At 61.9% G+C, this 230,686-nt stretch carries 201 protein-coding genes and 2 pseudogenes (2 of these 203 cut by a window edge); 99 read left to right on the plus strand and 104 right to left on the minus strand.

Going from position 1 to position 230,686, the window contains the following annotated elements; translation table 11 throughout:
- The 13 genes in view from LDZ23_RS28020 to LDZ23_RS28080 are tightly spaced (at most 33 nt apart) and all read left to right on the plus strand, a layout consistent with a single transcriptional unit that may run on beyond the window.
- Positions 1-253, plus strand: partial view of a recombinase-like helix-turn-helix domain-containing protein gene (locus LDZ23_RS28020; protein WP_008345993.1) — the 3' portion only. It extends 56 nt beyond the left edge of the window; the window shows 253 of its 309 coding nt (coding positions 57-309); its start codon lies beyond the left edge, outside the window; it ends in the stop codon at positions 251-253.
- A 17-nt stretch (positions 254-270) separates the two neighbouring features.
- Positions 271-1,329: an aromatic ring-hydroxylating dioxygenase subunit alpha gene (locus tag LDZ23_RS28025; protein WP_008345995.1), complete on the plus strand. Its 1,059-nt coding sequence runs from the start codon at positions 271-273 to the stop codon at positions 1,327-1,329.
- Positions 1,322-2,074, plus strand: a complete 753-nt coding sequence (locus LDZ23_RS28030) for an SDR family oxidoreductase (RefSeq protein WP_008345996.1) — start codon at positions 1,322-1,324, stop codon at positions 2,072-2,074. Before LDZ23_RS28025 ends, LDZ23_RS28030 begins: the two co-directional genes overlap by 8 nt.
- A 33-nt stretch (positions 2,075-2,107) precedes the next feature.
- Positions 2,108-2,635: a cupin domain-containing protein gene (locus LDZ23_RS28035; RefSeq protein ID WP_244808270.1), complete on the plus strand. Its 528-nt coding sequence runs from the start codon at positions 2,108-2,110 to the stop codon at positions 2,633-2,635.
- Positions 2,636-2,642: 7 nt separating this feature from the next.
- Complete coding sequence (locus LDZ23_RS28040) at positions 2,643-3,503, plus strand: alpha/beta fold hydrolase (protein WP_008346001.1); 861 nt, start codon at positions 2,643-2,645, stop codon at positions 3,501-3,503.
- Positions 3,500-4,360, plus strand: coding sequence for an IclR family transcriptional regulator (locus LDZ23_RS28045; RefSeq protein WP_008346003.1), 861 nt, complete (start codon positions 3,500-3,502; stop codon positions 4,358-4,360). Before LDZ23_RS28040 ends, LDZ23_RS28045 begins: the two co-directional genes overlap by 4 nt.
- Positions 4,357-5,172 carry an SDR family oxidoreductase gene (locus LDZ23_RS28050; protein WP_244808271.1) on the plus strand — a complete coding sequence of 272 codons (816 nt, stop codon included), beginning with the start codon at positions 4,357-4,359 and terminating at the stop codon, positions 5,170-5,172. The genes LDZ23_RS28045 and LDZ23_RS28050 overlap by 4 nt, the downstream gene beginning before the upstream one ends.
- Positions 5,165-6,832: a thiamine pyrophosphate-binding protein gene (locus LDZ23_RS28055; RefSeq protein WP_008346007.1), complete on the plus strand. Its 1,668-nt coding sequence runs from the start codon at positions 5,165-5,167 to the stop codon at positions 6,830-6,832. Before LDZ23_RS28050 ends, LDZ23_RS28055 begins: the two co-directional genes overlap by 8 nt.
- Positions 6,825-7,649: an aspartate dehydrogenase gene (locus LDZ23_RS28060; RefSeq protein WP_008346008.1), complete on the plus strand. Its 825-nt coding sequence runs from the start codon at positions 6,825-6,827 to the stop codon at positions 7,647-7,649. Before LDZ23_RS28055 ends, LDZ23_RS28060 begins: the two co-directional genes overlap by 8 nt.
- A gap of 14 nt (positions 7,650-7,663) precedes the next feature.
- Positions 7,664-9,154 carry an aldehyde dehydrogenase gene (locus tag LDZ23_RS28065; protein WP_008346009.1) on the plus strand — a complete coding sequence of 497 codons (1,491 nt, stop codon included), beginning with the start codon at positions 7,664-7,666 and terminating at the stop codon, positions 9,152-9,154.
- Positions 9,155-9,164: 10 nt separating this feature from the next.
- Complete coding sequence (locus LDZ23_RS28070; protein ID WP_008346011.1) at positions 9,165-10,130, plus strand: VOC family protein; 966 nt, start codon at positions 9,165-9,167, stop codon at positions 10,128-10,130.
- Positions 10,123-11,340 carry an NAD(P)/FAD-dependent oxidoreductase gene (locus LDZ23_RS28075; protein ID WP_008346012.1) on the plus strand — a complete coding sequence of 406 codons (1,218 nt, stop codon included), beginning with the start codon at positions 10,123-10,125 and terminating at the stop codon, positions 11,338-11,340. Before LDZ23_RS28070 ends, LDZ23_RS28075 begins: the two co-directional genes overlap by 8 nt.
- Before the next feature lie 28 nt (positions 11,341-11,368).
- The gene (locus tag LDZ23_RS28080; protein ID WP_008346015.1) at positions 11,369-12,787 is read left to right on the plus strand and encodes an MFS transporter; all 1,419 of its coding nucleotides are present in this window, start codon (positions 11,369-11,371) and stop codon (positions 12,785-12,787) included.
- Positions 12,788-13,240: 453 nt separating this feature from the next.
- On the opposite strand, the pseudogene LDZ23_RS28085 reads toward LDZ23_RS28080, so the two are convergent.
- From LDZ23_RS28085 to LDZ23_RS28115, 7 genes and pseudogenes are all read right to left on the minus strand, one after another.
- Positions 13,241-13,669: pseudogene (locus tag LDZ23_RS28085) on the minus strand (DUF3304 domain-containing protein); the annotation flags it as partial.
- Positions 13,662-14,510, minus strand: a complete 849-nt coding sequence (locus LDZ23_RS28090) for a DUF3304 domain-containing protein (protein ID WP_008346018.1) — start codon at positions 14,508-14,510, stop codon at positions 13,662-13,664. The gene LDZ23_RS28090 and the pseudogene LDZ23_RS28085, both read right to left, overlap by 8 nt.
- A complete protein-coding gene (locus tag LDZ23_RS28095) occupies positions 14,503-15,510 on the minus strand; it encodes a DUF4123 domain-containing protein (RefSeq protein ID WP_144403781.1) in 1,008 nt (335 codons plus the stop codon). Before LDZ23_RS28095 ends, LDZ23_RS28090 begins: the two co-directional genes overlap by 8 nt.
- Positions 15,507-15,971, minus strand: a complete 465-nt coding sequence (locus LDZ23_RS28100; protein ID WP_081851801.1) for a DUF2345 domain-containing protein — start codon at positions 15,969-15,971, stop codon at positions 15,507-15,509. Before LDZ23_RS28100 ends, LDZ23_RS28095 begins: the two co-directional genes overlap by 4 nt.
- Positions 15,972-16,090: 119 nt before the next feature.
- The gene (tssC, locus tag LDZ23_RS28105; RefSeq protein ID WP_034470077.1) at positions 16,091-17,644 is read right to left on the minus strand and encodes a type VI secretion system contractile sheath large subunit; all 1,554 of its coding nucleotides are present in this window, start codon (positions 17,642-17,644) and stop codon (positions 16,091-16,093) included.
- Positions 17,645-17,699: 55 nt separating this feature from the next.
- A complete protein-coding gene (gene tssB / locus LDZ23_RS28110; RefSeq protein ID WP_034470080.1) occupies positions 17,700-18,212 on the minus strand; it encodes a type VI secretion system contractile sheath small subunit in 513 nt (170 codons plus the stop codon).
- Between the two features lie 195 nt (positions 18,213-18,407).
- Positions 18,408-18,551: a hypothetical protein gene (locus LDZ23_RS28115; RefSeq protein ID WP_160172869.1), complete on the minus strand. Its 144-nt coding sequence runs from the start codon at positions 18,549-18,551 to the stop codon at positions 18,408-18,410.
- Positions 18,552-18,702: 151 nt separating this feature from the next.
- On the opposite strand from LDZ23_RS28115, the gene tssK reads away from it, so the two are divergent.
- The 6 genes from tssK to tssE all read left to right on the plus strand — a co-directional run bounded on the left by tssK (position 18,703) and on the right by tssE (position 26,274).
- Complete coding sequence (gene tssK / locus LDZ23_RS28120) at positions 18,703-20,055, plus strand: type VI secretion system baseplate subunit TssK (protein WP_244808272.1); 1,353 nt, start codon at positions 18,703-18,705, stop codon at positions 20,053-20,055.
- A complete protein-coding gene (icmH, locus tag LDZ23_RS28125; protein ID WP_244808273.1) occupies positions 20,052-20,780 on the plus strand; it encodes a type IVB secretion system protein IcmH/DotU in 729 nt (242 codons plus the stop codon). Before tssK ends, icmH begins: the two co-directional genes overlap by 4 nt.
- A gap of 5 nt (positions 20,781-20,785) precedes the next feature.
- Positions 20,786-22,468, plus strand: coding sequence for an OmpA family protein (locus LDZ23_RS28130; protein ID WP_033536885.1), 1,683 nt, complete (start codon positions 20,786-20,788; stop codon positions 22,466-22,468).
- Positions 22,469-22,566: 98 nt separating this feature from the next.
- Positions 22,567-23,052, plus strand: a complete 486-nt coding sequence (locus LDZ23_RS28135) for an Hcp family type VI secretion system effector (RefSeq protein ID WP_008346030.1) — start codon at positions 22,567-22,569, stop codon at positions 23,050-23,052.
- Between the two features lie 124 nt (positions 23,053-23,176).
- Positions 23,177-25,837, plus strand: coding sequence for a type VI secretion system ATPase TssH (gene tssH / locus LDZ23_RS28140; protein ID WP_034470083.1), 2,661 nt, complete (start codon positions 23,177-23,179; stop codon positions 25,835-25,837).
- A gap of 11 nt (positions 25,838-25,848) precedes the next feature.
- Entirely contained in the window at positions 25,849-26,274 is a 426-nt protein-coding gene (tssE, locus tag LDZ23_RS28145) for a type VI secretion system baseplate subunit TssE (protein ID WP_033536886.1), read from the plus strand.
- 29 nt (positions 26,275-26,303) lie between these two features.
- Here tssE and LDZ23_RS28150 read toward each other — a convergent pair whose 3' ends face one another.
- The 4 genes from LDZ23_RS28150 to sauS all read right to left on the minus strand — a co-directional run bounded on the left by LDZ23_RS28150 (position 26,304) and on the right by sauS (position 32,452).
- The gene (locus tag LDZ23_RS28150; RefSeq protein WP_008346033.1) at positions 26,304-27,905 is read right to left on the minus strand and encodes a tetratricopeptide repeat protein; all 1,602 of its coding nucleotides are present in this window, start codon (positions 27,903-27,905) and stop codon (positions 26,304-26,306) included.
- Between the two features lie 82 nt (positions 27,906-27,987).
- Entirely contained in the window at positions 27,988-29,328 is a 1,341-nt protein-coding gene (locus LDZ23_RS28155) for an MFS transporter (protein ID WP_008346035.1), read from the minus strand.
- Positions 29,329-29,378: 50 nt separating this feature from the next.
- A complete protein-coding gene (locus LDZ23_RS28160) occupies positions 29,379-30,992 on the minus strand; it encodes an AMP-binding protein (protein WP_244808274.1) in 1,614 nt (537 codons plus the stop codon).
- The gene (gene sauS, locus LDZ23_RS28165; RefSeq protein WP_008346038.1) at positions 30,989-32,452 is read right to left on the minus strand and encodes an acylating sulfoacetaldehyde dehydrogenase; all 1,464 of its coding nucleotides are present in this window, start codon (positions 32,450-32,452) and stop codon (positions 30,989-30,991) included. The genes LDZ23_RS28160 and sauS overlap by 4 nt, the downstream gene beginning before the upstream one ends.
- Before the next feature lie 189 nt (positions 32,453-32,641).
- Between sauS and LDZ23_RS28170 the strand changes: the two genes are divergently transcribed.
- Entirely contained in the window at positions 32,642-33,421 is a 780-nt protein-coding gene (locus tag LDZ23_RS28170; protein ID WP_008346040.1) for an IclR family transcriptional regulator, read from the plus strand.
- Between the two features lie 42 nt (positions 33,422-33,463).
- On the opposite strand, the gene LDZ23_RS28175 is transcribed toward LDZ23_RS28170, so the two are convergent.
- The 5 genes from LDZ23_RS28175 to LDZ23_RS28195 form a co-directional block, all read right to left on the minus strand.
- On the minus strand, positions 33,464-34,903 hold the full coding sequence (locus LDZ23_RS28175; RefSeq protein ID WP_008346042.1) for an amino acid permease: 1,440 nt from the start codon (positions 34,901-34,903) through the stop codon (positions 33,464-33,466).
- Between the two features lie 84 nt (positions 34,904-34,987).
- Positions 34,988-35,377 carry a nuclear transport factor 2 family protein gene (locus LDZ23_RS28180; protein ID WP_008346044.1) on the minus strand — a complete coding sequence of 130 codons (390 nt, stop codon included), beginning with the start codon at positions 35,375-35,377 and terminating at the stop codon, positions 34,988-34,990.
- A 43-nt stretch (positions 35,378-35,420) separates the two neighbouring features.
- Positions 35,421-36,854: an NAD(P)/FAD-dependent oxidoreductase gene (locus tag LDZ23_RS28185; RefSeq protein WP_008346045.1), complete on the minus strand. Its 1,434-nt coding sequence runs from the start codon at positions 36,852-36,854 to the stop codon at positions 35,421-35,423.
- A 522-nt stretch (positions 36,855-37,376) separates the two neighbouring features.
- Entirely contained in the window at positions 37,377-39,107 is a 1,731-nt protein-coding gene (locus LDZ23_RS28190) for a cobaltochelatase CobT-related protein (RefSeq protein WP_008346049.1), read from the minus strand.
- On the minus strand, positions 39,104-40,090 hold the full coding sequence (locus LDZ23_RS28195; RefSeq protein ID WP_244808275.1) for an AAA family ATPase: 987 nt from the start codon (positions 40,088-40,090) through the stop codon (positions 39,104-39,106). The genes LDZ23_RS28190 and LDZ23_RS28195 overlap by 4 nt, the downstream gene beginning before the upstream one ends.
- A gap of 152 nt (positions 40,091-40,242) precedes the next feature.
- On the opposite strand from LDZ23_RS28195, the gene LDZ23_RS28200 reads away from it, so the two are divergent.
- The 7 genes from LDZ23_RS28200 to LDZ23_RS28230 all read left to right on the plus strand — a co-directional run bounded on the left by LDZ23_RS28200 (position 40,243) and on the right by LDZ23_RS28230 (position 49,199).
- Positions 40,243-40,995, plus strand: a complete 753-nt coding sequence (locus LDZ23_RS28200) for an IclR family transcriptional regulator (RefSeq protein WP_008346053.1) — start codon at positions 40,243-40,245, stop codon at positions 40,993-40,995.
- Positions 40,996-41,117: 122 nt separating this feature from the next.
- Entirely contained in the window at positions 41,118-41,966 is an 849-nt protein-coding gene (locus tag LDZ23_RS28205) for an IclR family transcriptional regulator (protein ID WP_008346055.1), read from the plus strand.
- A 305-nt stretch (positions 41,967-42,271) separates the two neighbouring features.
- The gene (gene xsc / locus LDZ23_RS28210; protein ID WP_051078970.1) at positions 42,272-44,038 is read left to right on the plus strand and encodes a sulfoacetaldehyde acetyltransferase; all 1,767 of its coding nucleotides are present in this window, start codon (positions 42,272-42,274) and stop codon (positions 44,036-44,038) included.
- A 65-nt stretch (positions 44,039-44,103) separates the two neighbouring features.
- Entirely contained in the window at positions 44,104-45,117 is a 1,014-nt protein-coding gene (gene pta / locus LDZ23_RS28215) for a phosphate acetyltransferase (RefSeq protein ID WP_008346057.1), read from the plus strand.
- 9 nt (positions 45,118-45,126) lie between these two features.
- Complete coding sequence (locus tag LDZ23_RS28220) at positions 45,127-45,951, plus strand: IclR family transcriptional regulator (protein WP_008346059.1); 825 nt, start codon at positions 45,127-45,129, stop codon at positions 45,949-45,951.
- A 218-nt stretch (positions 45,952-46,169) separates the two neighbouring features.
- On the plus strand, positions 46,170-47,843 hold the full coding sequence (locus tag LDZ23_RS28225; RefSeq protein WP_034470087.1) for a GMC family oxidoreductase: 1,674 nt from the start codon (positions 46,170-46,172) through the stop codon (positions 47,841-47,843).
- 42 nt (positions 47,844-47,885) lie between these two features.
- Positions 47,886-49,199: an MFS transporter gene (locus tag LDZ23_RS28230; protein ID WP_372492603.1), complete on the plus strand. Its 1,314-nt coding sequence runs from the start codon at positions 47,886-47,888 to the stop codon at positions 49,197-49,199.
- A gap of 8 nt (positions 49,200-49,207) precedes the next feature.
- Here LDZ23_RS28230 and LDZ23_RS28235 read toward each other — a convergent pair whose 3' ends face one another.
- From LDZ23_RS28235 to LDZ23_RS28250, 4 genes are all read right to left on the minus strand, one after another.
- A complete protein-coding gene (locus LDZ23_RS28235) occupies positions 49,208-49,441 on the minus strand; it encodes a hypothetical protein (protein ID WP_144403782.1) in 234 nt (77 codons plus the stop codon).
- Between the two features lie 162 nt (positions 49,442-49,603).
- On the minus strand, positions 49,604-50,230 hold the full coding sequence (locus LDZ23_RS28240; RefSeq protein ID WP_008346066.1) for a dual specificity protein phosphatase family protein: 627 nt from the start codon (positions 50,228-50,230) through the stop codon (positions 49,604-49,606).
- Positions 50,223-50,726, minus strand: a complete 504-nt coding sequence (locus tag LDZ23_RS28245) for a hypothetical protein (RefSeq protein ID WP_244808276.1) — start codon at positions 50,724-50,726, stop codon at positions 50,223-50,225. The genes LDZ23_RS28240 and LDZ23_RS28245 overlap by 8 nt, the downstream gene beginning before the upstream one ends.
- A complete protein-coding gene (locus tag LDZ23_RS28250; protein ID WP_008346069.1) occupies positions 50,723-51,871 on the minus strand; it encodes an MGDG synthase family glycosyltransferase in 1,149 nt (382 codons plus the stop codon). The genes LDZ23_RS28245 and LDZ23_RS28250 overlap by 4 nt, the downstream gene beginning before the upstream one ends.
- A gap of 298 nt (positions 51,872-52,169) precedes the next feature.
- Between LDZ23_RS28250 and pdxR the strand changes: the two genes are divergently transcribed.
- The gene (gene pdxR, locus LDZ23_RS28255) at positions 52,170-53,687 is read left to right on the plus strand and encodes a MocR-like pyridoxine biosynthesis transcription factor PdxR (protein ID WP_008346070.1); all 1,518 of its coding nucleotides are present in this window, start codon (positions 52,170-52,172) and stop codon (positions 53,685-53,687) included.
- 10 nt (positions 53,688-53,697) lie between these two features.
- Here pdxR and LDZ23_RS28260 read toward each other — a convergent pair whose 3' ends face one another.
- The 8 genes from LDZ23_RS28260 to LDZ23_RS28295 all read right to left on the minus strand — a co-directional run bounded on the left by LDZ23_RS28260 (position 53,698) and on the right by LDZ23_RS28295 (position 61,400).
- On the minus strand, positions 53,698-54,231 hold the full coding sequence (locus tag LDZ23_RS28260; RefSeq protein WP_008346072.1) for a cytochrome b: 534 nt from the start codon (positions 54,229-54,231) through the stop codon (positions 53,698-53,700).
- A complete protein-coding gene (locus LDZ23_RS28265; RefSeq protein ID WP_008346074.1) occupies positions 54,228-55,289 on the minus strand; it encodes a catalase family peroxidase in 1,062 nt (353 codons plus the stop codon). The genes LDZ23_RS28260 and LDZ23_RS28265 overlap by 4 nt, the downstream gene beginning before the upstream one ends.
- A 165-nt stretch (positions 55,290-55,454) precedes the next feature.
- A complete protein-coding gene (locus tag LDZ23_RS28270; protein WP_008346076.1) occupies positions 55,455-56,492 on the minus strand; it encodes a hypothetical protein in 1,038 nt (345 codons plus the stop codon).
- 2 nt (positions 56,493-56,494) lie between these two features.
- A complete protein-coding gene (locus LDZ23_RS28275) occupies positions 56,495-58,051 on the minus strand; it encodes an MBOAT family O-acyltransferase (protein ID WP_008346078.1) in 1,557 nt (518 codons plus the stop codon).
- 195 nt (positions 58,052-58,246) lie between these two features.
- Positions 58,247-58,576 (minus strand): ribbon-helix-helix domain-containing protein, encoded by a 330-nt coding sequence (locus tag LDZ23_RS28280; protein ID WP_033536923.1) that lies wholly within the window; start codon positions 58,574-58,576, stop codon positions 58,247-58,249.
- Between the two features lie 90 nt (positions 58,577-58,666).
- Positions 58,667-60,250: a GMC family oxidoreductase gene (locus tag LDZ23_RS28285; RefSeq protein WP_008346081.1), complete on the minus strand. Its 1,584-nt coding sequence runs from the start codon at positions 60,248-60,250 to the stop codon at positions 58,667-58,669.
- Positions 60,251-60,286: 36 nt separating this feature from the next.
- Positions 60,287-60,928, minus strand: a complete 642-nt coding sequence (locus LDZ23_RS28290) for a twin-arginine translocation signal domain-containing protein (RefSeq protein ID WP_008346083.1) — start codon at positions 60,926-60,928, stop codon at positions 60,287-60,289.
- A gap of 73 nt (positions 60,929-61,001) precedes the next feature.
- A complete protein-coding gene (locus LDZ23_RS28295) occupies positions 61,002-61,400 on the minus strand; it encodes a VOC family protein (RefSeq protein ID WP_008346085.1) in 399 nt (132 codons plus the stop codon).
- A 303-nt stretch (positions 61,401-61,703) separates the two neighbouring features.
- Here LDZ23_RS28295 and LDZ23_RS28300 point away from each other — a divergent pair, with 303 nt between their 5' ends.
- Genes LDZ23_RS28300 through LDZ23_RS28310 form a run of 3 tightly spaced genes read left to right on the plus strand, consistent with a single transcriptional unit; the run spans position 61,704 to position 66,651 of the window.
- The gene (locus tag LDZ23_RS28300; RefSeq protein ID WP_008346087.1) at positions 61,704-62,990 is read left to right on the plus strand and encodes an MFS transporter; all 1,287 of its coding nucleotides are present in this window, start codon (positions 61,704-61,706) and stop codon (positions 62,988-62,990) included.
- 24 nt (positions 62,991-63,014) lie between these two features.
- Positions 63,015-65,429 carry a glycoside hydrolase family 31 protein gene (locus LDZ23_RS28305; RefSeq protein ID WP_008346089.1) on the plus strand — a complete coding sequence of 805 codons (2,415 nt, stop codon included), beginning with the start codon at positions 63,015-63,017 and terminating at the stop codon, positions 65,427-65,429.
- Positions 65,430-65,460: 31 nt separating this feature from the next.
- Entirely contained in the window at positions 65,461-66,651 is a 1,191-nt protein-coding gene (locus LDZ23_RS28310; RefSeq protein ID WP_008346091.1) for a porin, read from the plus strand.
- Positions 66,652-66,662: 11 nt separating this feature from the next.
- Here LDZ23_RS28310 and LDZ23_RS28315 read toward each other — a convergent pair whose 3' ends face one another.
- Together LDZ23_RS28315 and glpK are read right to left on the minus strand one after the other, a co-directional pair.
- Positions 66,663-68,225, minus strand: coding sequence for a glycerol-3-phosphate dehydrogenase/oxidase (locus LDZ23_RS28315; RefSeq protein ID WP_008346093.1), 1,563 nt, complete (start codon positions 68,223-68,225; stop codon positions 66,663-66,665).
- A gap of 1 nt (position 68,226) precedes the next feature.
- The gene (glpK, locus tag LDZ23_RS28320) at positions 68,227-69,750 is read right to left on the minus strand and encodes a glycerol kinase GlpK (RefSeq protein WP_008346094.1); all 1,524 of its coding nucleotides are present in this window, start codon (positions 69,748-69,750) and stop codon (positions 68,227-68,229) included.
- Positions 69,751-69,974: 224 nt separating this feature from the next.
- Between glpK and LDZ23_RS28325 the strand changes: the two genes are divergently transcribed.
- Positions 69,975-70,742 (plus strand): DeoR/GlpR family DNA-binding transcription regulator, encoded by a 768-nt coding sequence (locus LDZ23_RS28325; RefSeq protein WP_008346095.1) that lies wholly within the window; start codon positions 69,975-69,977, stop codon positions 70,740-70,742.
- Between the two features lie 99 nt (positions 70,743-70,841).
- Entirely contained in the window at positions 70,842-71,765 is a 924-nt protein-coding gene (locus LDZ23_RS28330) for a DMT family transporter (protein ID WP_008346096.1), read from the plus strand.
- Between the two features lie 3 nt (positions 71,766-71,768).
- Here the strand turns inward: LDZ23_RS28330 and LDZ23_RS28335 are convergent, their stop codons facing one another.
- Positions 71,769-73,511: an IlvD/Edd family dehydratase gene (locus tag LDZ23_RS28335; RefSeq protein ID WP_008346097.1), complete on the minus strand. Its 1,743-nt coding sequence runs from the start codon at positions 73,509-73,511 to the stop codon at positions 71,769-71,771.
- 325 nt (positions 73,512-73,836) lie between these two features.
- Here LDZ23_RS28335 and LDZ23_RS28340 point away from each other — a divergent pair, with 325 nt between their 5' ends.
- Genes LDZ23_RS28340 through LDZ23_RS28355 form a run of 4 tightly spaced genes read left to right on the plus strand, consistent with a single transcriptional unit; the run spans position 73,837 to position 77,507 of the window.
- Positions 73,837-74,943, plus strand: a complete 1,107-nt coding sequence (locus LDZ23_RS28340) for a sugar ABC transporter substrate-binding protein (protein WP_008346098.1) — start codon at positions 73,837-73,839, stop codon at positions 74,941-74,943.
- Positions 74,943-75,953 carry an ABC transporter permease gene (locus tag LDZ23_RS28345; RefSeq protein ID WP_008346099.1) on the plus strand — a complete coding sequence of 337 codons (1,011 nt, stop codon included), beginning with the start codon at positions 74,943-74,945 and terminating at the stop codon, positions 75,951-75,953. Before LDZ23_RS28340 ends, LDZ23_RS28345 begins: the two co-directional genes overlap by 1 nt.
- Positions 75,953-76,744, plus strand: coding sequence for an ATP-binding cassette domain-containing protein (locus LDZ23_RS28350; protein WP_008346100.1), 792 nt, complete (start codon positions 75,953-75,955; stop codon positions 76,742-76,744). The genes LDZ23_RS28345 and LDZ23_RS28350 overlap by 1 nt, the downstream gene beginning before the upstream one ends.
- 19 nt (positions 76,745-76,763) lie before the next feature.
- The gene (locus LDZ23_RS28355; protein ID WP_008346102.1) at positions 76,764-77,507 is read left to right on the plus strand and encodes a FadR/GntR family transcriptional regulator; all 744 of its coding nucleotides are present in this window, start codon (positions 76,764-76,766) and stop codon (positions 77,505-77,507) included.
- 254 nt (positions 77,508-77,761) lie between these two features.
- Here the strand turns inward: LDZ23_RS28355 and LDZ23_RS34945 are convergent, their stop codons facing one another.
- Positions 77,762-78,175 (minus strand): hypothetical protein, encoded by a 414-nt coding sequence (locus LDZ23_RS34945; RefSeq protein WP_008346103.1) that lies wholly within the window; start codon positions 78,173-78,175, stop codon positions 77,762-77,764.
- Positions 78,176-78,215: 40 nt separating this feature from the next.
- On the opposite strand from LDZ23_RS34945, the gene LDZ23_RS28360 reads away from it, so the two are divergent.
- Complete coding sequence (locus tag LDZ23_RS28360) at positions 78,216-79,124, plus strand: hypothetical protein (protein WP_008346106.1); 909 nt, start codon at positions 78,216-78,218, stop codon at positions 79,122-79,124.
- Here LDZ23_RS28360 and LDZ23_RS28365 read toward each other — a convergent pair.
- The 10 genes from LDZ23_RS28365 to LDZ23_RS28410 form a co-directional block, all read right to left on the minus strand.
- The gene (locus LDZ23_RS28365; protein WP_008346109.1) at positions 79,117-79,437 is read right to left on the minus strand and encodes a Rieske (2Fe-2S) protein; all 321 of its coding nucleotides are present in this window, start codon (positions 79,435-79,437) and stop codon (positions 79,117-79,119) included. The two genes, LDZ23_RS28360 and LDZ23_RS28365, sit on opposite strands and share 8 nt — an antisense overlap.
- Complete coding sequence (locus tag LDZ23_RS28370; protein ID WP_008346110.1) at positions 79,434-80,252, minus strand: intradiol ring-cleavage dioxygenase; 819 nt, start codon at positions 80,250-80,252, stop codon at positions 79,434-79,436. The genes LDZ23_RS28365 and LDZ23_RS28370 overlap by 4 nt, the downstream gene beginning before the upstream one ends.
- Positions 80,249-81,304: a maleylacetate reductase gene (locus LDZ23_RS28375; RefSeq protein WP_244808277.1), complete on the minus strand. Its 1,056-nt coding sequence runs from the start codon at positions 81,302-81,304 to the stop codon at positions 80,249-80,251. Before LDZ23_RS28375 ends, LDZ23_RS28370 begins: the two co-directional genes overlap by 4 nt.
- Before the next feature lie 14 nt (positions 81,305-81,318).
- Positions 81,319-82,782 carry an aldehyde dehydrogenase family protein gene (locus LDZ23_RS28380; protein ID WP_034470095.1) on the minus strand — a complete coding sequence of 488 codons (1,464 nt, stop codon included), beginning with the start codon at positions 82,780-82,782 and terminating at the stop codon, positions 81,319-81,321.
- A 90-nt stretch (positions 82,783-82,872) separates the two neighbouring features.
- The gene (locus LDZ23_RS28385) at positions 82,873-83,868 is read right to left on the minus strand and encodes a hypothetical protein (RefSeq protein ID WP_033536888.1); all 996 of its coding nucleotides are present in this window, start codon (positions 83,866-83,868) and stop codon (positions 82,873-82,875) included.
- Positions 83,869-83,906: 38 nt separating this feature from the next.
- A complete protein-coding gene (locus tag LDZ23_RS28390) occupies positions 83,907-84,398 on the minus strand; it encodes a cupin domain-containing protein (RefSeq protein WP_033536925.1) in 492 nt (163 codons plus the stop codon).
- 137 nt (positions 84,399-84,535) lie between these two features.
- Entirely contained in the window at positions 84,536-84,982 is a 447-nt protein-coding gene (locus LDZ23_RS28395) for a nuclear transport factor 2 family protein (protein ID WP_244808278.1), read from the minus strand.
- A gap of 23 nt (positions 84,983-85,005) precedes the next feature.
- Positions 85,006-85,374 (minus strand): c-type cytochrome, encoded by a 369-nt coding sequence (locus LDZ23_RS28400; protein WP_244808279.1) that lies wholly within the window; start codon positions 85,372-85,374, stop codon positions 85,006-85,008.
- Positions 85,375-85,379: 5 nt separating this feature from the next.
- Positions 85,380-87,104, minus strand: a complete 1,725-nt coding sequence (locus LDZ23_RS28405) for an FAD-dependent oxidoreductase (RefSeq protein WP_008346126.1) — start codon at positions 87,102-87,104, stop codon at positions 85,380-85,382.
- A gap of 25 nt (positions 87,105-87,129) precedes the next feature.
- Positions 87,130-88,002, minus strand: a complete 873-nt coding sequence (locus tag LDZ23_RS28410; RefSeq protein WP_033536889.1) for a transporter — start codon at positions 88,000-88,002, stop codon at positions 87,130-87,132.
- A 287-nt stretch (positions 88,003-88,289) separates the two neighbouring features.
- On the opposite strand from LDZ23_RS28410, the gene LDZ23_RS28415 reads away from it, so the two are divergent.
- Positions 88,290-89,135, plus strand: a complete 846-nt coding sequence (locus tag LDZ23_RS28415; protein ID WP_008346129.1) for a helix-turn-helix domain-containing protein — start codon at positions 88,290-88,292, stop codon at positions 89,133-89,135.
- Between the two features lie 13 nt (positions 89,136-89,148).
- Complete coding sequence (locus tag LDZ23_RS28420) at positions 89,149-90,114, plus strand: LysR family transcriptional regulator (RefSeq protein WP_008346131.1); 966 nt, start codon at positions 89,149-89,151, stop codon at positions 90,112-90,114.
- A 6-nt stretch (positions 90,115-90,120) separates the two neighbouring features.
- On the opposite strand, the gene LDZ23_RS28425 is transcribed toward LDZ23_RS28420, so the two are convergent.
- From LDZ23_RS28425 to LDZ23_RS28445, 5 genes are all read right to left on the minus strand, one after another.
- Positions 90,121-91,041 carry an AEC family transporter gene (locus LDZ23_RS28425; protein ID WP_008346134.1) on the minus strand — a complete coding sequence of 307 codons (921 nt, stop codon included), beginning with the start codon at positions 91,039-91,041 and terminating at the stop codon, positions 90,121-90,123.
- Positions 91,042-91,160: 119 nt separating this feature from the next.
- Positions 91,161-92,207, minus strand: a complete 1,047-nt coding sequence (locus tag LDZ23_RS28430; protein ID WP_235366304.1) for a catalase — start codon at positions 92,205-92,207, stop codon at positions 91,161-91,163.
- 2 nt (positions 92,208-92,209) lie between these two features.
- Positions 92,210-92,530, minus strand: a complete 321-nt coding sequence (locus LDZ23_RS28435; protein WP_244808280.1) for a c-type cytochrome — start codon at positions 92,528-92,530, stop codon at positions 92,210-92,212.
- A gap of 98 nt (positions 92,531-92,628) precedes the next feature.
- On the minus strand, positions 92,629-92,994 hold the full coding sequence (locus LDZ23_RS28440) for a hypothetical protein (protein WP_008346140.1): 366 nt from the start codon (positions 92,992-92,994) through the stop codon (positions 92,629-92,631).
- A 321-nt stretch (positions 92,995-93,315) separates the two neighbouring features.
- The gene (locus LDZ23_RS28445) at positions 93,316-93,585 is read right to left on the minus strand and encodes a hypothetical protein (RefSeq protein ID WP_235366305.1); all 270 of its coding nucleotides are present in this window, start codon (positions 93,583-93,585) and stop codon (positions 93,316-93,318) included.
- Between the two features lie 375 nt (positions 93,586-93,960).
- Between LDZ23_RS28445 and LDZ23_RS28450 the strand changes: the two genes are divergently transcribed.
- Complete coding sequence (locus tag LDZ23_RS28450) at positions 93,961-94,428, plus strand: zinc-finger-containing protein (protein WP_008346143.1); 468 nt, start codon at positions 93,961-93,963, stop codon at positions 94,426-94,428.
- Between the two features lie 31 nt (positions 94,429-94,459).
- Positions 94,460-94,933 (plus strand): hypothetical protein, encoded by a 474-nt coding sequence (locus LDZ23_RS28455; RefSeq protein ID WP_008346145.1) that lies wholly within the window; start codon positions 94,460-94,462, stop codon positions 94,931-94,933.
- A 15-nt stretch (positions 94,934-94,948) separates the two neighbouring features.
- Here the strand turns inward: LDZ23_RS28455 and LDZ23_RS28460 are convergent, their stop codons facing one another.
- The 3 genes from LDZ23_RS28460 to LDZ23_RS28470 form a co-directional block, all read right to left on the minus strand.
- Positions 94,949-97,087 (minus strand): TonB-dependent receptor, encoded by a 2,139-nt coding sequence (locus LDZ23_RS28460; protein WP_404989942.1) that lies wholly within the window; start codon positions 97,085-97,087, stop codon positions 94,949-94,951.
- Positions 97,088-98,533: 1,446 nt separating this feature from the next.
- Positions 98,534-99,511 (minus strand): ParB/RepB/Spo0J family partition protein, encoded by a 978-nt coding sequence (locus tag LDZ23_RS28465; RefSeq protein WP_034470099.1) that lies wholly within the window; start codon positions 99,509-99,511, stop codon positions 98,534-98,536.
- Positions 99,508-100,719, minus strand: coding sequence for a ParA family protein (locus LDZ23_RS28470; protein WP_033536892.1), 1,212 nt, complete (start codon positions 100,717-100,719; stop codon positions 99,508-99,510). Before LDZ23_RS28470 ends, LDZ23_RS28465 begins: the two co-directional genes overlap by 4 nt.
- Before the next feature lie 642 nt (positions 100,720-101,361).
- On the opposite strand from LDZ23_RS28470, the gene LDZ23_RS28475 reads away from it, so the two are divergent.
- Entirely contained in the window at positions 101,362-102,768 is a 1,407-nt protein-coding gene (locus LDZ23_RS28475) for a replication initiation protein (protein WP_008346150.1), read from the plus strand.
- Between the two features lie 24 nt (positions 102,769-102,792).
- On the opposite strand, the gene LDZ23_RS28480 is transcribed toward LDZ23_RS28475, so the two are convergent.
- Positions 102,793-103,959 (minus strand): YbfB/YjiJ family MFS transporter, encoded by a 1,167-nt coding sequence (locus LDZ23_RS28480; protein WP_008346152.1) that lies wholly within the window; start codon positions 103,957-103,959, stop codon positions 102,793-102,795.
- 494 nt (positions 103,960-104,453) lie between these two features.
- Here LDZ23_RS28480 and LDZ23_RS28485 point away from each other — a divergent pair, with 494 nt between their 5' ends.
- From LDZ23_RS28485 to LDZ23_RS34895, 3 genes are all read left to right on the plus strand, one after another.
- Positions 104,454-106,565: a phosphocholine-specific phospholipase C gene (locus LDZ23_RS28485; protein ID WP_008346153.1), complete on the plus strand. Its 2,112-nt coding sequence runs from the start codon at positions 104,454-104,456 to the stop codon at positions 106,563-106,565.
- 331 nt (positions 106,566-106,896) lie between these two features.
- Positions 106,897-107,343 (plus strand): NUDIX domain-containing protein, encoded by a 447-nt coding sequence (locus LDZ23_RS28490; protein ID WP_051078963.1) that lies wholly within the window; start codon positions 106,897-106,899, stop codon positions 107,341-107,343.
- A 208-nt stretch (positions 107,344-107,551) separates the two neighbouring features.
- Positions 107,552-107,680: a hypothetical protein gene (locus LDZ23_RS34895; protein ID WP_268811670.1), complete on the plus strand. Its 129-nt coding sequence runs from the start codon at positions 107,552-107,554 to the stop codon at positions 107,678-107,680.
- Between the two features lie 11 nt (positions 107,681-107,691).
- On the opposite strand, the gene LDZ23_RS28495 is transcribed toward LDZ23_RS34895, so the two are convergent.
- Positions 107,692-108,021, minus strand: coding sequence for a hypothetical protein (locus tag LDZ23_RS28495; protein WP_152563167.1), 330 nt, complete (start codon positions 108,019-108,021; stop codon positions 107,692-107,694).
- Positions 108,022-108,679: 658 nt separating this feature from the next.
- Between LDZ23_RS28495 and LDZ23_RS28500 the strand changes: the two genes are divergently transcribed.
- The 4 genes from LDZ23_RS28500 (at position 108,680) to LDZ23_RS28515 (ending at position 114,902) form a co-directional block, all read left to right on the plus strand.
- On the plus strand, positions 108,680-110,014 hold the full coding sequence (locus tag LDZ23_RS28500; protein ID WP_008346157.1) for a glucosamine inositolphosphorylceramide transferase family protein: 1,335 nt from the start codon (positions 108,680-108,682) through the stop codon (positions 110,012-110,014).
- 215 nt (positions 110,015-110,229) lie between these two features.
- Positions 110,230-111,363 carry a glycosyltransferase family 4 protein gene (locus LDZ23_RS28505; protein ID WP_008346158.1) on the plus strand — a complete coding sequence of 378 codons (1,134 nt, stop codon included), beginning with the start codon at positions 110,230-110,232 and terminating at the stop codon, positions 111,361-111,363.
- A gap of 46 nt (positions 111,364-111,409) precedes the next feature.
- Positions 111,410-113,431, plus strand: a complete 2,022-nt coding sequence (gene asnB, locus LDZ23_RS28510) for an asparagine synthase (glutamine-hydrolyzing) (protein ID WP_008346159.1) — start codon at positions 111,410-111,412, stop codon at positions 113,429-113,431.
- A gap of 107 nt (positions 113,432-113,538) precedes the next feature.
- A protein-coding gene (locus LDZ23_RS28515; RefSeq protein ID WP_404989943.1) for an IS3 family transposase occupies positions 113,539-114,902 on the plus strand; the annotation gives its coding sequence in 2 pieces (ribosomal slippage) (positions 113,539-114,010 and positions 114,010-114,902; 1,365 coding nt in all).
- 195 nt (positions 114,903-115,097) lie between these two features.
- Here the strand turns inward: LDZ23_RS28515 and LDZ23_RS28520 are convergent.
- A complete protein-coding gene (locus LDZ23_RS28520; protein WP_033536894.1) occupies positions 115,098-116,231 on the minus strand; it encodes an MraY family glycosyltransferase in 1,134 nt (377 codons plus the stop codon).
- Positions 116,232-117,012: 781 nt separating this feature from the next.
- On the opposite strand from LDZ23_RS28520, the gene LDZ23_RS28525 reads away from it, so the two are divergent.
- The 10 genes from LDZ23_RS28525 to LDZ23_RS28570 all read left to right on the plus strand — a co-directional run bounded on the left by LDZ23_RS28525 (position 117,013) and on the right by LDZ23_RS28570 (position 130,607).
- Complete coding sequence (locus tag LDZ23_RS28525; protein ID WP_033536895.1) at positions 117,013-119,253, plus strand: succinoglycan biosynthesis protein ExoP; 2,241 nt, start codon at positions 117,013-117,015, stop codon at positions 119,251-119,253.
- Between the two features lie 94 nt (positions 119,254-119,347).
- Complete coding sequence (tviB, locus tag LDZ23_RS28530) at positions 119,348-120,625, plus strand: Vi polysaccharide biosynthesis UDP-N-acetylglucosamine C-6 dehydrogenase TviB (protein ID WP_008346170.1); 1,278 nt, start codon at positions 119,348-119,350, stop codon at positions 120,623-120,625.
- 116 nt (positions 120,626-120,741) lie between these two features.
- On the plus strand, positions 120,742-121,953 hold the full coding sequence (locus LDZ23_RS28535) for a glycosyltransferase family 4 protein (RefSeq protein ID WP_008346171.1): 1,212 nt from the start codon (positions 120,742-120,744) through the stop codon (positions 121,951-121,953).
- Entirely contained in the window at positions 121,946-123,016 is a 1,071-nt protein-coding gene (locus tag LDZ23_RS28540; RefSeq protein ID WP_008346173.1) for an SDR family oxidoreductase, read from the plus strand. Before LDZ23_RS28535 ends, LDZ23_RS28540 begins: the two co-directional genes overlap by 8 nt.
- Positions 123,013-124,179 (plus strand): glycosyltransferase family 4 protein, encoded by a 1,167-nt coding sequence (locus tag LDZ23_RS28545; protein WP_008346175.1) that lies wholly within the window; start codon positions 123,013-123,015, stop codon positions 124,177-124,179. The genes LDZ23_RS28540 and LDZ23_RS28545 overlap by 4 nt, the downstream gene beginning before the upstream one ends.
- A gap of 13 nt (positions 124,180-124,192) precedes the next feature.
- Positions 124,193-125,356 carry a glycosyltransferase family 4 protein gene (locus LDZ23_RS28550; RefSeq protein WP_008346177.1) on the plus strand — a complete coding sequence of 388 codons (1,164 nt, stop codon included), beginning with the start codon at positions 124,193-124,195 and terminating at the stop codon, positions 125,354-125,356.
- Positions 125,356-126,375, plus strand: a complete 1,020-nt coding sequence (locus tag LDZ23_RS28555; protein WP_008346179.1) for a hypothetical protein — start codon at positions 125,356-125,358, stop codon at positions 126,373-126,375. The genes LDZ23_RS28550 and LDZ23_RS28555 overlap by 1 nt, the downstream gene beginning before the upstream one ends.
- A 47-nt stretch (positions 126,376-126,422) precedes the next feature.
- Positions 126,423-127,529, plus strand: coding sequence for an EpsG family protein (locus LDZ23_RS28560; RefSeq protein ID WP_235366307.1), 1,107 nt, complete (start codon positions 126,423-126,425; stop codon positions 127,527-127,529).
- A gap of 5 nt (positions 127,530-127,534) precedes the next feature.
- The gene (locus LDZ23_RS28565; protein ID WP_008346183.1) at positions 127,535-128,545 is read left to right on the plus strand and encodes a polysaccharide deacetylase family protein; all 1,011 of its coding nucleotides are present in this window, start codon (positions 127,535-127,537) and stop codon (positions 128,543-128,545) included.
- A 124-nt stretch (positions 128,546-128,669) separates the two neighbouring features.
- Entirely contained in the window at positions 128,670-130,607 is a 1,938-nt protein-coding gene (locus LDZ23_RS28570) for an acyltransferase family protein (RefSeq protein ID WP_033536929.1), read from the plus strand.
- 10 nt (positions 130,608-130,617) lie between these two features.
- On the opposite strand, the gene murJ is transcribed toward LDZ23_RS28570, so the two are convergent.
- The 3 genes from murJ to LDZ23_RS28585 all read right to left on the minus strand — a co-directional run bounded on the left by murJ (position 130,618) and on the right by LDZ23_RS28585 (position 134,238).
- A complete protein-coding gene (murJ, locus tag LDZ23_RS28575; protein WP_008346187.1) occupies positions 130,618-132,003 on the minus strand; it encodes a murein biosynthesis integral membrane protein MurJ in 1,386 nt (461 codons plus the stop codon).
- 171 nt (positions 132,004-132,174) lie between these two features.
- Positions 132,175-132,738 (minus strand): serine O-acetyltransferase, encoded by a 564-nt coding sequence (locus tag LDZ23_RS28580; RefSeq protein ID WP_008346189.1) that lies wholly within the window; start codon positions 132,736-132,738, stop codon positions 132,175-132,177.
- 1,158 nt (positions 132,739-133,896) lie between these two features.
- Complete coding sequence (locus LDZ23_RS28585) at positions 133,897-134,238, minus strand: hypothetical protein (RefSeq protein WP_241814146.1); 342 nt, start codon at positions 134,236-134,238, stop codon at positions 133,897-133,899.
- Here LDZ23_RS28585 and LDZ23_RS28590 point away from each other — a divergent pair.
- Entirely contained in the window at positions 134,216-135,091 is an 876-nt protein-coding gene (locus LDZ23_RS28590; RefSeq protein WP_239295288.1) for a hypothetical protein, read from the plus strand. The genes LDZ23_RS28585 and LDZ23_RS28590 overlap by 23 nt on opposite strands.
- A gap of 69 nt (positions 135,092-135,160) precedes the next feature.
- On the opposite strand, the gene LDZ23_RS28595 is transcribed toward LDZ23_RS28590, so the two are convergent.
- The 3 genes from LDZ23_RS28595 to LDZ23_RS28605 all read right to left on the minus strand — a co-directional run bounded on the left by LDZ23_RS28595 (position 135,161) and on the right by LDZ23_RS28605 (position 139,594).
- Positions 135,161-136,336, minus strand: coding sequence for a GDSL-type esterase/lipase family protein (locus LDZ23_RS28595; protein WP_008346193.1), 1,176 nt, complete (start codon positions 136,334-136,336; stop codon positions 135,161-135,163).
- Positions 136,337-136,634: 298 nt separating this feature from the next.
- Positions 136,635-138,983: a transglycosylase domain-containing protein gene (locus LDZ23_RS28600; protein WP_008346195.1), complete on the minus strand. Its 2,349-nt coding sequence runs from the start codon at positions 138,981-138,983 to the stop codon at positions 136,635-136,637.
- A gap of 83 nt (positions 138,984-139,066) precedes the next feature.
- A complete protein-coding gene (locus LDZ23_RS28605; protein WP_008346196.1) occupies positions 139,067-139,594 on the minus strand; it encodes an Lrp/AsnC family transcriptional regulator in 528 nt (175 codons plus the stop codon).
- Positions 139,595-139,746: 152 nt separating this feature from the next.
- Here LDZ23_RS28605 and LDZ23_RS28610 point away from each other — a divergent pair, with 152 nt between their 5' ends.
- Positions 139,747-140,763: a 1-aminocyclopropane-1-carboxylate deaminase gene (locus tag LDZ23_RS28610; protein ID WP_008346198.1), complete on the plus strand. Its 1,017-nt coding sequence runs from the start codon at positions 139,747-139,749 to the stop codon at positions 140,761-140,763.
- Here LDZ23_RS28610 and LDZ23_RS28615 read toward each other — a convergent pair.
- The 3 genes from LDZ23_RS28615 to ppnP form a co-directional block, all read right to left on the minus strand.
- On the minus strand, positions 140,760-141,629 hold the full coding sequence (locus LDZ23_RS28615; RefSeq protein ID WP_033536896.1) for a nucleotidyl transferase AbiEii/AbiGii toxin family protein: 870 nt from the start codon (positions 141,627-141,629) through the stop codon (positions 140,760-140,762). The two genes, LDZ23_RS28610 and LDZ23_RS28615, sit on opposite strands and share 4 nt — an antisense overlap.
- Complete coding sequence (locus tag LDZ23_RS28620; protein WP_008346202.1) at positions 141,607-142,623, minus strand: type IV toxin-antitoxin system AbiEi family antitoxin; 1,017 nt, start codon at positions 142,621-142,623, stop codon at positions 141,607-141,609. The genes LDZ23_RS28615 and LDZ23_RS28620 overlap by 23 nt, the downstream gene beginning before the upstream one ends.
- Positions 142,624-142,769: 146 nt before the next feature.
- Positions 142,770-143,090 carry a pyrimidine/purine nucleoside phosphorylase gene (gene ppnP / locus LDZ23_RS28625; protein WP_008346204.1) on the minus strand — a complete coding sequence of 107 codons (321 nt, stop codon included), beginning with the start codon at positions 143,088-143,090 and terminating at the stop codon, positions 142,770-142,772.
- Between the two features lie 356 nt (positions 143,091-143,446).
- On the opposite strand from ppnP, the gene LDZ23_RS28630 reads away from it, so the two are divergent.
- Complete coding sequence (locus tag LDZ23_RS28630; protein WP_008346207.1) at positions 143,447-143,884, plus strand: YqaA family protein; 438 nt, start codon at positions 143,447-143,449, stop codon at positions 143,882-143,884.
- A gap of 127 nt (positions 143,885-144,011) precedes the next feature.
- On the opposite strand, the gene LDZ23_RS28635 is transcribed toward LDZ23_RS28630, so the two are convergent.
- On the minus strand, positions 144,012-144,866 hold the full coding sequence (locus LDZ23_RS28635) for a class II aldolase/adducin family protein (RefSeq protein WP_008346210.1): 855 nt from the start codon (positions 144,864-144,866) through the stop codon (positions 144,012-144,014).
- Positions 144,867-145,640: 774 nt separating this feature from the next.
- On the opposite strand from LDZ23_RS28635, the gene LDZ23_RS28640 reads away from it, so the two are divergent.
- On the plus strand, positions 145,641-146,372 hold the full coding sequence (locus LDZ23_RS28640; protein ID WP_008346211.1) for a Crp/Fnr family transcriptional regulator: 732 nt from the start codon (positions 145,641-145,643) through the stop codon (positions 146,370-146,372).
- A 728-nt stretch (positions 146,373-147,100) separates the two neighbouring features.
- Here the strand turns inward: LDZ23_RS28640 and LDZ23_RS28645 are convergent.
- The 6 genes from LDZ23_RS28645 to LDZ23_RS28670 all read right to left on the minus strand — a co-directional run bounded on the left by LDZ23_RS28645 (position 147,101) and on the right by LDZ23_RS28670 (position 153,674).
- Complete coding sequence (locus LDZ23_RS28645) at positions 147,101-147,919, minus strand: ABC transporter permease (protein WP_008346213.1); 819 nt, start codon at positions 147,917-147,919, stop codon at positions 147,101-147,103.
- Positions 147,920-147,933: 14 nt separating this feature from the next.
- Positions 147,934-149,187 carry an ABC transporter permease gene (locus LDZ23_RS28650; protein WP_008346215.1) on the minus strand — a complete coding sequence of 418 codons (1,254 nt, stop codon included), beginning with the start codon at positions 149,185-149,187 and terminating at the stop codon, positions 147,934-147,936.
- A gap of 26 nt (positions 149,188-149,213) precedes the next feature.
- On the minus strand, positions 149,214-150,260 hold the full coding sequence (locus LDZ23_RS28655) for an ABC transporter substrate-binding protein (protein ID WP_008346216.1): 1,047 nt from the start codon (positions 150,258-150,260) through the stop codon (positions 149,214-149,216).
- Position 150,261: 1 nt separating this feature from the next.
- Positions 150,262-151,443, minus strand: a complete 1,182-nt coding sequence (locus tag LDZ23_RS28660) for an ABC transporter ATP-binding protein (RefSeq protein ID WP_008346218.1) — start codon at positions 151,441-151,443, stop codon at positions 150,262-150,264.
- Positions 151,444-151,462: 19 nt separating this feature from the next.
- Positions 151,463-152,593, minus strand: a complete 1,131-nt coding sequence (locus LDZ23_RS28665) for an aromatic ring-hydroxylating oxygenase subunit alpha (protein ID WP_008346220.1) — start codon at positions 152,591-152,593, stop codon at positions 151,463-151,465.
- Positions 152,594-152,747: 154 nt separating this feature from the next.
- Positions 152,748-153,674: a LysR family transcriptional regulator gene (locus LDZ23_RS28670; protein WP_008346221.1), complete on the minus strand. Its 927-nt coding sequence runs from the start codon at positions 153,672-153,674 to the stop codon at positions 152,748-152,750.
- Between the two features lie 175 nt (positions 153,675-153,849).
- On the opposite strand from LDZ23_RS28670, the gene LDZ23_RS28675 reads away from it, so the two are divergent.
- The 7 genes from LDZ23_RS28675 to LDZ23_RS28705 all read left to right on the plus strand — a co-directional run bounded on the left by LDZ23_RS28675 (position 153,850) and on the right by LDZ23_RS28705 (position 161,772).
- Complete coding sequence (locus tag LDZ23_RS28675) at positions 153,850-155,190, plus strand: flavin-containing monooxygenase (RefSeq protein WP_008346223.1); 1,341 nt, start codon at positions 153,850-153,852, stop codon at positions 155,188-155,190.
- Positions 155,191-155,221: 31 nt separating this feature from the next.
- On the plus strand, positions 155,222-155,665 hold the full coding sequence (locus tag LDZ23_RS28680; protein WP_008346225.1) for a RidA family protein: 444 nt from the start codon (positions 155,222-155,224) through the stop codon (positions 155,663-155,665).
- Positions 155,662-156,339, plus strand: coding sequence for a DUF1028 domain-containing protein (locus tag LDZ23_RS28685; RefSeq protein WP_008346226.1), 678 nt, complete (start codon positions 155,662-155,664; stop codon positions 156,337-156,339). Before LDZ23_RS28680 ends, LDZ23_RS28685 begins: the two co-directional genes overlap by 4 nt.
- Positions 156,332-157,495 (plus strand): acetylornithine deacetylase, encoded by a 1,164-nt coding sequence (gene argE / locus LDZ23_RS28690; RefSeq protein WP_008346228.1) that lies wholly within the window; start codon positions 156,332-156,334, stop codon positions 157,493-157,495. Before LDZ23_RS28685 ends, argE begins: the two co-directional genes overlap by 8 nt.
- Positions 157,496-157,572: 77 nt before the next feature.
- Positions 157,573-158,994 (plus strand): purine-cytosine permease family protein, encoded by a 1,422-nt coding sequence (locus LDZ23_RS28695; protein ID WP_008346231.1) that lies wholly within the window; start codon positions 157,573-157,575, stop codon positions 158,992-158,994.
- Between the two features lie 241 nt (positions 158,995-159,235).
- Positions 159,236-160,567 (plus strand): epoxide hydrolase family protein, encoded by a 1,332-nt coding sequence (locus LDZ23_RS28700; RefSeq protein WP_008346232.1) that lies wholly within the window; start codon positions 159,236-159,238, stop codon positions 160,565-160,567.
- Between the two features lie 185 nt (positions 160,568-160,752).
- On the plus strand, positions 160,753-161,772 hold the full coding sequence (locus LDZ23_RS28705; RefSeq protein WP_008346234.1) for an alcohol dehydrogenase: 1,020 nt from the start codon (positions 160,753-160,755) through the stop codon (positions 161,770-161,772).
- Between the two features lie 39 nt (positions 161,773-161,811).
- Here the strand turns inward: LDZ23_RS28705 and LDZ23_RS28710 are convergent, their stop codons facing one another.
- The 8 genes from LDZ23_RS28710 to LDZ23_RS28745 all read right to left on the minus strand — a co-directional run bounded on the left by LDZ23_RS28710 (position 161,812) and on the right by LDZ23_RS28745 (position 169,241).
- The gene (locus tag LDZ23_RS28710) at positions 161,812-162,414 is read right to left on the minus strand and encodes a dimethylsulfoniopropionate lyase (RefSeq protein WP_008346237.1); all 603 of its coding nucleotides are present in this window, start codon (positions 162,412-162,414) and stop codon (positions 161,812-161,814) included.
- 13 nt (positions 162,415-162,427) lie between these two features.
- On the minus strand, positions 162,428-163,621 hold the full coding sequence (locus tag LDZ23_RS28715; RefSeq protein WP_008346239.1) for a M24 family metallopeptidase: 1,194 nt from the start codon (positions 163,619-163,621) through the stop codon (positions 162,428-162,430).
- Positions 163,622-163,633: 12 nt separating this feature from the next.
- A complete protein-coding gene (locus tag LDZ23_RS28720) occupies positions 163,634-164,764 on the minus strand; it encodes an FAD-binding oxidoreductase (RefSeq protein ID WP_008346241.1) in 1,131 nt (376 codons plus the stop codon).
- Positions 164,765-164,865: 101 nt separating this feature from the next.
- Positions 164,866-165,414 (minus strand): GNAT family N-acetyltransferase, encoded by a 549-nt coding sequence (locus LDZ23_RS28725; protein WP_008346242.1) that lies wholly within the window; start codon positions 165,412-165,414, stop codon positions 164,866-164,868.
- A 28-nt stretch (positions 165,415-165,442) separates the two neighbouring features.
- Positions 165,443-166,045, minus strand: coding sequence for a helix-turn-helix domain-containing protein (locus tag LDZ23_RS28730; protein WP_008346244.1), 603 nt, complete (start codon positions 166,043-166,045; stop codon positions 165,443-165,445).
- Between the two features lie 104 nt (positions 166,046-166,149).
- The gene (gene glyA, locus LDZ23_RS28735; RefSeq protein WP_008346246.1) at positions 166,150-167,397 is read right to left on the minus strand and encodes a serine hydroxymethyltransferase; all 1,248 of its coding nucleotides are present in this window, start codon (positions 167,395-167,397) and stop codon (positions 166,150-166,152) included.
- Between the two features lie 144 nt (positions 167,398-167,541).
- Positions 167,542-168,240 carry a GNAT family N-acetyltransferase gene (locus tag LDZ23_RS28740; protein WP_008346248.1) on the minus strand — a complete coding sequence of 233 codons (699 nt, stop codon included), beginning with the start codon at positions 168,238-168,240 and terminating at the stop codon, positions 167,542-167,544.
- A 113-nt stretch (positions 168,241-168,353) separates the two neighbouring features.
- A complete protein-coding gene (locus tag LDZ23_RS28745; RefSeq protein WP_008346249.1) occupies positions 168,354-169,241 on the minus strand; it encodes an SDR family oxidoreductase in 888 nt (295 codons plus the stop codon).
- A 102-nt stretch (positions 169,242-169,343) separates the two neighbouring features.
- On the opposite strand from LDZ23_RS28745, the gene LDZ23_RS28750 reads away from it, so the two are divergent.
- On the plus strand, positions 169,344-170,165 hold the full coding sequence (locus LDZ23_RS28750; RefSeq protein WP_008346252.1) for a helix-turn-helix transcriptional regulator: 822 nt from the start codon (positions 169,344-169,346) through the stop codon (positions 170,163-170,165).
- Positions 170,166-170,169: 4 nt separating this feature from the next.
- Here the strand turns inward: LDZ23_RS28750 and LDZ23_RS28755 are convergent, their stop codons facing one another.
- Positions 170,170-170,871 (minus strand): SDR family NAD(P)-dependent oxidoreductase, encoded by a 702-nt coding sequence (locus tag LDZ23_RS28755; protein WP_008346254.1) that lies wholly within the window; start codon positions 170,869-170,871, stop codon positions 170,170-170,172.
- 1,041 nt (positions 170,872-171,912) lie between these two features.
- On the opposite strand from LDZ23_RS28755, the gene LDZ23_RS28760 reads away from it, so the two are divergent.
- On the plus strand, positions 171,913-173,685 hold the full coding sequence (locus LDZ23_RS28760) for a ShlB/FhaC/HecB family hemolysin secretion/activation protein (protein WP_244808281.1): 1,773 nt from the start codon (positions 171,913-171,915) through the stop codon (positions 173,683-173,685).
- Between the two features lie 67 nt (positions 173,686-173,752).
- Entirely contained in the window at positions 173,753-174,745 is a 993-nt protein-coding gene (locus LDZ23_RS28765) for a hypothetical protein (RefSeq protein ID WP_008346259.1), read from the plus strand.
- 61 nt (positions 174,746-174,806) lie between these two features.
- Here the strand turns inward: LDZ23_RS28765 and LDZ23_RS28770 are convergent, their stop codons facing one another.
- The 7 genes from LDZ23_RS28770 to LDZ23_RS28800 form a co-directional block, all read right to left on the minus strand.
- Entirely contained in the window at positions 174,807-175,064 is a 258-nt protein-coding gene (locus tag LDZ23_RS28770; RefSeq protein WP_008346261.1) for a hypothetical protein, read from the minus strand.
- A gap of 38 nt (positions 175,065-175,102) precedes the next feature.
- Positions 175,103-175,360 carry a hypothetical protein gene (locus tag LDZ23_RS28775; RefSeq protein ID WP_008346263.1) on the minus strand — a complete coding sequence of 86 codons (258 nt, stop codon included), beginning with the start codon at positions 175,358-175,360 and terminating at the stop codon, positions 175,103-175,105.
- A gap of 43 nt (positions 175,361-175,403) precedes the next feature.
- Positions 175,404-175,661, minus strand: a complete 258-nt coding sequence (locus LDZ23_RS28780) for a hypothetical protein (RefSeq protein ID WP_008346270.1) — start codon at positions 175,659-175,661, stop codon at positions 175,404-175,406.
- 447 nt (positions 175,662-176,108) lie between these two features.
- The gene (locus tag LDZ23_RS28785; RefSeq protein ID WP_008346266.1) at positions 176,109-176,366 is read right to left on the minus strand and encodes a hypothetical protein; all 258 of its coding nucleotides are present in this window, start codon (positions 176,364-176,366) and stop codon (positions 176,109-176,111) included.
- A 448-nt stretch (positions 176,367-176,814) separates the two neighbouring features.
- Positions 176,815-177,072, minus strand: a complete 258-nt coding sequence (locus tag LDZ23_RS28790) for a hypothetical protein (protein ID WP_008346268.1) — start codon at positions 177,070-177,072, stop codon at positions 176,815-176,817.
- Between the two features lie 43 nt (positions 177,073-177,115).
- Positions 177,116-177,373: a hypothetical protein gene (locus LDZ23_RS28795; protein WP_008346270.1), complete on the minus strand. Its 258-nt coding sequence runs from the start codon at positions 177,371-177,373 to the stop codon at positions 177,116-177,118.
- 313 nt (positions 177,374-177,686) lie between these two features.
- Positions 177,687-179,510, minus strand: coding sequence for an alpha/beta fold hydrolase (locus tag LDZ23_RS28800; RefSeq protein ID WP_008346272.1), 1,824 nt, complete (start codon positions 179,508-179,510; stop codon positions 177,687-177,689).
- Between the two features lie 469 nt (positions 179,511-179,979).
- Between LDZ23_RS28800 and LDZ23_RS28805 the strand changes: the two genes are divergently transcribed.
- The 4 genes from LDZ23_RS28805 (at position 179,980) to LDZ23_RS28820 (ending at position 184,213) form a co-directional block, all read left to right on the plus strand.
- Positions 179,980-181,053 (plus strand): M4 family metallopeptidase, encoded by a 1,074-nt coding sequence (locus LDZ23_RS28805; protein ID WP_033536051.1) that lies wholly within the window; start codon positions 179,980-179,982, stop codon positions 181,051-181,053.
- A gap of 97 nt (positions 181,054-181,150) precedes the next feature.
- Positions 181,151-181,453, plus strand: a complete 303-nt coding sequence (locus LDZ23_RS28810; protein ID WP_033536023.1) for a protealysin inhibitor emfourin — start codon at positions 181,151-181,153, stop codon at positions 181,451-181,453.
- Positions 181,454-182,007: 554 nt separating this feature from the next.
- Complete coding sequence (locus tag LDZ23_RS28815; RefSeq protein WP_033536022.1) at positions 182,008-182,448, plus strand: cupin domain-containing protein; 441 nt, start codon at positions 182,008-182,010, stop codon at positions 182,446-182,448.
- A gap of 673 nt (positions 182,449-183,121) precedes the next feature.
- Entirely contained in the window at positions 183,122-184,213 is a 1,092-nt protein-coding gene (locus LDZ23_RS28820) for a GlxA family transcriptional regulator (protein ID WP_235366191.1), read from the plus strand.
- A gap of 11 nt (positions 184,214-184,224) precedes the next feature.
- Here LDZ23_RS28820 and LDZ23_RS28825 read toward each other — a convergent pair whose 3' ends face one another.
- The 3 genes from LDZ23_RS28825 to LDZ23_RS28835 are packed head-to-tail and all read right to left on the minus strand — an operon-like array spanning position 184,225 to position 187,642.
- Positions 184,225-185,481, minus strand: coding sequence for a glycosyltransferase WbuB (locus LDZ23_RS28825; RefSeq protein ID WP_008346280.1), 1,257 nt, complete (start codon positions 185,479-185,481; stop codon positions 184,225-184,227).
- 55 nt (positions 185,482-185,536) lie between these two features.
- Positions 185,537-186,163: a DapH/DapD/GlmU-related protein gene (locus LDZ23_RS28830; protein WP_008346282.1), complete on the minus strand. Its 627-nt coding sequence runs from the start codon at positions 186,161-186,163 to the stop codon at positions 185,537-185,539.
- A 60-nt stretch (positions 186,164-186,223) separates the two neighbouring features.
- Complete coding sequence (locus tag LDZ23_RS28835) at positions 186,224-187,642, minus strand: glycosyltransferase family 4 protein (protein ID WP_235366190.1); 1,419 nt, start codon at positions 187,640-187,642, stop codon at positions 186,224-186,226.
- A gap of 316 nt (positions 187,643-187,958) precedes the next feature.
- Here LDZ23_RS28835 and LDZ23_RS28840 point away from each other — a divergent pair, with 316 nt between their 5' ends.
- From LDZ23_RS28840 to gmd, 3 genes are all read left to right on the plus strand, one after another.
- Positions 187,959-189,116: a glycosyltransferase gene (locus LDZ23_RS28840; RefSeq protein ID WP_244808282.1), complete on the plus strand. Its 1,158-nt coding sequence runs from the start codon at positions 187,959-187,961 to the stop codon at positions 189,114-189,116.
- Positions 189,117-189,319: 203 nt separating this feature from the next.
- Complete coding sequence (locus LDZ23_RS28845) at positions 189,320-189,799, plus strand: cupin domain-containing protein (protein ID WP_008346288.1); 480 nt, start codon at positions 189,320-189,322, stop codon at positions 189,797-189,799.
- A 79-nt stretch (positions 189,800-189,878) separates the two neighbouring features.
- A complete protein-coding gene (gmd, locus tag LDZ23_RS28850) occupies positions 189,879-190,997 on the plus strand; it encodes a GDP-mannose 4,6-dehydratase (protein WP_008346291.1) in 1,119 nt (372 codons plus the stop codon).
- A gap of 70 nt (positions 190,998-191,067) precedes the next feature.
- Here the strand turns inward: gmd and LDZ23_RS28855 are convergent, their stop codons facing one another.
- Positions 191,068-192,087 carry a phytanoyl-CoA dioxygenase family protein gene (locus LDZ23_RS28855; RefSeq protein WP_008346293.1) on the minus strand — a complete coding sequence of 340 codons (1,020 nt, stop codon included), beginning with the start codon at positions 192,085-192,087 and terminating at the stop codon, positions 191,068-191,070.
- Positions 192,088-192,466: 379 nt separating this feature from the next.
- Between LDZ23_RS28855 and LDZ23_RS28860 the strand changes: the two genes are divergently transcribed.
- The 4 genes from LDZ23_RS28860 to LDZ23_RS28875 all read left to right on the plus strand — a co-directional run bounded on the left by LDZ23_RS28860 (position 192,467) and on the right by LDZ23_RS28875 (position 199,427).
- Positions 192,467-193,906 (plus strand): lipopolysaccharide biosynthesis protein, encoded by a 1,440-nt coding sequence (locus LDZ23_RS28860; RefSeq protein ID WP_235366189.1) that lies wholly within the window; start codon positions 192,467-192,469, stop codon positions 193,904-193,906.
- A gap of 187 nt (positions 193,907-194,093) precedes the next feature.
- Positions 194,094-196,400 carry a GNVR domain-containing protein gene (locus tag LDZ23_RS28865; protein WP_008346296.1) on the plus strand — a complete coding sequence of 769 codons (2,307 nt, stop codon included), beginning with the start codon at positions 194,094-194,096 and terminating at the stop codon, positions 196,398-196,400.
- On the plus strand, positions 196,397-197,986 hold the full coding sequence (locus LDZ23_RS28870) for an endo-1,3-alpha-glucanase family glycosylhydrolase (protein WP_051996383.1): 1,590 nt from the start codon (positions 196,397-196,399) through the stop codon (positions 197,984-197,986). Before LDZ23_RS28865 ends, LDZ23_RS28870 begins: the two co-directional genes overlap by 4 nt.
- Before the next feature lie 28 nt (positions 197,987-198,014).
- Positions 198,015-199,427, plus strand: a complete 1,413-nt coding sequence (locus tag LDZ23_RS28875; RefSeq protein WP_008346299.1) for a hypothetical protein — start codon at positions 198,015-198,017, stop codon at positions 199,425-199,427.
- A gap of 31 nt (positions 199,428-199,458) precedes the next feature.
- Here the strand turns inward: LDZ23_RS28875 and LDZ23_RS28880 are convergent, their stop codons facing one another.
- Complete coding sequence (locus LDZ23_RS28880) at positions 199,459-200,424, minus strand: O-fucosyltransferase family protein (protein WP_008346301.1); 966 nt, start codon at positions 200,422-200,424, stop codon at positions 199,459-199,461.
- Positions 200,425-200,463: 39 nt separating this feature from the next.
- Positions 200,464-201,414, minus strand: coding sequence for a GDP-L-fucose synthase family protein (locus tag LDZ23_RS28885; protein WP_033536020.1), 951 nt, complete (start codon positions 201,412-201,414; stop codon positions 200,464-200,466).
- A 362-nt stretch (positions 201,415-201,776) separates the two neighbouring features.
- Between LDZ23_RS28885 and LDZ23_RS28890 the strand changes: the two genes are divergently transcribed.
- From LDZ23_RS28890 to LDZ23_RS28900, 3 genes are all read left to right on the plus strand, one after another.
- On the plus strand, positions 201,777-202,895 hold the full coding sequence (locus tag LDZ23_RS28890) for a DegT/DnrJ/EryC1/StrS family aminotransferase (RefSeq protein ID WP_008346305.1): 1,119 nt from the start codon (positions 201,777-201,779) through the stop codon (positions 202,893-202,895).
- 105 nt (positions 202,896-203,000) lie between these two features.
- On the plus strand, positions 203,001-204,503 hold the full coding sequence (locus LDZ23_RS28895; RefSeq protein WP_144403637.1) for a mannose-1-phosphate guanylyltransferase/mannose-6-phosphate isomerase: 1,503 nt from the start codon (positions 203,001-203,003) through the stop codon (positions 204,501-204,503).
- Between the two features lie 35 nt (positions 204,504-204,538).
- Complete coding sequence (locus LDZ23_RS28900) at positions 204,539-205,915, plus strand: undecaprenyl-phosphate glucose phosphotransferase (protein ID WP_008346309.1); 1,377 nt, start codon at positions 204,539-204,541, stop codon at positions 205,913-205,915.
- 37 nt (positions 205,916-205,952) lie between these two features.
- Here the strand turns inward: LDZ23_RS28900 and LDZ23_RS28905 are convergent, their stop codons facing one another.
- Positions 205,953-206,720: a class I SAM-dependent DNA methyltransferase gene (locus tag LDZ23_RS28905; RefSeq protein ID WP_008346312.1), complete on the minus strand. Its 768-nt coding sequence runs from the start codon at positions 206,718-206,720 to the stop codon at positions 205,953-205,955.
- Between the two features lie 1,134 nt (positions 206,721-207,854).
- On the opposite strand from LDZ23_RS28905, the gene LDZ23_RS28910 reads away from it, so the two are divergent.
- Positions 207,855-208,298 carry a helix-turn-helix domain-containing protein gene (locus LDZ23_RS28910; RefSeq protein WP_235366188.1) on the plus strand — a complete coding sequence of 148 codons (444 nt, stop codon included), beginning with the start codon at positions 207,855-207,857 and terminating at the stop codon, positions 208,296-208,298.
- Between the two features lie 109 nt (positions 208,299-208,407).
- Here the strand turns inward: LDZ23_RS28910 and LDZ23_RS28915 are convergent, their stop codons facing one another.
- The 7 genes and pseudogenes from LDZ23_RS28915 to LDZ23_RS28945 all read right to left on the minus strand — a co-directional run bounded on the left by LDZ23_RS28915 (position 208,408) and on the right by LDZ23_RS28945 (position 216,116).
- Positions 208,408-209,787, minus strand: coding sequence for an isoxanthopterin deaminase (locus LDZ23_RS28915; protein WP_483299596.1), 1,380 nt, complete (start codon positions 209,785-209,787; stop codon positions 208,408-208,410).
- A gap of 30 nt (positions 209,788-209,817) precedes the next feature.
- Positions 209,818-211,155: a nucleobase:cation symporter-2 family protein gene (locus LDZ23_RS28920; RefSeq protein ID WP_008346315.1), complete on the minus strand. Its 1,338-nt coding sequence runs from the start codon at positions 211,153-211,155 to the stop codon at positions 209,818-209,820.
- A gap of 40 nt (positions 211,156-211,195) precedes the next feature.
- Positions 211,196-212,224 (minus strand): CobW family GTP-binding protein, encoded by a 1,029-nt coding sequence (locus LDZ23_RS28925; protein ID WP_008346316.1) that lies wholly within the window; start codon positions 212,222-212,224, stop codon positions 211,196-211,198.
- A 17-nt stretch (positions 212,225-212,241) separates the two neighbouring features.
- Positions 212,242-212,817 (minus strand): UbiX family flavin prenyltransferase, encoded by a 576-nt coding sequence (locus tag LDZ23_RS28930; protein WP_008346317.1) that lies wholly within the window; start codon positions 212,815-212,817, stop codon positions 212,242-212,244.
- A pseudogene (locus LDZ23_RS28935) lies at positions 212,814-214,197 on the minus strand (UbiD family decarboxylase). Before LDZ23_RS28935 ends, LDZ23_RS28930 begins: the two are co-directional and overlap by 4 nt.
- 54 nt (positions 214,198-214,251) lie before the next feature.
- Positions 214,252-215,184, minus strand: a complete 933-nt coding sequence (locus LDZ23_RS28940) for an amidohydrolase family protein (RefSeq protein ID WP_008346319.1) — start codon at positions 215,182-215,184, stop codon at positions 214,252-214,254.
- Positions 215,184-216,116, minus strand: a complete 933-nt coding sequence (locus LDZ23_RS28945; protein WP_008346320.1) for an amidohydrolase family protein — start codon at positions 216,114-216,116, stop codon at positions 215,184-215,186. Before LDZ23_RS28945 ends, LDZ23_RS28940 begins: the two co-directional genes overlap by 1 nt.
- A 241-nt stretch (positions 216,117-216,357) precedes the next feature.
- On the opposite strand from LDZ23_RS28945, the gene LDZ23_RS28950 reads away from it, so the two are divergent.
- Positions 216,358-217,251 (plus strand): LysR substrate-binding domain-containing protein, encoded by an 894-nt coding sequence (locus LDZ23_RS28950; protein ID WP_034470127.1) that lies wholly within the window; start codon positions 216,358-216,360, stop codon positions 217,249-217,251.
- Here LDZ23_RS28950 and LDZ23_RS28955 read toward each other — a convergent pair.
- Positions 217,229-218,134: a LysR substrate-binding domain-containing protein gene (locus LDZ23_RS28955; protein WP_034470129.1), complete on the minus strand. Its 906-nt coding sequence runs from the start codon at positions 218,132-218,134 to the stop codon at positions 217,229-217,231. The genes LDZ23_RS28950 and LDZ23_RS28955 overlap by 23 nt on opposite strands.
- Before the next feature lie 106 nt (positions 218,135-218,240).
- Between LDZ23_RS28955 and LDZ23_RS28960 the strand changes: the two genes are divergently transcribed.
- Both LDZ23_RS28960 and LDZ23_RS28965 read left to right on the plus strand, forming a co-directional pair.
- Positions 218,241-218,696 carry a (2Fe-2S)-binding protein gene (locus LDZ23_RS28960; RefSeq protein WP_008346323.1) on the plus strand — a complete coding sequence of 152 codons (456 nt, stop codon included), beginning with the start codon at positions 218,241-218,243 and terminating at the stop codon, positions 218,694-218,696.
- Positions 218,697-220,904 carry a xanthine dehydrogenase family protein molybdopterin-binding subunit gene (locus LDZ23_RS28965; RefSeq protein ID WP_008346324.1) on the plus strand — a complete coding sequence of 736 codons (2,208 nt, stop codon included), beginning with the start codon at positions 218,697-218,699 and terminating at the stop codon, positions 220,902-220,904.
- Positions 220,905-220,916: 12 nt separating this feature from the next.
- Here LDZ23_RS28965 and LDZ23_RS28970 read toward each other — a convergent pair whose 3' ends face one another.
- Positions 220,917-222,833, minus strand: a complete 1,917-nt coding sequence (locus LDZ23_RS28970) for an AAA family ATPase (RefSeq protein ID WP_033536019.1) — start codon at positions 222,831-222,833, stop codon at positions 220,917-220,919.
- A 514-nt stretch (positions 222,834-223,347) separates the two neighbouring features.
- Between LDZ23_RS28970 and LDZ23_RS28975 the strand changes: the two genes are divergently transcribed.
- Entirely contained in the window at positions 223,348-223,509 is a 162-nt protein-coding gene (locus LDZ23_RS28975; protein ID WP_008346326.1) for a DUF1328 family protein, read from the plus strand.
- Positions 223,510-223,640: 131 nt separating this feature from the next.
- Positions 223,641-224,606 (plus strand): GlxA family transcriptional regulator, encoded by a 966-nt coding sequence (locus LDZ23_RS28980; protein WP_244808283.1) that lies wholly within the window; start codon positions 223,641-223,643, stop codon positions 224,604-224,606.
- A 6-nt stretch (positions 224,607-224,612) separates the two neighbouring features.
- On the opposite strand, the gene LDZ23_RS28985 is transcribed toward LDZ23_RS28980, so the two are convergent.
- Entirely contained in the window at positions 224,613-225,914 is a 1,302-nt protein-coding gene (locus LDZ23_RS28985; protein ID WP_008346328.1) for an aspartate aminotransferase family protein, read from the minus strand.
- Positions 225,915-225,990: 76 nt separating this feature from the next.
- On the opposite strand from LDZ23_RS28985, the gene LDZ23_RS28990 reads away from it, so the two are divergent.
- The 5 genes from LDZ23_RS28990 to LDZ23_RS29010 all read left to right on the plus strand — a co-directional run bounded on the left by LDZ23_RS28990 (position 225,991) and on the right by LDZ23_RS29010 (position 229,662).
- Positions 225,991-226,875 (plus strand): LysR family transcriptional regulator, encoded by an 885-nt coding sequence (locus LDZ23_RS28990; RefSeq protein ID WP_008346329.1) that lies wholly within the window; start codon positions 225,991-225,993, stop codon positions 226,873-226,875.
- A 211-nt stretch (positions 226,876-227,086) separates the two neighbouring features.
- Complete coding sequence (locus LDZ23_RS28995) at positions 227,087-227,596, plus strand: helix-turn-helix domain-containing protein (RefSeq protein WP_008346330.1); 510 nt, start codon at positions 227,087-227,089, stop codon at positions 227,594-227,596.
- Positions 227,593-228,006, plus strand: coding sequence for a VOC family protein (locus LDZ23_RS29000; RefSeq protein WP_008346331.1), 414 nt, complete (start codon positions 227,593-227,595; stop codon positions 228,004-228,006). Before LDZ23_RS28995 ends, LDZ23_RS29000 begins: the two co-directional genes overlap by 4 nt.
- Positions 228,007-228,056: 50 nt before the next feature.
- Positions 228,057-228,515: an SLATT domain-containing protein gene (locus LDZ23_RS29005; RefSeq protein ID WP_033536018.1), complete on the plus strand. Its 459-nt coding sequence runs from the start codon at positions 228,057-228,059 to the stop codon at positions 228,513-228,515.
- Positions 228,516-229,020: 505 nt separating this feature from the next.
- Positions 229,021-229,662: a hypothetical protein gene (locus LDZ23_RS29010; protein WP_244808284.1), complete on the plus strand. Its 642-nt coding sequence runs from the start codon at positions 229,021-229,023 to the stop codon at positions 229,660-229,662.
- 65 nt (positions 229,663-229,727) lie between these two features.
- Here the strand turns inward: LDZ23_RS29010 and LDZ23_RS29015 are convergent, their stop codons facing one another.
- Both LDZ23_RS29015 and LDZ23_RS29020 read right to left on the minus strand, forming a co-directional pair.
- Complete coding sequence (locus LDZ23_RS29015; RefSeq protein WP_008346335.1) at positions 229,728-229,946, minus strand: hypothetical protein; 219 nt, start codon at positions 229,944-229,946, stop codon at positions 229,728-229,730.
- A 260-nt stretch (positions 229,947-230,206) separates the two neighbouring features.
- Positions 230,207-230,686, minus strand: the end of a protein-coding gene (locus LDZ23_RS29020) for a bifunctional diguanylate cyclase/phosphodiesterase (protein ID WP_008346336.1). Its footprint extends 1,449 nt past the window's final position; only the last 480 of its 1,929 coding nucleotides appear in the window; the start codon falls outside the window, past its right edge; it ends in the stop codon at positions 230,207-230,209.

A 230,686-nucleotide genomic window follows, 5' to 3' on the forward strand; every position in this document is an offset into this window, starting at 1 on the left:
GAACAACGTCGCCGGCAAGGGCGTGATCGAAAAGCCGGGCGAGACTGAAAGCTTCATCTGGCAGACGCGCAAGGCCGAGCCGACGCAATACGAAAACGACTTCGGCGATGCGCTCGAACGCGTCTTCGAAGCGGGCGCGCTGGAACTGGAACAGGTGGTCGCGGGCTTGAACAAGGACGGTTTCCGCACGCCGGAAGGCACCGCATGGACCGCCGACCGCCTCGCCGCCGAACTGCGCACGCTCGCCGAATAAAGAAGGAGCTTCTTCCCATGACGTCCCCTCAGCAAACAACCGCCGCCGATCCCGTTCAGGCCTATCTCGATCGCGGCTTGCGCAATTACTGGTATCCCGTGGCGCCGAGCTGGCAAGTGGCGAATGCGCCCATCGGCTTGACGCGACTCGGCGATCAGATCGTGCTCTGGCGCGACAACGAAGGCAAAGTGCATGCGCTCGAAGATCGCTGTCCGCATCGCGGTGCGCGTCTGTCGCTCGGCTGGAATCTCGGCGGCAGCGTCGCGTGCTGGTATCACGGCATCGAAGTCGATGGCAGCGGCACTGTGCAGAAAGTGCCCGCCGTGTCCGCGTGCCCGCTCGAAGGCCAGAAGTGCGTGAAGTCGTACCCCGTCGAAGAACGCGCGGGCGCGATCTTCCTCTGGTTCGGCGACGACGCCAACAAGGAACCCGCGCCGCTCGTGCTGCCCGAAGAACTCGTCGCCGAGGAATACGCGAGCTTCCTGTGCATGTCGCACTGGAAGTGCAATTACCAGTACGCGATCGACAACGTGATGGACCCGATGCACGGCGCGTATCTCCACGCGACATCGCATTCGATGGCCGAGGGCGACAAGCAGGCCGACATGCGCGTGCGCAAGACCGAAACTGGCTTGATGTTCGAGAAGGTCAATCAGCGCGACGTGAACTTCGACTGGGTGGAGCTCGGCGAAACCGGCTGCCTGTGGATGCGCCTCGCGATTCCGTACAAGAAGAAGTTCGGGCCCGGCGGCAACTTCGGGATCATCGGTTTTGCTACGCCCGTCGACAACGACAACTGCCAGGTCTACTTCTGGCGCACGCGCAAGGTCTCCGGATGGCAGCGCGATGCGTGGCGCTTCCTGTATCGCAATCGTCTCGAAGGACTGCACTGGGCCGTGCTCGAACAAGACCGCTATGTGCTCGAAAGCCTGGCGCCGAACGCACGCGATCACGAATTCCTCTATCAGCACGATGTCGGCATGACGCGCGTGCGTCGCATGTTGAAGCAGCGCGCGCAGCAACATCTCGCCGCGCTCGAAGCATTGCCGAAGAACACGGAGCACGCTCATGCGTGATGCGTCGAAAGCGCTCGACGGCCGTCGCGTGATCGTGACCGGCGGCGCTCGCGGACTCGGCGCGGCCTTCGTGCGCGCGCTCGTCGGGCAAGGCGCGCACGTCGCGTTCGGCGATGTGCTTAGCGAAGAAGGCGAAGCACTTGCGCGCGAACTGCGTGACGTGCACTTCTTCCCGCTCGATCTGAACGAACCGCGAAGCATCGCCGAATTCGTCGAACAAGGCACGAATGCGTTGGGCGGTCTCGATGCGCTCATCAACAACGCCGCGATCACCAACTCGGGCGGCAAGTCCGCCAGCGAGCTCACACCGCAAACATGGGATGCGGTGATGAACGTGAACGTGCGCGGCACTTGGCTGATGAGCGTCGCGTGCCTGCCGCATCTGAAGGATTCGGGACGCGGCGCGATCGTGAACATCGCATCCGATACGGCGCTGTGGGGCGCGCCGAAGCTGCTCGCATACGTCGCGAGCAAGGGCGCGGTGATCGCGATGACGCGCTCGCTCGCCCGCGAGTTCGGCGCGGACAACGTGACCGTCAACGCGATCGCGCCCGGCCTCACCGAAGTGGAAGCCACCGCATATGTGCCCGCCGAGCGTCACGAGTATTACCTCAAAGGCCGCGCATTGACGCGCGCGCAAGTCCCCGACGACGTGAACGGCCCCGTGCTGTTCCTGCTCTCGGATGCGGCGCGCTTCGTAACGGGCCAGTTGCTGCCGGTGAACGGCGGCTTCGTGATGAATTGATTCGCTCTATTTGATTGGAACCTGGAGAAAGCAATGGCCGATGCAGACATCGAACGCAAGTCGTGGGATCAGCCCGCCGAAGCGAGCTTCGCACAATGGATGGACACGCGCGTCGCGCGCCTCGAAACGCGCCGTTGCGACTGGGACGCGCTCAAGTTCCAGGCCGACTACGACCCGAAGTATCGTCGCGCGCAGATGCGTTATGTCGGCACGGGCGGCACGGGTGTATCGAAGGACATGAACACGATTCCCGCAGGCAGCTTCACGTTTTCGACGATGGTCATTCCCGCCGGCAACATCGGGCCGAGTCATATTCATATCGACGTCGAAGAGATTTTCTTCGTGCTGCGCGGAAAGATGAAAGTCGTCTGCGAGAAGGACGGACAAACGTGGGAAGCCGTGCTCGGCGAGCGCGATCTCATTTCCGTGCCGCCGGGCGTGTATCGCACGGAGATCAACATCGGCGAGGAAGACGCGCTGATGTGCGTGATGCTCGGCGCGCCGAAACCCATCACGCCGACGTATCCGCCGGATTCGCCGCTGGCGAAGTTGAAGCGCTGAGGCTCGCATGAACATCCAGACGCTCGCGTGCTTTCCCGACACGCATATCGAAACCGCGCACGGCATCACGGGTTATCGCGAGGCAGGTGCGATGCATCGGCGCGCGCTGCCCGTCGTGCTGCTGCATGGGATCGGGTCGGGCGCGGCGTCGTGGGTCCGGCAGCTCGACGCGCTCGGTGCGAAGCGGCGTGTCATCGCATGGGACGCGCCGGGGTATGGCGAATCTAGTTGCATACGTAACGATTCGCCGCTTGCGCTCGATTACGGGCAAGCGTTGCGCGCGTGGCTCGATGCGCTCGATATCGATCGATGCGTGATCGTCGGCCATTCGCTCGGCGCGATCATCGCGGGATCATTCGCCGTGCATACGCCACAGCGCGTCGCGGGCCTGCTGCTGATATCGCCGGCTGCGGGTTATGGCGCTGCATCGAAGGAAGTGCGCGAATCGAAACGCGATGCACGTTTGAAGATGCTGAACGAACTCGGCCCGCAAGGACTCGCACGCGAGCGCAGCGCCAACATGCTTTCGCACTACGCCGACGATGAAGCGCGCGAATGGGTCCGCTGGAACATGGCGCGCATCGTCCCCGCAGGCTATGCGCAAGCGACGCATCTGCTTGCCAACGCCGATCTCGCAGCGGATATCGCGCGCTTTCACGGACGCATCGCGGTCGCCGTCGGCGCGGACGATGCGATCACGCCGCCCGACGCATGCGAGCGCATCGCGCAGGCCGCGCGGGTCAATCTGCAAGTGATGCCGCGTGCGGGCCATGCAGGCTACGTCGAATCACCCGCTGCATACACCGCATTGATCGATGCGTTTTGCGAAAGCATCGAATCCCACACGAAAGACGGAGTACCGCAATGACATCCCTCGCCACGGAAGAAGCCGACAAGGGCGAACCGACTTACATCGTGCCGGGACTCGAACGCGGATTGAAGATCCTCACCGAGTTCTCGCCGCGCGAACCGGTGCTTGGCGCGCCCGAATTGTCGCGACGCCTCGGCATTCCGCGCACGACGGTTTTCCGCCTGTTGCAGACGCTCGAATCGCTCGGCTTTCTGGAGCGCGCGGACAAGGACCGCAACTATCGGCTGGGCGTCGCCGTGCTGCGTCTCGGCTTCGAATATCTGAGCTCGCTTGAACTCACCGATCTCGGCCTGCCGATCATCGAAGCATTGCGCGACGCGACCGGTCTCACGAGCCACATCCTCATTCGCGATGGCCGCGATGTCGTGTTCGTCGCGAAAGCGCAGAGTCACGCGCCTATCTTCAGTTCGGTGAAGGTGAACGTCGGCACGCGCCTTCCCGCCCATGCGACGACGCACGGCCACGTTCTGATGGGCGATCTTTCGCTCGATGAACTGCGCGCGCTCTATCCGGAAGCGCATCTCGAACGCTTCACGACGTCCACGCCCGAAACGGTCGAAGAGCTCTTCGAGCGCGTGAAGGAAGACGCCGAACGCGGCTACGCGACAAGCCAGTCGTCGTTCGAGCGCGGCATATCGGTCGTCACCGCGCCCGTTCGCAACGACACGGGACGCATCGTCGCCGTCATCACGACGACGATTCCGCGTCCCGAAATCGACGCAGCGTTGCTCGACAGCGGTCTCGTCGACAAGGTTCGCGAAGCCGCCGATGCGCTCTCGATGCGTCTCAACTATCGCCCGGGCGCGCGTGCGTCCGCGTCGAACCGCTACATGAAATCTCTGGGGTTGCAATGATTCGAATCGATCTCTCGGACCAGGTCGCTGTCGTCACCGGCGGTTCGTCGGGCATCGGTCTCGCGACGGCGAAGTTGTTCTTGCAAGCGGGCGCATCGGTGGCCATTTGCGGGCGCGACAGCGAACGTCTGCAAGGCGCGCAGGCAACGCTCGCCGATGAATTCCCGCAAGCGCAACTGTTCGCCGCGCGTTGCGACGTGCTCGACGCGGAGCAAGTGAACGCATTCGCATCGCAGGTAATGCAACGCTTCCGCCGCGTCGACATGCTCGTGAATAACGCGGGTCAGGGCCGCGTCTCCACATTCGCCGATACCACCGACGACGCCTGGCGCGACGAACTGGAACTGAAGTACTTCAGCATCATTCGTCCGACGCGCGCCTTCTTGCCGATGCTGAAAGATGCGCCTTCGCCCGCGATCGTCTGCGTGAACTCGCTGCTCGCGCTGCAACCAGAGCCGCATATGGTCGCGACTTCATCGGCGCGCGCGGGCGTGTTGAGTCTCGTGAAATCGCTTGCGACGGAACTCGCGCCGCAACGCATCCGCGTGAATTCGATTCTGATCGGCATCGTCGAATCGGGGCAATGGAAGCGTCGCTATCAGAACTACTCGAACGAAAACGCCGATAACCCCACGCGCCAAAGCTGGGAAGAATGGACCGGCGAGCTCGCGCGCAAGAAAAACATTCCGCTCGCCCGCTTCGGCTTGCCCGAAGAAGCGGCGCAGGCGCTCTTCTATCTCGCAACAACGCTGTCGTCGTACACGACCGGCAGCCATATCGATGTTTCCGGAGGCTTTGCTCGTCATGTCTGAAAAAACCACGGTCGGCGAACTGATCGCCGCGTTCCTCGAACAATGCGGCGTCCGCACGGCGTTCGGCGTGATCTCGATTCACAACATGCCGATCCTCGATGCGATCGGGCGTCGCGGCAACATCCGCTATGTCGGCGCGCGCGGCGAAGCGGGCGCCCTGAACATGGCCGACGGCCTCGCGCGCGTATCCGGCGAACTCGGCGTCGCGTTCACGTCGACGGGCACGGCTGCCGGCAACGCAGCGGGCGCGATGGTCGAAGCGCTGACCGCGGGCACGGCGTTGCTGCATATCACCGGGCAGATCGAAACCGAGTATCTCGATCAGGATCTCGCGTATATCCACGAAGCGCCCGATCAGTTGTCGATGCTGCAATCCATCTCCAAGGCGGCGTTTCGCGTACGCACCGTGGACACCGCGTTGCCGACGATTCGCGAAGCCGTGCGCGTCGCGCTCACTGCGCCTGCGGGCCCGGTGAGCGTCGAGATTCCCATCGACATTCAGGCCGCTGAAATCGAATGGCCCGCCGATCTCGCCGCGCCGCACGTCGGCATGCTCACGCACGACAGTCTGCGCGTGAAGCAGCTCGCCGATGCGCTCACGAACGCGAAGCGTCCGTTGCTATGGCTCGGCGGCGGCACGCGTCATGCGCGCGGCGCGGTCGAGCGCCTCGTGAAGCTCGGCTTCGGCGTGGTGACGAGCGTGCAAGGTCGCGGCGTGCTGCCGGAAGATCATCCGGCGACGCTCGGCGCATTCAACGTGCATCCGTCCGTCGAAGCGTTCTACAAGACCTGCGATGCGCTCGTCGTCGTCGGCTCGCGTCTGCGCGGCAACGAAACGCTGAAGTACAAGCTCGCGCTGCCGCAGCCGCTTTATCGCATCGACGCCGATGCGCTCGCCGATAACCGCGGCTATCGCAACGAACTCTTCGTGCATGGCGATGCATCGCGCGTGCTCGATGAACTCGCGACGCTGCTCGAAGGCCGCATCCGCATCGATGCCGCGTTCGCGAGCGATCTCGCGGCAGCGCGCGAAACGGCCGTCGCGGAAGTGTCGAAGGGACTTGGACCGTACAAGCGTCTCGTCGATTCGCTGCAACGCGCGGTGGGCCGCGATTACAACTGGGTCCGCGACGTGACGATCTCCAACAGCACGTGGGGCAACCGCCTGCTGAAGATTTTCAATCCGCGCGCGGGCGTGCATGCGCTCGGCGGCGGCATCGGGCAAGGCATGCAGATGGCGATCGGCGCCGCGCTTTCGGGCGCGGCGAAGAAGACTGTCGCGCTCGTCGGCGATGGCGGTCTGATGGTCAATGTCGGCGAGCTCGCAACCGCCGTGCAGGAAAAGGCCAACGTCATGATCGTGCTGATGAACGATCAATGCTACGGCGTGATCCGCAACATTCAGGACGCGAACTACGGCGGACGCCGCATGTTCGTCGATCTGCATCAGCCGGATTTCGCGCAGTTCTGCGCGAGTCTCGGCCTTGCGCATCGCCGCATCACGTCGCTCGATCAGGCCGATGACATCGTGCGCGAAGGGCTCGCGATCGATGGCCCGGTGCTGGTCGAAGTGGACATGCTGTCGGTCGGCTCGTTCGCGACCGCGTTCGCCGGGCCGCCCGTCAAGAAGGAAGAGCCGAAGGAGCCGGAATATGCGTGATCCCCTCCATGCACGGCAAGCGATCGACATCGCGATGATCGGCTTCGGCGCGATCGGTTCGGCGGTGTATCGCGCGCTCGACAACGATCCGCTCGTTCGCATCTCGCATGTGATCGTGCCGGAACGCGATCGCGACAACGTGCGCGCGGTGCTCGGCGATAACGTCGATGTCGTGTCCCACGTCGATGCGCTCGCCAGTCATCCGGAATTCGCGCTCGAATGCGCGGGACATGCGGCGCTCGTCGATCATGTCGTGCCGTTGCTGAAGTCGGGCACGGATTGCGCGGTCGCATCGATCGGCGCGCTGTCGGAAGCCGGCTTGCTCGATGCCCTCGCCAATGCCGCCAATGAAGGCGCGGCCACGATCACGCTGCTCTCGGGTGCGATCGGCGGCGTCGATGCGCTCGCCGCCGCGAAGGAAGGCGGCCTGGACGACGTGCAGTACACCGGCCGCAAGCCGCCGCTCGGCTGGCTCGGCACGCCTGCTGAAACGCTCTGCGATCTGAAGTCGCTGACTGAAGAGAAGGTCATCTTCGAAGGCACTGCACGCGATGCGGCGCGTCTCTATCCGAAGAACGCGAACGTCGCGGCGACCATTGCGTTGGCGGGACTCGGGCTCGATGGCACACGCGTGCGTCTCATCGCCGATCCGGCTGTCGAGCGCAACGTGCATCGCATCGTCGCACGCGGCGCGTTCGGCGAGATGTCGCTGGAAATGTGCGGCAAGCCGTTGCCGTCGAATCCGAAGACATCGGCGTTGACTGCATTCAGCGCGATCCGTGCGTTGCGCAATCGCGCCGCGCGTTGCGTCATCTAAGGAGCTTCAGAAAGATGAATCATCCCGACACTTCGCTCGTAGCGTCCGGCGATATCTATATCGGCGGCGAGTGGCGCAAAGGGCGCGGCAATCAGTACGCGAGCATCTATCCCGCCGATCAATCCGTCAACGCGGAGATCAGCACCGCCGATGCCGACGACGCGCGCGAAGCCGTCGAGATCGCGGATCGCGCTTACAGGCAGGCCGATTGGGCCGGACTGAAGCCGCATCAGCGTGCTGCGGTTCTGCATCGCATCGCGAATCTGATCGAAGCGCGTCATGAAGCGCTCGCGCAATTGCAGCGCCGCGACAACGGCAAGCCGATCAGCGAAACGCGCGCCCTGGTCACGAGCGCGGCCAACACGTTCCGCTACTTCGCAGCGTGCCTCGAAACGCTCGAAGAAGAACTCACGCCTTCACGCGGCGATTATCTGACGATGAGCGTGCACGAACCGCTCGGCGTCATCGCGGCAATCACGCCGTGGAATTCGCCGATCGCATCCGATGCGCAAAAGCTCGCGCCTGCGCTCGCGGCCGGCAACGCGGTCGTGCTGAAGCCCGCTGAAGTGACGCCGCTGGCATCGCTTGCGCTCGCGCGCATCTGCGAGGAAGCGGGCGTGCCGAAAGGCGTCGTGAGCGTGTTGCCCGGCAAGGGCTCGGTCATCGGCGATGCGCTCGTGCGTCATCCGCTCGTCAAGAAGGTCGCGTTCACGGGCGGCACCGAAGTCGGTCGCGGTATTGCGCGTCTTGCCGCGGAAAAGCTGATGCCGGTATCGCTCGAACTGGGCGGCAAGTCGCCGACCATCGTCTATGCCGATGCCGATCTCGATCACGCAGTGAACGGCGTGCTGTACGGCATCTTCAGTTCATCGGGCGAATCGTGCATCGCGGGATCGCGGCTCTTCGTCGAACGCAAGGTGTACGGCGAGTTCATGTCGCGTCTCGTCGATCGCGCACGCGGGCTGCGCGTCGGCGATCCCACGCGCGAAATCACGCAGATGGGTCCGCTCATCACATCGCAGCATCGCGAGAGCATCGAACGCTATGTCGCGCTCGGTCTCGAAGAAGGCGGCACGCTGTTATGCGGCGGCGAACGTCCGACGGGCGATGGCCGCGAGAAAGGCTTCTTCTATCTGCCGACGATCATCGAAGGTCTCGCGAACGATGCGCGCATGTGTCAGGAAGAAATCTTCGGCCCGGTGCTTGCCGCCCTGCCCTTCGACGACGAAGCCGCGTTGTTGCAGCAAGCGAACGACAGCGTGTTCGGTCTCGCCGCCGGCATCTGGACGCGCGACTACAAGCGTGCATGGAACCTCGCGCGCGCGTTGAGCGCGGGCACGGTCTGGATCAACACGTACAAGCAGTTTTCGATTTCGACGCCTTTCGGCGGATGGAAAGACAGCGGCATGGGACGCGAGAAAGGCCGTCTCGGCCTGCGCGAATACATGCAGCAAAAGAGCCTGTACTGGGGCTTGAACGATGCCCCGCTGCCGTGGGCGAACTGAAGGAGTTGCCATGACGATCCTTGGCATTGAACGCATCACCTACGGCGTGACCGATCTCGACACCTGCCGGCGCTTTTTCGCGGACTGGGGATTGAAGGAAGTCGCGCACGATGAAGCGCGCGCGCGTTTCGAAACGCTCAACGGCTGCGAAGTGCTGCTTGCATTGGCCGACGATCCCGCGCTGCCGCCCGCATTCGAAGGCGGTCCGACGTTGCGCGAAGTGACGTGGTCCGTCGCGACGCGCGCCGAACTCGACGCGTTGCGCGGACGCTTCGCGGGCCAGCCCGGTCACATCGAAACCGACGATGCGGTCGGTTGCATCGATCCGAACGGCATGGCGATTCGTGTGGAAGTGACGAAGAAGCGCGACATCGACGTGAAGGGCTCACTGTCGAACGTGTGGGGCAACGCGCAGCGCATCGATACGCCGAGCCCCGTCTATGAGCGCGCGGAACCCGTCGAAGTGGGACACGTCGTGTTCTTCACGAACTGCGTCGCGGAGCAGGAAAAGTTCTATCACGAGCTGCTCGGCTTCGAGACATCGGATCGCTATCCGGGACGCGGCGCGTTCATGCGTTGCGCGCCGCATGGCGGTCATCACGATTTGTTTCTCTTGCAACTACCCGATGGAAAACGCGGCCTGAATCACGTCGCGTTCACGGTGCGCGACATCCACGAAGTCTTCGGCGGCGGCCTGCATATCAGCCGCTGCGGATGGACCACGCAACTCGGACCGGGACGTCATCCGGTTTCGTCGGCGTACTTCTGGTACTTCAAGAATCCGGCGGGCGGTCTCATCGAGTATTACGCGGATGAAGACGTGCTCACGCCCGAATGGCAGCCGCGCGAGTTCGAGCCGGGTCCGACCGTGTTTGCGGAATGGGCCGTCGATGGAGGTCTCGACGGCAACACGCGCCGCCAGAAAGAGGCGAAGGCGCCCGAAGGCAAGTTCATGACGGAGCGGAAAAATGGCTGATCTTCAGACAGTCGTCGTGATCGGCGGCGGACAGGCGGCGGGCTGGATCGTGAAGACGTTGCGCAAGGAGGGCTTCGATGGCCGCGTCGTGATGATCGCCGACGAGATTCATCTTCCTTATGAGCGCCCGCCGTTGTCGAAGGCCGTGCTCGCGGGCGAAGCGGATATCGAAACCGTGCGTCTCGTCGATCACGATGCATTCGCCGCGTTGAACGTCGAAGCGTGGCAGCCGGAACGCGCGACGTCGATCGATCGCGACGCGCGCATCGTGCGTACCGCGAGCGGACGCGAAGTGCAGTACGACCGGCTTGTCATCGCAACGGGCGGTGCGGCGCGCCGTCTGCCGGCATCGCTCGTGAAGACTTCGCATCTTGCCTATCTGCGCACGCTCGACGATGCGGTGCATATCGGCAAGCGTCTGCGCGAGAGTCATGCGAAGCGCCTGCTCGTGATCGGCGGCGGATGGATCGGCCTTGAAGTCGCGGCGACCGCGAAGAAGCTCGGCGTCGATGTGACCGTGATCGAAGGTGCGCCGCGTCTGTGCGGACGTTCGGTGCCCGCGAGCGTGTCGGACTTTCTGCTGAAGTTGCATCGCGATAACGGTGTCGATGTACGTTTGAATGCATCGGTCGTATCGCTCGAAGACTGCGAACGCGGCGTGCGCGCTTCGATGGCCGATGGCACGTTCATCGACGCCGGCTTTGCCGTCGCGGGCATCGGTCTCGCGCCGCACACGGCGCTCGCGGAAAGCGCGGGCATCGAAGTGAACGACGGCATCGTCGTCGATGAATTCGGCGCGACCCACGATGCACATGTGTTCGCTTGCGGCGATGTCGCCAATCATCCGAATGCGTGGCTGAAGCGCCGCGTGCGTCTCGAATCGTGGGCGAACGCGCAGAACCAGGCGATCGCGACGGCCCGCGCCGTGCTCGGCGTTCGCACGCCGTATGCGGAGATTCCGTGGTTCTGGTCGGATCAGTACGACGTGAACCTGCAGATTCTCGGCGACATTCCGCCGGGCGCGACGCCTGTCGTGCGCGGCGATCTGGACGCGCGTCGTGCATCGCTCTTCTTCTTCGAAGGCGATGTATTGCGCGGCGTCATCGCGATCAACGCGACGCGCGATCTGAAGGTCGCGAAGAAATGGATGAGCCAGGGACGCGCGGTCGATATCGCGTCGCTTGCGGATACGGCGAAGGCACTCGCATAACACATTGACGGGAGCAGGCATGAGGAGCATGAGCAACACGGCCGTTGAGCACGGCGGCACGGCCACGACAGTCGCGGACGCGAGCGCGGCCGCTCACGCGGTCACGAAGGGATCGATCATCGCGCGCATCGAACGGCTGCCCGCCAATGCGATGCAGGTGCGCGCGCGGATTCTGATCGGCGCGGCGACGTTCTTCGATGGCTTCGATGTCATCGTCATCGCGGCGACCTTGCCGCTGCTCATCCAGCGTTGGGGGCTTACGCCGGGACAGGTCGGCTTTCTGATCGCGTCGGGATCGATCGGACAATTGATCGGCGCATTCCTGTTTCCTTCGCTTGCGGAACGCTTCGGGCGCGTGCGTTCGATCGCGTGGAGCTCGGGGATCATCGGACTGACGAGCATTGCATGCGGCTTCGCGCCTTCGTTCGCCGTGTTCGTCGCCTTGCGCATCGTGCAGGGGCTCGGACTCGGCGGCGAGTTGCCGGTGGCGGCGACGTACATCAACGAGATCACCCGCGCGCATGGACGCGGGCGCTTCGTGCTGCTGTATGAGATCGTGTTTCCGATCGGCCTGCTTGCATCGAATGCGCTCGGCGCGTGGATCGTGCCGCGATTCGGATGGGAAGCGATGTATTTCATCGGCGGCATTCCGCTCGTGCTGTTCTTCATGTTGCGCGCGCTGGTGCCGGAATCGCCGCGCTGGCTCGGTGAACGCGGCCGCATGAAGGAAGCGGGCGATGCGCTTTCCGCATTCGAAGCGACCGTCAAGCGGCCGTTGCCGCCGCTCGGCAATCTCGCCGAATTCGAAGCGATGGCGAATCGGCATCCGAAGCGGCGCCGTCTCGATCTGATCGGGCCGGCGTATCTGAAGCGCACGATCGCCGTCGCGCTGCTGTGGATGACGTGCGGCGTGCTGCAGTACGGTCTCTCGACGTGGTTGCCGACGATCTACAAGACGGTTTATCACGCGCCGCTGCAGCTTGCGCTGAATCTTGCGGTGGCGGCGTCGGTGCTGGGCGTGATCGGCTCGCTGACGTGCGCGCTGATCGTCGACAAGGTCGGGCGCAAGCCGGTCATCAACTGGTCGTTCGTGTTGTGCGCGCTGTCGCTGGTATGCGCGGGCGTGTTCGTCGCGCAGTCTGTGTATGTGGTTGCGACGTTCTGCGCGCTCGCGCTCGGCTTCATGGCTTGCGGGTTTATCACCGCTTATGTTTATACGCCGGAGTTATATCCGACGAGTATCCGCGCTTTCGGTTGTGGTCTCGGTGGCGCATGGCTCAAGATCGCGGCGATCTTCGCGCCGGCGCTCGTCGGCAAGACGCTGATGGGCGGGAACATGGACATCGCGTTCTATGCGCTCGCGGTCGTGCCGGTCGTCGCGGCGGCGGCGGTGCATTTCATGGGGATCGAGACGAAGGGGAAGGTGCTGGAGCAGTTGGAGGTTTGAGAGGATGGTTGCCCCGCTTTGCGCGGGGCTTTCTCTTTCCTGTTGAGCGGAGGCCAGAGGGGGCCTCGCTCGTTCGGAGGGTTTTCTGAGTTTTTTAGGTGGAACGTCCGGGGCGATCATGCTGCCGATTTAATCGCGGTTAGCGTCGCAAAGTATGCCTCGTCCGGCGTTTGATCCGCCAGGCTCGAGTGGGGGGCCGCTTTCGGTTGCACAGTTCGATGTATTCGCCGATGGGGCGCTTCGGACCACGCACTCGCGCGTTCCAGATCGGCGTGAACTAACGCGCCGCGTGCATCAGTTCGCCCCCGGTAACGGGACGCCAACCTTCTGCGCGGCAGCCAGCGCACCAGGTGGCAAGGGCGGCGGCGGCGGCCCGGTTGCCTTCTCGGCGAGCGTCTTCGTCACGAGGATGCGCGAGGGCAGTGTGAAGTGACGCAGCGCCAGCACGTCAAGCGGACCGGCGAATTCGACATGACGGTCTGGATAGAAGTGAACTTCCAAGATGCGGGTTCCGACTTTGTCAGGAATAGGCATTGATGGCATTGAGACCTTTGTTTCGGCGTGGAACATTCTCTCGTCTCCCTTGTGCCACTGATCGACATCGTAGTAGTCCCACTTCACCGTGAATTCCGTCCCTTTAAGCTTGTAGCAGCATGCTATGCCACCACCACCGGGCGGTTCATCGCCGCCGCCGCTCGCCTTATTCCCGTAGGCGTCGGTAATCGTGAAGCCATCCATGTTGTAGGGAAGATAGTTCCGCCCCATCGTGGAAATCCCGCTATACACTGGCTCTGACTTTCCACAGGCAACAAGCGTCGAAAGGGAAAAGATAACGATCGCGGCTCGCGACAGGGATTCGACTAACTTAAAGTCACTACGCATTCTGTTTAGCCTCTGTACGCGGCGGCGGCAACAGACCATCCTCGATGACCGGCACGGCGACTGCTTCAAACTTATCTCGTTTCAAATCGTCAAGCAGATCCTTAGGCAGATTCTGCATGGCTTTGGCAAATTGCCCGGGCTGGTCCTTGCTTTCTTGCAGGATGCGCTGAACCTCTGACTGTGCATCGAACCTGTTGTTGACCAGCAATGCAAAATATGCGAACTGCTCGAGATCTTTCTGATCGGTGAGCCTGTATTTCAACCAAGCGGCAGCGACAACACGTGCAATGCGCCGGTGCGACTCCGCCCAGTTGTCAGCGAACTTCGCATCCAGATCTTTCTCGTAGTGTTGTGACATCCAACGCGATACCTCGACCACCGGAACGCGGGATGGATCGAGCAATCCGCCTGGAAACTGCAACTCGACATGGCGATCGGGAAAGAAGTGGACTTCGAATATGCGCATGCCGACCTTGTCGGGCGTTGCGGTCGCAGGCATCGATACTTTCGCTTCGGCGTGTTTTATGTGTGAATTCTCCGGAGACCACTGATCGACATCGTAGTAGTCCCACTTCACCGTGAACTCAGTCCCTTTGAGCTTGTAGCAGCATGCTATGCCACCACCACCACCGGGCGGATCATCGCCGCCACCGCTTGCCTTATTCCCGTAAGCGTCGGTGATCGTGAAGCCATTCATGTTGTAGGGAAGATAATTCCGCCCCATGGTGGAAACTCCGCTGTATAGCGGCTCGGCCTTGCCGCAGGCAGCAAGTGTCAGAACTAAAAGCGTTGCCTCCAGCATCCGAAACACGGAACGGCTGCGTTTCTTTTTGTTAAGCATGACCTTTCCTCTGAATGGCATTCCATATGTCATCACCCACTCCCTCCAGTGCTTCGACTGACGACATCTCGCCTTTCGCGACAGCACGCAAACGCTCATTAACAAAGGGATGCTCGTCGAACGATGGCGAAACGAGTACGCCACAGGTCACGTAATCCAATGTCCCGGGTCCATCGTTTATGCGGTATTTTTCTGCCCGCTCGATTTGGCCACAAATCAACGTATAGAGGTCAATCACCGTCGGATGATCTAGCCGCACCCCGCATGTGGTTCGCAATTGGAGCGCGAGCTTGTCCGCATAGAAAAGGTTAAGTAGTTGACGATGTTGCTCGTTTGTGATGCAAAACTTATCAGTCTCGAATTCCCATGAGGGTTGAGGGTTTTCCCAGTGCACATCAACCAGCAAGCGATTGCGGTAGTCGATAGCGACACACGGCGCGATGAATTGCTGACATTCCACCTCAGTCCACACCTTTCTCAGGTGTTCGAGAATCCGGTTATCGTAAAAATGCAGGTAATACTCTTTTCGATCCGGAAGCGAGTAGGTGACATATCGCCGGTAGTGCGATGCCATTGCATCGAGGGCATTGTATGACCAAAGCCACGTCACCATAGGAATGGTTGCCTCGCGCCAAATTCGCCGAGCTAGACGATATTGCAAACTTCGCTCATCTTGAAGTTGCCATCGATCAAGGGCGATCAAATAGGGCGCGATATCCGTGTAGGACTCGATTTCCGTACCGTGCCACAGCGATACGTAGCTTAGACCGGGAACTCGTTCAAGCAGATTAACTAACCCCGCATTTCCGCGCCCATCGACCATCATGTACAAAAAAACCGGCTGCGCTTCGCCAGCATACCTATCGAACATCGCGCAGAGTCTCTCGACACAGCTTTGCCAATCGGCATCACGATTCGACACAGGCAACGCTGACGAGTCACCATGAGCCTCAGCAGGCCGTGGGAAGGCAGTCGCACCGATCTTAGGGGAGTTGGTCACGCCACCTCCGTCATCGCTTCAACACCGCGATGCGCGTCCAGCAGGCATTCTTTGCACGGCCCGATCGGCATGTTCGGCATCGGCAGTGACACACTGCCCGGTCCGGTCCAGTTGAAGCTGCCGCACTTCAGCAGAACACTGCCCGGAGCGCCCAACTCGATGTTGCCGCCTTCGATCTTGATATAAGCGCCGCCGCTCGTGAGCGTCATCGCCCCCTTTGAATGCGCCACGATCGAGCCGTCAATGCTATTGAATTGCATATCCTTCGACGACGACAATTCCATGCCACCGGTTCGCGCATGGACCACGATGTCCTGTTTGGCCGCCGTCAGCCGCATACCCTGAGTCTGCGCAAAAAGCGAAACAGCTTCGGCGGCGCCGGTCCATGCCGACGAGCAAGAGCGGTGTGAATCGCGTGATTGTTCTCGCGAGTTCCGCTTCCAGTTCTGCTCGTTCGTCACTCATGGCGCATTCCGGCGCTGTGATTCACGCGTATTCCAGTGCGTCCCCAGACAAAAATGCCGGGACCCCTTAAACGGGAATCCCGGCACACTCAGCACCTACTGGACGAAGCGAAGAATCAGCTCTTCGCTTTCGGCATCTGCGAAACCAGCGACAAGCCGATATCCATGCCTTCCACCTGGAAATGCGGCACGATAAAGAGCTTGATGCGGAAGAAGCCCGGGTTATCTTCGATATCCTCGACCGTCACCTTCGCCTCACGCAGCGGATGCGATGCCTGCAACTCATCGCCCGGATCCTTCATCTCGGTGACGAGACCCTTGATCCAGTTGTTGAGTTCAAGTTCGAGAAGACGCCGGTCCTTGGTCGTGCCGATGTTCTCGCGCTGAATCAGCTTCAGATAATGCGCGATGCGTGAAAGCAGAAAGATATACGGCAGACGCGCATTGATGCGGCTGTTCGCGGTCGCTTCCTTGGTCTCGTATAGCGCAGGCTTCTGCGTCGAATTCGCCGAGAAGAAGCACGCGAAATCGTGGTTCTTGTAGAACGACAACGGAATGAAACCGAGGTTCGCGAATTCGAATTCACGCGTCTCGGGAATCAGCACTTCGGTCGGGATCTTCGGCTGCACGCCCGTGCCGAGGTCATACAGATGCACCGGAAGATCCTCGACCTTGCCGCCTGCCTGCGGGCCGCGAATCTGCACGCACCAGCCGTTGTTCACGAAGCTGCGCGTCATGTTCGCCGCAAACGCGAACGATGCGTTCACCCACAAATAACGATCGTGGTCCGGACCCTTCACCTGCTCTTCGTAGTTGAAGGCGCGCACGGGCGTCGTATCCTTGCCGTACGGCAGACGGCCGAGCACGCGCGGCATCACGAGCCCGACGTAGCGCGCGTCGTCCGTGTCGCGGAAGCTCTTCCACTTGATGTATTCCGCGCGGTCGAAGTAGTTGCCGATATCCTGAATCGCAGCGACTTCCTCCATCGACTTCTTGCCGAAGAAGGCCGCGCCCACCGAGCCGATGAACGGCATGTGCGCGGCCGCCGCCACCTTCGAAATATTGCGCAGCAACGCCACATCCTGCGGCGAGTTGGCGAACTCGAAATCGCTGACCATCGCGCTGATCGGCTGGCCGCCCGGCGTGTCGTACTCTTCGATGTACGTCAGGCGATACAGGCCGCTCTGGATCAATTCCGGCGCGTCCTCGAAGTCCCGCACGAGCGCATCCTTCGATACGTCCAGCACTTCGATGCGCGCGTTCTTGCGAAAATCCGTGCGCGACACGAGCATCTTCAGACCGCGCCAGCGGCCTTCGAGCGCTTGAAATTCGGGGTTGTGCATGACCGAATCGAGTTGCCGGCTGATCTGGCGATCCAACTGACCGATGAAGAAATCGAGCAGCGACTTGTCGAGACGATCCACCGGCTTGCTCGTCTGCGCGACGAGATCGAGAAACGCGCCCATGCCGCGCGCGAGGCGCTCGTCGGCGGATGCTTCGGAAAGCATGTCGTTGTCCCGGAATGCCTCCAGCGGACGCGCCTGCGCCACCGGACTCAGATTGATCTTGTTGCAAAGCGATGCATAGACGCTGTCGCCATACGACTCTTGCGGAGCATCGAGCACGACGGTTTCGCCTGCGGCGCTCGCGCGGACTTCTTTCTTAGTCATTGATTGTCCTGTCTGGGATTCTTGTCGATTGAAGCGTATGGAAGGGTGCCGAGGTTCAGGCGTGGCCTTCCGGCTGCGTCGCCGCGGTGGCGATTTGCGAGAGTTCCCCGCGCAGCTTGTCCGACAGTTCCTTGTTCTTCAGGATCTTTTCGAACTCGCGGCGGAAAGTGCCGTTGTCCAGCAGATTCGACTTCAGATCGCGCAGCAGATTGCGCACGGCGAGCAGTGCCTGCAGTTCCGGAATCTGACGCGCCACCTGCTCCGGCTCGAAATCCTTCATCGAACGGAAAGAAAGGTTGATCGGCAGTTCGGAGCCGTCGTTGGAGAGCGTGTTCTCGGCGGCGAACTTCAGGTCGGGCGCGTAGTCGGCGAGAACGGCGTCGATATTGTTCTTGTCGATGTTGACTTTCTTGCGTTCGGAAAGCGGCGCCTGCTCGCGTCCCGCGCTGAAATCGCCCGCGACCAGCAGCTTGAGCGGCAATTCGACCTTCTTTTGCGCGCCGCCCGTGTGTAGATCGAGCGTGATCGAAACACGGCTTTTGGGAATCTCTCTCTGGAAGCTATCCATCAATAATCCTTAATAAATTGATCAAACCCATCTCGAAACCGAGAAACCACCTTGATTCTTCTTGCGCATATCGAGCGCCGATCAGACTCACGCGCCCAATGTGCCCTTCGGATTTTCGCGGGCATATTAGAACAGGTTTCGCCGCATTCCAAAAGAATCCAACGCTTGCCTAAATAATCGGCACGACACCCGTCCTCATCCGCCATTGCCGTTGATAAACAACGGCTTCGCAGTTTCCCGGATTGACTGCGCATGCTCGCGAAGCGCGCGCGACAGGGATCGAATGAACACTAATTGACAATCGTCACCCTCGCCATCTTCTTCTTGAAAATAGTCCAAGATCCATTTCCGTACATGCAAGTGGTTGTTATCGATCGACTTTCTCCTTGCCACTCTATAAATCCACTATTCATCCAGCAGGTATACGAATCACTTGGCCGACGATAGAATCCGCCCTTACATAAACCAATCAGTATCGCGAAATACATTCATGCGGATCGATAAACCGCTTTGGCACGAAGGCCTGATTCTCACGCAGCAGCATTTTCAACAACAGGAGCGATGGGCGGAATTTGCCCTTCGTCAATTCACGACTGCGGCCCTTGCGCAACCGTGGGGAACGCTCGACGTCGAGGTCGACGAAGACGCGCTCGCCGCTGGCCGTCTCAAGCTCTCGCGCCTCAAGCTGCGTTTTCCCGACGGTACGCCCATCGATACATCGATTGCGCAGCCATTACCCCCTGCGCGCGATCTCACGCAAGGCGTGAGCGCGGATCGGCAAACCGTGACCGTGCTGGCCGCGCTCGCGCTGCCAGACGCCAACGGCAACAACTGCCGCATGGATGAGGCGGCGCTCACGCGTCCGCGCCGCGCCTACCGCGAGTTCGTCAAGGTCGTCGACACAAACGGCACCGACGAAAGCGAGATCGCCGCGGAACGTCATGCGGTGCGTCTGCTGTTCGATTTCGAGCCGCACGCCGATGACACCGTTTGCGCCATCGCACGCCTCGTCCGTTCCACGAGCGGCCAGTTCCAGCTCGACCGGCGCTACGTGCCGCCTTGCCTGTCGCTGGGCGCGCATGAGCTTCACGTCGAGCGCATCGGCCGGATCGCCGACATCCTGCTGGCGAAGAGCCTCGCCCTCGGCGCGCGGCGCAGCGAGCGCATCGAACAGGTCGCGGAATACGGCGTCGCCGACGTGCAGTTGTTCTGGCTTCTGCATTGCATCCATGCCGCGTGGCCGCAACTCCGATTCCTCGCTTCGAATCCGAACTTGCCGCCCGAGCGCTTGTACACGGTCCTCGCCGAGCTCGCCAGCGCGTTGATGACGTTCTCCACGAGCTCGCAGCTCACGGACATTCCTGCGTACGATCACGTCCGCGCCGACGAAGTGTTTGCGGAAATCGAATCGATGATCCGGAACTTGCTGGATGCGATCATCCCGTCGCGTGTCGTGCCGATCGATCTCGCGCACGAGAACGCGACGACGTGGACCGGCCAGATTCTCGACACCCGTATCGCCGATGGCGCCGCCGACTGGTATCTGTCGGTCAATTCGACGCTGCCCGCGTTCGAACTCGTCGAACGCATTCCGCGGCTGTGCAAGATCGGCGCGCCGGACGAGGTCGATCACATCGTCAATTCGGCTCTGGCAGGTATCGCGTTGAAGGCCGTTCAGCGCGTGCCGGCGGCAATTCCCGTGCGCCTCGATAACCAGTACTTCGCGCTCGATGCCGCGAGTCCCGCGCACGCGCGCATGCTGGCCGCGCGTGCATGCCAGATCTATCTGCCGACATCCGTCCCGGATGTCTCGCTCGAACTCTACGCGGTGCTGCGCTCATGAACATGCTGTCCACGTCTTCCGCACACTCGAGCCTCGTCGAGCCGGCTCCGGGCGTCGCGCCGTCGGTCATGACCGGTATCCGCGATCTGCTGCGCGACACCGCGCTCTTCGTCGCGAATCTGTCGACAGGCGGCTCCTCTGCCGAGTTCGCATCGTTGCGTGCGCACTGCAAGTCGATGACCGACGAATTCAGCGCGGCGCTCCATCTCCGAGGCTATCCGGACGAAGTACGCGAGGACGCGGTGAAGGCCCAATGCGCCTTGCTCGACGAAACGGCGCTGCATCATCTCTCCGATGAAGAGAAGCCGCTGTGGTCCGCACAGCCTTTGCAGGTCGAGAGGTTCAAGCAGCACGACGGCGGCGAACGCGTCTTCGAGCGGCTGGAGTTCCGCATGCGCGAACACTCGCCGCAAGTCGATCTGCTCGAGTGTTACGCGGCGATTCTCGGACTGGGCTTTCGCGGCCGATATTCGGGCAATGGCGAGTATCAGCGTCTGGCACTCATCGATGAGTTGAGCGCGCTGATCGCGCGCCTTCGTCCCGAAAGCGAGCGCTCGCTCGTCATCGACCAGCCGGGCCGGCGCTTCGGCAACTGGCTTCGGCGCATCTCGCCGTGGGCCGTCGCCGGAATCGGCTGCGCCGTCGCGCTCGTTACGTGGTTCATCTGGCACGTCACCCTCGACATGCAGCTCGCCGCGCTGATTCCCAACGCAGTCAAGCCGTGAGCGCCATGCAGAGACTGGGTTATCCGGCGCGCACCATCGTCGTCTTCGCGGCGCTGCTCGCGCTCGCCGTGCAGTGGTTCGTGCAGCCGTTCGGCAAGGAATGGATCTGGCTTTCGACGGCAGGCATTGTGATCGTCGCGGCGGCCCTCGTCGGCTGGCGCACGCGACGCCTGTCACGCGCGCGCCGCAGCAGCATGCATATCCTGAACGCGCTGGGTGCGGCGACCGTCGATATTCCGCTGAACCTGCGCACGCGCATGCCGCTCGTGCTCGTCATGGGCGATGCGCTCGCCTCGCTTTTCGATCACGGCTCGGGCACGCCGCGTCTCGTGCTTATCGGCGATGGCGCGATCTGGCTGCGCGTGGATCGTCCGCAGGATCTGCCCGGCATCGCACTCGCGATGCGCCAGTGGCGCGACGGCCAGGCGCCCGACGGCGTCGTGCTGAGCATTGCGCCCGCGCTCCACGCCGACGCCGATGTGCTCTCGCAAAGCCTGCGCGTGGCGCGCCAGGCGCTCGCCGATGCCTCGCGCATCGTGAGCGTGCGCTTGCCGGGTTATGTCGCGGTGTATCAGCGCCTGACACGTATCGCGTGCAGCGACGCAAACGCGGGACGCCGATGGCACTGTGTGTCGTCGGGGACGCCGCTCGTCGACGCCCGGCGCTTCGAAGCGCTGATCCGCAATGCGGAAGACGATGCCTGCCGCCATGCGGGCGATCGTTACGCGTCCGCCCATGCGGCCGCACTGGCATCCATCGTCGGCTGGACGCAGCGCATGGTGTTCGGCACGCTGACCGATCCGCGCCAGCCGGCCACGCCCTGGGCGCTCTACGGCGCAGGCTGGATCGACTGCGGGCCCGCCAGCGACGCACATAAACCGTGGGAGCAGGACGTGCAGATGCAAACGCACATCGCGCCCGCGAGCGTCGAAGCAAGCCCGGCTCCGTGGCCGTTGCCGCAATCGCTGATCGAAGCAATGCCCCGCCGCATCGTGACGTCGCCGCGCGTGGCCGCCTTCGCACATGCCATCGGCATCGTGGCACTGGCGGCAGGCGCCGCGACCCTCGGCGCGGGCCGCAACAATGCGGCGCTGCTCGAGCGCCTGCAGGCGGACATGGACCGCTACGCAGCCGTCACGCCGGAGCACGACGCCGCGCGCCGCGACGCGTTGAAGGCGCTCGTCGCCGATCGCGATGAACTGGATCGCTACGCGCGCACGGGCGTGCCGCTCAGACTGTCCTTCGGGCTCTATCGCGGCGCGCAATTGCTGCCGACGTTGAATACCGCCATCGCCAGCTATCAGCCGCCTGCGCCGCCGCCCGCCGTGGTGACGCTCGACAGCATGTCGCTCTTCGACAGCGGCAAGGCGCAACTTAAACCGGGATCGACGCGCGTGCTCGTCGAAGCCGTCGAAATGATCAAGGCGCATCCGGGCAAGCGGATCCTCGTGGCGGGCCATACGGACAACGTGGGCAATGCCGCGAGCAATCTGAAGTTGTCGAACGCGCGCGCCGCGGCTCTGCGCGACTGGCTGATCGAAGCGTCCGGCATACCGGCTACGCAGTTTGCGGTTCAGGGCTACGGCGACACACGCCCCATCGTCGCGAACGACACGCCACAAGGGCGCGCGAAGAACCGTCGCGTGGAAATCACTCTCGTACCGGACACCGCGAACGTCGCGAACTGACATCGTTAATCGAATTCCCGGAGTTCTCTCTTCGGGATCTTGTCGCTCAGGAGTTGTTTTTCTGAGCATTGCTTGGCAGTACCAAAGAGGAGTAGTAAATGGCAATTCCCGCATACATGTGGCTGAAGGATGACGGCGGCGCCGACATCAAGGGTTCCGTCACCGTGCAAGGCCGCGAAGGCAGCGTCGAGATCGTCGAGTTCGGTCATGGCGTGCATATCCCGACCGATGGCAACACCGGCAAGCTCACCGGCACGCGCGTGCACGCGCCGATCACGCTGACCAAGGAAACCGATTCGTCCACGCCGTATCTGTACAAGGCGGTGACGAGCGGCCAGACGCTGAAGTCGGTCGAGATCAAGTGGTACAAGATCGACGACGCGGGCAAGGAGAAGGAATACTTCAACACCAAGCTCGACAACGTCAAGGTCGTCGCGGTCCGTCCGAAGATGCTCGACATCAAGAACCCGGCTTTCGAGAAGCACAACCATCTCGAAGAAGTCGAACTGCGCTACGAGCAGATCACCTGGTCGTTCAAGGACGGCAACATCATCCACAAGGACACGTGGAACGAGCGCGCGTAAGCGCGTGACCCAGCGGCTCATGACAACGTGAGCCGTCGAAGCCAGCCTGCTTGCGGGCTGGCTTTTCTTCTGCAATTCATCCCCACCGTACGCCCTCTTTCATTCACCTCGGCACCGACTTCATATGACAATGCGCGACTCCACTCATCTGCTTCGCCGGCTCAACCAGCACTGCGCCCGCACGCTCGAAGCGGCCGCGAGCCTGTGCCAGACGCGCCTTTCCGACGAAATCACCGTCGAGCATTGGCTGCTGAAGCTCATCGAGGCGGACGAAGGCGACATTCCCGCGATCCTGCGTCACTATGAAATCGATGTCGATGCGATCTGGAACGCACTGCTCGCCGCAATCGACCGCCTGCCGCGCAATCTGCGGGGCATGCCGTCGCTTTCCATCCAGCTCGCGAGCGTGCTTCAGGACGCGTGGCATCTCGCATCGCGCGAGGATATCGACGGTACGATCCGCTCGGCGCATCTGCTGCGCGCGCTCATCGGCGCACCGCATGTCATGCGGACGCAGGACGCGTGGCCGCTTTTTTCGCTTTCCGATGCGCAGATCGAACGGCTCGTGCCGCGTCTCGGACGCGCGTCGTGCGAGAACGCGCCCGCGCAGGAAGACGAAGGCGACGCAAGCGCACCAGTTGCAGATGCTCAAGCGCCCGTCAAGCAGGCGGCCCCGCGCTCGACCGAAGGCCAGGCGCTCGAGCGCTTCGCCATCGACCTGACGGAGAAGGCGCGTCGCGGCGAAATCGATCCGGTGTTCGGCCGCGATCGTGAGATCCAGCAGATGATCGACGTGCTCGTGCGGCGGCGCAAGAACAACCCGATCCTCGTGGGCGAGCCGGGCGTCGGCAAGACGGCGCTAGTCGAAGGGCTCGCGCTGCGCATCGCCGAAGGCTGTGTGCCGTCTCTCTTGCGCGACGTGCGCATTCTCACGCTCGACCTCGGGCTGCTGCAAGCCGGTGCGGGCGTGAAAGGCGAATTCGAGCAGCGCCTGAAAAACGTGATCGATGAAGTCAAGGCATCGGCGACGCCGATCGTGCTGTTCATCGACGAAGCCCACACGCTGATCGGCGCGGGCAACTCGGCCGGCGGCTCGGACGCTGCGAACTTGCTGAAGCCTGCACTCGCGCGCGGCGAGTTGCGCACCATCGCCGCGACGACGTGGTCCGAATACAAGGAATACTTCGAGCGGGATGCGGCGCTCGAGCGGCGCTTCCAGATGGTCAAGGTGGAAGAGCCGGACGACGATGCCGCCTGTCTCATGTTGCGTGGCCTCGCGACGCGCTACGCACGGCATCACAACGTGCATATCCGCGACGAAGCGCTCGTTGCGGCAGTCAGACTGTCGCGCCGCTACATCCCCGCGCGCCAGTTGCCGGACAAGGCCGTCGATCTCATCGATACCGCCGCGGCGCGCGTGCGTATGGGTCTCGACGCGCCGCCCGCCGAACTGCAGCGCGCGCGCGCGGTCGTGGCCGCGCTGGAACTCGAAGGCGCAAGCATCGATGCCGACGAACGGGCGGGCATCGACGATACAGCCGCGCATCGCGACGCGCTCCGCGCCTCACTGGCGCAAGCGAATCAGGAACTCGCGGACGTTCAGGCGCGCTACGACCGCGAACTGTCGCTGGTGCGCGCGCTGCTGGAACAACGCGGCGACGGCAAGACGAAGCCGGATGCAGACGCGTTCGCCGCAGCGAAGCACGCCCTCACGGATGCGCAAGGCAAGTCGCCGCTGATCTTCGCCGATGTCGATGCACAGGCCATCGCGCGCGTGGTCGCCGAATGGACGGGCGTGCCGGTCGGCAATCTCGTCGAAGACGAGCTGCTCAATCTGCTCACGCTCGAAGATCAACTGGCGAAGCGCGTGGTCGCGCAAGACGACGCGCTCGGCATGCTCGCGCAAAGCCTGCGCACCGCGAAGGCGGGGCTCAAGAGCGAACATGCGCCGCTCGGCGTGTTCCTGCTGACCGGACCCTCGGGCGTCGGCAAGACGGAGACGGCGCTTGCGCTCGCCGATGTGCTGTTCGGCGGCGAGGCCGCGCTCACCACGATCAACATGTCGGAGTATCAGGAAGCGCACACGGTGTCGCAGTTGAAGGGCTCGCCGCCGGGTTACGTCGGCTATGGCCGCGGCGGCGTTCTGACCGAAGCGGTGCGTCAGCGCCCATATAGCGTCGTGCTGTTGGATGAAGTCGAGAAGGCGCATCGCGACGTGCTCGACATGTTCTATCAGGTGTTCGATCGTGGCTCGATGCGTGACGGCGAAGGTCGGGAAATCGACTTCCGCAACTGCGTGATTCTGATGACGTCCAACCTCGGCTCCGAACAGATTCACGATGCGACCACGGACACGCCCGGCATCGCGCACGCCGCGTTGCTCGACGCCATCCATGATCCGCTCGTGAAGCACTTCCAGCCGGCGCTGCTCGCGCGTTTCCAGACGCTCGTGTTCCGCCCGCTCGACGTAAGCGCGCTCGGCGATATCGTGCGCCTCAAGATCGCGAAGATCGCCGATCGCCTGAAGCGTCAGCACGATGTGACGCTCGCCTGCGAGGAATCGCTGATCGCATCGCTGGCTCAAATGTGCCTGTCGCGCGATTCGGGCGCCCGCAATATCGACGCTTTCCTCGACCAGCGCATTCTGCCGACTGTCTCGCGCGAACTCCTGACGCGCATGGCGAGCGGCGCCGCACCCGCGGAGATTCGTCTCGCCTATTCAGAGGAAGGCAATCTGACGATCGAGTTCATCGATCGCGACTCGTCCGTGCCCGCAACCGCCTGAAGCGAGAAAAGATGCCAGGCCCGTCCCTATATGAAATGCTGCTCGGTCAGATCGACGGCGAACCGCTCAGCGATTTCGATGACCGCACGCTCGAAGTCCTGAGCGTGCAGCAGAACGTGCGACGCATCCTGAACACGCGCGCCGGTGCCCTCAAGCATTTGCCGGACTACGGGCTGCCCGATCTGACCAACATCTACAAGGCGCTGCCGGCTTCTTCACAGGCGCTGAAGGAGCAGATGGAAGTCGCGCTGCTGAAGTACGAGCCGCGCATCCGCGCGATCGACGTCGCGATGGTCGATACGTCCGAGCCGGGCCTGCAAGTGAGCTTCGAAATGACCTGTCATCTGAAGCGCGCGGGCCTCGTGCGCTTCGGAACGTACTTCGTGCCGCCCGGCGTTTTCCGGCTGGAGCGGCGCGTGCGCGAGGGCAGGATTTGACTCAGCTTGCGCGCGGGCTGATTCGCGCGCTACACCGAAGCCCCCCGCTCGCCGACCAACTCGCGAAGATCGTGCGCGATCCGGCCAATGACCGGCTCCCAGTCATGCAGCTTCTTCTGTCGATACAGACGCACGGTGGGATACCATTCGGTTCGCTCGCCCTGCAGTCCCCAGCGCCACTCGGGCGCGGACGGCAAGATTCCCCATGTCGGCTTGCCGAGCGCGCCAGCGAGATGCAACGGCGAAGAGTCCACCGATATCACGAGATCGAGATGATCGATGAAGCCGGCGGTATCTGCAAAGTCCGTCCACTGAGACGACACGTCGTGCGCGCGAATGCCCGACTGCCTCGTCAAACTGGCGTTCGCCTGGTTCTTCTGCAGCACGAACCATTCGATACCCTCGATCTCCGACAGCGGCTTCAATGCGCGCGCAGGCACGAAGCGGTCAATGCCGCTGAAGTTGTGCGGCCCGCTATACCAGCACAGTCCCACCTTCAGCTTGCCCGCATACGGCTGCATGAAGCTGTCCCAGCGAGCGCGGGCATCAGTTGGCGCCTCGATGTATCCGCGTCGACTGTCGGAGATGGCCGCTGCTGTCTCGTGCACGTATGCGGGCAGCAAGTAGTCGAAGACCCAGTAATCGTAATTCGCCAGTTCGTCCGGCCGCCAGCCAGATGCAACGGTTTGCGCGCCGTCGAGATCGCGAAACAGCCGGTGCAGTTCCGGCCGGCAAACGAAGTGAACCGACGCGCCCGCCGCTGTCAGCCGGCTCGCGTAACGCGCGAGCATCAGATTGTCGCCGACGCCCGCATGGTAGGCGACCAAGATACGCTTGCCTTGCAGCGATTGACCCCGCCACCATTTTGAAAGATACGGGGCAATATCCGGATCAAGCGCAAGAACATACTCATCGCTCGACACCCCTTCGAGCTTGCGCCATCCCTCGCGCTCGCGTCCGAGCAGAATGAGCACGTCCCCGAGCGGACCGAAGGCATCCACTCGGTGCGGTGCAATCTCTTCGGCTCGGCTAAATGCATTCAGCGCTTCGAGATAACGGCTCTGCATGTACAGCGCTTTCCCCAACATCAGCCAGATGTCGACGTCGTCGGGAGTCTGCGCGAGCAGCGCGCCCGCACGTTCGATGACCCCGGCATAATCGGAGAGGAATCGTCCGCGAAGATGCAGCGCGCTCTTCTCGTCGGCCCGGATAAGCGCCTGCTTCGCATGGAACCGCATCAGTTCCGGTCGACCAGCGAACAGGTAAATCTGCGCGAGGGCGGAATGTGCGTCGCAGTTGTCGGGATCGAATTCGAGCGCCTCGACAAAGCACTCGATCGCGCTTTCCCGATCCCCGCATTCGTTCAGATAGATGATGCCGCGCTGTACGCGGACGATCGCGTTGTCGGGGTTCCGCGCGATCCATCGCGTACACATTTCCAGCGCGAGAAGCGGCTCACCTAATCGGATGAGGCCATTGGTGGCCTCGATCGCGTAATGAGCCTCGTGAGGTTCGATATCGAACGTCCCGTGCCACAAGGCGATTGCCTGGTCGCGTTTGCCACGCTCGATTGCAGCCTGAGCAGCGCTGGCGAGCGCCGTCGCTCGCTCCCTGATGTCATGCTCCACCATTGCTCTTCCGTCGTTCAATAAGGATGCCAGAGCGTAACAGAGCCGAGCGTCTCAACCGTAACAATGCGACGCGCGAACGCCGCTACTCATGCCACTGCCCCGCCCCTCCCGCGAACGCCGGCACGCCCATCTCCTCGCGACTGCGCGCCGCACGCGCTTCGTCGGCTTCCACGGTCTTGCTCGTATCGATGAAAAGCGCCGCGACCGCACCGACCGCGAGCAATCCCGCTGAAATCGTGAACGGCACGTTATAGCTTCCTGTCTGCTGGATCAGATAACCGAACGCGACCGGCGACACCATTCCCGCGATGCCGAAGCCCGTGTTCATCATGCCGCCCGCCGTGCCCGCATACTTGCCCGCGATATCGAGCGGCAACGTCCACAGCACCGGATTCGTGATCTCGAGGAAGAAGAACGATGCCGTCAGGAACCACACCGCCATGATCGGGCTCGGCGCATTGACCATCGGCAGAAGGAAGGCGAGCGACCCGCCCATGCCCACCACGAGAATGCTGCAGCGCGCGAGCCGCAGTTTTCCCGTGATCCGGTAGATGCGGTCCGACAGCACGCCGCCGAGCGTATCGCCGATCACACCGGCAAGCAGCGGCAAAGCGGTGAACAGCGCGAGATGCTTCAGATCGAAGCCGCGCGATTCCTTCAGATACGAAGGCAGCCACGTCAGATACACCCACAGCAGCCAGCCATAGCAAAAGTCGACGAAGGTCACGAGCCACATGCGATGAATCAGCATGCGCCACGGCGTCGGCTGCTTTCTCGCGCGCGCGCATTCTCCCGCGCGATAGCCGATCTCAGCGGTTTCCTCGGGCGTCACGCGGCGGTTTTCATCGGGTGAATTGGTGAAGACGAAGAGATACAGCACCGTCCACGCAAGGCTCGCGATGCCCAGCAGAATGAATGCCTCGCGCCAGCCGCTCGCTGCGACCACGGCAAGCACGAGCGGCGGCGTCACCGCGCCGCCGAGCCGCGCGAAACTATGCGTGATGCCTTGTGCAAAGCCGCGTTCGCGCACCGGCATCCAGAACGTGAAGGCGCGCGTGGCGGTCGGAAACGCGCCGCCCTCGCCGATGCCCAACGCAAGGCGCAACAGCACGAGCATGCCGATGCTGCCCGCGAAGCCCGTCGCGAGCGTCGCCGCGCCCCATATCAACGAGAGCACGGTCAATACGAGCTTCGGGCCGAATCGATCGGCAAGCCATCCGCCGACGATCTGCATCACCGCATACGGATACGCGAACGCGGAGAATACGAGCCCGAGCTGCACGGACGTGAGGCCCATCTCCTGCCGGATCAACGGTCCTGCCACGGCGATGTTCACCCGATCGATGTACGAGATGAAGTACATCAGACACATCACGCCGAGAATGATATGGCGCGTCTTCACGCGCTGACGTTGCTTGTTCACAGTGTCTCCTTCCTTTGGTCCATCTGATGTGCAATATCGAGCCGTGTCAGCTAGACGAGCTTCAGGCGCTGCACCTTGCCCGAAGGTCCGCGCGGCAATGCATCGGTGAAGCGGAATTCACGCGGCGTCTTGTAACGGCCGAGTTCGCGCAGACAGTGCGCGCGCAAGTCGGCCACATCGAGCGATGCCGCGCCGCCGTTCGGCACGATGTACGCGACGATGTCCTGGCCATACGCCGCATCGGGCACGCCGACGGCCGCTGCTTCGAGCACGCCGGGATGACGCAGCAGCGCTTCGTCGATCTCGCGCGGCGCGATGTTCTCGCCGCCCTTGATGATCAGTTCCTTCGCGCGTCCATTGATGTAGAAGAAGCCCGCCTCGTCGCGGTAGCCGAGATCGCCGCTGCGCAGCCATCCGTCTTCCGTGAACGCGTTGCGCGTTTCTTCCGGACGCTTGTAGTAGCCGCTCATCAATTGCTCGCCGCGCAGCACGAGCTCGCCGGTTTCGTTGGGCGCGCACTCACGTCCATCGATGTCGACGATCTTCGCTTCGCCGCCGGAAGGCAAGCCGATACTGCCGATTCGCCTTAACGTTTCCTCATACGGATTACTGAATATCGGCGCGGCGGTCTCCGTCATGCCCATCGTTTCGATGACGCCGATGCGAAAGCGCTTCTCGAACGCCCGATGATGATCGGCCGGTAACGCTGCCGACGCGCTGCGGCAAAATTTCAGCGCCGACAGATCGCAGCCCTCAGCGCCCTCGCCGTTCAGCAGATAAGCGACGATGGTCGGCACCACGTTGATCCATGTGCATCCGAACTGCGATGCCTCGTTCCAGAACGTGCGCGCCGAGAAACGCGGCGTCATCACCGCCGATCCGCCGTGCCACAGTGGCGACAGCAGCGCGACGACGAGACCGTTGATGTGATAGAGCGGCAACGATACGAGCACGCGATCATCATCGGATAGCCGATGTTCCTCGCTGATGTTGCGCATGTTGGCAAGCAGGCTGCGATGACTCAGCAGCACGCCTTTAGGCGCGCCCGTCGTGCCCGACGTGTACATGAGCAGCGCCGTATCGCCGGGATTCATCGCGCCCGCATCGCTCGCGACGATATGCGCGCCGGGCGTTTCGTCGCGCACGAGTCCGATCGTGCGTGACGGAAGCGTCGGGATATCGGGTAAAGCGTTCGCATCGGGCGACGTACGCACCACAGCGACGTCACGGTCCATGCCTTCGCGACGCAACACGTCGATCGCTTCGACGATGGTGTCGTGCGTGTCATCGGCGACGAAGATCGCGCGCGTCTCCGAATGCTCGACGATATAGCGCACCTGCGAAGGCTGACACAAGAGATTCAGCGGATTCGCCACCAGGCCGCTATACATTGCCGCCAGCAGCAGCCGCGCGGTCTGAATGCCGTTGCCCATGAAGACGGACACGACATCGCCCGCACGCAGGCCCGCAGCATGAAAACGCTCTTCCAGCGCGAGACATGCTTCGCGCAACGCGCCGAAGGTCAGCATGTCGTCCCCGACCGCGGAGAGCAGGAAGGGTTTGTCCGGCGCGCGTCCGGCGCGAGCGTCGATCAATGCGCGCAACGTGGATGCAACGACCGGCGCACGATCGGAAGGAACGATTCGATCCGCTAACGCGTTCATCGCCCGATCCTCCTGAAGTAATCGCCGAGCAACGCGTCGACTTCCGGCACGCGCTCCGCAATCCGATACGCGATGCGCGTCACGTTCAGGTATTGCCGATAGCCGAGATTCGCCGAGAAGTTGTTGCCGCCCCAGGTGCCGCATCCCATCGACAGCGAGAACGGCAGGCCGTTGTCGAAGTTGCCGCCGGTCGCGAGGCAGTGCGCCTGATCGACGATCACGCGCGCCACCGGCAATTCTGTGCCGAGCCGGACGGCGAGGGCATCGTCCGCGCCGTGCACGCCGACCGAATGTCCCGCGCCCATGTATTCGTAGATGCCGCGCACGATGCCGATTGCGGCGTCGATGTCGCGCGCGCGATAGACCGTCAGCACGGGCGAGAGCTTTTCGCCGGAGAACGGATACTCGGCGCCGTAGCCGCTCTCCTCGACCATCAAGAACTTCGGCTCGCGCGCCGCGATATCGTCGAGGCCCGCTTCGCGCGCAATGGCCGTCGCCGAGCGCGCGGTGCAGCGCGCCGAGAGCTTGCCGTCGTGCCACATCGCCGCCTGCAACCGCGCCTTCTGCGCAGCGTCGAGCAGCACGCCGCCCTGCTTCGTCAACGCATCGAGCATGCGTGCATGGATCGCGTCTTCGATCACGACGCTGTTCTCCGATGAACAACTCGTCGCGTTGTCGAACGTCTTGGACACCGCGATCTTGCGCGCCGCATCATCGGGAATCGCGCTCGCCGCGACGATCGATGCGACGTTGCCCGCGCCCACGCCGAACGCGGGCGTGCCGCTCGTATAGGCCATGCGGACGTTCGCCTGCGAGCCCGTCGCGACGACGAGATCCGCGAGCTTCATCAACGCGGCGGTCGCGGCCTTGCCGATCGGATGCGGCAACATCTGCACGAGATCGCGATCGAGACCGGCCTTCGCGAACTCCGCATGAATGAACTCGATGAGCAACGCGCACGACGAATAGCCCTTCGGTGAGGGCGCGACGATGACCGCGTTGCCGCACTTGAGCGCGTTGATGATCTTGTTGGCGGGCGTCGCGGCCGGATTCGTCGATGGCGTGATCGCCGCCACGACGCCGACCGCGCGCGCAATTTCGACGATGCCGTGTTCCTCGTCGCGCACGATCACGCCCGTCGTCGCGACGCCGTGAAGATCGCGCAGCAGGCCGAGCGTCTTGCGATGGTTCTTGCGGAATTTGTCGTCGGCGTTGCCGAGGCCCGTATCGCGCACGGCCAGGTCCGCGAGTTGCCGGTTGCGCTGCGGCTCCATGATGGCCCACGCAGCGGCCGATGCAGCTAAGTCGAGCGTCTCCTGGCCCGCTTGTTCGAAGCGTCGTTGCGCGGCGCGCGCTCGCGTCACGAGCGCGGCAACGATGCGCTCCACATCGGGTTCTGGTTGATTCGGCGCATCGTCGTGAGGACGTGCGAGCGTCGCGCCGCTTGCCATGTGATTCATGCGATAAACCTCGGCTGTTGGAAGATTGAAGGTGCTCTCCAATCTAGTCAGCCGCGTCCGTCGCGCGGTCCCGTTTTCTGGACTAACGCGTGCAGCGATAGCGCGAGCATCGGAAATTCAGCTTTTCGGGACTTTTTAGAGTCCCGAAAACCGGTGTTTTCGACGCACAATGAAATAAAACCGAAAAGTATGCAGACGGAGACAAGCGTGACTTCGAATCAATCGAATGCCGCCGCCGTGCGCGCGTTTCGCGTGCTCGAAACGCTCGCCGAGGCGAATCGCCCGCTCTCCATGACCGAGCTCGTCGATGCATTGGGTCTGCCCAAACAGACCGTGCATCGCATCCTGGTGCAGTTGATGGACGCATGGCTCGTCACGCGCGGCGCAAGCGACAAGCTTTATGAATGCTCGGCGCGCGTGCGTACGCTCGCCATCAACGTGCTGATGCACGCGGGTCCCGCTGCGGCGCGTCATGCGCTATTGGAACAGCTCGTCATGCGCGTCGGCGAAACATGCAATCTGACGATGCTCGCGGGCAACGACGTCGTCTATGTGGATCGCGTCGAAACGGGATGGCCGCTGCGCATGCATCTGCAGCCAGGTTCGCATGTGCCGTTGCATTGCTCCGCAAGCGGCAAGCTGCTGCTGAGCTTTTTGCCGAAGGATCGGCGCGAACGCATGATCGAACGCTTGCCGTTGCGTTCGTATTCGGAGCGCACGATCACCGATCGCGACGCACTGCGCAAGGAGCTCGCATTGACACGCCGCCGCATGCTCGCCATCAACAATCAGGAGCATTTGCAGGGACTCGTTGCGATCGCGGTGCCGGTGATGCTCGATCGCAATCGCGCGTGTGCGGCGATTGCGATTCAGGCGCCGGTGGGGCGCGTGGCGCTCGATCAGTTGCTTGCGTTCGAACCCGATCTGCGCCGTGCTGCGGAAGAAACCGCGAAGACGTTCAAGGATTGAAGGCCGGTTTTCGATTCGGCAAACCGGCCTTTGCTTCAGTGCTTATCGTTCGCTGGTCTGGAGATGCCGCGTCGAATGATGTTCGTCTTCGACCTCGACTTCCTTGCGGCCGCGCTTGAACACGACATACGCGACGATCAGAATGCCGAGACTCGCGACGCCCAGCCACAGCGGCTTGCGTTGATCGGGAATGAAGGCCATCGCGACGAGAATCGCCATCATCCCGAAGATCGCGAGCCACGTGAGATAGGGAAATCCCCACATGCGTACGCGCAGGTCGCTTACTTCGAAGCTCGTCATACGGCCGCGCAAGCGCAGTTGCGAAAACGCGATCAGCAGATACACGAAGATCGCCACCGTGCCATACGAATTCACGAGGAACGCGAACACCGTATCCGGCGATACATACGACATCACCACCGACACATACCCGAACACCGTGCCGAGCAGAATGGCGCGCGTCGGCACGCCGCGCTTGTTGACCTTCGCGAGTCCGAGCGGCGCATCGCCGTGACGCGTCAACGCGAACAGCATGCGCGATGCCGCATAGAGGCCCGAGTTCAGCGCGGACAGCACGGCGGTGAGGACGATCGCGTTCATCACGTTGGCTGCGGCGGGCATGCCCATTACTTCGAGCGCGCTGACATAAGGCGTCGCCATCTGATGCGAATTCCACGGCACCAGCGCGACGACGAGCGCCACCGATCCGACATAGAACACGAGCACTCGCGTGATGACGGAATTAGTTGCCTTCGCAACTGCCTTCGCAGGCTCCTTCGCTTCGGCCGCCGCGATCGTGACGATTTCCGCGCCGAAGTAGAAGCCGGTCGCCGCGACCGCGCCCGTCATCACGGGCCCGATGCCCTTCGGCATGAAGCCGCCATGGCCGAGGAACGTCGCGGCGACATCGGTCGTGTGCATCGATGCGGGCCAGAAGCCGCAGACGTACAGGCCGCCGAGAAACAGGAACACGATGATCGCGCCGACCTTGATCGACGAAAACCAGAACTCGAATTCGCCATAACTGCCGACCGAAATGAGATTGGTCAGCGTGAGCACGACGAGCAACACGAGGCTGATCATCCATGCAGGCACATCCGGTATCCAGAACTGCACGAGCTTCGCGCCCGCGACTGCTTCGAGCGCGATCACGATGACCCAGAAGTACCAGTACATCCAGCCCGTCAGGAACCCGGCGAGACGGCCCGGCCCGCGCTGCGTCTTGAACGCGAGCCGCGCATATTCGTAGAACGAGCCGACGGCGGGCATCGCGCAGGCCATCTCGCCGAGCATACGCATGACGAGAACCACGAGGCCGCCCGTGATGAGAAACGAGAGAATCGCCGCGGGTCCGGCCTGCTGGATCACCACGCCGCTCCCGACGAATAGTCCGGCGCCTATGACGCCGCCCAATGCGATCATCGTCATGTGGCGCTGCTTGAGGCCACACTTGAGATCGCTCTGCTCCGTACTCGATTGCATGTCGTCTCCTGATTTGCTTGTACCGATTCGGCGCTCGCCCGCGGGTTCGTTGCCGGCGGGTCGAGACGTTCGTTCAATGACGCTTCAAAGCGCCGGACGATCCTTTCGATAGGCGTTCTTCACCGCGATCCTGCCATCGCTGAACGTGAAGACGTCCACCATGCGCGCCTCGATGCGCGAGCCGTCCGCCTTCGTGCCGCGAAACGTCGATTCCGATACGCCGCGATTGCCGCTCACGAAGTGCTCGCCGTCATTCCACGATGCATCGGGAAAGGTTTCCCACGCAAGCGTGAAGCCCTTGCGCACTTCGTCCCGGCCCTTGAACGTGCGGCCCAGCGCATCGGGTCCGGCCACGCCGTGAAAAACGCATTCGTCCGCCATGCAGTTCATCAGCGCGTCGATGTCGTGGCGGTTCCATGCATCGTTGAACGTCTGCAAGAGGCGAATGTAATCCTGATTCGTTTGTGTGCTCATGTGTCGATGTTTTCAGTGCGTTGCGAAAGAGACCAAAATGCGTTCAGCGCTTCTCGTCCTGCGTCAGATACTTGTGATACAGAAACCGTTGGCCGACGCGGCGGAACGGCGCGAAGCCTTTCCACTTCACCATGCCCATCACGTTCGGATATTCGAGCGCGGAGTCGTAGATCGGCAGATCGTCGCGGCTGTGCTGCCACTTTCCCGCGACGCGCTCGGCCATGCGCCGCCCCGCATGCGCGGAGAACGACACGCCGTTTCCGCCATAACCGACTGCATAAAAAATGCTCTGTTGCGGATCGGGTTGTGCGACGCGCGGCATCATGTCGTGACTCACATCGACCCAGCCCCACCACGAGTAATCGATGCGAATGCCTTTGAGCGATGGAAACTTGCGATGCAAGCCCTCGATGAGCACGTCCATATGGCGAGGGTTTGCCGCATCGGCGCCGGTGATCGCGCTGCGGCTGCCGATCTGCACGCGGTTATCCGGCAACAGCCGATAGTAGAAGCGCAGCGTGCGCGTATCGGTAATGACCTGGCGCGAGAGGAAATTGGTCGATGCGAGTTCTTCCTGCGTAAGCGGCCGCGTAACGAGCGAGTTCGAGAGTATCGGCATGATCTTCGCGGATAGCGCGCGATGCATGTCGTTGCGCGTATAGCCGCCGGTCGCGAACGCGATCGCCTTCGCGCGAATCACGCCGCGCGGCGTGCGGACATGATGCACGCCGCGAATCGTCTCGACGTTGAGGACCGGCGTGCCCGGATGCACCTTCACGCCGAGCGAGCGCGCCATACGCATATAGCCGAACGCGAGCTTCAACGGATGCACGCCGATGCCATCGGGCTCCAGCAGCGCGCCGCAATTCTCGCGATCGTCGACATACGATTGGGCGACTTCCTTCGCGCTCAGCATGCGCGCGTCGTAGCCGAATACGTCGCGCATCACTTTGCATTCGTTCGCGAGAAAGTCCATCTTGCGCGCGCGATGCGCGATGTACAGATGCCCGCCCGGCTGCGGATCGCATGTGAACTCGCCGATCAATTGCTTGAAGGTGTCGAAACCTTCGCGGATCTCGGCATCGAGCCTGAGCGCCGTCTGCTTGCCCCAGCGTTCGATCCATTGCGAGCGATAGAGGCGTCCGCTCGCGTTCTGCCCTTGCCCGCCGTTGCGGCTCGTGCAGCCCCATGCCGTGCGATTCGCATCGACGATGGTCGCGCGGATGCCATGTTCGCGCGCCAGAAAGAGCGCCGTCGAAAGGCCGGTGAATCCCGCGCCGACGATCAGCACGTCGACGTCGGCATCGCCGGGCAAGGGGCCGTCGTCTTCGGGCGGCTCGCCTGCGGTCGCGACCCAGTAGGTGGGCGCGTAATCCATCGGCTGACGGCCGATGGGCGAAACGAGCGGGTCGTAGAGCGGATCGTATGGGGCGCACGCGCCACGAAAGGCCGGCGCAACGTAGTCGAGAGTAGCCACCGATGACTCCTTGGAAAGTACCCTCATACTGCACCGAACTCGACGTACCGCTTAGAGCCACGCCGAAACCATCGTTAGTGCCAGGATGCCGCCGCCGCTGGCCCCTGCGATTGGTCGCGTCTGGCACTACGACGCGCGCTTTTTGTCTGGTCATACTGGGCCGAATCCCTTCTCTCTCGCACCGAATGTCTCGGGAGGCCAATGATCATGCGGAGTGACCCATGCCGAAGCGCTCTCAGGCATCGAAGGGCAAGCATTCATGCCTTCGAGTCATCTTCGCGCCGATCTGCGCAGCGTTGCCTTTCGCTCCGATGAGCGTTTCGATCGCCGCTTGCCCAAGGCCACGTGCGCGTCGATCGGCGATCGCCTCTTGCGCGCGAAGAGCATCGCGCGGCTCGTGATGGAACGTGTGCCGAGATTCACGTCGTCGGCAAGCGCTGGCAAGTCATGCCATGCCGCGATGTCGACGAAACCGCCATCGTCTTCATCGGCCTGTTCGAAAACGACGACATACATCGCGCGTTAAGTCGTGCGTCTGCGCCGCGCACCGAGCCATGCGGCGAGCTTCGCGAATAGCGTCATGTCCGGCGCAACGCTCAGATCCACTGCGAAGTGATGCCGATAGTACGTGCTCAAATCGAGGCCGACGCCAAGGCCGAGCACTTCCACAGCGCGCGATGCTTCGTGCTTCTCGACGACCTCTCTCAAGTGCTGATCGAGATAGTTCGGATCGTTGGCTTGCGCGGTCGCGCTGTCCATCGGGCTTCCATCGGAGATGACGACGAGGATGCGGCGCGCTTCGTCACGCGCGATGAGCCGCGAGCATGCCCAATCCACCGCTTCGCCGTCGATACCTTCGCGGAACAGATCGGCCTTGAATAGCGCCGCGATATCGCGTCGCCCGGCACGCCAGCCTGCATCCCCTTCCTTGAAAATCATGTTGCAGGCTTCGTTGAGCCGGCCCGGATACTTCGGCCGGCCCTTCGCGAGCCAGTCGAGCTTCGCGCGCCCGCCATTCCATGCGCCGGTCGTGAAGCCGAGCACTTCCGTCGTGACGCCCGCCATGCCAAGCGCTCGCACGAGCACGTCGATCATCACCGTGACCGGCTCGATGCTCGCCTTCATCGAGCCCGAGCAGTCGATGAGAAAGCCCACCGCACAGTCCGCGTGCGGACGTTCGCGCTCGCGTCTGAATACGCGCCGCTCATCCGGCGATGCCACCACTTGCGCGAGCCGCCGGCCGTCGATGCGCCCGTCTTCCTCGCCGAACGACCAGCCATCGCGACGCGGCACGGTGATGGACGCCTGCAACATGCGCGCGAGACGCGGCACGTTGATATGCCGCGCGGCAATCAGAGCGTCCAGCCGCTCGCGATATTCGCGCAACAACGCGGCCCGGATCAGCGTCGATGGGCGAACGGTCTTGTCGTAACGCGTGGTGAAGATGCGATACGCCTCGCCCGTCGCCTCGCGCGCGCTGCTGTCGCCACTCGCAGCGAGCGCCAGCCGTTCGAGTTCGCCATGTTCGTCGTCGGTATCGAACCAGGTGCCGAGCATGGTGCGCGCGGCATCTTCTTCTTCGTCGTCGGATGAATCGCTCTCGACGAACGTGTGCCGCACTTCCTGCACCATTTCGCCTATCGTTCGCGCGATTTCCAGCGCATGGACCGCATACGCGCGCTGGTCGTGACGATGGCGGCGCATGCCCGCAAGCGCATTGCCGAGCGATGGCGCGAGCGCCGCACGGGTCGCTTCGATGAGCCCTTCGGTTTCTTCGAGCACGGCGCGGCCCGAAAGACGCGACTGCGCCATTTGCGCGGCCGTGTAAATCAACAAGCCGATTTCGCTGTCGAGCAAGCCCGATTCGTAGCACGCGAGCGACCACGCATCGAAGCGATGCCGCACATTGCGCTTCACGCCTTCCATGCCGGAAGGCACGCGCGTTTCGCAGCGCAACTGTTCGAGCATGTCGAAGACCATGCGCGCGACGGGTTCACCGGGAGCGAGTTCGCGATGCAGCGCGGCATCCGAATGCGCGATGCGCAACGCGGACGCATCGGCCGCGCCGCGCGTCGAATCGGCGTCATCTTCCTCTCTGTGCTCGCCGCGCAAATGTGGCGCATGCAACGGCACCGGCCGCAGATGCCGATACAACTTGCCACCGCGGTAATGCAATGCGTCGTCGCCGGTCAGGGCTCGCACGGTGGCCGCGCACAGCGCATCGCGTCGCGCGCGTTCGCGCGAGTCGTTCATCGCGCCGACTCGTCGTGCCACTGCGATGGCGTATCGAGTTCCTCGCCGAACGCGCGCTGAAAATATTCCGCGACGATCGGCCGTTCCGCTTCATCGCATTTGTTCAGGAAAGTGAGACGCAGCGCGAGCTTCGTATCGCGGAAAACTTCGCGGTTTTCCGCCCAGCTAATGACGGTGCGCGGCGACATCAGCGTCGAAAGATCACCCGCCGCGAAGCCGCGCCGCGTGAGGCCCGCCATGCTCACCATCGAATCGACGAGCGCGCGGCCCGCGTCGTCATCGAGCTGCGGCACGCGCGCGAGCACGATGCGGGCCTCTTCCTCGCGCGACAGATAGTTGAGCGTCGCGACGACGTTCCAGCGATCGATCTGCGCGTGATTCAACATCTGCGTGCCGTGATACATGCCGTTCAGATTTCCGAGGCCGATCGTGTTGGTCGTCGCGAACAGCCGAAAAAAACGATGCGGCTGGATCACGCGGTTCTGGTCGAGCAGCGTAAAACTGCCGTCGCGTTCCAGAATTCGTTGAATCACCAACATCACGTCGGGACGGCCGGCGTCGTATTCGTCGAACACGAGCGCAACCGGCCGTTGCAGCGCCCAAGGCACGATGCCTTCCTGAAACTCGGTGATCTGCACGTCGTCGCGCACCACGATCGCGTCCTTGCCGACGAGATCGAGGCGGCTCACGTGGCCATCGAGATTGACGCGCATGCAAGGCCAGTTGAGCCGTGCCGCCACCTGTTCGATGTGAGTCGACTTGCCGGTGCCGTGCAGCCCCTGCACCATCACGCGCCGGTTGAATGCGAAGCCGGCGAGAATCGCCAGCGTGACCTCGGGATTGAAGCGGTACGCCTCGTCGATTTCCGGAACGTGCGGATCGCGCGTGCTGAACGCAGGAACGTCCAGATCGGTGTCGATTCCGAAAAGCGAGCGCACGGACACCTTCCGATCCGGCTCGTCCATCCATGTGTCGCGCATCATGAGGCTTCGTCTCCCGTAGCAGAGACTTCAGCATAGCAACTATTCTTTTTCGGAACAATTCATTTCGTTTATTTTTATCCAAACGGCGTATGAGGCGGCGATCGGCACCTCATTTAAAATAATGTCGACAAATTGATATGGAAATCATGCCGATGGACAAGCCCGACACGCCCACGCTGCGCGCCTTCGCGCTGCTGGAATATCTGGTCCAGGCGGGCAACCCCGTGTCGCTGACGGACATGGCCGACGACATGGGTATGCCGAAGCCTTCGCTGCATCGCATGCTCGCGTCGCTCGAAGCGGGCGGACTCGTGATTCGCGAGCCCGGCGACCGAAACGCGTATGTCGTCGGCCCGCGTCTCGCGCAACTCGGTCTCAACGTGATGACGCACGCGGGCGCACGGCGTTTGCGTCATGCGATCCTCACCCGGCTCGTCTCCGATCTCGGCGAGACCTGCAATCTGACGATGCTGCATGAAAACGAAGTGCTGTATCTGGATCGCGTGGAAGCGCCGTGGCCGCTCAGGCTCGACCTCAAGCCCGGCTCGCATGTACCCGTCTGGTGCAGCGCGAGCGGCAAGCTGCTACTCGCGCTGCAACCGCGCGAGGAACGCAATGCGCTCGTGCGCGCGATGAAACTCGAGCGCTACACCGCAAACACGATCACCGACACGGAAATGCTGGAAGCGGAATTGGACCGCATCGCGAAGAAGGGCGTGGCGATCGACAACGAGGAGTTCGTGCAGGGCATCGTGTGCGCGGCCGCGCCCATCGCCGACGCGCACGGCACATGTATCGCGGCGATCGCCGTTCACGCGCCTGTGTCGCGCACGCCGCTCTCGCGCGCGCTGGAAATGGTGCCGCGTCTGAAGGAAGCCGCGGTGGAGTTGGGCAAGACATTCTAAAGGCCCGTTCCGGATCAGCCGTATAAAAAAACGCAACCGGACGTTCTGAAAATCGTGGCGTCGCCGCCGCTTCCCGGCGTAAAGTAGTCGTAATCCGAAACCAACCGTTCCGTTTCCGATTCATGCGCGACGTCACACATCTCGATCCTTCCGAACACGCCGGCGATGAAGCACGGACGCTTCGCCCGCTTGCCGTGCTCGAACAACTGGCGGCCGCCGGCCACGCCTACACGCTGTCGCAACTGGCGGCGCGCGTACGCATTCCCAAGGCCACATTGCTCCGGCTGATCGATTCGCTCGAAGCGCAGGGCTATGTCACGCACATGCCCGACTCGCGCGGCACCGATCGCGGCATCGCGCTCGGGCCGCGCGCCGCCCAGCTTGCACTCGCCACGCTCGCCAACAATTCGTTCACGCGCGCATGCCGGTCGATCCTGCGCTCGCTCGTCGACGTGATCGGCGAAAGCTGCAATCTCACCGCGCTCGACGGCGATACCGTCCTTTACATCGAGCGCGTCGAAACGGCCGAGCCGCTGCGCTTGCACATGCAGGCCGGCATGCGCGTGCCGCTGCATTGCACGGCGAGCGGCAAGCTGTTTCTTTCGCAGATGCCGCTGGCCGAGCGCCGCCAGATTCTCGGACGCCTCACGCTCACCAAGAAGACGCATCGCACGCTGACTGACCGGTCGTTGCTCGAAGCCGAGCTCGACCGGCTCGCGGCGCGCGGGATCGGCATCGATAACGAGGAGTTCGTGCTCGGCATGGTCGCGGTCGCGGTGCCCATCACCGACGCCTCCACCGGGCGCGCGCTCGCGTGCCTCGCCGCGCATGCGCCGACCGCGCGCGCGAATCTGAACGATCTGCTGCAGGCGGTTCCGCAGTTGCGCGAAACCGCCGTGAAACTCGCAACGCTCATCGATACGTCCGACGGACTGACGCTCATGACGCGTCAACGCCCCGCCGCACGCTGACTCCGCTTTTCGCCGAACTTGCCGCCGAACTTCCCGCCGAAGCCCGCCGCACGGGCATCGGCGGCGATTCGCCCTTCTTTTGAACGACTTCATTCCGATTCTTTTAGAGACGAATCATTCCGTTTATTCGAAAAACAGGTTGACCGCGGAATCGGCCTGTCCTACGATGTCTTCACGATACGAATTCCGGAACCGAACGTTCCGTTTTATTTCACCCGGAGACATTCATGAGCGAGCACGACCAAGCACGTCCGTCCAAGACCACCCTCGCCGCCACCGGCGCGGCGCCCAGCGGTCCGCAGGCGATGACCCCGTCCGAAGCATTCGTCGAAACGCTCGCCGCCAATGGCGTGACCGAGATGTTCGGCATCATGGGTTCGGCATTCATGGACGCGATGGACATCTTCGCGCCCGCCGGCATCCGTCTCATTCCGGTCGTGCACGAGCAGGGCGCGGGTCATATGGCCGACGGCTATTCGCGCGTGTCCGGTCGTCACGGCGTCGTCATTGGTCAGAATGGTCCGGGCATCAGCAATGCGGTGACGGCCATCGCTGCGGCGTACTGGGCGCACAGCCCGGTCGTGATCGTCACGCCGGAAGCCGGCACGATGGGCATCGGCCTCGGCGGTTTCCAGGAAGCGAAGCAACTGCCGATGTTCCAGGAATTCACGAAGTATCAGGGCCACGTCACGCATCCGGCGCGGATGGCCGAATTCACCGCGCGCTGCTTCGATCGCGCGATGTCCGAAATGGGACCGACGCAGCTCAATATTCCGCGCGACTATTTTTACGGCCAGGTGAAGGTCGAGATTCCGAAGCCGCAGCGTCTCGATCGCGGCCCCGGTGGCGACCAGAGCCTGAACGAAGCGGCCGATCTGCTCGCGCAAGCGAAATTCCCCGTCATCATCTCGGGCGGCGGCGTGGTGATGTCCGATGCCATCGAAGAGTGCAAGGCGCTCGCGGAACGTCTGGGCGCGCCGGTCGTCAACAGCTATCTGCATAACGACTCGTTCCCGGCGAATCATCCGTTGTGGTGCGGCCCGCTCGGTTATCAAGGCTCGAAGGCGGCGATGAAGCTGCTCAGTCAGGCCGATGTCGTCATCGCGCTCGGTTCGCGCCTCGGACCGTTCGGCACGCTGCCGCAGCACGGTCTCGACTACTGGCCGAAGGAAGCGAAGGTCATCCAGATCGATGCGGATCACAAGATGCTCGGCCTCGTGAAGAAGATTTCCGTCGGCATTTGCGGCGATGCGAAGGCGACTGCCATCGCGCTCACGCAACGTCTCGCGGACCGCAAGCTCGATTGCGATGCGACGAAGGATGCCCGCGCGAAAACCATCGCTTCTGAAAAAGCCGCGTGGGAGAAGGAGCTCGACGAGTGGACGCACGAGCGCGATCCGTACAGCCTCGACATGATCGAAGAGCAGAAGGGCGAGAAGCCCTTCAGCGGCGGCCAATATCTGCATCCGCGTCAGGTGTTGCGCGAACTCGAAAAGGCGATGCCGGAAGACGTGATGGTCTCGACGGACATCGGCAACATCAACTCGGTCGCGAACAGCTATCTGCGCTTCAACAAACCGCGCAGCTTCTTCGCGGCGATGAGCTGGGGTAATTGCGGCTATGCGTTCCCGACGATCATCGGCGCGAAGGTCGCGGCGCCGCATCGTCCGGCCGTGTCGTATGCGGGCGATGGCGCGTGGGGCATGAGCCTGATGGAGACCATGACATGCGTGCGCCACAACATTCCGGTGACGGCCGTCGTCTTCCATAACCGTCAATGGGGCGCGGAGAAGAAGAATCAGGTGGACTTCTATAACCGCCGCTTCGTCGCGGGCGAGCTCGACAATCAAAGCTTCGCCGAGATCGCGAAGGCGATGGGCGCGGAAGGCATCGTCGTCGACAAGCTGGAGGATGTGGGCCCGGCGCTGAAGAAGGCCATCGATCTGCAGATGAATCATGGCAAGACGACGATCATCGAAATCATGTGCACGCGTGAGCTCGGCGATCCGTTCCGCCGCGATGCGCTCTCGAAGCCGGTACGCATGCTGGACAAGTACAAGGACTACGTCTAAGTCCTGCCTCACGCCGCTGCGCGCCCGCGCAGCGGCGTTTTCCGACCGACCATCGAGAGCCCGCCATGAAAGCCATGCATCGCATCATCGATCAGGCTCGCGACCTGCCGATGCGCGTCGTCCTCTCCGAAGCCGAAGACACGCGCGTCCTTCAGGCGGCGCAACGCGCGCACAGGGAAGGTATCGCGCGCATTGTGCTCGCGGGTGCGAAAGCGCGCGCGTATCAGGTCGCGGATGGCGCGGGCATCGATCTCGAAGGCATCGAGGTGATCGATCCTTCTCAATCATCGCTTGGCGAACGCTTTGCGGAAGAGCTTCTCGCGTTGCGCGAGAAAAAGGGCATGACGCCCGATCAGGCGCGCGCCGCCGTGCGCGATCCGCTGTGCTTCGCGAACCTCATGGTGCGTATGGGCGAGGCCGACGGATCGGTCTCCGGCGCGGTCAACACGACGGCGGATGTCGTGCGTAACGCGATTCAGATCATCGGCGTTCGCCCTTCATTCAAGCTCGTTTCCAGCTTCTTTCTGATGATGCTCTGCGAGCCCTTTCATACGATGAAAGGCGGCCTCGTCTTTTCCGATTGCGCGCTCGTCGTCGAGCCGAATGCGGAGCAACTCGCCGAAATCGCGATGGCCGCGGCCGACAGCGCACGCAGTCTGCTGATGGAAGACCCGCGCGTCGCGATGCTGTCGTTTTCGACGAGCGGCAGCGCGCATCATGCGGCCGTCGACAAGGTCATCGATGCGACGCGGCGCGTGAAGGAAGCGCGCCCCGGCCTCGCCATCGATGGCGACGTGCAGCTCGACGCCGCGATCGTCGCCGAAATCGCGATGCGCAAGGTGCATCACTCGCAGATCGAAGGACACGCCAACACGCTGATCTTCCCGAGTCTGGAAGCGGGCAACATCGGCTACAAGCTCGCGGAGCGCATCGGCGGTGCGAAGGCTATCGGCCCGTTGTTGCAAGGGCTGGCGAAGCCCGCCAACGATCTGTCGCGCGGCTGCAGCGCGGACGATATCTTTCACGTAATCGCCGTGACTTGCGTGCAGGCGCAGGCAGCGCGGCATCACCCGGCGTGAGCGCGCATCATGGACACGCGAGCCGATACGGAAGCCTTCGCTCACCCTGAATCGACGGATGGCGCGCCGCTCGCCGAAAGCGCCGCGCGCAACGAAACGCCTACGCTGCGCGCATTCAGCGTGCTCGAACATCTGGTCGCGGCGAAGGGCGCGCTGTCGCTCGCGGAGCTGGCGAACATCATCGAGCAACCGAAGGCATCGCTGCATCGCATGTTGCAATCGCTCGAAGCGGGCGGCTTCGTCGCGCGCGAGCCGGGCCAGAAGAACGCTTACGTGATCGGCCCGCGCCTCGAACGGCTCGGCGTCGACGTGATGATGCACAGCGGCGCGCGGCGCCAGCGTCATGCGATTCTGGAGCGTCTCGTCGCCGATCTCGGCGAAACGTGCAACCTGAGCACGCTGCACGACACGCAAGTGCTTTATCTCGACCGCTGCGAATCGCCGTGGGCGCTGCGACTGGAGCTCAAGCCCGGATCGCATGTTCCCGCGCATTGCAGCGCGAGCGGCAAGCTGCTTCTTTCGATGATGCCGCGCGACGAACGCAGCGCGCTCGTTCGCGCGATGCGGCTCGAACGCTTCACGCCCAACACGCTCGACGATCCGAACCTGCTCGAAGCGGAACTGGATCGCATCGCGAACAAGGGCATCGCCGTCGATAACGAAGAGTTCGTGTTGGGCATCGCCTGCGTCGCCGTGCCGGTTTTCGACTCGCGCGGCAAGTGCATCGCGGCCATCGCCGTGCATGGGCCGGTCTCGCGCATGGCGCTGTCCCGTGCGCTGACGTTCGTGCCGCGCCTGCAGGAAGCCGCCGCCGAGCTCACGGCCACTTTCTGACGCGCCGCAGCATCGTTACTTCGGATGGCGAATCAATAAATCGCGGCTCAGGGACTACCCCAATCCCCCTTCCGCTTCTGAATCGGAATTCGCACTTTCCGTTTCACTTTCGCGAGCTTCCGCGCTTTTCTCTTGGCTTCCTTGCCCGCTTCTTCCACATTGAACGAAACGCAAGCGAAACGATTCGTTCCAAAAGAAGACCTCAGGAGACAGGTGTCATGCAGCAGGAAGTCGATTACGTCATCGTCGGTGCGGGCTCGGCAGGTTGCGTGCTCGCCAACCGTCTGAGCGCCGATCCGTCCAACACCGTGCTGCTGCTCGAAGCGGGCGGGCCCGATGCGAGCCCGTGGATTCATATCCCCGTCGGCTACTTCAAGACCATGCACGATCCCGAGCTCGACTGGTGCTATCGCACGGAACCGGACGATGCCGTCGCAGGACGCAGCATCGACTGGCCGCGCGGCAAGGTGCTGGGCGGCTGCAGTTCGCTCAACGGGCTGCTCTATGTGCGCGGTCAGCGCGAGGACTACGATCGCTGGGCCGAACTCGGCAACGCGGGATGGAGTTACAAGGACGTGCTGCCCTACTTCAGGAAATCGGAAGATCAGGAGCACGGCGCGAGCGAATATCACGGCGCGGGCGGGCCGTTGAAAGTATCGGATTTGCGCTTGCGCCGTCCGATCGCCGATCACTTCATCGCGGCGGCGCAGGAAATCGGCATCCCGTTCAACGAGGATTACAACGGCGCGACGCAAGAAGGCGTCGGCTATTTTCAGCAGACGGCCTACAAGGGCTTTCGTTGGAGCACCGCGAAGGGCTTTCTCAAGCCGGTGCGCGACCGGCGCAATCTTATCGTCGAGACGCGGGCGCAAACGCGCAGGGTACTGTTCAACGGCAAGGAAGCGGTCGGCATCGAGTACATGCATGAAGGCGTCGTGAAGAAAGTTCGCGCGCGTGTCGAAGTGATTCTCGCGGCTGGCGCGATCGGCTCGCCGCAGATTCTGCAGAACTCGGGCGTCGGGCCTTCGAGCGTGTTGAACGGCGCAGGCGTGCAAGTGAGGCACGACCTGCCGGGCGTGGGCCGGAATCTGCAGGATCATCTGCAAGTGCGGCTTGTGTTCAAGACGCGCGAGCGGACGTTGAACGACGAGGTCAACAATCCGCTGAAGAAAGCGCTCATCGGCTTGCAATACGTTATCTCGCGCACCGGGCCGCTGACGCTCGCGGCGAGCCAGGTCGCGATCTTCACGCGTTCGTCGCCGGATGTCGCGCGTCCCGACATCCAGTTTCACATGCAACCACTTTCCGCCGACAAGCCCGGACAAGGCGCGCATCCGTTCTCGGCGTTCACGTCTTCGGTGTGTCAGTTGCGGCCGTACAGCCGCGGCAGCGTCGAGATTCGCTCGAACGATCCGCTGCAATATCCCGCGATTCATGCGAATTATCTTTCCGACGAACGCGATCATCCCGTCGTGATCGGCGGCATCAAGGTGGCGCGACGCATCGCGGCGGCGCCTTCGCTCGCGAAGCACATCGTGTCGGAGTTCATTCCTGGTTCGGAGTATCGAACCGATGCCGATCTGCTCGACGTCGCGCGCAAGTTCAGTCAGTCGATCTATCACCCGGCGGGCACCTGCAAGATGGGCAACGATGCATCCGCGGTCGTCGATGAGCGCCTGAAGGTGCGCGGCATCGGACGACTGCGTGTGGTCGATGCGTCGATCATGCCGGAGCTCGTATCGGGCAACACGAATGCGCCTGTCATCATGATCGCGGAGAAGGCGGCCGACATGATTCTCGAAGACCAGCGCTATCAGCACGTCACGCATGTGGAAGACGTAACCCAGGTCGTTGCGGAAAAGCCCATGGCCCATGCAGGCCAAAGAGACTGAGCACAAGTCTCGAACCCATCACGGAGACAAACCATGAACGCACTGCCCCGAACCGATGGCAAACAGATGAGAAAGGTCGTCGTCGCGAGTCTGATCGGCGCGACGATCGAGTGGTACGACTTCTTTCTATACGGCGTGGTCGCCGGCATCGTCTTCAACAAGCTCTATTTTCCAGGCAGCGATCCGCTCATCTCGACGATGCTCGCTTACGGCACCTTCGCCGTCGGCTTTCTCAGCCGGCCGCTGGGCGGCGTGATCTTCGGGCACTTCGGCGATCGCGTCGGCAGAAAGAGCATGCTCGTGATGACGCTGACGATCATGGGCGTCGCGACGGTGTTGATCGGCATGGTGCCGACGTATGCGCAGATCGGCATATGGGCGCCATCGCTGCTGCTGTTTCTGCGCGTGCTGCAAGGCATCGGTCTCGGCGGCGAATGGGGCGGCGCCGTGCTGATGGCGTTCGAATACGCACCCGAGAACAAGCGCGGCTTCTATGCGAGCATTCCGCAGATCGGCCTCGCGCTCGGCTTGTGTCTGTCGTCGGGCGTCGTCGCGGGGCTCTCGCTCATGCTGACCGACGCGCAGTTCCTCGCGTGGGGCTGGCGTATCGCGTTCTTCCTGTCGTTCGCGCTTGTGCTCATTGGCATGTATATCCGCCTGAACGTGATGGAAACGCCGGAGTTCGCGCGCATCCAGAAGACGGGCAGCGAAGCGCGCATGCCGATCGTCGATGTCATCACGAAGTATCCCGGCAATACGCTTGCGGGCATGGGCGCACGCTTCATCGATGGCGTGTTCTTCAACGTGTTCGGCGTGTTTTCGATTTCTTATCTCACCGGCACGCTGCATCTGCAACGCACGGACGCGCTGCTCGGCGTAATGGTCGCCGCGTTCGTGATGATCTTCACGATTCCGTTCTTCGGACGGCTGTCGGATCGCGTTGGGCGTGCGCGCATTTACTTCTGGGGATCGCTTGCGACCGGGCTTTCCGCGTTCCTCGGCTTCTGGCTCATGAAGAATAGCGGCGGCAATACGATGCTCGCGTGGCTCGCGGTCGTGATTCCGCTCGGCGTGGTTTATGCATCGATCTATGGTCCGGAAGCCGCGCTCTTCTCCGAACTCTTCGACGCGAAAGTGCGCTACTCGGGCATCTCGTTCGTGTATCAGTTCTCGGGGATCTTCGCGAGCGGCATCAGCCCGATCATCGCGACGTGGCTCTTGCAACGCAACGGCGGCGATCCGTGGATGATCGCGGGATACTGCCTCGCAGCGGGCATCGTCAGTGCGATGTCGGCGGCGTGGGTCGGGTTGCGGCAGAGAAGGGAGATGGCGTTTTCGGTGCGGGGCGCGAGTTGACTTGCAGCTCAGAAGAAGAGACTGATCAAAAACTTCACCGGCCTGAACGACACCGGCTCGGCGTGCTCGTCGAGCGAGAGCCGGGCGAAATAGACGGCGTATGCGGGCACTTCGCGCCAAATCGAATACGCGTCCATCGCCCTGACTTCACGCGGAAACGCACCCGGCAAGACCGTTGCGCCAAGGCTCTCGAACGCGAGCTGCGCTCGTGGAAGGTGGAAATAGCGAGCAAAGACCCGCACGATGACACTTCAAGGCGGTCTCGAGCCGCGCCGCGAGAATGGGCTTTGGCGTGCCGTCATCTTGGAGCGCATTTCGGAAGACCACGGCGACGTCGGCGCGTTCGAAAGGCACGGTGATACGTCGCAGGCAGATCAGCACCATGCGAATCATGGAGGCGCGCATCACGCGGGACTCCCCGCAACGCCAACCTGCCGCCTCAACCATTCGACATCGACGTGCTGCAGATAGCTTCTGATGTTTCCCCACACCGGATGAAATCCATAGCCGCCATGCAGCAACTCATCTTCGGCCTGTTGCCTGGTCCACCCTTGATACACCACGCGATACAGCGCCGATACCAGCCCCGTGCGATCCGCGCCATGCTGACAGTGAATGAGAATCGGACCATCGCGGTCGACATCGCGCAGCGCCTTGAGCGCGGCGATCATGTCCTCGTCCTTGATGTTCCATGTGTTGATACGGAGGCGCTGCAGCGCGATGCCGCTGCCTTCGAGAACATCCTCATCGGAATGAAACGAACGGAAGCTGACGATCTTGCGGATACCCAGTGCGCGCAGTTGCACGATATCGGCCGCCGATATCTGCGCGCTCCGATAAAGCGAAGGCGTGATGCGATGAAGATTGTCGACGCCTGCGTACACGATCGGTTCGGCCCAGTTCAGCGGGCGTTCGACCGTCATGGATGCAGACGTGGCCGGAGCGGGCGCTGCCGCCATCTTCGACTGCAGGACGTATGCCGCAGCGATGAAGCCCGCGCCGTAAAACAAAATGCGGAAGACTTCATTCATGCGACGACCGCCCCGTGCCAGGCTCACGCGATAGATGAAACAACACGAGCGCTGCAATGCTCATGGTCCAGTAATCGGTTGGTGCGAACCCGATCCAGTGCTTGTGCCAGGGCACATGAAGCGCATCGAAGCGATCGATGCCGAACGCGGGATTGAGAACGAACCAGAGAAAGTCTTCGATCAGCCAGAACGTCATGACGCATGCGACGATGCGCGCCTCGATGCGCCATGACCATCGACCGAAAAAGATCACGGGCAGATGAAAGAACAACGCGACGAATGGAAAGACCCACGCGTGATACCCCGTCATCGGTCTGCCGCCCCAGAAGATGTCGAGCAACCAGTGATGTTCGATGCGCCATGTCGGCAAGCTCGCGGCCCAACCTGCGTTGCCTTCGATCTGTATTTCGACGTTGGCGAACAAGAAGCCCAGCAGCGCGACCCAGCCGACGAGCGCGAGCGTGCGCCCGCCAGGCACGAGGGCACGTGCGTTCATGCCGCCACCTTTGTATCCGGATTGCCGAGCGCATCGCACACCGTATCCAGAACGAAACGTGCTGCATACGGACGCGAGAGCGGCGCGATTCGCTCGCGCATCGCATCGAGCCGGGCCGGATCGTCGAGCAGCGCGCGAACGCGATACTCCAGCGCCACTGCATCGACGGCTTTCAGCGCGACGCCGTGTTCGAGCAGGTAATCCGCATTGCGCTCTTCCTGCCCCGGGATCGGCGAGGTGACGATCATCGGCAGTTTCATTGCGAGGCACTCGGACGTGGTCAGCCCGCCAGGCTTCGTGATGACGAGATCGGAACACGCCATCAGGCGCTCGACGTTGGGCGTGAAGCCGGAAACGTGCAAACGTGCTGGATGGAACGCGCACAGTTTTCGCAACGCGGCGCGCATCGCTTCGTTGCGACCCGCCAAAGCGATCAACTGAAAATCGCCGTCCATGTTCAGCAGACGTTCGGCGAGTGCGTCGAGCGCGCCAAGACCTTCGCCGCCGGACATCATCAACAGAGTCATGCGCGCAGGGTCCAGGCCGCATTGCGCCGCGCACGCCGCGCGGTCGAGAGGCTCGCTGAAGGCGGGCATGACAGGTATCCCGCCGATGTGAACCGATGCCGATGAAACGCCGCGGTTCGTCATGCGCCAAGCGACTTCGTCGTTTGCGGCGAAATATCCCTGCATGCCCGGCACGACCCACATGCGATGAAGATCGAAGTCCGTGACTTGCACCCACACCGGCGTATGAATGTTGCCGAGACGACGTTCACGCGAAAGCAACTCGGCAGGCAGGAAATGCGTGCAAATGATCGCATCGGCGCGATGCCGCTCGATCTCCGTTATCAGCGCGCGGCAGTTGAGCCGCTCGACCGCGCGTCGAAGACGTTCGCCGAATGATCGTGGCGAAGCGCTGTCCGTCTTCTGATAGAGATAACTCCAGAGGGCCGGCTGGCGAGCGACCAGTTTGATGTAGAACTCCGCGTAAAGCGCCTTGAAACTTGCGGGAACGAAGTCCATGACATCGAGATGCACGGCTTCGACACTTGCGGGATGAGTCTTTGCATACGCGCACAGCGCCTCTGCTGCGCGAACGTGGCCGGCGCCCGCGCTCACGCTTAGAACAAGAACCTTGGGCATACTTATCGGAAAGCTCGATGGGGTGACTGTTCGATTCGGCTTGGAGATCACGCTAGCGCGCCGCCGATATCGTCAATAGAACCAACTTACGAAGTCGTCATCCGTGAAAAACGCAGGCGATTCTATTCAATCGTCGCGCCGCATCCGCTATCCGGGATCATTTTTTACTTCAGCGTCATCGCGCGAACGGATTCGCGGCTAACAGCTCGTCTGCCTTCGGGCTATTTTTCAACTGGCGCGACAGGCAAGCCCCACGTAATATCGACACATCCAATAAACGTTCCACAAGGAGACATGCATGCCCATCCGTCCTACCGCGATGCTTTGGGCGCAGCTCTTCGAGCGCTCGCGGGTCTCGGGGATGAGCCTGCAAAACCAGATCCGCCAGATGATCGTCAATGCGATCCTGAGCGGTCATATCGCGCCCGATTCCGCCTTGCCTTCGAGCCGCGAACTCGCCGATCAGCTCAACGTGTCGCGCAACACCGTCGTGCTCGCGTATCAGCAACTCGTCGAGGAAGGCTATCTCGTCTCGCGCGAGCGCAGCGGCCATTTCGTGAATCCTGCGACCGACGAGTTGCAACGCGGCTTCACCGCAGCGGGCGTCGCGGAAACATCGAGCATCGAGACGCAGCAAGGTCATCCCGACTGGAGCGCGCGCATCCGGCACGCGCCGTCGCATCAACGCAATATCGTCAAGCCGTCGAACTGGCAGAGTTACGAATATCCCTTTATTTACGGGCAATTCGACACCGAACTCTTCCCGACGAGCGACTGGCGCGAGAGCTGCATGCACGGCTTGTCGGTGATGGAGATCCGCAACTGGGCGCCCGATCTCATCGAACGCGACGACGAAACGCTCGTCGAACAAATACGCACGCGCGTGCTGCCGCGTCGCGGTGTCTTCGCGATGCCCGAAGAGATCGTCGTCACGAACGGCTGCCAGCAGGCGCTCTATCTCATCGGCGCGTTGTTGTGCGGCACGCAGACGAAAGTCGGCATGGAGAACCCCGGCTATCCCGATGCGCGCAACATCTTCCAGCATCACAACGCGCAAATCGTGCCGCTCGAAGTGGACGGAGACGGCGCCGTCATCGACGATGAAAGCGTGATCGCGGCTTGCGATTACGTGTATGTCACGCCGAGCCATCAATGTCCGACGACCGTCACGATGCCCATCGAGCGGCGACGCAAGTTGCTCGACCTGTCGGTGAAGCATGATTTCATCGTCGTGGAGGATGACTACGAGAGCGAGAACACGTTCTCGGGCACGCCGCATCCCGCGTTGAAGAGCCTCGATACGGCAGAGCGCGTCGTCTATATCGGTTCGCTGTCGAAGACGCTCGCGCCAGGACTGCGGCTCGGTTATATCGTCGCGCCGCGCGAGCTGATACGCGAGCTGCGCGCGCTGCGCCGTCTGATGATTCGTCATCCGGCCGCGTACATCCAGCGCGCATTCGCGACCTTTCTCGCGCTCGGTCATCACGACACGCTATTGCGCAAGCTCGGGCGCGTCTACAAGGAACGCGCCGAAGTGCTGATGGATGCGCTCGCCACGCATCTGCCGGAATTGCGCGCATCGAACGTGACGGGCGGCGCTTCGTGCTGGGTCGAAGGTCCGCCGTGGCTCGACGCGACGCGTCTCGCGAAAGACGCGCAAGCGCTCGGCGTGCTCATCGAACCGGGCAGCGTGTTCTTCGCCGATCCCGCCGATGGTCAGCGATGCTTCCGCATGGGTTTTTCAGCGATACGCGCGGAGCTGATCGAGCCGGGCGTGCGGGCGCTCGCCCAAGTCGTGCAGCAGCGGCGCCCCTGAACGTGCGCGTCTATTTCCACGGCGCCATCGCGTGAAAGACGCCATCGCGACGCACGAGCGCATGAAACAGCGCCGCCGCGAGATGCACGACGATCAGCGCGAAGAAGCACAACGCGAGGAACCGATGCGCGTTCCAGAGCAGCGTGTGCAACGAATTGCTATGCGGTAAAAGTGACGGCAGGCGATAGCCGCCTATCACGACCGGATAATCCGCCGCCGACAACATGCCATAGCCGAGCAATGGCAACGCGATCATCAACGCATAGAACGCATAGTGCGATAGATGCGCGGCGAGCTTCATCGGCTCGGGCATGTTCGCGGGCAGCGGCGGCGCACCGCGCGCGATTCGCACGGCGAGACGGATCAGCGCGAGCACGAGTATCGCGATGCCGAGCGGCTTGTGTATCGACACGAGCGTCAGATAGTCCGGCCTCACCGTCGACACCATGCCGACGCCGATGAACAGCATCGACAGAATGCAGATCGCCATGATCCAGTGCAGGGCGCGTTGCAGCGGCGAGAACCGCTCGTTGATCGCGTTCATTGCTGCGCTCCTTGCGAAGGCGTGTGCGGATAGGCCTTGTCCTCGGCGGTGCGTCGATTGAACGATACGGAATAGGCAGCCGAGCGCGCGGCAGGAAACGGATCGTCCGATACGCGCATGCCCGAGGGCAGCACGGTCGGATCGAAGTTGAGATCGCGGCAAGGACCGTCCGGCTCCGGTTCGATGGCTTTCACGACGAGCGTGCCCACTTCGACCGTATGCCGGTCTTCCGGCCACGCCTTGCTCGGGTCCGCGGTCGGATCGCCGGGATTCGCGACGGTGACGACCATCGCCCAGCGTTGCGGCGCGCCTTGCACGCGCTGCGTGATCTCGGCATCGAGAAAATTCGCGCCCTTCTGCTTCAATTCGTCCGGCGTCAGCGTCTCGGGCTTCGCGGCGGGAACGAAGGACCAGCGCACCGTCTGATCCTGTCCCTCCGCGTTCGTGAAGACGAAGCTGTTGAGGCTGTTGTAACGCTCGTCCGCATACGATGCCGTCCACGGCGCACTGCCGGCCCACGCGCCGAACGCAGCGATCTCCGGGTGCGCGGCGGCGAACTTCTGCATCGACTCGGGATCGCTCTTGTTCGCGAGCGCGCGTTGCAGGTCGAAAAAGGCCTGCGGTGTCGCAACGGGGAAGAACGGCGCATCGATCATCGCGGAGCGCCACTCGCTGCCGTCGGGCATCACGATGCGCAGGCTCAGGCCGCGCACGCGCGCCATCGCATCCGATGCTTTCGGGTCCGGCGTCGCGAGATTGAAGCGCCCCGTGACGGGATACGTACCCGGCATGAACATCCTGGCTTTGGAGATTGCCGCGCCCGAGCCGTTGGATTCGAAATCGCCGCTGAAGCAGATGCCCTTCGCATGATTGCGTCTGAAGCCCGGCACCGCGCCGCCCGGTGGCGCGAGGCTGCCCACGATCTTCGCCGGTGTGAGGCGATTCGGCGTGAGCCAGCCCGCCGTGTAGGCGAAGGCCGCGACCAGCACGGCGACGATGGCCGCGATGAGGATCAGCGCGGGAAGAGGCGAACGCGGGGAAGCGGATTTGTCAGGCATCGTAGTCTCTCGATCAACGATTCTGTTGCACGGTAATCTAGCAGCGTGACGGAAATCGTGCCAGCAACGCGCAAAATTCGCAGATACCCCCGCTTCGCATTGTCTCCTGGTTCGAAATGGAACGAAGTTATGGCCTGCCGATAGCCGCTCGCGATAACTTCGCGTTCATCGCAAGTCGAGCCATTGCTTCAATGCGGGATGGCTTTTGATCGAGTCTTCGAGCAATCCGGTTCTCAATGTCCTGCCTTCGGTGTTCATGTGGAGGTCGGTGTTCAGAAACAGTTTGCGGTTGAAGAGAAGCTGGTTCCGGTCGTCGAGCACGGTTCCGAGCGGAGAAATGGCGCTGGCGAATTGCTTCGATGCTTCTTCGACCCGATCCGCGCGCGTCGTGCTCGTCTGCACATAGGGCGTATTGGCGAAGTAGACCGACACGCCCTTGTCGTGCATCGCATGGACGAATCGCTTCAGCACGAGAAAGCTATCCGGACAGATTTCCGTTTCCTGTTCCGCCGATTCCGGACGTCCCGTGTAATTCGAGCCATCGATCTGCTGCATGTTGCCCAGGCCGTCGAGGTGATACGCGGAATAGGCGAATGATGTCGGCGGCGGCGCATCGATGAATCTCGTCACGATTTCCTGATCGTGAAATGCGCGAAGCCTGTCTTCGATGGATTTCGGAAACCATGTCTCGCGAATTCGAGCCTGCGCGAGTTCGAAGATGAGTCCAGGACCCATCGATGTAATTGCGTCCAGCCGCCGGAATATCGACCACGTCCGCCAGCGGTCGTGATCCCAGGCGATGGCGTTTCGCGCTCTCCAGGTGGCATTCTCCTTGTTGGCATCGTCGCAATAGTATTCGCGCTCCAGTGCGAGAATCACGGTGTCGTCGTTCTCGGCGACGGACGTCACTTCGCCAAGGATTTCATCGAGCGCGAGTCCCGCGTGAAATCCGTAATTCAAAACCGGAATGCCGAGATCCTTGCTCAGTTGCGTCGTGTCCACGCTGAAAAGCACGTTCGATCCGGCCGCTACGATCAGCTTTCGCTGTCCCTTGTAATGCTGCGCGATGCTCCGCTTCACGACCGTCATTTCCCGTACCCAATACTCGCCGGCAATTGGCGCGGGCGCGAGCATCAATGCCGCCGAGAACCAGGCGATCGCGATAATGGCCAGCGACGTCGCGAAGATTTTCAGATACGTCATGGTCAGAACTCGAAATAGAGAAACTCCGATGGACCCGCTGATCCAATAGCCAGAACCACGACGAAAAAGAGCAACGCCGAAAGACTTGCGGCCAATAACGTGGCGTCGACCCGGCGCGGCAATATCCGGTTCCGGACGCGCGTGAATGAAAGTTCAGCCGACCTGTAGCGCTCCAGCAAACGCTGCAGGTTCGGGAATCCCCACACGAGAACGAAGCCGAACAGCAGCGTGACGAACACCATCGACGGAATGCCGACGGATGGCAGAAAGCCGTCGAAACGCAGCTTCGAACCGAGAACGGGAGCGATATGCCGTTCCAAAGACGCGGGTAGCGAAACACCGTGAAAGCCCGCCATGCCCGCGAGCATGTTCCAGGCGGTCTGAAAGTTCTCGGCCCTGAAGAAAACCCATCCCACGACGACGGCTAAAAAGGTCAGCGCTACGCCTGCGATTCGCGCGAACCGGCTCGAACCATCTATTCCCAGACGCGGAGACACGGCGCGCCAGCCGTGATTCACGATCAGATACGCGCCATGCAATCCGCCCCACGCGATGAACGTCCATCCGGCGCCGTGCCACAAGCCGCCCAATAGCATCGTTATCATCAGATTGACGTAGCGGCGCAGCGGGCCGCCGTGTTTGCTTCCGCCGAGCGGTATATACAGGTAATCCCGCAAAAACGCGGATAACGTCATGTGCCAGCGCCGCCAGAAGTCGATGATGCTGGCCGCCTTATAGGGCGAATCGAAATTGATCGGAAGTTTGACGTTGAAGAGCAGTGAGATGCCCACGGCCATATCGCAATAGCCGGAAAAGTCGAAATACAACTGGAGCGTGTACGCGAGCGCGCCCGTCCAGGCTTCGAAGAAAGTCAGCTGCACGCCCGCACTCGCCGCGCTGAAAAGCGGCACGGCGCCTTTGGCTAGCGTGTCTGCAATCAGAACCTTCTTCGCGAGCCCCAGCACGAAAACCGTCAATCCGGCGGATATGTTCTCCGGATTCATCCGGAAGGTTTTCGGATTGCCGAACTGCGGCATCATCTGACTGTGATGCAGCACCGGTCCTGCGATCAGATGCGGGAAATACGTGACGAACAGTAAGTAGTTGACGAAGTTGTATTCGCGCGCGATGCCGCGATAGACATCGACGAGAAAGGCGATCTGCGTGAACGTAAAGAACGAGATTCCCAACGGCAGAATGATGTCGAGCGCCGCAAGATTCATCCCCAGCAGATGATTCGATGAATCGATGAGAAAGTTGGCGTATTTATAGTAGCCGAGCAGACCCAGATCGATTGTTATGGCGCCGATAAGAATCAGCTTCGGATGGCCGCTTTTCCTTTCGCTTTCCCTGCCGATCCACCACGCGGCGGCATAGTTGAACAGGATGGAACCGAGCAAGAGCACGACAAAGCGTGGCGTCCATATTGCGTAAAACCAAAGCGACGCCAGCCCGAGCCAGAGCGCAGCGAGCCGATGGCTATAACGCCCGAGCAGAAACGCGCCGACGAAAACCACGGGAAGAAACGCGAAGATGAACGAATAGGAATTGAAAAGCATGCTCGAGACTCCGCGGCAAACGGCGTCCGGGCGTGCATCACCGCGGATGCGTCGTCGTTCGTTGTCGGTCGAACAGGATGCTAGATGCTGAATGGGACGGCGGGCGGCGCTTGGCCGATGTCACCATCGCTTTGGCTGACGGAAAGGGGCACGCCGAAGCCCGGCGCGCTCGCGTTCAATGAGGAATGCGTCGAACTAGCCCGCTTTCAGCACACGCAGGGCCACCGCGCCCGCCGCCTCGCCTTCGGCCGCCTGCTTCGCCTCGCGCATCGACAGATAGCGCAAACAGCACACGCGCAGAAACGACGCGAAGTTGGTCGGCGCTTCGCCGCGCAGCGCGATCAGTTCGTCGTAGAGCTTGACGGCGAACTGGCTCGTCGTGAGATTTTCGCGCCCGGCGATTTCGTGCAGCACGTCCCAGAAGAGATTTTCGAGCCGGACGGTAGTGATCACACCATGAATGCGCAGCGAACGCGTGCGCGATTCATAGAGGATCGGATCGGCGTTGATGTACACCCGACACATGACGTTGATCTCCAGGAAACGGGCCGCCATGCTCGTCGCACGACGGCCGACCGAACAAACTATTCCGCTACGCAATCATCGGCAATCACGTCAAACCCTGCGCTGCTTCATCTGGCCGGCGATGTAGTCGGCCTGACGGATCGCCAGCGTGACGATCGTGAGCGTCGGGTTTTCCGCCGCGCCCGTCGTGAACTGGCTGCCATCGGAGATGAACAGGTTCGCCACTTCGTGCGTCTGGCCATGCGAATTGCAGACGCCGTCGGCGGCTTTCGCGCTCATGCGCGCGGTGCCGAGATTGTGCGTCGACGGATACGGCGGCACGAGATACGTCGCCTTCGCGCCCGCCGCTTCGTACACCGCGCTGCCCTGCTTGTACGCGTGCTGGCGCATCGCTTCGTCATTCGGATGATCGTCGAAGTGGACGTTCGGCACCGGCAAGCCGTACTGATCCTTCACGTCGGTGTTGAGCGTGATGCGGTTCTGTTCGCGCGGCATGTCCTCGCCGACGATCCACATGCCCGCCGTGTACTGATACTGATCCATCGCCGCCGCGAAGTTCGGCCCCCACGAGCCGGGATCGAGAAACGCCGCATAGAAGGGCAGCCCGAGCGAAAGCGTCTCCATGTGATAGCCGCCCGCGAAGCCGCGCTTCGGATCGAACACGGATTCATCCTCGATGATGCCGGCCATCGTCGTGCCCTTGAACATCTCGACCTTGTCGTTGAACACGCCGTAGACCGAGCCTGTCGTGTGCCGCATGTAGTTGCGGCCGACCTGGCCCGAGCCGTTCGCGAGGCCATCGGGGAACTTGCTCGACTGCGAGTTGAGCAGGAGCCGCGGCGTCTCGATCGCATTGCCCGCCACCGCGACGACGCGCGCCCTCTGCCGTTGCAGCTTGCCGTCCTTGTCGTAATAGACGACGCCCGTCGCCTTGCCGCGCGCATCGTGCTCGATCTTCACGACATGCGATTGCGGGCGCAATTCCATGCGGCCCGTCGCCTGCGCGCGCGGCAGTTCGGTATAGAGCGTCGACCACTTCGCGCCCATGCGGCAGCCCTGAAAGCAGAAGCCGCGCTGAAAGCAGTGCGTGCGATCGTCGCGGACCGTGCTGTTGATCGCCATATGGCCGGTGTTGCACTCCTTGTAGCCGAGCTTCGCCGCGCCCGCCGACATCACTTTGAAGTTGTTGTTGCCCGGCAGGCCCGGATTGCCGTTCGTGCGCGTGACGCCCATCTTCTTTTCGGCGCGGTCGTAGTAGGGATCGAGCTCCGCGCGCGTCACCGGCCAGTCGAGCAGATTGGCGCCCTGCACGTCGCCGTAAGTCGTCTTGGCCTTGAACTCGTGCGGCTGAATGCGCAGGCTCGCGCCCGCCCAGTGGACCGTCGTGCCGCCCACGGTCTTGCAGATCCACGCGGGCAGGTTGGGGAAATCTTTCGCGACGCGCCAGTTGCCCGATGTCGTGCGATTGTCGAGCCATGAAAGCTGCTTGAACGCGCTCCACTCTTCCGTCGCGAAATCGCCTTGCGTGTGCATCGCGCCTGCTTCGAGCACGACCACGTCGACGCCCTTCTGCGCGAGTTCGTTGGCGAGCGTCCCGCCGCCCGCGCCCGATCCGATGATCACCACGACGTGATCGTCGTTGTGCCTGAACTGCACCTTGTTGTCCGTGTACATGTCTGTCTCCGTTTTCCATCGGATCGCTCGAATGGGTTAGCTGTCTTTCGGAATCGGACCGCTGTTCGCGAGAGGCGGATCGGGCAGCCATGACAGGTTGTTGAAACCCTGATAGAGATAGCCGCCATCGCCCTTCGATGCGCCATAGCCGAAGTGCTGATACGCCAGCGCGTTGCTGTACAGGGACACGACGGCCGTGCTGCGTACGGTGTTGAAGAACGGCGTGCCCGCGAGCGCGGCGACGTCCTGCGCCTTGTCGTTCGCGCCGCGCCTCGTCCAGTCGGAGCCGGCTTTGGCGTCGAGCTGCGCGACGCCGTCGGCGAGTTGCTGGCGCACGGCGGGATCGGCTTTCGCCTTGGCGTCGAGATCCTTGACGACGAGCGCGTAGACGGCGTCATCGAGTGTTGCGTGCGGATAGATCTGTCGCGTGACTTGCAGCAGCACTTCGCCCTGATGCGTGTCGAGCCCCTGCATTTCGAGCGCCCAGACGCGGCTCGGCGCGAGGCTCGCGAAGATCGAGGTCGCCGCGATGGTGCCGACCAGCACGCCGGTGCCGCGCAGAAATTCGCGTCGCGTCAGTGCGATGTTCGGTGGCGCGGCGATGTCGTCGTGGTCGTGATGCTCTTCACCGTCGTGCGCGCGCCGCTGCGCGACGATCGGGATGATCGTGTCTCGCATGTCTCTCTCCTTGTGGGGCACTGCAACAGCTTATTTATGTGTGTGGTCCCGCGTGATGCCGCTGACTATCTGACTATTCGTAATGTCCATGCCGTTCGAGAACCTCGATCTTGTAGCCGTCCGGATCCTGAATGAAGAAGTAACGCGCGATGAGCGAGCCGTCGTCGTTCTTGAATTCGCGCACGTCGTTGGGTGAGAGACCGAGGCCGATCAGACGCTCGCGCTCCGCCTTCGCATCCGGCACGCTCACCGCGACGTGGCCGTAGCCGTCGCCATGTGTGTATGGCTCGGCGCGTCCCTTGTTCCAGGTGAGTTCGAGCTCGGCGTTGGTTTCGTCGTTGCGCAGATAGGCGAGCGTGAAGTCCGGAAAGTCCAGCCGGTGCGCGACGCCGAGATCGAAAGCCTTCTCGTAGAAATCGAGCGAGCGTTGCAGGTCCTGCACGCGAATCATCGTGTGAATGAGCTTTGACATGAGAGCCTCCCCTTTTTAGTGAAGTTTAGGAAGCCGCGCGCGCAAAGGGTAATGGCCGGTTAAATCGGGCGTAGGCGTTTGCCCGGGGCTTGCGCATTGGCTCGACGCCACATGATCGAAAACGAACATCCGAACGCTGAAACGAAACTATTTGTCGCAATTGAGATAAATTTCGGTCGCCGAGAGTAGGATTGAACCGGCTTTTCGATGCCGAACGTTCGAATTCGATCATCGCGATAGCCGAACAGAAAGGGCACGGCGCGCCGCCGCTCATCGCCCGTCGAGAACAACGGAGACTCAATCTTGAAAACAGTCATCGGCTTGCGCTGGTGGATCATCGCGCTCGTCTGCGCGGGCACGATCGTCAACTATCTTTCGCGCAACGCGCTCGGCGTCATGGCCGCCGAGCTGAAAACGCTCATGAACATGAGCACGCAGCAGTATTCCTATGTCGTCGCCGCGTTTCAGGTCGGCTATACGATCATGCAGCCGGTGTGCGGACTTATCATCGATGTAATCGGGCTGCGGCTCGGCTTCGCGCTGTTCGCGTGCCTCTGGTCCGCGACCGGCATGGCGCACGCGCTCGCCGGCGGCTGGGTGTCGCTCGCGGCGCTGCGCGGACTCATGGGCCTCTCGGAAGCCGTCGCGATTCCGGCGGGGATGAAGGTCGTCGCCGAATGGTTTCCGAATCGCGAGAAGTCGGTCGCGGTCGGCTACTTCAACGCCGGGACGTCGCTCGGCTCGCTGTTCGCGCCGCCGCTCGTCGTCTTTCTTTCGCTGCGCTACGGATGGCAAAGCGCGTTCGTCGTGACCGGCGCGATGGGCTTCGTCTGGGCCGCGTTCTGGTACTGGCTGTATCGCGGGCCGCGCGAGCATCCGAAGATCGGCGAGCAGGAGAAGAACGCGATCATCGAAGGGCAAACGCCCGTGACGAACCGCCCGGGCGAGCAACGCCGCATCCGCGAAGTGCTCGGCACGCGCCGCTTCTGGGCCATCGCGCAGGCGCGCTTTTTCGCCGAACCCGCGTGGCAAACCTTCAGCTTCTGGATTCCGCTCTATCTCGCGACCGAGCGTCACATGGACCTCAAGCAGATCGCCATGTTCGCGTGGCTGCCGTTTCTCGCCGCCGATCTCGGCGGGCTGTTCGGCGGCTATCTTTCGCCGTTTCTGATGAAGCGTTTCCGCGTGCCGCTCATCGCGTCGCGCATCGCGGGCGTCGTGCTCGGCGCGTTCATGATGATCGGGCCCGCGTGCATCGGGCTCGTCGCGTCGCCGTATGAAGCCATCGCGCTGTTCTGCGTCGGCGGCTTCGCGCATCAGATGATCTCGGCGCTCGTCAACACGCTCGCCGCCGATGTCTTCGAGCCCGGCGAAGTCGGCACCGCCGCGGGCTTCGCGGGCATGGCGGCGTGGATCGGCGGACTGGGCTTTTCGCTCGTCGTCGGCGCGCTCGCGGATTCGGTGGGCTTCACGCCGCTCTTCGCCGCGCTCGGCGCGTTCGACCTGATCGGCGCGGCGCTGCTCGTCGTGCTGATGCGCGGCGTGACGAGCGACGCGAATCCGCCCGGCGCGGCGCATCGGGCCGCCTGAGATCGAATGAACGGGAGACACATCATGGCCAACTTGAAGAATCGTCCGCGTTTCGCGATTTCGGAGCGAACGGACAACCGCGTCGCGCTGAGTTCCGCCGATGGCGCGGGCATCGAACTGTTCGTCCTCGCCGATGACATCATCCGCGTGCTGGTCTTGCCGCACGGCGAACTGCGCGGGCCGCGCACCTGGGCGATCGCGCCCGGACAGGACGACGTGCCGCTCGAAGGACGCGACCGCTACGATACGAGCGGCTTCGCGAGCGCACCGTTCACGATGTCGGACGATGACCAACACGTCGTCATCGAGACAGCGATGATCCGCTTGACGATTGCGCTCGACGGCGGCTTCTGCTCGTGGCAAATCGTGCGCGACCGCCAGTGGCATCACGTCATGAACGATCGCAAGACGCAGGCGTACAACTTCGGCTGGTGGGACGAGCGCGTGTATCACTACATCGCGCGCAAGCCGGGCGAAATGTACGTGGGACTCGGCGAACGCGCGGGTTCGCTCGACCGCGCGAATCAAAGCTACGAGATGCGCAACGTCGATGCGATGGGCTACAACGCCCGCACGACCGATCCGCTCTACAAGCACATTCCGTTCTACGTGACGTGGCAGCCGGAGACATCGACGGGCTTCGGTCTCTTCTACGACACGCTCGCCGATTGCCGCTTCGACATGGGCCGCGAGCTCGACAACTATCACGGGCACTATCGGCACTTCATCGCGGAGCACGGCGATCTCGACTATTACTTCATCGCGTCGCCCGACACGCCGCTTCACGCCGTGCGCCGCTTTACATGGCTGACGGGTCGTCCCGCGTGGATGCCGAAGTGGGGCCTCGGCTACTCCGGCTCGACGATGAGCTACACCGACGCCCCCGACGCGCAAAAGCGCATGGCCGAATTCATCGACCGATGCCGCGAGCACGACATCCTGTGCGATTCGTTCCATCTTTCGTCGGGCTATACGTCGATTGGCGGCAAGCGCTACGTGTTCAACTGGAATCGCGACAAGTTTCCCGATATCGACGGTTTCGTGACGAGCTATCTGCGCGAAGGCGTGCGGCTGTGTCCGAACATCAAGCCGTGTCTGCTGCGGGATCACCCGCTGTTCGATTCCGTCGCCGATGCCGGTCTCCTGATCGAAACGCGCGACGGCGAACCGGCGTGGGTGCAGTTCTGGGACGAAGTCGGCGCGTATCTCGACTTCACGAATCCGCGGACCATCGACTGGTGGAAAGCGCGCGTGAAGGAAAGCCTGCTCGCGCACGGCATCGCCGCGACGTGGAACGACAACAACGAGTTCGAAATCTGGAGCGCGGATGCAATCGCGCGCGGCTTCGGCGAGCCGTTTCCGGCGCGCGAGGCCAAGGTCCTGCAGACGCAACTGATGATGCGCGCCTCGCGCGACGCGCAGCGCGAACATGCGCCCGGCGTGCGGCCGTTTCTCGTATCGCGCTCGGGCGGCGTCGGCATGCATCGATATGTGCAGACGTGGTCGGGCGACAACTACACGTCGTGGGACACGCTGCGCTTCAATCTCAAGATGGGCCTCGGTCTCGCGATGTCGGGCGTGTCGAACAGCGGACATGACATCGGCGGCTTCGCGGGGCCCGCGCCGGATCCTGAACTGCTGTCGCGCTGGGTCGCGTTCGGCATCTTTCTGCCGCGCTTTTCCATCCACTCATGGAACGACGACGGCACCGTCAACGAGCCTTGGATGTATCCGCAAACTACCCATCTCATCGCCGGTCTCATCAAGCTGCGTTACCGGCTGATTCCGTACCTGTACCAACTGCTGTGGCGATCGCATCGCGCGTACGAACCGGTGCTCCGTCCGATGTTCGCCGAATTCCCCGACGATCCGCTCTGCCTCGAAGACGGCGACGACATGATGCTCGGCTCGTCGCTGCTCGTCGCGCCGGTCGTCGAGGCGGCGCAAAGCGAGCGACGCATCCATCTGCCGAAGGGCGCGCGCTGGTCGTCCTACTGGAGCGGCGAAGTCTTCGACGGCGGCCAAACGGTCACGCTGCCCGCGCCGCACGATCGCCCCGTCATGTTGATCCGCGAAGGCCATGTGATTCCGCTGAACATCGCGGAGCAGCACTTCGCGCGTCCCGCCGATGAACGCGCGTTCATCGCGTTGCCTTGCGCGGGCGCCGGCGTCGCGCGCGGCGATTGCATCGAAGACGACGGCGAATCCGAAGCGTGGCGCGACGGCGTGCACGGGCGCTGGCGCGTCGTCATCGAAAGCGATGCGCGAAGCCTGCGCATCGCGATAGAACGCCACGGCGCGATGCCACGCGTACAGAACGAAGTCCGCGTGAGCGTGCCCGCATCGGATACGCGCGTCGCGACCTGCGCGACGGGCGAGCTGGCCGGCGAGCGCATCGCGGACGGCTGGCGTCATATCACGCTGCGTCTTGCAGACTGAGCCTCAACACTTCACGGGAAAGTAATCAGCAATGAAGTCCTTGAATCGCGCACGGACGCGCGCAGGCGTCCTCACGTTCATTTCTCTCGCCGTCGCCCTGTTCAGCGGCACGGCGACGGCCCAAAGCAGCGTCACGCTCTACGGCGTCGTCGATAACGCGTTCGCGTATGTCAGCAACCAGCGCGGGCAGTCCAACGTCTACATGAGCCAGGGCAATCTGCAGGCGAGCAAGTTCGGGCTTCTCGGCGCGGAAGACCTCGGCGGCGGCACGAAGGCGATCTTCCGGCTCGAAAGCGGCTTCAATTCGCTGACGGGCGCGCAAGCCAGCGCAAACGCGATGTTCAATCGTCAAGCCTATGCGGGCTTGAGCCACGAGCGTTACGGCACGCTGACGCTCGGCCGCCAGTACACGCCTTACTTCAGCATGGTCGGCGCGCTCGGACCGACGGGCGTGCTGACCGGCGCGACCGGCGCGCATCCCGGCGACGTCGATGCCCTCGACACCACCCTGCGCTTCAACAACGCGGTCACGTATGCGTCGCCGGTGATCGCGGGTCTCGCGTTCAGCGTGCAATACGCGCTCGGCGGCGTGCCGGGCAGCATCGCGAGCGGCAGCAACTTCAGTGCCGCGCTTCGCTACGACTACAAGCCTTTCGCGATCGCGGCGGGCTACGTGAAGCTGAAAGACATCGCGACCAGCCCGGCGCTCGGGAGCTTCGCGATCAACTCGCCGGTGAACAACGGCTACGCGAGCGCACAAAGCGCGCAACTGATCGCGGCGGCGGCGCGCTACACGTACAACGATCTGATGCTCGGCCTCAACTATTCCAACGTGCACTATGCGCCGGGCTCGCGCTCGCTTTTCGCCGATGAAGCCGTGTTCAACAGCTACGGCGCCATCGCCACTTACCGGTTCACACCCGCGGTGAATGTCGCGGCGGGCTACAGCTACACGCGCGCGAGCAGGGCCAACGGCATCGGCGATGCGGCGCAGTATCACCAGATTTCGTTCGAGGAAACGTACAGCCTGTCGGCGCGCACTACGTTCTATGCGCTGCAGGCGTATCAGCACGCGCGGGGTCAGTCGCTCATCGCGTCGGGCGGAACGGGCGGCGTGGCGATTGCGAATGCCGTGGCGGTCGTCGGCGATTCGCAGAACGCGTCGCCTTCGTCGGGACCGTCGCAGTTCGTCGCGATGGTCGGCATCCGGCACGCGTTCTGATCGACGCGCCGCTACGACAGCATCCAGGTTCGCGCGAACGCATCGAAACGCGCGATTTCTTCCGCTTGCCATTGCGCGCCGTGCCCGAGTTCTTCGGCCATGATTCTGGCGACTTCGGGCGCGGCATCGCGGGCGGCGGCGGCATCGAGAAACAACGCGCGATTGCGCCGCGCGAGCACATCCTCGACACAGCGCGCGAGTTCGGCCCGCGCCGCGAAGCGCGTCTGCGCCTCGGTCAGGCCGCTCGCCTTCACCAGAACGTTTTGCGCGCCCGGCAGACGATCGATGATTGCCCCATCGGAACCGTAGTAGCCGTGTTGCTCCGCCGTCGATCCATGCAGCGGCAACGACGCCGTTCGGCACGGCGCAGCGCTCAGCAGTTGCTTCGAGACGGCGAGATCGATCACCTGCTGCGCCATCAGACGGTACGTGGTCCACTTGCCGCCCGTCACGGTGATCATGCCGGTCGCGTTCATTTCGATGGTATGTTCGCGCGACAACGACGCGGTCGATGCCGCGCCGTCACTCTTCACGAGCGGACGCAGCCCCGCCCATACGCTCAGGACATCGTCGCGCGTCGGCTTGACGGACAGATAATCGGCAGCCGTCGCGAGAATGAAATCGATGTCCTCGTCGCTCGCGCGCGGATCAAGCGGCAAGTCGTGACGCGGCGTGTCGGTCGTACCGACTATCGCGTGACCGTGCCACGGCACGATGAACAGCACGCGCCCGTCCTGCGTCTTGGGCACGAGGATCGCGCTATCGCTGCGCAGGAAGCGGCCGGGCAAGGTCAGATGCACGCCCTGGCTCGGCGCGACGATCGGGCGCGCGCCGGGCTCGGCCATCGCGCGGATCGAATCGACCCAGACGCCCGTCGCATTGACGACGCAGCACGCGTTCACCGCGAACCGGTCGCCGCTTTCGACGTCCTCCACCTCCAGCCGATGACGCCCCGCCGCGCGATCGAACTGCACGCCGCGCACCGCCGCATTGTTCAGCGCGACGCCACCGAGATCGAAGAGCGTGCGCATCAGCGTGATGGCGAGACGCGCGTCGTCGAACTGGCCGTCGAAATAAAGCGTGCCGCCGCGCAGCGCGTGACCGTGCAGCGATTCGGCGAGCATCGGCGATTTCGCGCGGGTTTCGGCGAGATCGAGGCTGCGGCTCGCGCGCAGGTTGAGCGAGCCCGCGAGCCAGTCGTAGATCTTGAGGCCCGCGCCGTACGTCAGCTTGTCGCCGAGCCGGTACGCGGGAACGATGAAACCGAGCGCGTGCACGAGATGCGACGCATTGCGCGCGAGCAGTCCGCGCTCTCGCAACGCTTCGCGAACGAGCGGGATGTTGCCCTGCGCGAGATAGCGCACGCCGCCGTGCACGAGCTTGGTGGCCTTGCTCGATGTGCCCTTCGCGAAGTCGCGCGCTTCGAGCAGCAAGGTCCGATAACCGCGCGACGCCGCATCGACGGCCGTGCCGAGACCGCTCGCGCCGCCGCCGATCACGACGACATCGAAGAACGGCGTCTGATCTGTTTCGCGCAAGAGCGCCGCGCGTCCGGATGGCATGTTCGTTTTCATGTCAGACCGTGGAAAGCGGTTCTTCGGCGGGATGTTCCCAGGCGCGGGCGCGATCGATCGCGCGATGCCAGCGCTCGATGTGCATCGCGCGTTCCGCCGACGCCATCGCGGGTTCGAACCGGCGCGCGGGCGGCCACGCGCTCGCGATTTCGTCGCGGCTCGACCAGAAGCCCGATCCGAGTCCGGCGAGGCAGGCCGCGCCGAGCGCGGTCGATTCCGTGACGCTCGGGCGCACGACGGGACGGCCGAGCAGATCGGCCTGAATCTGCATCAGCAGGTCGCTCTGCGACGCGCCGCCGTCCGCGCGCAGCTCGCTCACGGCGATGCCGGCATCGGCTTCCATCGCGTCGAGGACATCGACCGTCTGGAACGCGATGGCTTCGAGCGCGGCCCGCGCGATATGCGCGCGATTCGTCCCGCGCGTCATGCCGAGCAGCGTGCCGCGCGCGTAGGGATCCCAATACGGCGCGCCCAGACCCGCGAATGCGGGCGCGAGCACGACGCCTTCGCTCGACGAACATTGCGCGGCGAGCGCGCTGATTTCCGCCGCGCTTTCGATGAACCCGAGACCGTCGCGCAGCCACTGGACGATCGCGCCGCCCATGAAAACCGCGCCTTCCAGCGCGTAGGTGCGCTGCCCGCCGAATTCCCAGCCGATCGTGGTCAACAGCCGATGCCGCGATGCGACCGGCTGCGCGCCTGTGTTCATCAGCATGAAAAGGCCGGTGCCGTAGGTATTCTTGACGAGGCCCGGCTCGACGCAGCCCTGCCCGAAGGTCGCGGCCTGCTGGTCGCCGGCGACGCCTGTGATCGGAATCGGCGCGCCGAACAACGCGGCGTCGGTATGGGCGATCGCTCCGCTCGATGCCACGACTTCGGGAAGCACGGCGCGCGGGATATCGAAGAGCGCCAGCAGCTCGTCGTCCCATGCGCCTGCGCGGATGTCGAAGAGCGCGGTGCGCGCGGCATTCGATACATCGGTTACGTGGCGGCGGCCTGCGCTCAGTTGCCAGAGGAGCCAGCTATCGACGGTGCCGAACGCCAATTCGCCGCGGCACGCGCGCGCGCGCAGGCCGGGCGCGCTGTCGAGCAGCCACGCGAGCTTGGTCGCGGAAAAGTATGGATCGATGCGCAAGCCCGTCTTTTCTTCGATGAGCGATTCCGCGCCGGATTCGATCAGACGGGCGCAATGCGCGGCGGTGCGGCGGTCCTGCCAGACGATCGCGGGTCCGACGGGCGCGCCCGTTTGCCGGTCCCAGAGCAGCGTGGTTTCGCGCTGATTGGCGATGCCGATGGCGGCGATATCCGAAGCCCGCGCGCCGGCCTTCTGCATCGCTTCGTGAGCGACGGCGAGTTGCGACTGCCAGATGTCGGCGGGATCGTGCTCGACCCGCCCCGGCTGCGGATAATGCTGCGCGAACTCCCGCTGCGCGCTCGCTATCACGCTGCCCGAATGGGCGAACAGCATCGCGCGGGAACTGGTCGTGCCCTGGTCGAGGGCAAGGATAAAACGTCGCTGGCTCATGCGGCCACTCCAGACAGCCGGTTCGGAGAATGTTCGAATACGAATCTGAATATTCGTTTTCAACCATCGTAGCATCGCGTGGCGTCGACGGAAAGATGGCGGACGCACTGTTCGAGCGCATGTGAACCGGCAATTTCAGAGCCGGCGTTGGTCGGCGGCGGCTTTCGTCGTACACTGCGCGCATCCGATAATTTTCATTTTTTTGCGATTCCGAGCAGCTTTCGATGACATCCGACCAAGCACTGAACGGCAGGCAGCGCGCGCTGCTGGATCGCGTCGCCCGAGACGGCTTCGCGACCATCGAAGACCTCGCGGCGCAATTCGACGTCACACCGCAGACGATCCGGCGCGACGTCAACTGGCTGTCCGATCGGAACCTGCTGCGCCGATATCACGGCGGCGCGAGCGCGCTGACGAGCTCCGAGAACGCCGCGTACACGGCGCGTCAGCAGATGTTTCTCGACGAGAAGCGTCGCATCGCGAGGCGGGTCGCGGCGGAGATTCCGAATCACGCGACGCTCTTCATCAATCTCGGCACGACGACCGAGGAAGTGGCGCGCGCGCTGCGCCAGCATACGGGCCTGCGCGTCATCACGAATAACCTGAACGTGGCGAACATTCTCGCGGACGAGTCCGACGCGGACCTGATGGTCGCGGGCGGCAAAGTGCGCGCGCGCGACAAGGGCGTCGTGGGCGAGCAGGCCGTCGACTTCATCCGGATGTTCAAGGTGGACTTCGGGATCATCGGCATTTCGAGCATCGAGGAAGACGGCACGCTCCGGGACTTCGACATCGCGGAAGTGCGCGTGGCGCAGGCGATCATCGAGCAGTCGCGCACGGTGTTTCTCGTTGCGGATCATTCGAAGTTCGGCCGCGCCGCGCTCGTGAAACTCGGGCATCTCAGCCAGATCGACGCGCTCTTCACCGACGCCCCGCCGCCCGAATGGATCGCGGAAAGTCTCGCCGATGTCGCCGTGCATGTCGCGGATTAAGGCGACGCGATCGGCGAACCGTCCTTGTCGTCCGCAGCGTCGCGGACACTACAATCGGGTACTTTGACAGCATCCGCTTACAAGCACGGGGACGCGAACATGGCGCAAGCGCCGCACATCGGCCGGAAGGAAGACCGCAGCACGCACAACGAACGCCGCTGGCTCACGACCGGCGGTCCGATTCTCTTTTTGCTGCTCTGGTCCGCCGGCTTTCCGATTGCGAAAACCGGCCTGCATTACGCGTCGCCGCTGACGTTTCTCGCAATACGCTTCGCATTGAGCGTCGGCCTGCTGCTCGCGGTATGCGCCGTGAAGCGTCCGCAATGGCCGCGCAACGCGCGCGCGTGGCTGCATCTCGGCGTCGTCGGCTTTCTCGTGCAGGTGATGTACTTCGGACTGAGTTATCTGTCGATGACCGCGGGCATCGCGACGTCCGTGCTCGCGCTGATCGTGTCGTTGCAGCCGATTCTCGTCGGCGTGCTCGCGCCGAAGTTCGTCGGCGAACGCATCGGCGTGCGCAGATGGATCGGCTTGCTGCTCGGGCTCGCGGGCGCGGCCGGCGTGATCGTCGCGCGCGGGCCGCTGCATGCGGAATCGCTCGGTCCGGTGCTGATGGCGATCGGCGCGCTCGTCGGCATCACGGCCGCGATGCTCTATGAAAAGCGCTTGGGGACCGCGCAAGATCCGGTGACATCGAATCTCGTGCAATACAGCGTCGGCTTCGTGTTTTGCGCGCCGATGGCCTTGCTCTTCGAGCACACGCAAGTGCAATGGACGCCGGCATTCATCGCGACGCTCGCGTATCTCGTCGTCGGCAATTCGCTGATCGCGATCACGCTGCTGCTCGCGATGACGCGTGCGGGCAAGGTCTCGCAAGTCGCGTCGCTGTTCTTCTTCGTGCCGCCGGCAGCCGCCGTGCTGTCGTACTTCTTTCTCGGCGAAGTGCTGCCGAGGACCGCATGGTATGCGATGGGCGTCGCCGTGCTCGGCGTCGCCATCGCCACATGGAAGCCGCGCAGATAGCGGCTAGTGCGAATGCTTCGGCACTTCCGCGCCACGGCATCCGACGAGAAAGTCGAAGTCGCAACCTTCATCGGCCTGAAGAACGTGCTCGACGTACAGCTTGCGATAACCCGTTTTATCCTCGGGAATCTCGCTCTTCGCCGCGTTCCACGCATCGAGGCGCGCGCGGATTTCATCGTCGCCGATGTCGATGCGTAGCACGCCGTTGTCGCAATCGAGCTCGATCCAGTCGCCATCGCGCACGATCGCAAGCGGCCCGCCCGCGCGTGCCTCGGGCGCGACGTGCAGCACGACGGTGCCATACGCGGTGCCGCTCATGCGCGCATCCGACACGCGCACCATGTCCGTCACGCCTTGCGCGAGCAGCTTCGGCGGCAAGCCCATGTTGCCGACTTCCGCCATGCCCGGATAACCCTTCGGCCCGCAATTCTTCATGACGAGCACGGAGTCCGCCGTGACATCGAGATCGGGATCGGCGATACGGTGCTTGTAGTCGTCGAAGTTCTCGAACACGACCGCGCGCCCGCGATGCTTCAGCAACGCAGCCGTCGCCGCCGACGGCTTCAGCACCGCGCCATTCGGCGCGAGATTGCCGCGCAGCACGCACAATCCGCCATCGGCGACGAGCGGCTTGTCGAGCGGGCGAATCACTTCGTCGTTGTAGAGCGGCGCTTCCTTCACGTTCTCCCACAGCGTGTGGCCGTTCGCGGTGAGCGCATCCGGATGCGGAATCAGGTTCGCTTCGCCGAGACGCCGCAAGACGGCGGGCAAGCCCCCGGCGTAGTAGAACTCTTCCATCAGGAAGCGGCCCGAAGGCTGCAAATCGACGAGCGTGGGCGTGCCGCGACCGATGCGCGTCCAGTCGTCGAGTTCGAGCTTCACGCCGATGCGCCCCGCGATCGCCTTCAAATGAATCGCCGCATTCGTCGATCCGCCGATCGCCGCGTTCGCACGAATCGCGTTTTCGAAGGCCTCGCGCGTGAGCAGCTTGGACAGACGCAAATCCTCGAGCGCCATTTCGACGATACGCATGCCCGACAGATGCGCGAGCACATAGCGACGCGAATCGACCGCCGGAATCGCGGCGTTGTGCGGCAGCGTGACGCCGAGCGCTTCGGCCATGCACGCCATCGTCGATGCAGTGCCCATCGTGTTGCAGGTGCCCGTCGAGCGCGACATGCCCGCTTCCGCCGACATGAACTCGTGAATCGAAATCTTGCCCGCCTTCACCTGCTCGCTGAGTTGCCATACGACCGTGCCCGAGCCGATGTCGCGTCCTTCGTGCTTGCCGTTCAACATCGGTCCGCCCGAGACGACGATCGCGGGCACGTCGCAGCTCGCCGCGCCCATCAGCAACGCGGGCGTCGTCTTGTCACAGCCGACGAGCAGCACGACCGCATCGACGGGATTGCCGCGTATCGCTTCCTCGACGTCCATGCTCGCGAGATTGCGCGTGAACATCGCGGTGGGACGCAAATTCGATTCGCCGTTGGAGAACACCGGAAACTCGACGGGGAACCCGCCCGCTTCGAACACGCCGCGCTTCACGTGCTCGGCGAGCTTGCGGAAGTGCGAATTGCACGGCGTTAGTTCGGACCACGTATTACATATGCCGATGATCGGCTTGCCCGCGAACTCGTGGTCCGGAATGCCCTGGTTTTTCATCCAGCTCCGGTACATGAACCCGTTCTTGTCGGCGGTGCCGAACCACGCGGCCGAACGGAGCTTGGCTTTTGGGGCGCTCATGGCTTTGATCACTTGATGGGAAAGACCTATAAATAGCATGACTATATCGATGGGACGTACCGGGAAAACGCTAATCGCCACGTCAAAACACTCTGCATATAGTTTGTCTATTGAAGTCAGCGCGCGGGCTTCGTCGTCCCAATTACTAGTTCAAAACGCCGCGCTCTCGAATCGCCCTCTCGCACTGTTCGCACGGTCATCCGCAACGCTTCGTTCTTTCATCGATGAAAGCCGCGTGTGTATGACGTGCCGTGAAACCCAGTATCTGACAGCGATCGACGATGAGTCGACCCATCGACCAACGAAGAAGAGACCGGAGGAACACATGGCGCAGAATCGGGATGACGACGCAAACGACAGCAAGCTCATCAGCGCGGGCCGGCGCGGCATCATGCAGGGCGCGGGACTCGGCGCGGCGCTGTCGCTCCTGGGCGGCGTGACCGGTGGCGGCGGTTTGATCTCGTCCGCGCAGGCGGCCGAAGCGGCGTTTCCGCAGCACAAGAAATGGAAGATCGTGTTCGTCAATCATGTGACGACGAACCCGTTCTTCGTGCCGACGCAATACGGCATTCAGGATGCGTGCTCCATGTTCGGCATGGACTATCAGTGGACCGGCTCGGCCACGTCCGACGCGGGCGAAATGGTGCGCGCGGTGAATTCTGCGATCGCTGCGAAAGCCGATGCGATCGCCGTGCCGATCGTCGATCCGAACGCATTCGACAAGCCCATTCAGGCCGCGCTCGACGCCGGCATTCCCGTATTCGCTTACAACGCCGATGCGCCGCGCGGCAAGACGAATCCGCGGCTCGCTTACATCGGACAGGATCTGTATCTGTCGGGTTATCAGATGGGCGAGCGAATCGCCAGCATGATCGACAGCGGCATGGTCGCGCTTTTCATCGCGACGCCGGGACAGTTGAACATTCAGCCGCGTCTCGACGGCGCGAGCGATGCGATCAAGAAATCCGGCAAGAAGATCGACATTCAGACCGTTGCGACGGGCGCGACCGTCAACGAAGAACTGTCGAAGATCAAGTCGTTCTATCTCGGGCATCAGGACCTGAAAGGCATGTTCGCAGTCGATGCCGGCAGCACGCAAGGCGTCGCGCAAGTGATGAAGGAATCGAACCTGCCTTCGAAGGGCGTGCATGGCGGCGGCTTCGATCTGTTGCCGCAGACGATCCAGCTCATCCACGAAGGCTTCCTCGATTTCACCATCGACCAGCAGCCGTATGTGCAGGGCTTCTACACGGTGATGGAAGCGTTCGTGTTCCTCGCGTCGGGCGGGCTCGTCGGGCCGGCGAACATCAATACCGGTCTCAAGTTCGTGACGAAGGATACGGTCGAGCCGTATCTCAACACGTCGACGCGTTATGAAGGCAAGACCACCAAGCCGCAAATCGTGCCGATGAAAGGGGCCATCAAGTCCTGATGAACACAGTGAACGAACCCCGTAAAGCAACGACGCCCGCGCGGATCGCCAGTCCGCGCGGTGCGTGGGCGTCGCATTGGGCGCCGGAGTTGCGCATCCTCCTCGTGGCCGTGCTGCTCGCGGCTTACTTCCAGTTCATCAACCACGACTTCCTGTTCAGCAACGCGAGCCTCGTCAACCTTTCGCAGTATGTCGCGCCGGTCGCGATCATCGCGTTCGGCGAGATCATGCTGATGATCGGCGGCGACATCGATCTGTCGGCGGGCATGGTCTTCGCATTCGCGCCGTTCATGATGGTGTTCGCGAACGAAGCGGGCGCGCCGATGTGGCTCGCGGTGATCGCGGGGCTCATCGCCGCGGCGATCATCGGCTTCGTGAACGGCGCGGTGACGGTCTTTCTGCGCCTGCCTTCGTTCGTGACGACGCTCGGCACGCTCTTTCTCATCAACGGCATCACGCTGACCGTCTCGCGGGGCACGCCCGCCGCGACGCCGGGCTCGCCGGAATTCGCCGCCGTGATGGGCGCGTGGGGCTATAGCGAGATCATCTGGACCGTTGCGATTGCGTTCGTCATGCATGTGCTGTTGCGGCATACGCGCTGGGGTCTGCACACGCAGGCGGCGGGCGCGAATCCGCTCGGCGCGAGCGAAGCGGGCATTCATGTGAACCGGCTGCGGCTCGGCAATTTCGTGCTCGCGGCGGTGCTCGCCGGATTCACGGGCATTCTCGAAAGCTTTCGCATCACGTCGATCGATCCGCAAGCGGGCGGCAATCAGATCATGTTCCTCGCCGTGGCCGCTGCCGTGATCGGCGGGACGCCCTTGACGGGCGGCTCGGGCACGATTGTCGGCGGACTGCTCGGCGCGGCGGTGCTCGGCATTCTGAGCGATGGCTTCACGCTCATCGGCATCAACGCGTTCACGTTCAACATCATTCTCGGCGCCGCGATTCTCGCCGCGATGATCTTCAATATCCACATCGGCCGCATTCGCCGCAAGGGAGCACGGTGATGGCAGACCCGCAAGCAGCAGCCGCCACCGATCTCGCGCTGCGCGGCGACAAGCTCGTCAAACGCTTCGGCGCGGTGACGGCGCTCGACGGCGTGTCGCTTACGCTCGGCCGTGGCGAGATTCTCGGCATTCTCGGCGACAACGGCGCGGGCAAGTCGACGCTCGTGAAGATTCTCACGGGCTTTCATCAGCAGACGAGCGGCACGCTGCATGTGCACGGCGAGGAAACGCTGCTGAAGTCCGTCGATCATGCGCGCGCGCTCGGCATCGAATGCGTGTATCAGGACCTTGCGCTCGCGAATTCGCTGTCGATTTATCACAACATGTTCCTCAATCGCGAGATCGTGCGGCGCGGTCCGTTCAGGCTCGTCGACCACAAGCAGATGCGCGAGCGCGCGGCGCAATGTCTCGAGGATATCGGCGTACATGTGCCTTCGGTCGATCTGCCGGTCGAGCGTCTGTCGGGCGGTCAGCGTCAGGCGATCGCGGTCGCGCGCGCGGTGCATTCGAACGCGAAAATCCTGTTGCTCGACGAGCCGCTCGCCGCGATGGGCGCGCGCGAGGCCGCGCTCATCATCGATCTCGTGATGCGTTTGAAGGAAAAGGGCGGCCTCTCGATCATCATGATCATGCACAACTATGCGCAGACGCTGGACATCGCGGATCGCATCATGTTGATGCAGCGCGGCCGCGTGACTTACGAGCAGCGCAGCGCGAACACATCGGTCGCGGAACTGATGGATATCGTGAGACGGGAATATCGGGCGATGCGCGCGACGACCGCTCAATAGCCGTTTCGAGCTGCGCGTCATGGATTACCGCAACCCCAAGCAACGCAAGAGCATGCACGGACGCATCGTGCAGGAGCTCGGCATGCAGATCGTAAGCGGGCGCATTGCGCCGGGCGAGCGTCTGCCCGCCGAGCCCACGCTCTGCGAAAGCTACGGCGTGAGCCGTCCCGTGCTGCGCGAAGCGACGCGCGTGCTCGTCGCGAAGGGGCTCGTCGTATCGAAGCCGCGCGTGGGCAGCGTCGTGCGCGCGCGCGACGAATGGCACATGCTCGACCCGGACGTGCTCGTCTGGACCATCAGCCATCTTCCCGAAGGCGAGTTCTTCCGCTCGCTGATGACAGTCCGCCAGATCATCGAACCGGCCGCTGCCGCGCTCGCGGCCATCTCCGCGACGGATGACGACATCGCGCGCATCGGCGCTGCGTATGAGCGCATGGAAGGTGCGCAGACCGCCGCCGATCTGCTCGTTCCGGACCTCGAGTTTCATCGCTCGATCATGGCGGCCACGCACAACGACATGCTCGCGTATATCGGCAACATGCTGTCGCTCGCGCTCAGCGAGTCGATCAAGCTCACGAGCCGCCACCCGAATACGCACGCGCTGTCACTACCGCGTCACAAGGCGATCTTCACCGCGATCGCGAACCGCGATGCGCTCGCGGCGCGTCAGGCGAGCGTCGTGCAGCTCGACAACGCACGCGCCGACGCCACGTCCATCCTCGGCGGCGCGGCGCTCGAACCGGACCGTCCCCTCTCCGGGTAAGTTTTCCCGATCTTTCGCGTCGTAACGTTTGCATCGGACGAAATTCGTTCAAGTCCCGTTCATCCCTGCCGTAAACCCTATTGAGACCGGCTTCGACGCGGTCTCCTCTTCGCCCCACGTGTCCGGCAGCGCCCTCTTCCGGACGGCTCACCGGGGTTAATCGACAAGCATTCCACCGTTCCTGCGTCCGACGCGGGACGAAGGTCCGTTACCGGTCCGTCCGCGTTCGTCCGGACGACTCGCGCAACGTACGCCTACTTCGTGGAGATGGATGTCAGCCACTTAGTAATCCGTATTGAAATGACGAACTTCGCTCCGGCCTTCCGCTTCATCCGATTCAAGTCTATTGCGCTCGTTGCAGCGGTGAGCGTGTTGGTCGCCGCATGCGGCGGCGGCGGTGGCGGCAGCAGCGACAACGCATCATCGAGTAGCGCCGCGCAGAGCGGCAGCGCGTCGGCTTCTTCCGCGAGCGTGACGGGATCGGATACATCGCCATCGGGCACGGGGACGACCAAGCTCACGACGAGCCCGCCCGCCACCGCGAGCGACACCTCCGACGACACCGCGTCGAGCGGCACATCTTCGCCCACGGCCAGCGCGCCCGCTCCCGCGTCGAGCACGGATAGCACGAGCACCGATAACTCGAGCACCGGCAACACAGGCACCACGACGCCGACGCCGACGCCGTCCGCGCGACTCTTCTACGGCGTGAACGGTCACAACAATGAAGGCGGCGCCTACGATATCTCCAGCCCCGCGCTGCAGCTTTCGCAATTGCAGGATCTCGGCGCGAAGCTGTATCGCAACGAGGTCTATAGCCAGGGCACCGCGAACAAGCTCGCGGGCATCGCCGACATCATGGCGGCAGGCGGCGTCACCGTGTATCCGGTGATCCTGATGGACATCGCCACGTTCATCAACGAAACCGACGGCTACAACGCCGGTTTCGCGCTCGGCCAACAGACGGCGAGTTCGCGCCGCTATGCGTACTACGAGGTCACGAACGAGATGGAATCGGCGCTGCTGCTCGGCAATGTCGATGGCGTGCTTCCGTCGCAATACGATGCCGCCAAGTTCAGGATCCTGCGCGGCGTCATTCGCGGGATGATCGCGGGCATCAAGTCGGTCGATACGTCGGGGAAGATCATTCTGGGCGGCGGCACCTGGCTGCACTACGGCTTCGCGCAAATGCTCGCGGCCGGCACGGAGCCGGATGGCAGCACGGGGCATGAGGTCGTGAATTGGGACATCACCGCGTGGCACTGGTACTCGGACATGAACGACATCACCAACGCGTGCGGCGGCACGGGCTGTCACAACGTGCTCGCGGCGCTTCAGGCGCTCGGCAAGCCGATCTGGATCAACGAGGCCGGCGTGCGCCCGAACTTCGGCACCGATCAGCAGATCGCGGCATATCTCGTCGGCAACAAGATGTTGGCGCAGTTCGTCGCGCTCGCATCGACCTACGGCATCGAATCGGTTCAGACGTACCAACTCTACGACGATCCGGCGGGTCTTCCGGGCGGCGGCGCATACGGCTTGCTCGAGAACGACGGCCACACGCAGAAGGACGCCTATACCGCGTACAAGAATTTCGTCGCGGCGCATCCTATGTGATGCTTTCGCCTTCGATCAGCACGCGGCCATTGTCGATGCGGATGGGTATGTGCCTGAGGCTCGCGCCAAGGCATGGACCATCGACGCACACGCCGTCTTCGAAGCGAAACATCGCGCTGTGATGCGCGCACATCAGCAGCGCGCCTTCATAGGTCCAGAACGCGTCGGGCTCGTAGTTGAGCGGTATCGAGAAATGCGGGCAAACGTTGCGATACGCCCACGCATCGCCGCCGCGTCGCAGAACGAGAACCGATGGCGCGGCTTCGAAGCCGCCGCCATCGGGAATGTCGTCGAGCGCGCAAAGAACGTTCACGCGGGCTCCTTCACGAGCAGCGTGAAATCGCGCGCCACCTCGTAACCGCCCTCCTTCGCCACATACTCGATGACGAGCGAGCGCTTCACGCCGAACACTGCATCGGAGTTCACATACGGATCGTCGGACGAGTAGAGCGCGGTTGTCAGCGGCTCGTAGCCGGGTGCGTCGATACGAAAATGGATGTGCGCGGGACGCATCGGATGACGTCCCGTAGCGACGAGCATCTGGCCGACGGGACCATCGGTCGGAATCGGATAGCTCGTCGGCTTAATCGAATGGAACGCGTACGCGCCGTCGGCATTCGTGCGAAAGCGCCCGCGCAGATTGCCTTCCGGCTGATCCGGGTCTTGCCCTTCGTACATGCCGTTCGGCGCGGTTTGCCAGACTTCGATCAGCGCATCGGCGACGGGCTTGCCGTTCACGTCGCCGACCGTGCCATGAAAGAACACCGGCTCGCCATCGCTTTGCGCGATGTTCGCGCCGAACGCCGATTCCTTCACGCCATCGCGATAGAACGGGCCGAGCAGACTGCTCTCGGTCGCGGCTTCATCGTGATGCTGATTGATGTCGTCGAGCACGATGGAAAGCCCCAGCGTATCCGACAGCAGAATGAACTCCTGCCGGATGCCGTCGCACTTCTTGCCCGTCGCCGTGAGGAACTCGATGCCGCGTCGCCATTCGTCGTGCGTGAGGTTCACTTCGCGCGCGAACGCATGCAGATGACGCACCAGCGCGACGACGATCTCCTTCGTGCGCGCATCGGCGCATTGGCCGAAGGCGTCAGTGACGGATTGCGTGAGGTGTTCGTTCATGGTCGTCGTCCTTCGTAGGCCGCGTCGATCAGCGCACGCAGCGGCGCGCGTTCGACCGGACGCGGATTCCAGTACGGGCTTTTCAACGCGATATCGACGGCGATGTCGATATCGCTCTCCTTCATGCCGATGTCCTTGAGCGCGGTCGGCGCGCCGTTCGTTCGTGCGAGTTCGAATGTGCCTTGCGCGGCATCGTCGGCGTTCAATGCGCGAGCGATGCGCTTCATGGCGCCGGGCGCGGCATCGCGGTTATAGGCGAGCGCGTGCGGCAGCACGATGGTATGCGTTTCCGCGTGCGGCAGATTGAACGTACCGCCGAGCGTATGACACAGCTTGTGATGCAACGACATGCCTACGCTTCCGAGCACCGCGCCGCACAGCCACGCGCCGTAGAGACAATCGCTGCGCGCATTCATATCTTCAGGATTCCGGGCGACCTTGCCGATGCCTTGCGCGAGCGCGCGAATGCCTTCTTCGGCCATCAGGCTCACGATGGGATTCGCGTCCTGCGCGTACAGTCCTTCGGCAGCGTGCGCGATCGCGTTGATGCCGCTCGTCACTGAAAGCGACGCAGGCAGCGAGACCGTGAGTTGCGGATCGTAGATCACGGTTTTCGGCAGCACGCGCATGTCGCGGCCGGTCTTCTTCAAGCCGGCTTCGGTGAGGCCGTAGATCGGCGTCATTTCCGAGCCTGCGTAAGTGGTCGGCACGGCGAGTATCGGCAATGACGATGTCAACGCGATCGCCTTGCCGAGACCGGTCGTCGAGCCGCCACCGATGGCGATCGCGCAATCCGCGCCGATGCGCTCCGCATACTCCCGCGCCGCGCGCGCCGTTTCGACGGGAACGTGCATCACCGCTTCGGCGAACACGCCCGCCGCGCGATGTCCGATGCGTTCGGCGAGCGCTTCGGCCTGATCGCGTTGCGGCGGCGTCGAGAGAATGAGCGCGCGCCTTGCGCCCAGACGTTCGATCTCGCGTTCGACGTGTTCGATGCTTCCCGCACCGAACACGACGCGCGACGGCATGCCCTGATAAACGAACGATTGCATGATTTCGGGTGCGCTCAACGTGGATAGTAAGGCGGAATATTGGCGTCGACATTCACCCACACCGACTTTGCCTGAGTATATTCGCGCATCACTTCGAAGCCCATCTCGCGTCCGTATCCGCTCGCGCCGACGCCGCCGAAAGGCGATCCCGGATTCACGCGCTTGTAGCAGTTGATCCACACCATGCCGCTCTTCAGTTGCCGCGCGAAGAGATGCGCGCGTTGCAGATCGCGCGTCCAGAGTCCCGCGCCCAGGCCGTATTCGGTGCCGTTGGCAATCGCCAGGCCTTCTTCATCCGATTTGAACGTGCTGACGGTGACGAACGGGCCGAACACTTCCTCCTGCGCGACGCGATCGGTCGGCTTCGCCTGCACGATGGTCGGTTCGACATAGCAGCCTTTCGCGAGCCCCGCGGCGTCCGGCGACTTGCCGCCCGCGAGCACGCGACCGCCCTGCTCCCGCGCGACATCGACATACGAAAGCACGCGATCGCGATGCATCTGCGATGTGAGCGGACCCATTTCCGTAGACGGATCGAGCGGATCGCCGATGCGGATCGAGCGCGCGAGCGACGTGAAGCGTTCGAGCAAGTCATCGGCGATGGATTCGTGCACGATCAGCCGCGACGCCGCAATGCACGCCTGCCCTTGATTATGAAAGATGCCGAACGCGGAACCTTGCACGACAGCGTCGAGATTCGCGTCGCCGAACACGACGTTCGCCCCTTTGCCGCCGAGTTCGAGCTGCACTTTCTTCAGATTGCCGCTCGATGCCTGCACGATCTTGCGGCCCACCGCCGTCGATCCGGTGAACGCCACCTTGCCGATCTCGGGGTGCTCCGCGATGTATTGACCCGCGACGTGACCGAAACCCGGCAGCACGTTCACGACGCCCGCCGGAAAGCCGACCTCGGCCATCAACTGCGCGATCGCGAGGCTCGACAAGGGCGTGAGTTCGGCGGGCTTCATCACGACGCAATTGCCCGCCGCGAGCGCGGGCGCCATCTTCCAGCTCGTGAACATCAGCGGAAAATTCCACGGCACCACTTGTCCGACAATGCCGACCGGTTCGCGCGTCAGATAGTTGAGAAAGCCGGCTTCGACAGGAATCACCGAGCCTTCGAACTTGTCGGCCATGCCGCCGAAATAACGAAACGTCGCGGCCGTGCGCGGCACGTCGAGATTGCGCGTATCGCGAATCGGATGGCCGGTGTCCATCGATTCGAGGCGCGCGAGTTCATCGGCGTTCGCTTCGATCGCGTCGGCGAGTTTCAGGAGCAGGCGTCCGCGATCCGCCGCCGCCATTGCGCTCCACGCCGGGAATGCCTTTTTTGCGGCTTGAACCGCGCGATCGACATCCTCGCGGCCGGCCATCGAGACTTGCGCGATCTCGCTGTTGTCGTGCGGATTCAGTGTCGCGAGCGTTTCGCCGGACAGGGCGGCCACGAAGCGGCCGTCGATGAAGAGTTGCGTTTGCATGTCTTGCTCGTGTCGAAGATTGAAGACGAAGCGTTCCCCGCGACGCCTTTTTCAAGGCATCGTTCTTGTCGAAGGGAAACCGTAGGCGGCTTAGAACGCGACCGGATACGGCGGCAGTTCGCCGCTTTCGTAGCGCCTCGGCAGATCGGGCGTCGCGTTCTCCCAGACGAGAAGCATCGAGCGTTTCTGCGAATAACCCTTGTGGCGGATGTCGGCGGGCATCGCGGCGATATCGCCGGCGTTCATCGTGATGCGCGCGCGCGGCTCGCCGGTGTCCTTGTCGGCCACATCCCAGATGATCTGATCCGACAGTTGCAGGAACCACTCGACGCGATCGTTGCCGTGAAAAACCGGCAGCACGAATTCCTCGGTCGTCGGGCAAAAGAGGCTTTGCTTGCACACGGACGTGACCGATGGATTCCACGTCACGTCCGAACGCGACAGATACTTGAAGAGGCTGAACGCGTGCAATTGCCCTTCGAATTCAGGCTCCGCGTGAATCTCCGGCTCGTCTTGCGATACATCCGCGAACTGGCGATTCACCGGGAAGTCGTCGCGCAACGGCGAATCGCCTTCGAGGCCCGGCATGCGCTTCGTCGCGATGCGCGTGCGGTCGATCGCCGCGATGTTGTCGCCGTGCTTGGCGCCGAATGCCGAGCCGGTTTCCTCGGGAGCCGCGAACGGATCGAAGCCTTCGTTCACCCAGTCCTTCAGGATTGCCTTGAACGTCGCCATGATGATCGGCGTTTCGAATTGCTGCGTGTAATCGACGCCCGCTTCGCGGAAGCTCGCGTTGTACGCGCCGGCATACATGTCGACCTTGCCGTAGTGATTGCGCGTGCCGATCACTTCATCGAAATTGACCCAGCCGTAGAAGAAACCCCACGCGACGTCGCGCATCATCGCGCGCAGGAAGTCGTCGGCGTGCATCTGATGCGAGCGCGTCTGTCCTTCTGCCGGCCACTTCACGGTGACGAAATACGCGTCGCGGCTGAACTCGAACTCGCCGAGCTTGAACGTGCGATAGCCGGTGGACGCATCGGGGTCGGTGGCGACGACGCTTTGCAGAAAAATGGCTTGATCCATGATGTTTTTGCTCCGAAAGATGAGAGTTCGCGGCGGCGTTACTGGATGCAGATGTCGGCCCATTTCTCGACCGATTCCGCGCCGGCAATCGTCTGCACGAGCAGCACGCCGGTCTTTCTCGCTTCGAAGCGATACGCCGCGCCCGCAGGCAGCAGCGCCTGATGTCCGCGACGCAAGCGCACGAAGCCCATCTTCTGGCCTGAGGGCTCGCCTTCGAGTTTCACCGAGCCTTCGATATCGGCGCTTACGAGCGCGCCATCTGAAGGCTTGATGAAGTGCACGTCGATCTCGCCATCGAGCGCGACGACGAATTCATCGTGCGATGCCGTGAACCACGCCGACACGCCTTCCGCGCGCAGCGTTTCGATCACGTACTTGAGGTTCTTGCCGACGACCACTTTTTCGTACGGCGCGGATTGGCTCGCCACGTCGAACACGTTGGACATCACGTAATGCGATGCCTGTCCCTTGATGATTTCGATATTGCCTTTGCGATAGTTATCGAGGCTGCCGAGTCGGGTCTGTTGCATGTCTGTCTCCATGTCCGCGGTCACGTTCGCGGTGTCGCGCTGGAATCAAGATTAGGGCGGCGAGCGCTGCGAGGCAATGAATCGAGGTTCGCGTTTGCCGAACGATGCGTGCTCGATCGCAGCCCTAGGGAAAGTACTTACTTTTGCGCGTTTTTATCCGCGAGCCACGGATAGCGCTGCGTGTCCGCGCTTTCGTAATCCGGGTCGAGATAGATGAAGCAGCGCTGGATCTTGAAGTCGCGGATCTCGAAGACATCGATCCAGCGGCCCGCGTGCGTGACGCCCGCGCGCCAGTCGACGCCGCTTTGCGTCGTGCCGTAACACGTGCCTTCGATGACCACCGTATCGCCCTGCTGGATCACGTTCAGATACGCGAGGTCGTGCTTGAACTTCGCGACGATCGAGCCGAGGTCCGCGAAGAGTTGTTCAAAGGCCGCGCGGCCTGTCGCGATGCCCCATTTGGGGAAATAGACTTCGGCGTGATCGTCGAAGAGATCGAAGAATGCTGCGCCGCGATCGAGCCTGCGCAGATATTCGAGCGCGATGGTCTTGCGCTGTTCGTCGCTCATGGTGATGGGGTTCATGCTTTAGTCTCCTGATGTCGGATTCAATGCAGCGTGCGCAGATACGCGATGATTTTTTGCCGCCGTGCTTCGTCGCCTTCAAAATAGGTCATCGCGTTGCCGGGCGCGACGGCTTGCGTGTCGGTGAGCCACGCGTCGAGCAGCTTGTCGTCCCAGACCTTGCCCGACGCAGACGCCTTCATGCCCGCCGAATACTTGAAGCCGGGCTCCGATGCCATCGGCTTGCCGACGATGCCGAAGAGATTCGGCCCTTGTCCGTTGGGTTCGCCCTTGCCGAAGGTGTGGCACACGGCGCAGTTGTTCGTCGTGAGTTTCTTGCCGATCGCGACGCTGTCCTGCTGCGCATGTGCCGCAGAACTGGCGAGCGCGAATATCGCAATTAAGTTAGCCATCCGAATCATGATTGACCTCCATTGGCTGATTGCGCCGCGCGATACGCGAACGCGATGATCGGTCCGAGCGTGCCGCCGCCCGCCCAGTAAGCACGCGCGGACGCCGACGCCACGCAATTGCCCACGCCGTACAAACCCTTGATCGGCTCGCCGCGCGTATCGAGCACTTGCCCATGCGAATTGGTCTTCGGACCGCCTTTGGTATCGAGATTGCCTGCGACGATGAGCGCCGCGTAATACGGTCCTTTGGCCGAGAGCGGATACATCGTCTCGTTCTTCTGATCGGCTTTCTTCGATACGGGTCCGTTGAAAAGCTTCTCGACGATGCGCTCGCCGCGATGGAAGTCCTGATCCACGCCCGTCTTCGCGAAGCCGTTGAAACGCTTGATCGTCGCGTCGAGACTGCGCACGAAGTCGTCGCTCAACGTGGCGCTACCGAGCGCGCTCTGGTACTTCGCCATGCGTTCGCGAATCGCGCCCGCCAGTTCCGCAAGCGTGTTGCCGCGCAGTACGTGCCGGTCGTTCGATCCCTTGGGAACGATGAGGCTGCCGTAGTCATCGCTTGCGCAATGCTCCTGCGCCTGCTGATCCCAGATGGAAACGAGCGTGAGATTCGGATACTCGCCCTTCGCGCCGTCCCATTCGGAGAACGCCGCACAGACCTCGTTGTATGCGAGCTTCTCGTTCACGACGCGCTTGCCGTACTTGTTCACGTAGAGCATCGAATCGCCCGTCGGCGTGAAGATGCCGGACAGCGAGCCATCCTTCGCGATGGCCTTGTCGAGCGAGATCGGCGCCATCCACGAGTAGTTCATGTTGCGCAACTGCACGTCGAGCGCGCTGGAAATCCGCACGAAATCGCCTTCGTTGGTTGGCGCTGCACAACCACCATACACCGCGCCGTGCAGGAAGTTCTTGCGCAACTCGGGATCGTGCGTGAAGCCGCCGGTCGCGAAGATCACCGCCTTCTTTGCGCGCACGCGAAAGAGCGTGCCCTCTTCCGTCAGCGATTCGACGCCGATCACCGCGCCCGTTTCATCGACGAGCACTTTCTGCACGCGATAACCCGTCTTGATGTCGATGCCGTCTCGGCGTGCTGCCGCGCTCATCGTGCGGATCGCGACGCGGCCGCCGTCCGACATGCTCGGCAAGCCGTCTTTAGGAAACAGCACGCGGCCGCGCGGCGCCTTGTCTTCGGGCAACTCGGCCCAGTAATCCGGCACCGCGCCTTCATGCCGATACGGCAGCGCGCCCTTGCTCGCGAGCAACTCCGCCGCCGGCGATGCGCTGTCGTAGATCGCCTCGCACATCTCGTACTCCCAGTCGGACAGACCGAGCTTCGGCAACGACGGATCGTATTGCTCGGGCCGCGACAGACGCGCGACATAGCGCATGTAATCAGGCTTCGGATCGGCGATGCCCGCGCGGCGCATCGGCTCGTTGTTCGGCACCCAGTACCAGAACGCGGCCTTCGCGGCCGTGCCGCCGACGCTGCCTGCCTTCTCGAGAATCACGACGCGGTTTCCCAGCCAGCGCGAGAACAGCGCGCACGGCAATCCGCCGCCACCGCCGCCGCACACGACCACGTCATACTCCGCGTCGAACTTGACATCGCTCGCCGCGCGCGCCGTGAGCGATACCGCGCCGAACGCGGCCGCCGCCGTTCCTGCGCCAGCGGCCTTGATGAAGCTGCGTCGCGATGCGGCAGAAAGCTTGTTCGTCTCACTCATGTTTGTCTCCATCGTTTGAATGTGCTCACCAGTAGTGCCACGCCTGCACGAGAATTCCGTTGGTGAGCGTGGTGTTGCGGCCCGAAACCGAGTGTTGGTATTGGATCGAAAGCTGGTCGTACATCTTCTGGTGCAGGAACGGCAGGCTATTCGGCTTGAACTGGAACAGCACGCCGAGTCCCACGGTCGTTTCGCGGCTCGCGCTGTTGGAAAGCGGCATCCCCGCCGTCTGATTGAAGGTGCCCCCGCTCGTCTGATAGTCGAGGCCGACGAAAGGAATCGCGAAGGGGTTGTCGGGCGGCGAGATGCTGTAGCCGACACGCAAATTCAGATGGAACGTGTTGCCCGGGCTCAGATCGTCCTGACCCGAGCGCAGCGTGCGTCCGCGCAGAATGCCGCCGAGCAGGAGGTCTACGTTCAGGTGTCCGTACCAGTCGTCATAGAAGACTGACGGCCAGAACGACCACGTATTCGTCGATACCGCGTTCTGCCCGACGGGCACTTGTACATAGGTCTGAAAGCCGAGCGTCGTCGCGGGCGCGGGGTTGTACCAGACGAGCCCGCCGACGAGCGGATCGCCAATGCCGCTTGCCGAGAATTGCGAGCCCTGCGTGCGGATCGCGGGCACCGTGATGCTCGCGTTGAAGCCGACATGCGGCAGCGACGGCACTTTCCAGTAGTGGATGAACGTCGATAGCCCGACGAAGGTGTTCGTGCCCGGACCCGCGACCTGATTGCCGTGTGAATCGAATGCGCGGCTGTCGTGATTCCATTCGAGGTTCTGGCCGAAGGAATCATAGGTGCCTTCGAAGTCGCTGCTGAACTGCCACGTTTGCGGACGGTCCGTCGCGAAGGGAATGCCCGACGCGTGGGCCATCGTGCAGGTTGCGCCAAGCATGGCGAGCGCCCATGCGTGACGTCGTCGTATCTTTGATTTCGGGTGCCGCATTTGCATCGTCGTCTCCGGTCGTTCGTGTCGTATGAGCGAACGTTACGAAGGCGCGGCGTATCGGTCTTTCAGGTTTCGGAAATTACAGATTCCGGCGGATGCGGGTTTACACCACGCACAAAGCACGCACGCGGCGTTCGCAAACGGCGACCCATCGCGCGTGCAAGAGCTTTGCGCTCGCATCTATACTCGCGTGGACAGCGGCATCGAAAGCCGCGAGAAAAGGAGACGTAACGATGAGCGCCATTGCAGCGCCCGCTCGCATCGACCGCTTCAGCAAGCTCGCGGGCGTTCCGGGACTCGAATACTGCAGCTCGGGCCCGCGACCTTATTCGCTGGAATTGAGCAATTCGTCAGACATGATCTGCCTGCTGCTCGGCACGATCGTCTCCGATACGCGCTACGACGACGGCCCCGCCGCGCCCTTCACGTTTCGCGCAGAAACGGCCGCGTATCATCCGCGCGGCGGCAGCATGCGTATCGACGCGCACGATGTGCGGCATGGCTTCATCGCGTTTCGATATGCCGATGCGTTCGTGGACCGCATCGCCGATCGCAACGCGGAACCGTTGCGTCGCGCGGGCAGCCGCAGCAATCTCGACGCCGATCCGATCCGTCATCTCGTGCGCTATGCGCGTCAGAAAGCGCATGACGGATCGGGCAAGACCGATCCGTGGGAACTGCAGTGCGTCGCTACGCTCGCGTGGATCGAAACGACGCGTCATCTCGAACGCGCCGCGCGCGAACGTAAATCGGCGCTGACGGACGCTACATTCGCAACGCTCGCAGCCTATGTCGCCGACAACATCGATCAGAACCTGTCCTGCGCGGATATCGCCGCCGAGCTCGATCTGCCCGTGCGCGCGGTCTTCGATGGCGTGAAGGCGCGTACCGGTTATTCGCTCTATCGCTATGTGCTGGAGAAGCGCATCGGCGCCGCTGCGCGCATGTTGCGCGCGGACGATGCGCCGCTTGTCGATATCGCCGCCGCGTGCGGATTTTCGTCGCAGCAACACATGACGGCGCTCTTTTCGAAACGGCTCGGAACCACGCCACTGCGCTATCGAAAAGCCGCGGGATAAGCCAGGAGGAAGCATGGACCTCTTCATGTCGATGGAGGCCTTCGTTCGCGCAGCCGAAGCGCAGAGTTTCGCGAGCGCGGCGCGGCAGCTCGGCGTGGCGAAATCGGTTGTCACGTCGCGTGTGAAGCAACTCGAGGAGCACTTCGGCGTCGCGCTGTTTCATCGCTCGACGCGTGCCGTGCGGCTTTCGGAAGTCGGCGAATCCTACTATCAGGATTGCCTGCTGCTCGTGTCGAAAGTGAACGAGCTGTCGGGACGCGCGATTCCCGAAACGCAATCGCTCTGTGGCACGCTCAACGTTCATGTCTTGCCCGGCTTCGCGCTCGGACACTTTTCGCAGGCGCTGATCGCGTTTCGCGAGGCGCATCCGCGCATCGAGTTCGTCGTGACGGTGAACGATCGCGTGATCGATCCCGTGCAGGAAGGCTTCGATCTCGCTCTGCAGATTTATCCGCCCGCGTCGAACCTGCTCGTCGAGCGCAAGCTCTTTCCGGTGCGCGGCGTATTGTGCGCGACGCCCGCGTATCTCAAGGAAGAGCCTGCGATCGAGACGCCGCTCGATTTGCTGCGTCACGATTTCGCGCGTTACGCGCACTATCCGTGGGGCGACAACTGGCCGCTCATGAAGGGCAACGAGTGCTATGAGATCGCGCTCAACGCGGTGCTTAAAACCAATAGCGTGCATCTGCTGCTCGAGTTCGCGCGCGCGGGCGCGGGCGTCGTCTATCTGCCGACGATGGTCGCTGCCAGCGATCTGCTCGAACGCCGTCTCGTGCGCGTGCTGCCCGATTACGCTGCGCCGCCGTTGTGGCTGTCCGCGGTGTATCCGACTTCGCATCGTTCGACGACCAAGGTGAAAGCGTTCGTCGACTTCCTGCGCGAGCGCTATCTGAGCGAGCCGCAATGGGACAAGGCACTCGGCATTTCGCCGCCCGATGACGAAGAGCGCAACGTCGACGAAGAACTCGGCGACGTGTGATCGCAACTAGAGCACGTAGAGCCACGCGAGCAAGGTGACGATCGAAAAGAGCGTGGTCATCGAGATGACCGCGCCGACCACGCCCTTCTCGACGTCGTATTCCGAAGCAAGCACGTATGCGCTTTTCGCGGTCGGCACGGCGGCGCACACGACCGCGGCGATGGTCGCGTCGTGACCAAGTCTTGTCGCGAGGCACAGCGCGTACACGACGAGCGGCACGATCGCGAGCTTGAGCGCGGTCAACAGCGCGTAGAGATTGACGCGTCCGCGCAACTCGTCGAGCGTGAGATCGAGACCGATCGCGAAGAGCGCGCATGGCGTCAGTGCTTCGCCGAGTATCGTGAGAAACGATGCGACAGGAACCGGCAGCGTCAATCCGACGACGGACCACAGCAGTCCGCAAATCGTCGCGAGAATGACGGGATTGGTCGCGATCTGCCGAACGAGCGCGGTGACATCGATCTTGCGCGATGCATCCATCCGGCCGATCTCGACCAGCACGACAAGCACAGGAAACATGATCGCGCCGACGAACACCGTCGCGACCGCCGCCGCGAGCACGCCGGGCTTGCCGTAGAGCGTCTTCAGGATCGGCAGCGCGACGAAGCCGGTGTTGGTCATCGCGACGGCAGCGGCGAGCATCGCAGCGGATGCGAGACTCGCGCCGCGCACGATGCGCGCGACGAGCAACACGGCGGCGAAGCAGATCATCGAGCCGCCGCCGAACGCCGCGAGAAAGCGCCATTCGAGCAGCGAGCGAAGCGACTCGTCGGCGATGGTCAGAAAGACCAGCGCGGGCATCGCGACGTAATATGCGAAGCGCATCAGGGAAGGCGCGAGCGCATGCGGCATGTAGCCCGACACGCGCGCCACCCATCCGGTGAGAATGATGGCAAAGATCGGAAGGATCATGCCGGCAAGATGCATGGCGGACTCCGATATCGATGCAGCGCCCGGCGCGAGCGCTCGCTGCTGAAATGGGCATCATTATCGGAGAAAAACGTCGCGCGACGTGCGATCTTGCGCAGCCGCGCGACGCTCGTCCGCTAGCGTGCGGCCAGCAACGCTCTCGCTTCCTCGCTCGACAGCACGCCTCGCTCCTCGCGATTCGCGGCGCTCGCCGCGTAGACATCCTTGCGTGCGTGCGTGATGCCGAGCGGCGCGAAGCCGTTGGCCGGATTGAACGCGAGCCGTTCGATACGCGCTTCGTCGTCGACGGATGGCGGTGCATCGATTTCGAGTTCGCCGATGGTCACTACGTCCGACTTCCACGCGATGGATGCATCGTTGACGGGCGTCGTTTGTTCATCGACGAAGAATTGCACGCCGAGTTGCCACTTGACCGGACCTTGCTCCAGACGATTGCAGATATCGGCGCGCAGATAGTTGTCGCCATGACGCTCGGCGTTCGTCCCCGAGGACGTCGACGGATGCGGATGCAGCGAATACTTGATCGCCGCCTGCCCTAGTTGCACGACCGATCCCCAGTAATGCTCCGTCGCCAGGCTGTCGACGTGATGCACTCTGGTTTCCTTGAAAAGGATCGCCAGAATGCGCGCGCCCTCGGCGGGCCCGAGTCTTGCCATCATCATCTCGCGCAAGCCCTGCGCGATCCCGCTCACCGTGCCTTCCGCAAGCAACGCGACGATGATATCGGCGACCGCCATGAACTGAGCGGCGTCGCGCGCATGTGAGCGACCGCCTTCGTTGGTCATCAGCAGATCGGTTTCCGCGCCCTCTTCCGTGAAGAACTTGAGCGCGATGCCGCGAACGTCCGGCGACGTGTCCGGCTGCGGACACGGCTGTCCGTTGGAGATGCGGCATGCGGCGCGATACGTCGCCGGGTGCTTCGCGAAGGGGCCGAATCGCGCGGCATCCGGAATATCATCAGCTATCCGAAGCACTCCGAAAGCGCCGAGCAATGACTTCTGATGTTGCGCTCGATCGACCTGTCCGTTCAGCCCCGTGTGTTTGCTCGCGGCCAGCTTCGTCTGCTGCGCGCCGATCGCCGTGACGAGCATCGCGAGCGTGGCGGCGTCATCGAGCTTGTCGGTCCAGCCGGCGCCGTCGCCGGCGGATTGAGGGGAGTTCACGATCAACCTCCGTTCGCGCCTGGAGTGATAGCGCGCTGTTTAAGTGTAGGTGCGTCAGCTGACTCGTCTGACTCACGCGCCGGCACCGCGCCTGCCGCAATGCTGCCGTCGGCGCGCGCCGCGAAGTAGCGATAGATCGCGTCGATGTGATTCTCGATCAGCGCGTTGCCGCGATAGGCCGGCATACCCAACGGCGGATTGCCGTCGAGAATCGCGGCGATGAAGCGCTCGCGGCTCTGCGTGCGCGCAAAGCCGACGATCGACGGCGCGGCGAGTCCTTCATGATCCTTGCCATGGCAGCGCGCGCAGTCGGCGACGCGCACGGCCCGCCATGCATCGATCAGCGAGTTGTCGGCTGCGGCCGCTGCGTGAGCATGGGCGACCAGCCAAACGCCGACGATGCCGGCAAGCGCTGCGCGAATCAATGATTGCGTCCTGAGATTCGGCCGACGTACTTCCATCCCTGATCGCGTATCCATACGTAAGTGAAGCCCGTTGGACCGTCGATGAACACGGTCATCGGCCGCTCGCCCGCCGACGCTTCCTTTTGCGGTTCCGTCGACGCCTGCGTGATGCGCGCTTCCGTCGGCTTCAGGTTCGCATCGCGATCGTCGAGGCGCCAGCCGTCGTCATCGGCGTAAATGAGGCGTGACGTTCCGCCCGTTGGCGTCTGAACCGTGAACGCGAGCGGATCGGCGTCGGTCGCGGCAGTCGCGGCGAAGGTGCTGGCGCACGTGAGCATCGTGATCGCGAGGAACGTCGCACGCTTTGTCTGATGGGATCTCATTTCGGGTACCTCCTTACGGGCCGCGCGGTCGCGGCTGTCCAGATGGGCTTATGCATAGAGAACGAACGTGGCCTCGACGAATGTGAAGCCCGGAGATCCGCGTGGCTGACTATTTGATTTCGCTGCGGACAAGAGTCTGTCGTGTGGGAGCATCGCCACGCGGGGCCGATGAGCGGCCGTCTTTTGATGGGCTCAACTATCGACCGAACGATCGTCTGGAAAAACCATGCATCGGGAGGGATTCAGCCCCGCCATTGGGGGACTGCGAAATGGAACGAGGATCGAATTCGTCGAAGGCGTCCCCGCCGCCTTCGCACATTGCTACTGGCCGCTATAGATGTTGCAGCTCAGGCCCGGCGTGCAGAGTTGCATCGTGCTGCCCGTCCAGGCATCGCGCGATGCGCTGCCGGACTTGCTCGTCGACATCGCTCCGCCATAGCTGGAATCGCTCGTTGCCGTGCTGCCGTCTTGCGCATTCTGCTGCGCGGTGCTGCCTTGGGCCGGCGCCATCTGCATGTTCTGCGTTTGCGCGACGGCGCTCATCGCGAAGACGCTTGCGGCCGATGCGGCCAATAGAAGAGTTGCTCTCATCGCCATCACCTTCTTGAGTCAAGAAACCGATTGAGGACTGCAAGCCTGCGACGAACTCGCGGGCACGCATGCTGGGACCCGGTTTCGAGCGCGAAACGCCGCGCCTTCCGGGCTTCTGATCGAACTTGAGGATGGGGCTTGTAAGCCCCGAAAGCGCGTGGCGGGTAGCACGCACTCCTACCCTATACCGCGGATCGGAAAAGTAAATTCCCGATCCGCAGTTTCCTTGGCCGGCGCGCATGGCAGCATCTGCGCGAACGCGCTTGCTTAAGCAGATTGCGATATCGCGGCATGCATCGAGCTTTCAATCGCGTGGCGTTTCGAAGACGATGCACGGTTTTGCTATATTGGATTTCCCGCCCGGGATTTTCGACGATGCGTGTCGGCCGACCTGTCAAACCTCTGCCTCATCCGAATTGCGATTACTGCGGCGCGCCCGCGACCCTGACGCGCGCGGGCGACGAGGCCTATCCGTATCGCGAAGACCACGGCCCGCTCTGGTTGTGCGCCGATTGTCAGGCGTGGATCGGCATCTTTCCACGCAGCACGCGTAATGTCCCGCTCGGCCGTCTCGCCGATGCCCGCCTGCGCGATCTCAAAGTGAAACTGCACGCCGTTCTCGAACCGCTCGTGCAGGCGAAGGTCCGGCGCGACGGCTGCAATGTTTTCGAGGCGCGCTCCAAGGGCATGAAGTGGCTCGCGCAGGCGATCGGCGTCGAGCCGGAGAAATGCAGCATCCACACGCTGGACGCCGATCAATGCGAGCGCGCGATCGCCGTCGTCGAACATTTTGAACACGAACGCGCCCGGCACCCTTCAGATTCGACGATCGATGAACGTTAACCTGAAAAGGTCAACGTTCATCGGTCCTCGCATGTCACGCACTATTCCTTTTCAGCGCTCGCCGCAAGCGACGCGCGCGCGGCTCAGCAAAGCGCAGCTGCTTCCCATCCCGCGCGCAGTGGCGGACGAGCTCGCACTCGTGGCGCATATGTCGCTGACGGCGTTGCGCTCGGGTTCGTCGGACGTCGCGCCGGCGCAGCATGTCACCGAGGCGATTTATCTCGCCAAGTTCCTCGCCGAAGCGGGACACGGCGATTTCTCGCATGAAGAACTGCTGCTCGCGGACCAGTCGATGGCCGCCGTCTTCGACATCGGACGCACGTCCGGTTCGTGGATCCTCGCGCCCGAGGACTTCGAGCGGATCGCGGCGATCGTGTCGCTCTACGATCATCAGTTGCGGCGCGCGTCGCTCGCGGCCTTGTCGGTTGCGAGCGAACGGCTCGAACGCTTCAAGGCCGGCGAGCCGTATCAGTCGACGCAAGCCCGCAAGTCGGCGCGCGTTTGACGCTCGCGTTCGCCGTCAAAAGGCGGTACGCAAGCCGATCATCACGCTGCGGCCGCCTTCCGGCGCGATGTCCCGCACGACCGAGCTCGCGTAGCGCACTTCCTGATTAGTCAGGTTCTGGCCGCGCAGAAAGGCGAGCCAGTTCGTCGCGCCGACGCGAAATTTGTACGTCAGGATGACGCCGAGCGTGGTGTAGCTCGCGGTCGGCAGTTCGTTTTCCGGCACGCGATGCTGCGCCCACGCGTGAACCAGTTCGGTTCTCGCGCCGTACGGCCCATACGCGTAGTCGAGCGCGAGCGTCGCGCGCAGCGGCGAGATGCGTGGCAATGCCTCGCCGGTATCGATGTTGCGAGCGTGCGTGTAGTCCGCGACGATTTCGACATCGAGACGTTGCGCGCCCTTGTCGAAGACGCGCCAGGTTCCGTCCAGTTCGACGCCGTAGAACTCCGCGCGCACGCCGCGATAGACGGCTTCGTTGAGCGCATCGTCGGTGCCGGGCGCGACGGGTTCGTCGTCGTCGTTGACGAGCCGGCCGGTGTTGAATTCCGTCAGATAGTTGCGAAAGCGGCTGTAGAAGACGCCCGCGCTCGCCTTGTTCGCGCCGCTCGCGAAGCGCATCGACAAATCGGTCGAGATCGCTTTTTCTTTTTGCGCGTCAGGGTTGCCGATCAGATATTGGCCGGTCGCATCGTGCGGACCGTTCGAGTAAAGCTCGTAGTACGTGGGCGCGCGTTCCGTGTACGCGACATTGCCGGCGAGGCTCCACGCCGAGTTCAGCTTGAACAGCGCGCCGGCCGAGACGCTGCCTGCGTTGAAATCGCGCTTCGGGGAATCGGCGAATTTTTCGTTTCCACCCGACGTCGGATCGATGTTCACGTGTTCGTAGCGTGCGCCGATGCTCAACTTCAGCGCATCCGTGACCGTCCACTCTTCCAGACCGAAAAGCGCCGCGTTCGTCGTCTGCGATGTCGGCACGAGCGCTTCATCGCCGAGCGCGGAGAACGTGTTCTGGCCGAGTTGCACGCCGATCGCGCCATCGAGCGGACCGATCTTCCGGTGCCGCGCCTCGATGCGCGCCTCGTATCCGTGATTGCGGAAAATCGTGCCGGTCTCGCCGTCGTCGATCTCCTTGTGCTCGTAGTCGGTGTAGGCGAAGTCGAGCTTCAACCGGCTGAAGGGGCCTTGCAGATCGCGTATCTCCGACGACGCCGCGATGTGATCCTGATGCATGCGAAGACGCACATCGTCCTCGGCGACCGAGCCATAGTTCGCCTCGTATCCGTTGTAGCTGATGCCCGCGTAACCGTCCGTCCACGTGTAGGACGAGCCGACGGCGCCGCCGTGCCAGCGGCCGTCACTGTTCGGGATGCTGCCGTAGGGTTGCGCGACATCGGGGCCGTCGAGCGCGCGTTGACCATCCGAGTGCGCGAATCCGGGGATGCGCTCGTTACTCGTCTCGCGATCGAAGGCATCGACGTGGAAAGCGAATCGGCCATTTCCGCCTTCGACTTGCGCGGCGCCGGCGCGGGCATCGTTGGCGCCGCCGTAGCTGGCATCGACTTGTCCCGACACGCCTTTGATCGGGTCGCGCGGGATGCGGTTGTCGATCGTATTCACTACTCCGCCGATCGCGTTCCCGCCGTAGAGCAACGCCGCCGGCCCACGCACGATTTCCACCCGTTCCACTGAGAGCGATTCTTGCGGCACGGCGTGGTCGTAGGACAACGACGATGCGTCGTAAGCCGCGACGCCGTTCTGCAGCAAGCGGATTCGGTCCCCGTCCATGCCGCGGATGATCGGCCTTCCGACCATCGGACCGTAGGTTGTCGTCGAGACTCCGGGGAGTCCGTTCAGGGTTTCGCCGAGGGAGTCGGCGCGTCGCAGTGTGAGGGCAGTGCCGTCGAGGACGCTTGTCGGGGATGCCAAAGCGTTTGAGCCTAGCGGGTTCGCGGTTACGAAGATCGGTTGGAGCGATGTGTCGTTTATCGGTTGAGATTGGGCGCTGGCCGCAGTTGTGATTAGGAGCGCCGTCCAAGGCAGGACGTTGAAGGCGCGGGCGGGCGTCGATGTTGGGTTTGGACTGAACACGGTCGCTCTATGTGATGTTATAACGTTTCGTTTGGTCGGCGCTGTCCGGGCATGGAGGCGGCACATCGCTGTGAACGACGAAATGATATAACGTATCGCGTGGTTTGGCTCGGTCGGATTATGGTGATTTCAATGGTCGACGACTTGAACTTTACGGATTATGTAGTGTTTGATACAGACGGCGAGTTGCGGGTGTCTTTCGGGCGTTCAGATTTGGCGAGCGGGCTGCTTCGCGATGATTCGGACTGTTCGGTGGACCTCTTTTCGTGAAACAAGTTGAGTTTGTTTATCTAACCTATTGATTTTTAATTGGTTTTTTGAATGCTATTGTGGTTCGCTTTGTTCCACGCACGAGTAGAGCTTTCGATACCCGTCACGTTGGCGCATTGGTCTTTGGTTAGCCGCGAATGATCGGCCGGCCGCACCCAAGCACCGATTTTGTTCGCCTTGCGATGGTCCTGAGCCACCGTTGAGTCAGTCCGCGGACATTCGTTATCCATGCACGCTAAATACAAGGTATGGCGTGGCGAATGGACCAGTTTGGATAGCGTCGCATGGTCCGCTCTTGTCTCTGGCGGCAACGATAAAGAATCACCACTCCTCCTCGACCTTCGCCAGTCACTTCAGCTAATGGCAATCAGGCGCCAAGGTGGGTTGCAGGTTTAACAGCGGTAACGGCGTCGGCGCGCCTCATTGGGCGAGACAGGGACGTACTCGGCGTTTTTCATTTTCGAGTGCCGTCGAGCACTTCCGCTTTCCGCGGTCGCAAGCAGAAGGTCGCGGTCCGTCGGCTTGGGTGTGAATGAAGATGGCGGTGTTCGCGAATAGACGCGAGGAGCACAGGCGCGGGCAGAGCATTCCCCCACGCGTACCGATTGCCGGAGATTCGTCGTCGCATGCTGTCCAATCGATGTGCTCAGTGCGTGCGTTTTGATGTTCTCGTCTGCCACAGAGTGTCCGAATTCGGACAGTCCGCGTGCAACCGCTTCCGCTGGTGAGAAGCGAAGTGATCGGTGGCCTCGAGTCCCGAACACGGCTGAGCAGCGTCGCGCCTTCCGGATTCGGATCGCTCGTTACGGTCGCGCTGTCGGAGCGGAAGACATTTTTCGGCTGGTGCGCTCCGTCATGCGATCGAGGCCCGTTAGCGAAAGCCTCGCCTGCAGCCCACGGCGGGCAGGCCGGCCATACATGTCCGAGTTCGGACACTAAGGTCGCTGGCAACGATGGTCTCGTATCCTGCCTACGCCGTCGAACCGGGGCACGTGTCCGAATTCGGACACCAAGGTCGTTCGCAACAGTGGTCGCGCATCGTGCCTACGTGCTCGAACCCGGACATGTGTCCGAATTCGGACACCAAGGTCGTTGGCAACAATGGTCGCGCATCGTGCCTACGCGCTCGAACCCGGACATGTGTCCGAATTCGGACACATGCCACTCTCGCCCTTGAACTTTCGTCACGCGAAACTTGGTTTGTCGCCCATAAAGAAACCCGCCGAGGCGGGTTCAAAAAAATCACTCAGACCGAATCGAGAACATCTTCCCTATGTGTTCTCTAAGTTGACTTTCCTGCTCCTCTGTCATCACTCCGGCTTTGAACTTGAAGGTCAGTCCCTTGACATCCTTCGTGATGCTCCCGGCTTGGACCTTTCCGGCGAAGATCTTCAGGATGCTCCGCCCACCGGCATCCGTCGCCGATTCTCCACGGCTGGCCTGTGCATTCAAACTCGGCGCAACCTTCGTCTGAACCAGGTCGCCCGACAGCACCATCGGCCACAATTCTTGCAGCACCTTGAGTCCATGTTCGCCCGTCTTCTTCAGTGCGTTCGCGATATCCTGAGCCGACGATGCTCCGAGCACGGACGGGTTCAAATCCAGATCCCGCTTCACGAAGTCCGGGAGCGCATCATATGCAAGAAACCGATACAGGTCGCTACGAGTAATGCCCATAGCTTCCGCGAGCCGCGTTCGGTTCGGAAATTCCGCTTCCGCACGACGAATCGCGATGGCGATTTCATAATCAGACAGATCATCGCGCGTCACGTTTTCCATCAACGCCAAAGCCGCCATGTCCTGATCCGTGCAGTCGATCACAACTGCGCGAACAGTCGCCTTGTTGATCAGCTTATGTGCGCGCCAGCGTCGTTCGCCCGCAACGAGTTGGAACGATTCTCCGACTCGTCGAACCGTTACCGCCTGCAACAGCCCAACCTCACCGATCGACCGCGCCAACTCGGAAAGCTTGCCTTCGTTGAATTGACGACGCGGTTGCCATGGATTCGGCACGATCGCATCGACCGAGATTTCTGTGTCGACACCTCGGGCTTCGAGTTCCTGGATCCGAAGCTGTGCAGCAGCTAGCGCACTCGTGATTCCCGGCATCGTCTGCGGGCCACGAGTGGTCTTATCCTTTTTGTTCTCGCCTTTGAAATCCGCGGGCTTCGGCAGGTTGGCCGTCTTGGCCATGAGTTGTTCTCGGATGTTATTACTCATGCCGACTCCCTCCACGATTTGACGAACATATCATCCAGCCATTTGGCATATTGCATCATGGGCTGTCGCACTCGCTGAAGCGACTTCGCCGTTGAATGCGTGCTGACCACGTCGAGTGCCGTCGAGAAGGAAAGCGCGCCTCCGCTCATGACCGAGCTGGCCGGAATCTCGAACGGGTCGAGCCAGCGCCCGTATGCGCTTTGCGCCCATTGCCGAACAACCGGCGCGGACGACGTCTTGCCGTAATCCACCTTCGACAACAAAATAGAGATGAAGTCGTAGACCTTATCCTCCTCGTAAGGAAGGAAGTCTTCGGCAACGTCCGAGAAGAGTCGCCAGAACGCGAGCGAACTAATGAAGTCGAGATTCTCGGGAATCATCGGCATGACGAGCGCGTCGGCGGCGAGCAGCGCGTTCAAATTCATATACGACAGCGACGGTGACGTATCGATCAGGATGTAGTCGTACTGCGAGCGCAATGGCTCGAGACCCTCGCGCAAGACTGCCCAGAATCGATAGCCCTGAATGGTCTTCTGGCGAGCCGGCAGCAAGAACTCCGCTCCATATAAGAATGTATGGCCGGGGATGATGTCGAGGCCATCCCAATACGTCGATTGCACGCTCGCGCCGAGACCGCCCTCTACGTTTTGATCGTAGATATAGGGCAGCACGGTGTCGTCGCCGGAGATTTCCTTTTCGGCATAGAGACCGCACAACTCCGAAGCCGAAGCTTGCGGATCGAGGTCGATGAGCAATACTTTGCGGCCAAGAAGCGTCAGAGCCTGTGCGAGGCAAACCGTCGTTGTGGTTTTAGCGGAGCCGCCCTTCAACTGAGCCGTTGTCAGCACCTTGCCTCTGAAGGTGCCGTTGCTGTCGTCGAGCCGGGTCTGGTAGATATCAGAAGCCATCTTCACCCAGACGCGCACTTCAGGCAGAGTAAATGTCCGGCTGCGGCCGCTGCCGTTCAGCGTGCCTGTCGGAAGCCCGCCTTCGCCTTTCGTGACCAGATATTGAATCTGCTGCCGAGTCAGATTGCACATCTCGGCCAGTTCGCTAATCGTATAGAACGGCGCGAGCTTACGCGGACGCGGCGCCAGAATCTGTTCACGAAGGTTATCCGAGAAGGGTTCCAGGTTATCCGCGAACTCAGCAACTTCGCGGAGCGTAACCTTCCGGTCTTCCATAGGTAGCGTGCCTACGTTTGCCATTCTGCGCTTTCTCCAAGTATTGACGTCGAAGCGCAGAATACACGAATACGCGTAAACAAGGTTGTATTGCGTCGAGTTTTAACCGATCGGCCAGCGGTGTATATCCAACCCCTTGATTTTTCGTTCTTTTCTAAATAGGCCGCTCGGTGCCGTGAATTGAGTAGACGGCGAAGAACGAGTTGAATCCTAAGCATCGTGAAATCACTGCGGCGTCCGCACAAAAACCACCCCGGGGGCGGTTTTTGTGCGGTTCGCTCTCATCCGCTTTTCTATATTAGATTCAACGACTTAACGAAATTCATTCGCCGCAGCGAGCGTAAACTCAGTCGATGTCAGTTCAGTCTTTTTGTAAACTAAAACCACCCACCAACAAACAGCGCCACCCATTTCCCTTAAAAATCAACACGCAACCCTGTGGATAGAGGCGCTTTTTGTGACGCCTAGGGCGCTTTTTGTGCGGACGGCGCCGCAAATTGGGCCGCACGAGGCGGAAATTGTGGCGACCGGGGTGGAAATTGTGATCCGCCTCAGCGAACGGGGCGATTTTTGTGCGGATAACGTCAAGCAGGAGCGGGGTGGTTTTTGTGTTGACACCCCTCGCTCGCCTGATAGAGTGCCGGGGATCGAAGCCGAATCGGAAGCATGGAAAACCAAGACCTCACTGTCACACCGCAGCAGTTGGCGCTGGACATCTACGAAGACATGTCCGCGCAGGGATCGGCGATCTGCGAGTCGACGAGGGACATCGGTTTCCTGCGCAACAACATCTTCACGCGGGTCGGCGGATTGGGCATCGCCGCGCGGCGCGTGCTCGATGCGGCGTACTTCATCGTTGCGACGAAGGCGCCCGAAGAACTCATCGACGACAAGGTCTATACGTTCACGGCCGACGTCAACTACTTCAAGTGGTTGATGCGCTACGACAGCCGCAACCACAGTCATCTGATCGCGCAGATGCGAGCCGCGGCCCGGGCGCGCGTCGAAATCATGACCGCGCCGTCGATCGAGGAACTGACCGAGAAGGACTCGTGGGGCACCATCAGTTTGCTGGGTGACTGCTACATCGAGCGCAACGTCGTGTGCGTCCTGCTTGCCGGGCGGGTCATCAAATATCTGATCAGCCCGTACAAGGCGCATTGGCTGAGCCTGCGCGCATCGACGGCTTTTTCGCTTTCGCTCGCCCGCGCGATTTACGACCGCCTCATTCCGTGCGAAGGCCACGGTGTGACCGAGTGGTTCGCATTCGAAGACGTGCTCGAATGGCCCGGCAAGGTCGGCGAATCGCGCAAGGAAGTGAAGGAATTCAAGAAGCGGTTCCTCGAGCCCGCCATCGACCAGCTCAACGAAGTCTCCGATTTCGATGTCAGCTGGGAGCCCAATGCCGATCGCGTTCCGGCGGACAAGCTGAAAATCCGTTTCCGCTTCACGAAGAAGCAGGGCGCCGACGCGGCGCGCGCCGGCATTCAGGATTCGATGTATCTGCTTCTGCACAACGAATTCGCTTTCGATACCCCCGACTTCGAGCGCCTCGCGAAGCGGCGCGACGTGTGGACCGACGAGCGGCTCGAACAGGCGATCGAATACACGCGATACAAGCTCAACGAAGGCAAGGTGACGGTCAGCCCGCGCGGCTATCTGTTCAAGGCCCTGGAAGGGAATTACCGCATCGGCGAAGCGGACCGGAAGATGGCGTCGATCAAGGCGAAGCAACTCGAGGACGACAAGAAGGACCGCCGTTCGCGCGATACGGCGCAGGCGCATCTTGAAGCCAGCATTCAGGTTCAGAACGATACGGCCAAAGCCAAGATGAGCGAGGAGATCCGCGCCGGCCGCGAGTACTTCGAATCCGTCGATGCGCCGGCACGCAAGGAACTGTGTCACTCGTTCGTGAGCCAGCTGATTCCACAGCGGCTCATCGAGAAGCAGGGCGTTTCACGCGAGAGCCTGAGCGCCGACAACATTCTCACCGTCAATCGCGTGGTCGCCGACGCCTTCTGCTCGCATGTCTACGCGAAGATGAAGAAGGCGCGTGCGGGCAACCGAATCTGATCTGCGCGAAGGGTCGAGAATTTCTCAGGCATCCTGTCTATTCAGCAAGGTTTTCTGACAGCCCGCGAGCACCGCGCCGGCAGCCAGCACGAGCGCCGAATAAACGAGTCCGCGAGTGAGCCCGGCGCTGTCCGACACCCGTCCGATCACGACCGGACCGACGATCTGCCCCAGCGCGAACACGATCGTGAACGCGTTGATCCCACGCGGCCACTGATTCGCCGGCAGATTGTGCCGCACGAAAGCCGTCGTCGATGCCACCGCCGATAAAAACGTCGCGCCGAACAACGTACCCGAGACGAACGCCGCCAGCGGATGCGCGAACATCGCGGGAATGAGCGTTGCGGCGGCGAGCAGTCCGTTGAGGATCGCGAGCGCCTGACCGCCGCGCATGCGATCGAGCAGCCCGGACCACATCCGCGCCGATACGACCGTCGCCACGCCCAGCAGGATATAAAAGCCGATCACGACCGCCGCGCTCATGCCTGCGTTGCGAAGCAGGGCGACGATGAACGTCATGTAGCCGATATAGCCGATACCGAAGCACCCGTATCCGGCGAGCGCGAGCGCGAAACGCCGCCGCCGAACCGGCGCGCCCGCGGCGCTGTCCGTACCTTGACGCGTCGCCGAAACAGGCTGCGCGGATTCGATACGCCGCGCGGCCCAGACGGCGGCGCCGGAACACGCCGCGCAACCCGCGGCGAGCGCGAACCACGCGACGCGCCAGCCGTGCGCGACCGGCAGGACCGTCAGCGGAACGAGTATCGACGAGATCACGATGCCCCAGCCCGTGCCGCCGTAATACAAGCCGATGACGAGTCCGGCGTCGCGCGGCGACATCGATGCGAGCCGTGCCGCCAGCACGCCGCCGCTCACGAAGACGAGCGCGCTGCCGATTCCCGTCGCGACGCGTAACGCGAGCAGGGCGTCGGTATCGGTCGTCGTGCCGCTCGCCGCCATCAGGACGACGGTGAGCGCGCAGCCCGCGACGAACAGCGTGCGCGACGGCGCGCGCATCGACAATCGTGAGAACGCGAGTGCGCCGAGCAGGTAGCCGAACGCATTCGCCGTATTCATCGCGCCGGCCTGGGCGAAGTTCCACGCGAGGTCGAGCCGCATCGGCGGAAGCAGCAGCGCGTAGGAGAAGCGCGCGAGCCCGAGCGCGATGGCGCTGCCGAGCGATAGCGCCATCGCGAGCAGAAGCGCCTGTCTGCGAAGTTCCCCGCTTGCATCGTCACGCTGTATCACGCTCTTTTCGTCCTGTTGTCGATACGCGGCCTATGGTATCGCGGACCGGTCATATTGCTTACACAAGCCGTGGCTAAGCTTCGCAGCGCTGTATCGATCTGCGACCGAAGCCGGAGAAACCGATGTCCACTGTTGCATGCCGTCACGCGCTCGTGGCGTGTCTCGTCGTTTGCGCCAGTGCAATCGTTTGCGGTTGCGGCGAGCGGGACACGGAATCATCGGCCTCCGCCGGGCTCACGCGCGACGTATCGTCCGAAACATCCGCGACATCCGGCCCATCCGCGACGAGCGAGCTTCAGAATTGGGCGAAACAGGCCACAGGAGGCGCATCCGATGAAGCGGCGCAGCCCGCGATAGCGCGAGCCGCGTCGGAACCGCTCGCGACACCGGTGATTCACACGGTTGACTGACCCATCCATTTACTTCCCGCAAAACGAATGAAAAACACGAACCGTCGTGACTTTCTGCGCGCGGCCGCCCAGGCGGCAGGCGCGACCGCCGCACTGAACGTGATGCCGCTCGGCATTCGCCAGGCGCTCGCGATTCCCGCGAACAACCGTCATGGATCGATCGAGGACATCGAGCACATCGTCGTGCTGATGCAGGAGAACCGCTCGTTCGATCACTACTTCGGCACCATGCGCGGCGTGCGCGGCTTCGGCGACAAGACCGCCGTGACGCTGCCCAACGGCAAGCCGGTGTTCAATCAGCCGATCGCGTCCGGTGCGGGCGAAGTGCTGCCGTTCCACCCGGACGCCGCCAATCTCGGCCTGCAGTTCCTGCAGGATTTGCCGCACGGATGGACGGACGGGAAGGGCGCGTTCCACGACGGCCGCTATGACCAATGGGTGCCGTTCAAGGGCACGACGACGATGGCGTATCTGCAGCGCGACGACATCCCGTTCCACTATCAGCTCGCCGACGCCTTCACGATCTGCGACGCGTATCACTGCTCGACGAACACATCGACCGATCCGAACCGCTACTACATGTGGACGGGCTATGTCGGCAACGACGGCACCGGCGGCGGCCCGGTCGTCGATAACGCGGAAGCCGGCTACGGCTGGTCCACGTTCCCCGAAGTGCTGGAGCGCGCGGGCATCTCGTGGAAGATCTATCAGGACATCGGCACGGGGCTCGACGCGAAGAATTCGTGGGGCTGGACCGACGACGCGTACATCGGCAACTATGGCGACAATTCGCTGCTGTACTTCAAGCAGTATCAGAATGCGCAGCCCGGCAGTCCGCTGTATGAAAAGGCGCGTCGCGGCACGAACGCGGTCGCCGGCGACGACTACTTTTCGATCCTGAAGCGCGATGTGGCGGCGGGCACGCTGCCGCAAGTCTCGTGGATCGTCGCGCCCGAGGCGTTTTCCGAGCACCCGAACTGGCCCGCGAACTACGGCGCCTGGTATATCGATCAGGTGTTGCAGGTGCTGACGTCGAATCCGGATTTGTGGAGCAAAACGGCGCTGCTCATCAACTACGACGAAAACGACGGCTTCTTCGATCACCTCGTCCCGCCGTTTCCGCCGACGTCGAGCGCGAACGGTCTTTCGACGGTCGATACCAGCGCGGAGATCTTTCCGGGCAGCGCGAAATACGCGAGCGGCCCCTACGGCCTGGGCGCGCGCGTGCCGATGCTCGTCGTGTCGCCTTGGTCCAAAGGCGGCTGGGTATGCTCCGAAACCTTCGACCATACCTCGGTGATCCGCTTCATCCAGAAACGCTTCGGGCGCGCGCACAACCTCGCCGAGCCGAACATCTCGCCGTGGCGTCGCGCGATTTGCGGCGATCTGACGTCCGCGTTCGACTTCCGCAATCCGAATAGCGCGATGCCGACGCTGCCGGCGACGAGCGGCTACGTTCCGCCCGACAAGCAGCGCCATCCCGACTATGTGCCTGTCCCGCCCGCCGCGCAGGCGCTGCCGAAGCAGGAGTCCGGCGTGCGCGCCGCGCGCGCGTTGCCGTACGAGCTTTTCGTGCGCGCGCGCCCGGATGCGTCGAAGGACGCCGTCTCGTTCGACTTCGTCAACACCGGACGCGCGGGCGCGGTCTTTCTGCTGTATCGCAATGCGAGCGCGGATGCGCCTCGCACCTATACGGTCGAAGCGCGCAAGCGTCTCGCGGACAGCGTCGCGGCGAACGCGGACGGCAGCTTCGATTTCGTCGTGCACGGCCCGAACGGCTTTCTGCGGCGGATCGCGGGCAAGGCGAGCGCGCAGTCGCACTGGTGGTCGCGCGAGCAGGCCGCGCCGGATGTCGCCGAAGGCTACGACGTCGCCAACGGCAACCTGCAACTGCGGCTCGCGAACCGCGGAACCGCGGCATGCACCTTCAGCGTGAAGAATGCCTACGATCCATCGAAGACGGTCACGCGGCGCGTGCGGGGCGGCGACACGGAGCAGCTCTACGTCGATCTGCGCGACGCGCACGGCTGGTATGACATCGAAATCACGGTCGACACCGATTCCGCGTTCCTGCGCCGTCTCGCGGGTCACGTCGAAACCGGGCGCGACAGCATGAGCGATCCGGCGTTCGGCGCCTGACGCAATCGCGTCGAGCATTGCCGGCCGCGCGCATCGACCCGCGCGGCCGCGTCGACTTTTCCTCCGCCATCCGCCAGTCCAGCGGAACTCCGCAGCTCGAGTCCACTCCCAAAGTCTCGCAAAGGCGGGCATTTTTTGCCGGCCAGCCTCGTCGTGCAGCGCACATACGTGGGACATCACGCATTGCGAAGCGCGACAAAGCCTGTGAAGATCGAACGTGCACGTCAATTCACGCTCAGGTTCGACGCGACGGTGAAATCAAAATGGCACGCCGCGCGCCGTATCGCAGCATCGATCCAATAACGAATTGGGGTGCAACACGGAGACGGGGATGAGAGAACGAGCAACCGTGCTGCTGGTTCGTCGCCAGTCAGTGCTGCTGGTCCGGGAGCGTGGCGGACCGTGGCTTCTGCCGGGCGGAGCGGTGGCATACGACGAATTGACGATTGTTGCAGCGATCCGAGCGCTGCACGAAGACACCGGCGTCGAGGCGAGCGCTGCGGCGTTTCTGTTTCAGCAGGCGTCGGCGCATCATCTGCATCATGTTTTTCGCATTGCGATACCGGACGAGGTGCATCTGCGGCCGAAAGCCGGCGCGCGATTCCATGAGTTGCTGTGGATCGATGCGCCTCAACTCGCGCAAGTCAGTGCGACGCCTGGCACACGCGCGATCCTGACCCGCGCGATGGGCGGCAGCCGGGAGCCGGCGCGGCACGCGTGGAAAAACGGCGACGCCGATGCGGCCATGACGGCCGGCGCCGGCAGGCGCGGGCGCTGAATCGGGTCGCCGATCGGTCGCATCGAGGCTTTTTTCGTCTGCGCAAATCGCGAAGGCACCTTGTTTCGCCACGAAATGAATACTTTTCCGGCGAACTTATGCCTATGCTAGCGTTGGGACGGTTGCCAGGCGCACCGGCGAGTATCGTCGGACGCGAGCGGCAGCTTGAGCAACGGAAGCATTCGCCCTTTGACTGGCGGAGGAAACCATGAAGCTCGTCAGCCTATTCGCCGGAACCGTCGGGTTCGTGGCGGTGGTCGGCCTTTCCTTATTGGCGGTAGCGGACATTTTCTTGACAACGTCCGACAAACCCGCGGAAAAAGAGGGGCTCGCGTGAAACGCGCTTTCTTACTTGCTGAAATGATCGGTTAATCGTCGGTCAAATAGGCGAGACGACTGGCGGCAAATCGGGAATATCGACGCGCGCATTCGAATGACGCGCCGTTGTCTTTCGAAATCCGCATCTCGACGTGTAATACGCTCTGCATCGGTCTCCGAATAAATCGCGCCGGCCTTCGCGTCGCAGCGGTCGATGCGCGTCCCCGGCCCGCGCCGCACCATGCCGTTCGTCCGCCCGCGCGGCCGCGCTGCCCGGCGAGCGGTCCACGGAAAAGATGCGCTTTCACCCTTTTGTTCAGGGATTTGCGCGGGCCGCATCCGTCCGAAAATCATCCACATAGGTCCGTCACGCGGAAATTGGCCGATTTCCGATGTGATATAATCCGCGAATAAATCAAAATTTCATTCGGCCAAAACTTTCAGCGGCAGGTTTTATCTAATGCTTGATTCAACGCGTACGAGCGCGGAGGAAGCATGTCTGTAGGCGGTGTTATAGGCGCAATTGTTTTTTTCGCAATAATCGGCCTCGCTTTGCTGGCCGTGTTCGAAATTATCTTTTCGCCTTCTTCCAAACATAAGGCAGATGAAATGAGCAAGCCGGCTCATAAGCGGCCTACGTGGTATCGCAGGCGCGAGGTCGCCGTGCGCCGCGACGAGCCTTGATCCACGACAAAATTTCCTGATCCGCCAACAAGTTAGGTCTCCCTCCGTATCGGCCCGTGGCCAGCGCCAGGCGCGCCGGCCATCGCATCGCGCAGCCATTCCGGCACAGCCGTTCAAAATCCCTCGCATTATTTAGCTGTCGCAACTGTGTGCGATAGCGCACCGCAGTCACGTTCCCCAGACTCTAGTCTTTCTTCGCCGGCATCATCATGAAATGTAGGTTCATCATTTCGAAAGCGCCGGAACACAACACATATAAAAGACAGTTAAGCGCTTAGCTAAAGATTTCAATTCTATCGACTGGCGAATCCGCTGCTGTCTGAGGGAAAAGAAAATGGCGCAACCCGCATATCCTTCCGTGCTTGAATGGTGGACGCGCATCGAGAAGCGGCTCTACGGCGACTCCGAAGAGACACCGCGACGCGCTCACGTTCGTGCTCCAATCACCGTCCTGTACGACGGCCACGAGAACATCGAGGCGCTGTGGAAAGCGCTGCTTCAGTGCCGAACGCCACATATCCAGGCCGTCTGGAAGTCCCCCGACTCCGGCGAAATGCGACTGCTCGCCGAGTCGTATGTCGCGATACCGGAGAAGCTTTTCTTCCTGAAGTCGTTGCAGACGAGCCTGCAGCGCGTCGCCGTTCTCGTCGACCGGGCGCAGAAGCGGCTCGACGCGAACCCGCCGCTGCGCGATCTTCCGCTCGTCAAGCCGAAGGCTCGGCCCGCGCGTCTGTCGGGTTTCACTTCGGCGTGCTTCGCGCTGCGCCATCTCGGCCGCAAAGTGCTGAATCAGCCGCTCAAGCTGCTGGTTCAGCGCGGACACTGGGTCCTGGCGTATCGGCGCACCGATGCCCCGTCCGCGGACGGCGACGAAAGCCGCAACTGGGTGACGCTTCCCGGCATGACGTCGCAGTTCCATGCCGATCCGTTCCTCTGGCGCGGCAAGAACGGCGACTATCACCTGTTCTTCGAAAGCCTGCCCTACGACACGAATCGCGGCACGATCAGCCATATCGCGTTCGATCCGGCCACGCAGACTTGGCAAGAGACGCCGCGCGTCGTGCTCGACAAGAACTATCACCTGTCGTATCCGTTCCTCTTCGAGCATGAGGGCGAGGTCTTCATGATTCCGGAGACCTGCGGCAACCGCACGATCGAGATGTACCGCGCCGCGTCGTTCCCGACGGAATGGGTGCTGCACAAGGTGATCATGCGCGATGTCGTCGCCGCCGATACGACGCTCCATCACGACGGCAAGACATGGTGGATGTTCACGAGCATGACGGAGGACGGCGGATCGAACTGGGACGAACTGTCGATTTTTTATTCCGACAGCCCGTTCGGCGAATGGACCGCGCATCCGATGAACCCGGTCGTTTCCGACTGCCGCCTCGCGCGCATGGCGGGCAACCTGTTCAAGGACGGCCAGAACCGCCTGATTCGCCCCGCGCAGAATTGCGAGCGCGAATACGGCGCGGCGCTGACGTTCCGCGAGATCACCGAGCTCACGACGACGACCTATGCCGAGCGCACGGTGTCGGTTCGCACGCCGCCGCGCGGTCATCAGGGGTTGCATACGTGGAATGCGGTCGGCGGGATCACGGTCATCGATCTCAAGACGCAGCTTCGCAAATGGAATCCGTGGCGCGGTGCGATGAGGCGCGCCTGACGCCCGCAGGACGCGCGCGGACAGGAGAACCGGCGTGTGGCACGTCGCACAGTGCGTGCCACCGCGCCGGCTTACATTGATGACTCGCCGGAGCGTGCCCCGGCGAGGCAGCCCATCGTCATAAAACACACCCGTCAGTACAAGCATTGCCGCCAGCGACGCGCGCGTCGGTTGCCTGGAGACGGGCCCATCGTAGAAAAACGGCAGCCGGGACCATGAAGCTTCTCCATGTCATCGTTGCGCTCAATGCGGACGGCGCTGAACGTATGCTTCAGCGCCTCATCGAGTCGCACATCGAAGATCCGCGATTTCGTCACGTCGTCTGCTCGCTGACGACCACCGGCAAGATCGGCGAAGAACTCGCCGCGCGCGGCATCGACGTTCATAGCCTCGGCATGAAATCCCCGCTCGGCTTTCCGCGCGCGTTGATGCGCCTCGTGAAACTGATCCGCGAAGAACGCCCCGACATCATTCAGACGTGGATGTATCACGCCGACTTTCTCGGCGGGCTCGCCGGACGGATCGCGGCGCACAAGCGCATCGTCTGGGGCGTGCGCACCACCGATGTCCGATCGGGCGGCTCGCGCGTGACTGTGCTGCTGCGCAAGATCTGCGCGTGGCTGTCGTACTACGTGCCGCAGACGATCGTCTGCGCGGCCGAGGCGTCGCGCCGCGCGCATGTGTCGGTCGGCTACGACGCGAGCCGCATGATGGTCGTGCCGAACGGCTTCGACGTCGCGCGCCTGTGCGCCACGCCGGAGCAACGCAGCGCGATCCGCGAGCAATGCGGATTCGGCGAGCGCGACGTCGTCGTCGGCGTGCTCGGACGCTTTCATCCGGTGAAGGATCACCAGAATTTCGTGCGCGCGGCGGGCATGTTGGCCGCGCGTCATCCCGATGTGCGCTTCATGCTCGTCGGCCGCGATCTCGACGCGAACAATCGCGAGCTCGCGGACTGGATCGCGCAGACGGGGTTCGCATCGCGCTTCGTGCTGCTCGGCGAGCGGCGCGACGTGCCCGCGTGCCTGTCGGCGATGGATGTGTTCTGCCTGTCGTCGCGCACCGAAGGATTTCCGAATGTCGTCGGCGAAGCGATGGCGATGGCGCTTCCGTGCGTCGTCACCGACGTGGGCGACGCGGCCATGCTCGTCGCGAATACGGGCGTGGTCGTCGAGAAGGAAAACAGCGACGCGCTTGCGGCGGGACTCGATCGCATCGTCGACATGAAACCCGACGAGCGCCTTCGTCTCGGTCAGATGGCGAAAGCGCGCATCCACGCCGAATTCACGATGATGCGCGCGCGCGAGCGTTTCGAAGATATCTACCTGCGGCTCGTCGAAGAGAAATGAGCATCGCATAAGCGCGGCCTATGGCCGGATCGTAAGGAGAACCAATATGTGCGGTATCGTCGGCTTTCTGGGTGGACGCGGCTTCGGCGCGGGCGACTCGAAGACAACGGTGCGGAAGATGGCGCTCGCCATCGCCTATCGCGGCCCCGACGACGCGGGCGACTGGACCGATGATTTGCGCGGCATCGCGCTCGGTCATCGGCGGCTGGCGATCATCGATCTGTCGTCGGCGGGACATCAGCCGATGGCGTCGGGCAGCGGGCGATATGTCATCGCGTTCAATGGCGAGATCTACAACCATCTCGACCTGCGCGACGAGCTCGAAGACACGCAACGCGCGCCCGCGTGGCGCGGCAGCTCCGACACCGAGACGCTTGTCGCGGGCTTCGATGCGTGGGGCATTCAGGCGACGATAGAGCGCGCGGTCGGCATGTTCGCGTTCGCGGTGTGGGACCGGCAGGAATGCCAGCTCACGCTCGCGCGCGACCGGCTCGGCGAAAAGCCGCTCTACTACGGCTGGCAAGGGCAGGGCGAGGAAGCCGCGTTCCTGTTCGGCTCCGAGCTCAAAGGGCTGCGCGAGCATCCCGCGTTCGAGAACAACGTCGATCGCGGCGCGTTGACGCTGCAAATCCGCCACGGCTGCGTGCCGTCGCCGTATTCCATTTTCGAGGGCATCCGCAAGCTCGAACCGGGCAAGATGCTCACCGTCTCGCTCGAACGGCGCGAGCCGCGCGTGTGGTCGTACTGGTCGGGCGTCGATGCGGCGGTCAACGGATCCGCACGCGGTTTCGCGGGCAGCGCCGAAGACGCCGTCGATGAACTCGAGCATCTGCTCACGGACGCGATCCGTCAGCAGATGCTTTCCGACGTGCCCCTCGGCGCGTTTCTGTCGGGCGGCGTGGATTCGTCCACGATCGTCGCGCTGATGCAGAAGCAGTCGTCGCGTCCGGTGAAGACCTTCACCATCGGCTTCAACGAAAGCGATTTCGACGAAGCCAAGCTCGCGAAGGCCGTCTCCAGGCATCTCGGCACGGAGCACACCGAGATGTACGTGACGGCGCGCCAGGCGCTCGATGTGATCCCGCGTCTGCCGGAGCTATACGACGAACCGTTCGCTGATTCGTCGCAGGTGCCGACGTTCCTCGTCTCGCAACTCGCGCGGCAGCACGTCACGGTCTCGCTGTCCGGCGATGCCGGCGACGAGCTTTTCTGCGGCTATCAGCGTTACAAGACCGCGCCGGGCATGTGGGACAAGATGACGATGATGCCGGCGCCGTTGCGCAAGCTGGCGGCATCGGGCATAGCCGGAATCTCGCCGAAGCGCTGGAACAGCATGGCGGGCCTGATGGAGCCGATTCTGCCGTCGTCGCTGCGCGGCGTGAAGGTCGGCGACAAGCTGCACAAGGGCGCGGAACTGCTGTCGTGCCAGTCGCGCGACGAGGTGTATCTGCATCTCATGTCGCAATGGAACGACCCCGCCGCGCTCGTAATCGGCGGATACCAGCCGCCCACGCTGATGACCGGCAATGCGCCGGCCTTCACCGGCCTCGACGACGTGCAGCGCATGATGGCGCTCGACATGATTACCTATCTGCCCGACGACATTCTCACGAAAGTCGATCGTGCCGCGATGGGCGTGTCGCTCGAAACGCGCGTGCCGTTCCTCGATCATCGCGTCGTGGAGTTCGCGTGGCGTCTGCCGCAATCGATGAAAGTGCGCGACGGACAGACCAAATGGGCGCTGCGCCAGGTGCTCTATCGCCATGTGCCGCGTGCGATGATCGAGCGGCCCAAGCAGGGCTTCGGCGTGCCGATCACGCACTGGCTGCGCGGCGAGCTGCGCGACTGGGCGGAGGCCTTGCTCGATGCGTCGCGGCTGCGTCGCGAGGGCTTCTTCGACGCCGCCACGGTGCGCGCGAAATGGCAGCAGCATCTGTCGGGCGAGCAGAACTGGCATCGTCAGTTGTGGAACGTGCTGATGTTCCAGCAGTGGCTCGAGCACCAGCAGGCATCGTCGATCCCGCTCTTCGCGTCGCACACGGCGGATCTCGCGAGCGTCGCAAGCTGATATCGAATGCGCCGCGCTCGACGCGGTTCGAATGACGAAGGCCTTGATCGGAAGTGAACTGCACCCCAAAAGTTGGACACCCGTTCAACGATTTGGGGTGTTTTTTCATGAGCAAGTACAGCGCACGACTCAAGAGCAGAGTCGTTCAAGACTATTTATCAGGCGAGCGCGGTGGTTACGGAGAGGTGGGGCGTCAACATGGCGTGGGCCAGGGCACGGTGCGTAAATGGGTGGCGGCGTGGCGGGCGCATGGCGAGGCGGCGTTTAAGAAGAAGTACAGTTTCTACGACGGCCCATTCAAACTGAAGGTGCTGCAGTTCATGCACACCAAGGCCCTGTCGTGCCGAGAGACGGCCGCGATCTTCGATATCCGCAATCCGAGCGCGATTAATGTCTGGAAGCGCCGGTATGATTCGGGAGGTATGCAGGCCCTTGAGCCGCGCCCCCGAGGACGCTCCGTGAAGCAACCCAAGTCATCTGCGCCAGCGGTTTCGTCCAAATCCGACGAGGCCCGCACGAAGGAAGAGCTCCTGAAGGAGCTGAACTATCTGCGCATGGAGAATGCGTACCTAAAAAAACTCGATGCCTTGATCCGCTCGGAAAGCCCTACAGCGCAGCGCAAAAAGCGCAAGTAGTGGCCGGGTTGAGGCATGAGTTTGCGCTCGACGGCCTGCTGAAAGTGGCCGGCCTGGCGCGCAGCACGTTCTACTACCAATGCAAGGCTTCACGCAAGGCGGACAAACACGCGCAGCTCAAGGCGCGTATTCGTTCTGTGTTCGAGCAGCACAAAGGGCGTTATGGCTATCGACGCATTACTCACGCAGTCCGGCATTTGGGCACTGTTGTGAATCACAAGACCGTCCAGCGGTTGATGCACCTCATGAAACTGAAGTCGCTGGTGCGCCCGAAGAAGTTTCAAGCCTTCCGCGGGACGGTGGGACGGGTTGCGCCGAACGTGCTGCAAAGACAGTTCGATGCCGCGGGGCCGAACCAGAAGTGGGTCACCGATATCACTGAATTCCGGGTGGGCGAGCGAAAGCTTTATCTATCGCCGGTGCTGGATCTGTATAACGGCGAGATCATCGCCTACGAGACGGCCACTCGTCCGGCATTCGCGATGGTCGCCAACATGATCAAAAAGGCGTTCAGAAGGCTGGAAGTCGATGATCGCCCCTTGGTCCACTCGGATCAAGGCTGGCACTATCAGATGGGCGCTTACCAGGCGTTGCTCTCGCAACGAGCCCTGACGCAAAGCATGTCGCGCAAGGGCAACTGCCACGACAACGCCACCATGGAAAGCTTCTTCGGCACTTTGAAGTCGGAGTTCTTCTACCCCAACCGCTTCGAGAGCATCGAAGCCCTTCAGGCCGGAATCAGACGCTACATGCACTACTACAATCACCACCGCATCAAGCTGAAGCTGAAAGGGCTGAGTCCTGTGATGTACAGAACTCAGCCCTTAGCGGCCTAGCCCAAAACTGTCCAACTTTGCGGGGTGCAGTTCAGAAGCGATCAAGGCCTTTTTTTATGCGTCGATTGCACGCGCCTCACTGCTCAGGCTTCAGTGCATCGCTGCTTCACCGCTTGACTGCATCGCTAAAACTAAAAGGCCCCGGTCGATTCGACCGGGGCCTTTCGTGATTACGTCTGGACGAACTGCTCAGGATCACTTGTGATGTGTCGTCTGCTCGGCAACCGCGCTGGCAACGACGCTGCGCCGCTGACTGCCGAGGAGCCATCGCGGCGTCTTGAACCGCACGATCGCCGTGTAGAGCCAGACGTACGCCACCGCGAACACGACCGCCGTCACCGCGAGCACCACCGGGTTGTGCCAGAAGAGCGACGCGGGCACGATGCCGATCATGCTCAGCACCCACAGATACGGCGACGTGCGCGCGTTTCTGCGCTGACGCTGACGCGGGTCCGTTCCTTTGCGCACGACTCGCTTGAAGATGAGCGTGTGCAGATGGATGCCGTCGGGCGCGCCGACCGGACGCCCGCGCACGATCCGACGGCGGTAGATCGAGAAGAGCGTTTCGAAAAGCGGATAAATCGCGACGACCATTGCATACCACGCACAGACGTTCGGATGCCGCGCGACCAGCAGCACGAGCAATTCGGCGATCGTGAAGCCGATGAAATACGCACCGCCGTCACCGAGAAAAATCGACGCAGCCGGATAGTTCCAGATCGCGAAGCCGCCGATCGCGCCGATCATCGTGAGCGCGGTGCTCATCACGAGCAGGTCGCCGACTTCATGCGCGACATAGCCGATCGAACCGAAGATCAGAATCGCCACGACGGCGGCGAGTCCGTTGAAACCGTCGATGATATTGACCGCGTTGGTGAGTCCGGCGACGGCGAGCACGGTGAGTCCGATCGCAATGGGCGTGACGGCGAGGATCGGATCGACGAGCGGCAAATCCACACGGCCGACGACGCCGTTGAGAATGAACGCGCCGAGCAGCGCGGCCAGCATCGCGCTCAGCAGCCGCGCCCGCACGCTCACGCGCTTGGTCAGGTCTTCGATCACGCCGCTTCCGAATGCGGGCGCTGCGCAAAGCAGCAGCAAAAGGGACTCGTCGCGCGGATTGCCGCCGAAGATCGCGGCGATGGGAAACGTCACGCAGGCCGCGACCATCAATGCGATGCCGCCGACCCGCGGAACCGGATGAGAATGGTTCTTTTGAACCCCGTTCAAATCATGATCCAGGGAAAGCGCCCCGTAGCGTCCCGCGAATCGAACTATAAGTAGCGTCATGCAGAAAGAACTGATGAAGCCAAGCGCAAGGTTTAACATTTTTTTCACTCACGAAGAGGGCGCATCTCTTTTCGAATATCAATACCCGAAAGCCTATGGTAGGTACAACCCCTGCCATTGTCCACGCATTTATGGCGCTTTAATGTGTGAAACCGAGCCTACTGCGATTTTATTGGGGCTTCCCCCGATTATTCATACAAACCCGAAATTAATAGCGCGTTAAAACACGGATTTCATATAAAGGACTTAATGCGCACTTTTGAAATTCGCGCCTTGTCCGTACGCAAGCCCACCTTCGCGCGCATATTCTTGTGAGTGCCGGTACGTTTTTCCCTGCGTTAGAGCCCAGCGGGCCGGCGCTGCCGGCACAACAGGCCCGACGAGCCCGTCGCGGGAGGCGAAAAAATGTCCGCAAATCGAACCCAGGCTAAACCGGTTTTCTTCATAGAATTAGCAGTTCGATTAATAGCGATTATATGTGCGGTGCCGCGCATACAACAAGGCGGCCTATGCTACTTTTCGATTTGCTCAAATGGCCCGCATACTCGTTAAATTCTTAAAAGCGGGAAAGCGAACACTCGGTCGCTCTGAAAGGTTCGATAAACAACAAAAATCGTCTGTGGGAATTTCTCTTTTTTTGGGTCGTGTGTTTCAATACGACTGCAATGCCGGGGCGGGATTTTAACGGCCCTGAATGCAGGCCTGAATTCAAGAATAAGGAAATGATGTTTGCGCCCTTAGGGGTGCGCCGCAGGTGTTTCGATCCGCATCCGGTGCGCTTGCCGCGCCGGTCCCATAAGAGCCTGTAACGAGACGTTCTATGAAAGTTAAAAATCAGGCGTCAGCCGTAATGGCCGAGAGCGAGAAAGAGATCGAGCTGACGTCGATTCTCGAAACGCTGGGCCGTCACTGGAAGATGATCGCGGCGACCGTGGCGGTCGTCTTCAGCATCGGGGTGGTGTACGCGTATTTCTCGGCCCCGATTTATCAGGCCGGCATGCTCGTCAGAGTCGACGACTCGAGCAATGGACAGCCGGCCGACTCACGCGACATGGTTCGGACCGCGGCCACGCTGTTCGATCAGCGTGCGACGGCCGAAGGCGAGATCCAGGTCATCGGATCGAAGTTCGTGCTCGGTCCCGTCGTCGATGCGCTCAAGCTGTACATCCAGGCAGCGCCGCATCGCTTCCCGATCATCGGGGGCATGGTCGCCCGCATGAACGATGAAACGTCGACTCCCGGTCTCTTCGGCCGCGGCGGTTACGCATGGGGCGCCGAATCGATCGACGTGTCCGCGTTCGACGTGCCGAAGAAATACGAAGGCAAGGAATACACGCTGCGCTATCTCGGCAACGGCCAGTATCAGGTGCGCGGCCCGGGCGTCGAAACGGGCGTCGGCGGCCAGGTCGGCAGCGTGCAGCGTTTCGACACCGACGCCGGTCCCATCTCGCTGCTCGTGGGCTTCATCCACGGCGAGAAGGGCGTCGAATTCGATCTGACGCGTAACTCGCGCGTGTCCGCTATCGATCGTCTGCAGAATTCGCTGGCGATCGCCGAGCAGGGCAACAAGTCGGGCGTCATCAGCACGACGCTGGAAGGCAAGGACCCGGTGCTCGTGGCGGCGACGATCAACGAACTGTCGCGCATGTACGTGAAGCAGAACGCCGATCGTCGCGGGATCAACGCCGAGAAGTCGCTCGAATATCTCGAGCAGCAGCTTCCCGACGCCAAGCGTCAGATGGAAACGGCCGAAGACAACTACAACGCGTATCGCAACAGCCGCACGCTGTTCAATCCGGACGAAGAAGGCCGCATCGTGATGCAGCAGGCTTCGCAAGCGGATGCGCAGTTGCTCGACCTGAAGCGCCGTCGCGCCGACCTGGCCGTGCACTTCTCGCCCTCGCACCCGAGCGTGGTGGTGATCGACCAGCAGATCGCGGCGACCGAGAAGTACATCAACGACCTGGCAGCGCGCGTCAAGGCGATGCCGCAGGCCGAGCAGGGCGCGCTTCGTTTGCAACGCGACGTGCGCATGAGCACCGACGTCTATTCGGCATTGCGCAACAACATTGAAACGATGCGCCTCATCAAAGCCGGCCGCACGCCGACGGTGGAGCTGCTCGACCACGCCGAAGTGCCCGAGCGTCCCGTCAAGCCGGTCAAGGCGCTGGTGCTCGTGATCGCGGCTGGTATCGGTCTGTTCCTCGGCATCGTGATGGCGTTCGCTCGCGACTTCCTGTTCAAGGGCGTGCTCGATCCGAAGGAACTGGAATCGAAGACGGGTCTTTCGGTATTCGCGACGATTCCGGACAGCGAGCGTCAGAAGGAACTCGCGAAGCGCATCGCCGAGAAGAAGCCGGAACAGCTCGCGCTCGCCTCGCGTTACCCGACCGATCCGGCTGTGGAAGGCCTGCGCATGATGCGCTCGTCCCTGCAGTACGCGTTGATGGATGCGCCGAACAACGTCGTGATGCTCGCGGGTCCGCTGCCCGGCATCGGCAAGTCGTTCGTCTCCGCGAACCTGGCGACGCTGCTCGCCGCCGGCGGCAAGCGCGTGCTGCTCGTCGACTGCGACCTGCGCCGTGGCCACCTGAACCAGTACTTCGGCCTGCCGCGCGGCAAGGGTCTCGTGGATGTCGTGAACGGTTCGGCCACGCTCGAAGAGACCGTGCATCGCTCGGTGCTGAACAATCTCGACTTCGTCCAGTGCGGCTTCTATCCGCCGGACCCGGCCGAGCTGCTTTTGTCGGACGCATTCACGGAATCGGTGAATCGCGCATCGGCGGAATACGACATCGTGCTGCTCGACGCACCGGCCATTCTGGCGGTGTCCGACACGGCGATCATGGCGCCCGTCGCGGGCTCGATCTTCCTGGTTGCGCGTTATGGGGATACGCGTTCCGGGGAAATCTCGGAGTCCGTGAAGCGGCTCGAACAATCGGGCGCAAGCGTCACCGGCGTGTTGCTCAACGGCTTCAAGGTGCACTACGGCAACTATGCCCAGGCGCGCCAGTACGGCGGCTACGCCTACGCTGCCTACAAGGCCGACAAGGAAGACTAGAGACTGACTCATCCGGCATTTGCTTCAGCTGGACCCCGAATCGAACAGCAGTACTAAATAAACGTCCTGAGTTGCATAACGAGGAGAAGTGAATATGTTCTCGCCGCAAGAGTTGAAACTCGGCATTGTCGGATTGGGCTACGTTGGCCTGCCGCTCGCCGTCGAATTTGGCAAGCGCCATCCCGTCGTGGGCTTCGATATCAATCGTGCGCGCATCAACGCGCTGCGCGAAGGGCGCGATGTCACGCTCGAAGTCGACGATGCCGAGCTGGCTTCCGCGACCTTCATGCAGTACAGCGCCGATGTAGAAGACCTGCGCAGCTGCACCGTGTTCATCGCGACCGTGCCGACACCGATCGATCACTACAAGCGTCCGGACCTGTCGCCGCTGATCGGCGCATCGACGACCATCGGCAGCGTGCTCAAGAAGGGCGACGTCGTCATCTATGAATCGACGGTTTATCCCGGCGCGACCGAAGAAGAGTGCGTCCCGGTGCTCGAAAAGATGTCGGGCCTGAAGTTCAACGAAGACTTCTTCGTCGGCTACAGCCCCGAGCGCATCAACCCGGGCGACAAGTCGCACCGCCTGCCGGACATCAAGAAGGTCACGTCCGGCTCGACGCCCGAAGTGGCCGATTTCGTCGACGAGCTCTATCGCGGCATCATCACGGCCGGCACGCACAAGGCGAGCAGCATCCGCGTCGCCGAAGCGGCCAAGGTGATCGAGAACACGCAGCGCGACGTGAACATTGCGCTGATCAATGAACTGTCGATCATCTTCAACAAGATGAACATCGACACCGAATCCGTGCTGCTCGCGGCCGGCACGAAATGGAACTTCATCCCGTTCCGCCCGGGCCTCGTCGGCGGCCACTGCATCGGCGTGGATCCGTATTACCTGACGCACAAGGCGCAGGCGATCGGCTATCACCCGGAGATCATCCTCGCCGGGCGCCGCCTGAACGACAGCATGGGCAACTATGTCGTCTCGCAGCTCGTGAAGACGATGACCAAGCGCGACATCGCCATTTCGGGCGCGCGCGTGCTCATCATGGGTCTCACGTTCAAGGAGAACTGCCCGGACCTGCGCAACACGCGCGTGGTCGACATCATCGCCGATCTCAAGGAGTACGGCGTCCAGGTCGACGTGTACGACCCGTGGGTCTCGAAGGAAGAGGCGCATCACGAGTACGGCATCGATCCGATCGATCAGCCCGCCAAGGGCGTCTACGATGCGGTCGTGCTCGCGGTGGCGCACAAGCAGTTCGCCGATGAAGGCGCGGAAGGCATTCACGCCTACGGCAAGTCGCAGCACGTGCTGTGCGACCTCAAGTACGTTCTGCCGCCCGAGGCGAGCGACATGCGTCTCTGAGGTTCGGTGGCATCGGCATTGACCGGTGCAGGCCGTCGCACAACATCGCCGCGGTTCGGCTCCCGGAATTTCGGGGGTTGCCCGCGGCGATGTCAACCGGACGTTCGGAGTTCGCAATGAAGATGCCCAAGGTAGTTCTGTACGCCAACACCGATTGGTATCTGTTTAATTTCCGGCTTTCGTTCGCTCGCAAACTGCGCGACGCGGGTTTCGAAGTCATTCTGTTGTCACCCGACGGCGAATACGGCCCGAAGCTGCGCGATCAGGGTTTTCGCTGGCATGCGGTGCCGATGAACCGGCGCAGTCTGAATCCGCTGCGCGAACTGGCGCTCGTGCTCTGGCTCGCGCGCTTCTTCCAGCGCGAAAAGCCGCAACTGGTGCACGGCTTCACGATCAAGAGCGCGGTGTACGGCTCGTTCGCGAGCAAGCTCGCAGGCGTGCCGGCGCGCGTGAACGCGGTCGCGGGGATGGGCTACGTCTTCACGAGCCGCGATCTGAAAGCGCGTATCTTGAAGCCGGTCGTGCGCACGGTGATGCGCTCGGCGCTGAACGGCCGCGACAGCATTCTCGTCCTGCAGAATCCGGACGACATCAAGCTGTTCGAAGCCGCGCGCATCGTCGAGAAGCAGTCGATTCGTCTGATCAAGGGATCGGGCGTCGATCTGACGCGCTTCAAGGTGCGCGAGGCGTCGCCGGACGATGCGGCCAAGCCGCTGCGCATTCTGCTGGCGGCGCGGCTCGTGTGGGACAAGGGCATCGAAGAATATGTGGAGGCGGCGCGCATGCTGCGCCGCGAGAATCGCACCGTGCGCTTCCTGCTCGCGGGTTCGCCCGACGACGGCAACCCGGCATCGGTGAGCACGGCGATGGTGCAGGGCTGGGTGAAGGAAGGGCTCGTCGAATGGCTCGGTCATGTGAGCGATATGCCGAAGCTCTTCACGGAAGTGGATGTGATGGTGCTGCCGAGCTATCGCGAAGGCTTGCCGAAAGCGCTGATCGAAGCCGCGGGCTGCGCGCTGCCGCTCATCACGACGGACGCGCCGGGCTGCCGCGAAGTGGTCAGCGAGTCGGGCGTGGATGGTTTGCAAGTGCCGGTGCGCGATGCACGCGCGCTCGCCGATGCGATCCGCCAGCTCGACGACGACCGCGCGCTCGCGAGAAAGCTGGGCCTCGCCGCGCGCGAGAAGGCACTGAAGAATTTCGACGAACGCATCGTCATCGAGAAGACGCTCGCCGTGTATCGCGAGCTGGTTCCCTCGATCGCGATCGAAGACGAGCGCCGCGAACACGCCGCGCCCGTCGGCAAATTTGGAGACTTTCATGTCTGATCGTTACGAATCGATCCGTCAACAACTGACGCGCACGCCGCAGAAGTGGCTCATTACCGGCGTCGCCGGGTTCATCGGCTCGAATCTGCTCGAAGCGCTGCTGAAACTCGACCAGGACGTCGTCGGGCTCGACAACTTCGCGACCGGGCATCAGCGCAATCTCGATGAAGTGCGCTCGCTCGTGACGCCCGCGCAATGGGCGCGCTTTCGCTTCATCGAAGGCGATATCCGCAATATCGACGATTGCCGCACCGCGGTGACAGGCGTCGCGCACGTTCTGCACGAAGCGGCGCTCGGCTCGGTGCCGCGCTCCGTGAACGATCCGATCACGACGCACGAAGTCAACATCAGCGGCTTTCTGAACATGCTCGTCGCCGCGCGCGACGCGAAAGTCGAGAGCTTCACTTACGCCGCGTCGAGCTCGACGTATGGCGACCATCCGGGCCTGCCGAAAGTCGAGGATCGCATCGGCCAGCCGCTTTCGCCGTATGCGGTGACGAAGTACGCCAACGAGCTGTACGCTTCGGTCTTTGCGCGCACGTACGGGTTGAACGCCATCGGTCTGCGTTACTTCAACGTGTTCGGCAAGCGCCAGGATCCGGACGGCGCGTATGCGGCCGTGATCCCGAAGTGGACGGCCGCGCTCATCGACGACGAACAGGTGACGATCAACGGTGACGGCGAAACGAGCCGCGATTTCTGCTTCATCGACAACGTGGTGCAGATGAACATCCTCGCTGCGCTCTCCGAGCCGCAAGCGCGCAATCAGGTCTACAACGTCGCGGTCGGCGATCGCACGACGCTCAATCAGCTCTATGACGGCTTGAAGCGCGTGCTCGCGGATCACGGCGTCATCAACGAAGGCAGCCCGGTGTATGCGCCGTTCCGCGCGGGCGATGTGCGTCATTCGCAAGCGAACGTCGATAAGGCCGCGCAACTGCTCGGCTATGCGAGCGCCATTCCGCTCGCCGACGGGCTCGCGATCGCGATGCCGTGGTACATCCGCTTTCTGTCGCAGCGCCGCGTGCCGGTCGAAGCCGAACTCGCGACGAGGCCCGCATGAAAATAGTCGTTTTCATCTACTCGATGCACGGCGGCGGCGCTGAACGCGTCACTGCCAATCTCGCGAACGAGTGGGCGGCGCTCGGCTGGGAAGTGACCGTCGTCACGCTGACAGCCGGTGAAGGCGATGTCTATCCGTTTCATCCGGGCGTGAAGCGCCTCGAGCTGGGGCTCGCGGGCGGCGTCGAGGGCGGCGGCTTCGTGCGTACGCTGATGTCGAACGCGAAGCGCGTGCTCGCGTTCCGCAAGGTGTTGCGCGAGACGAAGCCTACTGTCGCGCTCGGCGTCATGGCGACGGCCAACGTGCTCGCCGTGCTTGCGGGCATCGGGCTGCCGTACAAGATCATCGCGAGCGAGCACACGCATCCGCCGCGCGCGCCGCTCACGCCGTTCTGGGAGCGTCTGCGGCTCTTGACGTATCGCTTCGCGGACAAGGTCGTCGCGCTCACCGACGAAACCCGCGACTGGATCGAAACGCATTGCCGCGCGACAGACGTCAAGGTGATTCCGCCGCCGTTCACGCTGCCAATCGCGCGAACGAATCCGATCATCGAGCCGAAAAGCGTCGTGAAGGACGGGCGCAAGTTGTTGCTCGCGGTCGGACGGCTCTCACCCGAAAAAGGTTTCGACAGTCTCATCGATGCGTTCAGGAAGATTGCCGGCGCGCTGCCGCAATGGGATCTGGTGATCGTCGGCGAAGGGCTTGCGCGTGCGAGTCTCGAACGCCGTGTCGAAGAGGCGAAGCTGCGCGGCCGGGTGTTTCTGCCTGGCCGCGCGGGCAACGTCGCGGACTGGTACGAGCGCGCCGATCTCTACGTGCTGAGTTCGCACTTCGAGGGCTTCTCGATGACGCTCGTCGAAGCGATGGCGAGCGGCTGCGCGGCCGTGAGCTACGACTGCGATTCGGGTCCGCGCGTGATCGTCACGCACGGCATGAACGGCCTGCTCGTGAACCCGGTCGGCGATGCGAGCGCGCTCGCGAAGTCGCTCGAATCGCTGATGAAGGACGACGCAGAACGTCATCGCATGGCGCTGTGCGCGACGTCGGTCAACGACACGTTCGCGTTGTCGAAGACCATCGCGCTGTGGCAGGAAGTGTTCGAAGAGTCGGGCGTGAAGGTGCCGCGTCGCGCGGAACTCCACGTACCCGCAGCCGGACGATGAGGAGCCACGACCGATGAAGATCATGCTCGTGGTCAGTTCGATGGGAAGCGGCGGCGCGGAGCGCGTCGCGGCCTCGCTCGTCAATGCGTGGGCGCAACGCGGCGATACGGTGACGCTCGTCATCACGTATAGCGGCCGTGGCGCGTGCTTTTATCCGCTCGCGCCGAACGTGCGCTGCGTCTTCCTCGCCGATCGCGTGAAGGCCGGCGCGCGTATGCTGCAATATCCCGCGCGCTTTCGCGCGCTGCGTGCGCTGATCCGCGAAAGCGCGCCCGATGTGGTCGTGTCGTTCCTCTCGAACGTGAACATCACGACGATTCTCGCGACGCGCGGCCTCGGCATTCCGGTGATCGCGAGCGAGCACATCGATCCGTCCGCCGACGGCCGTTCGCAGCTCATGAGCCAGATGTGCCGCTTCGTTTATCCGAGCGCGGACCTGCTCACGCTGCTCACGGACAACATGGAGGCATCGTTCAGGAAGATGGTGCCGCGCGTGAAGCGCATCGAAGTGGTGCCCAATCCGCTGCCGGACGAGTTGTTGCTGTTGCAGCCCGAAACCATCGAGAAGAGCGCGCGCAAGCGGCTCGTCGCGGTCGGGCGTCTCAACACGCAAAAACAGTTCGATCTGCTGATCGATGTATTCGCGACGCTCGCGCCCGAGTTTCCGGACTGGGATCTGTGGATCTGGGGCGAAGGCCCGGAGCGCGCGGTGCTCGAAGCGCAGGTCGCGCAACTGAAGATGAACGAGCGCGTGCTGATGCCCGGCAAGACGACGACGCCTTGGGAAGAGATGGCGCGCTCGGATGCGTTCGTGCTGTCGTCGCGCTACGAAGGTCTGCCGATGGCGATGCTCGAAGGCATGGCGCTCGGCCTCGCGACGGTCGCGTTCGACTGCAAGAGCGGCCCGCGCGAACTCACGCGCGACGGCCAGGACGGTCTGCTCGTGCCGGCCGGCGACAAGGCCGCTCTGATCGATGCGCTGCGCCGCGTGATGTCGGACGAAGCGTTGCGCGCCGAGCTCGGACGCAAGGCGGCGGCATCGGTACGGCAGCGTTATTCGTCGCCGGCGATCCTGCGTCAGTGGGACGCGATCTTCGCGCAACTCGGCGCACGCTCGCGCGGCGGCGAAGGCAAGAGCACGGCTTATGCGCGTGCGGTGACGGGAGAGAAAGCGTAATGGTCGACCGGCGACAAGTGATCCGCTCGCTGCTGATGGGCGCCGTCGCCAGTGGAGCGGGCGTCGCCGGCTTCGACGCGCGCGCGGCGCAGAAACGCGATGTCGTCACCGACAAGTCGTTCGGCGTGAAGGGCGACGGCAAGACGAACGATCGCATCGCGCTGCAGCGGGCCATCGATCAATCCGTCGATTCGACCTTGCTCATCACGGGCAAGTGCCGTATCGACGACAAAGGGCTCGACCTGCGGCGCGATAGTCACCTGCGCTTCGCACCGGGCGCGTCGATCAAGCTGCTGCCGCACGATACGTCGTTCTATTCGATCTTCCGCATCTGGGACGTGAGCAACGTGCTCGTCGAGAACGCGGTGCTCGACGGTAGCAAGGAGCTTAATGCCGCGAAACCGGCGCTGCGTGAAAACGGTCACGGCATGGGCTTTTCGATTGCGGGAAGCACGGAGGTGACGCTCATCTCGCCGAAGACGATCGGCTGCTGGGGCGATGGCATCTATATCGCCAACAGCTACAACGTCGCGTTTAAGTACAGCAGCGGTATTCGCGTGGTGAATCATCATGCGGACCGCTGCCGCAGACAAGGCGTGTCGATCATCAGCGGACGCAACATCGTGTTCGAGAATCCGCTGTGGGAGAACATCGGCGGCACGCAGCCGGAAGCGGGGCTCGACGCGGAGCCGAACAGCAACGCCGATATTCTCGAGAACATTCGCATCGTCAATCCGACGACGCGCAATTGCCGGTACGGGATCATCGTCTGGCTGGAGGAGATTGTCGGGCCGATGCCCAAGCATGTCGATATCGGCATCACGAATCATCGCGACGAAGGCGCGAGCGATGCCGCGTTCGCCGTGTCATCGCTCAAGCTGAATGGGCGCAAGGTGTCCGGGCAGATCGCGAGTCATTCGCCGACATGGGTGAGTCCGAAGATGTCGACAGTGGAAAGCATCGATTACGACAAGGCGGGACCGAAGATCATCGTCACCAACCTGAGGCTCGTGCCATGAAAGCCGCGCCCACACACAATAACTAAAGCGGAAAAAAGGCCAATACGATGCAAGCAACGACAATGAACAATACGGCGCAGCAAAGCGCACAGAGCGCGCAGAGCGAACCGATACGACGCATGACCGGATTCGCGTACTTCATGACGCCATCCGGCTGGGCGTTCCTTGTGCTCGCGGCCACGGCGCTCTCGATCGTCGCGTTCCGCGAGCGCAGCGTCGGCCTGATCTTCGACCAGGAAGCGTACATCCAGTACTTCCGCTCGACCGACTGGCACTGGCTCGTGCAGTTCTATCAGAACCGCGAGTCGGATATGGGCTTTCTCATCAGCCTTATCACGGAAGAGCTGGGCTGGCGCTCGTGGGTCATCCTCCTCAATGCGTTCGGCGTGTCGCCCGAAGGCGGCATCCGCATTACGGTGGTGCTGCTTAACCTGGTCGTGATGTATTCGCTGTTGCAGACGCGCAGGCCGCTCATCGGTCTCGTTCTGTGGCTCGTGATTCCGTATGCGCTCGCTACGGTCGGTCTGTTCCAGATCCGCCAGGGCTTCGGTCTTGCCATCGCGATGCTCTTCGCGCTGCGCTTCAATAAGCCGACCATCGGCATGGGGCTCGCGAGCTTCGTGCACACGACCTTCGCGGTGCCTACAGCGTTCCTGATGACCGCCGGTTTCATCGGCGAGCAAAGGAAAGCGCGCGCGCTCGTCGCGGTGAGCGTGGTGGCGATCGTGCTTGCGTCGGCGGCGAAGTTTCTGTTTGCGACCTACGGCGGCCGTCGTATCGACGAGTACTCGGGCTATCAGGAAAACTTCACGATCAAGCTGCTGTCGCTGCTGCTGTTCTACACGATGGCATCGGTCATGGTGCTCTACTCGACGTGGCGCGCGCAGGATACGCAGCGTCAGCGCGCATTCACGCGGCTGTCGATCATGCATGTCGGACTCTTCGTGTATCTCGTCGTTGCGTTCTTCGTGTTTCCGTTCGCGAAGGGCCGCGTCTGGTATTGCGTGCCGCTGCTGCTGCCGTTCCTTGCGCCCGAGATCAAGTTCAAGAACGCGATGGTTCTGGTCATCACCTTCGGCGTGTTCGTGGCCGTCGCAGCCGACGCCACGAAGAGTTATTTCGAAGGCGTCTATCACTACTTCCTGATGCCCTGACGACGATGTCCTACTTCCTGATTTCGCTCGATTTCGAACTGATGTGGGGCGTGCGCGACCATCGCTCGATCGCTACATACGGAAAGAACATTCTCGGCGTGCGCGAGGCGATTCCGGCGATGCTCGACATGTTCACGAAGTATCGCGTGAAGGCGACGTGGGCGACGGTCGGCATGCTGCTGTTCGATAACAAAAAGGACCTGCTCGCGAATCTGCCCGACGTCCGGCCGACTTATACCGATACGAAGCTGAGTCCATACGCCAACGGTTATCTCGATTCGATCGGCGATAACGAAAAGAGCGATCCGTACCACTATGGTCTGTCGCTCGCGCGTCGGATCGTCGATACCGAAGGCAGCGAGCTCGCGAGCCATACGTTCTGCCATTACTACGCACTCGAAGCAGGGCAGAACAGGGCGCAGTTCGCCGCCGACATGGAAGCATCGGTCGCATCGATCCGGCGTCTCGCCGATCCGCCCGCGAGCATCGTGTTTCCGCGCAATCAGGTGAACAACGCGTATCTGTCGGTGTGCGCGGAGCAAGGGCTCGTCGCGTATCGCGGCACGGAGCGCAGCTGGATGTATCGCGAAACCTCGCGCGCCGATGAAGCGGCGATGCGCCGCGCGGCGCGTCTCGTCGATACGTACATCAATATCTCAGGCGATCACGCGTTCGATCCGCGCCCGGCTCGCGGACTCATCGACGTGCGTTCGAGCCGCTTCCTGCGTCCATATGCGCGCAACAAGCGCGCGCTCGAATGGCTGCGCATCCATCGGATCAAGCAGTCGATGACGTCGGCGGCGCGCACGGGGCGTTCGTTCCACTTGTGGTGGCATCCGCATAACTTCGGTGCGAATCTGGCCGAGAACCTCGGCGTCCTCGAAGCGGTGCTGAAGCATCACGTGTACTTGAGAGAGACCTACGGCATGCAGCCCGCGACCATGGCGGAAGTCGCGCGGGCGACGCAATCGGAAGAAAGCCGGCTTGCGGAGATGGAATTCGGTTTGTTCGTATGACGAAGTAATCAGGAAAGACAAGACGCTAGAAAATAACCCGCACCGCGGGCGCGATGCAATGGCGATGTCCATTGCATCGCGCTGGCGCGTGCGCGGCAAAAAAGAAGTTCTTGGGGGAAGCGCGATGAACTTTCGTAACGACATCAACGGCCTGCGCGCGTTCGCGGTTCTCGCGGTCGTCCTTTTTCACTTCGATGTGCCCGGCTTCAAAGGCGGCTTTCTCGGCGTCGACGTGTTCTTCGTGATCTCCGGTTATCTGATGACGAGCATCATCTTCAGACGCCTTTCGAAGGACAGCTTCTCGGTGCTCGAATTCTATGGCGATCGAGCGCGGCGCATCATTCCGGCGCTCGCGTTTCTTTGCTTCGCGCTCGGTGTGTTCGGCTGGCTGATATTCCTGCCTTCCGAGTTTCGCGCGTTCGGCAAGGCGGCGGGATCGAGCCTCGGCTTCTTTTCGAACATCGTTTACTGGCGCGAAGCGGGTTACTTCGATACGCGCTCGCATCTGAAATGGCTGCTGCATACGTGGTCGCTTTCCGTCGAGTGGCAGTTCTATCTGCTGTATCCGCTCGGCATTCTGCTCGTGCGCAAGCTCTTCGGGCGACGCGGGACGAAGATCGCGCTCGTCGGCGCCGCGCTCGTTTCGTTCGCGGCGTGCGTCTATCTCTCCGATCCGACGAAATGGCCGACGGCCGCGTTCTTCCTGCTGCCGACGCGCGCATGGGAAATGATCGCGGGCGGGCTCGTCTATCTGTTCCCGTTGACGGCGGGCAGGCCCGTGCGCCGCACGCTGGAATGCATCGGCCTCGCGATGATCGCGTACGGCGCGGTCATGTTCAACGAGAACAACGAATGGCCGGGCTACCTCGCGCTCGTGCCGGTGCTCGGCACGGCGTTCGTGATTCTCGCGGCGCGCAGGCATTCGATCTTCACGGGCAATCCGCTCGCGCAGTTCATCGGCAAGATTTCGTACTCGGTCTATCTCTGGCACTGGCCGTTCGTCGTCGCGCTCACGTACTTCGACAGGGAAGGTTCGCTGCGCTGGCGCGCGGCCGCGATCGCGGGCGGCTTCGTCATGGGCTATCTGTCGTATGCGCTCGTCGAGTCGAAGACCAGGAAGCCGCCGGCGCGAGACGAGGCGCGCGCCTTTCCGCGCTTCATCACGCTGCGTCCGATTCTCGCGTTCACGCTGCTGCTGGCAATCGGCGGCGGCAGCATCTATGCGAGCCAGGGCGTGCCGAATCGCTTCGACCGTTCGGTGTTCATCGCCGATAGCGAGACCTACGACACGAATCCGCATCGCACGAAGTGTCACATGATGATCGATCCGTGCGATGTCGCGAACAAGCAGAAGGAGAGCCGCGTCGTGGTGCTCGGCGACAGTCACGCGGAAGCGATCGCCGAAGCGGTCGTCGACGCCGTGCCGAACGGCAAGCCCGATGATGTGCTGCTCATCACGATAGAAGGTTGCCCGACGATCTACGGCATTCGCCGCGGCAATGGCGATTGCTTCGATCAGGACCGCAAGTACATCGATATCCTGAGCCGCGATCAGAGCGCGAAGACGCCGGTCATCATCGCGAATCACTGGTCGCAGTACTGGTCCGGTCCGACGATGGACGACTTCGCGTTCGTCAATCCGGAGCAGCCGGCGCAGACATCGACGCCGTTCACGACGGAGTTGTATCGCGAGCACTTGCTATCGACCGTTTGCCGCATCTCGAAGATTCGCCCGGTCTATCTCGTCGAACCGATTCCCGAGTTCGACTTCAACGTGCCGCTGACGCTCGCGCGCGAGAAGATGCGGGATCCGAAGGCGCCCGATCTGTCGATCACCATGTCGGATTACGTTCAGCGCAATGGCGCGTTGCTGCAGGCGATGCATCAGGCACACGATCAATGCGGCATCCATCTGCTCGACCCGCGTCCGTTCCTGTGCCCGGACGGCAAGTGCATGGGCTCGCACGATGGCCGGCCGCTTTACTCCGACTTCCATCACATGAGCGAATACGGCAACCGCTTCCTCGTGCCGATGTTCCGGCGCGTATTCGAACAAGGTTGAAAGCAGGTGCTTATTGCGGCGTGCCGGTATCGTGCTGCGCGTCGTTGCCGGTGAACGGCGGCGCATAGCGCGTCCAGAAGATATAGCTCGCAAGCACCGCGATCGCGCCGATGCCGGTCGCGAGCAGCACGCCCTGCGCGCCGTAGTAGCGCACGAGAATGACGTTGCCGATGATCTTCGTCGCGAAGCCGATCAGCGAAATGACGGAGATCGCGCGATAGCGTGTCTCGCTCGCGAACAGCTGCACGAGCACGCACATGCCGAAGTAGAACGGCACTTGCAGCAGCCCGTAGCGAAAGAGCGTGGTGACGGCGATGGTGTCGTCGGCGGTGAACGCGCCTTTCTGAAACAGCAGCTTCACGACGTACGGCGCGAGCGCATACGCGAGGATGCTGCCGGTCAGGCCCAGTACGGTCATGATGCCGGACCACTTCAGCGCGGTGCTGCGTGCGCGCGCATGATCGCCGCGATGAAGAATCTCCGCGAGAATCGGCAAGGTCGCGCGCGTGATCGCAAGCGCGCCCATGCTGAGCACGAGCGAGAGCAGCCGGTTCGCGTAGCCGAGCGTCGCGATGGCGCCGTCGCCTTGCTGCGCCATGAAGTACTGATCGATCGGAAGCCACAGACTCGCGACGACCGCGCCGATCGTGAGCATGCCCATCGAGCGGATCGTCGATGGCCACTGCTTCGCGCGCATCGAAACGCGCGGCCGGGCGGGCATCGTGTCGGCGCGCCTGGCGAGCACGCGCAGCCACGAGGCCTGCACGACGAAGCCGAGCGACGTCCCCATGACGAGCGGAAAAATCGATTCGTTGTTGCGCGCGGCAAGCACGAAGACCAGCAGGCCGATGGCCGGCACGCATTCGAGCAAGGTGTTGATGTGCTTGCCCGACGCCTGCAGCCGCGACGACGAAATGCAGATCGTGAAGGTCAGCACGCCGACCGGCGTCATGCTGATGATCATCGCGCGGCACATGTCGCGTGTGGATTCGGCGAGACTGCCCGCGATGACATCGGCGAGATTAGGCCAGAAAAGCCATAGCAGAAGCGACGAGCCGAGGCCGAGCACGAGGCCCACGCCTTCCAGCTCGCCGAGAAAACCGTTGCGCTGCGACCTGTCTTCCTGAAGCGAGACGAGCGCGGGAACGAGCAGCACGGCGAGCACGTTCGTGAGCATCGTCGGCAGCCAGGTGACGAGCGTGAGCGCGAACTGATAGGCGTCGACCGTGCCGCTGATCCCGTAGCGATACGCGATCGCCATTTCCTTCGACGCGCCGATGCACTTCCCGGCGATCACGAAGATCAGCAGGACGACCGCGCTTCTTGCGATTCTCTTGTGATCCTGATGCACGCCGCCGAGACGTCGTCTCACCGATTGCACTGCTGCGCTCAGCACGGGTCCTCCTGCGTGGGAGCCTTTCGCCGCATGGCCTGACGTCGATACGAAAGCGCCATGCGACAGAAATCACGCGAAGGCCCGCGGCTTTCGCGTGAGAGAGGAGAGCGTGCACCAAAACGGGCGGCGTGACTGTTCGCTAAGGCACCTCGCCATGCCGAAGCCGGCCCTTCATACCGCGCCTGTCTGCCACGGACGCATGATGTAGCGCGCCGCCCGCTCGGGCGTGGCGTCGTCGGTCAGAATGCGCGCCGGGCAGCCGGCCACCGTGACGTTCGGCGGAATATCCTTCGTCACGACGCTGCCCGCGCCGATCGTCACGTTGTCGCCGATGGTCACGTCTTCGATGATGCAGACGTTCGGCCCGATATACACGTTGTTGCCGATGGTCGCCGCCTTGCCGTGATTCGATCCGATGGTCACGCCCTGCGAGATGTTGCAGTTCGCGCCGATGACCGCCGTCGGGTTTACCGCGATCGTGCCGATATGACTGATATAGAAGCCCGGCCCGATGCGCGTGCGCGGACTGATGACGAACCCGAAGCGGCGCTGCTTCAGACGCACGATGTGGTTGAGCACGAGGCGCATGGGCCGCGACGACGCGGCGCTCGCGAGGCGCAGCCAGAACATGTAGTTGAACCCTTCGTTCAGCATCAGTTGCTCGAGAAGGAGCATGACGCTGTACTCGCCCGTATAGCGATAGAGATCGCTTTTGATCAGATCAAAGGTTTTCATCGCGGTGTATCCGCTGGTCGTGTGATTTCTTGTAATACCTCCGGCCGGAATCGGCCGTTCCCCCAACTGTGCTGAGCGCACCAAATCCGAGACTAGTCTTTCTGTCCAACCGGATCAGTGCGAAACGGAACATATGACCGGCTGGCAATCGAAACGATTCCAACTTTCGCCTGTTTTGTCTGTTGAATAAGCCCGTTTCTTTAAGCAGATCATTAGCGTTCCGGTCGAATCCCAGGCTGCGCGCGGGATTCAGCGGAAAGTGATCCGGTTCGTAAAAACCCGATAAGGGTATGCCCTGTAGGGTCTTTCGTCTTTTGAATGAAAAAAGTTTTTGGACCGCACTTACAAAATCCGATTCGTCGGATGAAATCGTTTAAAACGGTGCTTACTTGAATGTAATGTTGGGACTGCAACCGTGCAGAAGCGGCAATTTTGGTGCGCGTCTGGATAATCGTCGGCGGATTGACCGGTCAATAAGGCGAAATAATCGGCGGATTGTTGCTCGTTTCGGCATACGAAAGGCGCTCTGCAAGCCCCACCGGGCCTTCCGAGGCCATAGGTCGCGCTCTCGGCGGGTGAACGTTCGTGTCGTTATAAACGATTCTTCAGATGATTATTAGTCATCGTACCTCAACTGGTTTGAAGTGGTGTTATTCATCTACCGTATTAACATTAAAAAAGCCGTAGATTAATTTGCTCGCCGTCGATTAAAAGCGGAAATACACAGCAATAAAGACGCGGAAAAGCAAAATAATAAGTTACAAGCGTACATTTTGTAACAAGTGCCGGGTAGAAACGCCTCGTAACAATCTGTAGGATTTAAAAAAGACGGTAATTACTGCCGTCAGACTTCAGCGCTTCATAAGCCCGTTCGCGGGCCAATCAAGCGCGGGGTTGAGTGGGTACTTCCGGATTATCTGGCTCTCCCGACTCTGGTTCGTCCAATCCCGAAGTCGTCATGTTTTTCGCCGAGATGCCTTTCGGAGTCGCCGTGTGCGGCTGTCGAGCGCTGAGCGGCGCAATCGTTTGCGCCTGCTGAATTTGCGTTGGTCATCTCACGCCCATAAAGAAACGTTGCGTGCGGCCGTAGTCGCATGAACGGGTCCGCCCGTCGACAACGCACAACCAACTCGGAAAGACAATGCTTTCGAACAACACTCAGGCAGACACCCAGGCAGACAACACCGTCGTCGACACGCGTATCGCAACCCGCCGCAAACTCCTGACCTCGCTTATCGCGGGTAGCGGCGCGTTTGTGCTCGCCGCATGCGGCGGCGGCAGCGACAGCGCGGCCCCCGATTCGGTCGCCGATCGCTGGAGACGCCGTAACACCGGCAGCGGCGCCTCGACGGCGACGCCCGCGAGCTCGGCTTCGTCGGCAAGCGCCACGACGACCGCCAGCGCGCCGGCCGCGGCAAGCTCGACGAACGCCGCCAGCACGAACACCGCAGGCACCATCAACGCATCGTCGTTCGGCGTGAAGGCCGACGGCTCGACCAACGACCGCGCCGCGCTGCAAGCCGCCATCGACGGTTCCGTCGGTCAGATTCTCCTGATCTCGGGCCAGGTCCGCATCGACACGACGGGTCTCAAGCTGCGCACGAACACGCACATCCGCTTTGCGTCGGGCGCTTCGATCAAGCTGCTCCCGCACAACGCCGACATCTACCAGATGATGCTCATCGAAGACGTGAGCAACGTCATCGTCGAAAACGCGTACCTCGACGGCAGCAAGGAGCTGAACTCGGCTTCGGGCGGCGAGCACGGCATGGGCTTCTCGATCATCGGCGCACAGAACGTGCACCTGATCGCGCCGACCACGATCAACACGTGGGGCGACGGCATCTACATCAACGATAGCCAGAGCAAGAAGAACACGCCGACGTACAACCTCGTCGTCGACAACCACAAGGCCGACGGCTGCCGCCGTCAGGGTGTGTCGATCATCTCGGGCGACACGATCACGTTCAACAGCCCGATTTGGCAGAACATCACCGGCACGGCGCCGGCTTGCGGTCTCGACTTCGAACCGAACGACAACTCGGCCGTGTTCAAGAGCATCACGATCAACAGCCCGACGACGGCGAACTGCAAGGGCGGCGGCATCAACGTGTGGTTCGGCTCGCTGCCGGGTCCGATCAGCAAGACGGTCACGATCGCGATCAACAACCACGTCGACACGACCAGCCCGGGCGGTTCGTTCGCGGTTCAGGGTCTGTCGCTCGACGGCTACATCGTCAACGGTCAGATCAGCAGCACGAATCCGAAGTGGAAGTACCCGCTGATCGTCGAGCAGTGGGACAACGCGGGTCCGCGCATCAACGTGCAGAACCCGACGATCGTCAAGTCGTAATCGGCGATGAAACGAAAAACGCCATGCGGATGAATCTTCCGCATGGCGTTTTTTGCTTTTCCGCGCCGCCTACTTGAGCCAGTTGAGATTCACGGAATTGGCGATCGCCTGCAGCCCCGCCTGATTCGGATGCAGATGGTCGCCGCTGTCGTACGCACCGAGCATGACAGGCGGATTGGCCGGATCGCCGAGCGCGGCGGCCTGATCGAGCACGGCGTCGCAGCCGCTGTCGGGCGTCGCGACGAACGCGTTCACCGCTTGCCGCGTCGCTTCGATGTCGGCCGTCCACGGCGACACGCCCTCGAACGGCGTGAGCGTCGAGCAGATCGCCTTGACGCCCGCCGCGTGCGCGCTCTGCGTCAGTTGCGCAAACGCGCTGTTCAGGCGCGCGGCCGTCGGCGGCGATCCGCCGATCAGGTTGTTGACGGCATCGTCGGAAATGATGACCCACTTGACGTTGTACTTGTCGAGCACGTCGCGCTGGAAGCGCGTGAGGCCGGCATCGCCCGCGTCGTTCGTGAAGAAATCGTTGCCGGCGATACCCTGATTCAGCACGCCGACCGTCATGCCCGCCTGCTGCAGACGCGCGGCGAGCAGGTTGGGCCAGCGGCCGTTCGTGTTCGGCGGCGAATCGATGCCGTCCGTGATCGACGCGCCGAACGCGACCACCGCGCCCGTCGCACTGGCGTTCTGCACGACGACGTCGGTGAGGAAGTAATACGACTGCGCGCCGAGCGCGTTGACCACGCCGCCCGCGAATTCGGTGTCGGCGCTGACATCGCCGGGCGCGACGTACACGTCCTGCAGGCCTTCGGCGTGACCGGTGGTTTCCGATGGCGTCTGCTGCGGGAGATAGGCGCTGACGACGATGTCCGACATCGCCGGCACCGCGATCGCGATCGGATCGCTCATCTCCGTCTTGCCGGGCGGAATCGTCACGAAGGGCTGACCGTTGAAGGTGACGGCCCGGTCGCTGCCCGGCACGGTGCGTTTGCCGTCGGCGCGCAACGCGACGCGCACGTCGCCGATCACGAGCGGCTCGCTGCCGTACTGATTGGAAAACTGGACGCCGGCGGCCGTCCCGCCGATGCTCGTGTGCACGATCTGCCGGATCGTCTGATTATTGAAGCCGCCGCCGCCGACGATCATCGGCGCGGTGCTCCAGGTGCCGGTCCACGGCAGGGTAGCGCTGATGTTCTGCGCAAAACTCGACGACGTAAGCGGCAAGGCGAACGCGGTGGCCACGAGGGCTCGCTTGAGGCGAGGAAATCGCTTGTTCAACTTGTTCTCCGAAACCAGCCTGGAATGAGATAGACGTCTCGCAGTGCGCGAGACTTTTGGCGGGCGCATGTGGCCACAGCGCGCCGGGGTGCGCGGCGAAATCTTTGAATGCGTTTGTTTCGCCTTGGTGAATCGGAGCACCATTTGTGCGCGTGCTCTGTGCGCGCGCGCTCATTTCGGCCGATAGGCAAGTCTTTCGTCGCTAGCTCGCAACTAACTGTCTACGCAAGCACCCGCCTTTGTTCGCGGGCGGCGTAAGCGTTTACGGTTGCACGTCGGAAGCGGGCGCCGGAGAGCTTGCAGTTTCGCCGGGCGTGGGCAGGATCGGCGGCATCGTCGTAAACACTGGCGGTTGCGGCGGCTCTTCGGTCACTTCGGCGGCGGGCTCCGAAGGCGGCCGCTTCGGACGCACCGGATGCTGCGCCGCCGTCTGCGCGGTTTTCGGCTTGCCCGGCTTCGGCGCTTTCGAGAACGTCTCGTCGAACCAGGTTTTTGCGTTCGTGAGCATCGTTTGCCACATGCCCGGCGCTTCCTGCGTATCGAAGCGCGCGCGGGCATCGATCAGATGCGAACGCAGCGAACGCTGCATGAAGTCGCCGACGATCGGCAACGCGCTGTGCGCGCCTTGGCCCCAGTAATCGCTGCGCAGCGTGACGCGGCTGTCGTTGAAGCCGACCCACGCGCCCGCGACGAGTTGCGGATGCATCAGGATGAACCAGCCGTCGGCGTTGTCCTGCGTAGTGCCGGTCTTGCCCGCGACATCCGCGCGAATGCCGAAGCGCGTGCGGATCGTCGTGCCGGTGCCGCGGTTGATGACGTCGCGCATCACATCGACGAGCTTGCGCGTCGCATCGACGGACAGCGCGCGCTCGGGCGTGCTCTCGAACTGCGCGAGGACTTCGCCGTCCTTGTTCTCGATGCGCGTGACGAGCAGCGGCTCCATATAACTGCCGTCGTTCGCGATCGTGCCGTACGCCGACACCATTTCCCTCAGCGTCACCGGGCTCGTGCCAAGCGCGAGCGACGGCACCACGTCGAGATGACTGTCGCGCACGCCCATGTCACGCGCGAGCCGCGCGACGCGTCCCGGACCGACTTGTTCCATCAACTGCGCGGTGATGCGGTTCTTCGAATACGCGATGCCGTCGCGCAGGCTCACGGGACGGCCCGACGGCGGCGAGTCGTCGGTCGGGCGCCAGATTTCGTCGCCGCGAATCGGGATTTCGACGGTCTGATCGACGATCGTATCGGCCGGCTTCGCGCCGCGCTCGAACGCCGCGCCGTAGACGAAAGGCTTGAAGGTCGAGCCGGGCTGGCGGCGCGCCTGCGCGACGTGATCGAACGGATCCTGCGTGAAATCGCGGCTGCCGACCCACGCCTTGATCTGCCCGTTGCGCGGATCGAGCGCGACGAACGCGGCCTGCACGCGCGTCTTGTCCTCGCACAGCGCCTGCATGAAGGCGCGGTCCGAGTCGAGTTTCTTGATGGCGTCGGCGTCGTTCGCGCCGCCCGTGCGCAGCGCGCGGTATGCGTCCGTCTCGCGGATGAACGCGTGCCCGAGATCGGCGTTCGCGTTCGCGCAACCGGCGCGGCCGCCCCACGCCGCGTTGGCGATCGATTGCAACTGGTTGCCCTGCAGCGCGAGCGCGTTCGTCGCCATCGCCTGCAGACGCGAATCGATGGTCGTGCGCACGACGAGGCCATCGGAATAGATGTTGTAGTCGTTGTCGTCGGCCCAGCCGATCAGCCATTTGCGCAACTGCTGCGCGAAGTGCGGCGCGCGGCCGGGCTCTTCCGTCTGCCGCTCGAAGTCGATGCGCAGCGGACGTTTCTTCAGCGCGTCTAGTTTGGTCGCCGGCAAGTGGCCGAACTTGACCATCTGCCCGAGGACGATGTTGCGCCGGTCGAGCGCGCGCTCCGGATTGATCACCGGGTTGTAGTAACTGTTGCCCTTCAACATGCCGATGAGCGTCGCGCTTTCGAGCACGTCGAGCTGGCCGGCGGATTTGTCGAAGTAAGTGCGCGCGGCCATTTCGATGCCGTACGCGTTGTACAGGAACGGCACCGTGTTCAGATACGTTTCGAGAATCTCGTCCTTCGAATAGAGCGCTTCGATCTTGAACGCCGTGATCGCTTCCTTCAGCTTGCGCGTGAGCGTCTGCGAGCGGCCGATTTCCTCGGGATACAGATTGCGCGCGAGCTGCTGCGTGAGCGTCGAGCCGCCTTGCCGGTCGCCCGAGAACGTGCGCAGCGCCGCGCCCGCCGTGCGCCGGAAGTCGATGCCGTGATGCTGATAGAACCGCCGGTCTTCGGTCGAGATGAGCGCGTCGATCACCTGCGGCGAAATCTGCTTGAGACTCACCCATTCGCGATGCGTCGGCTTGAATTCGGCGAGGAGCTTGCCGTCGGCGGAATAGATCTGCGCGGGCTGATCGACTTTTGCACGGCGGATATCGCGGATACCGGGCGTGAACGGAATCAGCACCAGCACATAGATAAGAAAGAGCGCCGGCAGAAGGAGCAGCGAACGCGCACGCAGATGCGGACGCAGCCGCGACGCGAGGCGAGCCAGAATCGCCTTGGCCCAGGCTTTGAAATCAGACGCGGTCACAACGAAACGGGATGCCCGGACATGGAAAACCCTGAATCGTAGCGTAATTTTTCAGCAGGTCTTTCGCAAAAGTGTCGCCGACGCTACACCGCCCGCGTTCCCGCCGATTCGCCGATTGGAAACGCCGTCGTCGAAAGCACCTCACGCAACACGACGAACGTGCGGATCTGCCGCACGCCCGGCAGATAGAGCAGCTTTTCGGCGTGGAGCCGGTTGAAGCTTTCGCTGTCGCGCGTGCGGATCAGCATGAAGAAGTCGAATTCGCCGGTCACGACGTGGCATTCCATGCAGCCGGGCACTTTCTGCGCGGCTTTCTCGAAGGCGTCGAAGGAATCGGGCGTCGAGCGGTCGAGGATCACGCCGATCAAGACGAGCATGCCGGCATCGAGCGCTTTCGGATCGAGCAGCGCGACGGTCGCGCGGATCAGCCCCGCTTCGCGCAGCCGCTCGACGCGCCGCAGACACGCGGGCGGACTCAGATTGACCTTCTCCGCGAGCGCGACGTTCGAGATCGACGCATCGCGCTGCAACTGACGCAGGATCGCGCGATCGACGCGATCGGTCTGGACGCTTGCCGGATGCGGGTTTGGAGCGGATGCGGTTTTTTTCATTGCTTCAATGGGCTCTTGTGCGAAATAAAAGTTAGCGAACAGCGTCTCGCGTCCAAAAACGTTAGGCCGAACGGCATTTTTTCGCAACCCGATCCGTCGCGAGAATCTCTACGATTCTGTCCATGCAGTCCCACCATCACGAGGATGCCGACATGAATCTGCAACGTTTTCCCCGCTATCCGCTCACGTTCGGACCGACGCCCATTCAGCCGCTCAAGCGCCTGTCCGCGCATCTCGGCGGCAAGGTCGAGTTGTATGCGAAGCGCGAGGACTGCAACAGCGGCCTCGCGTTTGGCGGCAACAAGACGCGCAAGCTCGAATATCTGATTCCCGAGGCGATCGCCGAAGGCTGCGACACGCTGGTTTCCATCGGCGGCGTGCAGTCGAATCAGACGCGCCAGGTCGCCGCGGTCGCGGCGCATCTCGGCATGAAGTGCGTGCTCGTGCAGGAAAACTGGGTCAATTACTCCGATGCCGTCTATGACCGCGTCGGCAATATCCAGATGTCGCGGATGATGGGCGCGGACGTGCGCCTCGTCGCCGATGGCTTCGATATCGGCATCCGCAAAAGCTGGCAGGACGCGATGGAAAGCGTGCGCGCGGCGGGCGGCAAGCCGTTTCCGGTGCCGGCGGGTTGCTCGGAGCATCCGCTAGGCGGCCTCGGTTTCGTCGGCTTCGCGGAGGAAGTGCGCGCGCAGGAAGCGGAGCTGGGCTTCAAGTTCGACTACATCGTCGTGTGCTCGGTGACGGGCAGCACGCAGGCGGGCATGGTGGTCGGCTTCGCGGCGGATGGGCGCGCGCGGCGCGTGATCGGCATCGATGCATCGGCGAAACCGGAGCAGACGCACGAGCAGATTCTGCGGATCGCGAAGCACACAGCGGAACTCGTCGATCTCGGCCAGGACATCACGCGCGACGACGTGATTCTCGATACGCGCTTCGGCGGCCCCGAATACGGCCTGCCGAACGAAGGCACGCTCGAGGCGATCCGTCTGTGCGCGCGGCTCGAAGGCGTGCTGACCGATCCCGTCTACGAAGGCAAATCGATGGACGGCATGATCCAGATGGTGCGCAACGGCGAATTCCCCGAAGGCTCGAAAGTGCTCTACGCGCATCTCGGCGGGGTGCCCGCGCTCAACGCGTACAGCTATCTGTTTCGCAACGGCTAGAACGCGCTGCGGAATGCGTCGAACAATGCGGCGACGCGTTCCGACGTATCCGCTTCGAAGACTGGCATGCGCGAGCCGAGCATGTGCGTGAGGATCGGCGGCGCGGGATCGCCGGGGCGCAGGATCGCGAGAATCTGCGCGCGGAGGTTTTCATCGACGAGCGCGGCCGTGTCGCGGCCGAGAAGCGCCGCGCCCGCGATATCCGGATCGTGTCCGTGGCGCTCGACGAGATCGAAGGCATCGGCATAAAGACGATCGAGGTTGCCGGCTTGGGCGTAACGCGCCATCAGAAAGAGCAGGTCGATCGCGTCCTTGCGGTCGGCGGCGTGCCGGTCTTGCCACGCGATGATCTTCAGCATCGCCTGCGCGGGCAGCGAAGCGACCGGCACGACGAGATCGCGCGTGACGCGCACGGCGAGCGCCGCATCGAGCGCCTGGCGAAAACCCGCGACGTTCATCCGCACCGAACCATCCGGCGGCCACGCGATTTCGCCGTGCGCGTCCTGCACGCCGCCGAAGGGCACGATATCGAGCCACGTGCGCTCGCCGGTCTGCGGCGCGTTGAAATTCAGCCGATGCGCCGAGCCTTTCGGCGCGGTGAAATGCCCCGACGCGACGAGCGCTTGCCGCAGCGCGTCGTGGCCGGTCCAGCTTTGAATCGAGATGCCGATATCGACGTCGGCGGTGGCGCGCGTCGCCTCGATGTCGTGGACGTGCGTGAGCAGGATGTCGCGCGCGCTCGCGCCGCCGACGAACCACGCGATGTTCGTCGCGTGCGACGCGGCGACGACTTCGCGCAGCATCGCGGAAAAGACGCCGGCGAGCGGGCGATGCGGCAGCAGTTCAAGCGGCAAGATAGCGTTCACGCAGCATCCTGGCGGTTTCGAGATTGCGCGGGTCGCCGCTCGCGACGAGATCCGCATAGACGATGAGCGGCGCGACGACGTTCGGCGGAAGACCATCGACGGGCGCGAGCGCCACGGGCGCGCGCAGGAATTCGACGTTTCCGGCGGGATCGGGCCGCAACCGCGCCGCCTTGATCCATTCGCGCGGCGCGGCGTCGGCGCAATACGCGGTGACGGTCGCGGGCTTCAGGTATTCCGTGAGTATCGCTGCGGCCGGCTCGCCGCCGAACTGGCATTGACCCGGCAGGCCGGGCACGTCGCGCCACCAGTCGTTCGACTCCGCGCGATAACGCCCGATCAGCAGCGATTCGCGCAATTGCCGCGGATACAGCGTCACCCATTCGTCGATGAGCCGTTCCTTGTCGGCGATTTGCAGGCCGGCGCCGTCAGGCCGCTCGAATACATCGCGATGATCGATGAGCGCCCGCACCGCGTTTTGCACCGTGCCGTGGCTCACGCCCGCGTGTTGCGCGATATCGCGATAGCCCCGTTGCAGCAGCGCGGGCGTGATGAGCAGGGCGCCCGTGACGCGCAACGTCGACTTCGTCCAGGTTTTCGAGCGGCGCGCCTTGCCGTGCGCGACGCGCGGACGGCCCGACACGATCACGACGACGCCATCGCCTTCGATGACGCTCGCGTTGCCGGCGAGATCGAGGGCATCGACGTTCAGATCGCGGCAGGCGCGGATCATGTCGGGTGAGAGATGCGCGGTAACGAGCGCGGGTTTCGCGCCGCCGTTCTGCGCGACCGAGGCGCTGAACGCGGATAACGCGCTGAACCGGTCGATGTTTTCCCGCACGATGACAGGGCGCTTGAAGCGCGCGCCGCCGACGCGGAATTCGATGGCGGCGTCGTAGCCGCCGCGCGCGGGTGGTTTGACGCTGCGTGCGGCGAAGCCGGTCGCCTCCGTGAAAGCGGCTGCGGCGGCTTGGGAGAGTTGGTCGGTGGGTGGCATCGGCGGGTTGGGCGTCCAATTTTGGTCAGTGTACACGAAACGTGGACAGACATAAAAGTTAGACGGAGTTCGTCTTGCCGAAATCCACTCTAAGAATCATGAGGTGCGGAATCCCTACCCGACACCGCATTTCCCCTTCACGCCAATCAAAGATAACTACAAACGTAATCCAGCGTTTCCGTCACGTCGATATCGAATCGGCTTTTGCCCGGCACCGAGAACGATTCGCCCGCCTTATACGTCTTCCACTCATCGCTGCCGTCGAGCCGAATACGGCACTGGCCTGCCTGCACCTCCATGAGTTCGGGCGCGTCGGTGCCGAAGTTGAGCGTGCCCGGCAGGATCACGCCGAGCGTTTTCCTGGTGCCATCGGCGAAGAGAACCGTGTGCGACACGCACTTGCCGTCGAAGTAGACATTGGCGCGTTTGATGACGGAAACCTGATCGAATTGCGTTGCGGCGGTCATGATGATGGTCCTTTGGACGGTTGCGAGGGATGGTCCGCCATCATACAAAAAAGGCGATGCGACTCACATCGCATCGCCTGTTTCGAGCCAGCAGGAACAATCAGCGATTCACGAGCCGTTTCGGCATCAGGATCCAATGCAACCGCATGTGGAGGCAAGACAGTCGCGAGAGCGTTTCAGGTATAAACCGCGATTGTCAGAGTTCCAAAACCGATACGATAGAATCGCGAACCAACTTCTGCTCGCGTTGGCAACGTTAGCGATCTTTCGCTTCATCTATTTATTCGCCGATCAATAGCTAGTTCGGACAGACCCATGGCAATAGCGATTCGAGGCGCTGGCATGCCCTTCAAGACATGCTGACGCTGTCGGCATACGGAGGATTGTTTCTTGCCGCATTCGGCGCAGCCACCCTTCTGCCTCTTCAATCGGAGGCTGTGCTTGTGGGCTTGCTGCTGAGTAAAAGCTATTCAACTGCAACGTTGATACTGGTCGCGACGATCGGCAACGTGTTGGGTTCACTGGTCAATTGGGTTTTGGGGCGATACATCGAGCGCTTCAAGAGCCGCCGCTGGTTTCCAGTGTCAGACGAGAAATTGGACCGCGCGCAGCGCATGTATCAACGTTTAGGGAAATGGTCGCTCTTGCTTAGTTGGGCGCCCGTCATTGGTGATCCTCTTACTCTCCTGGCTGGGGTGATGCGTGAGCCTCTTCTGCCATTCGTCGCGTTGGTCACGGTTGCGAAGCTCGGACGTTACCTTGTCTTGGCGGCTGTGACGATGCGATTGATCTAGATCGGTCGGCATCTTCAGATGTGTCCGCGCGCTGATACCCAGGCGACGCCGGGAACGCTTGTCTCGACGTAGTCATGGGGAATCGCCTCGCCTTTCTCCGAAGGCGAGGGGCTGCAACATAATGGAATCAGTCGAACATGTCGGGCTGCGTGGCGACGAGATCATTCCAGATCGTCTGGAAGTGCAGCCAGCCGATGTAGTCGCTGCCCACATGCTCCCGGCTATAGCGCGCGCGGTCTTCGGGCACGAGCTTGGGCGTGATGCCGGTCGCTTCGATCATCAGTTGTTGCTGGCAGCAACGCTCGAGCGCGATGAACCAGAACGCCGCCGAATCGATGCTGTGACGGCTCGCCGTGAGTAGGCCATGATTCTGATGGATCGCGGCCTTCACGCCCTTGAACGCATTCGCGACCTTGTTGCCGCCCTTCACTTCGACGGCGACCTTGCCGGCTTCATCGCCGATCACGACGTGGTCTTCGAAGAACGCGCACGCGTCCTGCGACATCGGGATGAGCGGCTTGCCGAGCGCCGCGAAGGCGGTGCCGTAGACGGTATGCGCGTGGCACATCGCGACGATGTCCTGATGCTGCTCATGCACGGCCGCGTGCAGCACGAAGCCCGCGCGATTGACCGCGTAATCGCCTTCGACCACGTTGCCCTGATGATCCGCGCAGATCAGGTTAGACACCTTCACTTGCGCGAAGTGGACGGCCATCGGATTGGTCCAGTAAAGCGACGGATGCTCCGGATCGCGCACGGTGAGATGGCCCGCGAACCCGTAATCGAAGCCCTGCAGCGCGAAGGCGCGGCACGCGGCGACGAGGCGCTCCTTCAGGTACTGACGATGTTCCGCGTGGCTCGCAAACGTGGGCAGCTCGGGGAAGATCAAGCCTTGCTGCTCCGGCTGATAGATCGATACGCGGCCCTTGAGATCGATGGCCTGATCGGCGGTCTTTGCGGGGGTCTCCATGACGTCGCTCATCTTTTCGCTCCATGCGGATAGAAGTGGGTATGTCACGCATGGTGCCGGTAGCGATGCTTGCGCACAAACGAAGGTTGTTCAACGTGGCATGAGTCACATTCATGCGCCAAAGGTTTGAAGCGGCTGCCGAATTCGAAATTCACCGAGGTTTAGGCGATGCAACATTTTTCGCCGCGCCGCGAAACCGCGACGGTTCACGTCCGCATCCTGTGCCAAGCCTTTGAGAATCCCGCGGACGCCTGTCGCATAAGGCTTTCGCGCGACTCCGCATCGGGGCCTTAAAAACGACGCGCATCGCCGTTAACCACCTTTGCAACATTTTTAGCGTGCGGGCTGTTTCTGCTACGACAAGGCTTTCGAGCCTCCGATTGGCTTCGTTTCGCTAGATGAGCGCATCGGCGGAGCCTGCTCTGACAAGACATTCGCCAGACGAAAACGTTTGGCGTTCTGCCGCCATCGCCCGCGATCCGTCTGAAGGTCGCTTTTCACGGGTGAATCAATTTTCTTCGTACTTGAGCGCACGTTCTCCGCGCTTTGCGTGGGGAATCGCGCAAAGTCCTGTTGGTATAAGGATTGGCGTTCGCTGGCACACCTCTCGCTAATGTATGACCACGCACGAACATCGCTGCGGTATCAAACAAGAAGAAGCAGCGGGTTCGTACTACGGGGCTGGACGCAACAGGTTCGATGTATGCCATCAGATGCATGCGCGAATCCTGTTGCGAGCCAGAAGAAATCAAAAGCGCGAAGCGCAAACGCACGAGACTAAGAAAAATGTTGACACTTCAATCCGATCTGCACGGCAATCATCTGTTGGGCGCGCTTCCGGCGCAGGAATGGCAGGCTATCGCACCGCATCTCGAGCTGGTCCAGTTGCGCACGGAGCAGTTGTTGTGCGATTCCGGGCAGCGCATTCACCACGTGTATTTCCCGACTACGGCGATCATTTCGCTGCTGCATACGATGGAAGACGGCGGTTCCGTTGAAGTCGCGGCGGTGGGACGTGAGGGAATGTCGGGGGTTCCGGTGCTGACGGGCGGCGACACGATGCCGACGCGCGTGCAGGTGCAATGTGCGGGCTTTGCGTATCGCATGAGCGCGGGTGCGTTGCGTGAGCACTTCGGCCGTTCCGACTTTCTGCGCCGCGTGATGTTGCTGTACATGCAAGCCCTGCTGACGCAAGTGGCGCAGACGGCCGCGTGTAATCGTCATCACTCGCTGTCGAAGCAACTGTGCCGTTGGTTGCTGATTCAGACGGATCGCACGCCGTCGGATCAACTGCGTGTGACGCAGCAGATGATCGCCGATATGCTCGGCGTGCGCCGTGAAGGTGTGACGGAGGCGGCTGGCAAGCTGCACGATGCGGGGCTGATTCATCACAGCCGTGGGTGTATCAAGATTCTCGATCGTGCGGGACTCGAGGAGCGGGCTTGTGAGTGCTATGGCATCGTTAAGCGCGAGTTTGATCGGATGTTGCCGCGGCGTGCGGCCGAGGCGTTGGCTTAAGCTGTTTTTGGTTCTGTCGCTGGATCCCGTTTTCTTAGTGATCTATCGGCACTGCCCCTGTGCGGGGCGGCAGTCACTTTCTTTGCCGTCGACCAGAGTTAGCGCTTTAGTGCTTACTCTGGTCCTGTGCAAAGAAAGCAACCAAAGAAAGCAGCTTTTCAGGCCCGCGGTCACACGCACGTTGGGTAATTCTCTCGTCGCGGATGGCACTCGCCTAAAGAGTGCCCTCATCACAATAACGGGGCTTGGATCGCGCACGGTCTGACGAGCTAGTTTTCCAAGGACACTGGTTCAGCCCGAAAGAGCTTCGGCACAGCGCTACGCGCTGCCTCCGGGTAAGCAAGGGAAACCAAGGGGGCGGCGATTGCAGTGAGATGGAGACGTTAGTAGAGAAGCACGCGCGGACCCGATTGACCGGTCGGCCGCGAAGCGGGCCGGAGCTATTTGGTGCTGAACCCGTTTGTTATGTGGTGCGATGTGGCAGACCGTGCGCGAGCCAATCCCGGTTGGGCCTATGAGGGCACTCTTTTAGGCGAGTGCCGCCTAGGACGAGAGAACTACCCAAATTGCGTGTGACCGCGGGCATCAGTAGCTGCTTTCTTTGCTTACTTTCTTTGCAGCAGCAAAGAAAGTGAGTGCCGCCCCGCACAGGGGCAGTGCCAATAGACCGACGCGAAAGCGGGATCCGGCGAAAGCGAAAGCACGGCGAACAGAGGGCGATTCAAACTTCAAACAAGAGCCCGACTAGCCCGCCCCCGCAACCAATTGATGCTGGCAAAGAGCAGAACAGCAAACACGATCAGCATCGTAGCAACAGCAAGAATGGAAGGATCGATGGAATCGCGAATACCGCTCCACATCTGCCGCGGCACGGTTCGCTGATCCGGCCCGCCGATAAAGAGAATGACGATAACTTCATCGAACGAAGTAGCAAACGCGAACACGCTGCCGGTAGCCACAGCCGGCGTAATGAGCGGCAAGGTCACGCGCCGGAAGGCGATCCACGGCGTCGCCCCGAGCCCCGACGCAGCACGCAAGAGACTTTGATCGAAGGACAACAACGACGCCGTCACGGTAATCACGACAAAGGGCGTGCCAAGCGCCGCATGCGCGAAGATCACACCGGGATAAGAGTTGACGAGCCCGAGCGGCGCAAAGATCAGATAGAAGCCGGCCGCGACAACGACAATCGGCACGATCATCGGCGAAATGATGATCGGCATGATGACCGAGCGCAGCGGAAACTGCGAACGCGAAAGGCCGAGCGCTGCAAGCGTGCCGAGACACGTCGCGATCAACGTCGACGCCGCACCAATGCCGATGCTGTTCAAAAGCGAGCGCTGCCAGTCGGGACTCGTGAGCGCCTGCTCATACCAGCGCAACGAAAACCCCTGCAACGGATAAGAAAAGTAGGATCCCGAATTGAACGACAAAGGGATGATCGCAAGAATCGGCGCGACGAGAAAGAACAGCACGAGCGCGGTATGCACGCGCACCCATCGGGAAGCGATGCGTTCGGTCAGCACCCTGTTGCGTGATTCCGTCATGGAAGAATGGCCCCTTAACCGAAGCGCAACCGGTCGATGCCGACGATGCGGTTGAACAGGAAATAGAAGATCGCGGTGAAGATCACGAGGTACGCCGAGAGCGCGCCCGCAAGCCCCCAATTGAGCTGCGTATTCGTCTGCAGCGCGATGAGCTGACTGATCATTTCATCGCCAGCGCCGCCGAGCAGCGCGGGCGTGATGTAGTAGCCGAGCGCGAGCACGAAAACGAGAAAGCATCCCGCGCCGACACCCGGCAACGTCTGCGGTATGTACACGCGCACGAACGCGGTGAACGGATGCGCGCCGAGCGATTGCGCCGCGCGCAGATAGACCGGCGACACGCCTTTCATCACCGAGAAGATCGCCAGAATCATGTACGGCAGCAACACATGCGTCATGCCGATCAACACGCCCGTGCGATTGAAGATGAGCGGCAGCGGATGCGTCGCGAGACCGAGTCCCGTCAAGAGGCCATTGATGACACCGCCCGGCTGCAGCAACACATACCACGCAGTCGTGCGTACGAGCAGCGACGTCCAGAACGGCACGATCACGAAAAGCATTAGGCGGTTGCTGCTTTGCGTCGGCAGATTCGCGAGCAGCCATGCGACCGGATAACCGAGCACGAGGCACAGCAGCGTGACGGACGCGCTGATCGATATCGTGCGCAGAAACGCCTGTCGATACACCGACGAGTTATCCGCCACGAACGCGACGTTGCCTTGCGGCGTCACTTGCGCATCGACGGCGGCAAGCAGATAGTCCGGCGTCGGCGACGTGGCCGCGCGTTTCAACAGACGCCAGATCTCCGGCGAATTCCAACGTTCATCCATGTCGATCAAAACCGGCTTCCACGCGGGCGGCGTCTCCTCGCGCACGCTGCGCGCGGTCCGCATCAGCAAGCTGCGAAACTCGGGCTGCGCGAAGTTGAGCCTGCGCGCGACGGTGCCGAGTTGCCCGTTCTGTTGCGCATCCTTCAGGCCCGAGGCGAGCAGCGCGAACAGATGTTCATCGGGCACGCCGCGGCCGTCCCAGGCATCGAGAGCACGAGTGAGCGCCGGCATGCTGTCCGGCACCTCCTTGTTCTCGACACTGCGCGCAAGCAGCATCGCGATTGGCGCGATGAACGTCGACAGCAAAAACACGATCAGCGGCAAGGCAAGCAACAACGCCTGCACCGATGCGCGGCGGCGCGCTCTTTGATACGAGGCGCGGCCATCGGCTCTCGTCGGAGAACCGGCGGCGTGCGCGTGAATCGATGCAGGCATGTCGTTACTCTCATCCATGAACAGCGTTATTGCGTGAGCCAGACCTGGAAGCGCTTGTTGATCTGATCTGCGTTGTCGGCCCAAAAGTTCGCGTTGATCTGCACCGCGCGCTTGAAGTTATCCGGCGCGGTCGGCATGTCGGCGAGTCGCTGCTTGTCGACGAGCGCGACCGCATCCTTACGCGGCGGCGCATACGCGATGTACTTCGAGAGATCCGCCGATGCCTTCGGCTGCGCTTGCGACACGATGAACTTCGCCGCGGTATCGGCTTGCTTCGCGCCCGTCGGAATAGCCCACCACTCGAAGTCGTAGACTTGCGCGTCCCACACGGCCTTGAACGGCTTGTTGTCTTTCTTCGCGGCGTCGTCGATGCGGCCGTTGTAGGCCTGCACCATCACGACCGCGCCATCGGCGAGCAGTTGCGGCGCCTGCGCGCCCGATTCCCACCACACGATGTTCTTCTTGATCGTGTCGAGCTTCTTGAACGCGCGATCGACGCCGGCGGGCGTGCCGAGCACCTTGTAGACATCTTTCGGGTCGACGCCATCGGCGATCAGCGCCCATTCCATCGACACCTTCGGCGACTTGCGCAGGCCGCGCTTGCCGGGGTATTTCTGCAAATCGAAGAAGTCGTTGACAGTGGTCGGCGCGGTCTTCAGCTTGCTCGCGTCGTAGGCATAGACCGTGGACCACACCATGCTCGCAACCGCGCAATCGCTGATCGAGCCGGGGATGAAGTCGCTCGTCTTGCCGAGCATCTTCTTGTCGAACTTCTGCAGCAGGCCTTCATCGCATGCGGTGATCGCGTCGTTGGTTTCCAGATCGATGAGATCCCACGTCGTGTTCTTCGCCTGCTCCATCGCGGAGAGCTTGGCGAGGCCGCCGTCATACGATTCGGTCGAGAAGTTCACGCCCGTTGCCTGCGTGAACGGTTCGAACCAGGCTTTCTTGGCGGCGGCTTCGAACGCGCCGCCGAACGTCACGACGGAGAGTGTCTCCGCCGCCTGTGTCGAGATAGTTGCAAATGCAAATACTGCGAGTGCGGCGCATTGTGCTTTGATGTGATTGCGCATGTCAGTTGGCTCCTGCGGGTGCGGTCGGGATGAGAGAAGGTGAGGGCGGTGTGCTCGGGGCAATCGCGGGCGCGTTTTTTGGCGCCATCATCGCGAGAATCTTGCAGTCGTCGTGACGCCACGCGATATCGATCGTGCTGCCTGCGCAGGGCAATGCGTGACGCTGGGTATTGGGCACTTTGACGACGATGGACTCGCGCGAGCCGAGCTTCAGATGCACGCGATGATGATCGCCGCAGTACACGAGCTCCTCGACGCGTGCGCGCACGACGTTGCTGTGCTCGTCCGCGTGCGCGTCTTCCGTGCCGGGAATGTGCGCGCGTTCGGGGCGCAGCGCGAGCATCGCTTCATCGCCGGCGCGCAGGCCGTGCTCGCAGCGTCCGCGAATGACGCTGCCGTCCGATAGCGCCAGCGTCGCCCATTCGCCGTTCGCACTGGCGACGCGCCCCGTGAGCCCGTTGTTCTCGCCGACGAAGTTCGCAACGAACGCGTTCTGCGCGTTCTCGTAAAGCTCGCTCGGCGTCGCGGCCTGCTGGATGCGGCCATCGGAAAAGACGGCGACCCGGTCCGACATCGTCAGCGCTTCGGCCTGATCGTGCGTCACGTAGACGATCGTCAGCGAAAGCTCGCGGTGCAGCCGCATGATTTCGTATTGCATCGTTTCGCGCAGGCGCTTGTCGAGTGCGCCGAGCGGCTCGTCCATCAGCACGACGCTCGGCTCGAACACGAGCGCGCGTGCGAGCGCGACGCGCTGCTGCTGCCCGCCGGAAAGCTGTGAGGGTCGCCGGCTCGCGAGATGGGGCAACTCGATCATCTCCAGCGCGCGCTTCACGCGCGTCTTCTGCTCGGCGCGGCTCACGCGTCGCACGGAAAGCGGAAAAGCGACGTTCTCCGCGATCGTCAGATGCGGAAAGAGCGCGTAGTTCTGAAAGACCATGCCGATGTCGCGCTGATGCGGCGGCTTGTCGTCGAGACGCCTGCCGTCGAGACGAATCTCGCCTTGCGTCGGCGTTTCGAAGCCCGCGAGCATCATCAGCGTCGTCGTTTTACCCGAGCCGGACGGACCGAGCAGCGAAAGAAATTCTCCCTTGCGCACGTCGAGGTTCAAATCCTCCACGACGTAATGGGCGCCGTCATACGATTTGCTCACGCCGGAGAAGGAGATGAAGGAAGGGGCTGACATCGTGTTCGTGTCCTGTCTTTCAGTGCTGTGCGAGCTTCGTCGCGATATAGCGCGCAAAGTCGAAATTGGGCCGTTCAAGGTGGCTCAGATTTCCGGGCTTCGCGAGCGGCGCATGCACGCCGCGAAACACCGCTTCCACGCCGCGCCTGTCTTCCGCGTTCACTTCGTCGAGCAGCTTCTTCAATGTCGACATATGCGCGTTCGCTTCCGCGTCGGCGATGAATTCAGGCGCGAGACCGCCGCCGAAGCGGATATGCACTTGCCCGACGCCGCGCGGCTGCAACACGAGATACCAGAAATAGCCGGGCGTAAGCGTGACGAGATGCGTCGGATAGATCGCGAGCAGTGCGGTCGTCTTGCGCCAATGACCCGTTAAACGCGGGTTATCCGGATGAGCATTGCCAATGGGCAAGCTCGCTTCCTTCGTGATCCAGTGATAGTTGAACGCGGGATAACCCGGTGGACATTCCATCTCTTCGAGCTTCGAATGCGGCCCTACGGTCGCGCGATGCAGCATTGGCAAGTGATAACTTTCCATGAAGTTTTCGGCGAGGATCTTCCAGTTGGTATCCCACACATGCTCTTCATAGAAAGTTTCGATGTAGTCCGTCATGCCATACGCGCCGATCAATTCGCTCAGTTCGGCTAGCTGCGTTGCGACGGGCGGCGCGCTTTCATCGAGCGTCACATAGATCCAGCCTTGCCATTCCTCGCAGCGCACGGCGGGCAGCCTATAACTTTCCTTGCAGAAGCCTTCTTGCCGGTCCATGAGCGGCGCGCCCTTCAATTCGCCGTCGAGTCCATAACTCCACGCGTGATACGGGCACACGATGCGCCGCTTGTTGCCGCGCCCTTCCAGCAGCACCGACATGCGATGCAGGCACACATTCGACATCGCCTTGAGCTGCATCTGCTCGTCGCGCAATACGACGATCGGCTGCGCGCCGATCTGCGCCGTCAGGTAATCGCCGGGTTCCTTCAACGCGCTCGCGCGGCCGACGCATTGCCATTCATGCGCGAAGATCTCGCGCTCTTCGAGTGACAGGAAGTCGGGCGATGTATAGACGCCAGGCGGCATGGCGTGCGCATCGCTGAATGGTCGTTCGCAATTCGACCGTAACTGGTCGATGAGCGTGTCCACTGCGATCATGAAGCCCTCCTTGTCTCAACTCGTGAGAGCGCGCTGGCGCGGGCTTTGACCGCATTGCGCTCGACATGGACATCAATCTATCAAGCCAAATTGCCAGCCAAAATATTGTTTTCGGATACAAAGCAAAGCTTTTATCTATGCAGCGCCGATAACTTCACGTATCGATATGCAGTCGCCTAATATAGTTCTCGCAGAACGACGAGAAGCGATGCACCACTTGCCGCGGACGCATTGTGCGCGATTGCGCGATGCCTAACGTAGTCGCGTTGACGTTGTCCTTGAAGCGCTTAATCACGAAGTCCTCGCCATCCACCGTGCGATTCGACTTCAGCGGAAAGTTGAGGATGCTATAGCCGAGGCCGTTCGCCACCATGCCACGCACGACTTCCGGTTGCGATGACCGGAACGCGGGCACGGGACGGCTGCCGACCGCATCGAAGAGCGCGGCGAAATACTCGCGGCTATGCGGCAGATCGAGCATCACGTAAGGCTCCGATTGCAAATCGGCGAGCGATACCTTGCGCGCTCGCGCAAGCCGATGCGTCTTCGGCAAGATCGCATAAGGCGGCAACGAAAGCAGCGGCGTGAACGCGATGTCCTCGGTCAAGTCCAGACTATAGGTGAGGGCGATATCGAGCGAACCGTCATGCAGGCCGCGCAACAAGCCGTCCTGATGCGCTTCGACCGTGCGAAACGAAATGCCCGCGTGCCCCGCCGTGAAGCGGCTGATGAGTCCCGGCATCAAAGGCGGTGCGAGCGACACGAGACAGCCGAGCGCGATGGAGCCGGTCATGCCGCCATCCATTTCTTTCGCGGCCATTTGCAGTTCTTCCGCGATCTTCAGCAGATTGCGCGCTTGCCCGAGCAGATCGCGGCCGGCCTGCGTGAGCGACAGACCGCTCGCATGATGGCGAATGAATAGCTGCACGCCGAACGATGCTTCGAGATCGGCGAGGGCGGTCGATATCGACGGTTGCGAAATATGCAGTTTTTTCGCGGCGGCGGTGAAGGACAAGGCTTCGGCAGCGACCACGAAGTAGCGCAATTGCCGCAGCGAATAGCGCAAGGGATGGCTTTCCATCGATGACATTCCGGAAATGGAGCTTCGATGAGCCGCATTGTGAAGTGCTCAAAATTCATTGCATAGCCAAATCCGATGCCGTGCATTTCTTAAATATATTTTTCGGATTCGATCGGGACGCGTAGATTTTCACGAAGACATCACGGATACAACGGCCTTTCAGAAGGACATAGCCATGACAGTGGAAACAACGTCTATCGACACGCTCGTGGTCGGCGCGGGCCAGGCAGGCGTCGCGATGAGCGAACACCTGAGCAAGCTCGGCGTGCCGCATCTCGTGCTGGAACGCGATCGCATCGCCGAACGCTGGCGCACGGGCAGGTGGGATTCGCTCGTCGCCAATGGTCCCGCATGGCACGATCGTTTCCCTAATCTCGAGTTCGCGGATTTCGACCCCAATGGTTTCGCATCGAAAGATCAGGTCGCGGAATACTTCGTCGAGTACGCGAAGAAATTCGATGCGCCCATTCGCACCGGCGTCGAAGTGAAGAAGGTCGTGCGCAATGCGGGGCGGCCGGGCTTTACCGTCGATACATCCGACGGAACCATCGAAGCGAATCGCGTGGTCGTCGCGACGGGTCCGTTTCAGCGCCCCGTGATTCCGCCGATCGCGCCGTCGTCCGCAAAGCTCACGCAGATCCATTCCGCCGACTATCGCAATCCGCAGCAACTGCCCGAAGGCGGCGTGCTCGTCGTGGGCGCGGGATCGTCGGGCGTGCAGATCGCCGATGAATTGCAGCGCGCGGGCCGGCGCGTGTATCTGTCGGTCGGCGCGCACGATCGTCCGCCGCGCGGATATCGCGGACGCGATTTCTGCTGGTGGCTCGGCGTGCTCGGCGAATGGGACGCGGAAGTGATGAAGCCGGGCCGCGAGCATGTGACCATTGCCGTGAGCGGCGCGCGCGGCGGCCATACGGTGGACTTCAGGCGCCTCGCGCATCAGGGCATCACGCTCGTCGGTCTGACGAAATCGTTCGACGATACGCGCGTGAGCTTCGAAGCCGATCTCGCGGATAACATCCGTCGCGGCGACGAGAACTATTTGTCATTGCTCGATGCCGCCGATGCCTATGCGCAACGCAACGGCCTCGATCTGCCCGAGGAGCCCGAAGCGCGCCATATTCCCGCCGACCCGGAATGCATGACGCATCCGCTTCTCGAACTCGATCTCGCGCAAGCGGGTGTTACGTCGATCATCTGGGCGACCGGTTATGCCGTCGATTTCAACTGGCTGCAAGTCGATGCATTCGATGACAAAGGCAAGCCGAAACATCAACGTGGCGTCGCCAAAGAACCGGGCATCTATTTTCTCGGCTTGCCGTGGCTTTCGCGGCGCGGCTCCGCGTTCATCTGGGGCGTGTGGCACGACGCGAAACATATCGCCGATCACATCGTCACGCAGCGCAAATACCTCGCTTATTACGACGCGCCGCAACGTGCTGTCGAGACGAAGCGCGAAGAAGGCGTGACCGATGCATCGCGCGTCCACAAGGTCAGCGAGATGGGCGTCAACTGATCAGAAACTATCCGGAATCAAGGTGCATTCGATGAGCCAACCTACGCATACCCGTATCCGCATGTTCAACACGAAGGATACGTACCCGAATCAGACCCTCGATAACGACCTCTGCCAGGCCGTTCGCGCGGGCAATACCGTTTATGTGCGCGGTCAGATCGGCACGGACTTCGACGGCAATCTCGTCGGTCTCGGCGATCCGCGCGCGCAGGCCGAGCAGGCGATGAAGAACGTGAAGCAGTTGCTCGAAGAAGCGGGCAGCGATCTCTCGCATATCGTCAAGACGACGACTTATCTCACCGATGTGCGCTTTCGCGAGCCGGTGTATCGCGAAGTCGGCAAATGGCTGAAGGGCGTGTTTCCGATTTCGACGGGCCTTACCGTCGTCGCGCTCGGACAACCCGAATGGCTGATGGAGATCGATGTGATCGCCGTCATCCCCGATGGATGGACGCCGCCCCAGGAGCGCGCATGACATTCTCGATCGTCGGACGATGTGAAGAGACCGGGCAGCTCGGCATCGCGATCAGTTCGTCGAGCATCGCGGTGGGCGCGCGCTGTCCGTGGGTGCGCGCGGGCGTGGGCGTCGTCGCGACGCAGAACGTCACGCTGCCCGCGCTCGGTCCGCAAATTCTCGATTACATCGAAAGCGCCAAGCTCGATGCGAACGCCGCACTCGAACGCGCGTTGAGCGCGAACGAATGGAGCGAGTATCGGCAGGTGACGGTCGTCGATGCGCAAGGCCACACCGCGTTCTTCAGCGGCAAGCAAGCGCTCGGCACGTATCACGCGGTCGCGGGCAGGCAATGCGTCGCGGCGGGCAACATGCTCGCGGGCGTGCATGTCATCGAAGCGATGATTCCCGCATTCGAGAACGCATCGGGCCAGCTTGCGGATCGTCTGCTTGCCGCGATGCATGCGGCGATCGCGGCGGGCGGCGAAGCGGGGCCGGTGCATTCGGCGGCGCTGAAGATCGCGGGCGAGCAAAGCTGGCCGCTCGTCGATCTGCGCGTCGACTGGGCCGATGACGATCCCATCGGCAAGCTCGATGACCTGTGGCATGCGTACGAGCCGCAGATGCAGGACTACGTGACGCGCGCATTGAACCCGACCGCTGCGCCGAGCTACGGAGTGCCGGGCGATGAGTGACACGACGAGCCGCGATCTGCTCGACAAGCTGATTAGTTTCGCGACCGTCAGCCGCGATTCGAATCTCGCGCTGATCGAGTTCGTTCGCGATTACCTCGCGCAGTTCGACATCGAAAGCGAGCTGTTCTACAACGCGGAGCGCACGAAGGCGAATCTGTTCGCGACGATCGGACCGCGCGATCGCGGCGGCATCGTGCTCTCGGGGCATACGGATGTCGTGCCGGTCGATGGCCAGCCGTGGACCGTCGATCCATTCCGTCTCACGGAAAAAGATGGACGGCTCTATGGCCGCGGCACAGCCGACATGAAGGGCTTTCTCGCGTCGGTGCTGGCCGCCGTGCCGATGTTGATCGAGCGCGAACTGAGATTGCCCGTGCATCTGGCGTTTTCATACGACGAGGAAGTCGGATGCCTCGGCGTGCGGCCGATGCTCGCGCAACTGGAGAAGCGCGCGCACAAGCCCGTTCTGTGTCTGATCGGCGAGCCGACATCGTTGAAGCCGGTGCTCGGTCACAAGGGCAAGCTCGCGATGCGTTGTCAGGTGAAAGGCGCGCCTTGTCATTCCGCCTATGCGCCGTATGGCGTGAACGCGATTCAATATGCAGCGCGCCTCATCAATCGGCTCGAAGAAATCGGCGAACGGCTGGCGCAGCCCGAGCATCACGACGAGCGCTTCGATCCGCCGTATTCGACCGTGCAGACGGGCGTCATCAAGGGCGGTCGTGCGCTCAACATCGTGCCGGCCGAATGCGAATTCGACTTCGAAGTGCGCGCGCTTCCCGGCTTCGAAGCGAGCACGGTCGCCAAGGATTTGCAGGCGTACGCACAAGCCGAACTGCTGCCGAAGATGCGCGCCATTGAACCCGAGACAGACGTTCGCCTCGAAGCGCTATCCGCGTATCCCGGACTCGCGACATCGCCCGAAAGCGAAGCGGCGCGTCTCGTCGCGCTCTTGAGCGGATCGTCGGAATTCGGCACGGTGGCGTTCGGCACGGAAGGCGGACTCTTCGATCAGGCAGGCATTCCGACTGTCGTATGCGGTCCCGGCAGCATGGATCAGGGACACAAGCCCGATGAGTACGTAACCCTCGAACAACTCCACGATTGCGACGCGATGCTGATACGCCTCGCCGATCATCTTTCGACCACAGCCTGATTTCTCACACGCCGCAGGCGATACGGGCGCGATGCGCGGCAGGGCATCGCTTTGCCGCGCACAAACTGGAGACGACTTTGACTAGTGCATCACGCAACGCTTCTCCGTTGATCGAGAAGCACACCATCGGCTATGTGCCGCCCGAGGATCGTCACGGCAAAGTGCGCGACCTGTTCACGCTATGGTTCGGCGGCAATATCGCGCCCTTGCCGATCGTGACGGGCGCGCTCGGCGTGCAGATCTTTCATCTGAACCTGCTGTGGGGCATCGTTGCGATCGTCGTCGGACAGGCGGTCGGCGGCGTGCTGATGGCGTTGCATTCCGCGCAAGGGCCGCAAATGGGCATTCCGCAGATGATCCAGAGCCGCGCGCAGTTCGGATCGTGGGGCGCGTTGCTCGTGACCGTCATCGCGGGCGTGATGTACGTGGGCTTCTTCGCGTCGAACATCGTGCTCGCGGGGAAGTCGCTGCATGGCATCGAGACGTCGGTGTCGGTGCCCGTGGGCATCGTGATCGGCGCGCTGGGATCGGGACTGATCGGCATCATCGGATACAAGTTCATTCATATCCTGAACCGCATCGGGACGTGGGTCCTCGGCATCGGCATTTGCGTGGGCTTCGGCTACATCCTCACGCATGTCTCGACGGACGATTTCCTCACGCGCGGCGGCTTCAACTTCGCCGGCTGGCTCGCGACCGTATCGCTTTCCGCGCTGTGGCAGATCGCGTTCGCGCCTTACGTGTCCGACTATTCGCGCTATTTGCCGGCGACCGTGCGCGTCTCGTCGACGTTCTGGGCGACGTATCTCGGCTGCACGATCGGCTCGACGCTCGCCTTCGTGTTCGGCGCGGTCGCGGTGCTCGCGGTGCCGCCCGGCGCCGACGCGATGGATGCCGTGAAGCTCGCCACCGGACCGCTCGGCCTGCCGATGCTCGTGTTGTTCCTGTTGAGCGTCATCAGCCACAACGCGTTGAACCTGTATGGCGCGGTGCTCGCGGTGATCACGTCATTGCAGACGTTCGCGTATCGCTGGATTCCGACGGCGAAAGCGCGCGCCGTGTTGTCGGTCGCGATTCTCGTCGCGTGCTGCTATGGCGCGATCGGCGCATCGACGAACTTCGTCGCGAATCTCGTCGATCTCGTGCTTGCGCTGCTCGTCGTGCTGGTGCCGTGGACCGCGATCAATCTCATCGACTTCTATGTGATCCACAAAGGCAAGTACGACATCCAGTCGATCTTTCAGGTAGACGGCGGCATCTATGGACGATTCAATCCGCAGGCGTTGATCGCTTATGCGATCGGTATCGTCGTGCAGATTCCGTTCATGAACACGCCGATGTATGCGGGCGCGGTGCCCAAGTATCTCGACGGCGCGGATCTGTCGTGGATCGTTGGATTGCTGCTGACGTCGCCGGTTTATTACTGGCTTGCATCGCGCGATACGAGTTATCGGCGCAGACAGAACGGTGCGCGTGTGGCGTCGAACGTGGCGCGGTGATTCATAAGCGATGTCGGGCGGGACTCTTTCCCGCCCGACAATTCTGTTGTAACCCCGGCTGCATTTACGTCGAGTGTGCACATGCACATAATCGCGTCACCTGCTGCGAAAACCCTTCGCGGCGCATCGAGGCGGTGACGATCCCGGGCTTGCCGAACGGCGGCCTGCAAGTGCGGTTCAGTGATTCTGATTCGTTGCGGCACACATCGCTCCTCCTCGCACCCGCATTCAGGAGCTTGTCATGTCGAACGATCTTCCTCTCCGGACGGCTTCGCGCCGTCATTTCATCGGCGTCGCGGCGGCGAGCATCGCGGCGAGCGCATTGAGCCGCGTCGCATTCGCCGATTCGATCCAGAGCACGGCGGACATCGTGCAAGTGAAGAGCGGCGACAAGACCGCGATTCGCCCGCTTCGCGTCCACGCAACGGATGCGCAACTCGCCGATCTGAAGCGGCGCGTGCAGTCGACGCGCTGGCCCGAACGCGAAACCGTTGCCGATGCCTCGCAAGGCGTGCAACTCGCGACGATGCAGCAACTCGCGCGCCATTGGTCGACCGCTTACGACTGGCGCAAGGTCGAAGCGCGGATCAACGCGGTGCCGAACTTCGTCACCGAGATCGACGGACTCGACATCCACTTCATCCACGTTCGCTCGAAACATGCGAACGCGTTGCCGATGATCGTCACGCACGGCTGGCCCGGCTCGATCATCGAGCAACTGAAGATCATCGATCCGCTGACGAATCCGACCGCGCATGGCGGCAATGCATCGGATGCGTTCGATGTCGTGATTCCGTCGCTGCCCGGCTACGGATTTTCCGGCAAGCCGGCGACGACCGGCTGGGACCCGCAGCGCATCGCGCGCGCATGGATCGCGCTGATGCAGCGGCTCGGCTACACGCGCTATGTCGCGCAGGGCGGCGACTGGGGCAACGCGGTGACCGAGCAGATGGCGCTTATCGCGCCGCCGGAACTGATCGGCATGCACACGAACATGCCGGCGACGGTGCCGGACGATATCGCCAACGCGCTGAAGTACGGCAATCCCGCGCCCGCGGGTTTGGCCGGCGATGAAAAGCACGCGTTCGATCAACTCGATTACTTCTACAAACACGGCCTCGGCTACGCGCAGGAAATGGCGAATCGGCCGCAGACGCTGTATGGCATCGAGGATTCGCCGATCGGTCTCGCGGCATGGATGATCGATCACGACGCGGCGAGCCAGGCGCTGATCGCGCGTGTGTTCGACGGCCAGGCGGAGGGTCTCACGCGCGACGACATCCTCGACAACATCACACTTTATTGGCTGACGAACACGGGCGTTTCATCGGCGCGGCTGTACTGGGAAAACAAGCTCAACTTCTTCGCGCCGAAGCATGTTGCGATTCCGGTGGCGGTGAGCGTGTTTCCGGACGAGATCTATGCCGCGCCGCAAAGCTGGACGGAGAAGGCGTATCCGAAGCTGATTCACTACAACCGTCTGGCGAAAGGCGGGCATTTCGCGGCATGGGAGCAGCCGCAAGCCTTCACGGATGAAGTTCGCGCGGGCTTCCGTCCGCTGCGTTCGGCGTAAAGGCGGCGCATCACGTTCAGCGCGCGCATGGACGCGCGGCCGATGCATCGGGCGGAACCCTGTCACAATCGCAATCTCCGACGTTTCTCGACGATGCGCTCGGGAGTGCGATTGACCGGGCCGTCTCATCCGATTGCGGCGCGCGAGGTGCGCCGCGCGTGTTTCTCCATGACAAGGAGCAAGCGATGCCAACGATGCAGGCAGTGCAGGTAACGAAAGCGAATGGTCCGCTGGAAGTCGTCGAGCGCGATGTGCCGGAACCGCCCGCCGGACACGTGCTCATCAAGGTGCAGGCGTGCGGGATCTGCCACAGCGATTCGCTGACCGTCGAAGGACTCTGGCCGGGTCTGCAATTTCCGCGCGTGCCGGGACACGAGATCGCAGGCGTGATCGAGAAGCTCGGCGCGGACGTCGAAGGATGGGAAAAGGGTCAGCGCGTCGGCGTGGGCTGGCACGGCGGGCATTGTGGCCATTGCGAGCATTGCCGGCACGGCGACTTCGTGCTTTGCCAGCGCGCGCTGGTGCCGGGCATCAGCTATGACGGCGGCTACGCGGAATACATGGTGGCGCCGCAGGAAGCGCTCGCGCGTATGCCCGACGATCTCTCCGACGTCGATGCCGCGCCGCTTCTTTGCGCGGGCATCACCACGTTCAATGCGCTGCGCAACAGCGGCGCGCGAGCGGGCGATGTCGTCGCGGTGCTCGGCATCGGCGGGCTCGGTCATCTGGGCGTGCAGTTCGCGCGCAAGATGGGCTTCCAGACGGTGGCCATCGCGCGCGGACAGGACAAGGCGCCGCTCGCGAAGCAACTCGGCGCGCATCATTACATCGACAGCGAATCGCAGAACGTGGCCGACGCGCTCAAGGCGCTCGGCGGCGCGCGCGTGATACTCGCGACGGCGACGAGCGGCAAGGCGATGAGCGCGACCATCGGCGGGCTGGGGCTGAACGGCAAGCTCATCATGGTCGGGATATCGGAAGAGCCGGTCGAGGTGCCGATCACGCAGTTCATCATGGGGCGCAACTCGGTGCAGGGCTGGCCGTCGGGCACGGCGGCGGACTCGCAGGAAACGCTCGCGTTCAGCGCGCTGTCGGGCGTGAAGCCGATGATCGAGGAATATCCGCTGTCGCGCGCGGGCGAGGCGTATGAACGGATGATGAGCGGCAAGGCGCGGTTCAGGGTTGTGTTGACGCCGGGGAAGTGAGGTGAGCGAAGCCCCGCTGGGCGGGGCTTCGAAAGCCGCCTAATCCCCCTCCCTCGTCAACAGACACCAGATCGCGAAAAACGGCACATCACCCGACCGCATCGCGTGCGGATTATTCCGCACGTTATGAATCCCGCCGCCGATGCCCGGATCGCGCCATTCTCCGCCGTTCTGCCGAAACTCACCCGGCGTGAACAGCACATAAGCTTCCTCGGGCGGATGACTGTGATCCGGATAACGCGTATGCGGCAGCATCAGCGAAAAGCCCAGTTGCACGTCATAACGGCTCTCCGCGCCGCCGGGACCGCAGATCATGCCGTGCACGTGTGCATCGATATAGCCGTCGCTACCGTTCAGGCCCGATGATCGGCGCGACCAGCCGAGATCGGGTTCGAGCGCCTTGATCGCGCGCGCGGCGGTGCCGAAGCCGGTGTCATCGTCGATGAAAGGCGCGAGCGTCGCGTCGAGCCATTCGCATGCGGGATAGCGCGTGCGGTGCCGCGCGCCATCGTCGGATGGCGTCCGCAATCGCTCGAACACGCGCGCCGCGACGCGACGTCCCGCTTCCGGCAGCTTCTCCGATTGAAACAGCTTCTCCGCGATGGCGATGTAAGCCGCCACGTTCTGCGCACGACGATTCATGAAGCGCTCTCCGTCACAACCAGTCGGTCTCGAAGCTGCATGCCGTGAGCGGCACGCAGCCGTGCTCCGTAAGCACCACTTGTTCCTCCAGTTTCACGCCCTGACATCCGCCTTCCGCGCCGATATAGCTTTCGATGCACAGCGTCATCCCCGTTTCGAAGACGCCGTCATAGCCCGCGCTGTCCCAATCGACCTGATGCGCGATGGCCGGCGCTTCATCGACCATGCCGATGCCATGCGCGATGCAGCTATACCGGTTCTTCACGTACGGCGCGGGAATCTTCCACGCCTTCTCGGAGAACCCGCGATAGGTCATGCCCGGACGCAGCAGGTCCATGTTGAAATGCACCTGAGAATAAGCCAGTTCGTACAGCTTGCGTTGCTCGTCGGATGGACGCGTGTCGCCCACCGTCCAGGTGCGGGAAATGTCGGAGCAGTAGCCGTGCGGGCCGACCATGTCGGTATCGAAGGCAAGCAGTTCGCCGTTTTGCAGCACGCGCGACGAACATTCGCGCATCCACGGATTGGTGCGCTCGCCGGACGCGAGCAGCCGCGTCTCGATCCATTCGCCGCCGTGACGGATGTTCTCGAAGTGAAGATGCGCCCATAGCTCCTGCTCGGTCATGCCGGGCCGAAGCTCGCGACGCATCCGTTCGATACCGGCCTCGCACGCGCGCAGCGATTCGCCGATCAGCACGAGCTCGCCCGCCGACTTGATCGCGCGGGCGTCTTCCATCATCGCCTGACCGTCGAGCAAGGTAAGGCCGCGATTGACGAGCAGCGCCGAGCCGATCGGATCGAGCCGGTCGACCGCGAGCCGGCTGTCGCCGCGCGCGTGCGCGCGAAACACATCGACGATTTCGTTCGCCCACACTTCGGCGCGGCTTTCCGCTTCGTGGCCCGCGCTGAAATAAATCCAGCTCACCGCGCCGCGCATTTCGACGTTCAACTCGATGCCGTCCCAAACGTGCTCGCAGCTATGAAACTCCCACGCGACGATGCGGCCATCCGCGAACACCATGATGTAGCGCGACGGATTGCGCGCGGTCCATATCTGCATGTTGGACGTGTCCGTCGCATAGCGGATATTGACGGGGTCGTACAGCAGGATCGCGGGACATTCGTGTCGCTTCAATTGCGCAAGCACGCGCGCGAGCCGATAGGTTCTGACATCGCGCATCGTCCGCACCGGGTCTTCGACCGCCATGTGCGCGTCTCCTCACAGTTCCAGTACGAGGTCCGAAGTCGGACGGCTGCAGCACAACAGGCGAAATCCCTTCTGGACTTCCCTTTCGCGAATGCCGCCGTTGTGATTCATGTCGACGGTGCCTTCGAGCACCTTGGTCTTGCACGTCCCGCATATGCCCTGACTGCACGATGACGCCACCGCGACGCCCGCCTTCTTCGCCGCCGACAGCACCGTTTGCGATGCGTTCATCGTGAACGATTTCGACGAGCGCGACAGCTTCACGGTGAAGGTTTCCTGCGCAACGCCGGCTTCGTTCGGCGAAGGCGCGGGCGCGACGCCCGCACCGATATCGAAGCTTTCCTGGTGATAGCGCGCCGGATCGTGACCGCCTTCGCGAAGCAACGTCCGCACCGCGCTCATGTAGCCGGCCGGGCCGCACGTGAAGACCTCGCGCTCCAGATAGTCGGGCGCCCATTGCGACAGCAATTGCAGGCTGAGACGGCCGATCGGACCTTGCCACTGCGTCTCGTCGCCGATGCCTTCGCACACGAAGAACACGCGCAGGCGCGGCGAGAGCTTCGCGAATCGCGCGAGTTCATCGCGGAACACGATATCCGCAGGCGTACGCGCGCTGTGGATGAACACGATGTCGCGATCCAGCCCAAGGTCGATGCTCGCGCGCGTCATCGACATGAGCGGCGTGACGCCCGATCCCGCCGACAGATACAGCGATTTCCTCGCGGGCGCGACGCTCGGCGTGAAAGCGCCGGAAGGACCGTATGCACGCAGGTCGCTGCCGGGCTTCATGTTGTCGTGCAGCCAGTTGGACATCGTTCCGCCCGGCACGCGCTTCACCGTGATCGAGAGCAAAAACGGGCGCGTCGGTGCGGAGGAGATCGTGTAGCAACGCTCGACCGATTGCCCTTGCACCTTCGCCGACACCGTCATGAACTGGCCCGGTTCGAACCGCACGGGCAGGCCGTCGGCGGTGCGGAATTCGAAGCTCTTGATATCGTGCGTTTCGTCGACGACGCGGCAGCACGTCAGCGTCTGTTGCTCGCCGCTCGGCCATAGCTTGCCGCCATGTTCCCAGGTGACGACATCGGCGAGGCGATCGTCGAGATCGACCGCGGGAGCAAAAAATCTGTCGACTGAATTCATGGCGCGAAAAAGAGTGCGTTGGCGATGAGCGAAGTATTGGATCGCCCATAAACACCGTCAACGCGCTTTATTTTCCGCGTTCCATTACTTGATGTTATGCGTCAGCCGTCGACCGGCGCGACGGGCGTTTCGAGCTTGAGCTGATAGAACGCCGCATCCAGCCAGCGGCCGAATTTGAACCCGGCTTCGGTGATCGTTCCCGAATGCGTGAAGCCGAGCCGCGTATGCAGGCGGATGCTGCCCGCATTCGTCGCATCGACGCAGCCGACGAGCACATGCACTTGTGCTTCGCGCGCGCGCCGGATCAGTTCGCGCAGCAGCCGCTCGCCGAGCCCGAGGCCACGGCAATCGCGATGCACATAGACGCTGTGCTCCACGGTGTACTTGTAGGCGGGAAACGCGCGGAACGTGCCCCAGCTCGCAAAGCCCATGAGCTTGCCCGACGCATCGACGGCGCCGACAACCGGAAAGCCGCCCGCGCGTTTCGCGGCGAACCACGTCGACATGGCTTCGGCTGGGCGCGGCACGTAGTCGTACAGCGCGGTCGAGTTGACGATGGCTTCGTTCAGTATCTCGAGGATGGCCGGCGCGTGTTCGGCCTCGTTGCAATCGATGAGGCGCACGTCGTCGTGCGGATCGGTGGTGTTCATTCGATATCCGTTCAGGGCTGAAGATGAATCAGTTGGCGGACGCGTCGCCGATGGCGAGAATGTAGCGCGCCGCTTTCGAAGCCGGGTTGCTGAAGATGAGCGGGCGGTCGAGGCGCATCGCGAGGCAGTCGCCTTGCTGAAGCGCGTGAAGCTCGTCGCCGATCACGATGTCGATGCGTCCGCTCATCACCCAGACTTGCTGGTGCATGTTCGATTCGCGTCCGCCGGTTTCATACGCGACGCGCGCGCCCGGCGGAAAGTCCACTTCGACGAGCTGAAACGGCGACGGCCAGCCCGCAGGCGATAGATTGCGGCGCGTATAGCCGGATTCGGGATCGCGCCATTTCAATTGCTGGCGGCGCCGCGCGAGCGGTTGCGCGGGCGCGCCTTCCGCTTCCCCGCCGAAAAGGCTCGCGAGCGATACGCCCAGGCCCGCCGCGAGCTTGTCGAGCACGACGGCGGTCGGGCTGGCCGCGCCGCGCTCGATCATCGAGATCATCGAGCGGCTCACGCCGCAGCGCGCCGCGAGCGCGTCCAGCGTGTAGCCGCGCGCGGCACGCAACTCGCGGACGCGATCCGCGATGCGCTGGTTGATGTCGGCTTCAGCGGAAGGCTTGACGGTATCTAGCATAGTGGACGGAGTGTCCAATAAACTAGACGTCGATGTCAAGCGAAAGCGGGCTTCGCTGCACGAAGACAGCGAAGCCCGCCGATGACGCCTATAACCGGTTCAGATCAGCCGTACACGGGGAAGCGCTTGGTCAATTCCGCGACCTGCTGACGAACGCGTTCGAGGTTGCCCGCGTCTTCCGGGCTTTCGAGCACATCGGCGATCAGGTTGCCGACGATCTCCGCTTCCTTCGTGCCGAAGCCGCGCGTGGTCATTGCGGGCGAGCCGAGGCGCACGCCGCTCGTGACGAACGGCTTCTCCGGATCGTTCGGAATGGCGTTCTTGTTGACCGTGATGTGCGCGGCGCCCAATGCGGCTTCCGCGGCCTTGCCGGTGATTTTTTTCGCGCGCAGATCGACAAGCATCACATGGCTTTCCGTGCGGCCCGAGACGATACGCAGACCGCGCTTCACGAGCGTTTCGGCCAGCACGCGCGCGTTGTCGACCACGCGCTGCTGATATTCCTTGAACTCCGGCGACAGCGCTTCCTTGAACGCGACGGCCTTCGCGGCGATCACATGCATCAGCGGACCGCCTTGAATGCCCGGGAAAATGGCCGAGTTGATCTGCTTCTCGAACTCGGCCTTCATCAGAATGACGCCGCCGCGCGGGCCGCGCAGGCTCTTGTGCGTGGTCGTCGTGACGAAATCGGCGTGCGGCACCGGATTGGGATACACGCCCGCCGCGATCAGGCCGGCATAGTGCGCCATGTCGACCATCAGATACGCGCCGACGCTCTTCGCGATCTTCGAAAGACGCTCGAAATCGATCTTCAGCGCAAACGCCGACGCGCCCGCGACGATCAGCTTCGGCTTGTGTTCGTTCGCGAGTTGCTCGGCCGCTTCGTAGTCGATGTCTTCGGCTTCGTTGAGACCGTAGCTCACGACGTTGAACCATTTGCCCGACATGTTGACCGGCGAGCCGTGCGTAAGGTGGCCGCCGTGCGCGAGGCTCAGGCCCATGATGGTGTCGCCGGGCTTGAGCATCGCGAAGAACACGCCCTGATTGGCCTGCGAGCCGGAATTCGGCTGCACGTTCGCGGCTTCGGCGCCGAAAAGCTCCTTCACGCGATCGATCGCGAGCTGCTCCACCACGTCGACATATTCGCAACCGCCGTAATAGCGCTTGCCCGGATAGCCTTCCGCGTACTTGTTGGTGAGCTGCGAGCCTTGCGCGGCCATCACGGCCGGGCTCGTGTAGTTCTCCGACGCGATCAGCTCGATGTGATCTTCCTGGCGTCGGTTTTCATTCGTGATGGCCGCCCAGAGTTCCGGATCGACGTTTTCAACGGTGCTGGCTGCGCGATTGAACATGATGGTACCCATGTAAGAGAGAAGCGGGTTGCTGCGGGAACGCGTGACTGTCCCGTATTCCATCGAAAGCCGGCTCGCGCGGATAGAAGAATTACGACATTGCGCTGGAATGCGGGCACCTGCGCATTCGCCGCAAGTGAATGCTTATTTCATCGGGCGGCTGATTCGCATCAACGTGAACGCGTGACGCAGCTCGAAGCCGAGCCGTTCATACAGCGCGATGGCGCTTTCGTTGTGACTGAAGACATGCAGAAACGGCGTGTCGCCGCGCTCGCCGATTTCCTTGCGCAGGATGTTCATGAGCCGTCCGGCCAGGCCGCGTCCGCGGCAACGTTCATCGACGCACACCGCGCTGATCTCCACATGACCGTCGATGGCCATGCGCTCGCCCGCCATCGCGATGAGTTCGCCTTGCTCGCGAATCCCGATGTAGCGGCCCATTTCGCGCGTGCGCCTGCCGAACGGACCGGGTTTCGTGCGTTGCACGAGCGCGAGCATGGCGTCGATATCGGCAGCGCCGAGCGCGATCACGTCGCGGTCGTCGATGCTTTGCGTGAAACGCGACGTCGCGATCATCTGATGGATGGCGCCGACGCGCTCCGCGTGCAATGCGCCGATGTCCGCGAGCGCATCCGCCGACAGCATCGCGACGTGTTCGCCGGGTTGCAGCAGCGCGTGCAGCGCGCGCCAGGCATCGGGTGTATCGGAGGCGATGGCCCCGAACGGCGCGACATCCGGATGGAAACGCCGCGCGAGTGTGTCGCCGAGGCCGAGATGCGCCTGCTTCGTGGTCAGCGCGGTCCAGATCGGGCGGTCGAGTGCGGCGTGGGTCGGGCGGATCATATCGGCTCCGGTTGCGAAAGGTGATCGAATGCCGATCACTTTAGGCGAGTCGGAGCGTTCCGGCTATTGTCGGAAATGACAGTTTCGGGGGCATTTGCGCCAAACGAAACGCGTCAGGGGTAGCGGGCTTCGTCCAAATCGGCGATGAGCGTCGGGCCTGTCGGTTTCCATCCGAGGCGCGCCTGCGTCAGCGCGCTCGACGCGGGCATGTCCAGGCCGACGAACATCGCCATCCAGCCGAAATGCGCGGCTGCATCGTCCGGAGAAATCGACGTGACCGGCAGCTTCAGCCCGCGTCCGAGCGCTTCGGCAATCGCGCGGCTCGCGATGCCTTCCTCGCCGACCGCGTGATAACGCGCGCCGCTTTCCGCCTTCTCGACGGCGAGCCGGTAGAGCCGCGCGGCATCGGAGACATGGCCCGCCGGCCAGCGATTGCCGCCATCGCCCACATAAGCGACGACGCCCTTGTCGCGCGCAATGCCGATGAGCGGCGTGATGAGACCCTGCTTCAACGGATCGTGAACCTGCGGCAGTCTCACCACCGACACGTTGATGCCGGAATCGAGCAGCGTGTTCCCCGCCAGCTCGGACGCGATGCGCGGATTCGGATGGCGCGTGTTGAAGACGTCCTCGCGCGCCGGTTCGCCGTGCTCGCCGCTGCCCATGCCGGTGCCCGACGTGATGACGAGCGGACGATTCGTGCCCGCGAGCGCCGATCCGAGCGCGGCGATCGCGCGCTTGTCCTTTTCGCAGTTCTCGACGAAGCGCGAGAAGTCGTGATCGAAGGCCGTGTGGATGACCGCATCCGCCAGCGCCGCGCCGCGCGCGAGGCTTTCCGGATCTTCCAGCGTGCCGCGATGCACTTCGGCGCCGGCATCTTCGAGCGCCCGCGCGCCCGCATCCGAGCGCGTCATGCCGATCACCCGATGACCCGCGTTGATCAATTCGTGCACCAAGGCCGAGCCGATGAAGCCGGTCGCGCCCGTCAGAAAAATTCGCATGGTGAAGCTCCCTGGTCGAATGGCGCTCACTATCCAACGTTTTTTTATCCCGTTAAAGTAGTGACGTCATCCTATTAAACCGACTAACAGGGTTTCATATCCGTGGATACGGCCAGATCGCTCGGCGATTTTCTGCGCAGCCGGCGCACGCGTCTCGATCCGGCGAGCTTCGGTTTCGCCGGACGCCGCCGCACGCCCGGCCTGCGCCGCGAAGAGGTCGCCCAGCGCGCGAACATCAGTCCGACCTGGTACACGTGGCTGGAGCAGGGACGCGGCGGCGCGCCGTCGGCCGATGTGCTGGAGCGCATCTGCGGCGCGCTGTTGCTCACCGATGCCGAGCGCGAGCATCTCTTCATGCTCGGGCTGGGACGGCCGCCGGAAGTCCGTTACCGGTCCGCCGATGGCGTCAGTCCGCGGCTTCAGCGTCTGCTCGATTCGCTGCAGACGAGCCCGGCTATCGTCAAGACGCCGACGTGGGATGTCGTCGCGTGGAATCGCGCCGCGGCCGTCGTGCTGACCGATTACGGCACGCTGCCGCCCGGAGGGCGCAATATCCTGCGATTCCTGTTCCGCAATCCCGATGTCCGCGCGCGGCAGCACGACTGGGACAGCGTCGCGCGCTTCGTCGTCGGCGCGTTCCGGGCGGATGTGGCGCGCGCGGGGCTGGTGTCGGAAGTCGGCGAGCTCGTCGAAGAGCTTCGGCACGCGAGTCCCGAATTCGACGCGCTCTGGCGCGACAACGACGTCCACAGCCACGAAGAAGGCGGCGGCATCAAGCGTCTGATGCATCCGGCGCTCGGATCGGTCGAGCTGGAATATTCGGCGTTTTCCGTCGATGGCCGGCCGGATCTCGGCATGATCGTCTACACGCCCGTCGACCGCGCGATGGCCGAGCGGATCGGCCAGCTCGCCGCGAGCGCGTGACGCTTCAGAACTTCTCCACCCACGGCCGCAGCTCGATTTCCCACGTCCACGCGCTGCGATGCTGGCGCAGCACATCGAGATAGGTTTGCGCGATGGCGTCGGGATCGAGCGTGCTGTCCGGCGCGTCGGGCGGATCGGCGCGATGTTCGGCGCGCACGCCGCCGTCGATCACGAAATGCGCGACGTGAATGCCCTTCGGCGCCAGTTCGCGCGCGGCGCTTTGTGCGAGGCCGCGCAACGCGAACTTGCCCATCGCGAAGGGCGCGGACAGCGCGAAACCCTTGACGCCCGCCGTCGCGCCCGTCAGCAGGATCGCGCCTTTGCCGGCGGGAATCATGCGGCGCGCGGCCTGCTGGACGGCGTGAAACGCGCCGAGCGCCGAGACGGCGACAGCCTGCGCGACTTCTTCGGCATCGAGTTCCGCGATGGGTCCGCGCACGCGCCCGCTCGCGTTGTAGATGACGATTTCCGGCGCGCCGATGCGGGCTTCGGTCTGGGCGAAGAGCGTTTCGATCTGACCGGCATCGGATGCATCGACGGGTAGCGCGATGGCGCCGGTTTCATCGACGAGCGCCGCGAGCTTTTCGACATTGCGCGCCGCGATGACAACCGGAATGTTTTCGGCGCGCAGACGCCGCGTAAGAGAGCCGCTGATGCCTGGCCCGGCACCGACGATGAGGGCGCTGCGGTAGGGAAGTGTGCTCATGGTTTCACGCTCGGACGAGAGGTGGAACCGATGATAACTGGGGTGGGAAATCGGCGCGCGGACCGGCTGCTGCGGGGCTGTTTTTGATGAAAGTCGATGGGTTTCTCAGCGCGACGTGATCGTCCCTACATCCGGCGCGCTGACGAACGGTGGCACGCTCGCGGCGCAGCGGAATACGAGCGTCAATGCGGGCAGCGCAAGACCGATGCAGGTCATTGGCGCATCAGCAAAAAAGGGATTCTGACTCGGCAACGCGGCGCGTGTCGGACGTTGGTGATCTGAACATCGTCAGCGTGCAGGATGTGACCACGAGCAGCGCGCATCGGAGCAGCGCGGGCGGCGGGTTCACGATTCGTCAAGCGGAGGCAGCGCGAGCTTCGGCGCGCAGAACGCGTGTTGTATGCGCTTGATCGTGATCACGTAGATCCGTGATCACGGCCCTCGATGTCGCTGTACGTCAGCGTGCCAGTGTACTCAAGCTGTTCTGCGGTGCGTCCGCGGCACTTGCAATCACCGCGCCTTTCAGATCGATGTTGCCCTTCACATTGACGTTAAAGCCGCCTTCGCCGGCCAGAATCTCGGCCCGCTGATTGACCTACGCATAGTCGCCGTCGGCGTGACGCGCGAGGCCGAACCGCAGCCGACAGCACGACGGAATGACTCTCAACGTCTGACCCGTATTGAAATGGTCCAACGATAGTCACAATCTTTTTCTGATTGAATGGAAAGATCAGGAAAGGATTATTTACGGCCACGACGGAGACGGCGATAGTAAGAAGTTTCCGTCGGTCGTCCGAGAAGGCGAAGAAAAAGTAAAAGGACGGATCGTAGTTAATCAGAGCACGGCTCATTCACCGGGCCGGGTTCAGGCGCTCATGAGCGTCGTTCATGGTGATGACGACGCTCTCTCCACGTCCGACACACGCATCAGCAGCGGCGTTCTGCTCGGCCTTGGTCGGGTAAGTCGCTCGGGTTTGGCGTATGGATGTTGTCGCCGCCCGCGACGGTTTTTTTGTTCCATTCAGACCTAGAAGTTAGTTGATGATTTGCCGAAAAAGGCTTGCGGCTCTGTCGTTCACAGCCCTGATGTCGCTCGCAGCAAATGCGCAGCAAATTCCATTCACAGACGAAGCCGCCGCCGCGCGCGCGAATGCGATACAGGATCAGCAAATCCAGCAACAACGCGAGGCACAGCAACGCGAATCGGCGATTCGAGCGCCGGCCGTGCGCTCGGAAATCCCTGACGAAAAGCGATATCCGTTGCTTCCTTCAGAGACGCCGTGCTTTCGCATCGACGCCTTCGAGCTCGATGTGCCGCAAACGCTGCCCGAGCCGATTCGGAAGCAGGGCGCATCATCGCTGCCGCTCGATCCGTTCGCGTTCGCCCGCGAGTGGCTCGACCACTACAAAGGTCAATGCATCGGCAAGGACGGCGTGAACGTACTGACCAAGGCGCTTCAGCAGGCAATCCTGAGCCGCGGACTGATCACGACGCGTGTGCTGCTGCCCGAACAGGACCTGTCGACCGGCACGCTCAAGTTCGCTCTGATCCCCGGCGTGATCCGCGAATTGCGCTTTGCCGATCCCAACACGTCGGGCACATGGAAGACCGCTTTTCCGGCGCGTCCCGGCGACGTGCTGAACCTGCGCGATCTCGAGCAAGGCCTCGAGCAGATGAAGCGCGTCGCGAGCCAGGACGTCGACATGAAGGTCGATCCGACCAGCTCGCCCGGTGAGAGCGATGTCGTCATCACCGTCAAGCGCGCCAAGCCTTGGACGTTCGTCGCCTCTGTCGACAACTCCGGCAGCCGTGCAACCGGCAAGTGGCAAGGCAACGTCAGCCTGGGCATCGACAATCTTCTTGGACTGAACGACATCCTGAGCGTAGGCGCGAATCAGGACCTGTACTTCGACGACAAGACTTTGGGCTCGCACGGCTTCAACGGTTCCTACTCGATCCCATGGGGCTATTGGACCGCGACGCTGTATGGCAACACGAACACTTACTATCAGCAGATCGCCGGTGTGAATCAATCGTTCGTGTCGAGCGGCAATTCGCAGAGCGCGGGGCTCAAACTGCAGCGCGTGCTGCGCCGCAGCCAGAGCGACGTGCTCAGCAGCTATATGCAACTCTCGAAGCGCTTCGGTGCGAGCTTCATCGAAGACACGGAGATCGGGCTACAGCGACGCAACAATACTTTCCTCGAACTGGGACTGACCGATCGACATTACTTCGGCGGTGCACAGTTCGACGCGACATTGGCGTATCGCCAAGGCATCGGTGGTCTGGGCGCGAGACCCGATCCGGAACCGGATCCTTACTCCATATCCACGCGCGCACCGACCTACCGCTTCAAGATGGCCGTGCTCGATATGAACCTGTCGATGCCGTTTGCCGTTGCGAAGCAAAGCTTCCGCTACGTGACGACCGTACACGGGCAATACACCAACGATCAGCTTTACTACATCGACGACCTGACGATCGGCAGCCGCTACACCGTGCGCGGCTTCGACGGCGAACAAATGTTGGCCGCAGAAAAAGGCTTCTACTGGCGCAACGAATTGCAGATGCCGATCGGACAGACGCGCCAGTCGCTCTACGTCGGCGTGGATTACGGTCGCGTGTTCGGCCCGAATACCGAGTTTCTCGCGGGCACGCAGCTCGTCGGCGCGGTGATCGGCGTTCGCGGCGGCATTCCGTCGAAGTACGCTGGGTTCAGCTATGACTTCTTCGCGGGCACGCCGATTTACAAGCCGTCTTCACTCGAGACATCGCGCGTGACGGTCGGATTTCAGATGACCGCGCAATTCTGACGCGCGATCGACCTCGGGCTGCATTGCATGGTCAAGACACTGCGGCCCAAATAACAAAGGAGAAAACATGGCCAACGAGAAGAGTCTGACGCTCGCGTCGATTCATTCGACAGCGAAGGCGCTCACTGCCGGACTGCTGCTCGCGCTCGCCGCATGTGGAGGCGGAAGCGGCAGCGGACTCTCGGCTGTCGAGAACAACGGCAACGGGGCGACGGGAGGGACATCGTCGAATTCGGCGGATACGGCATCGACTTCATCGGACGCGCCCACATCATCCAGTACGGCCGCGAGCTTCTTTAACAGCATCTTCTTGAAGGACAGCGGCAGCGGCTTCTATCAGTTCGATGCGAACTATCCCGGCAGCGGAGGCTACACGCCCGTCGCTTCGGGCAGAACCCGGTTCTACGTCGACAGTGATAGCGACGACAACTTCATCGCAGAGACCACAACGATAGCGGGCGCATATACGCAAGACTATGAGACGCAGCTGTATATCACGGCGGAAGGTGCGTTCACGTCGCGATCGAGCCCCTACATCCATTTCGGTTCGAACTCGAAGATCTTCCAGAAGCTATCGCAAGGTTATGAGCTCGGCATGCGAGGCATGTCGACGGCCTTGGAGCGAATCACGATCAAATTGGACGACGTATCGGGTCTGCCGATCTCGGATGCCATTCGCAAGGACGAGGGTCCGGCCATCAACGGACTGCCGTTTCTGCTTGCCGCCGACAAATCGCCGATGCCGAAGGGATCCATCATCTATCAGTTGCCGTACACGGTCGTGACCACGCACTTGTGGGCGAACCTGACAAAGGGGAAGGATCCGTTTGCGTCTCTGGAGGAGATCCAGGCCAGGACCGGAGGGGCCATCCAATCGTTGGGCGGCTATCGCTATCTGCAGCCCGCGCCGAACAGCATGATTCATATCGAGTACGACGGGGCTCTGTACCACGGTGAACTGGTGAAGGCCGGTGACATCCACGATGTCGTTCCGGCTGCGTATAACAGCATTGCCGCGGATTTCATCGCGCAGCGCGAGGCAGTTGCGCTCGCAAAGTAGTGAAGAAAGGAGAAGGAAGCACAATTGTTCCTTCTCCCGTCGACGGTGCTGCTTCAGTTCTTCACGCTTTCACGCCGTGCAGCAGGCTGCCGATGGCGTCGAGCGACTTCGTCACGTTGGTCAGATCGACCTTGGTGTACTGCGATGCATCGACCTGCGTCACCGGCGCCACGTTGATCTGCGGGCTCGCGAACGCGAAGCCCGTGATCGAGTTGGCGTTGATGCCGTTGTTCTGGAAGATGCTCGCGCCGCCGACGATGGCGCCCATTTCAGCGCGACCAAGTTCCTTGCTGACGGCGAGGTTTTCGATTCTCAACATGATGTCTCTCCTGATGACGTGAATGGCTGTGTGAGGGCTTACAGCTTCACGCCGCCGAGCACGCTGCCAACCGCATCGATCGACTTCGTGACGTTGGTCAGATCGACGTTCGTGTGCGTCGAGGCATCGACTTGCGTGACGGGCGCGACGTTGGTCTGCGGGCTGGCGAACGAGAAGCCGCCGTTGACATTGGCGTTGACGCCGTTGTTCTGGAAGATGCTGGAGCCGCCGACGATAGCGCCCATTTCTTCACGGTCGAGTTCTTTGCTGACTGCGAGGGATTCGATCTTCAACATGATGGTTCTCCGGATGCGTGGATGATTGCGATGAGATGGGGAATCAGAGTGCGACGCCGCCAAGCAGGCTGCCGACCGAAGCGAGCGACTTGGTGATGTTCTTCACGTCGACGTCGGTGTGTTGCGAGGCATCGACTTGCGTGACGGGCGCGACGTTCGTTTGCGGGCTGGCGAAGGAGAAGCCGCCGTTGACGTTGGCGTTGATGCCGTTGTTCTGGAAGATGCTGGAACCGCCGACGATGGCGCCCATTTCAGCACGGCCGAGTTCTTTGCTGACAGCGAGGTTGTCGATCTTCAACATGATGTAGCTCCTGACTTGGTTGGTTGGATGAGCACCAATCGTTGCGCTCGCAGCTACATATGCGAGGGCTGTGCCAGCGGCTACTAGAGGATCTGTTCGGTTAATGCAAGTCATTGATCGACATACAAAATCGAGGTGCTCAAAGCAGATCTCTACGCGCAGTCCAGGTCGCTAATGGTCGCCGCCTGTCGGCCGTCCAAAAACAGATATTCGAAACATGTCTGGAGCCGGCGAACACGCATGGTAATCAGACACGCGACGCGTTTCACGCCGCAAGAAGAGAGACGAAACTACGGAATACGAAGTATCGATGAAAAAGACGAACGGCGCTCGCATCGAGCGTTGGGTCGAAACTCGGGGAAGGAAGAACCGGCAGGAAGGGAGTACAGCGAAGAGAAGCAAGGAGAAGGAAGCAGCGTTGTCCCTTCTCCCCTTGTAGACGATGCCTTACAGCTTTCCGCCCACGATCAGGCTGCCGACGGAATCAAGCGTCTTCGTCACGTTCGTCAGGTCGACGTTGGTGTGCGTCGAAGCATCGACTTGCGTGACGGGCGCGACGTTGGTCTGCGGGCTGGCGAACGAGAAGCCGCCGTTGTAGTTGGCGTTGATGCCGTTGTTCTGGAAGATGCTCGCGCCGCCGACGATGGCGCCCATTTCAGCACGACCGAGTTCTTTGCTAACGGCGAGGTTTTCGATCTTCAGCATGATGTGTCTCCTGGGACGGGTTGGGTTGGACGAGCACCAATCGTTGCGCTCGCATCTCCATATGCGAGAGCTGTGCCAGAAGCGTCCGGATGTTGTCCGGTTAGGCCGATCCATTGAATAGCAAGGCTCACCGGGCATCTACAGCATCATTCACGAACGAGCGGCGCATCGATTCGTCGGCTGCGCGATGACAGATCGCCGAACATGTCGGCGCACGACCGACGGTCCGCGTACACGAATGCGACGGGCTCAGTGAAACAGCCCATATCACATGCACGCGCCGTACAACGCTGGTGACAAAGCCACTTGCAGGCGATTGCCTTGGCGGAAAAAAGCCAAAAGAGGAGCGGCCTGGTCAATCCGCGCAGTGCGCGCGTGCGGCCTTCGGAACAATGACGAGAGGGAGAAGGAAACGTCGTCGGTTCCTTCTCCCTTCGAGGGATGATGCTTACAGCTTCGCGCCGAGAATTTCGCTGCCGACCGTGGTGAGCGACTTCGTGATGTTCTTCACGTCGACGTCGATATGTTGCGACGCATCGACTTGCGTGACGGGCGCGACGTTGGTCTGCGGGCTGGCGAACGAGAAGCCGCCGTTGACATTGGCGTTGACGCCGTTGTTCTGGAAGATGCTGGAGCCGCCGACGATGGCGCCCATTTCTTCACGGTCGAGTTCTTTGCTGACTGCGAGGGATTCGATCTTCAACATGATGGTTCTCCGGATGCGTGGATGATTGCGATGAGATGGGGAATCAGAGTGCGACGCCGCCAAGCAGGCTGCCGACCGAAGCGAGCGACTTGGTGATGTTCTTCACGTCGACGTCGGTGTGTTGCGAGGCATCGACTTGCGTGACGGGCGCGACGTTCGTTTGCGGGCTGGCGAAGGAGAAGCCGCCGTTGACGTTGGCGTTGATGCCGTTGTTCTGGAAGATGCTGGAACCGCCGACGATGGCGCCCATTTCAGCACGGCCGAGTTCTTTGCTGACAGCGAGGTTGTCGATCTTCAACATGATGTAGCTCCTGACTTGGTTGGTTGGATGAGCACCAATCGTTGCGCTCGCAGCTACATATGCGAGGGCTGTGCCAGCGGCTACTAGAGGATCTGTTCGGTTAACTCGCCGGCCTGATAGGAAAGGGATTGCGGGGTGGAAGCGCGATTCGCGCGCCGAAACCATCCGCAATAGGCGAGGCCGAAGTGTGGGCCGCAGAGAAACAGAGGGCGGGGACTTGTCGGATTCCGACGAACAGCGTGGTCAACGATACGGGACGCGCGTGCGCGGACGAGCCACGTCCCGTATCAGAGTCGATGAGATGAAGATCAGCTTAGAGCTGCGGAGAAACACCGAGCGGCGCAATGGGTTCCATGACCGGCGCGCTTTCCGGCTTCAGATCCTTGATGAAGGTGTCGGACATCGCGATCACGGTGGCGAGCGCGCGCGTGTCGTAGAGCGCGTGATCGACGTCGCCGCACACGGCGGCCCGGACGCGCGTCGTTCGAGACAGCTTCTTGCCGTGCCTGCCGAAATGCGCGTTCAGTTGATCGAGACCTTCGTCGCCTGCGCCGTACACGAGCAGCGTGCGCACGCCTTTGCGTTCGAGCGCATGGACGATGCTGTGCGGATCCGTGAGCGAACCGTGATCCGCCTGAACGACCTTCTTGCGCGTCACGCCGGGCATCTGCGATTGCAGCCGCGCCGCCGCATTCGATGCGAAAGCTTTCAGGATCGGCTTGAGTCCGCGCTTGCCGCTCAGCACGAGCCACCATTTTTGCGGCTTCAGGATCGCGGGTCCGAGACGCGCCATCGTGTTGCGCCGCTGCGCTCTGAGCTCTTGCAGCGTCAGATGCTCAGGTACATGGAAGCGCTGCAGATTCACGGCGATGACAGCGCCGATAGCCGGCTCGATCAGCGACGCGCGCAACGCGCTATACGCACCCGAGCAGATGCCGAACACAACGACGTTATCGTAGCCCTTGCGTTTGAGCCATGCAGCTGCGGTCGCGACATCCTCGATCGTGGTTTGCGCATGAATCGACGCAACCGTGTCGTGCGTGCCATCCGGCGAACGTGCGGGACTGTCGCCGATGCCACGCGCATCGAAGCGCAACGATGCGATGCCGCGTTGTGCCATCTCCCTCGCCATGCGGACGGACAGCCGGCTGTCGCCTTGATGCACGCTGCCCGCCGTATTCGTGATGACGATCACAGGGCCGCCCGGCAGTCCGTCGCGCGGCTCGCACAAGATGCCGAAGAGTCCTGCAGCGCCGAAGATCACCGGGCGCTCGATCGCTTCCGGCGTTTCGATGATCGCATCGTCGCTCATGCTCGGGCGCGCTGCCTTTCTCGCGCGGGCCGGCTTGAGATCGCGGGCCATGCCTTCGGCCACGCCCTCCTCGATCCATTGCGCGGCGCGCTTGAGCGTCTTCTCGGGCAAGACCGACGATGCAGTCTCCTGCATGAATTCGAAGTAGTCGTCGAAGGCTTCCGTCTGCACGTCGACGCCTCGATCGAGCAATACGTTGCATAGCGACCGGCTCGCGCCCGGCCGCAAGTCGGCCACGAACACGCGCTTGGGCAGAGCGGACTGATGACTCATCGCCTTGCCGAGATCGAGCCCGCTCAGGCGGCTGCGAAACGCTTCGCTATAAACCTGACCGAGCACGTGATATGGCGAATCGACCTGCACCGCTCTCACGACGACGGGAAGATTTTCGACCCACGTCTGTCGCAGCGCGGTGAGTTCGCGCAGATAGTGGCGTCCGTTGACCACGGGCGCGAGGAGCGCGAGCGAATCCACCAGCGGATGATGCGATGCCAGCGCAGCCAGTGTGCCGCCCAGACGCAAGCCGCACAGCGTGACTTTCGTTACGCCCGTTTCCTGTCGCAAACGTTCGATAGCCGCGCCGATATCCACGATGAAGTGATCGACCCGATCGCTCTCATGATCGATGCCGACTGAATCGCCGGTCGCCAGATAGTCGAAGCGCAAGACCGGAATACCGCGTCGGGAAAGCTCTTCGGCCAGATAGCGCATGGCCTTGTGGCCCCACGCTTCCTCATGCCCGAATGGGTTGCATAGCACGACGCCGTGGCTTCCATGGCCGACGTGAAGCCACCCGAAGCGGCCTCCGAAGACGATCGGCGTCATGCGTCGGCCCCACTTCCAAAATTACCGACGCATAGGCGCTCGCTTCGGTAAGAAGCGATATTGGCAACGCACTGAATCCCTGGGCCGCTCGATGTTTTATTTAGGTCGCGCATTTGTTGAGGTTCTCATTGCACGTTTTGCAAGATTTAACCTCCTTTCGTTTCTGGCCTTCGGTGCGCTGGACAACAAAGTGATGTTTTGCCGCATGCATGGGGTATACCGCCATGCATGCACGAGACCGGACATCTAGACGTCGATGCAATGTTCGCTATCGCACATTCGCGTCTCTTGGCACGGAAAGAAGTTAAGTAGATCTACATGAATGGAAGGCCGGAATGAAGCGGTTCGCGAGGATCGACATAACGCTTGGCAATGGTAGAAGGGCATCTATTGACTATTCGGAGGCATCGTCTAGATTTTCGTCGTGGCCGCGCTCAATCCATCGATTCGATTCGCCAAGGAGACGATCATGTGCACTCGCCTGAAACCCGGACGCCCTCACTCCATCTATTGCATTCTGCCGCCGCACATGCTGGAGCACATCGCGAAGCATGGCGACGCGAAGCAGCGCGAGATCGCCATCGACACGCTGTCGAAGGATCACACGATGCGGTCCTTCCGTGCCGTGGAGGCCACGCTCGCAGTCCGGCGCGCAGCGCCGATGCCCACTGCCGCCGCGCCTTCCGCGCATCGCACGATCTACACGGCCGACGAAACTGAAACGTTGCCCGGCACGGTCATTCGTACCGAAGGCGCGAAGCCCGTAAAAGACGATGCCGCCAACGAAGCCTATGACGGTCTCGGTGCGACCTTCGAATTCTATCTGGAGGTGTTTCATCGCAATTCGATCGACGATGCGGGCATGCCGCTCATCGGCACCGTCCATTTCGGCAAGGACTATGACAACGCGTTCTGGAACTCGCAGCAGATGGTTTTCGGCGATGGCGACGGCGAGCTCTTCAACCGCTTCACCATTGCACTGGATGTCATCGGTCACGAATTGACGCATGGCGTGACCGAACATACCGCCGGCCTGAATTACATGACGCAGGCGGGCGCGCTGAACGAGTCGATATCGGATGTGTTCGGCTCGCTCATCAAGCAATACGCGCACAAGCAGACGGCGGACAAGGCGGACTGGCTTATCGGCGAGGGATTGCTCGCGAAGGGCGTCAATGGCGTCGCGCTTCGCTCGATGAAGAATCCCGGCACGGCCTACGACGATCCGAGGCTCGGAAAGGATCCGCAGCCCGCCGACATGAGCGAGTACGTTCGCACGACGCAGGACAACGGCGGCGTGCATATCAACTCAGGCATTCCAAACAAGGCGTTCTGCATGACCGCTCTTGAAATCGGCGGATATGCTTGGGAGAAGGCGGGGCGAATCTGGTATGAGACGCTGACCGACTCGCACCTCAAGCCGACCGCGACCTTCAAGACATTCGCGAAGCTGACGCTAACTACGGCGAGCAGGCTATATGGCGCGAGCAGCGCGGAGGCATCGGCGGTCAAGAAGGGATGGCACGAAGTCGGTGTATTGTGATCGTGCGCGCGCTCGCATCTTCGCCGCGCTCCTGTTGTCGGGCGCGGCGCTGGTGTGCACGGGCTGCGCTTCACATCAATCGTCGTGGGAGCCTTCAATGCACGCGGAGCTGACGACCGATGGCGGGTTAGCTGCCTTTCCCGGACTTGCACGGCCGATCGTTCTCGACGAGAAGGATCTTTCGCCCGACGATGGCGTTGCATTCGCGCATCTCGTCGTGGCGGCGCGCGCCGAGGCGAGCGCATCGAGGCCACGCGCAACGAAACCTGTTCCGGACGGCCGCACCTATCGGATCCATGTCGATGGCGACGATACGCTTCATCTTCAGGCCGCCGATCCTTCCATACCCCCTGCCTTTGCCGCCTTGATGGAGTTCATCAAGCGGCATGGACATCGCTAACTTCCGGCTGTGCATGCGTCGACACTTCGGCTGAATTGGATAATTCCCAGCTAACTCTGCATTCTTAAGATGTGCTTGCAGTTTGCTGATTCCATACATTCAAACGGAGTGTCTATGAAGCCCGCCAAAGTTCTGCTTCGATCATCATCGAGATGCCCTCCGTCGATCGATCGGCGGCGATCAGAAGCATCTACACGTCAATCAAAGGCAGAACGGCAATCGCTCGATAACTTCGGCGACTGCCGTTCTCGCGTTCGATCACCTCACCCGCGCGAGCTATCAAACCAGCCTTAGACCGAGGCTAGGATTCAAGAATTATGTATGTGCGTTGGCTCATACAAAACACCGGTTTCTCGTTTGCGCAATTCCGGCGTGCTGTATAAGATTGCCAAACATTACAGACTGTAATGTTGATGATGAACGTTTTCCTTGCCTCTTTGTCTGTAAATGCGCAAGGCGCCGAAACCTTGACGGAGCCAGATTGCTGAATGAGCGAGCGCAGACTCTCTCCCGCTCTTTCGATGACCGATCAAGCCGCACCATAAGGAGACTTCATGCCAACTCCCGTTTTCGAGTCCGTACGTCTAGACGATGTGTTGCTCGAACCAGATCCGATCGACCCCGCATGGATACTCGAAGGCAATCCTGTCGCCCGCAGTGGCAGATGGTCGCAAAGTCTCGACACGACGACCTCCTCGTGGGTCTGGGATTGCACCGCTGGCCGCTTCAACTGGTACTTCGAGCAAGACGAGACCATCTATGTGATCGAAGGCGAAGTCATCATTACCGCCGAAGGTCAGGAACCGCGCACGCTGCGCGCGGGACACGCCGCATTGTTTTACGCGGGCACGCGATCTCAGTGGTACGTTCCTAAGTATGTGCGCAAGCATGCCATCCTTCGTCCGCACATCACGAAGCCTGTGTTGTTCGCGCTCAAGGTGAGCCGCAGATTGCAGGGCAAGCCGAGCGGCTATCTGCCTCGCACGTCGCTCTGACAATCTCCTTCGAAGAACATCACGGAACTATCGAAGTGATGAGTCACGCGATGGATAACCTCGTCCATTGGTCAAGGCATTGCGAACGGATCAGGCAGGAGAGCGCACGGTTCCCGAGTTCCTGCGAGGCGCGTGGCACGCCGGAGTAGTCCGTAATACGCCAGCGCTTTAGTTCATTGCCGATGCCATCTGCCGCCGATTCGCAGAAAAGAATCAAACGCGCCAATGCCGGCATGCATGACCGCGCGTGATGCGAATTGGCTCTTTGCTCATGGAGAACTTTTCGCGAAACGTCGCATTCGCCTTTGGCGAATCAATCGACGCACGCTCGTCATAACATATGATTTGAACGCAACGCGAGATAGCTTTTGATTCTGCTGCATACGTAAAGATACTTCCAGCGAGAGGCGGGCGCGAATTCGCGCCCGTTTTTGTATTGCTCGGCACTGCGCGAATACGCTTCTTCACCTAACTTCGCGAAACGCTACGAAAGCAAACGATTGCGAGTGCGATCACGCCGGCGTTTGCAAATGTACCGTCCACGACTATGCCGTCTGTCCATACGAACGTGCGTATCCGTTCAACGCCGCGAGCGATTAAGAAGTTTTTTCATATGGATGTCTATTTTTATCGTTGCCTCGACGCAATTTTTTCTTACCTGTAACCTGCGTCTGTGAGAACGCCTGGTGACTCCCAAAAGTTAAACGACGCCCACAGTCGACACGCTCGTTCGGAAGGAATAACACTAACGCAACGAATTGGAGGCTCCGCGATGTCAACCTCAACTGACGTCCTCGAAGCTACGTCCGTCGCTGGCGACTGCGCGTATGCGATGCATGATTCGACGGTAATCAAGCACATCGGCATTGTTTTATACGATGGTTTCTCTTTGCTGGCCGCAGGCACCCTCGCCGAAGCGCTGCATGTGGCGAACGAGTTGCAATCCGAAGCAGCGAATCATTCTTTGAAATATCGCGTGAATCTGGTATCGGCTCGAGGGGGTACGGTCTCGTGTTCTGCTTCCATGTCCGTGTGGACGGACCAACTCGCCGGAGGAAAATTCGATAGTCTCGATAACCTTTTCGTCGCAGGAGGCAGCGGCGTGGCACGCGCGTCCTCGGACGACAATCTTATGGAACTCCTGAGACGCGCGAGCGGGAAGAGCGTCACCATTACCGCGATGGGAAACGCGCACATGCTCTTGTCGGCCGCGGGCGTTACGCCGCGGGACTGGCCTTCGATGAAGCAGGATATTCCGCCCAGTTCGGCGACCAAAACCCTATCAGAGCATGAACGCGATCAGGCATTGATGACATCGCTTGCATTCGTCAAGAAGGACTTGGGCGCCGATCTGGCTATGCGTGTCGCGGACCGTCTCGAATCGGGCGGAGGCTTGTCGCTCGAGGCGGCGTTCGAAGAGATGTATGACACGACGCTGGCCGAGAAGGCGCGCGCGGCGGCGCGTTGGCTCGTGCTGAACTGCGCAAAGGCGATATCCGTCGTCGATGCAGCGCGCATGTCTTCGATGAGCGAGCGCAACTTCCTGCGTCTGTTCAAGCGCGAGATCGGCGTCACGCCTTCGAAATATCTGCTTCGCGCGCGGCTCGATCTCACTTGCAAGCTCCTCGAAAATAGCGATCTTCCGGTCGACAAGATCGCCCGTCGAACGGGCCTCAGCAACGGAGAGAGACTGTCGAAGCTATTCCGCAAGGAATTCTCGATGTCCCCAACCGAATTTCGCGCACGAAGCCGGAATAAGCGCTGAGAGCGAAGCGCTCAGGTTGTCGGCGCCTGATCGCCGACACCTCGTTTGGCCTTGACCGAACTACGCAGACGCGCCTCGAATTGCAGAAGGATCGATTCCTTGGCGAGATTCGATGCCGCGTATTGTCGGCCGAGCGCACCAAGACGCTCACGAAGCGAGCGGTCATTGGCGAGACGAAGTATGGCTTTAGTCAATGCAGTTGGAGACTCGGGTTCGACCGCGAGGCCGACGGAATTCACGACGTCCCATAGCTCGGTGCCTTCATTCGCCGTGGCGATAACCGGCCGATTGCTCGACAGCATGGCGCCGAGCTTCGATGGCATGACGAGATCGGCGGCATCGGCGCGTTGCGGCAGAACATGCATGTCCGCGAGCGCGAGCAGTTCGTGGAAGCGCTCTTTAGGCTGCAAATCGAGGAATTTGACATTGGGTAAGTCGCGGGCCTTATCGAGCAGGAACGATCTTGCGGGCCCGGCACCGCAGATCACGAACATGATGTCCTCGCGCCACGCGAGAAGCTTTGCCGCATCCGCGATAACTTCCAGACCTTGCTTGAGCCCCAGATTGCCGGAATAAAGTACGACCTGCACGCCGCGACCGAGAGCGAGTTGCCCGCGATACGAGTTGTCCGCGCTGTCCGATTGTGCATGCTGCATGTCGACCCAATTCGGAAATGTAAAAGCGTTCTCGCATAGGACGCCTTTTTGCACCGCCAGTCGCGTCATCGCGGCTGAAGGTGTGGAGACCACGTCGGCGCGCGACATCAGCCATTTTTCAGCGGACGATGCGAGCTTCTTCGCCGCACGGCCCTTCAGGATTCCAAGCCGGAAAGCGGCATCGACCTCGTAGTCCTGTACGTGAAGCCAGAACGATGCACTCGCGATGCGCGCTGCCAACAGCGCCATGGGCGACGCGAACAAGGGCGGCTCGACGAGCCATACGGCTTGCGGACGCCACGCGATTTGCACTGCCGCGGCGGGAATGGAGAAGAGTGCGAAGCTCATCAGATGCAATATGCGCTTCAAGCCCGAAGGGCGTTTCGGGCACCAGAAGGGCACGCGTATCACCGAAACATTGTTGAGCTGTTCCGTCACGTATGTGTGCGAGTTATAGCCGGCGCGAACGCGCCATTCCGGATAATACGGAGAAGCGGTGATTACGCGTACCGTATGTCCGCGCAATGCGAGCCATTCCGCCAGCTCGGCAGAATACTTTCCAACCCCGGTTACTTCCGGGGCGTAGTTGAGCGAGATCATCAGCACTTTCATCGAGCCACCCAATGTGGTTGAAACTGAAAAATCGGCGCGCCGAACGCGCTGACTTTCAATCGAAGCGCTTGCGAATGAAGCGGCATGGGTTGCCGCCATAAACGCCTTCGGGCTCGAGCGAACGATGTACGACGGAAAGCGGTGTAACGACCGCCGAACGGCCGATGGTCACGCCCATTTGCACGACACAATTCGCCGTGATCCACACGCCGTCTTCAATGACGATCGGTGCAACGCTCAGATTCATCGTCGTGCTCATTGCGTGCGAGCCGGCTGTGAGGAACGTGCCTTGTGAAATGCACACATGCGATCCGACGCGGATGGGCGCCTGGTTATAGATCCACACATCGGCGCCGAACCATGAGTGATCGCCCACTTCCAGATTCCACGGTGCTTTCACGCGAAGCTGTTGCAGGAAGCGGCAACCGACGCCTATCTTCGCGCCGAAGAGACGGAGTAACGCAACTCGCACATTCGAAAACGGGTTGAGCTTGTTATTGATGACGCAGGCTTCGACAACAAACCATAGTGCTTCGATGAGCGTCGATCGCGCCTTCTCATAGTTGCCCTTTCCTGCTCGGCTCAGATCGATGATGCGATTGGCAGCGTGCTCGTCCTTGACGTCGTGGACAAGGGTTTCCGCGTTCGACACCGCATTGTCGGTGAGGAGTTCTGACGCCATTTGGAAGCTCTCCCAGCAGTCGTTGCACGTTTCAGGTATTGGCGGTGCGGACAGATCGACTTAACTGTCGCCAATCCGGGACATCTTCGGAGAGGGCTGCCAGCACATACGGCGCACTCGAAACGTCTCCAGTGCATGACGAAGCACCGACAGCCTGCGGTCGTCCGTCAAGGATTCGATGCGCTGCTTGCCTCGCTGGATCAGCCGCATTCTCAGGTCGGGGTCGATGATGAGCTCACGAAGTGCATCGGCCATGCTGTCCGGGTTCACAAGATCGATGAGAAGCCCCGCGTCGTCAATCTGGTCTCGCAGGTTCTTCAGGTCGGAATACAGCACGGGCACGCGAAGCTGAAACGCCTCGTAGGGCGGCAGGTTCGTGGGACCGAAATACGTGGGCATCACCAATGCGACCGCCTGACGATAGAGGCAGGTCACTTCGATATCGGACACGAAGCCTGCAAAGCGGATTCGGTCCGCCAGCCTGAGCTCATCGGCCACTGAGCGTACATGAGCCAGGTTGCCGAAGTCGCGCCCAGAGAATATGGCGCCGACCCTGATCCCGAAGCGATCCTCCAGGCTGCGCAATCCCCGCAATAGATAGACATGGTTCTTATGCGGCCAGAACTGGGCGGGATAGTAGACGTAGTCGCAATCCAGGCCATACTTTGCCTTGATGTCGATAAAGCGATCCGGATGATCAAGCTCATGCTCGGACAACTGCGTTCCAATCGCGGGAGAAAAGGGAATCACATGAACTCTTTCCTCATCGACGGCATATCGTCGGATCACGTTATCGCGTCCCGCTTCTGAATCGACTACGACACCGGTCGCTTTCTTCAGCGCAAGTTGATAGATCTGCTCGCGGCGCTCGAACTCGCCGCCACAGCGAACTTCAGGAAAGTCCACTTCATCGCGGTGCGCCAGATCCCAGACCGTAAAGAGATAGCTGAAACGTGCAGTCACGAGAGCCAGATAGGACGGACCCGTGAAGTAGACGAGGTCCGCGCCCATTTCCCGTAAAGACCGGTCGAGCCAATTGAAGTACACGTGCTTTCTGAATAGTTGAGGCGGATTGAGCAGGCGCCACATGACATGGAAACGCGCAAGCAGCTTTTGCCAGCGGTGAACGCGAAGATAGCGAGCATCGATTCCAACCCGATGCAGTTCTTCGATCGCGGACCTGCGCGTCGTGATGAAGGTCACGTTACAGAGTTCGGGCGGCAGGCGCTTGGCCAGAAGCGCAGCGTTCGTCGCTTGCTGAAATCCTCCGCCTACTGAATTGTCCAGTTCGATAAAGACCACCATCCGGATCGGCCGGACATGAAAGCCGATGCCGGTGACATCCGCGCCGCTCGCATGTTCACGAGTTTCAACGCGGCGATGGGCGAATCGGGGAACTGCCAGATCACTTTGATAGGTAGTGCTCGAAGCGGCTCTCTTGAACAACATATCTTGAGTTCCCCGCAGAAGAAAGGACATGTTGCGTTCACAGCGACACGATCAATATCGGATCGTCTATCGTGGGCTGGTCTAACGATAGGCTGCCGTATATCCGCGCGACCCGTTATGACGGATGACGGCAAGACGTTGGCTGACCGATGAGTGAGACCGCGCCCGCCATCGCCGCGGACTCAGCACGCGGATGCCCGGCCAAAAGCTTGATGATTTCCGCCAATGGACCTTGCCGGGCATCCGCGGCGCTACGATGCCTTTCCGGGGCGTTGCACGAGGCTGTCGAAAGGTGTCGACGAACATTGCCGCTCCCGCATGCGTCTTGGCTCACTGGAGAACGTCTTTGAAAACGCTCCACATCATTCCGTCTATCGAGGCAAGGAGTGGCGGTCCGGCGGAGGCAATCAAGAAGCTCGCTGCAGAACTGCGGCTGTTTGGACACACGGTCGATATCGTCTGTCTCGATCCTTCGGCCCATGCCGACACGTCAGATGACGCTGTGTTCGATCGAGTGGTCCGCCTTGGACACCATGCAGGGAAATACTCGTTCAACTTCCGCCTCGTTCGCTGGCTGATCGAGCATGGCAGGCAATACGATGCGATTGTCGTGGATGGCATTTGGCAGTTTCATAGCGCGGCGGCCGTGTTTTCGCTGCGTCCGCGGAAGATTCCATACTTCGTCATGCCGCACGGAATGCTGGATCCATGGTTCAACATAGGCCATCCACTGAAGTTCGCGAAGAAGCTTGTCTATTGGTTATTCGTTAAACGACACGTCCTGAGCAACGCGAAAGGCGTTCTTTTCACTACGGATAGCGAGCGAACCCTGGCGCGCAAAGCATTCCCGCTATATCGCGCCAAGGAAAACACCATGACGATCGGCACCGTGCCGCCACCTTTGATCGAAAAGGCAGAGGTTATAAAGTGGCGCGCGTCGGGGCATTCGAATGACAAGAAGTTGATGTTGTTTCTAGGGCGGCTCCATGAAAAGAAAGGCTGCGACCTGTTGATTCGCGCCTTTCATGATCTGCGAGACGCCGCGAACGACTATCAACTAGTTATTGCGGGGCCTGACAACAACGGCGTCGCGGCGAAGCTGCGTCGTGAAGCCGAGCAACTCGGGCTTGCCAGGAAAATCACCTGGATCGATATGGTGACGGGCGCGGACAAGTGGTCCTTGTTGCGGGCGGCGGACGTCATGGTCTTACCTTCGCATCAGGAGAACTTCGGCGTCGTGGTGGCCGAGGCGCTCGCATGCGGCGTGCCGGTGCTACTGACCGACAAGGTCGGAATCTGGCAGGAAGTCGTGGCGGACCGAGCGGGCCTCGTCGATGTGGATACGCTGCCCGGCATCACTCGGTTGCTCATGCAATGGACGAGCTTGCCGGAGCATGAAAAGGATGCGATGAGATCAGCTGCGAGGCAGTGCTTCGACGACCGCTTTCATGTATCTCGCGCGGCCAGGAAATATATTTCGCTGATGAGTGACGGCCGCGCCTAATGATCGAGGCAAGATACGTGCGTTCGTGCGCGCGACCTTCGCATGCGCTACTTATATGACGAGAAAGGGTGGAGCCGCGACGCGAATCGGTCAACACCTTGCCAGATTCCGTCACTTGACGAGAGACGAATCACAAGGGGCGCTAAGCTTCAGTTACGGACGATGCGCGTTCTGGCCTCTGCTACGCGTTTCAAAGCGCGTCCATGTCGGACATTCTCCAGTCGGGACACATCATGAGGGTATTTTCGGCCGAGCAGGACATTGGGCTTGAAGAAAGCGTCGATATCATCGCTCACGACGGCGTCACACTTGCTCTTATCATCCGTGCTTCCTTCTCGAGAGAAGGCGTGAATTTTTTCACGCCGCGCGAATACTCGCAGCAACTCGCGCATATGGAGCATGCCGCCGGAACGAAGATATGCGCGCATGTGCATAACATCATGGCGCGTGAAGTAAAGCTGACGCAAGAAGTTCTGCTGATCAAAAGAGGACGCGTTCGCGTCGATCTTTATGGTGCGAACCTGCACTATGTGACGAGCCGGACACTTGGGCCCGGAGACGTCATATTGCTGTCCGCGGGCGGTCACGGCTTCGAAATGCTCGAGGACGCGGCCTTCATCGAGGTGAAACAAGGGCCTTACATGGGCGATCACGACAAGGTTCGATTCGAACCGCGGTCGTGAGTTACGGCGTTGAAGAAAGCGGCATCAAGACCCTGAGATTGTTGTTCGCATGTGACTTGGCATAAGAGGAGAAGAAACGATGCCGAATAAGGTCGCGCTTGTTACCGGAATAACCGGTCAGGATGGTTCCTATCTCGCTCAATTCCTGCTCGATAAAGGATATGAGGTGCATGGCGTCAAACGCCGTTCATCGCTCTTCAACACCGACCGTATCGACCATCTTTACGAAGATGATCACGTAGCGCAGCGAAGGTTTCATTTGCATCACGGCGATCTCACCGATTCTTCGAGCATCCTGCGTATCATCCAGCGCGTTCAACCGGACGAGATCTACAATCTCGCCGCGCAAAGTCACGTAGCGGTCTCGTTCGAGGAACCCGAATACACGGCCAACGCGGACGGTCTGGGCGCTCTGCGAATACTGGAAGCGATGCGCATATTGGGTCTCGAGAAACGCGCTCGCTTTTATCAGGCATCGACATCCGAGTTATATGGGCTGGTCCGGGAAATACCCCAGCGGGAAACCACGCCTTTTTATCCGCGAAGCCCGTATGCCGTTGCGAAGCTGTACGCGTACTGGATCACGGTGAACTATCGCGAGGCTTATGGCATCTATGCGTGCAACGGCATTCTGTTCAACCACGAATCGCCGGTTCGTGGAGAGACGTTCGTCACGCGTAAGATCACGCGCGCGATTGCTCGCATCGCAATCGGATCGCAGGACTGCCTGTATCTCGGCAATCTGGGCGCAATGCGCGACTGGGGACACGCACGCGATTATGTTCAGATGCAGTGGCTCATGCTGCAACAGCCCGAGCCGGAGGACTTCGTGATCGCGTCCGGCGTGCAATACAGTGTGAGGGAATTCGTGCAACTTGCTGCCGCGGAGCTCGGTATCGTTCTGCGCTTCGAGGGCAGCGGTGTCGACGAGGTCGCGATCGTGGAGCGGATCACCAGCAAGGAATGCCGTGTCGCGCCAGGGACCGTGATTGTGCGTGTCGATCCTCGCTACTTCAGGCCGACGGAAGTAGAGACCCTGCTGGGCGATCCGTCGAATGCTCACGCGAAACTCGGTTGGGCGCCAACGGTGACTTTTCCAGCGCTCGTCAAGGAAATGGTGCAGTCCGATTATCAGATAGCGAAGCGCGATGCTCTGATCACCCTAGCCGGATACCGTGCGCTGGAACATCACGAATAAGCGCGCACGTGCGAGTGTCGACCGGGCCCGCTGGCTTCGCAGCCAGCGGACCTTTGATCGCAGAGTCGGTTCATTTTCCGGCTAACCTGCAGATCAGCGGTTGCAGACCCCGAGGCAGCTTCGCGAATCCGGCGCGTGTCAAGCGGAAGAAAAGATATTCGCCCAGCACGGACATCATCGTTCGATTGAGCGGCGCTGTGTTCATCGAGGTCTTTGGAAAGACGTCATACTCCGAGGGCTGTCCGAATCCGAGGAACATCGACGTTCGTTCGTTGACTTCCGAAATAAATTCCGTGTTCACGATGATGGGCTCGGACTTCTGTATTTCACTGTCAACCTGGAAGAACACGCTTTTCCTGACGAAGTTCCTGTCGGTTACGGGTCTCGCTCGATGAATGCCGTAGGTGTTGTAAATGACGAGCGATCCGCGCGGCATCTTGAAGCTCTTGACGTCCGACGCGAGGTTATCAGCGATGAACTCATCCGTGTAGTCGCTATACGCCTTTTCTCCGGACCAGAGATGCGAGCCCTCGATGTACTGGAACTCGCCGTCGTCGACATCGGAGACATAGAAGATAAAGATGATTCCGGGAATATGAGCGAAGGCTTTGTCGGTCTTGTTGTCGGTATGCCACTGCATGTGGTGCCCGCCGTACGTTTCGTAGTATCTCAGCGCCTTGAGTCTGAACTTGTCGCCCAGATATCCTTCGCAGACCCTGAAAACAAATGATGAGGTCGCGAAGTCGTAGAAGGTCTTCGACACGGCGAGCAGGTTCGTCAGATAGTATTGCTTCTCCCAGAATACACCGGCGACCTTGTTGACGTTCAGGCCCAGCTTCGTTGCAGTCGAATCCTGTTCTATGCGTTCGATGGCCGCTGGTGCAAGGGCGGAAGGAAACGCAAAGTATCCTTTTTGATTCAGCTCTGCGACTACCTGTTCGGGATTGACAGAAAGGAATTCGCGAGTGAAGAGCGCCTTCTCCGTCTGGCTCCACGATAAGCCAGCTCGAACGGAAATGTCAGGCGACGAGTGCTCGATCGCCTCTTCATTGAGACCTGGTTCTGCGGCGTCGAAAGGCAAGCTTGCCATTTGATTCTCCGGTCGTAAGTCGCGTGTCAAGCCGACACGGCACGCGGTGGATCGTCAACAGGCCATACTAGTCGCGCACAGCTCATTGACCGATGCAAGGCGGATGTCGGCAAGGAATTGGCCGAGACAGGGCGAGGTGTGAGCGCTCTCCCGACACATCGACCCGATTCGGCCAACCTCATGGCATATTCCGTCAACTCCGTCATCGGCCAGACGTGCGCTCCTATGCTTCGTGCACGTGCGAAGGTGGTTCACGGGTCGACATGTGCCGCGAGCAGCCAATTTCCGCAGGATCGCGTCGGGCGTGAAACCACCGGGGAGAGGCATGGACGTGACGAAGATCGAATGCGTGCTTGCGATGCTCGACAGAGCCTGAGCGATGCCACCACCTTTGGCCGCCTCGCGCCGTGCCCTCTTCGCGATGTCCTCGCGTCTGTTCGAAATGTTGCCATTCGGCGTCGGCAGATCGGAAGGACGCGACAGGGATCGGTATCGGCGAGCTGCGCTTACGATCGCGTGCAACGTCTGCAGTTCCGGCCTGGCGTTCATTGTCCTGATTGCATCCGTCTCGTGGACGCTGCCGTATCTGGGCCAACAACGTTTCGGCGTATGGATGACGTTCTCGAGTCTCGCCGCAACGCTCGCCATGCTCGACTTCGGCATAGGCAATGCGCTTCTCAATCTCGTTGCAGGGGCGCGAGCGAATGAAGATGCTCGGCGCATTCGTGAGCTGATCACACATGGGGTATGGCTGCTCGGCACTGTCGGCGCGATTTGCGGAATCTGTTTGTACGCTGCGCTCCACATATTCGACTTGCGCCTCGTCTTCGGCCATAGCGCTGACGCCGCTGATGAAACGCTGGTGGCTGCGACGCTCTTTCTCGTTCTAACCTGCCTGAACATTCCTCTCGGTGGAGTGAAGCGTGTATGTCATGGCCTTCAAAGAGGCTGGGAACAGCATATCGTCAGCTCGATCGGTTATCTGATATCGCTGCCGCTCTTGTATTGGTGTTGTCTGCGTCAAGCATCAATTCCGTGGCTCTTGTTCGTCACCTATGGCATTCAGATCTGCATGTCGTCGTGTCTCGTTGTGCGATTGAATCGACAAGGATTGCTCGGCTTGATTTCGGGTGGGGCGCACTCGACGATGTGGACTGATTCGAAGAAGATCCTCAGCATGGGATCGTTGTTTTTCGGACTGCAGGTCGGCGTCATGTGCGCAAGCGGCTTCGACGCGCTCATCGTCGCAAAGTTATTGGGCGTGACGGAAGTCGCGAAGCTCGCCGTCGCACAGCGTCTGTTCCAGTTCCTTACTGTCGGGATCTCGATGCTGACGGTGCCGCTGTGGGGCCTCTATGCCGATGCGAAGGCGAGGGGCGACACGAATTTCCTGTCGATGACGTTAAAGCTGTCGATGCTCGGCACCGGTGCGATCGCCATCGTGACCAGCGGATCGATATTCGCCGCCTCCTCGTGGCTTCTGAGCAAGTGGGTCGGCAACCACCTTAGTATTCCCGTCGCGCTGCTCTGCGCGGTTGCGGTCATGTCGGTAGTCGATGCGTTCGGCAATGCTTTCGGCATCTTTCTAAACGGCGTCGGCGAGCTGAAATCACAACTGGTCGCGGTGTGTGTGAGTTGTGCGCTCGCCTTGTCGCTCAAATTCTGGCTCGTGTCCACATTCCATGAAGTCGCCTGGGTGGTGTGGTCGACGGTGATCGCAAGCCTGGTGTCTGACTACTGCGTGTACCTGTTCCTGTTCAGAAAGCGCATATTCGCGCATCTGAGCGTGTTCGACGACAAAGGTGCGACTTCCGCATAAGCGAACGACCGGCAGGAAAGCGCAGTAACGTCTTCAACCACGATGCCGTTCGCGCCAATGTCTTGCCACATTCGGTCAAGCAAGCCGGCGCAGCGGCGGGCTGGCTACATTCAAGGCTGTCGGAGCGGGTGGAGTATTGGATCGGCTATACGAGCATTCTTTTCTGACGATTGCCGGAGCGCTACAGATGACTAAGGACTTCGCAGACGACGTTGCCTTGCCACGTGGCGATAGCGCGGAAACGGTCACGGAATCGTATATACGGTTTCTGAAGCGCAACTATAAGGTTATCGTCGGGACGACCGTAATCGTTGGCAGCGTCGCGTGCGAGTACGCGATCCTCGCAACGCCGATCTATCAAACAAGCATATTGCTGCAGGTTCAGGAGCCTCCCGAATCGTCGGGCAGAAGCTCGCTCGAAGATGTGTCGTCACTGTTCGCGGTGAAGCCTCGCGCTGCAGCCGAAGTCCAGAAGATCACGTCGCGCAGTGTGCTGGAATCAGCTATCGCACCGATGCATTTGGACATCTCGCTCACTCCGCGTCGCGATATCTGGACTCGCGCGCAGTCGAAGTTAGGCGCGGCGTGGCGCAGAATCACCGGCGAGGCCGAGGTAGGCGGCGTTCAACCGGGTTCGGCTTCGATTGCAGAAGTGCCCGAAAGCCTGCGCAAGAAGGCACTGGAAGTAGTGTCGGAAGGCAACGGACACTATCGTCTTTTAACCCCCGACGGGGAGACTTTTAAGGGCAACGTATCGACATTGGAAAACTTCGAGACGAAGCGCGGCGCGATCGCGTTGAAGATCGATGCGCTTCCTGGAGGTGCCGGTCAGGTTTTCGATCTTCGGCGGCTATCGCGATCGGCAGTGGTCGAAAAGCTTCAGGAAAGACTGAGCGTCACGGAGCGAGGGAAAGAATCGAATATCGTCAGCGCATCCCTGGAAGGCACCGATCCGGTTTTCATTCGAAACATACTTCATGCAATCGGCACGACCTATGTCGCGAGTGAAGAGGCGAGAAGAAGCGCCGACGCACAGAAATCGATGGAGGCGTTGAGCACGGAACTGCCGATACTGAAGGGTCAGATAGAGAAATCGGAGGACCGGTTCAGCCGGTTCAAGAACGAGACGGGCTCAGTCAATCTTAGCGAGCAAGCGAACGTCGTCATCAGACAGCTGGCCGACGTGCAGGCCAAGATGACGGATCTCCAAGTGCAACGGCAGGAACTTCTGCGAAGGTTCACGAAAGACGACAGCACGGTGCTTGCGGTAGATCGGCAAATCACTACACTGAGCGCGCGTGCCACGCAGCTGGAAGCCGAAGCGCGAATGTTGCCGGAACTCGAGCAACAGGCGCTTCGGCTTTCACGCGATATCAGCGTCAACAATCAACTCTACGCAGGCTTGCTGGCGAACATGCAGCAGTTACGCTTCATCAAGGCCGGCCGGGTGAATGAAGTACGACTGATCGACGACGCCACGCTTCCTGAAGATCCGATAAAGCCACGGCGATTGCTCATTGTTGTGCTCGGAATTGTTGGCGGCGCTTTTCTGGGAATTCTGCTCGCGCTCGCGAGAAAAGCATGGTCGGGCAAAATCGACGGTCCCGATGATATCGAGCGGCGCACGGGTTTGCCTGTGTTTGTGAGTGGCGCGTTCGGAAACATAGCAGGGGCCGCATCGTATCGCCAAGGCATCGACGTTGCTCGCGCAGGCGCGAGTACCACATCCAGAGCGCCGTCGATCGAGAGCCTGCGTCGATTTTCTGCCATCTTCGAGCATAAGATGCTCGAGTCCGGTTCTCGCATTGCGGTTTTTAGCGGGGTCAATGCGTGGACGGGAACATCATTCGTAGCGGAGCAAGTCGCGGCTCAACTTGCTCAGAGCGGCGCGCGCGTGCTCTTGATCGATGCCGACGCGCGCGCGGGACGCTTATCCAAGAGGCGAAACGCCGGATCTGCGCCCGGGCTATCGGATGTTATCTCCGGACGCAGCAAGTTCGACGAGGTCGTTCGAATCGGCTCCGCAGGTGACTTCGACTTATTGCCGAGCGGAGTGCGAACGGACGGAGTACCTTCCAGCCTTTCGAGGGATACACTACGAAAATCGCTGACGTCGGTTGGCGAGCGTTACCAGTTCGTCATCCTTGACGCTGCGCCGGTGCTCAGCGCGGCCGAGACGCTCGTCATGGCGCGGCAGGCGGGTTGTGTGTTCATTGTCGCGCGAGCGAATTTATCGAGAATCGCCGATCTGACAGCTTGCGTCGACGCGTTCGAATCGATCGGCGTTCGGGTAACCGGGGCCGTGCTTAATACCTTGGGCCGCAGAAAACATAACGCGCTGACAGCCGCCCCCGTCGTCGGCGCCGAGTCGTCTTCGACGGCCGGCAACTCGCGCGCTTCGCCGAGCGCCTTCGGCGGCGCTTCACTGACCACGCAACGCGACGCGATTCGCGACGGCATCGCGCCTCGTCCATCGGGACTTCACGAGACATGAACGATCTGCAAATGTGTAGCGTCGGCCGGGCCGCCGCAGCCCGCGGGTGTCATGACGGATCCCGTCGCGCTGTAGCGGTCTTTGCGCTGGCCTCGGTGGTCTCCGTGGCGTCGACTTCGACGCGCGCCGCCGATCTTACCAGCGCCCAATGGACCGCCTTGCAGAAAAACGCACAGTCGATCGTCGATACGGAATCACCGGCATCGGCATTGCCTTTCACGATAAGCACTGCGCTCATAGGAACCGGGCGTCGACCTATTGTATTTGCTCATTACTTCACTCCATTTCCTCTCTCTATCGATAACCTTCCGGCACGTTCCGATTACTATTGCACGGAGTATCTGAATCGCTCCGGTGAAGGAAGCAAATACGCGAGCGTTGGCGGCTATCTGCGCGACCGGCCCTTACCTTTGGCCCGTTACACCACTAACGTCTATAAGCAGCGCGCCCTGGCCGTGGAGATACTGCGCGCGAGGAAGATTGACATAGACGGCTTCGGCGTAGACCTTCTGCAAATCAACAGCGGCTCGCTATGGGACGACGTGATGCGGGTCTATTCCGTTGCACAGCATGTCGCGCCCGACTTCAAGATTCTGGCCGAACCGGATATGGCGGCGCTCGATGGTGTCAGTGTGTCGGATATGGTCGCGGCCATACGTGTCATTGCAGGACAGAAGAACGCGTATCGAATGGCCGACGGAAGCCTTGCAATTGCGCCGTTCTACGCGGAGAACGTCAGCCAGAATTTCTGGTCGGATGTGATTCGCGGAGCTGCGGCTGCAGGCGTGAACGTCACGTTGATTCCCATTCTCCTCGATCCCGCCAAATCCGCCGACTTTCGCACAATCACGAATTCCTTTTCGTTCTGGGGCGTTCGAACGGTGCCGGAATCGACCGATAAAGGCGGTTGGGAAGATCAGGCGCTTACAAATCTCGAATCGTTCGGTGCAGATATCATGACGCCCGTCGCGCCTCAGGATTCACGGCCAAAAGACTCGGTGTTCTGGGAAGCGCAGAATTCCGCACTCTTTCGGGCGCAGTGGTCTCAGGTGACGTCGCGAGATCCAGCCTACGTGCAGCTCGTCACCTGGAACGACTACTCGGAATCGACTCACGTCTCGCCCTCTGTCGGTACGCAGTATGCCTTCTATGATCTCGCGGCTTACTACATCGAATGGGCCAAGACCGGAAATCCGCCGCCGATCGTTCGGGATAGCATTCTCTACTTTCATCGCAGGCAGATCTTTACGCCGGGCCGGTCTTCGACGCCGGAGACCGCGATGGTCGAAGAAGGCGTGGGCTCAGTCGTCAACGACATCGAAATGGTCGCCTTCCTGACCGCGCCCGCTGTCTTGCGGATAACCTCCGGCGGAACGGACCACACGTCGAATGGCGTGGCGGGCTTGAACGTATTCCGTGTTCCGGCGGTCTCCGGCGTACCGAGCTTCGCCATTATCCGCAATGGAGCCACAGTCGCACAGGTAACGTCGACCACATCGATCGTGTCGGTAGGCGCGGCGCAGGACCCGTTATACATCGGCGGAGGATCGGCGCGCTCGCCCGTAAGTCTGGTATGCAGCCAGTAGCGCACTCAACAAACGACATGGCGGCCACATGAAAAGCCCGGCGAACGTGGTTTCATATCTTGCATTGGGTATCTTCTTGTTCGCGGCCGAGTTCTATACCCTGGGGATGAGTCCCGGGCATAGCCCGCTGATGCTCGTGTCTCACGTTCTCTTGCTTGGCGTGGTCCTCTTTCACCTCGGCATGCACTTGTTCGACAGCAAGCCGTCGTTTGCGGACGCATCTGTCGTGGTGTTCGAGATAACTTTCCTGATACTCGCACCGGCTCTTCAGTTGGCGCATGACGCGCAAGTGCTCGTGAATACGATGCCCTTCGACGACACTTCGGCGCTGCATGCGAATCTCATATTTATCGTTTTCATTGTCACTTACCTTGGCGCGCGACATCTTCTTCCGCGCACGATTCAAGCGTCGACGGCCCGCGCTTCGGAACCATTGACGATCCGTTATGCGGCGCTTATTCCGGCCCTGGCGATCTGCGTCGTGGCTGCGATGAGCGCATTCAATTTTGCCAGCCAACTGCAGGCCGGCGATCTGGATGGAATCGACGTCACCCCTTTGGACATGATTCGCGCGAAGGTGCTTTTCTTTCTAATCGTGCCCGTGTTCATTCTTATCGTGTTGCATCGTCCTCGTCGAATCGGACTGGTGTGGATTGCGCTCGCGCTTTTCGCGTTCGTCTTGCTACTCATTTGCCAGAATCCGCTGACGGAAAAGCGAAACGCACTCGGTCCCATCTATCTGACGCTGCTCGCATTGGCGTTTCAGCGCCACCTCAAGAGTCCATCCCGAGTGTTCTGGGCAATCTTTGTTTTGAGCGGACTGTTCTTTCCCTTTTCCGAGCTGTTCACGAACAGCAGAATCGATAAGTGGCCGCTTTCTTGGGCCACGATAGAGAGCTTCTTCGAGGAGCACTTCGCATCCACGACCTATGACGCGTGGGCCAATACGGAAGCCATTGTGGAAATGGTGAGTCGGGAAGGAATCAATGCGGGCAGGCAGCTCGCGGGCTCGCTGTTGTTTTTCGTTCCACACACTGTCTGGCCCGACAAGCCTCTGGCGACCGCGATTCTGGTGGGCGAATATCTGCAGCGAAATTACAGCATGTGGTTTCTAAACCTTTCCGCGCCGTTGCCTGCCGAAGGCTATTTCGATTTTTCGTGGGCGGGCGTCGTAGCTTATGGTTTCTTGCTGGGTCATTTCTCGCGCCGCGCCGACGCGTTGGTCGAATCGCCGATACCGCTTCGGCGAGCGCTGGGATGCTATCTGTCGTTCTACGTTGTGTTCGTACTGCGCGGGTCATTGATGGTCGCGGTCGCTTACGTGGTGCCCGTTCTCGTCACGTTTCAACTCGTGTCCGTGCTCCTCACATCGCGAGAGAACAGACGCGCCGAGCCGCGCACGGCGAGGCCGCTCTATAGCGGTATGGCACGTCGAAAGTAACCTCTCGCCGGTTTAGAGAACGGTGAGTGCTTCAGGCGGGGACGCCGCTCATGTTCTGCTCTTGCCCAATCCAGATCTGACTGTCGGGAAACCAGAACTCTCTGGATTTTGGCGGCGCAGCCAATGTCACTGGCAAGTCAGGATTGAATATTTTTGACCAGGCCGACAGATAGGACGGCATCTTCACAAGATGGCCGCAGTTCGAAAGCAGCAGACTCGATACCAGCGCTTCTCGTCCGATCTCCAGCCCGGGATGACCGCTGAAGTGCACTGGCTTATCGCCGTTGGATAACAGTTTCGCGGGCGCGACATTGATCGGACGCTCGAACGGCCACGCACTGAAGAATTCGATGAAAGCCGGCTCGTCGCTGGAAACAAATATGTTGGTCAATTGCGGGTTGAGCATGAGCGTCTTATCGACAAGCCGGCAGAAATCGACCCACGGAAGCGTCACCGCTTCAAATTTCTTGTCAGTGCCTCTGAAGTGCACGCCCAACGTGGAGGCGCTGATCCCGAGTCTTGCGCAGGTCGATTCGACTTCTTCGCGGATGTGCGCCGCGGGCCGGTAATACGAGCGGAACAGATCGCTCGCGCTTCGCAGACGAAGCGCTGCGTCATACCGTTGCCGGAAACCCAGTTGAACCGGATCGCGCACGGTGGATGTCCGAACGTTATGCGACGTGGCGTGCCCGTTCTCCGGCCGGACGCTTTCGAAGAGCGCCGAAAACCAGTCGATCGTTCCTTTCACATCGCCGTACAGGCCGCCTCGCGCCGAAATTCGCGGAGTCAGGCGGTTCTCTTCACAGTGCATAAGGATGAAGAGAACCATTTGCATGATCGCGAAGAAGCCGCAGTTTTCCCTGATCTCGATCGAAAACACACCGTGATTCTGCCGCTGCCGTGCAAACAACATCGCGCGGCTGGGCGCGGCAAGCGAGTACTTGAATGTTTCACTACGACGGAGTTTCCTCAATTGATCCACCACCATGCGAAACATGTTCGATTCCTGTTGATTATGTTCGCGTGAATACCAGCGTCACGCGTCGACGTACCCGGTGCGCTGTGCGTTCTTCGTGAAGTCGGCATAAGTGGCCGCGATGCCTTCTCTGAGCGAGATCGTGGGCGTCCAGCCCAAAGCGGATAGCCTGGATACATCCAGCAATTTCCTCGGCGTGCCATCCGGTTTCGAGCTATCGAATTCCAGTGAGCCCTGAAAGCCTACGACGTCGCAGACGAGGCGGGCGAGGTCCGCGATTGCTATGTCGCGTCCACATCCGATATTGAACATGCCCTCGGCGTTATGGCTGTCGAGCAACGCGAATACCGCCGACGCCAGATCGTCGACGTGCAGGAATTCCCGTTTCGGCGAGCCCGATCCCCAGACCGAGATCGATTGGAGTCCGTTCAGCTTCGCTTCGTGTGCCTTTCGGATCAGCGCGGCCAGAACGTGCCCGTTCTGCAGATCATAGTTATCGTTCGGACCGTACAAGTTCGTAGGCATCACCGAGATATACCGCATCCCATGCTGGCGGTTATATGCCTCACACAGCTTGAGCCCCGCAATCTTGGCGATTGCATATGCCTCGTTGGTCTGCTCGAAGGCGCTCGTCAGCAGATATTCTTCCTTGATGGGTTGAGGGCAATACTTCGGGTAGATGCACGACGAACCGAAGAAGACCAGCTCGGGCGTGCGCTTCTTGAAGGCCGCGTGGATCACATTCGTTTCGATGACGAGATTCTCATAGAGAAACGAGGCCGGTTGAGTGGAGTTGGCGTGTATGCCGCCGACCTTCGCAGCGGCGAGCAGCACGACATCGATGCGCTCGTGCGCAAAGAAATCGGCCACAGCGCGCTGATCGAGCAAGTCGAGTTCCTGTCTGGAACGGGTAACCAAATGGTGATCGCCGCGACTGGCGAGATGCCGGAGAAGGGCCGAGCCGACCATGCCCTTATGCCCGGCAATAAATATCCGAGAGCCTTTATTCATGTTGGTGCTCAATCGTCCATTGATGTGCGTTGATCGGAACGTGAGGCCCGATGTGCGATTGCCAGATTAGCGAGGCATTCGGTCAATCATCAGCTTGTGGCGGACGTTGGCAAGGTATTGTCGCGACCGGGCTTTCTCGTCATCGATGACGCGGCCGCCATCTATGCGCCACGGACGGCTCATTACCCGCGAGACCCGCCTCAGCCAACGTCATGGCAGATTCGGCCACCCCGCCTGGCGCGGCTTTCCCCAATCCTATGCTGCGTGAACGCATGCAGGCCGTTACGGGATCGATTCGTCCTTGAACGGACCGGCTCAGACGAGCCATCGAGCATCGATCTTGACACCAGGAGAGGGACCTGATGATTCCAGTAAACGAACCCCTGCTCGAGGGAAACGAGAGGACATACCTGAACGAATGCATCGAAAGCGGCTGGATCTCGTCGGACGGCGTATTCGTCGAGCGCTTCGAACGCGCAATGGCTGCATATGTAGGCCGCAAGCATGCGATCGCCGTCGCAAACGGAAGCGCGGCGCTCGACGTCGCCGCCGCTGCACTGAGTTTCGAGCCGGACGATGAAGTCATCATCCCGACGCACACGATCATCTCCTGTGCATCGGCGATCGTTCGAACCGGCGCGCGACTGCGGCTCGTCGATTCGAATGCGGATACATGGAACATGGACGTAGCGAAAATCGAAGCGGCCATCACGAGCCGCACGCGCGCGATCATGGCCGTACATACCTTCGGCTTGCCGGTCGACATGAAGCCGGTGCTGGACCTCGCGAAGAAGTACGGCCTGGCTGTGATCGAAGACGCGGCGCAGGCTATCGGGCTCACCTATGAAGGAAAGCAATGCGGCAGCTTCGGCGATATCTCCTGCTTCAGCTTCTACGCGAACAAGCACATCACGACGGGCGAAGGCGGCATGATTCTCTGCGACGACGATGCACTGGCGGCGCGCGCGAGGAGTTTGCGAAATCTTTGCTTCAAGCCCGAGAGGCGGTTCGTGCATGAGGAGCTAGGCTGGAATTATCGTATGAGCAGTCTTCAGGCTGCGGTCGGGCTTGCGCAGTTCGAGAAGCTCGATGAACGCATAGCGAGAAAGCGCACACTGGGGCGGCGTTACGAAGCGCTTTTGCATGATGTAAGGGGCCTGGAACTTGCTCCTGTTGCGTGTTCCTATGCCGAGAACATCTATTGGGTGTTCGGCGTGGTGCTGGATGATCGCCTGCCCATCGGCGCGGACGAAGCACGCGCAATACTCGCCGATGCGGGCGTTAGCGCGCGGCCATTCTTCTGGCCCATGCACGAGCAGCCTGTATTTCGCAAGCAAGGGTTATTCGAGGGCGAAAGTTATCCGGTCGCCGAGCGCATGAGCCGGCGCGGTTTCTATTTGCCGAGCGGACTTGCACTAACCGAAGCGCAGCAGGATCAAGCGGTGGCCGCGGTCCGGAACATGATGGCCGAGTATGTCTAGAAGCTCCGCAAGCCATGCTCGCGGACATTGCCTGCTTCATATGACCGTCATCAGTCACATCGATGATGGGTCGTAACACCACGGAGTGCAGCCATGGAGAATGCAATGCGTTCGACCGACTCGATATCGATGGCCAACGCGCTAGCGCCGCATATGCAGTCTTGCCGTCGCATTGTGCCGGTCATACTCGCGGGAGGATCGGGCACGCGCCTCTGGCCGATGTCGCGCGAGCAGTTTCCGAAGCAACTGATTGGCGTGGTCGGACGTGACTCGCTGCTTCAGGCTACCGTGTTACGAATGGACGGATTCTCCGGCGACTTCGACGTCGATATGCATCCGATCATCGTGTGTGGCGAAGAGCATCGTTTCACGACCGAGGAACAAGTGCGGTTATGCGGCGTCGATGCGCGGATCATTCTCGAGCCCGCGCGTCGTGATACTGCGCCCGCGCTGACGCTCGCGGCGCTTGCGGCCGTCGAAGGCAACGAAGACGCGATTCTCGTCGCGATGCCTTCCGATCATTCGATCGCCGATCTTTGCGCGCTGCATGAAGCGATATCGATCGCCGCGGACTACGCCGATAGCGGAATGATCGTGACGTTAGGGGTTCCGCCGACGCGTCCCGATACCGGCTTCGGCTATATTCGTCTCGGCGAAGCGCTGGAGAAGGGTGCTCATCTTATCGACCGCTTCGTAGAAAAGCCTGCCGCCGAACTCGCCGCGCAATACCTCGCTGCACAAACATACTGGTGGAACAGCGGCATCTTCGTCGTTCGCGCGAGCGTGTGGCTCGATGCCCTGGCGCGTCTCAATGCCGATATGCATGCGACATGCACGGCGGCACTGAAAGACGGCAAAGCCGATGGCCATTTCTTTCGTCCGTGTCCGAATCAGTTCGGCCGTGTGCCTTCCGATTCGATCGATTACGCGGTGATGGAGCATATCGGCGACGCTGGCTCGCCTTGCAACGGCGTAGTCGTGCCGCTGTCGGCGGGATGGTCAGACCTGGGATCGTGGGACGCAGTATGGGAGGCCATGGAAAAGGACGGCTTGGGCAATGTCGGAAGCGGCCGCGTGGTCTTCGAAGGCGCGAGGTCGAGCTACGCGCGCTCCGATGGCGGACGGCTCGTCGCGTGCGTCGGCACGTCGAACGTCGTTGTCGTCGATACCGACGATGCCGTGCTGGTCGCCGATCGCTCGCACGCGCAGGACATCAAGCGCCTTGTCGCGCGCATCCGCGAACAGCATGCGCCCGAGGCCGAAACGCATCGCAAGGTTCGTCGTCCATGGGGCTTTTACGATTCGATCGAACATGGCGAGCGTTTCCAGGTCAAGCGCATCGTCGTGGCGCCTGGCGCACGACTTTCGCTCCAAATGCACCATCATCGTGCGGAGCATTGGGTCGTCGTGCGCGGCACCGCGCTCGTCACGCGCGGGGACGATCAGTTTCTGTTGTCGGAAAATGAATCGACCTACATTCCGCTCGGCGTCCGGCATAGGCTGGAAAATCCGGGCAAGGTGCAACTCGAGATCATCGAAGTTCAATCGGGTTCGTATCTCGGCGAAGACGATATCGTGCGGCTGGATGACTGCTATGGCCGTATCTGATGTTATCGACAAAGCTCACGAAGGCGGGGCATGACATGCGCGATATTCAAGGATTGCTGGCAAGGCTCTTCGATGTCGCGATGGTCGTCGGAGGGGCCACCGTTGCATCGCGGATCAGGTTCGACAACATCGCCGAACCGGGCTATTACGTGCCGTTCGTGGCCTTTGCTGCGGCGTTTTCGCTCGTATTGTTCCCGGGCTTCGGCGTATACGAGTCGTGGCGCGGGCGCAGCAAGCTCGTGCTGACGAGCCGCGTGTCGCTCTCATGGCTCGTGGTGCAGGCGTGCGTCCTCGTGCTGATGTTCTCGCTGCATCGGCTCGATGATGTCTCGCGCCTCTGGTTCGCGTACTGGACTGCGATGTCGGGCGCGCTGATGATCGTGGGCCGTCTCGTCACGCATGCGGTGCTCGCGCGCATGCGTCACGCCGGGATGAACTTTCATGACGTGGCGGTCGTCGGTTGCGGGCGGCATTGCGAGTCGATCATGAAAAGAATCGAGCGCGCGAGCGATTCGGGTTTTCGTACGGTCGCGTTATTCAACGCATCGCCCGAATTGCCGATAACTTCAACAGTGCCGGTCTTCGAAGATTTTGACACCTTCGTGCGCCACGCTCGCGAGCAGCATGTGCATGAAGTCTGGCTTGCATTGCCGCTATCGCAGGAGAAAGCCATTCTGCGGTTCGTGAATGAGTTTCGCGACGATCTCGTCAACGTGCGATTCATTCCCGACGTGCGCAGCCTGGCCCTCTTCGAAAGCGGCGTGAGCGATTTGCTCGGGGTGGCGGCGATCAATCTCGTCGCTTCGCCGCTTTCGCAAAGAGCGCTATTGCAGAAGGATGTTTTCGACCGGCTGTTCGCGCTCGCGGCGCTCATCGCGGTCGCGCCGCTTCTGATCGTTATCGCAATCGCGGTCAAGCTTAGTTCGCCCGGGCCCGTATTCTTCAGACAGCGGCGCAAGGGCGCGGACGGACGCGAATTCACCATCTACAAGTTCAGGTCGATGCGCCTGCATATCGAACAGTCCGGCATGCTGAAACAGGCTACGCGCAATGATCCGCGCGTGACGCGTGTCGGTGCGTTTCTCCGGCGCACGAGTCTCGACGAGCTGCCGCAATTCTTCAACGTCCTGCTCGGCGACATGTCGGTCGTGGGACCGCGTCCACATGCGCTCGAACATGACGATCTCTACCAGAAAGTCGTGCAAGGTTATATCCATCGATACCGCATCAAACCGGGCATCACCGGATGGGCGCAGGTCAATGGCTTTCGTGGGGAAACGGACCGGATCGAAAAGATGGAGGCGCGCGTGGCCCATGATTTGTACTATTTGGGAAATTGGACTTTCGCACTCGATATGCGGATCATTGCCGCGACGGTATTCAAGGGTCTGCGCGGGGCCAACGCTTACTGAAGCGTAAGCATCGCGCCCGGCGTGCGCGATGCAGGCATCATCTCTTTCTCGCGACGAAGGTCGCCGACAGATCGGCGGCGCTAAGTTCGCCGCCCATCCATCTCACGCTGTCGAGCACTTCGAAGCCGCTGAGATCCAGCATCAACTCGACTTCAGGCTTGAACATATAACGCATGACGTGCGTCTCGAGAACGGTTTCGACGCATTGCGTCTTTCCGTCCGTCATCATGATGGTGTAGTTGACGGTGACGGTATTCTCATGAGGACGCATCAGCGGTTCGGCGATGCGGATTACCGCCGTTTCATCGCTCGTGGCGCGCTTGATGCGAACCTTGGGCGGGTCGGCCAGCACGGCGGGACCGTACCAGCAATCGAACAGAAAGAGTCCTGAGCGCGGCAGATGAGTCGCTGCGGTGTGGCACATCGCCATGAAATCGGCGTTCGTCGTCTGATAGCTTGCGACATGAAACAGCGAGACGACCGCGTCATATAGCTCTTCGGTGCGGACGCTTCGCGCATCGCCCTGCTGAAACTTCAGTCTCTTCGCCACCATGCCCGGCAGTGAAGTCCGTCTCGCATCGGCGCGTGCGAGCATGTCGAAACTCATGTCGATGCCGGAAACCGAAAAGCCGGTGGCCGCAAGCTCCGCCGCGTGGCGTCCTGTCCCGCAACCGAGATCCATAAGATGGCCGCTGACTATTCCATATCGACCGAGCAGGTCGGTGACGAACGCGGCCTCCGCCTTGTAGTTCTTCTCGTGATAGAAAAGATCATAGTATTGCGAGTATCGCGTGCTGAAACTCATGTGAGCCACTCCGAATTAGAGTTGGTGCCCAACGCATGTCCGCGCAATGGCGCATTCGTCCAGGTGACCGAAGCGCCGCTCGATAACAAGTCTCACTTGACGTTCCGGTTCAAGACAGAGCGTAGCCTTCGCACGAATCGCGACTTCATGCGTGACGGAATTCGGCAAGATGTTGGCCGGGCCGCCTGTGCAGGCCGCGAGGCCGGTTTTGACAAGGCGATGACGGAAATAGAAGTTATGTTTCGGAGATCATCGAGTCTTCGATCCCGGAGGATGAAGGTGATCCGAATAGGTCATTCCGCAACACAGTCTTTTGTTTAGGCGCCGCGAAACGACATAGTTCGAACTCCGTATTAAGCGCCTTTCCATAACTTTCATGCACTTATTTTCAAACAGCCGAAGAGATCGAACAGTCGTGTTGTTATCGCGGCCGAACGCGCCGATCTCGGCCAAAACCATGCTTTTCGCCGCCATGGCGGAAAGAACGGATGCAATAGGAAACTACGCTCCCGAAATAGTACGGAATCGACGGCATTGGTACGGCTTGCGATCCGCAGACCTGCAACCGAAACATAGGAAGATAACGCCATGTCGAACGTTACAGCCTTCGGCGATGCAGAGTCGAGCGGTCTCTATCATGCAGCGGAAGAGAGAAGCACAAAGCTCATAGGAATCATGTTGTATGACGGATTTTCTCTTCTGGGCGCTGGAACGCTTGCCGAGGCGCTTCATATCGCCAACGAGTTGCAATCCGCTATCCTGAGCAATGGCGTGACCTATAGCGTTCGTCTCGTCTCCGCCCGCGGTGGCGCGATAGCTTGTTCATCGTCGGTCTGTGTGTGGACCGAGCGCTTAGGTGGCCAGCGCTTTCAGGGCTTCGACGCGCTATACATCGCAGGCGGCGCTGGCGTGACGCGCGCAGCTGCGGATGAAAGTCTCCTCGAGTCATTGAGGATCGCGTGTTCGCAAAGCGGCGCGGTCGGTTCGCTCGGCAATGGCGACGCGCTGCTCGCCGCCGCGGGCGTCGCCCGGCGCGACTGGGCTTCGATGGGACGCGGCGTATGGGCTGGCGGAACATTGAAAAGCACGACGTCGACCGAACGCGGCGATGCGCTCGTCAACTCGCTGGCGCTGGTGAAGCGCGATCTCGGCTATGACATCGCAACGGCTTTGGCAGACCGGCTGGCCTCGTCCAACGATCAGCATCTGCCAATCATGCTGAGTACCATCGGCACGACGACGCTCGCCGAGAAAGCGCAGGAATCCGCGCGCTGGCTGGAGCGCAATTGCGGCCGTCCCATCTCTGTCGGCGACGCGGCTCGCACCGTTGCGATGAGCGAGCGCAACTTTCTGCGGCTGTTCAAGCGTGAGATCGGTCTGACGCCTTCGCAATATCTTTTGCGTGCGCGTCTCGATTTGAGTTGCGAATTGCTTATTAAGAGCGACTTGCCGATCGACAAGATTGCGCGCAGGACCGGTTTGACCAATGGCGAAAGATTTTCGAAGGTATTCAGAAAGCAATTTCTGATGTCGCCAACGGAATACCGGTCTCGAAAGAAGAGCGGTGACGCAGTGTGATCGCACGTTTCGCGCTTCACAGGCGCAGCCGGAATAACTTCCTCCAACTCGATAGCGCAGGCATATCCACGTCGGGCGGAAAGCGCATCCTAACCATGGCAATGTCCCCCTAATCTGCCAACAGCACTTTCACGCCCTCGGCGGCTTCGTGTCGCAGGGCGTCGAGATCGAGGCCCGGGATCACGCCGTCATCGACGACCACGCGGCCGTTCACGATGTTGTAGCGAACGCGCGCCGGCTCGCCCGATGCCACGGGCGCCACGGCGAGATCGTGATAGCCATAGAAGCGCGGATCGTCGATGTCATAGAGAACGAGGTCCGCCGCCTTGCCGACTTCGAGCGTGCCTACTGCATCGAGACCGAGCACGCTTGCGCCGCCCGCGCTGCCCCAGTGAATCGTCTCCTCGATCGTCGTCGCCGATGCGCCCTGCGCCGCGCGATGCACGAGCCACGCGAAATGCGCCTCGTTGATCATGCTGCCCGATTCGTTCGACGCGACGCCATCGACCCCGAGCGACATCGGCACGCCTGCCGCGGACATTTGCGGTGCGGGGGCGATGCCGCTGCCAAGCCGCGCGTTGCTCACCGGGCAATGCGAGCAGCCGCTGCCGGTCTCCGCGAGCATCGCGATCTCGCTCGCTTCGAGATGCACGAGATGCGCGAACCACACATCGGGTCCGAGCCATTCGTGATCGGCGACGAATTCGACCGGCAACTTGTCGAAGCGCTCGCGGCAGAAATCGACATAACGTTGCGTCTCCGAAAGATGCGTGTGCATGCGCAAGCCCATGCCGCGTGCCGCGCGTGCGATCTCAGGCAGAAGATCGGGCGGCAGAGAGAAGGTCGGCGTCGTCGGCGCAACGACGACGCGGCGCATCGATGTCGCGCGGGCATCGTGATAGCGCGCCTTCAGGCGTTCGATATCGGCAAGCATCTGATCGAGCGTCTCGGGCTTTAACGCGACCTTCGAGAAGCCCGGATGATCGCCTGCCGCCTGCAACGCGCCGCCACGGCACAACACGAAGCGCAGGCCGAACGACGCCGCTTCGTCGAAGAGCAGATCGCCTGTTTCCGTGGTGCCTTCCGCGTGATAGAGATAGTGATGATCCGCGCACGTCGTCACGCCCGACAAAAGCAGTTCGGCCATGCCGAGGCGTGCAGCGACACGCGCGAGGTCCGGCGTGAAGCGAGCGAGCCGCGGATACGGCACCGCGGCGAGCCATTCCTGCAGATCGGCGTTGATGCCTGAAGGCACCGCTTTCAGCAGGTTCTGGAACAGGTGATGATGCGTGTTCACCCAGCCTGGATAGGCGACGCACGAGCGCGCATCGATGACGCGTTCGTCGTCGCGCGCGTCGAGATTCGGCGCGATGGCGCGGATGACGCCATCGCGGATGCGAATATCGACGTTGCCGAGCCGTGCGGCGTCGCCACACAATCCGCTCATCACCGCGACGGGATGTTTGATTAGTAATGCTTCGTTTGAGATGTTCATGAACGCTTGTCCTTTCAACACGTTTTACTCGCGCACCATGCTGGGCGCAGGTACGACGTCTTCCTCATGTGCGCCGTTGAGCACGGCGTTCAGCACGACCGACACGAGACACGCGAGCACGACGCCGCTGTGCACGAAGGGCTGCGTCCAGTCGGGCATCTGCTTGAACACTTGCGGCGCCATCACCGGGATGAGCGCGGTCGCGATCGTGAAGCCGACGATCAGCACGTTGTAGCGGTTGCGCTCGAAGTCCACTTTGGAGAGCGTCTGCACCCCCGCCGCGACCACGACGCCGAACATCGCGATGCCCGCGCCGCCGAGCGCAGCGGCAGGCGTCGATGCGACGACCGCGCCGATCTTGGGCACCAGCGCGACGACGCACATCAGCACGCCGCTCACCGCCACGACCCATCGGCTGCGCACGCCTGTCAGGATCACGAGTCCCACGTTCTCCATGAATGCGATGAACGGGAACGCAGCGAACATTCCGGCTATCGCGCTCGCGAGACCATTCGCGCGCATGCCGCGCACCGCGTCTTCCTCGCTGATGTTCTTGTCGACGATATCGCCGATCGCGACGAAGAGACCCATCGATTCGATCATCTGCACGACCATTACGACGATCATCGTCAGAACGGGCACCACGGAGAACACGGGCATGCCGAAGTGAAACGGCAACGGCATCGTGAACCACGGCGCGTTGGCGACGTTGGCGAAGTCGCCCATGCCGAGCGAGCAGGCAAGCACGCTGCCCGCGACAAGTCCGATCAGCACCGACAGATTGCGCAGGAACGCATCGGCAAAGCGGTTGACGGCGAGAATCACGAGCGCGACGAACAACGCGACGCAAAGGAACGGCAACGCGCCGAAGTGCCGCGCGTTCTCACCGCCGCCCGCCCATTGATACGCGACCGGAAAGAGCTGCAGTCCGATCACGGTGACGATGCAGCCGGTCACGACAGGCGGAAAGAAACGCCGCAAACGTCCGACGAGCGGCGCGGCGAACATCGTGAACACGCCCGCGCCGATCACCGCGCCGCACACGCCCGCGAAGCCGACGCCGGGGCTCAGGCCGATCGCGATGACCGGTCCCACGCTGCTGAACGCGACGCCTTGCAGAATAGGCAGACGCACGCCGAACTTCCATACGCCGACGGTTTGCAGCACCGTCGAGATGCCCGAGCAAAAAAGCGCCGTGCTGATGAGCACGGTGGTGTCAGCGGGCGACATCTTCAATGCGGATGCGACGATCAACGGCACGGCAATCGCGCCGATGTAAGCGACGAGCATATGTTGCAGGCCGAGCGTGATCATCTGCCGCTTGGGCAGGATGCGATCGACGGGATGTTGGTCGGTGTTCATCAACGTGTCTCCTGATTATCGTTATCGGCGGCTGCGTTCGTCAGGCCGCGACAGGCACCGCAAGGCAGGCATGAAAGCGCTCGGTCAGCGCGGCGCGGTCGAGTTCGCGTCCGATGAACACGATTCGGCTCGAACGCGGCTCATAGCCCCACGCCTGCGCCGCGCGCAATTCGATGATGTCGTGCACGCCTTGCAGCACGTAGCGATACGGCTGTCCTTTCACGGCGAAGATGCCCTTCATGCGAAAGAGGTTCGTCGCATCCGATGCGCGCAGTTCGGCGAGCCACGCTTGCAGCGCGTCGAGTTCGATATCGGCATCGACTTCGATGCCTACCGAGCTCACGCTTTCGTCGTGGTGATGATCGTCGTGGTGGTCATCGTGATCGTCGTCCGCTTCGACGAGCTGCTGCGCGAACTCGTTCGCGCCCACGCCGAGAATCGTGTGCAGATCGATCTGCGCAAAACTCGATTCGACGATTTCAGCCGTTGCGTTGAGCCCGCGCAGCCGCTCTTTCAATGAAGCGATGTCCTGCGCCGTCACGAGGTCCACCTTGTTGACGACGATACGATCCGCGCACACGATCTGATCGACCGCCTGGTTGTCGCGGCCGTCGAGCACGAGATCGTCCAGATGCGCGGCGATATGCTTTGCATCGACCATCGTCACGACGGCATCGAGGGTCACGCGTTGCGCAATCGGATCGTCGATGAAGAAGGTCTGCGCGACAGGATACGGATCGGCGAGCCCGCTCGTCTCGACGATGATGTGATCGAGCCGCTCGGGCCGCTCCACCAGCATCCTCACGATGCGCACGAGGTCTTCGCGCACTGCGCCGACGCAGCATACGCATCCGTTCGTCATCTCGTAGATCTCTTCGGTCGATTCGAGCACGAGCCCGCCGTCTATGCCGACTTCGCCGAACTCGTTCTCGATCACCGCGATCTTGTGTCCATGCTTTTCGCGGAGGATGTAGTTGAGCAGCGTGGTTTTGCCCGCGCCGAGAAAGCCGGTCAGCACCGTGACCGGAATCTTCTGGAACGCGTTATGAGTCGTATGGATGTGAGTCATTGCTTGTCTCCTTTGAGTCAGTCAGCTTTATGTTCTTTCCAGCGTCGAACCACGTTGCAATCGAGGCCGAAGAGATCCAGCACGCGGCCGAGCGTGTGATCGATCATCTCGTCGAGCGAAGCAGGGCGCGCGTAGAACGCGGGCACCGGCGGCGCGACGATGCCGCCCATTTCGGTGACGGCGATCATGTTGCGCAGATGGGCCAGCGTGTACGGCGTTTCGCGTGCCAGCAGCACGAGCGGGCGTCGCTCCTTGAGCGTGACGTCGGCGGCGCGCGAGATGAGGCTCGATGAAAGTCCGCCGGCGATTTCGGCGAGCGTCTTCATCGAGCACGGCGCGACGATCATGCCGAGCGTGCTGAACGAACCGCTCGAAATGGCGGCGGCCATGTCATCGCATCGATAGGTGAAGCTCGCGAGCGGGTTGACATCGGCGAGCTTGTGTTCGGTCTCTTGCTGCATCGTCAGAAGCGCGCTGCGCGAGATCGTCACATGCGTTTCGATGTCGAGTTCGCGCAGCAATTCCAGAAGGCGCACGCCGTACGTGAAGCCCGATGCGCCGCTGATACCGACCGCGATGCGCCGCGTGCTCATCGTGCGGCTCCTTTCAAAATGGCGGCTGCACGTTGCATCGCATCTTCGCCGATGCGCGCACGTATGCCGTCGAATTGCGAGCCGCGCGTCGCGTCGATGCCCATGCGCGATGTGGTGCCTTCGACGGACGACGAAGGATCGAGCGGGCTGCCCGGCAATCCGCCGACGATGAACACATCGTCATGCGGTTGCGCATGTGCCGCGATCGCCCAGAGCACTTGCGAGTCGTCGGTTATGTCGATATCGCCATCGACGGCGACGACATGCTTGAGATACGGATCCCAGCCCAGCAACGCGAGCATGATCTGACGCGCTTCGCCATCGCGCGTCTGATTCAGCGCCACATAGCAATGAAAATGCGTGCCGGAGTTCGGGTAATGCAGCGCAGTGACCGCTGGAAAGCGCGCCTTCAGCTTCTCGCTCATTTCCGCTTCGCGCGGCAGACGAGCGAGCGTGAGATGCTCGGCATACGGACCACCGACGACATCGACGAGCCATGCATCGCGGCGGCGCATCATCGTATCGACGCGCATAACGTTGTTGGTCGAACGGTCCGACGAATAGCCGGTGAACTCGCCGAACGGACCTTCATCGGCGCGCGCATCGGGATCGATCGTGCCTTCGAGCACGAACTCCGCGGCCGCCGGCACGCCAATGCCATAACGCGGCGTGCGTACCAGTTCGAGCGGTGCGCCGAACAGTCCGCCGGCGATGGCGCGCTCGTCTGTGCCGAACGGCACGCGCGATGCCGCCGCGAGCATGAACATCGGATGCGCGCCGATGACCATCGCAACCTTGAGCGTGTCGCCGCGCGCCTTCGCCGTCTGCAACATGCGCCACAGATGACCGCGCGAATGCAGGCTCGTTGCGAGCGCGTTCCTCGCATGAAGCATCGAACGGTGATAGCTCATGTTCGCGATGCCGGTCACCGGATCTTCGGCGACGATTACCGCGTTCGTGATGTACGCGCCGCGATCGGTGGCGAAGTGGCGAATCATCGGCACATGCGCGAGATCGACCGCGTCGGCTTCGACGACTTCATCGAGCACGGGACCGCGCGCGACATACAGCGGCGCGATCGGTGCATTCGCGCGTTGCTGATAGGCGTCGAAGAGGCCGCGCGCATCGACATCGAACAGACGGGCGATACGCTCGCGCGATGCGAAGAAGTTGGTCGCCAAAGGCGTTGCGATACCTTCGACGTGCTCGCACGAGCATCGGATGCTGCCCGCGCGCGGCAAGCGCGGCGACGATCGCGGTGACGTCCTGATCGGCGGACAACTGTTGCGTGAGCGTCAGCACATCGTGGGGATATTGCTCGCGATAGGCGTGCGCAAAGCAATGAAAGTCCTGCGTGGCGCGAAAGAGGTTATCGGCCATCGTGAGCTCCGTCGAGAGAAAGAAGGGCGCGTGAGCAACCGCGCCCGCATGACATCAGGCCGTCTGCGCGACTTCGTCGTTCTTTACATACGTGGCCTTCAATCGTTTCTCCGCTTCGGCAAGGTCCTTCGGCGGTTTGGTCGGCTCGATGCCCACCAGTCGCGCGATGTTATTGCCCATGTAGTCTTCGAGACCGTCCTCATCGAGGTCCATGCCTTGCGGCGCGGGACCGCACAGCATCTCCAGTTCGCGCAGCCACATGCCCGGCTCGTTCGGCGGCGAATCGGTGCCGAACACGATCTTGTTGCGCGGCAACTCGCGCGCGAACTCGACGATGCGCGACTGATAGCACCAGCCCGATTCGCAATACACGTTGGGCGTATCCATCGCCATCCAGAAGGCTTCGAACGAGTAATTGCCGCCCGTCTGGATCCCGAAGTGACCGATGATGAAATTCACCATCGGGAATTCGCGGATGATCGGATAGAACTGCGTGGGAATCGTGTACGGTCCATCGCCTGTGTGAATCAGCACGACGACGCCCAACTCGGCGCATTTCTTCATCGCAGGGCGCAGCCAGTCGAGCGCGCGATCCGGCCGATAGCCATGCATGTTCGCGTGCAGCTTGAGCATCTTGAAGCCGTATTCCCTGACGTGAAATTCGAGTTCCGCCGCGCCGTTTTCCGGACCCCAGCGCGGGTTATACGTGAAGTTGCCGATGAAACGATCGGGATACTTCTGCGTCAGCTCCGCGATATACGACATGTAATCGCGAATGCCTTCGCGCCCGCGCCGGTTGCCGTCGCGATAGCCGGTGTTTCCCGGCGGCGGCTGGATGAAACCCATGTCGATGCGGCGCGGCTTGCCGTTGATGATGTACGGGCCGTCCATCATCTTGAGAAGGCGTTCGCCGGTGAACGGCTCGCCCGTGTGCCGCCAGGCTTCGTCGACGAGATTGGTCGGATGCAGATGGGTATCGATGATCATCAGCGCGCTCCTGCGTAGTCAGCTTCTTTGTATTGGTCGAGATGGGCTTGCGCTTCTTCGACGCTTTTAGGCGGCGCGCTCGGTTCGATGCCGAGCATGCGCGCGAGGTTGTTGCCGAGATAATCCTCGAGCGTGTCTTCGTCGAGATTGAGGCCTTGCGGCGGTTCGTGACACAGCACTTCGAGCAGGCGCAGCCACATGCCCGGTTCGTTGGGCGGCGTGTCGGAGCCATAGAGAATCTTGTGCGTCGGCAATACCTTCGCGAATTCGACGATGCGCGATTGCAGGCACCAGCTCGATTCGCAATAGACGTTCGGCGTATCGAGCGCCATCTGATAAGGCTCGAAGCAATACACGCCGCCGGTCTGCACGCCGAAGTGCGCCATGATGAACGGCACCGACGGAAACTCGCGGATTAGCGGATACCATTCGCTCGGAATGCTGTACGGTCCGTCGCCGGTATGCAGCTTCACGATGAGCCCGAGGTCCGCGCATTTGCGCAACGCGGGACGCAGCCAGTCGAGCGCGCGGTCCGGCCGATACGCGTGCATGTTGGCCTGCAACTGCACCATCCTGAAGCCGTGTTCCTTCGCGTAGAACTCGATTGCGTCGGCGCCGTTCTCGGGGCCGCAGCGCGGGTTATAGACGAAGCAGCCGAGCAGGCGGTCGGGATACTTCTGCGTCATCTCGACGGTGTACGCCATGTAGTCGTCGATCGACTCGCGGCCGCTTCTCACGCCATCGGTCCACGTATAGATGGTGTTGCCTTGCGGCGGTTGGATGAATGCCTTGTCGATGCGACGCGGCTTGCCGTTGATGATGTACGGGCCGTCCATCACCTCGATCAGACGCTCGCCCGAAAAGGGTTCGCCGTCATGGCGCCAGGCGAGGTCGACGAGATTGGTCGGATAACAGCTTGTGTCGATGATCATGGGTCTCGATCTCCTTGAGGGGAACTGGCGTGTCCAGTCGCCGGATCGCGGGCAGGCGCGTCGATGGAACAAGAGCTCTTGCGAGCTTGCCCATGCGGCCTTTTGCAAGACGCGTTGATGCGCCTTCCCCTCGCCGGCATCGAGTGTCACACTGACGTGCACTGCTGCTTGCGATGCAGTCTCACAAGTTATGCGCGCTCTGTACAATATTTTTAGACCACGATCTTGATACGTTAGCGATATGGACATGCGGCTTTTGCGGTACTTCGCGGTGCTCGCCGATGAACTCCATTTCGGCCGCGCAGCCGCGCGCCTGCACATTTCGCAGCCGCCCCTGAGTCAGCAGATCCGCATCCTTGAAGAGGAAATGGGCACTGCGCTTTTCTTGCGCTCGCAACATCGCGTCGAACTCACCGAGGCAGGGAAAACACTGAAAGAACAGGCGCCGCTGATCTTCGCGCAGTTCGAGCGCGCGATCGATCTCACGCGTTGCGCGGGACGTGGCGAAGTGGGAAGTCTCGAGATCGGCGTCATCAGCTCGGCGATGGTCGAGCCGATTCCACGCGCGCTCGGCGAGTTCGCGCGCAAGCATCCGCAAGTCAGATGGACGCTTCACGAGATGACGCCCGCCGCGCAGATTCAGGCGCTGAAAGAGCGGCGGCTCGACGTGTGCTTCTTTCGCGTGTCGCACGAAGATCCGGAGATCGTCAGCGAAGTCGTGTTGCGCGAGTCTGCCGTGGTCGCATTGCCGCTCGCGCATCCGCTCGCTTCACGCGCGGATATCGCGCTGCGTGAGCTTGACGCCGAGCGCTTTCTGTCGTTTGGTCTGCTGCAATCGCAACTCGCGCGGTTTCTGCGCGACTGTTGCGTCGAAGCGGGATTCACGCCGCGCATCGAGCAGGAAGTCGTCGAACTGCATACGCTGCTATGTCTGTTGCGCGAAGGGCTCGGCATTGCGCTGCTGCCGGCATCGGCGCAACAGCTGTCGGGCGGCGGCGTGGCATTCGTGCCGCTCGCAGCGCCCGCGCCCGAAGTCTCGCTTCATGCGCGTTATCGCGCGGACACGCCGTCGCCGGTGCTGGCGCGGTTTCTCGATACCGTGCGCGAAGTCGTCAGTCCGGATCGCGCGCGTTGACCGTTTGCGCGACGAGCTCGCGTATCGCATCGACGAGCGGCGCAACGCGTGCCGACTTCTCGCGCGGCCACACGGCGTAGAGGTTGTAGTGCGTCGGAATCTCGACGCGTGTGAGTTCGACGAGCTTGCCGTCGCGTTGCGCGTCGGCGGCGAGCAGGCCGCGCGCAAGTCCCACGCCGACGCCCGCGCTCGCGGCGGCGATCAGCCCCGCAGCGTTGTCAAAGACGGCGACTGCGTGCGGCTCCGCTTCCGGCAGGCCCGCCGCGGCGAGCCACGGAATCCACGAGCGCTTGGTGTAGCCGAGCAAGGGCAGCGCGAGCACTTGTTCCGGCGCGAGCGGCACGCTGAGTCCGCGCGCGCTCAACAATGCGGGCGAGCCCATGACCGTGAGACGGTCGCCGCAGATGAGCGCGTTCTCGAAGCCGTCCCATTCGCCATAGCCGTAACGCAGCGCGAGATCGACGCGTTCGAACGCGCTGCGGTCATGACGTGGCGCGGAAAGCATCGTCAGCGACGTGCCCGTCAATGCGCCGAGCAACGCGGGCAGGCGCGCGACGAGCCAGCTTTGCGCAAGCTCCGGATCGACGTCGAGCGTAATTGACTGCTTCACCGCGCGCTCCTTCACCGACGACAACGCGCGATCGATCTGCTCGAAGCCATCGCCTAGCTGATTCGCGAAGAGCGCGCCGGCATCGGTGAGCACGACGCGCGCGCCTTCGCGCACGAACAGCGGCTGGCCGACGAACTCTTCGAGCGTGCGGATCTGCTGGCTGATCGCGCTATGCGTGAGCGACAACTGACGCGCCGCGCTCGAAAAGCTGCCGGCGCGCGCCGCCTGCAAGAAGGCCTGCATCGACTGGATCGAAGGGTAGCGCTTCAACATGGGTGTTAGCCAGGCTTACGGGTGATCAAAGAAATCGTCGCTGGCGTTCTTGCATGACGGCTTCCGATAATGGCCGCAAGCTCGAACGACATTCAGGAGACAGCGCATGATCGAAATCGTCGTCAATGACGCGCGGCACTCGCTCGACAATGTACCGGAAGACATGCCGCTGTTGTGGGTGCTGCGCGATCGCATCGGTTTGACGGGCACGAAATTCGGCTGTGGCGGGGGCTTTTGCGGCGCATGCACGGTGCATCTCGATGGCGAGGCCGTGCGTTCGTGCCTGCTGCCGATAGCGGCCGTGGCGGGCAGGCGCATCACGACCATCGAAGGTCTTTCCAGGGACGGCACGCATCCGTTGCAGCGCGCGTGGATTGCGGAAGACGTGCCGCAATGCGGCTATTGTCAGTCGGGACAGTTGATGCAGACAGCGGCGTTTCTGAAGGGCAAACCGTCCGTGAGCGATGACGCCATCGCCGCTGCGATGTCCGGCAACATCTGCCGCTGCGGAACGTATGCGCGCATCCGCAAGGCCATCAAGCGCGCGGCGGCGGAGGTCTGAATGCGTATCGAACATCACGCAGCGCGCCGTCGTTTCATCAAGCAGAGTTCGGCGCTGCTGGCAGCGGGACTATCCGTTGGATTTCGATTGCCCGATGCGTTGGCGAAGAACGGCGATGCTCATCCGCGTGACGGCGAATTCGAGCCGAACGCATGGGTGCGCGTGCTGCCCGACGACACGATCAAGCTCGTCGTCCACAAGCACGATTCGGGCACGGGCACGCGCACCGCGCTCGCCGCGCTCGTCGCCGAAGAGCTGGATGTCGATCCGTTTCGCATCGACGTCATCACGCCTGAGAATCCTTTCTATGCCGATTACATTCATCCCTTGTGGAAGGTGTTTTCCACGGGCGGAAGCACGAGCGTCTCGCTGGAATACGATCGCTTGCGGCGCGCGGGCGCGACTGCGCGTGCCATGCTGATCGAAGCCGCCGCGAAACAATGGAAGGTATCGCCGTCAACGTGCTCGACCGATAACGGCTTCGTGATCGACAACGCGAGCGGCGCGCGTGCCAGCTATGGATCGCTTGCCGTCATCGCCGCGAGCTTGCCCGCGCCAAAAGACGTGCCGTTGAAAGACGCATCGCAATTCAGGTACATCGGCAAGCTGAGCAAGAAGCGCGACGCGGCGCAGAAGGTATGCGGCGCGTTCGCGTATGGCATCGACGTGCGTTTGCCCGGCATGCTCGTCGCGGTCGTGACGCGTGCGCCCGTCATCGACGCGCGCGTGCGCAGCGTCGATGCGAAAGAGGCGCTCGCCGTGCCCGGCGTGCGGCAAGTGCTGCCGATACCCGGACGTCCCGATGTGCTCGGCGGCAATCAGGCGGGCGTCGCCATTCTCGCCGACGACTACTGGTCCGCGCACAAGGGACAAGCCGCATTGCGCGTCGAATGGGAAGATAGTCCGTTCGAAAACTTCGATAGCCGCGATATGCCCGCGCGCCAGGCTGCATGGCTCGACGATCCCGCTGCGCGCGTCGTGCCGACCATCACGAACGGCGACGCCGATGCCATCATCAAGCATGGCGCGCGCGTGATTCAGGCGTCTTATTCGATGCCGTACAAGGCCGCGAATCCGCTCGAACCCATCAACGTGACGGCGTGGTCGAAGGACGGCGGCATTGCGTATTGGGGCGGCTTGCAAGTGCCGTCGACGGCGCAGGAGGCGGCGCAAGTCATCGGCGGCATTCCGGCCGATCGTGTCGTGCTGCATGAACTGGTTTCGGGCGGCAGCTTCGGTGCGCGCGAATCGAAGTACTGGCTCTTCGAAGTCACATGGCTCGCGTTGCAAACCGGCAAGCCCGTCAAGCTGATGAATAGCCGCGAGGACGAAATGCGCGCGCTCTTCTATCACTCGGCGAGTCATCATCGCGCAAAGGCCACGCTCGATGCACGCGGCAATCTTTCGGCGCTGCAACTGCGCGCGGTGATGCCGGCATCGCCGGAACAATGGGAGCCGGGCTATTTCGATCGTCCCGATCGCATGGACTACAGCACCACGGAAGCAATCAGCAAGTTCGAGTTCGCGTATGGCGCGCCGAATGTGGATATCGGCTGGGTGCGTCATGAAACGGGCGTGCCAACGGGCTGGTATCGCGCGGTGAGTTATATCCCGAACGTGTTCGCGGTCGAATCGTTCATGGATGAAGCCGCGCATAAGGGACACCGCGATGCGGTGGACTTTCGCATCGCGCATATGAAGGACGCGCGCCATGTCGCGGTATTGCGCGAGGCCGCGATGCGGGCCGGCTGGGGCAAGCCGTTGCCGCGCGGCACCGCGCTCGGCGTTGCGACGAATCGCGCGTACGGCAGTTATGTCGCGGTGATCGCGCGCGTCTCGCGCAAGGATGACGGTATCGTGATCGAGAAGCTCACGTGCGTGGCCGACTGCGGGCTCGCGGTGTCGCCCGGCGGTGTGGAAGAGCAGCTATACGGCGGCTTGATGTGGGGACTCGGACACGCACTCGCCGACCGCATCGACATTCGGCACGGCCAGGTTCAGCAGACCAATTTCGATGCGTATCGCGTGATGCGCATGAGCGACATGCCCGACATCGACATACGCATCATGCAGGGCGATCCGGCGAAGCCTGGCGGCGTAGGCGAGTTGTCGAGCCCGTCGGTTGCGCCGGCCGTTGCCAATGCCGTGTTCACGCTGACCGGCAAGCGCCTGCGCGAGACGCCGTTCGATTTGCGACGGCTCGCGTGAAGAAGTAACCGCTCAGGCGGCCAGCACTTCGTTGGCCGCCTCGACATTCGCGACAGCCGCCGCATGCTCGCGGATCAGGCGATAAACCGTCTCGCCCGGCACGGTTTCCGATTCGAGCAATTCATCGGCGATCGCGCGCAACACCGGCTCGTTGGCTTGCAGCAGGGCGAAGCATTCGTCGCTCAGATCGTGCAGCAACGCGTTCGCATGACCGATCGAATTCTTGAGCTGCAAGCCCGCATACTGCTGCGGCAACGCCGCGAGGCTGAACAGATTGCCTTCCTCGTTGAAGCCGAACTTCGACACCATATCGAGGCTGATGCGCGACGCCTCCTGAAGATCCGATGCCGCGCCGCTCGATGCTTCCTTGAACATGAGCAGTTCCGCGTTGCGCCCGCCGAGCAGCACCTGAATCTCGTTGCGCAATTCGGTTTCGCGATACAGATGCTTGTCCTGCATCTTCGTGATGAGCGCGACGCCCAGAGCGCCGCCGCGCGGCAGGATCGTCACTTCTTCGAGCACGCCGGTGCCGAGCAGCGCCGCAACGAGGCCGTGACCCGCTTCATGCACCGCGATGCGCGTGCGTTCGTCATCCGATAGCGCGCGTTCCGCGCCGTTCACATCGCCGATGCGCGCGATCTTGATCGCTTCGAGGAAATGCGCCGCCGATACTTCACGTTCGCCCGCCTTGCGCGCGACGAGTCCTGCCTGATTGACGATCATCGACAGCGTGGCGGGCGAGAGGCCCGTCGTCAGACGTGCGAGCTGATCGAAGTCGATGTCGTCGCGCTTCGTCTTCAAGCTGTCCGCGTAGAAACGCAGGATGTCCGCGCGATCTTCGACGCCCGGCAAACGCACTTGCACCGTGCGATCGAAACGGCCGGGACGACGCAGCGCTTCATCGAGATTGTCGGGATGATTCGTCGCCGCGACGATGATGACGCCTTCGTTCGATGCGAAGCCGTCCATCTCCGCGAGCAGTTGATTGATGATGCGATTGCTTTCCGCTTCGACCGGGCCGCCGCCGGTATCGGTGCGCTTGCCGAGGCCATCGGCTTCGTCGATGAAGATGACGGTCGGCGCATTCTTGCGCGCGAGCTCGAACAGATGCTTCACCTTCTGAATGCCGACGCCGTAGTACTTCGCGCTGAAATAACTGCCCGTGATCGCGATGAAGTTCGCGCCGCATTCGCCCGCGAGCGCCTGCGCGAGCCGCGTCTTGCCGACGCCCGGTCCGCCCGTCATCAGGATGCCGCACGGCGCGCGCACGCCCATGCCGGTGAATTGCGCGGGCTCGGTGAGCCACGCGCGCACGTCGTTGAGCGCGGCTTTCGCTTCGCCCGCGCCGATGACGTCATCGAAACGCAGCGTCGGCGATTCGCCGAGCAATTGCGCGCCGCCGCGCATTTCGCGGCGCATGAACCAGAGAAGGCCGCCGATCATCAGGAGCGGCAGCAAGAGACTCAGCGCGTCGCGCGAACGGTCGAACATCTCGCTCCAGCGCGCAATGCCCGTGCGCACGTTGGCGTCGGGCAGCCATACGAGTTGATACGGCGAGGCCGCGTCGGGCTTCATATCGCCGAGCAGCAATGCGTTGGAGAACGCGCCGTTATGATCGGCCACGTAATACTTCTCGCCCTTCGTCGTGGAGACGAGAATCGCGTCGGGACTCACGCCGATCGTCGCGACATTCTTCGCGCGAATATCGGTCAGCATTTCCGATGCGTCTTTCTCGCGATGCGTCCACGGCGATGCGTCATGGCGCATCTGATTGGCGACGCCCGTCAGCGCCGCTGTCTGCGATTGCGCGGCCCGCACTTCATGGCGCCAATGCAGAAAGCCCGCGCCCGTCACGAGCGCGGCCGCGATCACACCATAAGCGATATATCGGCCAACGCGTGACCGCAGCGAATTCCTTGCCGGTTTCATCAATTCTGTCCAATGGGCCCGCACGCGCGGCGCCCTAAAGCAATCGTCGGAGGAATGGCATCCGAACGTGTGTCTCTTATCGTGCTTCGGTGGTGGGATGCCCGCGCGCATGTCTTGATGCTCAAGATGGCGAAGCGATCGACCTTGAACCGCAGATCGTCAACCATGCGAGCATGGCCCTGTTTGCAGGGATTGCTTCGCTGGAATGGTGCCCGTAATGCATGACCATTCGATAACGCGAAGCAGCGCGCGAACGAGCGTTCGACACGCCGTTTCAAATACACGTCCCTTTTTTTTGATTAACGGCAGGTAACGGGTCTTCTTGACGGCAATGTAAAAAACGCGTGATCCGCGCTCGCAGCGTGATGCGGGTTTGATGGCGTATGCAGGACGAGGCCAAGGATAGCACGGCAGAAAACGATGCTCCATCCGGTAAGGAATACTGCTTGCTTACGCTAGAGAACTCCGCGCACATGGGGCGCGCGGCGTACTCGGACGAGAGGGAGATAACATCATGTTGTATTACGCGTTGGTCTTTTTCATCATCGCGATCATCGCTGCCGCGCTCGGATTCGGCGGTATCGCGGCGGGCGCGGCGGGCATCGCGAAGATCCTGTTCTTCATATTCCTCGTGATTTTCCTCGTGACGCTGGTAATGGGCCTCATGCGACGTTGACGGCTCTCAAGCAAAAGGCGTCGTGCCGAGGCTGGTCGGCACGACGCATTTTTTTTGTTCCTCGTTTAACGTAGCCGCCTGGACGAAAGATCGGTATCGTCGCAAATGACAACTTCTGGGTCATTTGCGCCATGCACATCGCGATACTCGCTCTCGATGGTCTCTTCGATACCGGCCTCGCCGTGACGCTCGACACGCTCAGAGGAGCGAACGGGTTGGCCGCGCGCACGATGGGCGGATCCCCGCGCTTCGATGTATCCACTGTTGGCGTGCGCAAGCGCGTGCGTTCGGGTCACGGCTTCGCGATTCCGGTGGAACCCGTCACGCCCGATTTGAAGCCGGACTGGGTCATCGTTCCGGCGCTCGCCGCGACGACGCCGGAACTGCTGCTGCCCGCACTGGAACGCGCCGACGTCAAGGACGCCGTGCGGCAATTGCAGAAGTGGCGCGCGCAAGGCGTATCGATCGGGGCGTCCTGCATCGGGACGTTTCTGCTCGCGGAAGCAGGATTGCTCGATCATCGGCAGGCGACATCGACGTGGTCGCTCGCGCCGCTTTTCAGGCAACGCTATCCGCATGTTCTGCTCGACGAATCGCGGATGCTCGTGCCGACCGATATCGGCGTGACGGCCGGCGCCGCGATGGGGCATCTCGATCTCGCGCTGTGGCTCGTGCGCAAGTCGAGCCCCGAGCTGGCCGCGCTCGTGTCGCGCTTTCTGCTCGCCGATATCCGCACGTCGCAGGCGCCGTACATCATCCCGAACCATCTCGCGCAGGCAGATCCGCTGATCCAGCGTTTCGAGCGCTGGGCGCGCGACCATCTGAAGGAAGGGTTTTCGCTGCAGCACGCGGCGAACGCGCTGGCGACGAGCACGCGCTCGCTTCAGCGCCGATGCCAGGAAGTGCTCGGCAAATCGCCGCTGGCGTACTTTCAGGACTTGCGCGTCGAACGCGCGCAATCGCTTCTGCACGGCAGCGGACTCGATCTCGGAGCGATCGCCGCCGAAGTCGGCTACGAAGACGGCGCGACTTTGCGAACGCTTTTACGTCAGCGCTTGGGACGCGGCGTGCGCGATCTGCGCGCCGGCCTGCGCTGACGATGCCTACAACGAACGCTCGATAGCCTTGCCGAGCAGATCGAGCCCGAGGTCGATCTCTTCCTCGCTCACGGTCAGCGGCGGCGCGATGCGGAACACGCCCCCCATGCCCGGCAATTGCACGATGTTCATGCTCAGGCCGAGATTCATGCATTCGCGCGTGATCTTCGCGCCGAGACCATCGGCGGGTTCCTTCGTGCGGCGATCCTTGACGATCTCCACGCCGAGCAGCAAGCCGCGGCCGCGCACGTCGCCGATGCAGTCGAAGCGCTCCATCAGATCGAGCAGGCCGCGTTGCAGGCGCGCGCTCATCACGTTCGCGCGCGCGACGAGGCCATCGCGTTCGACCACATCCAGCACGCGCAGGCCGACGGCGGCGGGCAGCGGATCGGATACGTGCGTCGTGTAGAACAGATAGCCGAGCGCATGCGCCTTCTCTTCGATTTCCGCCGATGTGACGACGGCCGCGAGCGGCAAGCCCGCGCCGAGCGTCTTCGATAGCGTGAGGATGTCGGGCGTGACGCCGTCGCGCTGGCACGCGAACATGGTGCCCGTCCGGCCGATGCCGGTTTGCGCTTCGTCGAGAATCAGCAGCATGCCGCGCTCTTCGCACTTGCGCTTTAGCGCCGCCATGTAGCCTTCCGGCAATTCGATGATGCCGCCAGAGCTCAGAATCGGTTCCGCGATGAACGCGGCGAGATTGCCGCTCGACTGCCGGTCGATGAGATCGAATGCGTAGTCGAGTTCCGCGAGCCAGTCGTATCGGCCGTTGTGCTCGAAGCGCGCGCGATATGGGAACGGCGCGGGAATCGCGAATGACCCGACCGCCGCGGGACCGACGCCCTTGCGCCCCGCGCTGTACGTTGCGGACGCCGCGTGACCCGTCATGCCGTGCCACGACTGCGCAAAGCCGACGACTTCGTATTTGCCGGTGACGAGCTTCGCCATGCGGATCGCGGCCTCGTTCGATTCGGCGCCGGTGCTCAGCAAGAGCGCGCGATCGAGACCGGCGGGCGTGATATCGGCGAGACGCGTCGCGAGATCGACGACGGGACGCGATAGCATCCCGCTGAAGAGATGATCCAGCTTGCCCGCATATTCGCCGATCACCGACACGATCTCGGGATGGCTGTGGCCAAGCACGGCGCTCATTTGTCCGGAGGTGAAATCGAGGATGGCGCGGCCATCGGCATCGTAGACGAAGCTGCCTTGCGCGCGCTCGATGATCATCGGCTCGAACGTGCCGCCGTAGCGGATGAGGTGCTGTCTGGCGTTGCGCCAGAAAGTTGCGTCGTTGTTCAGGGACACCGTGCTTCTCCTGGCGGGATAGGAAGGAATCTGCAGTGTAGACAACGCTCAGGTTTTATAGAATCGAATAGTTCTAATGCGAGATAGAAGAGGCGCTAATACCTTGAGCCTGTCACTGGAAATCGAGTTGTTGCGCTCGTTTGCCGTCATCGCGGAAGTGCGTGCGCTGAGTCGCGCGGCCGAGCGCATCGGACGGACGCAATCGGCGCTGAGCCAGCAGATGAAGCGGCTCGAGGATATCGTCGATCAGCCGCTTTTTCAGCGCACCGGACGCGGCGTCGTCCTGACGAATCCCGGCGAGCGCCTGCTGGTTCACGCACAGCGCATCCTGCGTCTGCACGACGAGGCGATGGCCGATCTGTGCGGAAAAGGCTTGTCGGGCAGCATCCGCTTCGGCTGTCCGGACGATTACGCCGCCGTGTTCCTGCCGAGCCTGCTGCGGCAATTTTCGAGTCAGCATCCGCACGCGCTGGTGGAAGTCGTGTGCGGGCCGACGCCCCGGCTCGCCGAGCAACTGAAAAAGCGCGCGCTCGATCTCGCGATGCTCTCGCTTCCCGAAGACAAACCCGGCGGCGAGGTCATCCGGCGCCAGCAACTGGTCTGGATCGGCTGTCCGGGGATGGATTCCGCGCATTACGATCCGTTGCCGCTCGCGCTCTCCGATCCGGACACGCTCGATCACATCGCCGCATGCGAAGCCTTGCAGCGCGCGGGCAGGGCGTATCGCATCGCGTACGCGAGCAGCAGTCTCGCGGGGCTCACGGCGCTGGTGCGCTCGGGGCAGGCGTTCGCGGTCATCACGCAGACCGCCGTGCCCGCCGATCTGTGCGTGCTGAATGCGGATGCCGGGTTGCCGGCCTTGCCGGGCGTCGGCATAACGCTGAAGTTCGCGCGCGAGCGTCCTTCGATGTTGACATCGGCGTTCGCGGAACACATCCGTCTCACGCTGCCGTTGTTGTGATGCAAGACCGATTGCGCGAATTGGGCCGCAAAACGGCCGCTTTCCGGCACATCGCGCATCGGGGACGCGGGCTAAGATACTTTCCATCTCCTCTAGCTCTTTCTTCTCAGGGAATGAGCGACTTTTGCGTCGTGCGGATAGCCTCTGCACGACGTTTTTCTTTGTGCGCGCCGGGCTACACTAGCCGCTCGTTTTCCGCACCCCGAACGCCATGCCGACTCGCAAACCCGCCACCGCCGATGCGTTGCAAGATCCGGCATTGTTGCGGCGTCTGTTGCGCGCCAAAGATCGCATGGACGCGTGTTCGCACGAGGACTGGCCGGTCAGCCGTCTGGCCGAAGTCAGCGGGGTCTCCGAAGCGCATTTCGCGCGATCGTTCAAGCGCGCGTTCGGCGTTCCGCCGCATCGCTATCTGCTGACGCGGCGCATCGAGCAGGCCGTCACGCTGTTGCGCGACACCGAGCTCGCCATCACGGATATTGCCTTCGTCACCGGCTGGGAAAGTCTCGGAACGTTCGGCCGCATCTTTCGCGATATCACCGGCCACAGTCCGAGCGCGATGCGCGTGCAAGCGCGCGCCGGCGTCGACGCGCTCGATCGCGTGCCCGCGTGCGTGCTGAAGGCCGCGCAACGACCCGATCTCACGATCGCAGTTTTGGAGAAGCGGCGGCGCGGTGCGAAAGGTACAGTGCGGCCATCTTCAACGAAGGAGGTCACATGAATCAGGGCATCGGCGTGGTGGGCATCTATGTCGACGATCAGGACGAAGCGCTTGCGTTTTACGTCGACAAGCTCGGTTTTCGGGTTCATACCGACGTGCGCAACGGCACGTATCGATGGCTCACGGTGCAGCATCCGGATCAGCCGTCGTTTCAGCTCGGCCTGTTCGCGCCGGGCGCGCCGATCCACGACGATGCGACCGCGCAAACGCTGCGCGCGATGGTCGCAAAGGGCGCGATGCCGCCGCTCGTGCTGTCCGTCGCGGACTGCCGCGCGACTTACGAGCGGCTGAAGGCGAGCGGCGTGGAGTTCACGCAGGAACCGGTCGATCGCTACGGCAGCGTCGATGCCGGTTTTCGCGATCCCGCGGGCAATGGCTGGAAGATGATTCAAGCGCCATCGGGACGGTAAATGTCCTGATTAGCCGGGAGGATGAAGTCTGTTCGTAGAGTGCTTAGAACATGACCGAAACCTCATATCAACCGCCCCGAGACATGTCGACGCTCGTGCTGGCGTGGATCCGGCGCGCGCGCGAATCGCAGATTCGTCATTACACGATGGCCGACCGGCTGACGCGCTGCGGCAGACGGCTCGGGCTTGCGGTCATCGGCATCACGGCGGCGACGGGCACGTCCGCGTTTTTATCGCTCGTAGCGACGGCGGTGTCGCCGGATGTGCACATCCTGATCGGGATGACGAGTCTGAGCGCTGCCGTGCTCGCCTCGTTGCAGACGTTTTTGCGCTATAGCGAGCGTGCGGAATTGCATCGCCGTGCGGGTGCGCAGTACGGCGCCGTGCGGCGGCGTCTCGAAGCGATTCATGCGGCAGATGTTTCTCTGCGTGATGCGTGTGTCGTCGATGCGGTGCGCGATGAACTCGACCAGATCGCACAGACGGCGCCGCATTTGCCGCGCGCATGATTAACCGTTACTAAAGTTCCGAGTGCTGATTAGTCATTGATTAGACGTAGCGAAGCGAAACCCGCTATTCGACTGACAAATGACCCTGTTCAAAGGGGGTTGTTTGTGCTTCCGAAACAATGCCCGGTGTGCTACGGTAATTCGTATGTATTACTTGCGACCGGACGATCGCTGATTGTCGATCGGCCTTCCGAAATGATTCGGATGGAGTGTGACAATGGAACAGCGAGGCGATGGCTCGCTTTATTTCGTCATCTGCCCCCGATGTGAAACCCTTTCATCAGTAGAAGAAAGCGTGTGCCCGTTTTGCGGCGCCGACCGCCACGGGGCCGTGCTGACGAGGGGCGCGGAGACAGCTCTGCGGGCAGTCGAGGCGGCGCGAGGCGTGACGCGCCAGTTTGCGCCACAGGGCGAAGTGGCCCGCGTGCGATGGCCGGCGCGTTCGAGAACATACGAAGCGCGTTTACCCGCGCCTGCGCCTGCCTCCATCGCCAATGGCACTGCCGTGCTTGCGACGGGGCGTCCATCGCATTCGATACTCGCAACGGTCGTCATGGCCGCCGTCGTGCTCGGTGCGTGTTTTCTCGCGCGTGCTTACTTCGAGCAGCACGGATCGACACCACGCGCGGGAACGCTGCCTGTGGCCGTCGCAGGCACGGTCCGTCCGATCGAGACGAAGGCCGCGCCGATCGCCGCCATCAATATCGATTCGGCGGACAGAATCGTGGACGGCCCGCTGCGCTCCGCCGCGCGTCCGTCAGCGGAAGCTGCGTCGCCACTGATTCCTGTCACGGCATCGAGCAAGGACAGCACGCGGCAGAGCGTGATTCCCGAACGCTCGATCGCAAAAAAACCGTCGACGCACGGCGCGAAGCAATCGGTCAAGACATCGAAAGCGAAACCCGTATCGAAGTCGGCTTCTGCATGTTCGCGCAAGTCCGAGCGCGCGTGCGCTGAAGCAGCGAAAGGCCGCGTATCCAGGACCGAGCCGAAGCAGCGTCAGACGCGCGCGGCGCCGCCTGCTGCGCCCGCCGCACGAGCGAAAACCGACACGAAGGAATTTCAGAAGGTCGCGGCCATCGCTCCGGCGGTGAAGCCCGCGATGACCGCCGACGATAGCTGGCGTCCGAGCAAGAAGAAGAACTGAAAACCCGCGCGGATCGGAAAGGAAAGGGAAGCGCTTCGCGCGGGACGCGAAGCGCGCTGACGATCTTATTCGACGGCTTCCCAGTGTTCGTCGACTGTCTTATCGGTCACGCGTACCTTCGCGACCATCGGCGCATAGCCGCGCAGCTTGATCTCATCGACGGCGAGCCGCTCCGAACGATAACTCTGCTGCGTCATTCTCGTACCGTCAGGGAATTCGAGCGCGTAACCGTCGATCGGTCCCCACTGGCCCTTCGGCATCGGTTCGACATAGACATTCTGCATCGCGTTTCTCCAGCTTGATTGGAAAGCACCGGGCGGTTCGCATCGGCGAACGTGCGCCTCTTGTATAAGAGGTTAGCGAAGAAAGGGACGCGGCCGGCGACGAGGCGTGAGGCCGCGAAGCAAATATTTATCGAAGTAAATCAATGCTCTAGTTGCGGGTTCCCATGATGAGAAAGCCCATTCTCCGATATGCAACTCGCGGCATGCTGCCATGCAGCGCGCGTTTTCGTGAAACGGACCTTCATTGCATATCGTGGAAGTCAGTGATGCACGGCGCTGCGGCGATCGGCATCGAGATAGTTGTTGATCGTCGGCGCGACGTCCGCCGCGACGGATGCGAAGCGAAAGCCGTTGCGTCCCTTGCGCTTCGCTTCGTACATCGCGCGATCCGCGTCGCCGAGCATCGCTTCGGCGGACGTGTCGAAGCCGCCCGCGCACATCGCGATGCCGACGCTCGTGCCGAGATGCGCTTCGACGCGGCCGAGTTCGAACGGCCGTCCGATCGCGCGGCAAATGTCCTGCGCGATGCGGCTGCATGCACTCGATGACGAAATCCCGCGCGCCAGCAGCACGAATTCATCGCCGGCGAGGCGGCAGACGAGATCGCCCGCGCGCGTCGTCTTTTTCAGGCGCGCGGCCACCTGTATCAACAGCGCGTCGCCGACGTCGTGACCGTGCTGATCGTTGATGCTCTTGAAGCCGTCGAGGTCCATGAAGAAGAGCGCGAAAGGCACGGCGTC

Source organism: Caballeronia zhejiangensis, assembly GCF_022879815.1.
Taxonomy (GTDB): Bacteria; Pseudomonadota; Gammaproteobacteria; order Burkholderiales; family Burkholderiaceae; genus Caballeronia; species Caballeronia zhejiangensis.

Excerpts from the sequence above, each read along its gene's own strand:
- LDZ23_RS28080 (WP_008346015.1), top strand. The coding sequence starts at position 11,369 with ATGAGCAACACGGCCGTTGAGCACGGCGGCACGGCCACGACAGTCGCG.
- LDZ23_RS28895 (WP_144403637.1), top strand. The coding sequence starts at position 203,001 with ATGCGTTCGACCGACTCGATATCGATGGCCAACGCGCTAGCGCCGCAT.
- LDZ23_RS28780 (WP_008346270.1), bottom strand. The coding sequence starts at position 175,661 with ATGTTGAAGATCGACAACCTCGCTGTCAGCAAAGAACTCGGCCGTGCT.
- LDZ23_RS29015 (WP_008346335.1), bottom strand. The coding sequence starts at position 229,946 with ATGCAGAATGTCTATGTCGAACCGATGCCGAAGGGCCAGTGGGGACCG.
- LDZ23_RS28745 (WP_008346249.1), bottom strand. The coding sequence starts at position 169,241 with ATGCGAATTTTTCTGACGGGCGCGACCGGCTTCATCGGCTCGGCCTTG.
- LDZ23_RS28500 (WP_008346157.1), top strand. The coding sequence starts at position 108,680 with ATGGCGCAACCCGCATATCCTTCCGTGCTTGAATGGTGGACGCGCATC.
- LDZ23_RS28920 (WP_008346315.1), bottom strand. The coding sequence starts at position 211,155 with ATGAACACCGACCAACATCCCGTCGATCGCATCCTGCCCAAGCGGCAG.
- LDZ23_RS28875 (WP_008346299.1), top strand. The coding sequence starts at position 198,015 with ATGAAAAGCCCGGCGAACGTGGTTTCATATCTTGCATTGGGTATCTTC.
- LDZ23_RS28180 (WP_008346044.1), bottom strand. The coding sequence starts at position 35,377 with ATGAGCACACAAACGAATCAGGATTACATTCGCCTCTTGCAGACGTTC.
- LDZ23_RS28260 (WP_008346072.1), bottom strand. The coding sequence starts at position 54,231 with ATGAACGCGATCAACGAGCGGTTCTCGCCGCTGCAACGCGCCCTGCAC.
- LDZ23_RS28425 (WP_008346134.1), bottom strand. The coding sequence starts at position 91,041 with ATGCATCTTGCCGGCATGATCCTTCCGATCTTTGCCATCATTCTCACC.
- tviB (WP_008346170.1), top strand. The coding sequence starts at position 119,348 with ATGTTCTCGCCGCAAGAGTTGAAACTCGGCATTGTCGGATTGGGCTAC.
- LDZ23_RS28480 (WP_008346152.1), bottom strand. The coding sequence starts at position 103,959 with ATGGCGCTATCGCTCGGCAGCGCCATCGCGCTCGGGCTCGCGCGCTTC.
- LDZ23_RS28960 (WP_008346323.1), top strand. The coding sequence starts at position 218,241 with ATGATCGAAATCGTCGTCAATGACGCGCGGCACTCGCTCGACAATGTA.
- LDZ23_RS28570 (WP_033536929.1), top strand. The coding sequence starts at position 128,670 with ATGAACTTTCGTAACGACATCAACGGCCTGCGCGCGTTCGCGGTTCTC.
- LDZ23_RS28175 (WP_008346042.1), bottom strand. The coding sequence starts at position 34,903 with ATGCAATCGAGTACGGAGCAGAGCGATCTCAAGTGTGGCCTCAAGCAG.
- LDZ23_RS28830 (WP_008346282.1), bottom strand. The coding sequence starts at position 186,163 with ATGGCGTCAGAACTCCTCACCGACAATGCGGTGTCGAACGCGGAAACC.
- LDZ23_RS28055 (WP_008346007.1), top strand. The coding sequence starts at position 5,165 with ATGTCTGAAAAAACCACGGTCGGCGAACTGATCGCCGCGTTCCTCGAA.
- LDZ23_RS29000 (WP_008346331.1), top strand. The coding sequence starts at position 227,593 with ATGAATCAGGGCATCGGCGTGGTGGGCATCTATGTCGACGATCAGGAC.
- xsc (WP_051078970.1), top strand. The coding sequence starts at position 42,272 with ATGACCCCGTCCGAAGCATTCGTCGAAACGCTCGCCGCCAATGGCGTG.
- LDZ23_RS28290 (WP_008346083.1), bottom strand. The coding sequence starts at position 60,928 with ATGCGAGACACGATCATCCCGATCGTCGCGCAGCGGCGCGCGCACGAC.
- LDZ23_RS28285 (WP_008346081.1), bottom strand. The coding sequence starts at position 60,250 with ATGTACACGGACAACAAGGTGCAGTTCAGGCACAACGACGATCACGTC.
- gmd (WP_008346291.1), top strand. The coding sequence starts at position 189,879 with ATGCCGAATAAGGTCGCGCTTGTTACCGGAATAACCGGTCAGGATGGT.
- LDZ23_RS28790 (WP_008346268.1), bottom strand. The coding sequence starts at position 177,072 with ATGTTGAAGATCGAATCCCTCGCAGTCAGCAAAGAACTCGACCGTGAA.
- LDZ23_RS28045 (WP_008346003.1), top strand. The coding sequence starts at position 3,500 with ATGACATCCCTCGCCACGGAAGAAGCCGACAAGGGCGAACCGACTTAC.
- LDZ23_RS28415 (WP_008346129.1), top strand. The coding sequence starts at position 88,290 with ATGAGCGCCATTGCAGCGCCCGCTCGCATCGACCGCTTCAGCAAGCTC.
- LDZ23_RS28025 (WP_008345995.1), top strand. The coding sequence starts at position 271 with ATGACGTCCCCTCAGCAAACAACCGCCGCCGATCCCGTTCAGGCCTAT.
- LDZ23_RS28400 (WP_244808279.1), bottom strand. The coding sequence starts at position 85,374 with ATGGCTAACTTAATTGCGATATTCGCGCTCGCCAGTTCTGCGGCACAT.
- LDZ23_RS28390 (WP_033536925.1), bottom strand. The coding sequence starts at position 84,398 with ATGCAACAGACCCGACTCGGCAGCCTCGATAACTATCGCAAAGGCAAT.
- LDZ23_RS28485 (WP_008346153.1), top strand. The coding sequence starts at position 104,454 with ATGAAAAACACGAACCGTCGTGACTTTCTGCGCGCGGCCGCCCAGGCG.
- LDZ23_RS28725 (WP_008346242.1), bottom strand. The coding sequence starts at position 165,414 with ATGAACACCACCGATCCGCACGACGACGTGCGCCTCATCGATTGCAAC.
- LDZ23_RS28170 (WP_008346040.1), top strand. The coding sequence starts at position 32,642 with ATGCAGACGGAGACAAGCGTGACTTCGAATCAATCGAATGCCGCCGCC.
- LDZ23_RS28370 (WP_008346110.1), bottom strand. The coding sequence starts at position 80,252 with ATGAACGAACACCTCACGCAATCCGTCACTGACGCCTTCGGCCAATGC.
- LDZ23_RS28380 (WP_034470095.1), bottom strand. The coding sequence starts at position 82,782 with ATGCAAACGCAACTCTTCATCGACGGCCGCTTCGTGGCCGCCCTGTCC.
- LDZ23_RS28315 (WP_008346093.1), bottom strand. The coding sequence starts at position 68,225 with ATGAAAACGAACATGCCATCCGGACGCGCGGCGCTCTTGCGCGAAACA.
- LDZ23_RS29005 (WP_033536018.1), top strand. The coding sequence starts at position 228,057 with ATGACCGAAACCTCATATCAACCGCCCCGAGACATGTCGACGCTCGTG.
- LDZ23_RS28805 (WP_033536051.1), top strand. The coding sequence starts at position 179,980 with ATGTGCACTCGCCTGAAACCCGGACGCCCTCACTCCATCTATTGCATT.
- LDZ23_RS28880 (WP_008346301.1), bottom strand. The coding sequence starts at position 200,424 with ATGTTTCGCATGGTGGTGGATCAATTGAGGAAACTCCGTCGTAGTGAA.
- LDZ23_RS28520 (WP_033536894.1), bottom strand. The coding sequence starts at position 116,231 with ATGTTAAACCTTGCGCTTGGCTTCATCAGTTCTTTCTGCATGACGCTA.
- LDZ23_RS28640 (WP_008346211.1), top strand. The coding sequence starts at position 145,641 with ATGTTGACACTTCAATCCGATCTGCACGGCAATCATCTGTTGGGCGCG.
- LDZ23_RS28550 (WP_008346177.1), top strand. The coding sequence starts at position 124,193 with ATGAAGATCATGCTCGTGGTCAGTTCGATGGGAAGCGGCGGCGCGGAG.
- LDZ23_RS28220 (WP_008346059.1), top strand. The coding sequence starts at position 45,127 with ATGGACACGCGAGCCGATACGGAAGCCTTCGCTCACCCTGAATCGACG.
- LDZ23_RS28955 (WP_034470129.1), bottom strand. The coding sequence starts at position 218,134 with ATGTTGAAGCGCTACCCTTCGATCCAGTCGATGCAGGCCTTCTTGCAG.
- LDZ23_RS28405 (WP_008346126.1), bottom strand. The coding sequence starts at position 87,104 with ATGAGTGAGACGAACAAGCTTTCTGCCGCATCGCGACGCAGCTTCATC.
- LDZ23_RS28710 (WP_008346237.1), bottom strand. The coding sequence starts at position 162,414 with ATGAATCGTCGTGCGCAGAACGTGGCGGCTTACATCGCCATCGCGGAG.
- LDZ23_RS28655 (WP_008346216.1), bottom strand. The coding sequence starts at position 150,260 with ATGCGCAATCACATCAAAGCACAATGCGCCGCACTCGCAGTATTTGCA.
- LDZ23_RS28700 (WP_008346232.1), top strand. The coding sequence starts at position 159,236 with ATGTCGAACGATCTTCCTCTCCGGACGGCTTCGCGCCGTCATTTCATC.
- LDZ23_RS28785 (WP_008346266.1), bottom strand. The coding sequence starts at position 176,366 with ATGCTGAAGATCGAAAACCTCGCCGTTAGCAAAGAACTCGGTCGTGCT.
- LDZ23_RS28075 (WP_008346012.1), top strand. The coding sequence starts at position 10,123 with ATGGCTGATCTTCAGACAGTCGTCGTGATCGGCGGCGGACAGGCGGCG.
- LDZ23_RS28645 (WP_008346213.1), bottom strand. The coding sequence starts at position 147,919 with ATGACGGAATCACGCAACAGGGTGCTGACCGAACGCATCGCTTCCCGA.
- LDZ23_RS28350 (WP_008346100.1), top strand. The coding sequence starts at position 75,953 with ATGGCAGACCCGCAAGCAGCAGCCGCCACCGATCTCGCGCTGCGCGGC.
- LDZ23_RS28060 (WP_008346008.1), top strand. The coding sequence starts at position 6,825 with ATGCGTGATCCCCTCCATGCACGGCAAGCGATCGACATCGCGATGATC.
- LDZ23_RS28375 (WP_244808277.1), bottom strand. The coding sequence starts at position 81,304 with ATGCAATCGTTCGTTTATCAGGGCATGCCGTCGCGCGTCGTGTTCGGT.
- LDZ23_RS28495 (WP_152563167.1), bottom strand. The coding sequence starts at position 108,021 with ATGTGGATGATTTTCGGACGGATGCGGCCCGCGCAAATCCCTGAACAA.
- LDZ23_RS28775 (WP_008346263.1), bottom strand. The coding sequence starts at position 175,360 with ATGTTGAAGATCGAATCCCTCGCAGTCAGCAAAGAACTCGACCGTGAA.
- LDZ23_RS28660 (WP_008346218.1), bottom strand. The coding sequence starts at position 151,443 with ATGTCAGCCCCTTCCTTCATCTCCTTCTCCGGCGTGAGCAAATCGTAT.
- LDZ23_RS28325 (WP_008346095.1), top strand. The coding sequence starts at position 69,975 with ATGACATCCGACCAAGCACTGAACGGCAGGCAGCGCGCGCTGCTGGAT.
- LDZ23_RS28040 (WP_008346001.1), top strand. The coding sequence starts at position 2,643 with ATGAACATCCAGACGCTCGCGTGCTTTCCCGACACGCATATCGAAACC.
- tssK (WP_244808272.1), top strand. The coding sequence starts at position 18,703 with ATGCGGATCGATAAACCGCTTTGGCACGAAGGCCTGATTCTCACGCAG.
- ppnP (WP_008346204.1), bottom strand. The coding sequence starts at position 143,090 with ATGACCGCCGCAACGCAATTCGATCAGGTTTCCGTCATCAAACGCGCC.
- LDZ23_RS28835 (WP_235366190.1), bottom strand. The coding sequence starts at position 187,642 with ATGTCCTTTCTTCTGCGGGGAACTCAAGATATGTTGTTCAAGAGAGCC.
- LDZ23_RS28130 (WP_033536885.1), top strand. The coding sequence starts at position 20,786 with ATGCAGAGACTGGGTTATCCGGCGCGCACCATCGTCGTCTTCGCGGCG.
- LDZ23_RS28855 (WP_008346293.1), bottom strand. The coding sequence starts at position 192,087 with ATGGCAAGCTTGCCTTTCGACGCCGCAGAACCAGGTCTCAATGAAGAG.
- pdxR (WP_008346070.1), top strand. The coding sequence starts at position 52,170 with ATGCCCATCCGTCCTACCGCGATGCTTTGGGCGCAGCTCTTCGAGCGC.
- LDZ23_RS28525 (WP_033536895.1), top strand. The coding sequence starts at position 117,013 with ATGAAAGTTAAAAATCAGGCGTCAGCCGTAATGGCCGAGAGCGAGAAA.
- LDZ23_RS28490 (WP_051078963.1), top strand. The coding sequence starts at position 106,897 with ATGAGAGAACGAGCAACCGTGCTGCTGGTTCGTCGCCAGTCAGTGCTG.
- LDZ23_RS28870 (WP_051996383.1), top strand. The coding sequence starts at position 196,397 with ATGAACGATCTGCAAATGTGTAGCGTCGGCCGGGCCGCCGCAGCCCGC.
- LDZ23_RS28900 (WP_008346309.1), top strand. The coding sequence starts at position 204,539 with ATGCGCGATATTCAAGGATTGCTGGCAAGGCTCTTCGATGTCGCGATG.
- LDZ23_RS28990 (WP_008346329.1), top strand. The coding sequence starts at position 225,991 with ATGCGAGATAGAAGAGGCGCTAATACCTTGAGCCTGTCACTGGAAATC.
- LDZ23_RS28950 (WP_034470127.1), top strand. The coding sequence starts at position 216,358 with ATGGACATGCGGCTTTTGCGGTACTTCGCGGTGCTCGCCGATGAACTC.
- LDZ23_RS28195 (WP_244808275.1), bottom strand. The coding sequence starts at position 40,090 with ATGATGCGCGACACATGGATGGACGAGCCGGATCGGAAGGTGTCCGTG.
- glpK (WP_008346094.1), bottom strand. The coding sequence starts at position 69,750 with ATGAGCCAGCGACGTTTTATCCTTGCCCTCGACCAGGGCACGACCAGT.
- LDZ23_RS28930 (WP_008346317.1), bottom strand. The coding sequence starts at position 212,817 with ATGAGCACGCGGCGCATCGCGGTCGGTATCAGCGGCGCATCGGGCTTC.
- LDZ23_RS28685 (WP_008346226.1), top strand. The coding sequence starts at position 155,662 with ATGACATTCTCGATCGTCGGACGATGTGAAGAGACCGGGCAGCTCGGC.
- glyA (WP_008346246.1), bottom strand. The coding sequence starts at position 167,397 with ATGTTCAATCGCGCAGCCAGCACCGTTGAAAACGTCGATCCGGAACTC.
- LDZ23_RS28815 (WP_033536022.1), top strand. The coding sequence starts at position 182,008 with ATGCCAACTCCCGTTTTCGAGTCCGTACGTCTAGACGATGTGTTGCTC.
- LDZ23_RS28845 (WP_008346288.1), top strand. The coding sequence starts at position 189,320 with ATGTCGGACATTCTCCAGTCGGGACACATCATGAGGGTATTTTCGGCC.
- asnB (WP_008346159.1), top strand. The coding sequence starts at position 111,410 with ATGTGCGGTATCGTCGGCTTTCTGGGTGGACGCGGCTTCGGCGCGGGC.
- LDZ23_RS28240 (WP_008346066.1), bottom strand. The coding sequence starts at position 50,230 with ATGAATGAAGTCTTCCGCATTTTGTTTTACGGCGCGGGCTTCATCGCT.
- tssH (WP_034470083.1), top strand. The coding sequence starts at position 23,177 with ATGACAATGCGCGACTCCACTCATCTGCTTCGCCGGCTCAACCAGCAC.
- LDZ23_RS28335 (WP_008346097.1), bottom strand. The coding sequence starts at position 73,511 with ATGAGCGCCCCAAAAGCCAAGCTCCGTTCGGCCGCGTGGTTCGGCACC.
- LDZ23_RS28030 (WP_008345996.1), top strand. The coding sequence starts at position 1,322 with ATGCGTGATGCGTCGAAAGCGCTCGACGGCCGTCGCGTGATCGTGACC.
- LDZ23_RS28280 (WP_033536923.1), bottom strand. The coding sequence starts at position 58,576 with ATGTGTCGGGTGTACATCAACGCCGATCCGATCCTCTATGAATCGCGC.
- LDZ23_RS28705 (WP_008346234.1), top strand. The coding sequence starts at position 160,753 with ATGCCAACGATGCAGGCAGTGCAGGTAACGAAAGCGAATGGTCCGCTG.
- LDZ23_RS28865 (WP_008346296.1), top strand. The coding sequence starts at position 194,094 with ATGACTAAGGACTTCGCAGACGACGTTGCCTTGCCACGTGGCGATAGC.
- sauS (WP_008346038.1), bottom strand. The coding sequence starts at position 32,452 with ATGAATCACATGGCAAGCGGCGCGACGCTCGCACGTCCTCACGACGAT.
- LDZ23_RS28860 (WP_235366189.1), top strand. The coding sequence starts at position 192,467 with ATGCCACCACCTTTGGCCGCCTCGCGCCGTGCCCTCTTCGCGATGTCC.
- LDZ23_RS28455 (WP_008346145.1), top strand. The coding sequence starts at position 94,460 with ATGTCACGCACTATTCCTTTTCAGCGCTCGCCGCAAGCGACGCGCGCG.
- LDZ23_RS28675 (WP_008346223.1), top strand. The coding sequence starts at position 153,850 with ATGACAGTGGAAACAACGTCTATCGACACGCTCGTGGTCGGCGCGGGC.
- LDZ23_RS28610 (WP_008346198.1), top strand. The coding sequence starts at position 139,747 with ATGAATCTGCAACGTTTTCCCCGCTATCCGCTCACGTTCGGACCGACG.
- LDZ23_RS28245 (WP_244808276.1), bottom strand. The coding sequence starts at position 50,726 with ATGAACGCACGTGCCCTCGTGCCTGGCGGGCGCACGCTCGCGCTCGTC.
- LDZ23_RS28250 (WP_008346069.1), bottom strand. The coding sequence starts at position 51,871 with ATGCCCAAGGTTCTTGTTCTAAGCGTGAGCGCGGGCGCCGGCCACGTT.
- LDZ23_RS28190 (WP_008346049.1), bottom strand. The coding sequence starts at position 39,107 with ATGAACGACTCGCGCGAACGCGCGCGACGCGATGCGCTGTGCGCGGCC.
- LDZ23_RS28975 (WP_008346326.1), top strand. The coding sequence starts at position 223,348 with ATGTTGTATTACGCGTTGGTCTTTTTCATCATCGCGATCATCGCTGCC.
- LDZ23_RS28035 (WP_244808270.1), top strand. The coding sequence starts at position 2,108 with ATGGCCGATGCAGACATCGAACGCAAGTCGTGGGATCAGCCCGCCGAA.
- LDZ23_RS28680 (WP_008346225.1), top strand. The coding sequence starts at position 155,222 with ATGAGCCAACCTACGCATACCCGTATCCGCATGTTCAACACGAAGGAT.
- LDZ23_RS28945 (WP_008346320.1), bottom strand. The coding sequence starts at position 216,116 with ATGATCATCGACACAAGCTGTTATCCGACCAATCTCGTCGACCTCGCC.
- LDZ23_RS28995 (WP_008346330.1), top strand. The coding sequence starts at position 227,087 with ATGCCGACTCGCAAACCCGCCACCGCCGATGCGTTGCAAGATCCGGCA.
- LDZ23_RS28740 (WP_008346248.1), bottom strand. The coding sequence starts at position 168,240 with ATGATCCGCCCGACCCACGCCGCACTCGACCGCCCGATCTGGACCGCG.
- LDZ23_RS28905 (WP_008346312.1), bottom strand. The coding sequence starts at position 206,720 with ATGAGTTTCAGCACGCGATACTCGCAATACTATGATCTTTTCTATCAC.
- LDZ23_RS28475 (WP_008346150.1), top strand. The coding sequence starts at position 101,362 with ATGGAAAACCAAGACCTCACTGTCACACCGCAGCAGTTGGCGCTGGAC.
- LDZ23_RS28720 (WP_008346241.1), bottom strand. The coding sequence starts at position 164,764 with ATGAATTCAGTCGACAGATTTTTTGCTCCCGCGGTCGATCTCGACGAT.
- LDZ23_RS28355 (WP_008346102.1), top strand. The coding sequence starts at position 76,764 with ATGGATTACCGCAACCCCAAGCAACGCAAGAGCATGCACGGACGCATC.
- LDZ23_RS28540 (WP_008346173.1), top strand. The coding sequence starts at position 121,946 with ATGTCTGATCGTTACGAATCGATCCGTCAACAACTGACGCGCACGCCG.
- LDZ23_RS28205 (WP_008346055.1), top strand. The coding sequence starts at position 41,118 with ATGCGCGACGTCACACATCTCGATCCTTCCGAACACGCCGGCGATGAA.
- LDZ23_RS28330 (WP_008346096.1), top strand. The coding sequence starts at position 70,842 with ATGGCGCAAGCGCCGCACATCGGCCGGAAGGAAGACCGCAGCACGCAC.
- LDZ23_RS28050 (WP_244808271.1), top strand. The coding sequence starts at position 4,357 with ATGATTCGAATCGATCTCTCGGACCAGGTCGCTGTCGTCACCGGCGGT.
- LDZ23_RS28965 (WP_008346324.1), top strand. The coding sequence starts at position 218,697 with ATGCGTATCGAACATCACGCAGCGCGCCGTCGTTTCATCAAGCAGAGT.
- LDZ23_RS28605 (WP_008346196.1), bottom strand. The coding sequence starts at position 139,594 with ATGAAAAAAACCGCATCCGCTCCAAACCCGCATCCGGCAAGCGTCCAG.
- LDZ23_RS28445 (WP_235366305.1), bottom strand. The coding sequence starts at position 93,585 with ATGAGAGCAACTCTTCTATTGGCCGCATCGGCCGCAAGCGTCTTCGCG.
- LDZ23_RS28465 (WP_034470099.1), bottom strand. The coding sequence starts at position 99,511 with ATGAGTAATAACATCCGAGAACAACTCATGGCCAAGACGGCCAACCTG.
- LDZ23_RS28890 (WP_008346305.1), top strand. The coding sequence starts at position 201,777 with ATGATTCCAGTAAACGAACCCCTGCTCGAGGGAAACGAGAGGACATAC.
- LDZ23_RS28560 (WP_235366307.1), top strand. The coding sequence starts at position 126,423 with ATGCAAGCAACGACAATGAACAATACGGCGCAGCAAAGCGCACAGAGC.
- LDZ23_RS28505 (WP_008346158.1), top strand. The coding sequence starts at position 110,230 with ATGAAGCTTCTCCATGTCATCGTTGCGCTCAATGCGGACGGCGCTGAA.
- LDZ23_RS28825 (WP_008346280.1), bottom strand. The coding sequence starts at position 185,481 with ATGAAAGTGCTGATGATCTCGCTCAACTACGCCCCGGAAGTAACCGGG.
- LDZ23_RS28630 (WP_008346207.1), top strand. The coding sequence starts at position 143,447 with ATGCTGACGCTGTCGGCATACGGAGGATTGTTTCTTGCCGCATTCGGC.
- LDZ23_RS28800 (WP_008346272.1), bottom strand. The coding sequence starts at position 179,510 with ATGACGCCGATCGTCTTCGGAGGCCGCTTCGGGTGGCTTCACGTCGGC.
- pta (WP_008346057.1), top strand. The coding sequence starts at position 44,104 with ATGAAAGCCATGCATCGCATCATCGATCAGGCTCGCGACCTGCCGATG.
- tssE (WP_033536886.1), top strand. The coding sequence starts at position 25,849 with ATGCCAGGCCCGTCCCTATATGAAATGCTGCTCGGTCAGATCGACGGC.
- LDZ23_RS28395 (WP_244808278.1), bottom strand. The coding sequence starts at position 84,982 with ATGAACCCCATCACCATGAGCGACGAACAGCGCAAGACCATCGCGCTC.
- LDZ23_RS28265 (WP_008346074.1), bottom strand. The coding sequence starts at position 55,289 with ATGCCTGACAAATCCGCTTCCCCGCGTTCGCCTCTTCCCGCGCTGATC.
- LDZ23_RS28795 (WP_008346270.1), bottom strand. The coding sequence starts at position 177,373 with ATGTTGAAGATCGACAACCTCGCTGTCAGCAAAGAACTCGGCCGTGCT.
- LDZ23_RS28340 (WP_008346098.1), top strand. The coding sequence starts at position 73,837 with ATGGCGCAGAATCGGGATGACGACGCAAACGACAGCAAGCTCATCAGC.
- LDZ23_RS28715 (WP_008346239.1), bottom strand. The coding sequence starts at position 163,621 with ATGGCGGTCGAAGACCCGGTGCGGACGATGCGCGATGTCAGAACCTAT.
- LDZ23_RS28730 (WP_008346244.1), bottom strand. The coding sequence starts at position 166,045 with ATGCTAGATACCGTCAAGCCTTCCGCTGAAGCCGACATCAACCAGCGC.
- LDZ23_RS28225 (WP_034470087.1), top strand. The coding sequence starts at position 46,170 with ATGCAGCAGGAAGTCGATTACGTCATCGTCGGTGCGGGCTCGGCAGGT.
- LDZ23_RS28385 (WP_033536888.1), bottom strand. The coding sequence starts at position 83,868 with ATGGATCAAGCCATTTTTCTGCAAAGCGTCGTCGCCACCGACCCCGAT.
- LDZ23_RS28760 (WP_244808281.1), top strand. The coding sequence starts at position 171,913 with ATGATTTGCCGAAAAAGGCTTGCGGCTCTGTCGTTCACAGCCCTGATG.
- LDZ23_RS28665 (WP_008346220.1), bottom strand. The coding sequence starts at position 152,593 with ATGATCGCAGTGGACACGCTCATCGACCAGTTACGGTCGAATTGCGAA.
- LDZ23_RS28755 (WP_008346254.1), bottom strand. The coding sequence starts at position 170,871 with ATGAGCACACTTCCCTACCGCAGCGCCCTCATCGTCGGTGCCGGGCCA.
- LDZ23_RS28410 (WP_033536889.1), bottom strand. The coding sequence starts at position 88,002 with ATGCTTGGCGCAACCTGCACGATGGCCCACGCGTCGGGCATTCCCTTC.
- LDZ23_RS28885 (WP_033536020.1), bottom strand. The coding sequence starts at position 201,414 with ATGAATAAAGGCTCTCGGATATTTATTGCCGGGCATAAGGGCATGGTC.
- LDZ23_RS28535 (WP_008346171.1), top strand. The coding sequence starts at position 120,742 with ATGAAGATGCCCAAGGTAGTTCTGTACGCCAACACCGATTGGTATCTG.
- LDZ23_RS28200 (WP_008346053.1), top strand. The coding sequence starts at position 40,243 with ATGGACAAGCCCGACACGCCCACGCTGCGCGCCTTCGCGCTGCTGGAA.
- LDZ23_RS28670 (WP_008346221.1), bottom strand. The coding sequence starts at position 153,674 with ATGGAAAGCCATCCCTTGCGCTATTCGCTGCGGCAATTGCGCTACTTC.
- LDZ23_RS28970 (WP_033536019.1), bottom strand. The coding sequence starts at position 222,833 with ATGAAACCGGCAAGGAATTCGCTGCGGTCACGCGTTGGCCGATATATC.
- LDZ23_RS28765 (WP_008346259.1), top strand. The coding sequence starts at position 173,753 with ATGGCCAACGAGAAGAGTCTGACGCTCGCGTCGATTCATTCGACAGCG.
- LDZ23_RS28460 (WP_404989942.1), bottom strand. The coding sequence starts at position 97,087 with ATGTGCCGCCTCCATGCCCGGACAGCGCCGACCAAACGAAACGTTATA.
- LDZ23_RS28065 (WP_008346009.1), top strand. The coding sequence starts at position 7,664 with ATGAATCATCCCGACACTTCGCTCGTAGCGTCCGGCGATATCTATATC.
- LDZ23_RS28450 (WP_008346143.1), top strand. The coding sequence starts at position 93,961 with ATGCGTGTCGGCCGACCTGTCAAACCTCTGCCTCATCCGAATTGCGAT.
- LDZ23_RS28345 (WP_008346099.1), top strand. The coding sequence starts at position 74,943 with ATGAACACAGTGAACGAACCCCGTAAAGCAACGACGCCCGCGCGGATC.
- LDZ23_RS28565 (WP_008346183.1), top strand. The coding sequence starts at position 127,535 with ATGTCCTACTTCCTGATTTCGCTCGATTTCGAACTGATGTGGGGCGTG.
- LDZ23_RS28440 (WP_008346140.1), bottom strand. The coding sequence starts at position 92,994 with ATGAGATCCCATCAGACAAAGCGTGCGACGTTCCTCGCGATCACGATG.
- argE (WP_008346228.1), top strand. The coding sequence starts at position 156,332 with ATGAGTGACACGACGAGCCGCGATCTGCTCGACAAGCTGATTAGTTTC.
- LDZ23_RS34895 (WP_268811670.1), top strand. The coding sequence starts at position 107,552 with ATGAAGCTCGTCAGCCTATTCGCCGGAACCGTCGGGTTCGTGGCGGTG.
- LDZ23_RS28275 (WP_008346078.1), bottom strand. The coding sequence starts at position 58,051 with ATGCTTTTCAATTCCTATTCGTTCATCTTCGCGTTTCTTCCCGTGGTT.
- LDZ23_RS28925 (WP_008346316.1), bottom strand. The coding sequence starts at position 212,224 with ATGACTCACATCCATACGACTCATAACGCGTTCCAGAAGATTCCGGTC.
- LDZ23_RS28090 (WP_008346018.1), bottom strand. The coding sequence starts at position 14,510 with ATGCTTAACAAAAAGAAACGCAGCCGTTCCGTGTTTCGGATGCTGGAG.
- tssB (WP_034470080.1), bottom strand. The coding sequence starts at position 18,212 with ATGGATAGCTTCCAGAGAGAGATTCCCAAAAGCCGTGTTTCGATCACG.
- LDZ23_RS28650 (WP_008346215.1), bottom strand. The coding sequence starts at position 149,187 with ATGCCTGCATCGATTCACGCGCACGCCGCCGGTTCTCCGACGAGAGCC.
- icmH (WP_244808273.1), top strand. The coding sequence starts at position 20,052 with ATGAACATGCTGTCCACGTCTTCCGCACACTCGAGCCTCGTCGAGCCG.
- LDZ23_RS28150 (WP_008346033.1), bottom strand. The coding sequence starts at position 27,905 with ATGGTGGAGCATGACATCAGGGAGCGAGCGACGGCGCTCGCCAGCGCT.
- LDZ23_RS28580 (WP_008346189.1), bottom strand. The coding sequence starts at position 132,738 with ATGAAAACCTTTGATCTGATCAAAAGCGATCTCTATCGCTATACGGGC.
- LDZ23_RS28310 (WP_008346091.1), top strand. The coding sequence starts at position 65,461 with ATGAAGTCCTTGAATCGCGCACGGACGCGCGCAGGCGTCCTCACGTTC.
- LDZ23_RS28295 (WP_008346085.1), bottom strand. The coding sequence starts at position 61,400 with ATGTCAAAGCTCATTCACACGATGATTCGCGTGCAGGACCTGCAACGC.
- LDZ23_RS28160 (WP_244808274.1), bottom strand. The coding sequence starts at position 30,992 with ATGAACGCGTTAGCGGATCGAATCGTTCCTTCCGATCGTGCGCCGGTC.
- LDZ23_RS28555 (WP_008346179.1), top strand. The coding sequence starts at position 125,356 with ATGGTCGACCGGCGACAAGTGATCCGCTCGCTGCTGATGGGCGCCGTC.
- LDZ23_RS28545 (WP_008346175.1), top strand. The coding sequence starts at position 123,013 with ATGAAAATAGTCGTTTTCATCTACTCGATGCACGGCGGCGGCGCTGAA.
- LDZ23_RS28810 (WP_033536023.1), top strand. The coding sequence starts at position 181,151 with ATGCACGCGGAGCTGACGACCGATGGCGGGTTAGCTGCCTTTCCCGGA.
- LDZ23_RS28470 (WP_033536892.1), bottom strand. The coding sequence starts at position 100,719 with ATGGCAAACGTAGGCACGCTACCTATGGAAGACCGGAAGGTTACGCTC.
- LDZ23_RS28770 (WP_008346261.1), bottom strand. The coding sequence starts at position 175,064 with ATGTTGAGAATCGAAAACCTCGCCGTCAGCAAGGAACTTGGTCGCGCT.
- LDZ23_RS28940 (WP_008346319.1), bottom strand. The coding sequence starts at position 215,184 with ATGATCATCGATACCCATCTGCATCCGACCAATCTCGTCGACGAAGCC.
- LDZ23_RS28980 (WP_244808283.1), top strand. The coding sequence starts at position 223,641 with ATGCACATCGCGATACTCGCTCTCGATGGTCTCTTCGATACCGGCCTC.
- LDZ23_RS28420 (WP_008346131.1), top strand. The coding sequence starts at position 89,149 with ATGGACCTCTTCATGTCGATGGAGGCCTTCGTTCGCGCAGCCGAAGCG.
- LDZ23_RS28305 (WP_008346089.1), top strand. The coding sequence starts at position 63,015 with ATGGCCAACTTGAAGAATCGTCCGCGTTTCGCGATTTCGGAGCGAACG.
- LDZ23_RS28135 (WP_008346030.1), top strand. The coding sequence starts at position 22,567 with ATGGCAATTCCCGCATACATGTGGCTGAAGGATGACGGCGGCGCCGAC.
- LDZ23_RS28620 (WP_008346202.1), bottom strand. The coding sequence starts at position 142,623 with ATGCCACCCACCGACCAACTCTCCCAAGCCGCCGCAGCCGCTTTCACG.
- LDZ23_RS28070 (WP_008346011.1), top strand. The coding sequence starts at position 9,165 with ATGACGATCCTTGGCATTGAACGCATCACCTACGGCGTGACCGATCTC.
- LDZ23_RS28270 (WP_008346076.1), bottom strand. The coding sequence starts at position 56,492 with ATGACGTATCTGAAAATCTTCGCGACGTCGCTGGCCATTATCGCGATC.
- tssC (WP_034470077.1), bottom strand. The coding sequence starts at position 17,644 with ATGACTAAGAAAGAAGTCCGCGCGAGCGCCGCAGGCGAAACCGTCGTG.
- LDZ23_RS28635 (WP_008346210.1), bottom strand. The coding sequence starts at position 144,866 with ATGAGCGACGTCATGGAGACCCCCGCAAAGACCGCCGATCAGGCCATC.